The sequence below is a fragment of the Saccharopolyspora griseoalba genome (genome assembly GCF_042665275.1).
In the GTDB taxonomy this organism is placed as follows: Bacteria; Actinomycetota; Actinomycetes; order Mycobacteriales; family Pseudonocardiaceae; genus Saccharopolyspora; species Saccharopolyspora griseoalba.
In genome coordinates this window covers 284,551-470,084 of sequence record NZ_JBHTCJ010000003.1, presented here as the reverse complement: position 1 = coordinate 470,084, position 185,534 = coordinate 284,551, and the positions used below count along the sequence as shown (strand labels likewise).

The 185,534-nt window shown below is 71.9% G+C and carries 180 protein-coding genes and 2 tRNA genes (1 of these 182 running past the window's edge); 82 read left to right on the top strand and 100 right to left on the bottom strand.

From position 1 onward, the window contains the following. Positions 1–413: 413 nt before the first annotated feature. Positions 414–830: an HAD-IA family hydrolase gene (locus ACFQRI_RS08735; protein ID WP_380666394.1), complete on the bottom strand. Its 417-nt coding sequence runs from the start codon at positions 828–830 to the stop codon at positions 414–416. Positions 831–939: 109 nt separating this feature from the next. Between ACFQRI_RS08735 and ACFQRI_RS08730 the strand changes: the two genes are divergently transcribed. Next, positions 940–1,299, top strand: coding sequence for an Rv3235 family protein (locus ACFQRI_RS08730; protein WP_380666392.1), 360 nt, complete (start codon positions 940–942; stop codon positions 1,297–1,299). A gap of 1 nt (position 1,300) precedes the next feature. Here ACFQRI_RS08730 and secA read toward each other — a convergent pair whose 3' ends face one another. The 7 genes from secA to ACFQRI_RS08695 all read right to left on the bottom strand — a co-directional run bounded on the left by secA (position 1,301) and on the right by ACFQRI_RS08695 (position 11,390). Beyond that, the gene (gene secA / locus ACFQRI_RS08725) at positions 1,301–4,162 is read right to left on the bottom strand and encodes a preprotein translocase subunit SecA (RefSeq protein WP_380666390.1); all 2,862 of its coding nucleotides are present in this window, start codon (positions 4,160–4,162) and stop codon (positions 1,301–1,303) included. Positions 4,163–4,449: 287 nt separating this feature from the next. Continuing rightward, positions 4,450–5,127 carry a ribosome hibernation-promoting factor, HPF/YfiA family gene (hpf, locus tag ACFQRI_RS08720; protein ID WP_380666388.1) on the bottom strand — a complete coding sequence of 226 codons (678 nt, stop codon included), beginning with the start codon at positions 5,125–5,127 and terminating at the stop codon, positions 4,450–4,452. Positions 5,128–5,543: 416 nt separating this feature from the next. Next, on the bottom strand, positions 5,544–6,221 hold the full coding sequence (locus ACFQRI_RS08715) for a ComF family protein (protein WP_380666386.1): 678 nt from the start codon (positions 6,219–6,221) through the stop codon (positions 5,544–5,546). Between the two features lie 53 nt (positions 6,222–6,274). Next, positions 6,275–7,993, bottom strand: coding sequence for an LpqB family beta-propeller domain-containing protein (locus ACFQRI_RS08710; protein ID WP_380666384.1), 1,719 nt, complete (start codon positions 7,991–7,993; stop codon positions 6,275–6,277). After that, positions 7,993–9,726, bottom strand: coding sequence for an MtrAB system histidine kinase MtrB (gene mtrB / locus ACFQRI_RS08705; RefSeq protein ID WP_380666382.1), 1,734 nt, complete (start codon positions 9,724–9,726; stop codon positions 7,993–7,995). Before mtrB ends, ACFQRI_RS08710 begins: the two co-directional genes overlap by 1 nt. 193 nt (positions 9,727–9,919) lie before the next feature. Then, entirely contained in the window at positions 9,920–10,597 is a 678-nt protein-coding gene (gene mtrA, locus ACFQRI_RS08700; RefSeq protein WP_380666380.1) for an MtrAB system response regulator MtrA, read from the bottom strand. Positions 10,598–10,748: 151 nt separating this feature from the next. Continuing rightward, the gene (locus ACFQRI_RS08695) at positions 10,749–11,390 is read right to left on the bottom strand and encodes a dTMP kinase (protein ID WP_380666378.1); all 642 of its coding nucleotides are present in this window, start codon (positions 11,388–11,390) and stop codon (positions 10,749–10,751) included. A gap of 219 nt (positions 11,391–11,609) precedes the next feature. Between ACFQRI_RS08695 and ACFQRI_RS08690 the strand changes: the two genes are divergently transcribed. Further along, positions 11,610–12,080 carry an OsmC family protein gene (locus ACFQRI_RS08690; RefSeq protein WP_380666376.1) on the top strand — a complete coding sequence of 157 codons (471 nt, stop codon included), beginning with the start codon at positions 11,610–11,612 and terminating at the stop codon, positions 12,078–12,080. A 138-nt stretch (positions 12,081–12,218) separates the two neighbouring features. Then, a complete protein-coding gene (locus tag ACFQRI_RS08685; protein ID WP_380666374.1) occupies positions 12,219–14,843 on the top strand; it encodes a hypothetical protein in 2,625 nt (874 codons plus the stop codon). Positions 14,844–14,945: 102 nt separating this feature from the next. On the opposite strand, the gene ACFQRI_RS08680 is transcribed toward ACFQRI_RS08685, so the two are convergent. The 7 genes from ACFQRI_RS08680 to ACFQRI_RS08650 all read right to left on the bottom strand — a co-directional run bounded on the left by ACFQRI_RS08680 (position 14,946) and on the right by ACFQRI_RS08650 (position 22,236). Next, a complete protein-coding gene (locus tag ACFQRI_RS08680) occupies positions 14,946–16,460 on the bottom strand; it encodes an amino acid permease (RefSeq protein WP_380666372.1) in 1,515 nt (504 codons plus the stop codon). Between the two features lie 149 nt (positions 16,461–16,609). Then, complete coding sequence (locus ACFQRI_RS08675) at positions 16,610–17,533, bottom strand: cation diffusion facilitator family transporter (protein ID WP_380666370.1); 924 nt, start codon at positions 17,531–17,533, stop codon at positions 16,610–16,612. A 195-nt stretch (positions 17,534–17,728) separates the two neighbouring features. Beyond that, positions 17,729–18,979 carry a mannose-6-phosphate isomerase, class I gene (manA, locus tag ACFQRI_RS08670; RefSeq protein WP_380666368.1) on the bottom strand — a complete coding sequence of 417 codons (1,251 nt, stop codon included), beginning with the start codon at positions 18,977–18,979 and terminating at the stop codon, positions 17,729–17,731. A gap of 100 nt (positions 18,980–19,079) precedes the next feature. Beyond that, positions 19,080–20,159, bottom strand: coding sequence for a hypothetical protein (locus ACFQRI_RS08665; protein ID WP_380666367.1), 1,080 nt, complete (start codon positions 20,157–20,159; stop codon positions 19,080–19,082). 6 nt (positions 20,160–20,165) lie between these two features. Beyond that, complete coding sequence (locus ACFQRI_RS08660; protein ID WP_380666365.1) at positions 20,166–20,381, bottom strand: Trm112 family protein; 216 nt, start codon at positions 20,379–20,381, stop codon at positions 20,166–20,168. 45 nt (positions 20,382–20,426) lie between these two features. Continuing rightward, the gene (locus ACFQRI_RS08655) at positions 20,427–21,776 is read right to left on the bottom strand and encodes a phosphomannomutase/phosphoglucomutase (RefSeq protein ID WP_380666363.1); all 1,350 of its coding nucleotides are present in this window, start codon (positions 21,774–21,776) and stop codon (positions 20,427–20,429) included. 100 nt (positions 21,777–21,876) lie between these two features. Beyond that, positions 21,877–22,236, bottom strand: a complete 360-nt coding sequence (locus tag ACFQRI_RS08650) for a DUF3499 domain-containing protein (RefSeq protein WP_380666362.1) — start codon at positions 22,234–22,236, stop codon at positions 21,877–21,879. A 166-nt stretch (positions 22,237–22,402) separates the two neighbouring features. On the opposite strand from ACFQRI_RS08650, the gene ACFQRI_RS08645 reads away from it, so the two are divergent. Beyond that, positions 22,403–22,915 (top strand): metallopeptidase family protein, encoded by a 513-nt coding sequence (locus tag ACFQRI_RS08645; RefSeq protein WP_380666360.1) that lies wholly within the window; start codon positions 22,403–22,405, stop codon positions 22,913–22,915. Here the strand turns inward: ACFQRI_RS08645 and ACFQRI_RS08640 are convergent, their stop codons facing one another. Continuing rightward, complete coding sequence (locus ACFQRI_RS08640) at positions 22,916–24,883, bottom strand: DUF2339 domain-containing protein (RefSeq protein ID WP_380666358.1); 1,968 nt, start codon at positions 24,881–24,883, stop codon at positions 22,916–22,918. Positions 24,884–25,116: 233 nt separating this feature from the next. Further along, positions 25,117–25,347 (bottom strand): WhiB family transcriptional regulator, encoded by a 231-nt coding sequence (locus ACFQRI_RS08635; RefSeq protein ID WP_344128105.1) that lies wholly within the window; start codon positions 25,345–25,347, stop codon positions 25,117–25,119. A 608-nt stretch (positions 25,348–25,955) separates the two neighbouring features. Between ACFQRI_RS08635 and ACFQRI_RS08630 the strand changes: the two genes are divergently transcribed. From ACFQRI_RS08630 to ACFQRI_RS08615, 4 genes are all read left to right on the top strand, one after another. Then, the gene (locus ACFQRI_RS08630) at positions 25,956–26,672 is read left to right on the top strand and encodes a site-2 protease family protein (RefSeq protein ID WP_380666445.1); all 717 of its coding nucleotides are present in this window, start codon (positions 25,956–25,958) and stop codon (positions 26,670–26,672) included. 68 nt (positions 26,673–26,740) lie between these two features. Continuing rightward, on the top strand, positions 26,741–27,730 hold the full coding sequence (cofD, locus tag ACFQRI_RS08625; RefSeq protein WP_380666356.1) for a 2-phospho-L-lactate transferase: 990 nt from the start codon (positions 26,741–26,743) through the stop codon (positions 27,728–27,730). Beyond that, positions 27,727–29,070 carry a coenzyme F420-0:L-glutamate ligase gene (locus ACFQRI_RS08620; RefSeq protein WP_380666354.1) on the top strand — a complete coding sequence of 448 codons (1,344 nt, stop codon included), beginning with the start codon at positions 27,727–27,729 and terminating at the stop codon, positions 29,068–29,070. The genes cofD and ACFQRI_RS08620 overlap by 4 nt, the downstream gene beginning before the upstream one ends. Beyond that, positions 29,067–29,600: an NUDIX hydrolase gene (locus tag ACFQRI_RS08615; RefSeq protein WP_380666352.1), complete on the top strand. Its 534-nt coding sequence runs from the start codon at positions 29,067–29,069 to the stop codon at positions 29,598–29,600. Before ACFQRI_RS08620 ends, ACFQRI_RS08615 begins: the two co-directional genes overlap by 4 nt. A 13-nt stretch (positions 29,601–29,613) precedes the next feature. Here the strand turns inward: ACFQRI_RS08615 and ACFQRI_RS08610 are convergent, their stop codons facing one another. After that, positions 29,614–30,519 carry a DNA-3-methyladenine glycosylase family protein gene (locus ACFQRI_RS08610; protein WP_380666350.1) on the bottom strand — a complete coding sequence of 302 codons (906 nt, stop codon included), beginning with the start codon at positions 30,517–30,519 and terminating at the stop codon, positions 29,614–29,616. Between the two features lie 5 nt (positions 30,520–30,524). Further along, entirely contained in the window at positions 30,525–31,622 is a 1,098-nt protein-coding gene (manB, locus tag ACFQRI_RS08605; RefSeq protein WP_380666347.1) for a mannose-1-phosphate guanylyltransferase, read from the bottom strand. 188 nt (positions 31,623–31,810) lie between these two features. Here manB and ACFQRI_RS08600 point away from each other — a divergent pair, with 188 nt between their 5' ends. Continuing rightward, positions 31,811–32,146, top strand: coding sequence for a hypothetical protein (locus tag ACFQRI_RS08600; RefSeq protein WP_380666345.1), 336 nt, complete (start codon positions 31,811–31,813; stop codon positions 32,144–32,146). 119 nt (positions 32,147–32,265) lie between these two features. On the opposite strand, the gene ACFQRI_RS08595 is transcribed toward ACFQRI_RS08600, so the two are convergent. The 3 genes from ACFQRI_RS08595 to ACFQRI_RS08585 form a co-directional block, all read right to left on the bottom strand. Beyond that, entirely contained in the window at positions 32,266–33,126 is an 861-nt protein-coding gene (locus tag ACFQRI_RS08595) for a glycosyltransferase family 2 protein (RefSeq protein ID WP_380666343.1), read from the bottom strand. 56 nt (positions 33,127–33,182) lie between these two features. After that, positions 33,183–34,304: a glycosyltransferase family 4 protein gene (locus ACFQRI_RS08590; protein ID WP_380666443.1), complete on the bottom strand. Its 1,122-nt coding sequence runs from the start codon at positions 34,302–34,304 to the stop codon at positions 33,183–33,185. Between the two features lie 76 nt (positions 34,305–34,380). Continuing rightward, the gene (locus ACFQRI_RS08585; protein ID WP_380666341.1) at positions 34,381–35,469 is read right to left on the bottom strand and encodes a glycosyltransferase family 4 protein; all 1,089 of its coding nucleotides are present in this window, start codon (positions 35,467–35,469) and stop codon (positions 34,381–34,383) included. Between the two features lie 63 nt (positions 35,470–35,532). On the opposite strand from ACFQRI_RS08585, the gene ACFQRI_RS08580 reads away from it, so the two are divergent. From ACFQRI_RS08580 to ACFQRI_RS08570, 3 genes are all read left to right on the top strand, one after another. Beyond that, positions 35,533–36,426, top strand: a complete 894-nt coding sequence (locus ACFQRI_RS08580; RefSeq protein ID WP_380666339.1) for a glycosyltransferase family 2 protein — start codon at positions 35,533–35,535, stop codon at positions 36,424–36,426. A 138-nt stretch (positions 36,427–36,564) separates the two neighbouring features. Then, a complete protein-coding gene (locus ACFQRI_RS08575; protein ID WP_380666337.1) occupies positions 36,565–39,081 on the top strand; it encodes a glycosyltransferase in 2,517 nt (838 codons plus the stop codon). Then, positions 39,071–40,123: a glycosyltransferase family 4 protein gene (locus ACFQRI_RS08570; RefSeq protein WP_380666335.1), complete on the top strand. Its 1,053-nt coding sequence runs from the start codon at positions 39,071–39,073 to the stop codon at positions 40,121–40,123. Before ACFQRI_RS08575 ends, ACFQRI_RS08570 begins: the two co-directional genes overlap by 11 nt. A gap of 72 nt (positions 40,124–40,195) precedes the next feature. On the opposite strand, the gene rfbD is transcribed toward ACFQRI_RS08570, so the two are convergent. Together rfbD and rfbB are read right to left on the bottom strand one after the other, a co-directional pair. After that, positions 40,196–41,149, bottom strand: coding sequence for a dTDP-4-dehydrorhamnose reductase (rfbD, locus tag ACFQRI_RS08565; protein ID WP_380666333.1), 954 nt, complete (start codon positions 41,147–41,149; stop codon positions 40,196–40,198). Beyond that, positions 41,110–42,102 carry a dTDP-glucose 4,6-dehydratase gene (gene rfbB / locus ACFQRI_RS08560; protein ID WP_380666331.1) on the bottom strand — a complete coding sequence of 331 codons (993 nt, stop codon included), beginning with the start codon at positions 42,100–42,102 and terminating at the stop codon, positions 41,110–41,112. Before rfbB ends, rfbD begins: the two co-directional genes overlap by 40 nt. 254 nt (positions 42,103–42,356) lie before the next feature. Between rfbB and ACFQRI_RS08555 the strand changes: the two genes are divergently transcribed. The 4 genes from ACFQRI_RS08555 to ACFQRI_RS08540 all read left to right on the top strand — a co-directional run bounded on the left by ACFQRI_RS08555 (position 42,357) and on the right by ACFQRI_RS08540 (position 46,965). Beyond that, positions 42,357–44,036 carry an LCP family glycopolymer transferase gene (locus ACFQRI_RS08555; protein WP_380666330.1) on the top strand — a complete coding sequence of 560 codons (1,680 nt, stop codon included), beginning with the start codon at positions 42,357–42,359 and terminating at the stop codon, positions 44,034–44,036. Between the two features lie 115 nt (positions 44,037–44,151). Continuing rightward, positions 44,152–45,327, top strand: a complete 1,176-nt coding sequence (locus ACFQRI_RS08550; RefSeq protein ID WP_380666329.1) for an LCP family protein — start codon at positions 44,152–44,154, stop codon at positions 45,325–45,327. Positions 45,328–45,385: 58 nt separating this feature from the next. Next, a complete protein-coding gene (locus tag ACFQRI_RS08545) occupies positions 45,386–46,114 on the top strand; it encodes a TIGR03089 family protein (protein ID WP_380666327.1) in 729 nt (242 codons plus the stop codon). A 68-nt stretch (positions 46,115–46,182) separates the two neighbouring features. Further along, entirely contained in the window at positions 46,183–46,965 is a 783-nt protein-coding gene (locus tag ACFQRI_RS08540) for a thioesterase family protein (RefSeq protein ID WP_380666325.1), read from the top strand. Positions 46,966–46,986: 21 nt separating this feature from the next. Here the strand turns inward: ACFQRI_RS08540 and purE are convergent, their stop codons facing one another. From purE to ACFQRI_RS08525, 3 genes are all read right to left on the bottom strand, one after another. Then, positions 46,987–47,475, bottom strand: a complete 489-nt coding sequence (gene purE, locus ACFQRI_RS08535; RefSeq protein ID WP_380666441.1) for a 5-(carboxyamino)imidazole ribonucleotide mutase — start codon at positions 47,473–47,475, stop codon at positions 46,987–46,989. Between the two features lie 102 nt (positions 47,476–47,577). Next, positions 47,578–48,762 carry a 5-(carboxyamino)imidazole ribonucleotide synthase gene (locus tag ACFQRI_RS08530; protein WP_380666323.1) on the bottom strand — a complete coding sequence of 395 codons (1,185 nt, stop codon included), beginning with the start codon at positions 48,760–48,762 and terminating at the stop codon, positions 47,578–47,580. Between the two features lie 76 nt (positions 48,763–48,838). Next, entirely contained in the window at positions 48,839–49,642 is an 804-nt protein-coding gene (locus tag ACFQRI_RS08525) for a hypothetical protein (RefSeq protein WP_380666321.1), read from the bottom strand. A gap of 195 nt (positions 49,643–49,837) precedes the next feature. On the opposite strand from ACFQRI_RS08525, the gene ACFQRI_RS08520 reads away from it, so the two are divergent. Together ACFQRI_RS08520 and ACFQRI_RS08515 are read left to right on the top strand one after the other, a co-directional pair. Continuing rightward, positions 49,838–52,399 carry a sigma-70 family RNA polymerase sigma factor gene (locus ACFQRI_RS08520; protein WP_380666319.1) on the top strand — a complete coding sequence of 854 codons (2,562 nt, stop codon included), beginning with the start codon at positions 49,838–49,840 and terminating at the stop codon, positions 52,397–52,399. A gap of 115 nt (positions 52,400–52,514) precedes the next feature. Continuing rightward, positions 52,515–53,048, top strand: a complete 534-nt coding sequence (locus tag ACFQRI_RS08515) for a GtrA family protein (RefSeq protein ID WP_380666317.1) — start codon at positions 52,515–52,517, stop codon at positions 53,046–53,048. 101 nt (positions 53,049–53,149) lie between these two features. On the opposite strand, the gene ACFQRI_RS08510 is transcribed toward ACFQRI_RS08515, so the two are convergent. Beyond that, positions 53,150–54,427 (bottom strand): ATP-binding protein, encoded by a 1,278-nt coding sequence (locus ACFQRI_RS08510; protein ID WP_380666315.1) that lies wholly within the window; start codon positions 54,425–54,427, stop codon positions 53,150–53,152. Positions 54,428–54,433: 6 nt separating this feature from the next. Next, positions 54,434–55,108, bottom strand: a complete 675-nt coding sequence (locus tag ACFQRI_RS08505) for a response regulator transcription factor (protein WP_380666313.1) — start codon at positions 55,106–55,108, stop codon at positions 54,434–54,436. Between the two features lie 123 nt (positions 55,109–55,231). Here ACFQRI_RS08505 and hisN point away from each other — a divergent pair, with 123 nt between their 5' ends. After that, positions 55,232–56,011, top strand: a complete 780-nt coding sequence (gene hisN, locus ACFQRI_RS08500; protein ID WP_380666311.1) for a histidinol-phosphatase — start codon at positions 55,232–55,234, stop codon at positions 56,009–56,011. Positions 56,012–56,120: 109 nt separating this feature from the next. Here the strand turns inward: hisN and ACFQRI_RS08495 are convergent, their stop codons facing one another. The 5 genes from ACFQRI_RS08495 to ACFQRI_RS08475 form a co-directional block, all read right to left on the bottom strand. Beyond that, positions 56,121–57,899, bottom strand: coding sequence for a DUF2339 domain-containing protein (locus ACFQRI_RS08495; protein WP_380666309.1), 1,779 nt, complete (start codon positions 57,897–57,899; stop codon positions 56,121–56,123). Between the two features lie 94 nt (positions 57,900–57,993). After that, complete coding sequence (locus ACFQRI_RS08490) at positions 57,994–58,293, bottom strand: hypothetical protein (RefSeq protein ID WP_380666307.1); 300 nt, start codon at positions 58,291–58,293, stop codon at positions 57,994–57,996. Then, positions 58,290–60,242: a glycohydrolase toxin TNT-related protein gene (locus ACFQRI_RS08485; protein ID WP_380666305.1), complete on the bottom strand. Its 1,953-nt coding sequence runs from the start codon at positions 60,240–60,242 to the stop codon at positions 58,290–58,292. The genes ACFQRI_RS08490 and ACFQRI_RS08485 overlap by 4 nt, the downstream gene beginning before the upstream one ends. A 2-nt stretch (positions 60,243–60,244) precedes the next feature. Next, positions 60,245–60,565, bottom strand: a complete 321-nt coding sequence (locus ACFQRI_RS08480) for a hypothetical protein (protein WP_380666303.1) — start codon at positions 60,563–60,565, stop codon at positions 60,245–60,247. A 2-nt stretch (positions 60,566–60,567) separates the two neighbouring features. After that, complete coding sequence (locus ACFQRI_RS08475; protein ID WP_380666301.1) at positions 60,568–61,032, bottom strand: YbaB/EbfC family nucleoid-associated protein; 465 nt, start codon at positions 61,030–61,032, stop codon at positions 60,568–60,570. Positions 61,033–61,222: 190 nt separating this feature from the next. On the opposite strand from ACFQRI_RS08475, the gene ACFQRI_RS08470 reads away from it, so the two are divergent. Continuing rightward, positions 61,223–61,672 (top strand): MaoC family dehydratase, encoded by a 450-nt coding sequence (locus ACFQRI_RS08470; protein WP_380666299.1) that lies wholly within the window; start codon positions 61,223–61,225, stop codon positions 61,670–61,672. Positions 61,673–61,885: 213 nt separating this feature from the next. Here ACFQRI_RS08470 and ACFQRI_RS08465 read toward each other — a convergent pair whose 3' ends face one another. The 3 genes from ACFQRI_RS08465 to ACFQRI_RS08455 form a co-directional block, all read right to left on the bottom strand. Beyond that, the gene (locus tag ACFQRI_RS08465) at positions 61,886–62,815 is read right to left on the bottom strand and encodes a hydroxymethylglutaryl-CoA lyase (RefSeq protein ID WP_380666439.1); all 930 of its coding nucleotides are present in this window, start codon (positions 62,813–62,815) and stop codon (positions 61,886–61,888) included. Between the two features lie 20 nt (positions 62,816–62,835). Beyond that, complete coding sequence (locus ACFQRI_RS08460) at positions 62,836–63,357, bottom strand: PH domain-containing protein (protein ID WP_380666297.1); 522 nt, start codon at positions 63,355–63,357, stop codon at positions 62,836–62,838. Between the two features lie 69 nt (positions 63,358–63,426). Then, positions 63,427–64,257 carry a biotin--[acetyl-CoA-carboxylase] ligase gene (locus tag ACFQRI_RS08455; protein ID WP_380666295.1) on the bottom strand — a complete coding sequence of 277 codons (831 nt, stop codon included), beginning with the start codon at positions 64,255–64,257 and terminating at the stop codon, positions 63,427–63,429. A gap of 137 nt (positions 64,258–64,394) precedes the next feature. Between ACFQRI_RS08455 and ACFQRI_RS08450 the strand changes: the two genes are divergently transcribed. The 8 genes from ACFQRI_RS08450 to ACFQRI_RS08415 all read left to right on the top strand — a co-directional run bounded on the left by ACFQRI_RS08450 (position 64,395) and on the right by ACFQRI_RS08415 (position 70,204). Further along, positions 64,395–65,027, top strand: coding sequence for a Maf family protein (locus ACFQRI_RS08450; RefSeq protein WP_380666293.1), 633 nt, complete (start codon positions 64,395–64,397; stop codon positions 65,025–65,027). Positions 65,028–65,189: 162 nt separating this feature from the next. After that, positions 65,190–65,279: a putative leader peptide gene (locus tag ACFQRI_RS08445; RefSeq protein ID WP_380666291.1), complete on the top strand. Its 90-nt coding sequence runs from the start codon at positions 65,190–65,192 to the stop codon at positions 65,277–65,279. A gap of 182 nt (positions 65,280–65,461) precedes the next feature. Next, positions 65,462–66,763: a dicarboxylate/amino acid:cation symporter gene (locus ACFQRI_RS08440; RefSeq protein WP_380666437.1), complete on the top strand. Its 1,302-nt coding sequence runs from the start codon at positions 65,462–65,464 to the stop codon at positions 66,761–66,763. Positions 66,764–66,869: 106 nt separating this feature from the next. After that, positions 66,870–67,247: a DUF1707 SHOCT-like domain-containing protein gene (locus ACFQRI_RS08435; protein ID WP_380666289.1), complete on the top strand. Its 378-nt coding sequence runs from the start codon at positions 66,870–66,872 to the stop codon at positions 67,245–67,247. 45 nt (positions 67,248–67,292) lie between these two features. Further along, positions 67,293–67,988 carry a DUF3558 domain-containing protein gene (locus tag ACFQRI_RS08430; RefSeq protein ID WP_380666287.1) on the top strand — a complete coding sequence of 232 codons (696 nt, stop codon included), beginning with the start codon at positions 67,293–67,295 and terminating at the stop codon, positions 67,986–67,988. A 176-nt stretch (positions 67,989–68,164) separates the two neighbouring features. Beyond that, complete coding sequence (locus ACFQRI_RS08425) at positions 68,165–68,539, top strand: hypothetical protein (protein WP_380666285.1); 375 nt, start codon at positions 68,165–68,167, stop codon at positions 68,537–68,539. Positions 68,540–68,543: 4 nt separating this feature from the next. After that, positions 68,544–69,392 (top strand): PPE domain-containing protein, encoded by an 849-nt coding sequence (locus ACFQRI_RS08420; protein WP_380666283.1) that lies wholly within the window; start codon positions 68,544–68,546, stop codon positions 69,390–69,392. After that, positions 69,389–70,204, top strand: coding sequence for an ESX secretion-associated protein EspG (locus ACFQRI_RS08415; RefSeq protein ID WP_380666281.1), 816 nt, complete (start codon positions 69,389–69,391; stop codon positions 70,202–70,204). The genes ACFQRI_RS08420 and ACFQRI_RS08415 overlap by 4 nt, the downstream gene beginning before the upstream one ends. Here the strand turns inward: ACFQRI_RS08415 and glpD are convergent. Both glpD and ACFQRI_RS08405 read right to left on the bottom strand, forming a co-directional pair. Further along, positions 70,177–71,913, bottom strand: coding sequence for a glycerol-3-phosphate dehydrogenase (glpD, locus tag ACFQRI_RS08410; RefSeq protein WP_380666279.1), 1,737 nt, complete (start codon positions 71,911–71,913; stop codon positions 70,177–70,179). The genes ACFQRI_RS08415 and glpD overlap by 28 nt on opposite strands. A gap of 88 nt (positions 71,914–72,001) precedes the next feature. Further along, positions 72,002–72,820 (bottom strand): DeoR/GlpR family DNA-binding transcription regulator, encoded by an 819-nt coding sequence (locus ACFQRI_RS08405; protein WP_380666277.1) that lies wholly within the window; start codon positions 72,818–72,820, stop codon positions 72,002–72,004. Positions 72,821–73,220: 400 nt separating this feature from the next. Between ACFQRI_RS08405 and ACFQRI_RS08400 the strand changes: the two genes are divergently transcribed. Together ACFQRI_RS08400 and glpK are read left to right on the top strand one after the other, a co-directional pair. Next, positions 73,221–73,970, top strand: coding sequence for an MIP/aquaporin family protein (locus tag ACFQRI_RS08400; RefSeq protein ID WP_380666275.1), 750 nt, complete (start codon positions 73,221–73,223; stop codon positions 73,968–73,970). A gap of 24 nt (positions 73,971–73,994) precedes the next feature. Beyond that, on the top strand, positions 73,995–75,497 hold the full coding sequence (gene glpK / locus ACFQRI_RS08395; RefSeq protein ID WP_380666273.1) for a glycerol kinase GlpK: 1,503 nt from the start codon (positions 73,995–73,997) through the stop codon (positions 75,495–75,497). An 85-nt stretch (positions 75,498–75,582) separates the two neighbouring features. Here the strand turns inward: glpK and ACFQRI_RS08390 are convergent, their stop codons facing one another. The 4 genes from ACFQRI_RS08390 to ACFQRI_RS08375 all read right to left on the bottom strand — a co-directional run bounded on the left by ACFQRI_RS08390 (position 75,583) and on the right by ACFQRI_RS08375 (position 79,846). Then, positions 75,583–76,017: a VOC family protein gene (locus tag ACFQRI_RS08390; RefSeq protein WP_380666271.1), complete on the bottom strand. Its 435-nt coding sequence runs from the start codon at positions 76,015–76,017 to the stop codon at positions 75,583–75,585. A 217-nt stretch (positions 76,018–76,234) separates the two neighbouring features. Continuing rightward, complete coding sequence (locus tag ACFQRI_RS08385) at positions 76,235–77,431, bottom strand: macrolide family glycosyltransferase (RefSeq protein ID WP_380666269.1); 1,197 nt, start codon at positions 77,429–77,431, stop codon at positions 76,235–76,237. Positions 77,432–78,028: 597 nt separating this feature from the next. Next, positions 78,029–78,421 carry a thiol-disulfide oxidoreductase DCC family protein gene (locus tag ACFQRI_RS08380; RefSeq protein ID WP_380666267.1) on the bottom strand — a complete coding sequence of 131 codons (393 nt, stop codon included), beginning with the start codon at positions 78,419–78,421 and terminating at the stop codon, positions 78,029–78,031. Between the two features lie 21 nt (positions 78,422–78,442). Continuing rightward, positions 78,443–79,846, bottom strand: a complete 1,404-nt coding sequence (locus tag ACFQRI_RS08375) for an NAD(P)H-quinone dehydrogenase (protein WP_380666265.1) — start codon at positions 79,844–79,846, stop codon at positions 78,443–78,445. Between the two features lie 251 nt (positions 79,847–80,097). Here ACFQRI_RS08375 and ACFQRI_RS08370 point away from each other — a divergent pair, with 251 nt between their 5' ends. Next, a complete protein-coding gene (locus tag ACFQRI_RS08370; protein ID WP_380666263.1) occupies positions 80,098–80,568 on the top strand; it encodes a gamma-glutamylcyclotransferase in 471 nt (156 codons plus the stop codon). Here ACFQRI_RS08370 and ACFQRI_RS08365 read toward each other — a convergent pair. From ACFQRI_RS08365 to mbhE, 13 genes are all read right to left on the bottom strand, one after another. Next, positions 80,565–81,986 carry an FGGY-family carbohydrate kinase gene (locus tag ACFQRI_RS08365; RefSeq protein ID WP_380666261.1) on the bottom strand — a complete coding sequence of 474 codons (1,422 nt, stop codon included), beginning with the start codon at positions 81,984–81,986 and terminating at the stop codon, positions 80,565–80,567. The two genes, ACFQRI_RS08370 and ACFQRI_RS08365, sit on opposite strands and share 4 nt — an antisense overlap. Continuing rightward, complete coding sequence (locus ACFQRI_RS08360; RefSeq protein ID WP_380666259.1) at positions 81,986–82,672, bottom strand: HAD family hydrolase; 687 nt, start codon at positions 82,670–82,672, stop codon at positions 81,986–81,988. The genes ACFQRI_RS08365 and ACFQRI_RS08360 overlap by 1 nt, the downstream gene beginning before the upstream one ends. An 82-nt stretch (positions 82,673–82,754) precedes the next feature. Then, entirely contained in the window at positions 82,755–83,414 is a 660-nt protein-coding gene (locus ACFQRI_RS08355) for a hypothetical protein (RefSeq protein WP_380666257.1), read from the bottom strand. A 101-nt stretch (positions 83,415–83,515) separates the two neighbouring features. Next, the gene (locus tag ACFQRI_RS08350) at positions 83,516–84,736 is read right to left on the bottom strand and encodes an amidohydrolase (protein ID WP_380666435.1); all 1,221 of its coding nucleotides are present in this window, start codon (positions 84,734–84,736) and stop codon (positions 83,516–83,518) included. 122 nt (positions 84,737–84,858) lie between these two features. After that, positions 84,859–86,100, bottom strand: coding sequence for a M20 family metallopeptidase (locus ACFQRI_RS08345; RefSeq protein ID WP_380666255.1), 1,242 nt, complete (start codon positions 86,098–86,100; stop codon positions 84,859–84,861). Between the two features lie 490 nt (positions 86,101–86,590). Next, positions 86,591–86,863 (bottom strand): hypothetical protein, encoded by a 273-nt coding sequence (locus tag ACFQRI_RS08340; protein ID WP_380666253.1) that lies wholly within the window; start codon positions 86,861–86,863, stop codon positions 86,591–86,593. 163 nt (positions 86,864–87,026) lie between these two features. Then, entirely contained in the window at positions 87,027–87,395 is a 369-nt protein-coding gene (gene mnhG, locus ACFQRI_RS08335) for a monovalent cation/H(+) antiporter subunit G (protein ID WP_380666433.1), read from the bottom strand. Further along, positions 87,395–87,661 (bottom strand): MrpF/PhaF family protein, encoded by a 267-nt coding sequence (locus ACFQRI_RS08330; protein WP_380666251.1) that lies wholly within the window; start codon positions 87,659–87,661, stop codon positions 87,395–87,397. The genes mnhG and ACFQRI_RS08330 overlap by 1 nt, the downstream gene beginning before the upstream one ends. Then, positions 87,658–88,197: a Na+/H+ antiporter subunit E gene (locus tag ACFQRI_RS08325; protein ID WP_380666431.1), complete on the bottom strand. Its 540-nt coding sequence runs from the start codon at positions 88,195–88,197 to the stop codon at positions 87,658–87,660. The genes ACFQRI_RS08330 and ACFQRI_RS08325 overlap by 4 nt, the downstream gene beginning before the upstream one ends. After that, positions 88,190–89,725, bottom strand: a complete 1,536-nt coding sequence (locus ACFQRI_RS08320; protein ID WP_380666249.1) for a Na+/H+ antiporter subunit D — start codon at positions 89,723–89,725, stop codon at positions 88,190–88,192. The genes ACFQRI_RS08325 and ACFQRI_RS08320 overlap by 8 nt, the downstream gene beginning before the upstream one ends. Next, on the bottom strand, positions 89,722–90,114 hold the full coding sequence (locus ACFQRI_RS08315; RefSeq protein ID WP_380666247.1) for a Na(+)/H(+) antiporter subunit C: 393 nt from the start codon (positions 90,112–90,114) through the stop codon (positions 89,722–89,724). The genes ACFQRI_RS08320 and ACFQRI_RS08315 overlap by 4 nt, the downstream gene beginning before the upstream one ends. Next, positions 90,111–90,647 (bottom strand): MnhB domain-containing protein, encoded by a 537-nt coding sequence (locus ACFQRI_RS08310; RefSeq protein WP_380666245.1) that lies wholly within the window; start codon positions 90,645–90,647, stop codon positions 90,111–90,113. The genes ACFQRI_RS08315 and ACFQRI_RS08310 overlap by 4 nt, the downstream gene beginning before the upstream one ends. Beyond that, positions 90,644–92,956: a hydrogen gas-evolving membrane-bound hydrogenase subunit E gene (gene mbhE, locus ACFQRI_RS08305; RefSeq protein WP_380666243.1), complete on the bottom strand. Its 2,313-nt coding sequence runs from the start codon at positions 92,954–92,956 to the stop codon at positions 90,644–90,646. Before mbhE ends, ACFQRI_RS08310 begins: the two co-directional genes overlap by 4 nt. A gap of 404 nt (positions 92,957–93,360) precedes the next feature. Between mbhE and ACFQRI_RS08300 the strand changes: the two genes are divergently transcribed. From ACFQRI_RS08300 to ACFQRI_RS08280, 5 genes are all read left to right on the top strand, one after another. Further along, positions 93,361–95,073 (top strand): serine/threonine-protein kinase, encoded by a 1,713-nt coding sequence (locus ACFQRI_RS08300; protein ID WP_380666241.1) that lies wholly within the window; start codon positions 93,361–93,363, stop codon positions 95,071–95,073. 77 nt (positions 95,074–95,150) lie between these two features. Further along, positions 95,151–95,960 (top strand): purine-nucleoside phosphorylase, encoded by an 810-nt coding sequence (locus ACFQRI_RS08295; protein ID WP_380666239.1) that lies wholly within the window; start codon positions 95,151–95,153, stop codon positions 95,958–95,960. A 30-nt stretch (positions 95,961–95,990) separates the two neighbouring features. Continuing rightward, the gene (locus ACFQRI_RS08290) at positions 95,991–97,622 is read left to right on the top strand and encodes a phospho-sugar mutase (RefSeq protein WP_380666237.1); all 1,632 of its coding nucleotides are present in this window, start codon (positions 95,991–95,993) and stop codon (positions 97,620–97,622) included. Then, positions 97,622–98,074, top strand: coding sequence for a flavodoxin family protein (locus ACFQRI_RS08285; protein WP_380666235.1), 453 nt, complete (start codon positions 97,622–97,624; stop codon positions 98,072–98,074). Before ACFQRI_RS08290 ends, ACFQRI_RS08285 begins: the two co-directional genes overlap by 1 nt. Before the next feature lie 291 nt (positions 98,075–98,365). Then, positions 98,366–98,689 (top strand): hypothetical protein, encoded by a 324-nt coding sequence (locus tag ACFQRI_RS08280; RefSeq protein ID WP_380666232.1) that lies wholly within the window; start codon positions 98,366–98,368, stop codon positions 98,687–98,689. A 48-nt stretch (positions 98,690–98,737) separates the two neighbouring features. On the opposite strand, the gene ACFQRI_RS08275 is transcribed toward ACFQRI_RS08280, so the two are convergent. From ACFQRI_RS08275 to ACFQRI_RS08260, 4 genes are all read right to left on the bottom strand, one after another. Next, the gene (locus ACFQRI_RS08275) at positions 98,738–99,910 is read right to left on the bottom strand and encodes a glycosyltransferase family 2 protein (RefSeq protein WP_380666230.1); all 1,173 of its coding nucleotides are present in this window, start codon (positions 99,908–99,910) and stop codon (positions 98,738–98,740) included. An 86-nt stretch (positions 99,911–99,996) separates the two neighbouring features. Next, positions 99,997–100,620 carry a uracil phosphoribosyltransferase gene (gene upp / locus ACFQRI_RS08270; RefSeq protein ID WP_380666228.1) on the bottom strand — a complete coding sequence of 208 codons (624 nt, stop codon included), beginning with the start codon at positions 100,618–100,620 and terminating at the stop codon, positions 99,997–99,999. Between the two features lie 69 nt (positions 100,621–100,689). Next, positions 100,690–101,826 carry a glutathione-independent formaldehyde dehydrogenase gene (locus tag ACFQRI_RS08265; RefSeq protein ID WP_380666226.1) on the bottom strand — a complete coding sequence of 379 codons (1,137 nt, stop codon included), beginning with the start codon at positions 101,824–101,826 and terminating at the stop codon, positions 100,690–100,692. Positions 101,827–101,926: 100 nt separating this feature from the next. Continuing rightward, on the bottom strand, positions 101,927–102,172 hold the full coding sequence (locus tag ACFQRI_RS08260; protein WP_380666224.1) for an HC3 family zinc finger protein: 246 nt from the start codon (positions 102,170–102,172) through the stop codon (positions 101,927–101,929). A 198-nt stretch (positions 102,173–102,370) separates the two neighbouring features. Here ACFQRI_RS08260 and ACFQRI_RS08255 point away from each other — a divergent pair, with 198 nt between their 5' ends. From ACFQRI_RS08255 to ACFQRI_RS08235, 5 genes are all read left to right on the top strand, one after another. Next, the gene (locus tag ACFQRI_RS08255; RefSeq protein ID WP_380666222.1) at positions 102,371–103,231 is read left to right on the top strand and encodes a DUF5753 domain-containing protein; all 861 of its coding nucleotides are present in this window, start codon (positions 102,371–102,373) and stop codon (positions 103,229–103,231) included. 21 nt (positions 103,232–103,252) lie between these two features. Beyond that, a complete protein-coding gene (locus ACFQRI_RS08250) occupies positions 103,253–103,450 on the top strand; it encodes a DUF397 domain-containing protein (protein WP_380666220.1) in 198 nt (65 codons plus the stop codon). Positions 103,451–103,564: 114 nt separating this feature from the next. Then, positions 103,565–104,512, top strand: coding sequence for a deoxyribose-phosphate aldolase (gene deoC, locus ACFQRI_RS08245; protein ID WP_380666218.1), 948 nt, complete (start codon positions 103,565–103,567; stop codon positions 104,510–104,512). Further along, positions 104,512–105,951 carry an aldehyde dehydrogenase family protein gene (locus tag ACFQRI_RS08240; protein ID WP_380666216.1) on the top strand — a complete coding sequence of 480 codons (1,440 nt, stop codon included), beginning with the start codon at positions 104,512–104,514 and terminating at the stop codon, positions 105,949–105,951. Before deoC ends, ACFQRI_RS08240 begins: the two co-directional genes overlap by 1 nt. Then, a complete protein-coding gene (locus tag ACFQRI_RS08235; protein WP_380666214.1) occupies positions 105,944–106,816 on the top strand; it encodes an aldehyde dehydrogenase family protein in 873 nt (290 codons plus the stop codon). The genes ACFQRI_RS08240 and ACFQRI_RS08235 overlap by 8 nt, the downstream gene beginning before the upstream one ends. Before the next feature lie 33 nt (positions 106,817–106,849). Here ACFQRI_RS08235 and ACFQRI_RS08230 read toward each other — a convergent pair whose 3' ends face one another. From ACFQRI_RS08230 to ACFQRI_RS08220, 3 genes are all read right to left on the bottom strand, one after another. Beyond that, positions 106,850–107,473 carry an HAAS signaling domain-containing protein gene (locus ACFQRI_RS08230; protein WP_380666212.1) on the bottom strand — a complete coding sequence of 208 codons (624 nt, stop codon included), beginning with the start codon at positions 107,471–107,473 and terminating at the stop codon, positions 106,850–106,852. Further along, positions 107,470–107,826, bottom strand: a complete 357-nt coding sequence (locus tag ACFQRI_RS08225) for a PadR family transcriptional regulator (protein ID WP_380666210.1) — start codon at positions 107,824–107,826, stop codon at positions 107,470–107,472. The genes ACFQRI_RS08230 and ACFQRI_RS08225 overlap by 4 nt, the downstream gene beginning before the upstream one ends. 130 nt (positions 107,827–107,956) lie before the next feature. Next, complete coding sequence (locus tag ACFQRI_RS08220) at positions 107,957–108,538, bottom strand: SMI1/KNR4 family protein (protein WP_380666207.1); 582 nt, start codon at positions 108,536–108,538, stop codon at positions 107,957–107,959. A gap of 257 nt (positions 108,539–108,795) precedes the next feature. Here ACFQRI_RS08220 and ACFQRI_RS08215 point away from each other — a divergent pair, with 257 nt between their 5' ends. Next, positions 108,796–110,010, top strand: a complete 1,215-nt coding sequence (locus ACFQRI_RS08215) for a primosomal protein (RefSeq protein WP_380666205.1) — start codon at positions 108,796–108,798, stop codon at positions 110,008–110,010. Between the two features lie 56 nt (positions 110,011–110,066). Here ACFQRI_RS08215 and ACFQRI_RS08210 read toward each other — a convergent pair whose 3' ends face one another. Further along, positions 110,067–111,155: an adenosine deaminase gene (locus ACFQRI_RS08210; RefSeq protein WP_380666203.1), complete on the bottom strand. Its 1,089-nt coding sequence runs from the start codon at positions 111,153–111,155 to the stop codon at positions 110,067–110,069. 301 nt (positions 111,156–111,456) lie between these two features. Between ACFQRI_RS08210 and ACFQRI_RS08205 the strand changes: the two genes are divergently transcribed. Continuing rightward, positions 111,457–112,659: a hypothetical protein gene (locus tag ACFQRI_RS08205; protein ID WP_380666201.1), complete on the top strand. Its 1,203-nt coding sequence runs from the start codon at positions 111,457–111,459 to the stop codon at positions 112,657–112,659. A gap of 42 nt (positions 112,660–112,701) precedes the next feature. Here the strand turns inward: ACFQRI_RS08205 and ACFQRI_RS08200 are convergent, their stop codons facing one another. From ACFQRI_RS08200 to ACFQRI_RS08175, 6 genes are all read right to left on the bottom strand, one after another. Beyond that, positions 112,702–113,991, bottom strand: coding sequence for a thymidine phosphorylase (locus tag ACFQRI_RS08200; protein WP_380666429.1), 1,290 nt, complete (start codon positions 113,989–113,991; stop codon positions 112,702–112,704). A gap of 147 nt (positions 113,992–114,138) precedes the next feature. Continuing rightward, positions 114,139–114,516, bottom strand: a complete 378-nt coding sequence (locus tag ACFQRI_RS08195; RefSeq protein ID WP_380666199.1) for a cytidine deaminase — start codon at positions 114,514–114,516, stop codon at positions 114,139–114,141. A 2-nt stretch (positions 114,517–114,518) separates the two neighbouring features. Beyond that, positions 114,519–115,775 (bottom strand): ABC transporter permease, encoded by a 1,257-nt coding sequence (locus ACFQRI_RS08190; RefSeq protein WP_380666197.1) that lies wholly within the window; start codon positions 115,773–115,775, stop codon positions 114,519–114,521. Then, a complete protein-coding gene (locus ACFQRI_RS08185) occupies positions 115,772–116,866 on the bottom strand; it encodes an ABC transporter permease (RefSeq protein WP_380666195.1) in 1,095 nt (364 codons plus the stop codon). The genes ACFQRI_RS08190 and ACFQRI_RS08185 overlap by 4 nt, the downstream gene beginning before the upstream one ends. Positions 116,867–116,906: 40 nt before the next feature. After that, on the bottom strand, positions 116,907–118,439 hold the full coding sequence (locus ACFQRI_RS08180; RefSeq protein WP_380666193.1) for an ABC transporter ATP-binding protein: 1,533 nt from the start codon (positions 118,437–118,439) through the stop codon (positions 116,907–116,909). A gap of 170 nt (positions 118,440–118,609) precedes the next feature. After that, positions 118,610–119,710, bottom strand: coding sequence for a BMP family lipoprotein (locus tag ACFQRI_RS08175; RefSeq protein WP_380666191.1), 1,101 nt, complete (start codon positions 119,708–119,710; stop codon positions 118,610–118,612). 502 nt (positions 119,711–120,212) lie between these two features. Between ACFQRI_RS08175 and sdhC the strand changes: the two genes are divergently transcribed. From sdhC to ACFQRI_RS08155, 4 genes are all read left to right on the top strand, one after another. Next, on the top strand, positions 120,213–120,647 hold the full coding sequence (gene sdhC / locus ACFQRI_RS08170; RefSeq protein ID WP_380666189.1) for a succinate dehydrogenase, cytochrome b556 subunit: 435 nt from the start codon (positions 120,213–120,215) through the stop codon (positions 120,645–120,647). 5 nt (positions 120,648–120,652) lie between these two features. Further along, positions 120,653–121,072, top strand: coding sequence for a succinate dehydrogenase hydrophobic membrane anchor subunit (locus ACFQRI_RS08165; RefSeq protein WP_380666187.1), 420 nt, complete (start codon positions 120,653–120,655; stop codon positions 121,070–121,072). Between the two features lie 73 nt (positions 121,073–121,145). Continuing rightward, a complete protein-coding gene (gene sdhA / locus ACFQRI_RS08160) occupies positions 121,146–122,936 on the top strand; it encodes a succinate dehydrogenase flavoprotein subunit (RefSeq protein ID WP_380666185.1) in 1,791 nt (596 codons plus the stop codon). Beyond that, positions 122,936–123,718: a succinate dehydrogenase iron-sulfur subunit gene (locus ACFQRI_RS08155; protein WP_380666183.1), complete on the top strand. Its 783-nt coding sequence runs from the start codon at positions 122,936–122,938 to the stop codon at positions 123,716–123,718. Before sdhA ends, ACFQRI_RS08155 begins: the two co-directional genes overlap by 1 nt. A 100-nt stretch (positions 123,719–123,818) precedes the next feature. Here the strand turns inward: ACFQRI_RS08155 and ACFQRI_RS08150 are convergent, their stop codons facing one another. Next, complete coding sequence (locus ACFQRI_RS08150) at positions 123,819–124,046, bottom strand: SCO4848 family membrane protein (RefSeq protein ID WP_380666181.1); 228 nt, start codon at positions 124,044–124,046, stop codon at positions 123,819–123,821. A 93-nt stretch (positions 124,047–124,139) separates the two neighbouring features. On the opposite strand from ACFQRI_RS08150, the gene ACFQRI_RS08145 reads away from it, so the two are divergent. Further along, positions 124,140–125,420 (top strand): D-alanyl-D-alanine carboxypeptidase family protein, encoded by a 1,281-nt coding sequence (locus ACFQRI_RS08145; RefSeq protein WP_380666179.1) that lies wholly within the window; start codon positions 124,140–124,142, stop codon positions 125,418–125,420. A gap of 18 nt (positions 125,421–125,438) precedes the next feature. On the opposite strand, the gene yhjD is transcribed toward ACFQRI_RS08145, so the two are convergent. From yhjD to ACFQRI_RS08125, 4 genes are all read right to left on the bottom strand, one after another. Beyond that, positions 125,439–126,470, bottom strand: a complete 1,032-nt coding sequence (gene yhjD / locus ACFQRI_RS08140; RefSeq protein ID WP_380666177.1) for an inner membrane protein YhjD — start codon at positions 126,468–126,470, stop codon at positions 125,439–125,441. Positions 126,471–126,534: 64 nt separating this feature from the next. Continuing rightward, positions 126,535–127,566 (bottom strand): tryptophan--tRNA ligase, encoded by a 1,032-nt coding sequence (gene trpS / locus ACFQRI_RS08135; RefSeq protein WP_380666175.1) that lies wholly within the window; start codon positions 127,564–127,566, stop codon positions 126,535–126,537. Positions 127,567–127,678: 112 nt separating this feature from the next. Further along, positions 127,679–127,900 (bottom strand): hypothetical protein, encoded by a 222-nt coding sequence (locus ACFQRI_RS08130; protein WP_380666173.1) that lies wholly within the window; start codon positions 127,898–127,900, stop codon positions 127,679–127,681. 352 nt (positions 127,901–128,252) lie between these two features. Further along, positions 128,253–130,838 carry a bifunctional FO biosynthesis protein CofGH gene (locus tag ACFQRI_RS08125; RefSeq protein WP_380666171.1) on the bottom strand — a complete coding sequence of 862 codons (2,586 nt, stop codon included), beginning with the start codon at positions 130,836–130,838 and terminating at the stop codon, positions 128,253–128,255. Positions 130,839–131,011: 173 nt separating this feature from the next. Between ACFQRI_RS08125 and ACFQRI_RS08120 the strand changes: the two genes are divergently transcribed. The 5 genes from ACFQRI_RS08120 (at position 131,012) to ACFQRI_RS08100 (ending at position 137,416) form a co-directional block, all read left to right on the top strand. Next, complete coding sequence (locus ACFQRI_RS08120; RefSeq protein ID WP_380666169.1) at positions 131,012–132,505, top strand: S8 family peptidase; 1,494 nt, start codon at positions 131,012–131,014, stop codon at positions 132,503–132,505. A gap of 375 nt (positions 132,506–132,880) precedes the next feature. Further along, the gene (locus tag ACFQRI_RS08115) at positions 132,881–134,119 is read left to right on the top strand and encodes an NAD(P)/FAD-dependent oxidoreductase (RefSeq protein ID WP_380666167.1); all 1,239 of its coding nucleotides are present in this window, start codon (positions 132,881–132,883) and stop codon (positions 134,117–134,119) included. Positions 134,120–134,604: 485 nt separating this feature from the next. After that, positions 134,605–136,158, top strand: coding sequence for a high affinity choline transporter 1 (locus ACFQRI_RS08110; RefSeq protein WP_380666165.1), 1,554 nt, complete (start codon positions 134,605–134,607; stop codon positions 136,156–136,158). 126 nt (positions 136,159–136,284) lie between these two features. After that, the gene (locus ACFQRI_RS08105) at positions 136,285–136,860 is read left to right on the top strand and encodes a dihydrofolate reductase family protein (RefSeq protein ID WP_380666163.1); all 576 of its coding nucleotides are present in this window, start codon (positions 136,285–136,287) and stop codon (positions 136,858–136,860) included. Positions 136,861–137,041: 181 nt separating this feature from the next. Continuing rightward, positions 137,042–137,416, top strand: coding sequence for a VOC family protein (locus ACFQRI_RS08100; protein ID WP_380666161.1), 375 nt, complete (start codon positions 137,042–137,044; stop codon positions 137,414–137,416). Between the two features lie 37 nt (positions 137,417–137,453). Here the strand turns inward: ACFQRI_RS08100 and ACFQRI_RS08095 are convergent, their stop codons facing one another. Continuing rightward, the gene (locus ACFQRI_RS08095) at positions 137,454–138,248 is read right to left on the bottom strand and encodes an exodeoxyribonuclease III (RefSeq protein ID WP_380666159.1); all 795 of its coding nucleotides are present in this window, start codon (positions 138,246–138,248) and stop codon (positions 137,454–137,456) included. 347 nt (positions 138,249–138,595) lie between these two features. Between ACFQRI_RS08095 and ACFQRI_RS08090 the strand changes: the two genes are divergently transcribed. The 5 genes from ACFQRI_RS08090 to ACFQRI_RS08070 all read left to right on the top strand — a co-directional run bounded on the left by ACFQRI_RS08090 (position 138,596) and on the right by ACFQRI_RS08070 (position 142,341). Further along, the gene (locus ACFQRI_RS08090) at positions 138,596–139,462 is read left to right on the top strand and encodes a helix-turn-helix domain-containing protein (RefSeq protein WP_380666157.1); all 867 of its coding nucleotides are present in this window, start codon (positions 138,596–138,598) and stop codon (positions 139,460–139,462) included. Positions 139,463–139,699: 237 nt separating this feature from the next. Further along, on the top strand, positions 139,700–139,936 hold the full coding sequence (locus tag ACFQRI_RS08085) for a DUF397 domain-containing protein (protein ID WP_380666155.1): 237 nt from the start codon (positions 139,700–139,702) through the stop codon (positions 139,934–139,936). Between the two features lie 49 nt (positions 139,937–139,985). Continuing rightward, entirely contained in the window at positions 139,986–140,342 is a 357-nt protein-coding gene (locus ACFQRI_RS08080) for a hypothetical protein (RefSeq protein ID WP_380666153.1), read from the top strand. Positions 140,343–140,618: 276 nt separating this feature from the next. Continuing rightward, complete coding sequence (locus ACFQRI_RS08075; RefSeq protein ID WP_380666151.1) at positions 140,619–141,275, top strand: hypothetical protein; 657 nt, start codon at positions 140,619–140,621, stop codon at positions 141,273–141,275. Positions 141,276–141,615: 340 nt separating this feature from the next. Continuing rightward, positions 141,616–142,341, top strand: coding sequence for a class I SAM-dependent methyltransferase (locus ACFQRI_RS08070; protein ID WP_380666149.1), 726 nt, complete (start codon positions 141,616–141,618; stop codon positions 142,339–142,341). A 54-nt stretch (positions 142,342–142,395) separates the two neighbouring features. Here ACFQRI_RS08070 and ACFQRI_RS08065 read toward each other — a convergent pair whose 3' ends face one another. Next, complete coding sequence (locus tag ACFQRI_RS08065; protein WP_380666148.1) at positions 142,396–143,586, bottom strand: glycoside hydrolase family 64 protein; 1,191 nt, start codon at positions 143,584–143,586, stop codon at positions 142,396–142,398. 698 nt (positions 143,587–144,284) lie between these two features. Further along, positions 144,285–145,550, bottom strand: a complete 1,266-nt coding sequence (locus ACFQRI_RS08060) for an MFS transporter (RefSeq protein ID WP_380666145.1) — start codon at positions 145,548–145,550, stop codon at positions 144,285–144,287. Between the two features lie 193 nt (positions 145,551–145,743). On the opposite strand from ACFQRI_RS08060, the gene ACFQRI_RS08055 reads away from it, so the two are divergent. Continuing rightward, positions 145,744–147,162 carry a PucR family transcriptional regulator gene (locus ACFQRI_RS08055; protein ID WP_380666143.1) on the top strand — a complete coding sequence of 473 codons (1,419 nt, stop codon included), beginning with the start codon at positions 145,744–145,746 and terminating at the stop codon, positions 147,160–147,162. Positions 147,163–147,175: 13 nt separating this feature from the next. Here ACFQRI_RS08055 and ACFQRI_RS08050 read toward each other — a convergent pair whose 3' ends face one another. Next, entirely contained in the window at positions 147,176–148,792 is a 1,617-nt protein-coding gene (locus ACFQRI_RS08050) for an amidohydrolase (protein WP_380666140.1), read from the bottom strand. Between the two features lie 70 nt (positions 148,793–148,862). After that, the gene (locus ACFQRI_RS08045) at positions 148,863–150,341 is read right to left on the bottom strand and encodes an APC family permease (RefSeq protein WP_380666138.1); all 1,479 of its coding nucleotides are present in this window, start codon (positions 150,339–150,341) and stop codon (positions 148,863–148,865) included. A 261-nt stretch (positions 150,342–150,602) separates the two neighbouring features. Here ACFQRI_RS08045 and ACFQRI_RS08040 point away from each other — a divergent pair, with 261 nt between their 5' ends. Then, entirely contained in the window at positions 150,603–151,229 is a 627-nt protein-coding gene (locus ACFQRI_RS08040; protein WP_380666136.1) for a TetR/AcrR family transcriptional regulator, read from the top strand. A gap of 39 nt (positions 151,230–151,268) precedes the next feature. Here ACFQRI_RS08040 and gabT read toward each other — a convergent pair whose 3' ends face one another. Then, complete coding sequence (gene gabT, locus ACFQRI_RS08035) at positions 151,269–152,591, bottom strand: 4-aminobutyrate--2-oxoglutarate transaminase (protein WP_380666427.1); 1,323 nt, start codon at positions 152,589–152,591, stop codon at positions 151,269–151,271. Between the two features lie 313 nt (positions 152,592–152,904). Here gabT and ACFQRI_RS08030 point away from each other — a divergent pair, with 313 nt between their 5' ends. The 6 genes from ACFQRI_RS08030 (at position 152,905) to ACFQRI_RS08005 (ending at position 159,057) form a co-directional block, all read left to right on the top strand. Beyond that, positions 152,905–154,386, top strand: a complete 1,482-nt coding sequence (locus ACFQRI_RS08030) for a purine-cytosine permease family protein (protein WP_380666133.1) — start codon at positions 152,905–152,907, stop codon at positions 154,384–154,386. Positions 154,387–154,422: 36 nt separating this feature from the next. After that, positions 154,423–155,730, top strand: coding sequence for a flavin monoamine oxidase family protein (locus tag ACFQRI_RS08025; protein WP_380666131.1), 1,308 nt, complete (start codon positions 154,423–154,425; stop codon positions 155,728–155,730). Beyond that, positions 155,727–156,671 (top strand): agmatinase, encoded by a 945-nt coding sequence (gene speB / locus ACFQRI_RS08020; protein WP_380666129.1) that lies wholly within the window; start codon positions 155,727–155,729, stop codon positions 156,669–156,671. Before ACFQRI_RS08025 ends, speB begins: the two co-directional genes overlap by 4 nt. Further along, the gene (locus ACFQRI_RS08015; RefSeq protein WP_380666127.1) at positions 156,671–158,095 is read left to right on the top strand and encodes a gamma-aminobutyraldehyde dehydrogenase; all 1,425 of its coding nucleotides are present in this window, start codon (positions 156,671–156,673) and stop codon (positions 158,093–158,095) included. The genes speB and ACFQRI_RS08015 overlap by 1 nt, the downstream gene beginning before the upstream one ends. Before the next feature lie 279 nt (positions 158,096–158,374). After that, positions 158,375–158,671 carry an ArsR/SmtB family transcription factor gene (locus ACFQRI_RS08010; protein WP_380666125.1) on the top strand — a complete coding sequence of 99 codons (297 nt, stop codon included), beginning with the start codon at positions 158,375–158,377 and terminating at the stop codon, positions 158,669–158,671. Continuing rightward, a complete protein-coding gene (locus ACFQRI_RS08005) occupies positions 158,668–159,057 on the top strand; it encodes a VOC family protein (RefSeq protein WP_380666123.1) in 390 nt (129 codons plus the stop codon). Before ACFQRI_RS08010 ends, ACFQRI_RS08005 begins: the two co-directional genes overlap by 4 nt. Before the next feature lie 162 nt (positions 159,058–159,219). On the opposite strand, the gene ACFQRI_RS08000 is transcribed toward ACFQRI_RS08005, so the two are convergent. From ACFQRI_RS08000 to ACFQRI_RS07980, 5 genes are all read right to left on the bottom strand, one after another. After that, positions 159,220–159,292: transfer RNA gene (locus ACFQRI_RS08000), tRNA-Ala, on the bottom strand. 86 nt (positions 159,293–159,378) lie between these two features. Beyond that, positions 159,379–160,269, bottom strand: a complete 891-nt coding sequence (sepX, locus tag ACFQRI_RS07995; protein ID WP_380666121.1) for a divisome protein SepX/GlpR — start codon at positions 160,267–160,269, stop codon at positions 159,379–159,381. Between the two features lie 123 nt (positions 160,270–160,392). Next, positions 160,393–161,058 carry a GNAT family N-acetyltransferase gene (locus ACFQRI_RS07990; protein ID WP_380666119.1) on the bottom strand — a complete coding sequence of 222 codons (666 nt, stop codon included), beginning with the start codon at positions 161,056–161,058 and terminating at the stop codon, positions 160,393–160,395. A gap of 7 nt (positions 161,059–161,065) precedes the next feature. Next, positions 161,066–162,289 carry a molybdotransferase-like divisome protein Glp gene (gene glp / locus ACFQRI_RS07985; RefSeq protein WP_380666117.1) on the bottom strand — a complete coding sequence of 408 codons (1,224 nt, stop codon included), beginning with the start codon at positions 162,287–162,289 and terminating at the stop codon, positions 161,066–161,068. 56 nt (positions 162,290–162,345) lie between these two features. Next, on the bottom strand, positions 162,346–163,248 hold the full coding sequence (locus ACFQRI_RS07980) for a UTP--glucose-1-phosphate uridylyltransferase (protein ID WP_380666115.1): 903 nt from the start codon (positions 163,246–163,248) through the stop codon (positions 162,346–162,348). Between the two features lie 37 nt (positions 163,249–163,285). On the opposite strand from ACFQRI_RS07980, the gene ACFQRI_RS07975 reads away from it, so the two are divergent. The 4 genes from ACFQRI_RS07975 to mscL all read left to right on the top strand — a co-directional run bounded on the left by ACFQRI_RS07975 (position 163,286) and on the right by mscL (position 165,482). Beyond that, the gene (locus tag ACFQRI_RS07975) at positions 163,286–163,882 is read left to right on the top strand and encodes a 5-formyltetrahydrofolate cyclo-ligase (protein WP_380666113.1); all 597 of its coding nucleotides are present in this window, start codon (positions 163,286–163,288) and stop codon (positions 163,880–163,882) included. Positions 163,883–163,979: 97 nt separating this feature from the next. Continuing rightward, positions 163,980–164,303 carry an FmdB family zinc ribbon protein gene (locus ACFQRI_RS07970; RefSeq protein ID WP_380666111.1) on the top strand — a complete coding sequence of 108 codons (324 nt, stop codon included), beginning with the start codon at positions 163,980–163,982 and terminating at the stop codon, positions 164,301–164,303. Positions 164,304–164,497: 194 nt separating this feature from the next. Further along, the gene (locus tag ACFQRI_RS07965; RefSeq protein ID WP_380666109.1) at positions 164,498–164,695 is read left to right on the top strand and encodes a hypothetical protein; all 198 of its coding nucleotides are present in this window, start codon (positions 164,498–164,500) and stop codon (positions 164,693–164,695) included. A 334-nt stretch (positions 164,696–165,029) separates the two neighbouring features. Continuing rightward, entirely contained in the window at positions 165,030–165,482 is a 453-nt protein-coding gene (mscL, locus tag ACFQRI_RS07960) for a large conductance mechanosensitive channel protein MscL (RefSeq protein WP_380666107.1), read from the top strand. 88 nt (positions 165,483–165,570) lie between these two features. Here the strand turns inward: mscL and ACFQRI_RS07955 are convergent, their stop codons facing one another. Continuing rightward, positions 165,571–165,753 carry a hypothetical protein gene (locus ACFQRI_RS07955; RefSeq protein ID WP_380666105.1) on the bottom strand — a complete coding sequence of 61 codons (183 nt, stop codon included), beginning with the start codon at positions 165,751–165,753 and terminating at the stop codon, positions 165,571–165,573. A gap of 114 nt (positions 165,754–165,867) precedes the next feature. Between ACFQRI_RS07955 and ACFQRI_RS07950 the strand changes: the two genes are divergently transcribed. Continuing rightward, complete coding sequence (locus ACFQRI_RS07950; RefSeq protein WP_380666103.1) at positions 165,868–166,245, top strand: antitoxin; 378 nt, start codon at positions 165,868–165,870, stop codon at positions 166,243–166,245. A 177-nt stretch (positions 166,246–166,422) separates the two neighbouring features. Here ACFQRI_RS07950 and ACFQRI_RS07945 read toward each other — a convergent pair whose 3' ends face one another. From ACFQRI_RS07945 to mrf, 9 genes are all read right to left on the bottom strand, one after another. Continuing rightward, a complete protein-coding gene (locus ACFQRI_RS07945; RefSeq protein ID WP_380666101.1) occupies positions 166,423–166,923 on the bottom strand; it encodes a MogA/MoaB family molybdenum cofactor biosynthesis protein in 501 nt (166 codons plus the stop codon). Positions 166,924–167,223: 300 nt separating this feature from the next. Continuing rightward, the gene (locus ACFQRI_RS07940; protein ID WP_380666099.1) at positions 167,224–168,624 is read right to left on the bottom strand and encodes a S1C family serine protease; all 1,401 of its coding nucleotides are present in this window, start codon (positions 168,622–168,624) and stop codon (positions 167,224–167,226) included. A gap of 224 nt (positions 168,625–168,848) precedes the next feature. Continuing rightward, a complete protein-coding gene (gene galT, locus ACFQRI_RS07935; RefSeq protein WP_380666097.1) occupies positions 168,849–169,922 on the bottom strand; it encodes a galactose-1-phosphate uridylyltransferase in 1,074 nt (357 codons plus the stop codon). Continuing rightward, positions 169,919–170,713 (bottom strand): DeoR/GlpR family DNA-binding transcription regulator, encoded by a 795-nt coding sequence (locus ACFQRI_RS07930; protein ID WP_380666095.1) that lies wholly within the window; start codon positions 170,711–170,713, stop codon positions 169,919–169,921. The genes galT and ACFQRI_RS07930 overlap by 4 nt, the downstream gene beginning before the upstream one ends. A 107-nt stretch (positions 170,714–170,820) precedes the next feature. After that, positions 170,821–172,248, bottom strand: coding sequence for a HAMP domain-containing sensor histidine kinase (locus ACFQRI_RS07925; RefSeq protein WP_380666093.1), 1,428 nt, complete (start codon positions 172,246–172,248; stop codon positions 170,821–170,823). 11 nt (positions 172,249–172,259) lie between these two features. Further along, positions 172,260–172,955, bottom strand: coding sequence for a response regulator transcription factor (locus ACFQRI_RS07920; RefSeq protein WP_380666091.1), 696 nt, complete (start codon positions 172,953–172,955; stop codon positions 172,260–172,262). Between the two features lie 126 nt (positions 172,956–173,081). Continuing rightward, a complete protein-coding gene (gene rpmF / locus ACFQRI_RS07915) occupies positions 173,082–173,234 on the bottom strand; it encodes a 50S ribosomal protein L32 (RefSeq protein ID WP_380666088.1) in 153 nt (50 codons plus the stop codon). Positions 173,235–173,347: 113 nt separating this feature from the next. Continuing rightward, a complete protein-coding gene (locus ACFQRI_RS07910; RefSeq protein ID WP_380666086.1) occupies positions 173,348–173,614 on the bottom strand; it encodes a type B 50S ribosomal protein L31 in 267 nt (88 codons plus the stop codon). Continuing rightward, positions 173,611–174,840, bottom strand: coding sequence for a ribosome hibernation factor-recruiting GTPase MRF (gene mrf / locus ACFQRI_RS07905; RefSeq protein ID WP_380666084.1), 1,230 nt, complete (start codon positions 174,838–174,840; stop codon positions 173,611–173,613). The genes ACFQRI_RS07910 and mrf overlap by 4 nt, the downstream gene beginning before the upstream one ends. A gap of 98 nt (positions 174,841–174,938) precedes the next feature. Here mrf and rpmB point away from each other — a divergent pair, with 98 nt between their 5' ends. The 9 genes from rpmB to ACFQRI_RS07860 all read left to right on the top strand — a co-directional run bounded on the left by rpmB (position 174,939) and on the right by ACFQRI_RS07860 (position 179,466). Continuing rightward, positions 174,939–175,175, top strand: a complete 237-nt coding sequence (rpmB, locus tag ACFQRI_RS07900; protein ID WP_380666081.1) for a 50S ribosomal protein L28 — start codon at positions 174,939–174,941, stop codon at positions 175,173–175,175. After that, positions 175,175–175,342 carry a 50S ribosomal protein L33 gene (rpmG, locus tag ACFQRI_RS07895; protein WP_380666079.1) on the top strand — a complete coding sequence of 56 codons (168 nt, stop codon included), beginning with the start codon at positions 175,175–175,177 and terminating at the stop codon, positions 175,340–175,342. Before rpmB ends, rpmG begins: the two co-directional genes overlap by 1 nt. 87 nt (positions 175,343–175,429) lie before the next feature. Beyond that, entirely contained in the window at positions 175,430–175,735 is a 306-nt protein-coding gene (rpsN, locus tag ACFQRI_RS07890) for a 30S ribosomal protein S14 (RefSeq protein WP_380666077.1), read from the top strand. A gap of 5 nt (positions 175,736–175,740) precedes the next feature. Continuing rightward, a complete protein-coding gene (gene rpsR, locus ACFQRI_RS07885) occupies positions 175,741–175,968 on the top strand; it encodes a 30S ribosomal protein S18 (protein ID WP_380666426.1) in 228 nt (75 codons plus the stop codon). A 112-nt stretch (positions 175,969–176,080) separates the two neighbouring features. Beyond that, positions 176,081–176,758, top strand: a complete 678-nt coding sequence (bluB, locus tag ACFQRI_RS07880) for a 5,6-dimethylbenzimidazole synthase (protein WP_380666075.1) — start codon at positions 176,081–176,083, stop codon at positions 176,756–176,758. Between the two features lie 59 nt (positions 176,759–176,817). After that, positions 176,818–178,293, top strand: coding sequence for a GGDEF domain-containing protein (locus ACFQRI_RS07875; RefSeq protein WP_380666073.1), 1,476 nt, complete (start codon positions 176,818–176,820; stop codon positions 178,291–178,293). Between the two features lie 53 nt (positions 178,294–178,346). Next, positions 178,347–178,419: transfer RNA gene (locus ACFQRI_RS07870), tRNA-Arg, on the top strand. A 114-nt stretch (positions 178,420–178,533) separates the two neighbouring features. Then, a complete protein-coding gene (locus ACFQRI_RS07865) occupies positions 178,534–178,905 on the top strand; it encodes an ArsC/Spx/MgsR family protein (RefSeq protein WP_380666071.1) in 372 nt (123 codons plus the stop codon). A 45-nt stretch (positions 178,906–178,950) separates the two neighbouring features. Further along, complete coding sequence (locus ACFQRI_RS07860) at positions 178,951–179,466, top strand: DUF3291 domain-containing protein (protein WP_380666069.1); 516 nt, start codon at positions 178,951–178,953, stop codon at positions 179,464–179,466. A gap of 9 nt (positions 179,467–179,475) precedes the next feature. Here the strand turns inward: ACFQRI_RS07860 and ACFQRI_RS07855 are convergent, their stop codons facing one another. From ACFQRI_RS07855 to ACFQRI_RS07840, 4 genes are all read right to left on the bottom strand, one after another. Further along, positions 179,476–179,793 (bottom strand): hypothetical protein, encoded by a 318-nt coding sequence (locus ACFQRI_RS07855; protein WP_380666067.1) that lies wholly within the window; start codon positions 179,791–179,793, stop codon positions 179,476–179,478. 384 nt (positions 179,794–180,177) lie between these two features. Next, positions 180,178–180,636 carry a hypothetical protein gene (locus ACFQRI_RS07850; protein WP_380666064.1) on the bottom strand — a complete coding sequence of 153 codons (459 nt, stop codon included), beginning with the start codon at positions 180,634–180,636 and terminating at the stop codon, positions 180,178–180,180. Between the two features lie 99 nt (positions 180,637–180,735). Beyond that, positions 180,736–182,787, bottom strand: a complete 2,052-nt coding sequence (locus tag ACFQRI_RS07845; RefSeq protein WP_380666063.1) for an EAL domain-containing protein — start codon at positions 182,785–182,787, stop codon at positions 180,736–180,738. A 183-nt stretch (positions 182,788–182,970) separates the two neighbouring features. Continuing rightward, positions 182,971–183,555 (bottom strand): TetR/AcrR family transcriptional regulator, encoded by a 585-nt coding sequence (locus tag ACFQRI_RS07840; protein WP_380666061.1) that lies wholly within the window; start codon positions 183,553–183,555, stop codon positions 182,971–182,973. A gap of 134 nt (positions 183,556–183,689) precedes the next feature. Between ACFQRI_RS07840 and ACFQRI_RS07835 the strand changes: the two genes are divergently transcribed. Next, positions 183,690–185,201: an aldehyde dehydrogenase family protein gene (locus ACFQRI_RS07835; RefSeq protein ID WP_380666059.1), complete on the top strand. Its 1,512-nt coding sequence runs from the start codon at positions 183,690–183,692 to the stop codon at positions 185,199–185,201. 62 nt (positions 185,202–185,263) lie between these two features. Further along, positions 185,264–185,534 carry the 5' portion of a putative immunity protein gene (locus ACFQRI_RS07830; RefSeq protein ID WP_380666057.1) on the top strand. 125 nt of this gene lie beyond the right edge of the window, so only the first 271 of its 396 coding nucleotides appear in the window; it begins with the start codon at positions 185,264–185,266; its stop codon lies beyond the right edge, outside the window.

Sequence of the window (185,534 nt, the reverse complement as noted above, 5' to 3'; positions counted from 1 at the left end):
GGTCGGAGCGTGATACTCAAAGAAACCACCAACCACACAACATCACAATGTCATCTGGTCAGGGGCATACAAAGAACACTAACCAAATCAGTCCGCTGTTGAGTTCTCAAAGAACACACCCACACCATCGCCCCAACAAACAGCTGGAAACTCCGGGGAGCCGTTTTCTCAAGTCTCTCGCGTTTCCGCGTTGACACCCACTTTAGCAGCACCCAAAACCCGGACTCACCCGGGGGGCCCACCACCAGAAGCAGGCACCAACCCAACGCTTGAGATTTTCAAAGACCACACCGAAACGAACCAAATCGCTCCGCGCCAGGCCCGGCCCGGTTTTCCCCGGCCCGCGTCGCGCTGACAACGAATACTCTACAGACCCCGATAACCCCCCGTTCACCCACCCCCCTCCAAAACGATCACCCCAGGTCAGCGGGGATGTCGAGGTCGAACAGGGCGGTGAATTCGGTGAGCGTGGATTCGACGTCGCGGTGGTGCACCCCGACCATGCCGGCGTCCACGGCACCGGCGACGTTCCGCGGGAGGTCATCGACCATCACGCACTCCTGCGGTTCGAGTCCCAGCCGGTGCGCGGTGAGCCAGTAGATCTCCGGGCTCGGTTTCGCGACCCCCTCGACACCGGAGAGCACGACCGCGTCGAAGAGCTCCGGCAGTCGGGGGTCGGCGATGCCGGCGGCGTTGGAGACGAGCGCGGTGCGCAGTCCCGCCTTCCGCGCGTGCCGGGCGAGCGCGAGCATCGGGAGCTCCTCCCCGCCCGCGCGCCCCGGGTCGTCGAGCACCCCGGCGTAGTCCAGCAGCAGTCCTCTCAGATCCACGGATCGCACCGTAGTGCACACCTTCGGGTGGTCGGGGCCGAAATCTGACCGGATTCGGCTTCCCGGTTCCTCTTCCACAGGGAGAGCGATGAACCCCCGGAGGTTTGCGATGACCCTCAGCCTCACCGACCCCGTGCCCACCGCGGAGATGGGCGAACCGGAGAGCAGCTCGGCCGCGGCGGTGGCCGCGTTCCTCGGCAGGTGCGTGTTCGGGGTGCTCAGCGGCCGGATCCCGCCCGAGGCGGTCCGCGGACATCTCACCGGTCAGGCGCTGAGCTCCCTGCTGGCGATCCGGCTGCGGGAAGCACGAAGCCCGGACTGCCGGCTGCGCTCCGTGCACGCCTGCCCGATCACCCGCTCGCGGGTGGAGGCGTGCGTGCTGGTCGGAGCGCACCGGGTCCGGGCCCTCGTGCTGCGCGCCGAGTGGACGGCCGGGCGCTGGTCGTGCACCCGGCTGTCCCTCGTGTGACTCAGCGCTTGCGCTTCTTCTGCTCGGCTCGCGCGGCCGCGCGGCGCTCGCGGCGGGTTCCGCCGCGAGCCTCCGGGCTCTGCTCGTCGCGGGTGGTCTGCACGCCACCGGTCTCGTTCGGACCGGAGTAGCTCATCGGCTGCTTGCCCGGCCCGCCGAGGCCGTCACCGCGCAGGGCGGCGGGGACCTCGTTCTGGTCGGTGCCGGGGCCACCGGCGAGCTGGCTCAGCGCGGGACCGGCGGAGGCCGGCTGCCCCCGGCGGCGCTGCGCGGGTTGCTGAGCCTGCTGCTGGGCGACGTCCGGGGTCCCGGACGCGGTCTGGCTGACCGACACCGGCACGGCGGGCTGCTCGGGCGCGGGCTCGGGTTCGGCGGCCTCGACCTGCACGCTGAACAAGAAGCCGATGGACTCCTCCTTGAGCGCTTCGAGCATCGCCCCGAACATGTCGAAGCCCTCGCGGCGGTACTCGATCAGCGGGTCGCGCTGCGCCATGGCGCGCAGCCCGATGCCCTCCTTGAGGTAGTCCATCTCGTAGAGGTGCTCGCGCCACTTGCGGTCGAGCACGCTGAGCACGACGCGGCGCTCCAGCTCGCGCATCGCACCGGGGCCGACCTTGCCGTCGACCTCGGCCTCGCGCTTGGCGTAGGCCTCCTTGGCGTCCTCCAGGACGACCTCGTGCAGCCGGTCGCGGCTGAGGTCGTCGTCCTCGTCGACCAGCTTCTCCCAGTCGAGCGAGATGGGGTAGAGGGTCTTGAGCGCCTTCCACAGCTTGTCGAAGTCCCAGTCCTCGGCGTAGCCGGCGGAGGTCTCGGCGTCGACGTAGGCGGTGATCACGTCGTCGAGCATGTGCATGACCTGCTCGTGCAGGTCCTCGCCCGCCAGCACGCGGCGGCGCTCGTCGTAGATGACGGTCCGCTGCTGGTTCATGACCTCGTCGTACTTGAGGACGTTCTTGCGGATCTCCATGTTCTGCTGCTCGACCTGGGTCTGCGCGCTGCGGATGGCGCGGGTGACCATCTTGTGCTCGATCGGCACGTCGTCGGGCACCTTCAGGCGGTTCATCACCGACTCGACCATGACCGCGTTGAAGCGCCGCATGAGCTCGTCGCCCAGCGAGAGGTAGAAGCGGGACTCGCCGGGGTCGCCCTGCCGGCCGGAGCGGCCGCGCAGCTGGTTGTCGATGCGGCGGGACTCGTGCCGCTCGGTGCCCAGCACGTAGAGGCCGCCGGCCTCGCGGACCTGGTCCGCCTCGGCCTCGGCCTGGGCCTTGATCTTCTCGACGACCTTGGGCCACTCGGCCTCGTACTGCTCGCGGTGCTGGACGGGGTCCAGGCCGCGGCCGCGCAGCTCGTCGTCGGCGAGGTGGTCGACGTTGCCGCCGAGCACGATGTCGGTACCGCGACCGGCCATGTTGGTGGCGACGGTGACCGCGCTCCTCCGGCCGGCCTCGGCGATGATCGAGGCTTCCTTCTGGTGGTTCTTGGCGTTGAGCACGCTGTGCGGGATGCCGCGCTTGGTCAGCAGCTTGGACAGGTACTCGGAGCGCTCCACGTTGGTGGTGCCGACGAGCACGGGCTGACCGGCCCGGTTGCGCTCCTGGATGTCGTCGGCGACCGCCTCGAACTTGGCCGGCTCGTCCTTGTAGACCAGGTCCGGCTGGTCGATGCGGGCCATGGGCTCGTTGGTCGGGATGGTGACCACGCCGAGCTTGTAGGTCGCGTGGAACTCCGCGGCCTCGGTCTCGGCGGTACCGGTCATGCCGCTGAGCTTGTCGTAGAGCCGGAAGTAGTTCTGCAGCGTGATCGTGGCCAGCGTCTGGTTCTCGGCCTTGATCTCGACGCCTTCCTTGGCCTCGATCGCCTGGTGCATGCCCTCGTTGAAGCGGCGGCCCGCCAGGATTCGCCCGGTGAACTCGTCGACGATCATCACTTCGCCGTCCCGGACGATGTACTCCTTGTCGCGCGCGTAGAGCTCCTTGGCCTTCAGCGCGTTGTTGAGGTACCCGACCAGCGGGGTGTTGGCGGCCTCGTAGAGGTTCTCGATGCCGAGCTGGTCCTCGATGATCTCGACGCCCTCTTCGGTGACGCCGACGGTGCGCTTGCGCTCGTCGACCTCGTAGTGCACGTCGCGCTTGAGCATCGGGGCGAGCCGGGCGAACTCCTGGTACCAGCGCGAGGACTGGTCGGCCGGACCGGAGATGATCAGCGGGGTCCGGGCCTCGTCGATCAGGATGGAGTCGACCTCGTCGACCACGGCGAAGCCGTGCCCGCGCTGCACGCAGTCGGACAGGCTCCAGGCCATGTTGTCGCGCAGGTAGTCGAAGCCGAACTCGTTGTTGGTGCCGTAGGTGATGTCGGCGTTGTAGGCCTCGCGGCGCTGCTCGGGGGACATCTCGGCGAGGATCGAGCCGACCTCGAGGCCCAAGAAGCGGTGCACGCGGCCCATCCACTCGGCGTCGCGCTTGGCCAGGTAGTCGTTGACCGTGACCACGTGCACGCTCTTGCCGCTGATGGCGTTGAGGTAGGCGGGCAGCACGCAGGTGAGCGTCTTGCCCTCACCGGTCTTCATCTCGGCGATGTTGCCGAGGTGCAGCGCGGCGCCACCCATCAGCTGGACGTCGAAGTGGCGCTGGCCGAGGGTTCGCTTGGCTCCTTCGCGGGCGACGGCGAAGGCTTCGGGCAGCAGCTCGTCGAGGGACTCGCCGTCGGCGTACCGGCGTTTGAACTCGTCGGTCTTGCCCCGCAGCTCGGCATCGGACAAGCCGACGACGGAGTCTTCGAGCTGGTTGATGTGCGCTGCGATGTGACGCAGGCGCTTGAGCAACTTGCCCTCGCCGGCGCGGAGCAGTCGGGACAGGACCATCCGGTCGACCTCGCTAGCTGATCGTGACGCGTCCGTCACGGACGCTTTGTGGCCATCGTATTACTGGTGACGGCGGGGACGAGCCGTCCGGTGCGCTCCGCGCGGCGGAACCAGCACATGGCTGTCCCCCACGCACCACGGTACGCGGGGGACAGCCGCGCGAGTCGGCCTTGGCGCAGACTCGCCCTGTTCGTGATCTTCGAAGTGGGGCGTCACGGCGGGATGACCGCGACGTCCGCGCTAGTCACCTCCGGAGAGCGGGTCGCCGAGTGGCGTCCGGCACCACTTCACACCTCGGCGTTGTCGGCGAGCCGGATGACGCCGTAGTCGAAGCCCTTCCTGCGGTAGACGACGCTCGGCCTGCCGCTGTCGGCGTCGGCGAAGAGGTAGAAGTCGTGGCCGACCAGTTCCATCTGGTAGAGGGCCTGATCGACGGTCATCGGCTTGGCCGAGTGCTCCTTCTCGCGCACGATCTGGCCGGGCGCGTAGCCGTCGGCCTCCGCCATGCGCTGCTCGGGAACTTCGGCGGTTTCCTCGGGGGCTTCCTGGGGCGCTTCGAGCAGCGCGGTGCGGCCTTCTGCCGCTGCGGAGCCGGTCACCACGGGCCGGTCGGCGTTCGCTGCGGTCGCCTCTGCCACGGAAGTGGGGTTTCGCTGTCCGTAGTGCACCTTTCTACGGTCGTGCATGCGCCGGAGCCGGTTCTCCAGCTTGGTCGCGGCGGCGTCGAGAGCGGCGTAGAAATCACCTGCGCTGGCCTCGGCCCGGATGGGAGTTCCCTTGCCCATCAACGTGATCTCGACTCGCTGGCAGTTCTTGGCCTGGCGGGGGTTCTTCTCGTGGAAGAGCTCCACTTCCGCCCGGATGGCCTTCTTGTTGTACCGCTCAAGTCGGGTCAGCTTCCCGTCAACGTGCTCCCGGTAGTGATCGGGAACTTGGACGTTGCGGCCCTTCACGACGATATCCATTCACGACCTCCGTTCCTTGCGTGCTCCGTAGGCGAGGTGTGCACGGGGCGCCCGAATGGAGATCAGCTCGATTCCGGCGCCAGGGACATGGGGTTTAGCTCCTTCCCTCCGCCTTGGGGTTGGCTGGATTGGTAGGCACGTTAGCTCGGTTTATCGAGTTGTGACACCCCCACAGAAGAGGGAAGTCAAGAAGCCACCGAGAGTGATAAACGCAGCCAAATGAGAGCAGCCCGCGACGTGCGCGAGGCGTGGTCGATCTCGGCGACCGCAGCAACAGTTCACCCGTTCGGACGGGTAGCGCAGTAGCTCTGCGCAAGGCGGTAGTCGAGCCGTTCGGCCTGCTCACACCCGGAGAACGACCGCAGGGAGCGCTGAGTTCCTGGGCCGAACGAGCAGTCGCGATTCACCCGGTGAGCTCAGCCGGCCGTGGCGGTCAGCGCGAGCACCAGCGCGACCGGAAGCCCGGCCTCCGCCAGCACCGCCGCGGAGCTCGCCGCGGTGGCCCCGGTGGTGACCACGTCGTCCAGCACGGCGATGCGCGCGCCCGGCGGCGGCAACCGGCCCGGGCGCAGCAGCACCCGCCCCGCGAGGTTGTCCAGGCGCTGCTGCGGGGCCAACCCGGCCGAGTCCGCGGTCCAGCGCGCGAGCAGCAGGCAATCGGCGACCCGAGCGCGCGGGTCCGCGCCCGGCGCGCCGGCGACCCGGCTGGCGATGCGGGTCATGTGCGCGCCACCGCGCCGCCGCGAGGTGATCGCGCGGGAGGGCGCGGGCACCAGCCACCACTCCCCCGAACCGACCTCGGCGAGCGCGCGCAGCGCGGTGCGCAGCTGCCCCGCCAGCGGCCCCGCCAGGTCGCGTCGCCCGGCCTCCTTGTAGGCCAGCACCGCGCGCCGGGCAGGTCCGCGGTAGGCGCCCAGCGCGTACGCCGGTGGCGCGTCGGCCAGCAGCGGCCGGTGCACCCGGTGCAGGCCGCCGAGCCCGCCCGCGCACTCCCGGCACCACGAGGTGCCCTCGCGCCCGCAACCCGCGCACTGCTGGGGCAGCACCAGGTCGACCAGCCCGGAGATCCCGGTGCGCAGCCGCTCGATCCACATGGCCGCAGATGGTGCCGACCCGGCAGCACCGACTCACCGGCGCGCGTCGGAGCTCAGCCCGGGTAGAACGGGATCGAGGCGCCACCGATCGGAACCGGCATCAGGGCCCACACGTCGTCGGTGTCGCTGGACTCCCAGATCGCGTTGCCGTCGGCCACCACGACCTTCCCGCCCGGTCCCACGGTCACCGCGTTGATCGGCTGGCCCAGGTTGGACGCGGTGTAGGGCTTCCAGCGGAAGCCGTCGACGGACACGTCGTAGACCGGCACCGTGTTGCTGTCGGTCACCACGGCCAAGGCGTCGTCGGCCCGCCAGTCCAGGGCGGTCACCGCCACCTGCTGCGGCGCGGGCAGCGGGACCGGGTTGCTCAGCGCCACGCGCCCGTTGTTCTCGGTGACCCCTGCCACCACGATCGTGCCGTCGACGATCACCGCCGCGCGGGTCCCGTCGTGGGACAGCTGCAGGTCGGTGATCGGCCTGCCCGGCCCGAGCGCGGAGAGGTCGACCTGCTGGCGCTCCCACTGGCCGTCCGTCCGGACCATCCGGGCCACGTCGCGGCTGTCGACCACGGTCCACACCTCGGAGTCGCCGCGCCAGGTCGGTTTGCTCATGTAGGCGCCGACGACGGAGGTCTCGGCCATGGCCGCGCCGAAGTCGCCGACCCGCAGCACCACGCCGCCGGGGCGGCGGGTGACCGCGGCCAGCCGGTCGCCCTGCGGGGATTGCCCCGCCCGGACCACGTCGTACTCGCCCGAACCGGCGGGGCCCGGGATCGGCCGGGCGCTTTCGTCGAGGGTCACCAGGCGTTCGGAGACCACGGCCAGACCGGGCAGGTCCGAGCGCGGCTTGTTGTCCACCTCGTACTGCGCGAGGTCGGTCGGCCGCAGGTCCTTGCCGTCGGCCAGCAGCGGCGTGCCCTCCTCCTTGAGCCGCACGCGCGCGTTGCTGACGCCCTGCAGCGAGAACACGACCTGGGCCGCGATGAGCCTGCGGGTCTCCGGCGGGATGTCGCCGAGCTGGCTCAAGTTGACCTCCAGCGCGCCGTCGCGGGCCTCGCTGGTGTTGGTCTTGGTGTGCACCCCGGCGGGGATGGCGGTGCGCATCGCGTCGCGCATCGCCACGGACGGACCGGTGGTGAGCAGGTCGATCACCCGGCGCGGCAGCGTGCTCGACGGTTGCGCGAGGACGTAGCGCAGATCGGGGGCCACGCCGGTGTGGTCGTGGTCGAGGAAGTACACCGGGACCGGCCGGTAGACCTTGGTGAAGGAGTTCGTGCTGGCCACCAGCTGCGGCGGCGGCGTCGCGATGCGCCACTGCCCGTCGGCCCGGCGCTCGACGCGCAGGCGCATGCTGAACTCGCCGTGCTCGGGCACGAACGAGGAATCGGCCAGCAACCTGCCCACCTTGTCCGCCTGCACCGTCACCAGCTGCACGCCTTCGGGCAGCGGCATGGGCTGCGCGGTGGGGATGGTGTCGACGTTCTCCACGACCAGCAGGCCGGGCGGCGGGCTCCAGCTGCCGTAGTGGCCGCGGTCGAGGTGCGCCCGCGCCGCCTCGTGCCCTCGTTCCGGGTAGGCGCCGGAGTCGACGAAGCTGCGCACCAACGCCAGCGGGTCGCTGCCGTTGGGCTTGGGCAGGGCCTGCGGGGTGGAGTTGTCGCCCCCGACGTCCTTGACCGCGCGCGGCTCGGAGCTCTCCGGGATCGACGCGCAGGCCGACACGACCAGCAGCAGGACCAGCAGGGCCGACAGCCGACTCGCGATGCGCGCCATCACGTCTCCTCCCAAGTCTCCTCGGACAACCGCGCGGGCCCCTGGTCCCGGGATTCGGGCTCGTCGGCGTCCTCGGCCTGCCGTTCGGCGGAGGTGGCCAGCAGCGCCTCGGGCGCGGCGATGCGGCGGGTGCTGGGCAGCGAGAGCGGGCTCGTCTCGTAGTCCTTGTTGGGGCTGCGCGGCAAGGTCAGCCGGAAGCAGGTGCCCTCGCCCGGCTCGCCCCAGGCATCGAGGTCGCCGCCGTGCAACCGGGCGTCCTCCTGGCTGATCGACAGTCCCAGCCCGGTGCCGCCGGTGCGCCGGTTGCGCGACGGGTCGGCGCGCCAGAAGCGGGTGAACACCAGCTCGGCCTCGCCGCTGCGCAGGCCGACCCCGTAGTCCCGCACGGTCGCCGCGACTGCCTGCTCGTTGCCGCCGAAGCGGACCTCGACCGGCCCGCCCTCGGCGTGGTCGATGGCGTTGGCGACCAGGTTGCGCATGATCCGCTCCACGCGGCGGGTGTCGGCGACGATCTCCAGCCGCTCGGCGGGGGCGATGACGCGCAGCTCGACACCGCTGCTGTCGGCGATGGGGCGCAGCGACTCCACGGCGCGCTCGACCAGCTCGACCAGGTCCATCCGCTCGGCGGCGAGGTCGGCCACGCCGGCGTCGAGCCGGGAGATCTCCAGCAGATCGGCGAGCAGCAGCTCGAAGCGGTCGAGCTCGTCGACCAGCAGCTCGGTGGAGCGCGCCAGGCCGTCCGGGAACTCCTCGCGGGAGGCGTGCAGCACGTCGGCGGCCATCCGCACGGTGGTCAGCGGGGTGCGCAGCTCGTGCGAGACGTCGGAGGTGAACCGCTTCTGCAGCTGGCCGAACTCCTCGAGCTGGGTGATCTGGTCCTTGAGGTTGTCGGCCATCTCGTTGAACGACTCGGCCAGCCTGGCCACGTCGTCCTCGCCGATGACCCGCATCCGCTTGTCCAGGTCTCCCTCGGAGAGCTGCTCGGCGATCTGCGCGGCCTGGCGCACCGGGCGCACGACCTGCCTGGTGACCAGGTTGGTGATCGCACCGAGCAGCGCGAGCAGCACGATGCCGCTGATCAGCAGGGTCCGCTGCACGACGGCCAGGGTGTTGCGCTCGGAGGTCAGCGGGAACAGCAGGTAGATCTGCAGCGGCCGGGTGGCGCTGGAGACCGGGGTGCCGACCTCGACCATCGTGACCGGGCCGCTGGCGCGCTGAACCGTGTGGATCTTGGTGGCCAGCTGCCCGCGCTCGACGAACCGGCGCAGGTCCTTGGGCACGTCCTGCAGCGGACCTGCGGCGGGCTTGCGGTCGCCGGGGGCGTGCCCGTCGACCAGGACCGGGGTGAACGCGCCGGCGACCGAGTCGGAGGTGGACTGCCCGGACGAGGAGGTGGTCAGCCGGTTGAGCGCGGCCTGCAGCTGCTCGGTGACGTTGTCGGAGTTGGGGTCGACCGCGGTGAGCTCGCGCTCCAGGATCGGCAGGCTGACCTCGGCCTGGGCGATCGCGGCCTCCTCCTTGGACACCAGCAGCCGCGAGGTGATCTGCCACTGCAGCACCATGCCCAGCACGATCACCACGGCCAGCGACAGCGCGAGCGTGGAGACGACCACGCGCAGCTGCATCGAGCGCCGCCACACCGTTTCGAAGGCGTGCCAGCGGTTGCGGACCTCCTCGCGGACACGACCGGCCGCGATCCGCACCCAGCGGCTCTGGCGTGTCAACGCACTCACGGCAACCGTCCTCCGGGCGGCCTCGACTCGCGCCCGACAAACAACTGTGTCAAGCCCCGCGCACCGCGCGGCGCCCGGGGTGCCCGTACCCGGTTCGTTCGGCCGACCGGCACCAGCGCCGCGACCTGCGGCGCCGTCCGGCCGGCCGGGACGCGCGGCTAGCGGTGGGCGCGTCCAGGTGCGCGGTGGGCGATCACGGAGGGCCGGCCTTGTAGCCGACGCCGCGGACGGTCAGCACGACCTCGGGGCGCTCCGGGTCGCGTTCGACCTTGGAGCGCAGGCGCTGCACGTGGACGTTGACCAGCCGGGTGTCGGCGGCGTGCCGGTAGCCCCAGACCTGTTCGAGCAGCACCTCGCGGGTGAAGACCTGGCGGGGCTTGCGGGCCAGCGCGACCAGCAGGTCGAACTCCAGCGGGGTAAGCGAGATCGGCTCGCCCTCGCGGGTGACCTCGTGGCCGGGCACGTCGATGGTGACGTCGCCGATGGCCAGCACCTCGGCCGGCTCGGCGTCGGTGCGGCGCAGGCGGGCGCGCAGCCGGGCGACGAGCTCCTTGGGCTTGAACGGCTTGACGATGTAGTCGTCGGCGCCGGACTCCAGGCCCAGGACCACGTCGACCGTGTCGCTCTTGGCGGTGAGCATGACGATCGGCACCACGGACTCGGTGCGGATCGCCTTGCAGACGTCGATGCCGTTCATGCCGGGCAGCATCAGGTCCAGCAGGACCAGGTCGGGCTTGAGCTCCCGCAAGGCCGGCATGGCCTTGGTGCCATCGCTGACGACGGCGGTCTCGAACCCTTCTCCCCGGAGCACGATGGTCAGCATTTCGGCCAGGGCCGGATCATCGTCCACCACGAGCACGCGTGCCTTCATGCACCACATCGTTGCACTAGTCACCTGGCGTCCGTGCATCCACCCGGCGGGTGTCGTCGCAGGTGGCGATATCCGAACCGGTTCGGCGCAGCGGATACCGCCGAACGGAGCAGCGCTGCGGGTGGTGTTCGACGCGAGGGCCCCGCCGAGCTCAGCCGAGGACGCGGTCGGCGAGCGCGGCGAAGTCGGCCTCGGCCGCGCCGTCGACGACCAGCCAGGGCGACCACCAGTTCGCCGCGGCGAGCTCGGCGTAGACCTCGGCGCAGCGCTGCTGCAGCGGCGCGTCGGACTCGAACCGGTCCCGCTGCCGATCGGCCTCGGTGCGCTCGCGGTGCGCGGCGCGCCCCGCGGCCAGCTCCGTCGAGACCCGCAGCAGGATCTGCAGGTCCGGACGCGGCAGGCCGAACCGGTCCACTTCGAGCTCCCGGACCCAGGCGACGAAGTCGCCGTCGGCGCGCTCGCGCAGCCGCGCGGCGCCGTAGGCGGCGTTGGAGGCCACGTAGCGGTCCAGCAGCACCACGTCGTGGCCGTCGAGGTCGGCGCGCAGCCGCTCGGCCGCACCGCGCCGGTCCAGCGCGTAGAGCACGGCCATGCCGTGCACCGAGGACCCCAGGTCGCCGTGCTCGCCGCGGAGCGCTTCGGCGACGAGCTCGGCGTGCACGTCATCGGTGTAGCGGGGGAAGGCCGCGGTGGTCACCTTCGCGCCGCGCGCGGTCAGCTCGGCGGTGAGCCCGCCGGTGAGCGTGCGCTTGCCCGCGCCGTCCAGTCCTTCGATGACGATCAGTCTTCCCACGTCGTCGACGTTAGCCGAAGGCGGTGGCCGGGTTGCGGTGGGAGGAAGGTTCCCCTGCCGCGCACGGCAGGAAGGTTCCCCTCCCGCGGGGTGGCACGACGGCTCCCCTCCCGCGGGGTGGCACGACGGCTCCCCTCCCGCGGGGTGACAGGAAGGTTCCCTTGCTCAAGTCGTGGGAATTCCGGTGCCCTCCGGGGCGCGGGCCCCTATACAGGGCACATGGCATCCGAGCACAGCTACGAGGTCACCGTCACCTGGACCGGCAACACCGGCGGCGGGACGGTCGCCTACCGCGACTACAGCCGGGAGCACCTCGTGGAGGTCGAGGGCAAGCCGGCGCTGCGCGCTTCGGCCGACCCGGCCTTCCTCGGCGACGCGGCGCTGCACAACCCGGAGGATCTGCTGGTGGCCGCGCTCTCCGAGTGCCACATGCTCTGGTACTTGGGGCTGTGCGCGAACTCCGGCGTGGTGGTGACCGCCTACCGCGACGAGGCGCGCGGCACGATGGCCGAGGTGGCGGCCACCGGCGGGCACTTCACCGAGGTGGTGCTGCGGCCGACGGTGACGGTGGCCGAAGCCGGCATGCTCGCCAAGGCCGAGGAGCTGCACGCCCGGGCGCACAGCCGCTGCTACATCGCCAACTCGGTCAACTTCCCGGTGCGGCACGAACCCGAGGTCCTGGTCGGCTAGGGCGGGCCCGGTTTCCTCCGAAACGCGGACAGCGGATCCGGACGCGATCAGAATCATCGGCGCAGAGGTCGCCAGACCTCGATCAACGATGGACAATCAGCTCGGCGTCCGATGATCACCAACGCTCGGGAGGATCCTGTGCAAATACCCGGGCCCGACACCCGCGTGGTCGAGCTGCGCGTGCACGGCATTCTCGGCACCACCGGGGAGGACCTGACCGACTCGGTCGCCTCGGTGGACGTGGCCGGCGACGGCGTCGGGCGCATCGTGCGACCGGCCGACCGGTTGCTGCGCCCCGTGCCCGGGCCGCAGCTGTCCGCCGGGGAGCGGTCGGTGCCGCGGATCGTCGAGGGCTACGTGTGGGGTGCGATGACCTCGGGCGGCCCGGCGAAAGCCGCTTGGGCGCTGCTGTTCCCGTTCGCGCTGGCCAACATGGCGCACTGGATGCTCCCGCCGCGCACCGACAAGGTGGTCGGGCGCGCGCTCTCGGCGGTGCTGCGCGCGCTGCTGCGGGTCTCGGCGCTGCTGCTGACGATGCTGTTCGTGGCGCAGCTGGCGGTGATCACCCTGGACCTGGTGGCCGCGCAGTGCCTGCGGCCCGGGGCGCAGTGCCTGGCGGTGGTCCCGGACGCGGTGCGCGAGCTGGACGTGCTGCGCTCGTCGGTGGCGCTGCTGCCGGTGGCCCTGGTCGCGGGCCTGATGTACTGGCTGTCCACTTCGTCCTGGCAGGTCTCGGCGCCGAAGACCGAGGGGCCCAAGCCCTCCGGCCTGGCGCCGATGCTGCCGGGCGAGAACGTGGTGTCCGATCCGGACACCCCCGCGCTGCGGGTGCTGCACCTGGTGGCCGCGCTGTCCACTGTGGCGCTGCTGGCGCTGGGCGGGCCGTTCGCGGTCAGCGCCGACCCGCGCTGGCTGCTGGCCGCGGTGCTGGTGGTCGTCGCCATCGCGGGCACCGCGGTGCTCGACGATCCCGCCAGCATGCGCTCGAACCGGACGCCTCGGGCGCTGCTCGGCCGCACCGCGCGGCGCGGACTGCTGATCGCCTCCGGGGCGCTGCTGGCCTCGGTGGCGCTGCTGCCTCCGGAGCTCGCCGGCGCGCTGCCGGGGTCCGGTCCGGTGATCGACGCGATCACCGGGCTGCTGGTGGCCACCTGCGTCGCGCTGGCCGTGCTGCTGGTGCCCGCGACGATGCTGGCCCGGCCGGGCTGGAAGTCGATCCCGCGCGGGCTGCGCCCCTGGGCGGGCGGCTGGATGGCCGCGCCGGTGCTGATGCTGGCGGTCATGCTCGGCAACGGCTTCGGCGCCGGGCTGGCCCTGAGCGTGCGGCAGACGCTGGGGGTTTCGAGCGCGGCGGACGCTTCGCTGCTGCTGCCGCGCGCCTTCTACGACGTGACGATCTTCTGGGGGACCGCGGCGCTGCTGCTGGTGGTCGCGGCGATCGTGGCGGTGCCGTGGGTCCTGCTGCGGCGGTGGCGGCACGACGGGCAGAACCGGTCGATCCCGGACGAGGTGGCGCTGCTGCACGCCGGGCGCACCGAGGACCAGGAGGCCGCCGCCGGCGCCTGGAAGTGGGCCGAGCTGCAGCGCCGCTACTCGCACCAGGCGTTCCTGGTGGTCGCCGCGGTGCTGACCGCCAGCACCACGATGACGCTGGCCGCTCGGTTCGCGGGGCTGGAGTTCCACGGTTGGCGCAGCGGGATCGGCGTGGTGGTGCTGGCCGGGCTCGCGGTCGGGCTGATGCGGATGGTCTTCCTGGCCGCCACCAAGCGCAGCCGGGCCCGCCAGCTCGGGGTGCTCGGCGACCTGTCGCTGTTCTGGCCGCGCGAGGCGCACCCGGTGGTACCGCCGTGCTACGCGCTGAAGGTGATCCCCGAGCTGGTCGACCGGGTCACCGAGCACCTGGCCGAGCCGAACACGCGGGTCGTGCTGGTGGGGCACAGCCAGGGCAGCCTGCTGGCCGCCGTGGCCGCGGCCCGGTTGATGGACCAGCTGCCCGAGCAGGATCGCGAGCGCGTGGGCCTGGTGACCGCCGGTTCGCAGCTGCAGTGGGCCTATCCCCGGGCCTTCCCCGGCGCGGTCCCGCACCGGGCGCTGGCCGAGCTCTCCGGCGCGCTGGGCGGGCGCTGGCGCGCGCTGTGCCGGGGGACCGACCCGCTGGGCGGCGCGGTGACCACCTGGAACCGGCAGGTCTACGGCGGGATGCTCATCGGGGTGGGGCTCAAGGCCGACGGCACCGAGGGGCCGCTCCCGGCCGCGACCCGCGGTCCGACCGGTGCGCTGGTGCTGGGCGGCGACCACTGGCTGCCGGACCCGCAGCGGGGGCCGTTCTCCTGCCGTCGCTGGGTTCCCGGGGTGATGGGTCACTCCGAGTACAGCGGTGATCCCGAGTGGGATCGGGCGGTGGCGATGGCCGCCGGGTTGGAGACCCCGGTGCGCGGCGCTTCCCTGCCGCTGCAGCCGGAGACGCCAGCGCCGACCCAGATCCCGTCTCCCCCGGACCTGGACAAGCACCCGCTGCAGGCCATGGGCGGCGACGGTGGTTCGCTGCCGGACGACCTCCCGCAGCAGCGGGAGGAGGCCGAGCCCGACGAGGCCCAGGAGGTCGACGAGCCCGCGGCCGTCGAGGAGGCCGAGGCCGAGGTTCCCGAGCAGGAGGTCCCGGTCGAGCGGACCGAGCCCGCGGTGCTGCCCGAGATCACCGAGCCGCGCGGCCGCATCGCCCCGTGGGAGCGCGGAGACGCCCTGCGCCCCTCGGAGAACTAGCGGTTCGAAGACGACGAAGCGGTGCCACCCCGATCGCCGGGGTGGCACCGCTTCTCGCTCGTCGCGGGCTTCTCGCGCGAAGAGCCCCGCTTCGCGCGGCCGCTAGACCTGGCCGCCCTGGTCGACCTCGCCGCTCTGGCGCTTGCCGAGCACCGAGTGCGAGCGGCTGTAGACGAAGTAGATGACCACACCGGCGACCATCCAGATCACGAACCGGATCCAGGTCAGCGCCGTCAGGTTCAGCATCAGCCACAGGCAGGCCAGGATCGCCAGGATCGGCACCACCGGGACCAGCGGGGCGCGGAAGCCGCGCGGCAGGTCCGGGCGGGTGCGCCGCAGCACGATCACGCCCAGCGAGACCAGGATGAACGCGAAGAGCGTGCCGACGTTCACCATCTCCTCGAGCTTGTCGGCCGGGAAGAAGCCGGCCGCCAGCAGCACGACGATGCCGACCAGCAAGGTCGCCCGGACCGGGGTTCCGCGGTTCGGGTCGGTCTTGGCCAGGCCCTGCGGCACCAGGCCGTCGCGGGACATCGCGAACAGCACGCGGGTCTGGCCCAGCAGCAGCACCATGACCACGGTGGTCAGACCGACCAGCGCGCCGAGCGAGATGATCGTGGCCGCCCAGTTCACGCCGTGCAGTTCGAAGGCGGTGGCCAGCGTGGCGCGGTCCCCGCCGTCCGGCGTGGCCAGATCGGTGTAGGGCACCATGCCGGTGACCACCAGCGCGACCGCGACGTAGAGCACCGTGACGATCGCCAGGCTGCCCAGGATGCCGCGCGGGGCGTTCTTCTGCGGGTTCTTGGTCTCCTCCGCGGTGGTGGCCACGATGTCGAAGCCGATGAAGGCGAAGAACACCAGCGAAGCACCGGCCAGCAGGCCGAACACGCCGTAGGTGCTGGTCTCGCCGCCCAGCATCAGCGAGAGCAGGGACTGCTCGATCTTGGGCGCGTCCTCGACGGCCTTCTCGGCCGGCGGGATGAACGGGGTGTAGTTCTTGGCGTTGATGTAGGCGATGCCGACCACGATGACCAGCAGCACCACCGAGACCTTGATGACCGTGATCACCAGGGAGAACCGCGCCGAGAGCTTGGTGCCCAGCGCCAGCAGCGTGATCAGCACCGCGACCAGCAGCACGGCGCCCCAGTCGAACTGCAGCGGGCCCGCTTCGAACGAGGTCGGCAGGTTCACCCCGAACAGCCCGAGGGTCTGCTCCAAGTAGATCGACCAGCCCTTGGACACCGCCGCGGCGGCCACCGCGAACTCCAGGATCAGGTCCCAGCCGATGATCCAGGCGATGAACTCGCCGAACGTCGCGTACGAGTAGGTGTAGGCGCTGCCCGCGACCGGAACGGTGGAGGCGAACTCGGCGTAGCACAGCGCGGCCAAGCCGCAGGCGACCGCGGCGAGCACGAACGCCAGCGAGACCGAAGGACCGGACATGTCACCGGCGGTGCGCGCGGCCAGGGTGAAGATGCCGGCGCCGATCACCACCGAAACACCGAAGACGATCAGGTCCCAGGTGCCTAGATTCTTTCGCAGCTTGGTATCCGGTTCGTCGGTATCCAAAATGGATTGTTCGACCGACTTGGTCCGCCACAGCCCAGTGCCTGGCACTGTCGCCTCCTAAAACTTCTGGTTAAGTGCGGTGGGCCCGCACCTTAATCCCTCAGGATCACAGCAAGCGCCGAAGGCCCACACTCCGGGAGCGGATTCGTTAGCCCGGCGTGATCCGCCCGCAGCCCGCGGTGATCAGTGCAGGTGGATCAGCTGCTCCTGATCCGCGAGCGATCGAGGTCCGGCTCCAGGTAGATCAGCCGCGCGGCCGGAACCTGCTCCCTGATCCGCCGCTCAGCAGCATCGATCTCAGCGGCCACCTGCGCAACCGACAACGCGGGTTTGAGCCCGATCTTGGCCGCGACGAGCAGTTCTTCCGGACCGAGGTACTGGGTGCGGATGTGGATCACGCGCTCGACGTTCTCCGAGCGCATCTGCGCGATGATCTCGTCGAGCAGGTCGCGGCTCGCGCCTTCGCCGATGAGCAGGCTCTTGGTCTCCACGATCAGCACGATCGCGATGACGCCCAGCAGCAGGCCGATGCACAACGTGCCGATCCCGTCGAAGACCGGGTTGCCGGTCAGCACGGTCAGCCCGACGCCGCCGAGGGCGAGCACCAGGCCCACCAGCGCGCCGAGGTCCTCCAGCAGCACCACCGGCAGCTCGGGAGTCTTGGCCTGGCGCACGAACTGCCACCAGGACAGCTTCCCCTTGATCGCGCGGGACTCCTGGATGGCCGTGCGGAAGCTGTAGGTCTCCAGCGCGATCGCCACGACCAGGATCAGCACCGCCACCCACGCCGAGGCCAGCGGCTCCGGGTGCTGGATCTTGTGGATGCCCTCGTAGAGCGCGAACACCGAACCGAGGCTGAACAGCAGCAGGGCGACGACGAACGAGTAGAAGAACCGGTCCCGGCCGTAGCCGAACGGGTGCTCCTCGGTGGGCTTGCGCCGCGCGGTCTTCTGGCCCAGCAGGAGCAGGCCCTGGTTGGAGGTGTCGGCCACCGAGTGCACCGACTCGGCGAGCATCGACGAGGACCCGGTGAACAGGAAACCGGCGAACTTCGCCACGGCGATGCCCGCGTTGGCGGTCAGCGCCGCCAGGATGGCCTTGGTTCCGCCTCCTGCTGACACGTCTTCCTCCGCGATGATCGGGTCGCACCTGGTGGCGCGAGCGCTGCGGAGAATCTACCGGCCTCGGCGCGCCGCGGGGGCAGTTTGGTCGTGTGAGCTAGGGCTGTTTGGGAAGTGCGTGGCGGTGCGAGTAGCGGGTTGCGAGACGCCTCCCGGGCTCCGCGCGCCACTCCTGACGTATGCCAATCGGGGCGGTCATTCGCCGAACGCGCCGGCGGCCGCCCGGAAGACCTGGGCCTGCCCCTCCGCGTCCAGCTCGGTGGGCCGCACCCGCACCGCGGGGTCGGAGGCCGCCAGCCACACCGAACCGCCGCGGGAGAGCTCCACCGCCCGCTGCGGGTCGCCGCTGGAGCAGTCCAGCCGGACCGAGCCCTTGGTGCACAGGAGTATCTGCGGGCCCGGCGAATCCACGTGCACGGTGCCCGACTCGGCGGGCGTCCAGTCCAACCTGGACAGCTCGAACTCGTCGGCGGGCACCCGGTAGGCGGTGCGGTTGGCGTCCAGCGACTCGCCCTTGAGCACCCGCATGTCGCCGCAGGAGAAGTCCAGCACCTTGAGCAGTTCCGGCACGTCCACGTGCTTCGGGGTCAACCCGCAGCGCAGGATGTTGTCCGAGTTGGCCAGGATCTCGATGCCGGTGCCGTGCAGGTAGGCGTGCAGGTTGCCGGCGGGCAGGAAGATCGCCTCGCCGGGCTGCAGCACCAGTCGGTTGAGCAGCAGGCTGGCCAGCACGCCCGCGTCGTTCGGGTACGCCTCGCCGAGCTCCAGCACGGTCCGGCACTCCAGGGCGAACTCGCCGCGCTCGCGCACGTGGGCCACGCAGGCCTCCAGCAGCTCCGGCAGCACCTCGCGCAGGTAGTGCTCTGGCAGCGTGATCCAGGTGGTGAACAGCGCGCGCAGCCCGTCGGCGTCGGGCTGGCCCGCCAGCAGCTCGCGGTGCGCGCGCAGGCTCGGCACCTGCAGGGCGTCCAGCAACCGCACGGTGCGCTGCGCGTCGCGAAAACCGGCCAGCGCGTGGAACTCGGTGAGCGCGCAGACCAGCTCGGGCTTGGCGGTGGGATCGGGGTAGTTGCGGTTCGGCGCGTTGCGCGCGATGCCCGCGCGCTCCTCCCGGGCGAAGCCCTCGGCGGCCTGCTCGGCCGACGGGTGCGCCTGCAGGCTCAGCGGTTCGTCGGCGGCGAGCACCTTGAGCAGGAACGGCAACCTGCCGCCCCAGCGGCGCACGCACTCCGCTCCGAGGTGGTGCGAGGGGTGGTCGTCGAGCAGCGACAGCAGCGACACCTCGTCGCCGCCCGAGCGGAGCACCCGGGAGGGATCACCCGGGTGGGCGCCCATCCACAGCTCGGCTTCCGGATGCGGTGTGGGTACGGGCCGACCGAGCAGATCCGCAATAGCGGTGCGCGAGCCCCAGGCGTAGGGGCGCACCGCGTTGCGCAGTAGCTCCACAGTCGAATCTCGCTTCCTCGATCTCGCTTGCTCGTCCGCGTCGCCCCAGCACACCGCACACCACGAGCGGCGCCATCGGGGGTTTCCCGGAAGATTTCCCTCAGTGCATCGCCAGAGCAGGCCAACCGGGGCCGTTGAGCATGCCCGCGGCCAGTCCGAGGTAGACGGCTGCCAGGTCGAATCGGACGGCCAGCACCCCGGCGCGCAGCACCGGGTCGGCGCGCACCGAGTCGCCCGGGGCGACCACGTCGGCGCCCGGGAGGTCGCGCGCGGCCGCGCGCTCGTAGACCTCGCCCTGGTTGTCCAAGCGCGCGTTGATCAGGAACGCCCGCAGCGAGGAGGCGGGCGCATCCTCGGGGTCGGCGAAGATGTCGGCCTCCGAGCCGACCGAGGCCGCGGCCCGGTGCAGTCCGCGCTGCGCGGCGGCCTGCGGGTAGCCGGCGACGTGGCAGGGCACGCCCGCGTGCGCGCCGAGCGCGTAGGCGCCGTGCGCGGCCACGGCCGTCGACACCGGTTCCAGGCCCCACAGCAGCGGCGCGCGGTCGGCCAGCCGCAGAGCCAGCGACTTGGCCGGGTTGCTCAGCGACTCGTGGCCGGGGTGGTCGCGCTCGGCCTCCTTGTCGAGCTCCTCGGCGAGCTCGTCGGTGTCGAACTCCAGCAACCGCAGCGCGCGCAGCGTGCAGATGCCCGCGGCGAAGACGTAGCCGAACGACAGCGCCGGCGGAACCGGCACGCGCGGCGGCAGCAGCTTGGCGCGTCCGGCGCCCGCCGCGGCCACCGGACCTTCGTCGGGCACCGCCAGCACCACGCTGGCGCCCCGGCGGCAGGCGGTGGCCACGGATTCGGCCAGCGTCACGTCACCGACGTCGTCGGTGTGCGCGAACACCGCGTCCAGCGCACCGACCCAGGACGGCAGCTCCTCGGAGACCACCAGCGGCACCGGGCAGCGCGGGCCGGTCAGCGCGGCCAGCAGACCGGCCACGCCCGGCCCGACACCGGGCCTGGTGAGCAGCACCACGGCGCGCGGGCGCTCGTCGGCGAGCTGGTCGAGGCCGATCTCGCTCGCCGTCTCGGCGCAGGAGCGCACCTGGGCGCCCGCGAGCGCGGCCAGCCGCAGCAGGCCGGCCGAGTCGGTGTCGGCCAGCCTGGCCGGGTCGTCGAAGAGGCTGTCGTCCAACATCCGAGCTCACCCCTCACCGGCGGCGTCGGGGGCGGGTCCCCCGACGGCCTCCTCCAGCAGCAGCACCGGAATGCCGTCTCGCACGGGGAAGGCGCGGCCGCAGGAAGTGCAGGTCAGGTAGTCGGCCCGCGGATCGTCGCCGCGGCCGGGCTTCAGCGCGCCGTGCTGCTCGCACGGGCAGGCCAGGATTTCCAGCAACTGCGCTTCCAGGTCAACGGCCACGATTCCTCCCAAGCTCGCCATGCCCGCGGATCACCTGCCGCGAGGTCATCCTCGGACGACCGCGAGCACCTCGTCGCGCAACGCGGCCACGGCTTCAGTGTCCCTGGCCTCCACGTTGAGCCGGAGCAGCGGTTCGGTGTTGGACGGGCGCAGGTTGAACCACGACCCGTCCGCCAGCTCCACGGTAAGCCCGTCGAGCTCGTCGACACGAGCGCCATTCCGGTCACCGAAGGCCTCGGCGACCGCGCGCATCCTGCCCTGCTGGTCGTCGACGGTGGAGTTGATCTCGCCGCTGGCCGCGTAGCGGTCGAACTCGGCCATCAGCTGCGACAGCGGCCGGTCCTGCCCGCCGAGCGCGGCCAGCACGTGCAGCGCGGCCAGCATCCCGGAGTCGGCGCGCCAGAAGTCCCGGAAGTAGTAGTGCGCCGAGTGCTCGCCGCCGAAGATCGCGCCGGTCTCGGCCATCGTCTGCTTGATGAACGAGTGGCCGACCCGCGTGCGCACCGGCTTGCCGCCGTGCTCGCCGACGATCTCCGGGACCGCCTTGGAGGTGATCAGGTTGTGGATGATCGAGGAACCGGGTTCCTTGGCCAGCTCGCGGGTGGCCACCAGCGCGGTGATCGCGCTCGGCGAGACCGGGTCGGCGTTCTCGTCGACCACGAAGCAGCGGTCGGCGTCGCCGTCGAAGGCCAGGCCCGCGTCGGCGCCGACCTCGCGCACCTTGGCCTGCAGGTCGACGATGTTGGCCGGGTCCAGCGGGTTGGCCTCGTGGTTCGGGAAGCTGCCGTCGAGCTCGAAGTACATCGGCACCAGCTCGATGGGCAGGTCGGCGAACACGGTGGGCACGGTGTGCCCACCCATGCCGTTGCCCGCGTCCACGACGATCTTGAGCGGCCGGATGTCGCGCAGCTCGACCAGGTCGAGCAGGTAGGCCGAGTAGTCGGCGACCATGTCACGCTCGGAGACCGCGCCCTTGGCGCCGAGGAACTCCGGCACGCCGTGGGCGACCAGCTCCTGGATCTCCGACAGGCCGCTGTCCTGGCCCACCGGGGCGGCACCGGCGCGGCAGAGCTTGATGCCGTTGTACTGGGCCGGGTTGTGGCTGGCGGTGAACATCGCGCCCGGCAGCTCCAGCTTGCCGGAGGCGAAGTAGAGCATGTCGGTGCTGGCCAGACCGATGTTGATGACGTCGACGCCCTGACCGGTCACGCCCTCGGCGAAGGCCTCGGCCAGCCCCGGCGAGGAGTCCCGCATGTCATGTCCGATCACCACGGCCGGTCCCCCGACCAGCCGGGTGAAGGCGGCCCCGATCTCCCGCACCACGTCGGCGTCCAGACCTTCCCCGACCACCCCGCGGATGTCGTACGCCTTGACGATCCCCGACAGGTCCCGCACGCTGCACCCTCCCGTTCGCAACTGAACTGGTTGGCAGCCTACCGGCGATCGGCCGGAGCGTGGCCGCAACGGCATCGACCGAGCCGTTCGTCACGATCCACTACTCGTCGACCGGGTCGGGCAGCGCCCGCAGGTGCGCCCGGCGGCCGGAACCGGTACCGCCGGTCGGCGGCTCGACGGGGCGATCCGGGCGACCGGCCTCGCGCACGGCCTCGGCCAGCGCGGTCAGGTCGTCGTCCGAGGGGGTCGGCGGGGCGAACTCGCCTTCGTGCCGGACGACCTCCCAGCCCTTGGGCACGGTCAACCGCAACGCGTGCGCCTCGCACAGGTCGTAGCTGTGGGGCTCGGAATAGGTCGCCAACGGCCCGACCACCGCGGTCGAGTCCGAATAGGCATAAGTGAGCGTCGCAACGGCCGGGTTGGCACACCCGGTCCGCGAGCACCGCCTCACGCTCCGCACGGCAAGCACGATAGCGCCCCCTGTCCACCTCGCGGCGCAGGCACGCGGAATCGTTTCGCGAACCGCGCCGAACACCAGTTTCCCACCCTCCCACCGAGCGCCGTCACACCCTGTCCGCTTCCGGCGAACGCGTCCGGGCGATCACCACCGGAAATCCGGGTGGCGGATGTCCCGAACCGGGGGCGCGGAGGCGTACCCTCACCCCGTGGTTACCGCACGTGGATCTCGGAGTCGCTCCCGCATCAGGCGGGACCGGCGCGGCCGTGGCCTGCGCGGACCGCTGTACCCGTCGACGGTCCCGATCTCGCGCAGCCGCTCGCAGCGGTTCGACCAGCTGGTGCTGGAGGCGCTCGAACCCATCGAGCAGCGCTGGCACACCGAGCTGACCCAGCTCGACGTCGCCGTCGACGAGGTTCCCGAGGTCGGCACCACCAGGCCGGACAAGGTGGTCTGGGACGACGACGTGGTCGTCGACGCCAACGTCCCGCTGGCCAGGCTGGTGCCCGCCGGCGTGGACCGCCGGGGGCTGCCGACCCAGGCACGCATCGTGCTCTACCGCAGGCCGCTGGAGGCCCGCGCCCGCGACGGCACGGACATGGCCGACCTGCTGCACGACGTGCTCGTCGAGCAGGTGGCCACCTACCTCGGCCTGGACCCCGACGTCATCGAGGGCCAGTAGTCACCGCTGGCGGCGCCGTCCCGGGATGGACGCCACCAGCGTGAACAACGCCACGGCGGCCTGCACGACCAACATCGTCGTGCGCGGCAACTCGGTGTAGCCGACCTGCACCTCGGCCGGGTGGTCCGGCAGCGGGATGGCCACCTGGTGGTTCCAGGCCGTGGCCAGCGGCACCTCGCGACCGTCGACCCGGGCGTACCAGCCCGGCTCGTTCTCCGCGCCCAGGACCAGGGCGCGGCCCGCGCCTCCCTCGGAGACGCGGACGGTGAAGTCGGGCAGCTCCGCGCTCACCGGCAGCGGGCGCGCCTCCGGGGAGGGACCCGCTTCGGTCTGCGCGCGCCGAGCGAGGTCCGGGCCGACCAGCTTGACGGGCGTGTCCGGCAGCTGCAGCCGCAGCACGCGCCGGCCGTCGGGCAGCCTGCCGCTGGCGTCGACCAGGTCACCGCCGAGCTCGGCGATCCGGGAGTCCGGCGGGGCGATGATGGACCCGGTGCCGCGCGCGGCGACCGAGGCCAGCGCGCCGCGCACCCGCTCGGGGTCGTCGAGCTGCAGGTCCTGGTCGATCTGGCGCAGCCAATCGGCGGCGCCGCCTGCCGGGGCGAGCGCGTCGTCGCCGAAGCGGGGCCCGCTGCCGGTGACCAGCCGGGCGGGCTGCGGGCCTGCGGTGAGCACCAGCCGGGTGTCCGGCTGGCCGGTGGTCGAGCGCAGCTGCAGCGGCCCGGTGACCGCGGCGAAGGCCGAGCCCGCGGCCAGCGCGACCAGCCCGGCGGCGACCACCGGGGCGGCGATGGCCGTCGGGACCTCGGGCAACCGGGCCGACAGCAGGATCCAGGCGCACCCGGCCGCCACCAGGACCAGCGGCCCGCCGGTCCAGCCGGGGCTGGGCTGGCCGCCGATGAGCGGCTGCGCCTCGACCGTGCCGACGACCGCCGCCAGCGCGAAGCCGAACGCGGCCACGCCCGCGCCGAGCAGCATGCGGCGGCGCCAGCAGACCACCAGCGCCACGATCGCGGCCAGCACCAGCAGCGCGCCGGGGAGCGTGGCGGGCGAGCCGTCCGGGCTCAGCGCCGACAGCAGCGCGGTGGCGTGGACCTCGACGGTGCGCGCGCCGAGGCCGTGCAGCAGCAGTTCGGGATGGCGCGACCAGGTCACCGGCCAGGGCAGCAGGCAGGCCACCGACAGCAGCACGATCGCGACGAGCCCGGCGGCGCGGCGGCGGCCGAGCAGCTCCTGGTCGCCGGGCACCAGCACGTAGCCGAGCAGCGCGAGGAGCAGCAGCGCCAGGTGCACCAGCGGAGCGAAGGCTCCCAGCGCGGCCAGTCCGAGCGCGGTCAGGCAGGCCGTTCCCAGCCACTGCCCGTCGGAGCGCCGGATCACCGCGGCGATCCCGCCCAGCAGCGGCGGGACCAGCACGTGCGCGACGACGACGTCGAGGCGGCCCTCCCCGGCCGCCAGCGAGGCGACCGGGACCAGCGCGTAGGCCGCGGAGACCAGCACCCGCCGCACCGGTCGATCGGTGACGGCGCGACTGGCGAGGTAAGCGCTCAGCCCGGCCAGCGGTACGCCGAACAGCAGCAGCGCGGCGACCACGACGGGAGGCCCGCCGAGAACGGTGCCCAGCAGCGCCAGCACCGCGAGCGAGGGCGGGGCCATGGCCCCGGTTCCGCCGCTGACCGCGTGCCAGGAGCTCAGGTAGTCCGACCAGGTGGTGCCCAGATCCGCGACCGGGAAGAGGCGGCCGCCGACCAGGTTGGTGCCGAACCGCCCTGCGAGCCAGGCGTTGCCGACGGCGAACAGGGTCAGGACCAGCACCAGCAGCGCCGGGGGCAGCAACCGGCCGCGCAGGTCGTGCTCGGGGCGTCCGGCCGGGTCCGGCTCGCGCGGGGCCGGTTTCGGCCGGTCGTTGCCGGACCGCTCCGCGCGCCGCCACACCGGCCGCAACCACGATTTCGACGAGCGCTCGTTCACCGCCGCTGGCCCTCCCGCTAGCCCAGATCGCTACCGCGGAAAACGGTAGTGCACTGGCCAGGACCAACGACGCGCCCGCTCAACGGGTTCGCCACCTGGGCGCCCGAACCCGATCCGCACCGCTCGGCGCGGTCCGAGGAGGACGGAGCCGGCGCTCACCTCACCCGCGGCGCGAGGGCCCGACCGGGATCGAGCTCCCCGTCGGCGCTGCGGGACCGGCTCGGAGCGGCCTCTCACACCGCGCGGCGCTTGAGCTTGCGGCGCTCCCTTTCGGACAGACCGCCCCAGATTCCGAAGCGCTCGTCGTGCTGCAGCGCGTATTCCAGGCATTCGGAGCGAACTTCGCACCCGGCGCAGATGCGCTTGGCCTCCCGGGTGGATCCGCCCTTTTCCGGAAAGAACGCTTCGGGATCGGTTTGCGCGCACAGCGCGCGCTCCTGCCATTCCTGTTCTTCTTCGGGCATTTCGAACAGTTCGGCCAGGACGTCGATCTCGGCCAGAGCGGTGTTGCCGCTCTCGGCGACCCGGCTATCTGCTGTCTCCCACATGTCTCCCCCGATTTCTCCCCGTATTCCCGCCGGCCCTCCCCAGGGCCGGAGCGGGAAGCACTCCTGCTCGCAGGTCGCGGACTTCCCGCCGGAATTCCGCGATTTCGACGGCGAAGCCGTCGCCGATCGGTCGCGCCCTCGCTCTCCCGACGCCAACCCGATCGACCGTGCCCGACCGAGGTCTCCCGCTCCCGGCCGGTCGCCGCCGATCGTCCACTGAGCGGAACGATCTTTTCAGCAGCGAATAACACAACTGTGATTACACCCGTGCAACTCCCCGCGGTCAAGCGGAGACCTTCCGTAGGGGGACATCCGGATCAGCGGGTCCCCGTTCCACCGGAGCCCTTTCCCGTCGGCGTTCGGCACAACGATCATGCTCCGTCCGGAGCAGCGTACTGGGCCGTGATCATGCTTACCACCACGAGGTCGGCCCCGCACCGCGAAGGCGATCACCCGGACGCCGCTCCGTCGTGGAGACTGTGGGCGTGACTTCCGCACTTCGAGTCAGCCCGCTGTTCCTCGGCATGATCGCGGTGACCGTTCTCGGCGGCTTCCTGACCACGATGACCGACCAGACCGCGCTGACCGCGGGCGTGGTGCTGCTGGTGCTCGGCGGCTGGGCCGTATCGCTGTGCCTGCACGAGTTCGGCCACGCCATCACCGCCTACCGCGGCGGCGACTGGTCGGTGCGCGCGAAGGGCTACCTGACCCTGGACCCGCGGCGCTACACCGACCCGGTGCTCAGCATCGTGCTGCCGCTGATCTTCGTGGCCATCGGCGGCATCCCGCTGCCCGGCGGCGCGGTGTGGATCAACCACGCGGCGCTGCGCTCGCGCCGCACCGAGTCGATGGTCTCGCTGGCGGGCCCGTCGGCGAACCTGGTCGTCGGCATGCTGCTGGCCGGGGCGATCTCGCTGATCCAGATGCCGCTGGGCCTGGCCGCCGGGCTGTCCTACTTGGCGTTCCTGCAGGTCATCGCGTTCGTGCTGAACATCCTGCCGATCCCCGGCCTGGACGGCTACGGCGTGATCGAGCCCTGGCTGTCCCCGGCGGCCCGCAGGTTCGGGGAGAAGGCCCGGCCGTGGGCACCGCTGGCGCTGTTCGTCGTGCTCATCGGCGTCCCGCTGGTCGGCCGGATGTTCTTCGAGCTGGCCTACTTCGTCTTCGACGTCGTCGGCGGCGACGCGGCGCTGACCTCCTTCGGCAACAGCATCTTCCGCAGCATCCTCGGCGGGCTCTGAGCCGCCCGCGGACGGGGGCGTCCGGGTTCACATCCTCGCGGCGCGCGGGACGTGCGAGGATCGGAGCCGTGAAGGTCGTAGTTCTGGTCGGCGGAGTCGGCGGCGCGAGGTTCCTGCTGGGGGTCAAGGCGGCGCTGGGGCTGCCCGCGATCGGTGAAGCGGAGTCCGAGCACGAGGTCACCGCGGTGGTCAACGTGGGCGACGACGTGTGGATGCACGGTCTGCGGGTCTGCCCCGACCTGGACACCTGCATGTACACCCTCGCCGACGCCATCGACGCCCAGAAGGGCTGGGGCCGGGTCGCCGAGACCTGGTCGGTCAAGGAGGAGCTGGCCGCCTACGGAGCCGAGCCGTCCTGGTTCGGCCTGGGCGACCGCGACATCGCCACGCACCTGGTGCGCTCCCGGATGCTGCGCGCCGGCTACTCGCTGACCGCGGTGACCGAGGCGCTGTGCGACCGGTGGAGGCCGGGCGTGCGGCTGCTGCCGGTCACCGACGACCGGGTGGAGACCCACGTCGCCATCGACGACCCGGACAGCGGCGAGGGCCGCGCGGTGCACTTCCAGGAGTGGTGGGTGCGCCACCGCGCCGAGCCGAAGGCGCACGCGATCGTGCCGGTGGGCGCCGACGACGCCAAGCCGAGCCAGGACGCCCTCGACGCGATCGAGCACGCCGACGTGGTGCTGCTGGCGCCGTCGAACCCGGTGGTCAGCATCGGCACGCTGCTGGCGGTGCCCGGCTTCCGGGACGCGCTGCGCAAGACCTCCGCGCCGGTGGTGGGCCTGTCGCCGATCGTGGGCGGCAAGCCGCTGCGCGGCATGGCGGACGCCTGCCTGACCGCGATCGGCGAGGACAGCACCGCCGAGGCCGTCGGCAGGCACTACGGGGCGCGCGGCTCCGAGGGCGTCCTCGACGGCTGGCTGGTGCACACCGGGGACGAGGCCGAGGTGCCGGGCGTCGAGACGCGCGCGGTGCCGCTGCTGATGTCCGATGTGGACGCCACCGCGACGATGGCGCTGGAGGCCTTCGACCTGGCTTCGGCGGTGAAGCAGCGATGAGGGATCACGCCGCGAGCGGCGGCCTGCAGCTGTTCCCGGTCACCGGGTTGCCCGAGTTCGCCGAGGGCGACGACCTGGCGGCCTCGATCGCGGCCGGCGCGCCCTGGCTCGCCGACGGCGACGTCGTGGTGGTCACCAGCAAGGTCTTCTCCAAGGTCGAGGGCCGGATGGTGACCGCGCCCGCCGACCCCGAGGAGCGCGACGCGCTGCGCAGGCAGCTGGTGCTGCAGGAGTCCGACCACGTGCTGGCTCGCCGCGGGCGCACGCTGATCACGCAGAACAAGCTGGGCATCGTGCAGGCGGCGTCCGGCGTGGACGCCTCCAACGTCGCCGCCGACCAGATCGCGCTGCTGCCCGAGGATCCCGACGCCTCCGCGGACCGGCTGCGCGAAGCCCTCGCCGAGCAGCTCGGGGTGCGGGTGGGCGTCGTGGTCACCGACACGATGGGCCGCACCTGGCGCATCGGGCAGACCGACGTGGCCATCGGCTCCGCCGGGCTCGGCGTGCTGCACCGCTACGCGGGCAGCACCGACTCGCAGGGCAACGAGCTCGCGGTGACCGAGGTGGCCGTGGCCGACGAGATCGCCGCCGCGGCGGACCTGGTCAAGGGCAAGCTCGGCGGGGTCCCGGTGGCGGTGGTGCGCGGCCTCGGCATCGCCGACGACGGCTCGACCGCGCGGGAGCTGGTGCGCACCGTCGACGACGACCTCTTCTACCTGGGCACCCGGGAGGCGCTGGCGCAGGGCCGCCGGGAGGCGGTGCTGATGCGCCGGTCGGTCCGGGAGTTCGGCGAGGACCCGGTGGACGCCGAGGCGCTGCGGCGCGCGGTCGGGGCCGCGCTGACCGCCCCCGCGCCGCACCACACGAGGCCGGTTCGCTTCGCGTGGCTGCGCGACCGTCCACTGCGGACGAAGCTGCTCGACGCCATGCGCACGGCGTGGCTGGAGGACCTCAAGGGCGACGGGTTGTCCGCGGAAGCCGCGCAGCGGCGGGTGGCCCGCGGCAACCTGCTCTACAACGCGCCGGAGGTCGTGCTGCCGTTCCTGGTGCGCGAGGGGGCGCACGACTACCCGGACGAGACGCGCGGCGCGGCCGAGGAGCGGATGTTCACCGTCGCCGGTGGCGCTGCGGTGCAGGGCCTGCTGGTGGCGCTGGCCGCGGAGGAGCTCGGCTCCTGCTGGGTGTCCTCGACGATGTTCTGCCCGGACGTGGTGCGCTCGGCGCTGGACCTGCCGGCCGACTGGGAACCGCTGGGCGCGGTGGCCGTCGGCCACCCGGCCGAACCCGCGGGCGGACCGCGCCCGCCTCGCGGCCTCGACCAGGGATGGGTGGAGCTGTGAGCGGACCGCACGCCGACGCCGCGCGGGTGCTGGGCGGTTGGCGCCCGGTCGATCCCCAGCAGGAAGCGCTGCGGCAGTCGTTCCTGACGCTGCTGGACGCGCGGGAGGACGCCTGCCTGCGCGCGTGCGAGCCCGGGCACGTGACCTCCTCGGCGGTGCTGCTGGACGCCGCGGGCGACAACGTGCTGCTGACCCTGCACCCGCGGGTCGGCAGGTGGCTGCAGCTGGGCGGGCACTGCGAGCCGGAGGACGACTCGCTGGCCGGTGCGGCGCTGCGCGAGGCCACCGAGGAGTCCGGCATGACCGGGCTGGTGGTCGACCCGGAGCCGGTGCACCTGGACGTGCACCCGATCACCTGCTCGCTGGGCAAGCCGACGCGGCACTTCGACGTGCGGTTCGTGGTCCGCGCGCCGAGCGGCGCGCAACCGGTCCGCAGCGACGAATCCCTCGACCTGCGCTGGTGGTCGCTGGGCGCGCTGCCGGAGAACACCGACCTGCACCCGCTGCTGGAAGCGGCGGCCGCGGCGTGAGACCCGCCGCGGACTACATCTCGCGGTAGTCGCGCACCGGCAGTCGCGGCCCGAACCGGGGCCGCCGCGCGCCGGCGGCCGCCAGGTAGCGCACCGCCCGGTGGCGATGGCCCTCGTAGGGCGCCAGGGCCTGCAGCATTCCCTCGTCGTCGACCGGTCGCCCCAGCAGCGCGGTGCCCACGATCGTCGGCAGGTGGTAGTCCCCGACGCTGACCGCGTCCGGATCGCCCCACGCCCGCTGCGCGACCTCCGCCGCCGTCCACGGCCCGATGCCGGGGATCTTGCGCAGCAGATCGCGCCCGTCGGCGCCGCCGAGCCGGACGGCGCGTTCGAGGCTCGTCGCGCGCGAGGCGGCGGCGAGCAGGGTCTTGCGCCGGGCTCCGTCGATGCCCGCCCGGTGCCACTCCCAATCCCGGATCGCCCGGACCTGCCCCGGATCGGGCACCACCCGGAGGCCCTCGACCGGGCCCGGGGCGGGCGTTCCGAAGCGGTGGCAGAGCTCGCGCCAGGAGCGCCAGGCCTCGCGGTTGGTGACCTTCTGCTCCAGGACCGCGGCGACCAGCACGTCCCAGACCCGGCCCGTCGAGCACAGCCGCACCCCGCGCGAGGCGCGGCGACCGCGGTCGACGACCTCGTGCGCGGGGACGAACCCGCTGTCGTCGTCGGACGCGCCCAGCAGGTCCGGCACGCCTTCGAGCAGCACCTCGGCACCCGGGCCCCAGGCCGCGGCGCGCACCGCGGCGCCGTCGGAGGTCAGCCGCAGCGTTCCGGGGCCCGCGGCGGTGGTGCTGGCCCACCACACCTGGCCATCGGAGACGCGGCTGGCCGGATCACCGGTGCCGCGCCGCAACGGCGAGAGCACCCGCACCAGGTCCAGCGGGTGCGGCGGTCGCCAGTCGCGGGTGAGGGGTTCGTCCATGGTTCTCAACTCGCCGAGAACCGTACTCCGTTCGGCGGGAGATCGACTTCGGGCCAGACCCGCAGCCCGTCGCGCAGCTCGCACCCCTCGCCGACGCGGGCTCCGTCGCCGACCACCGCGTCGACCAGCTCCGCGCCCGGCCCGACCACCGCGCCCGCACCGACCACGGAGCGCTCCACCACCGCGCCCGATCCGATCCGGACCCCGTCGAACAGCACCGAGCCCGTCACGCGCGCACCGGATTCCACGACGCTGCCCGCCCCGACGGTGCTGCCTCCGGTGACGTGGGCGTCCGGGGCGATCTCGGCATCGCCGAGCACCAGCGCCTGCCCGGTCGGACCGGGCAGGGCTTCGGACGGCGCGTTGCCCAGCACCAGGTCGGCGCTGCCCCGCACGAACGCCGCCGGAGTGCCCATGTCCAACCAGTACGAGCTGTCCACGTGCCCCTGCACGCGCGCGCCCGCGGCGAGCAGCCCGGGGAAGGTCTCCCGCTCCACCGACACCGGCCGTCCGGCCGGGATGGACTCGACGACCTCGCGGCGGAAGACGTAGCAGCCCGCGTTGATCTGATCGACCGGCGGGTCGTCGGTCTTCTCCAGGAAAGCGGTGACCCGGCCGTCGGCGTCGGTGGGCACGCAGCCGAAGCGGTGCGGGTCGGCGACCTCGACCAGGTGCAGGGTCACGTCCGCGCGGTTGCTGCGGTGGGTGCGCAGCAGGCCCCCGAGGTCCACCCCGGAGAGGATGTCGCCGTTGAACACCACGACGTCCTCGGCGCTGAGCCGGTCGGCGACGTTGCGGATCGCGCCCGCGGTGTCCAGCGGCTCGTCCTCCACCACGTACTCGATGTGCAGCCCCAGGTCGGAACCGTCGCCGAAGTGCTCCTCGAAGACCTCGGCCTTGTAGGAGGTGCCGAGCACCACGTGCTCGATCCCCGCGGCCCGGATCCGGGACAGCAGGTGGCTCAGGAACGGGACCCCGGCGGTGGGCAGCATCGGTTTCGGGGCCGACAGGGTCAGCGGCCGGAGCCGGACGCCCTGACCGCCCACCAGCACGACGGCTTCCGCCTCCGGCGGCGAGGCCGATTCCTGCGTGTCCGCGGTCATGCGACGTGGTCCTCCTCTAACCCGGTGCATCTCGGTGACGTGACCCCATTGGGGGGAATACTCTGATATCGGCAACGGCATAATGACATCGGAACCGTCATGAATTGCCGTGCCCGGTTCGACGCCACACCCGAATTCTGCCCGGGGCCCGCGAGCCGCCGACCGCGAACGACTGAGAGGGCATCCACATGGACCCGCGCCTCCGAGCCGACGAAGCACTTGCTCACGCGCGGGCGCGTGGGGCGTTCGTCGTCACGCCGGACAACGCCACCTCGCCGATGGACGCGGACAGCACGGTCCGCATTCCCCGCGAAGTCGTTCAGCAGGTCGACGACGAGAGCACGCAGACGCTGCCGGCTCCCGGCGGGCAGCTGCCCCAGCAGCCCCAGTGGCCCACTCAGCAGGACGCGCAGGCCTGGCCCACCGAGGACTTCGAGCAGCACCTCCCGCCCAACCCCTACCAGGGCCAGCGGGCGACGAACGAGTTCGGCCCGCTGGGCTCGCAGCAGCACCCCCGCTACTAGAACCCCTTCGAGGGATCGCGCCGGACCTCACCACCTCCGCGCCCGGCACCGCCGCGGATCCCGAGCCGGTTCGCGGCGCCTCGACGTGCCCGAGGCGCTCAGGTCCCGGCCGGGGAGGTTCAGCGGGTCTGGAGGCGGGCCCGGGCGTCGAGGCCGAGCCGCAGGGCGAGGCGCAGCGGAGCCCACTTCGGGCCCCGGTACCGGTCGGCGAGGTAGCGGTAGGCGCTGCGGTGGTGCTCGACGAGCATCCGCTCGGAGGCCTGCGCGGTGGAGTGCCCGCCGATGTGCATCACCTTGGCGTCGGGGACGTAGACGTTGAGCCAGCCCGCCCGGCCCAGCCGGTCGCCGAGGTCGACGTCCTCGAAGTACATGAAGTAGCGCGGGTCGAAGCCGTTGATCGAGTCCCAGGCCTCGCGACGCAGCAGCAGGCAGGAGCCCGACAACCAGCCCGCGGTGCGCTCGGTGACGGTGGCCTCGGACTGCCGGTACGCGCGCGACCACGGGTTGCCCGGCCAGACCTTGCCGAACAGCGCGTGCCCGATCCCGCGCCCGATCGAGGGCAGCAGTCGCGCCGAGGGGTAGACCTCCCCGTTCGGCTCGGTGATCAGCGGGCCGAAGGACCCGCCGCGCGGCCAGCGCTTGGCGGCGTCGAGCAGCACGTCCAGCGAACCGGCGTCCCACTCCAGGTCGGGATTGGCGATCACCACCCAGCCGCACTCCTCGCCGAGCTCGGCGACACCGCGGTTCGCGCCGCCGCCGTAGCCGAGGTTGCCGCCGGTGGGCACCAGCTCGACGTGCGCGTGCTCCTCGGCCGCCCGCTCGGGAGCGCCGTCCGTCGAGCCGTTGTCGGCGAGGATCACCCGCACCGGGCGCTGCGAGGCCTCGCCCAGGGTGTCGATGAACCGCTGCAGGGTCGAACCGGGCGAGTACGTCACGGTGACGACGGCGAGCCCGTCGCCGTAGGAGCGCGTGTCGGTCACGCCGTCACATTCTGCCGAAGACCGCGGCACGCACCGGCACCGGCATGCGCCGAGGCTCAGCGGTGGAGGTGGCGGGCCCGGTCGTAGGCCTCGCGGTGCTGCGCGGTGCAGGACTCCCAGCTGAACTCCTTGGCCCGCAGCTGGGCAGCTGCGGCCAGCTCGGCCCGGCGGGCCGGGTCGTCGAGCAGGCTCCGCAGACCGCGGGCGATGTCCCCGGGCCGCACGCCGCAGTAGGCCACCGCCTCGCCGCCGACCTCGGGCAGGCTCAGCCTCCGGGTGGTCAGCACCGGCGCCCCGCAGGCCATGGCCTCCAGCACCGGCAGCCCGAAGCCCTCCCCGATGCTGGGGTAGGCGACCAGGCGGGCGCCGCCGAGGAATCCGGCGAGCTCGCCGAAGGGCAGGTAGCCGGCTCGGATCACCCGGACCTTGTGCGGGACCTCGTGCAGCGCGCGCCCCACCTGCGCGTCCCAGCCGGGTTGCCCGGCCAGCACCAGGGCGGGCCCGTCGCGGCGGGCCCCGCAGGCCTCGGTGAACCCGCGGACGAGCGCCGGCACGTTCTTGCGCGGTTCGAGCGCGCCGAGGAAGGCCACGTAGGGCTGGTCGAACAGGCCCAGCCGGTCGCGCACCGCCCGGATCTCCTCGGGTGCCGGCGGGTGGAAGCGGTCCGGGTCCACCCCGTGGTAGCTCACCGCCATCCGATCCCGGTCCGCCCCGGCCGCCGCGGCCAGCTCGGCAGCCGTGGCCCGGCTGGGCACGACGCACAGCTCGGCGCGCCGCAGCGCGGCGCGGGTCCAAGCGCGGAAGAAGCGGGCCTTGACCGGGTTGTGCACGGCCGGGTTGGTGAAGAACGTCGCGTCGTGCAGGGTCACCACCGAGGCCACCGGGTTGGCCAGCGGCGTGGTGTAGTGCGGCGAGTGCAGCACGTCGGCCCGCAGCTTCTTGACCAGCCGGGGCAGGGTGATCTGCTCCCAGGACAACCGCGCGGTGCGGGTCAGCACCGCCTCGGCGGCCGGCACGATCGCGGCGCCGGGGGCGATGCGCGCGTACAGGGCGGCGTCGCGGGGCTGGCAGGCGACCGAGAGCCGGGCACCGTCCGCGTCGAGCGCGGTCACCAGCGAATCGACGTACCGCCCGACGCCTCCCCGGTCCGCGGGGACGGCGGTGGCGTCGATCAGGATGTGCGGCTCGCCTCTGTGCACCCGTGCAGGGTAGAGCGCCGCGGACCGGCCGCGGGGTGAGTTCGCGAAAAACGCTTCATCCGATTTGCGCAGTCCGCTCCAGGTGCACCGCCCAGACCCGGCGGGCGGTGCTCTCCCAGCTGAACTCCCGCGCGCGACGCCTCCCGGCGGCGATCATCGCCGCGCGGCGCGACTGGTCGTGCACGGCGGTGCGCAGGGCGGCCGCCAGGGCTGGCGGATCGGCGCGCCGCACCTGCAGCCCGGCTCCCCCGGCGACTTCGACCAGCGCGGGGGCGTCGGAGTGCACGACCGGCACGCCCAGGGTCATCGCCTCCAGCAGCGGCAGGCCGAAACCCTCGGAGAGGCTGGGAACCGCCAGGGCGCTCGCTCGTCGCAGCACCGCGGCGAGCTGCTGGTCGGTGAGCCCGGCCAGCACCCGCAGCCGGGTCCCGGTCCGCTCGGCGACACGCGGGAGGTCCACGTCGCCCCAGCCCGGGCGACCGACGATCACCAGCGGCACGTCGGGCGCCTCCGGCTCGCCCATCGCCCGGACCAGGTCCGCGAACCCCTTGCGCGGCTCCACCGTTCCCACCGCGGCCACGTACGGCCCGTCGGGCAGCCCGGGGTCGCGCGGTTCGCCCAGCAGGTCGGCGGCGACGCCTTCGCCGACCACCTCGACGCGGGGCCGGGTGCCGAGGTGCTCGGCCAGCTCGGCGGCGACCGCGCGGGTGGGCACCACCAGGGCGTCGGCCTCGCGCGCTGCGCGGGCGATCGCTCGCCGGTGCCAGGCGGCTCCCCTGGCGGTGAGGGTCTCCGGGTGCGTCCAGGGCACCGCGTCGTGGACGGTGACGACCAGGCTCCGACCGCGGCGCGCCGGTGGGGCCAGCGGGGTCATGGCGTGCACCGCGGCACCGCCCAGTCGCGGCGGGAGGCCGCGTTCCCAGGCGGCGATCAGGGCGCGGCGCGGCAGCGGCAGCACCTGCGGGCCCTCGACGCCGGGGACCTGGGCGGCGGTCGGGTCGCCGGACCGGCTGACGACGCTGCGCACGCTCCAGCCCTCGGGCGCAGAGGCGGCCAGCGCGCGGAGGAGCTCGCGGGTGTAGCGGCCGGTGCCGCCGGGCACGGGGGCCAGCAGCTGCTCGGCGATGGCAACCAGCTCGGGCACCCGGTCAGCTTCGCACGCCGCCGCCCGGGGCGGGCTCGAAGGCGGGCGCTAACGTGACGTGCCGTGACCGACGAGCTGCGCAGCACGGTGATCGTGGTGACCTGGCGCGGTCGCGCGCACCTCGGGGACTGCCTGGACGCGCTGGCCGCCCAGGTCCGCCCGCACCGGGTCCTGGTGGTGGACAACGCTTCCGACGACGGCACCGCCGCACTGCTGGCCGGGCGCGGCGCACAGGTGCTGCGGCTGCCCCGCAACCTGGGCTACGCGGGCGGGATCGCCGCGGCGCTGCCCGACGTCGACACGCCCTACGTGGCCTGGCTCAACGACGACGCCGCACCGGAACCGGGCTGGTTGGCCGAGCTCGAAGACGCGCTCGACGGGGGTGCCGCTGCCGCCGCCTCGGTGCTGCGCGCGCCGGACGGGCGGGTGCAGTCCACCGGTGTGCGGCTGACCGCCGACGGGCACGGCGCCGACACCACCGGCGAGGAGGTCTTCGGGTTCTGCGGCGGGGCGGTGCTGCTGCGCACCGACGCGCTGCGCCGCGTGGGCGGGGTTCCCGCCGGGTTCTTCTGCTACTACGAGGACACCGACACCGCGTGGCGGCTGCGCCTGGCCGGCCTGCGCATCGCGACGACCTCGGCGACCGCCACGCACCTGCACGGCGCCAGCACCCACCCCGGTTCAGCGCGCTTCCACCGCTGGAACGAGCGCAACCGCCTGGTGACCCTGCTGCGCTGCGCTCCGCTGCCGGTGGCGGTCGGCCAGCTCGCCCGGTTCGCGGCCGTCACCGCGCTGCTGCCGTTCCGGCGGCTCGCCGAGCCACCCGCCAACTTCCGCACCGGGCTGCGCCTGCGGGTGCTGGCCGAGGTCGGCGCGCGGCTGCCCGGGGCGCTGCTGGCCCGGCGCCGGATCACCGGGGCGCGCCGGGCGGTCTGGGAGCGCTGGGCGGGGCGCTGAACCCGGTCACCCCGGACCGGCTGGTCGCGGCGACGCGATCGGGCACGGCCTGCTTTTTCATCGAAAGTCCCCGCTCGCGGGGGCTGCGGAGCACGGCCGAGGCCGGTTTGCCCGATCCGCCCGCGCGGCCGCCGAGCGATGAGGCAGGCTTGGGTCGTGGTCGAAGCCAACCTGCCCGTCGTGTCGGTGATCCTGGTCAACTACCGGAGCGCCGAGGACACCATCACCTGCCTGCGCGCGCTGCGCGACGACCTGGACTACCCCGCGGACAAGCTCGAAGTGCTCTGCGTGGACAACGCCTCGGGCGACGGCTCCGCCGAGCGGATCCGCGCCGCCGCACCGCAGGTGCGGTTGATCGAGGCCGGCTCGAACCTCGGGTTCGCCGGCGGCTGCAACCTGGCCGCGCGCGAGGCGACCGGCCAGGTGCTGGCGCTGCTGAACAACGACGCGCGTCCGGACCGGGCGTGGGTGCGGGCCGCGGTGGACGTGCTGCGCGGCGAACCGACCGTGGGCGCGGTCGCGAGCAAGGTGCTCGACTGGGAGGGCAGGCACGTCGACTTCGTCGACGGGGGGCTGACCTGGTTCGGCATGGGCTACAAGCGGCACGCCGGGCAGGTCGACGACGGTTCGCACGACGCGCCGCGCGACGTGCTGTTCGGCACCGGCTCGGCGCTGTTCGTGCGCGCCGAGCTGTTCGCCGCGCTGGGCGGCTTCGACGAGCGGTTCTTCATGTTCTACGAGGACGTCGACCTGGGCTGGCGGCTCAACCTGCGCGGCTGGCGGGTGCGCTACGAACCGCGCTCGCTGGCCTACCACCGCCACCACGCCTCGATGTCGGGCATCGCCAGCTCCCGCGAGCACTACCTCCTGGAGCGCAACGCGCTGGCCGCGCTGTACAAGAACGTCTCCGAGGAGACGCTGGCCAAGGCGCTGCCCGCGGCCATGGGGCTGGCGGTGCGGCGGGCCACCGCGCGCGGCGAGATCGATCCGACCCAGCTGGAGATCACCCGGCGCGGCGAGACCGAGGACGACTCGCCGGTTCCGGTGGACCGCTCCGCGCTGGCCGGGATGCTGGCCATCGACCAGTTCGTGGAGCTGCTGCCCTCGCTCAAGGAGTCCCGCGAGCAGGAGCAGCGCGCGCGGGTGCGCACCGACGCCGACCTGGTGCCGCTGATGCGCAAGGCCATGGAGCCCGCCTACCCGCTGCCGCGCTACCTCGCCGCGCACGACGCGCTGGTGGAGGCCTTCGAGCTGCACGAGGTGTTCGGCAGGCCGCGCAAGATCGCGGTGATCACCGGTGACGCGGTCACCGAGCGGATGGCCGGCCCGGCGATCCGCGCCTGGCACATGGCCGAGGTGCTCGCCGCCGAGCACGAGGTGCGGCTGGTCAGCGTCAACGACCGCGTCGACCCGCCGGAGACCGGCTTCGACGTGGTGGCGGCGACCCGCCGGGAGCTGGGCGCGCACGTGGACTGGGCCGACATCGTGGTGCTGCAGGGCCACGTGCTGGAGATGGTGCCCGCGCTCAAGCGGGTGGACTCCACCAAGATCGTGGTCTGCGACGTCTACGACCCGATGCACCTGGAACTGCTCGAGCAGGGCCGCGACACCGACGACGAGCGGCGCGCCAAGGACCTCGCCGGGGTCACCGAGGTGCTCAACTCGCAGCTGCAGCGCGGCGACTTCTTCCTGTGCGCCTCGGAGCGACAGCGGCACTTCTGGCTCGGGCACCTGGCTTCGCTGGGCAGGCTCACGCCGGGGCTGTACGACAGCGATCCCACGGTGCGCTCGCTGCTGTCGGTGGTGCCCTTCGGGCTGCCCTCGGCCGCGCCGCGGCGCACCGGCCCGGCGATCAAGGGGACGCGTCCGGGCATCTCGGCCGACGACAAGGTGGTGCTCTGGGCGGGCGGGGTCTACAGCTGGTTCGACCCGCTGACCCTGCTGCGCGCGGTGCACCGGCTGTCGGCCGAGCACAGCGACGTCCGGTTGTTCTTCCTGGGCATGAAGCACCCGAACCCGGACGTGCCGGAGATGGGCATGGCCGGGCAGACCCGCGCGCTGGCCGAGCGGCTCGGACTGACCGACAAGTTCGCGTTCTTCAACGAGACCTGGGTGCCCTACGGCGAACGGCAGAACTACCTGCTCGACGCCGACTGCGGGGTGACCAGCCACTTCGAGCACGTGGAGACCACCTTCGCCTTCCGCACCCGGGTGCTGGACTACCTGTGGTCCGGGTTGCCGGTGGTCACCACCGACGGCGATTCGTTCGCCGACCTGGTGCGCGGCGAGGGCATCGGCGTGGTGGTCCCGGCGGAGGACCCCGACGCGCTGGCCGCCGCGCTGGAGAAGGTGCTCTACGACGAGGACTTCGCCGCCGAGTGCCGTCGCCGGATCGGGCCGGTGCGCGAGCGCTTCACCTGGGAGTCGGTGCTGTCGCCGCTGACCGAGTTCTGCCGCGACCCGCGCCCGGCCGCCGACCGGCTCTCGGCCACCGCTCCCCTGTCGCGCGCGCCGCGCCCCGGCACCGGGGAGGCGGTCCGGCGCGATCTCGCGCTGCTGCGGGAGTACCTCGAAGCGGGCGGTCCGGTGGAGGTGGCGCGGCGCGCGAGCGGCAGGCTGCGCCGCCTCGCGGGAGAACGGCTCCGTGGCCGCTGAGCCGCGGGTCCTGCTCGACGGCACGCCGCTGCTCGGCGCGCGCACCGGGATCGGCCGCTACACCGCGTCCCTGGCCGCGGCGCTGGCGCAGCACCTCGACCTGCGACTGATCGGCTTCTCGGCGCGCGGTGCCCGGCGCCTGCGCGCGCTCGCGCCCCCGGGCAGCCGCGCGGTGGGTCCGCCGGTGCCCGCCCGGTTGCTGCGCAAGGCCTGGTCGCGCGGGCCGTTTCCACCGGTGGAGCTGCTCGGCGGGGCGGCCCGGGTGGTGCACGGGACGAACTTCGTGCTGCCCCCGTCGCGGCGCGCCGCCGGTGTGGTGACCGTGCACGACCTGGCGTTCCTGGACGATCCGCGGCTGGCCGAACCGGATCTGGCCGCGCTGGTGGCCGATTCGGTCCGCCGGGCGTCGGTGGTCTGCACCCCGTCTGCCGCGGTGGCCGCGGCGGTGTCGGCGCGGCTGGCGGTGGAACCGGCGAAGATCGCGGTGACCCCGCTCGGGGTCGATCCGGAGTGGTTCGACGCCGCACCGCCGAGCGCCGAGGACCGCGCCGCGCGCGAGATCCCCTCTGAGTACCTGCTCTTCGTCGGCGCCACCGGCCCTCGCAAGGGCCTTCCGAAGTTGCTGGAGGCCCTTCACCCCGGGCTGCCCCCGCTGGTGGTGGCCGGCCCCGGCCAGCCGGGTCCCGACGGTCGAGCGCTGCGCACCGGTTACGTGCCCGAAGCGGAGCTGCGCCGGCTCGTGGCCGGGGCGAGCGCCTTGGTGCTGCCCTCGCGCGACGAGGGGTTCGGACTTCCGGTGCTGGAAGCGCTGGCCTGCGGGGTCCCGGTGGTGTGCTCGGACCTGCCGGCCCTGCGCGAGGTCGCCGGCGAGCAGGCCGCTTTCGCCGATCCGGATGACCCCGTGGAGCTGCGCGCGGCGCTGCACCGCGCGTTGCAGGACCCGCCGGACGCCGACCTCAGCCGCGCGCGAGCAGCCGAGTTCACCTGGGAGGCCTGCGCGGGACGAACCCTGGAGGCCTACCGGCGGGCGACCGGGGGCTAGCCAGCCTGCCCTTCTTTCATCAGAAGTCCCTCGTGCGCCCCGGGACTTCCGATGCGAGAAGGGCTTCCCCGGTCATCCCGCCGAGAGGGCTGGTCCGTCCGTTGCGAAGGCTGCGGCGAGGGCTTCCCGCCAGGGCCGCAGCGGGGTCAACCCGGCCTCCTGCCAGGCCTCGCCGGAGAGCACCGAGTAGGTCGGGCGCGGTGTCGCCACCGGGTACTCCTCGGTCGTGCAGGGGCTGATCCGCTCCGGGTCCAGCCCCAGTTCGGCGAACACGGCCCTGGCGAACGCGAACCACGTCGTCTCGCCCGCGTTGGTGCAGTGCAGGATCCGGCTCTTGGGCCCGGATCCCTGCGCGACGCGCTCGGCCAGCTGCAGCAGGCCACCGGCCAGGTCCGCCGCCCAGGTGGGCGATCCGACCTGGTCGTCGACGACCCGCAGGACGTCGCGCTGCGCGGCCACCCGGGCCATGGTCTTGACGAAGTTGCCGCCGCGCGCCCCGTAGACCCAGGCGGTGCGCACCACCCAGGCGCGCGCGCCGGAAGCCAGCACCGCCTCCTCGCCCTCGAGCTTGGTGCGGCCGTACGCGGTTCGCGGGCCGGGCTCGTCGGTCGGCAGGTACGGCTTGGTGCCGTCGCCGGAGAAGACGTAGTCGGTGGAGACGTGCAGCAGCGGCAGGTCCCCGGCCGCGCAGGCCGCCGACAGCGTTGCGGGCCCCTCGGCGTTGACCCGGGCGGCCGCCCGCGGGTCGGACTCGGCGGCGTCCACCGCGGTGTAGGCCGCCGAGTTGATCACCACCGGGTTCAGGTCGGCGTCCCGCGCGGCCTCGGCGAACGAGTCCACCGCATCGCGCACCGCCTCGGCGTCGGTGATGTCCAGCTCGGCCGAACCGGGTGCGTGCACCAGCGCGCCGGGACGAGCTCCGAGCCGCGCGGTCAGCTCCGAGCCGACCTGCCCGCGCCCGCCGGGCACGAGCACGGCCAGCCGGGTCACCGGGCCACCGCCGCGCGCTTCTTGAGCGGTTCCCACCAGGCGCGGTTCTCCCGGTACCAGCGCACCGTCTCGCGCAGCCCGGTGGCGAAGTCGACCCGGGGGGCGTAGCCGAGCTCGGTGACGATCTTGCTGTGGTCCACCGAGTAGCGGCGGTCGTGACCCTTGCGGTCGGGGACGTGCTCGATCATGTCCGCCCCCAGCTCGAACTCGGCCAGCAACCGCTCGGTGAGCTCGGCGTTGGTCAGCTCGATCCCACCGCCGATGTTGTAGATCTCGCCCGCTCGCCCGGACTCGGCGACCAGCTGGACGCCTCGGCAGTGATCGTCGACGTGCAACCAGTCGCGCACGTTCATCCCGTCGCCGTAGAGCGGAACCCGCTTGCCCTCCATCAGGTTCGTGATGAACAGCGGCAGCACCTTCTCCGGGAACTGGTAGGGCCCGTAGTTGTTCGAGCAGCGCGTGATGCACACCGGCAGGCCGTGCGTGCGGTAGTAGGCCCGCGCCAGCAGGTCCGAACCGGCCTTGGCGGCCGAGTACGGGGAATTCGGCTCCAGGGCGTGGCCCTCCGGCCAGGACCCGGAGTCGATCGAGCCGTAGACCTCGTCGGTGGACACGTGCACGAACTTGCCCACCCCGGCGTCGACGGCGGCCTGCAGCAGGGCGTTGGTGCCCACCACGTTGGTGGTCACGAAGGCGTCGGAGCCGGTGATCGAGCGGTCCACGTGGGTCTCGGCGGCGAAGTGCACGACCACGTCGATGCCGCGCAGCAGGTCGCCGAGCAGCTCGCGGTCGCAGATGTCGCCGCGCACGAACCGCAGCCTCGGGTCCTCGGCGACCGGCGCGAGGTTCTCCTCGTTGCCCGCGTAGGTCAACTTGTCGAGCACGATCACCTCGGCGAGCTCCGCGTGGGCCGGGTAGGCCCCGCCGAGCAGTTGCCGAACGTAGTGCGAGCCGATGAACCCGGCTCCACCCGTGACCAGAATCCGCATGCCGCCTCTTCCTCGTGGTTCGCCGCGAACCGCTCGCGGGCCCGCCAGCGCAGTCTGACATGGGCGCGTCGGGCTCGATCCCACTGCTGCACTTACACACGGTCACCGACTCGTCTAGTCCATATGAGTGAGATCACGCACTATGGAGGGAGGTGAATCGGCTCCACGGATCACCGTTAGCCTGCCCACTGAAGCCGAGCAAAATCACTCGATAGTGGTGTAATGCTCGTCCCGCAGGCCAAGGAGGATTCGGCGTGGAGGACCGACCGAGGCGGTCTGGCGGCCCGGCTGGGCGCCCCGATAAGCCCGTTCCGCCACGCGGAGCTGCGGGAAGACCACCTCGAGCCGACTCGTCCCGCGCAGGCGGCGCGGCCGAGGGCGGCCCGAAGCCCAAGGGCCGGCCGGGCAAGTCCGCCCGGTCGAGCGCGGCGGCGGTCCCGCCCGACGACGTCTGGGACAAGCCCCGCCGCAGCGGCCGCACCGCCGTGCTCGCCGGCCGCACCGCGACCGCCCTGCTGTCGGTGGTGGTCCTGGTGGCCACCGGCTTCGCCTGGTCGATCTTCGGCGGCGCGGCCAACACCGGCACCGCGGACGTGATCAGCGACAAGCTGCGCGCCCCCGACGGGGCGACCGACATCCTGCTGATCGGCAACGACAGCCGCACCGACTCGCACGGCAACCCGCTCCCGGACGAGGTCCTGCAGCAGCTGAACACCTCCGACGACGAAGGCGGCGACCTCACCGACGCGATGATCCTGGTGCGCATCCCGAACAACGGCAAGGGCGCCGCGGCGATGTCGTTCCCGCGCGACACCATGGTCGATTCCGGGATGGGCGATGGCCAGCACAAGCTCACCGAGACGCTGAAGCGCGGCAAGGCCGCCGCGGCCGCCGAGCTCGAGCAGGAGGGCGGCTACTCCCCCGAGGAGATCGAGGACAAGTCCACCAAGGAGGGCAAGAAGCTGCTGCTGCAGACCATCGAGAAGCTCAGCGGCGTGTCCGTGGACCACTACGCCGAGGTCAACCTGCTCGGCTTCTACGAGATCACCAAGGCCGTCGGCGGCGTCGAGGTCTGCCTCAAGGAGCCCACCCAGGACTCGTACTCCGGGGCCGACTTCCAGGCCGGCGTGCAGACCATCCAGGGCTCCGACGCGCTGGCATTCGTGCGGCAGCGGCACGGCCTGCTCAACGAGCTGTCCCGGGGCAAGCGCCAGCAGGTGTTCATGTCCGGGCTGGCGCACAAGATCCTGTCCTCGGGCACCCTGACCAACCCGAGCAAGCTCAACAACCTGGTGAAAGCGATCAACAAGTCGGTTACGCTCGACCCGGAGCTGGCCAACGACATCCTCGGCTTCGCCCAGAAGATGAGCAACGCGGACCCGGCGAACATCCAGTTCTACAGCGCTCCGGTGCACCTGGTCGGCGAGTCCGGCGAGGAGGAAGTCACGATCAACATCCCGGAGGCCAAGCGCTTCGCGTCGAACCTGCTGCTGCCGCCGAAGCAGCGCGCGCAGAAGATGTCCCAGCTGGCCGACCCCACCACGCTCGCGGTCAACGTCTACAACGCCTCCGGCATCAGCGGCCTCGCCGCCAACGTCTCCGAGGAGCTGGCCGACCAGGGCTTCCAGGAGGGCGAGGCGGCCAACGCCGAGTCGCGCCCGGACACCGTCGTCTACCACGCGCAGGGCGAGGAGTCCGGCGCGCAGCTGGTGGCCGATGCGCTGGGCGGCGTGCGCACCGAGATGAAGCCGGACCTGGAGTCCGGGCAGGTCGACGTCTACCTCGGGTCGGACTACAAGGGTCCCGGCAAGCAGGCGTTCTCCGGTTCGGCCGAGCTGCGCCTGGACGGATTCCGCGCGGCGGGCCCGATGAAGGCCCAGAACAACGTCAACGACCAGGAGATCACCGCCGACGGCGTGCCCTGCGTGGAATGAGCCCGCTTCGCCGAGGACCGCGCTCTCCGGCTCGCGGTTCTCGGCAAAGCGTCCGAGCCGAGCGGACATCCGGCTAACCTGAGTCGCGTCACGACGACGGCGGGGAGAGGCCGAGTTGCCCGAGGAGTCCGAAACCGCGCACGACGAGCCGGTCGCACCGCGCCGCTCGCGCGCGCGGATCGCCGGTCGCGCGCTGCTGGCGCTGTGCTCGACGGCGGTGCTGGCGCTGACCGCCGTCGGCTGGTTCGTCGTCGACCGGCTCGGCGAGGTCAGCTCCGCGAAGGTCATCGACCAGCACGTCGCCCGGGCGCCCTCGGACGACGACGGGGCCACCGACGTGCTGCTGGTCGGCAGCGACAGCAGGACCGACGCGCAGGGCAACCCGCTGCCGCTGCGCGTGCTCAAGCAGCTGCGCACCGAGGCGACCAACGGCCTCAACACCGACAGCCTGGTGCTGATCCGGATCCCGCACGGCAGCGCGCAGCCCACCGCCGTGTCCATCCCGCGCGACACCTACGCCCAGGTGCCCTCCGGCGGCAGCGAGAAGATCAACGCGGTCTACGGGCTGACCAAGAAGGCCACCGAGAACTCGCTGCGGGACCGCGGCGTGGGCGCGGACGAGGTCGAGCAGCGCGCCAAGGCCACCGGGCAGCGGGCGCTGGTGCAGACGGTCCAGGGGCTGACCGGGGTGCGCGTCGACCACTACGCCGAGCTGAACCTGCTCGGGTTCTTCGAGCTCACCGAGGCCGTCGGCGGCGTGGAGGTGTGCCTGAACTCGGCGGTCAGCGACAAGGACTCCGGGGCGGACTTCGCCGCGGGCAGGCAGACCGTCTCGGGCGCAGACGCGCTGTCGTTCGTCCGGCAGCGGCACGGGCTGCCGCGCGGTGACCTGGACCGGATCGTGCGCCAGCAGGTGTTCATGGCGGGCCTGGCGAACAAGGTGCTGTCCACCGGGACGCTCACCGACCCGGCGAAGGTCGACGACCTGACCGCCGCGGCCCGCCGCACCGTCGAGCTCGACGAGGACTGGGACCCGCTGGGTTTCGTGCAGCAGATGCAGCAGGTCGCCACCGGCGCGGTCAACTTCGTGACACTGCCGGTGGCCGACGACAACGCCCGCAACGAGCGCGGGCGGAGCATCGTGGTGGTCGAACCGAGATCGGCTCAGCGGTTCGTGGCCGGGCTGGCCGAGACCGCACCGCGACTGGCACCGGACCCGGTGCTGCGGTTGGACGGGACCGCGGAGGAACCCCCGATCACCTCGGGCGAGGAAGTTCCCTGCGTGAACTAGCCCCGGACGGGCACCGCCGTGCTGATCCAGCTCGAAACCGGCCGCTAGGCTGCCCGCCATGAGCATTACCCAGGCACTTCTCGGCCCGCTGCTGGCCGGTGCCGCCAAGCCGCTGATCACGCACTACGACGACGCCACCGGGGCCCGCATCGAGCTGTCCCGCGCGACGACCGCGAACTGGGCGGCCAAGACGGCGAACTGGCTGGTCGACGAGGTCGACCTGGAACCGGGCACCCCGGTGGCGGTCTCGCTGCCCGCGCACTGGCAGACCGCCGGCGTGCTGCTGGGCGCCTGGTGGTGCGGCGCGCACGTCACCGACGATCCCGGGGACGCCGAGGTGGCCTTCGTGCCCGCGAGCGCACCGGACCGCGCCGAGGGCGCCCACGTCAAGGCCGCGGTCGGGCTGGACCCGCTGGGCGCGCCGGTGCGCGACCTGCCCGAGGGCTTCGTGGACTACGTCTCGGACATCCGGGTGCACGGCGACGACTTCAGCCCGATCGTCCCGCTGGGCGGGGACGCGCCCGCCCTGCTGGACCGGTCGGTGGACGAGGTGCTCGGAGCCGCCCGCGAGCGCGCGGGCGAGCTGGGCATCGGCCCCCGCGACCGGGTGTTGTCCACCCTGGACTGGACGCTGCCCGGTGGCGTCGTGGACGGCCTGCTGGCGGTGCTGGCGGGCGAGGCCGCGCTCGTGCAGTGCACCAACCTCGACCCGGCGAAGCTGGGCAAGCGTCGCGCCGACGAGCGCACCACCGTCGAGCTCGGCGAGCTCGGCGAGCTCGACGGGTAACCACGATCACACCGAAGTCGCTGGTCAGCTCCCTAGTGCCGCTATCTACTCGTCGGTAGCCTCCGAGTATGCGCGACACCGATTCGCTCTTCCGGGTCGAAGGCGATCACTTCGTCCCCAACGAGGCGTCCGGCAACCCCTGGGGCGAGCTGACCGGCGGCGGCCCGGTCGCGGGCCTGCTCGCGCGCGCCATCGCGCGGGCCGCGGCCGACGAGGACCTGTTCGTCGCGCGGCTGACCGCGGACCTGATGCGGCCGGTGCCGCGCACGCCGATCGCCGTGCAGGTCGAACCGGTGCGCACCGGCAAGCGCCTGCAGGTCGTGCGAGCCACCCTCACCAGCGGCGAGCAGCTGCTCACCCACGCGACCGCGCACCTGATCCGGAAGTCCGACGTGGACGGCCCGGAAGCGGCTGGGGCCGCGCCGTTCCCCGGCCCGGAGGGCATCGAGACCGCGCACCTGCTGCCCCCGGAGCTGGGACTGCGCTGGGGCGTGCACGACGTGATGGAGGTGCGCTGGGTCGCCGACCAGTCGGCCGCCGAGACCAGCAAGGCCTGGATGCGGATGCCGCTGCCGCTGCTGCCCGACGAGCCGCTCAGCCCGCTGGCGCACGTGGCGATCCTCGCCGACGCGATCAGCGCGGCCAGCCCGATCGGCGAGATCTTCGGGCCGTGGATCAACACCGACATCTCGCTGTACCTGCACCGCGAGATGCGCGGCGAGTGGCTGGGCGTGGAATCCCGCAGGGAGACCCAGCCCAGCGGCATCGGAACGGCCAGCGCCCGGCTCTACGACGTCGACGGCCCGATCGGCACCGCCCACGAAGCGGTCATGGTCCACCAGCTCGGCTGACCACCGCGCGCTCGCGACACCTCAGCCCTGAGCGGCCTTGTCCTGCAGGGCCGCGTGCTTGTCGTGCACCATGCTCTCCAGGCCGTCCTGGAACTCGGCCATCCGGGTGCGCAGTCGCGCGGCCAGCTCGCCGTCGCCCGCGGCGAGGGTGCGCACCGCGAGCAGGCCCGCGTTGCGCGCCCCGCCGACCGAGACCGTCGCCACCGGCACGCCCGCGGGCATCTGCACGATCGACAGCAGCGAGTCCATGCCGTCCAGGTGCTTCAGCGGCACCGGCACGCCGATCACCGGCAGCACCGTGGCCGAGGCGACCATGCCCGGCAGGTGCGCGGCGCCGCCCGCCCCGGCGATGATCACCCGCACGCCCCGCTCGGCGGCCCCGCGCGCGTAGTCCAGCATCCGCTGCGGAGTGCGGTGCGCCGAGTACACGCCGACCTCGAAGGGGACGTCGAACTCGGTGAGCGCATCACCCGCCGCCCGCATCACCGGCCAGTCGGAGTCGCTGCCCATGATCACGCCGACCAGGGGATTCCGCTCGGTCACTGCAGGTGCCTCCCTGTGGTTGGACCGGCACCGCGGCGGTGCCGGCGTGCGAGACCCGTCACCGGGCCGTCAGTGGATTTCGTAGCCGTCCAGCCACTCGCCGCGCGAGAGCCAGTGCGCGGCGAGCCTGCCCTGCTCCCGCAGCTCGTCCGCGTCCTCGCCGAGCATGTTGATGTGGCCGAGCTTGCGGCCGGGCCGCTCGCTCTTGCCGTACAGGTGCACCTTGGCGTGCGGGTAGCGGGCGAACAGGTGGTGCAGCCGCTCGTCGACGCGCATCTGCGGTTGGGCCGGCGCGCCCAGCAGGTTGGTCATCACCACCGCGGGCGCGGCCAGCTCGGTGCTGCCCAGCGGGTAGTCCAGCACCGCGCGCACGTGCTGCTCGAACTGCGAGGTGCGGGAGCCCTCGATGGTCCAGTGCCCGGAGTTGTGCGGGCGCATCGCCAGCTCGTTGACCACCAGGCCCTCGTCGGTCTCGAACAGCTCGACCGCCAGCACGCCGGTCACGCCCAGCTGCTCGGCGACCGTCAGCGCGATGTCCTGGGCCCGCTCGATCAGCTCCGCGGAGGCCTCCGGCGCCGGAGCCAGGACCTGCACGCAGATGCCGTCCTGCTGCACCGTCTCCACCAGCGGCCACACCGCGCCCTGCCCGAACGGCGAGCGCGCGACCAGCGCGGCCAGCTCGCGACGCAGCGGCACGGCCTGCTCGACCAGCAGCGGCGCACCGCCCGCGAGCAGCTCGGCCACGACCTCCTCGGCCTGGGCGGCGTCGTCGAGCATCCACACGCCGCGCCCGTCGTAGCCGCCGCGCGCGGTCTTGAGCACGCACGGCCAAACGTGCTCGGCGCCGAACTTCAGCACATCGCCGACCTCCGCGACCTCGGCGAACGCCGGGACCGGCAGGTCCAGCTCGGCGAGGCGGCGGCGCATCACCAGCTTGTCCTGGGCGTGCAGCAGCGCGTCCGGGCGCGGCTGCACGGACGCGCCCGCGGCCTCCAGGGCGCGCAGGTGATCGCCCGGCACGTGCTCGTGGTCGAAGGTGACCACGTCGCAGCCCTCGGCGAAGGACTTCAGGGCCTCGAGATCGGTGTGGTGGCCGATCTCCACGTTCGGTGCGACGAGGGCGGCCGAGTCGTCCTCGGATGTGGCCAGCACCTTCAGCGACTGCCCGAGCGGGATGGCCGCCTGGTGGGTCATCCGGGCCAGCTGGCCACCACCGATCATGCCGACAACTGGGGTTCCGGTGCGCTCGTCCACATCGTCAGCGTAAAGCCGCTGGGCTCGCGCACCAGCGGCAGGACCGGACAAGGCGATCTGCTTCACAGTGCGCCGATCACAGCGCCGCCAGCAGTTCGCAGGCCTGGGCGTGATCGGCGGGCAGCGGCTGCTCGCTGATCCGCACCCGACCGCAGTCGCGCAGCGCGGGATCCGCGGCCAGCCGGTTCTCGATCATCCAGCGCGCCTGCACGCAACGCGCCTCCAGGTTCGGGGTGCGTCGGGTGAGCACGCCCGCGGTGGCCGCGCGCAGCAGCGCGACCGTCTCGCCCGCGTCGAAGACGGTGCGCAGCGCGTCGGCGATGAGCACCATCGCGACCATCCGCGGATAGCCCCCGCTGGACACGCCGAGCGTGACCGTCAGCAACGCGTACTCGTCGCCGGCCCGGAACCCGCCCGCGCTCGCCGCGCGGTAGATCTCGTGCAGCCGGGTGCGCAAGTAGCCCGCCGTGTTCATGCCGGTCAGCGGGTCCTCGACCTCCCGGCCCGCGGAGAGCCCGCTGACCACGTCGGCCCAGCCCAGCGCGGTGATGCGCAGCAGCGAGGTGGGCACCGCGTCCGGATCGGCCGAGACCAGCCCGTCGCCGCCGGACTCGGTGACCGCGTGCAGCGCGGCCAGGTCCTGCAGGGTTCCGGCCAGCTCCACCCCCGACTCCGCTCGCGCCGCCCCCAGCTCCGCCAGCGGATCGCGCAGATCCGCCTCGGCGACGACGGCCGCGCACACCGCGTCGACCGCCGGTACCTCCCAGTCGCCGGGGAACGGCCACCCCGCTGCTAGGCTCGCGGTCCTCCAGCGGGCCCGCAACGCCCGCTGCAGCGACCGCGTGCCCGACGCGTCACATCCAGGTGACCAGTCCCGCATGCTTCAGATCCCTCCTTGTCGCGCCTACATAACCGGGACGCAGCAACGGCTAACTCATGACGGTGGAATCTATGGTCTTCGCAACACGCTCCGGATCGGAATTGGTCACCGGATTCCCCACCAGGTGGTTTTCGTCGACCCGGGCTTCCAGGTAGGACTACATAGGACAGCCCCTGCGGGGAGGAAGGTGCTGGCGTGGCGACCGTTTCAACCGACGTGCAGGGCCCCAGCGACGGGGAACTGATCGAAGAGGTGCGCGGCGGGTCCTCGCGCGCCTACGCGCAGCTCTACGAGCGGCACGTGGCCTCCGCCTACAACATGGCCCGCCAGGTCGCCAAGACCCCGGCCGAGGCCGATGACCTGGTCTCGGAGGCCTTCGCGAAGGTCCTGGACACGCTGCGCGAAGGCCGCGGCCCGACCTCGGCCTTCCGCGCCTACCTGCTGACCTCGCTGCGGCACCTCGCCTACGACCGCACCCGCCGGGATCGCAAGATCCACCTCGCCGACGACGTCGCCGAGGTCTCCGGCGCCGACGTGAGCGTCCCGTTCCAGGACACCGCGACCGAAGGGCTCGAGCGCACGCTCGCCGCGCAGGCCTTCGCCCGGCTGCCCGAGCGCTGGCAGACCGTGCTCTGGCACATCGAGATCGAGGGCCAGTCGCCCGCCGAGGTCGCCCCGCTGCTCGGCCTCACGCCGAACGGGGTCTCCGCGCTGGCCTACCGGGCGCGCGAAGGACTTCGGCAGGCCTACTTGCAGGTGCACCTCGGGCAGCTGGACGCCACCGAGTCCGGAGTGGAGCAGTGCCGGGCCACCGTCGACCGGCTCGGCTCGTGGACCCGCAGCGGGTTGTCCAAGCGCGAGACCGCGCAGGTCGAGACCCACTTGGACGGTTGCGACCGGTGCCGCGCGCTGGCCGCCGAGCTCGCCGACGTCAACGGCGCGCTGCGCGTCGTCATCGCCCCGCTGGTGCTGGGCGGATCGGTCGTCGGCTACCTGGCGAGCACCTCCGGCGGCACGGCCGCCGCCGCGGCCGGTGGCGCTGCCGCTGGTGGCGCAGCTGGTGGCGCCGCGGCGGGCGATGCCGCCACGTCGGGCCCGCGGCAGGCGGTCACCGCGGGAGCTGCCGCCGCGGTGCTCGCCGCCGCGGTGGCGATCGCGCTGACCTCGGGCGGCGACCAGTCCGTGCCGGTCGCGCAGGAACCGCCCGCACCGCAGGCACCCGCGCCCGCACCGCAACCGCCCGCGCCACCCGCACCGCAGCCACCGGCCGCACCGCCGCCGGCGCCGCAACCACCGCCGCCCGCGCAGCCGCCGCAGGCCCCGCCCGCGCCAGCACCGGCACCCGCGCCGGCACCCGCACCCGCACCGGGTGCGCCGTCGCTGAACGCGGTCGGCCCGTCGCAGCCCCTGCAGCTGATCGCCGGAGGCGATCCGGTGGCGCTGCCGATCACGCTGACCAACAACGGCACCGGTGATTCGCAACCGATCACCTCGACGATGCAGCTGCCGCCCGGGGTGACCGCCCAGATGCCGACGGCGGCCTCCGGCGGCCCGGCCAGCACCACACCGCAGAGCGTCAGCGCCTCCGCCGTGCCGGTCCGCACCCAGGCGCCCGGCGCGCCCGCGGTGACCTGCTCCAGCCAGTCCGATGTGCTGACCTGCACCACCGACCGCGGGCTGCGGCCGGGCGAGTCGATGGCCTTCGACTACCTGGTGCGAGCCGACTCCTCGGCCACGGGCGGCACGATCAGGGTGAACATCAGCGCGGGCGCGCAGATCGACCTGAACCTCCCGACCGTGCCGGTGATCGTCCAGCCCCCGGCGCCGCCGCCGGCGCCCGAGCCGCCGAAGCCGCCCGCGCCGATCGACCGGGTGGACCTGCGGGCGTACTCGGCCGATCAGCCGTGGCTGCCCCACAGCCGCATCGCGATCAACGTCCGGAACACCGGCACGAGCACGCGCGAGGCGGAGGCCGTGGCGAAGCTTCCCGACGAGGTGGAGATGAGCGCCACCCCGCACGGCTGCACCGCCGAGCCCGCCGCCGGCGGGACCGCGGTGACCTGCTCCGAGGAGCTCGCACCCGGTGAGCAGCTGGATCGCGACCTGTGGGTCCGGCACGACCGCGAGCACGGGCACCCGTGGTGGCCACCGCACGAGCGCGGCCACCACCGCCCCGTCTCGGTGACCGTGCCGATCACCGCCTCGCTCGGCCAAGCCACCGACAGCGAGTCGGTGCGCCTGCAGCTGTGGCTGCCGTGGTGGCCGCAGCCACCGCGACCGCCGCACGAGCCGCCCGCGCCGCCGACCAGCGAGACGAGCACCTCACCGACGACGACCACCGCGCCCACCGGGCCGGAGTGCCCGCCGTGGTGGCCGCCGGGCAACGGCGCACCGCCCTGGCCACCTGACGGGGACCGTCCCGGCAACGGTCACGGGCACGGGCACGGGCACGGCTGGGAGTACCAGCACGGCCAGGAGCACTGGTACGTCTGGCAGGACTGGGACGGCTGGCACTGCCGCCGGTCCCACCCGAGCACCCCCGGGCAGGCGCCCGCGACGCCGTCCGCGCCCGCGCCGACGAGCACGCCCGCGCCGTCGACGACCGAACCGCGGCCGACGAGCTCCACGCCCACCCAGGAGCCGAGCACGACGGGGTCGACGCCGCCACCGGAGCCGTCCACGACGTCGCGCTCCCCCGCGCCCAGCAGCACGACGGGCGGCACGACGACCTCGAGCACGACGCGACCGAGCTCGTGACCGCCCGCTGCGGGTCCTCGCCCACGAGCGAGGGCCCGCAGCGGGTTTCGCCGACGTGAGCGGACCAACACCTGCGTCGCTGGCAGCCTCGGGAAGGCTCCGTAGACTCGGGGCCGTGTCCGTCCCCGACCACGTGCTCGCTCGACTGCCGCGCGCCCTGCAAGCCCTCCTGCTGCGGCACCGCGAACTGCTCAAGTTCGGCACCGTCGGGGCGATCACGTTCTTCATCGACACGGGCATCTTCTACGCGCTCAAGCTGACCGTGCTCTCGCCGAAGCCGGTGACCTCGAAGGTCATCGCCGTCCTGGTGGCCACCCTGGTGTCCTACGTGCTCAACCGGGACTGGTCGTTCCGCACCCGCGGTGGTCGCCGCAGGCACCACGAGGCGACCCTGTACTTCCTCATCAGCGGCATCGGCGTGGCGCTGTACTCGGCGCCGCTGTGGGTCTCGCGCTACCTGCTGCACCTGCAGACGCCCCACACCAGCAGGCTGGTCGAAGAGCTCGCCGACTTCACCTCGGGGCAGATCATCGGCCTGCTGCTGGGCATGGCCTTCCGCTGGTGGGCCTTCCGCAGGTGGGTCTTCCCCACCGACCAGCAGGAAGGCCCGGTCGACCCGCCGTCGCGGCGGCGCGCCCTGGTGAGCTGAGCAGCGCCCGCACCGAACCCGCCCCGGCCGCTACCACCGGAGCTGCGGCCGACCCCGGCCCGCAAAGCGCGCCCCGCCAGCTCGCACCGGGGCTCGGGACCTCACCGCGGCGTCGGCTCGGGCTTCCACGGCAGCCCCAGCACGTCGTCGGCGCGGGCGATCGGCAGGAACACCTCGAACAGCGCGGGACGCGCCCGGCTGAGCTCGAGACGCCCCCCGTCGGCCTCCACCAGGGCACGCGCCAGCGCCAGCCCGACGCCGGTGGAGCCGTGCCCGGAGAAGCCGCGCTCGAAGACGTGCGGAACCAGCTCCTCCGGCACGCCCGGTCCGGCGTCGGAAACATCGATGACCACGGTTCCGGCGCCCTGCCGCGCGGTGAGCGAGACGGCCCCCTGCCCGTGCCGCAGGGCGTTGTCCAGCAGCACCCCGATCGCCTCGCGCAGCCGTCCGGGCGTGGCGCGGGCCAGCAGCTCGTCGGCGATCTTGACCCGCAGCGCGCGCCCCTCGGCGCGCAGCGGCTCCCGCCACTCGTCGGCGACCCTGGTCAGCAGGCTGGTCACGTCCAGCGGCTCGGCGTCGCGGGCGCGGGCCGCGGTCGCGGCGGCCAGCAGGTCGTCGAGCACCTCGGAGAGCAGCTCGGCCTGCTCCAGCGCCGCGCGGGCCTCCTCCTCGGCTTCGTCGCCGGTCGAGGTCGCCAGGACCTCCAGCCGCAGGTGCAGCGCGGTGAGCCTGCTGCGCAGCTGGTGCGAGACGTCCCCGACGAGCTCGCGCTCCCGCTGCACCAGCTGGGACAGCGCGGCGCCGGAGGCGTCCAGCGCATCGGCCACCCGATCGAGCTCCGGAACCTGGTGCCTGCGCTGGTCCGGCCGGAAATCACCGGCGCCCAGGCGGGCCGCTCGCGCCGCGACGTGCCGAAGCGGGTCGGCCAGCCTGCGCGCGGTCAGCGAGGCGACGACCATCCCGGTGCCCGCCGAGATGACCACCAGCATCAGCACCAGGCCCCCGACCTGCAGCTGCTGGGTGCGCACCGGTTCGATCGGGGTGGCGATGGTCACCGTTCCCCTGCGCACCATCGGCACGCTCTGCAGCAGCGCGTTCTCCCCCGGGTCCGGGCCGTAGGTGTAGTCCTGCCCCTGGACGGAGGTCACGGTCAGCCGGGCGCCCTTGGGCACCGCGACGTGCACCACCTTGAGGTTGATCGGCTGCCCGGCGGCGATCTGCTCGTCGAGCGCGGTGGCGATCTGCTGGGCGCGCTGGGCGATCTCCTGCTCGGTGATGTCCTCGACGAGCTTCAGCGCGGTGAAGCCGAGCGGGACGCCCAGCACGACCACGGCTACCGCGATCGCCAGCAGCGTGGCCTGAAGAATCCGACGACGCACGGCGGATCAGTCCGAGTTGAACCGGAACCCGACGCCGCGCACCGTGGCGATCCGCGTCTCGTCCAGGCGCCCGTCGCGGTCGCTGAGCTTGCGGCGCAGCCAGGAGATGTGCATGTCGAGGGTCTTGCTGCCCTTGCGGTCGGACTCGGGCCAGACCTCCTCGAGGATCTCCTCGCGGGTGACGACCTGCCCGGCGCGCTGCATCAGCACCCGCAGCAGCTCGTACTCCTTGTTGGCCAGCTGCACCTCGTGCTCGTCGACCAGCACCCGCCGCGCGGTCAGGTCCAACCGCACGCCCGAGGCCTCCAGGGTCTCCGGGGCTCCGCGGCGCAGCAGGGCGCGGATCCGGGCCATCAGCTCGGCCAGCCGGAAGGGCTTGGCGACGTAGTCGTCGGCCCCTGCGTCCAGCCCGACGACGAAGTCGACCTCGTCGGTGCGGGCGGTGAGCATCAGCACGGGCAGCCCCCTGCCCTGAGCTCGCAGCCTGCGACACACCTCCAGCCCGTCCATTTCGGGCAGTCCCAGGTCCAGCACGAGCAGGTCGACACCGCCCGAAGAGGCCATGCGCAGCGTGGCGGGGCCGTCCTCGATCACCTGGACCGTGTAGCCCTCGCGCTGCAGCGCACGGGACAACGGCACAGCGATGGCCGGATCATCTTCTGCCAGCAACACCACGCTCACGGCGTCCAGCGTAGTTGCCACCGGAGAGCACGTCCGCCGCGTGGCAGGTTCATCGCGCGGAGTGAGCACGCCCACTCCCGCCCGCGGCTCGACCCAGGTCCGCCAGGAGCTAGGGTCGGACGCGTGACCAGCGATCTCGATCTCGCCCAGCGGCTGGCCGATGTTGCGGACTCGATCACCGCGGCGCGCTTCCGGGCGCGCGACCTCGGCGTGGACCGCAAACCGGACCGCACGCCGGTCACCGATGCGGACCTGGCCGTCGAGGACGCGGTGCGCGAGGTCCTCGCCGAGGACCGCCCGGAGGACGTGGTGGCCGGCGAGGAACGCGGCGGCGACGTCGGCGCGGGACGCGCCTGGGTCCTGGACCCCATCGACGGCACCAAGAACTTCCTGCGCGGGATCCCCGCGTGGGCGACGCTGATCGCGCTGGTCGACCGGGGACGGCCGGTGCTGGGCGTGGTCAGCGCCCCGGCACTGGGCAAGCGCTGGTGGGCCGCCGCGGGCGAGGGCGCCTGGTGCAGGACGGGTCAGGCGGAGCCGGAACGGATGTCGGTGTCCGGCGTGCGAGACCTGTCCGACTCCTACGTTTCCACCACCCACCTCGGAACCTGGGTCGAGCACCACTCGCGGGAGGCGTACCTGCGGCTGGTCGACGCCTGCTGGGAGAACCGGGCTTTCGGCGACTTCTGGCAGCACTGCATGGTCGCCGAGGGCGTCATCGACATCGCGGCCGAGCCGATCGTCAACCCGTGGGACGTGGCCGCGGCGCAGGTCCTGGTGGAGGAGGCCGGGGGCAGGTTCACCGACCTCTCCGGCGAGGCCCGCTACGACGGCGGCAACGCCCTGTCCACCAACGGCCACCTCCACGACGAGGCCCTGCGCCACCTCAGCGAACCTGCCTGAGAAGGGCGCTCGAGCGCGGTGCGCGGTTCGGCGCGTCCTCGGACGCCGTCCGGCGGCGCGCCCGTGCCGCACCTGAAGCGGCGGGTCGCCCCGCACCGCCGAACGGTGCTTAGGCGGACCGGGCTTCCCGGCCCAGCAACCTGGCGTAGCCCACGCCCGCCGCGAGCAGGATCAGACCGGCGCACAGGAACGCGACCACGCGTCCGAACCCGTCGAGCGTGGCCAGGTCGAACAGCAGGAGCTTGGCCAGCGAGACCGCCGTCAGCACCATGCCCGCGATGCGCAGGTGCTTGAGCCGCACGCCGCGCAGCAGCATCGCGATCGCGGCGAGCACCCAGCACAAGGTGATCAGGACGTGCCCGACGAGGAACGCGTCGTGCGACTCCGAGACCAGCAGGCAGGCGGCCATGATCGCGCTGGCGGTGCCGTAGAGCGCGGCGACGAGCGCACCCGCCCAGATCGGCAGCGATTCCGGCAACCTGCGGATCGCCCCTATGGCGACCCCGGCTGCTGGCAGCGCGGCGGCCACACCGGTGATCAGCAGACCGGCCACCAGGCCGGGGACGCCGACGCCCTCGTCGAACCACAGCATGCCGCCGACCGGCGCCTCGTTGCCGATGGCGATCCAGAACCCCGCGAACGCGTAGATCCCGGCTCCCAGCAGGATCCCTCCGCGTCGCAGCAGGTACCCGGCGAGCGCCAGCACCAGGGCCTCGAACAGCAGGGCCGTCGCCCAGCTCGACGAATCCAGCGCGCTCGCGGTGGCCTGAGCAGCGGCGACCATCGCCAGCGCCCCGGTGGCGATCAGGAACCGGCCGGACAACCAGTCGGCGAAGGCCGGCAGGTAGCGGCCGACGCCCCAGATCGCGCCCAGCAGCAGGGCCGTGCCCGCGCCGGTGGCGGTCGCCTCGACCCGTTCCAGCAGCAGAGGGCCGGCGAGGAACGCCGGGGTCGGTGCGGCCACCAGCAGACCGATGTTGGTGCGGTCGGCATCGGGCCGGGCCCCCGCGGTGATCGCGGCGAGCACCACGCCCAGCACGGAGGCGGCGAAGATCGCGACGATCAGCGCGTTGCTCGGGTAGCCCAGCGACCACGCGGTGCCGATCAGCGCAGCCAGCACCGCCGGGATGCCCGCCACCACCGCCAAGCCGCGCCAGGCCCGGCGGACCTGGATCGGCGTGGCGGCGATCTGCAGCAGGACCAGGAACCCGATCAGCAGCGCCGTCGGCCGCGAGGTGATCATCGGAGCGCAGATCGCCGACCCGAGCACCACGCCGACGGCGAGCGACTGAGCGCGCCAGCGGTCGGCCAGGACCAGCCCGCCGAAGGTCGCGAGCAGGCCGACGCCGAGCCCCGCGGCGACCGGCAGGAAGCGGTACAGCGCGGTCGCGGCGACGACGTCCAGGAACAGCGCGGCGAAACCCGTGGTGGCCAGGGCGATTCCGCCGATGCGCTGCTCGGCGGCCTTCTGGTGCACCCACCACCCCGCCGCGATCAGCAGCGCGGCCAGCGCCGCACCGCCGCCGATCCGGGCGACCGGTCCCAGCCAGTCCTGCTGCACCGCCAGCACCAGCAGGAACACCACGCCGAGAAGGGTGATCCCGGCGCCGACCCAGGCCAGCACGCGGCTGGGTTCGAGGTCGGGCCGCCGACGGCGCGGTTCGGCCGCAGCCCGCCGCGGGTACGGCGGCAGTTCCGCCTCGCCCGCCGCGGGCGCCGGTGGCGCCGCGGGCTGTCCGGGCGCGGCTTCCTGCTGCGGAGCGGCCGCTCGCGCCTGAGCAGCCGCCTGGGTCTGCAACACGCTGCCGAGATAGGACAGGCGCTGCCCGATCGCGTTCAGCTCGCCCGCGACGAGTTGCAGGGGATCATCGGTCTGCGGTTGCGACATGCCGACATGCTCCGCTGCCCGGGCGCACCGGACATCCGTAGCACTACTCAGATCCTGCCGGTGCGCTCGCGCAGGCGGGCGGTTCGGGGCCCGGTCAGGGCCGCGGGATGCCCTGCGGCGGGGTGCTGGTGACGTCCACGGGGCCGACCACGCCGCGCAGCGCCTGGGTCCAGGTCAACCTGCCGAACAGGTAGAAGCAAGCCACCTGCTCGTCGTTGAACCGCGCCCAGTCGTAGCGGTTGCCCTGCTCGCGCCAGAAGACCTCCCACGCAGCGGTGCCATCGGCCTCGTCGCGGACCAGGCACCAGGCGTCGTCGACCTCGGCCCCGATGGAGACCAGCTCCTCCGGCACTTCCATCGCCACGAGCCAGCCCAGCACGGACTCGCTGTTCACCCCTCGACCTCCCGCTCGTCGTCGCCGCTGAGCGCGGCGTCCCCGGACATCTCGATGCGCAACGTCGACGCCTCGGCGATCCGCCGCCCCCGGGTCAGCTCCACCAGCCAACCGAGGCCGACCAGGTCGTTCGCCGAGCAGGTCGCGCGGTAGCGCAGCCCACCGCCGGGCTGCTCGAACCACGGAGCCACCACCGAGCGCCACACCGGCAACGGCCGCACCACCCGGTAGCTGCGGTGCTCGCGCTCGGCGTGCCCGGGCGGCAACGAGCGCTGCGCGAACGGGGTCCCGGCCGCGTGGAAGATCCGCCCCGCACCGTCGCCGAGCAGGTCCAGCTCGGTTTCGGGTTCGAGCACCACCGGCTCGCCCGCCTCGTGCCCGCCCTCCGGGAACTGCTCGGAGGGCGGCCAGGCGCGGCTGCCCCCTGCGGTGTAGCGCTGCTCCCACTCCAGCTCGCTGAGCTCGCCGAGCTCGTCGTACCCGGCCAGCAGATCCTCGGGCAGGCGCTCGGGATCGCCGCGCTCGCGCCGTTCCCGCTGCGCCTCCCGGTAGAGCTCGCCGGAGCCGATCCCGGCCAGCGCGTCGGCGTCGTCGACGAGCCGCGATTCCGGGTGATCCTGCGGCGGGAAGTTCAGGCCGGCCCGCGGTTCGCCGGTGGACGGCGGTGGCAGCTGCCTGCTCGCGCCGTGCGAGGCGACCGGCAGGTGCCCGATCGGGAACTGGTGCAGCACGATCGCGACCGCGTCGGCGTTGCGCGGCCCGTTGCGCAGCCCGCGCTGCGGCGATTCCGGAGCGTGCGATGGCGCCTGCGGCGGGTTGTGCGGGGGCATCAGCGGAGCGCGCTGGACCTGCTGGTTCGGCGGTCCGGCGCGGTGCGGCGTTGCGCCCCGGCCAGGTGGGACGGGTGCGCCGACCTGCCCGTAGGCGCCTGGACCGGGCGCGCGCGGGCCGGCGGCGTGCGGGGGCGGTTGCCCGGTCGCACCGGCGTTCGGACCCGCGGTGCCGCCAGGAGCGGCGAAGTACCCGCCCTGCTGCGCAGGTGGCGGGCCGTAGGCCTGGGGAGGCTGCGCGACGGGCGGCTGCGCGGGCTGGCCGGGCGCTGCCGCCCAAGCCGACTGCACCCCGTGCGGAGCGGTCGCCGGATCGGCAGCGGGCGAGGGGCCCGCGGGCCCGGACCCGCCGCTCACCGGGATCGGCCCGGTGCTGGGATCGGCGGCGTCCCGGACGGCCTCGCCGGATTCCTCCACCGTCGGGGCCACCTCGCCGGCGCCTCCCGGCGGGGCGCCGTCCATCGCGTGCTGCGCACCTGCTGCCACTTCCCCAACGCTCTCCTGCACCCCGCCGACGACCCGACCGGCGGCCTCCGGCGCACCCGGCTCCGCACCGCGGGCCAATTCGTCCACTGTGGACTTCTCGTTCCCGATCGCGCGGGTTCCAGCTTCCACGACCGCACCCGGTTCCGGCCCCACCGCAGTGGCGAGCGTCTCGTGCAACCGAGCGAGATTCACCGTCGCGCCGCGGATCTCGGAGTCGACGGCAGCCAGCGCCTGCGGATGACCGGCCTTCGCCGCTTGTTCCGCGACGTCGGTGCGCCGGGCCAGCGCGGTCAGCTCGCGCACCAGCTCCACCTTGGTCTCACCGATGCGCTGCGCCGCGTCGTCCAGCCGATCGGCCGCCGCGGTGCACCTCCGCGCCGAGACCGGCAGCAGGCCGTCCTCCTCGACGAAGCCACGCCACTCGCGGCCGGCGGCGTCGGCCGCCTCGCCCCGGAACGCGCGCAGGGCTCCCTGCGCGGTGGTGTCCGCGTCACCCGCCAGCGATTCGATGGACCTGGCGGCCTCCCGCCAGGCGGTCGCCGATTCGCGCATCCGGTCCTCGTCGGCCTCCGGCCAGCGCACACCCGCCTTCTCGGCGACCCCGGCGAGCTCGGCCGGAAGTTCGATCCCCACGTTCAGACCTCCCCCGCGAGACGACCGATCTCGTCGGCGTTGGCCAGGTCCGCGGACCGGGCGGTGTCCGCGGTCGCGGCGAGCTTGTCCCCCATCTCGCGCAGTCGCCCGGGAATCTCCTCGACCGCGGCGAGGGTCTCCTCGGCCGGGGCGCGATGAGCGGCGGCGAAGCGCTGGCCGATCTCGTCCCGGCCCCAGCACTGACCGGCCGACTCGACCGCCCGCCGCAGGTCGGCGGCGGCGCGCCGAGCGCGCTCGGCGTGCTCGGCGAACTCGTCGGCGCGCCCGCTCAGGCTCGCGAGATCGCTGCGGAAACCGCTCATCGTCACCTCCGCTCCGCCGGCCCGGAGCTCAGCCAGCTGGTCTGCGAGAAGTCCTCGTCCTCCAGGTCGTCCTCCGCTGGGCGCGCCGCGGCGCGCGGCTGCGGCCCGGGTTTCGGGGTCTCCCCGAGGAACGTCTCCGGATCGGCACCGGGAGGCAGCACGTCGGCCAGGATCTCGGCGGCGCGCTCGGCCGCGCTGGCCGCGGCCTGGCCGGTCAGCCGCACGACGGTCGCGGCGAGCTCCGCGGGACGCAGCCTGCGGTAGACGTCCTCGGCGAGCACCACCTCGCGCAGCACGCCCTGATGACCGACGACGACGCGCACGGCCCCGTCGGAGCTCCGCGCTTCGGCGGTGACGGCCTCGAGCGCGCGGTGGGTCTCCGCCAGGCGCTCCCTGCTGCTGCGGTACTCCGCCAGCAGCTCGTCCACCTCCGCCCGGTGGTTCTGGGCGGTTCGGTCGGTCGGCACTGCCGCTACCCTCCCCGTGCTCGTGGGCGGCTCCTCGGTCGTGGCGCGCGCTCCACTGGGTCGATGGTTCCACGTCCGGCTCGCGATTTCACCGTCCGCCGCAGCGGGCTGCACGATCCTCGCAGGCACGACCACCTGGTGTGATCGGCCTCGCAGCCCTCCGGGTCCGGCGTGCTGCGAGGATGAGCAGATGGGCGGTATCGCGTACGAGGACTTGACGCCGGGCAGCACGTTCGACCTCGGGAAGGTCGTGGTCGACCGCGCCGAGATGCTGGAGTTCAACGAGCGCTTCGACCCGCAGCCCTTCCACCTGGACGAGGAGGCGGGGCGGAACTCGGTGCTGGGCGGTCTGTGCGCCTCGGGATGGTTCACCGCCTCGCTGTGGATGCGGGCCTACGTCGACAACGTGCTGGCCGGGTCGACCTCCCAGGGATCACCGGGCGGCAACGAGTTGTCCTGGCCGGCACCGGTTTTCCCGGGTGATGTGCTGCACTTCGGCATGGAGATCACCGGCAGGCGGCGTTCCCGCAGCAAGCCGGACCTGGGCCTGGTGGAGATCACCGGAACGGCCGACCGCGAGGGCGAGCGCGTGCTTCGCTTCAGCTTCCTCGGGATGTTCGGCACCCGCGAGCAGGGCTAGGACCTGCACGGAGGAGGCCTCGGCGACCGCTGACCGCGAGCCACCGGGCTCGTTCCGGCCGTCCTCGGCGGAGAGCCGGGAAGCAGCAGCCCCGCACGGCCCGGGAACTGCTCGCGGATGCGGCGGAGCCGCCGTTCCAGGTGTGGGGGTCAGCTCGCACTGCCGCGGGTTCGACAGCCGCGTCGCGGCGAGCAGAGCAGTCCCGCCCAGAAGCTAACTCGCACCGCCGAGAGCTCGGACGACTCCGGACGGGCTCGGACGGCCGAGCTGGCCCGCCATCCAGACGCTGGTGTCCACCAGCGCGGCGAGGTCGACCCCGTGCCGGATGCCCAGCCCGTCGAGCATCCAGACCAGGTCTTCGGTGGCGAGGTTGCCGGTCGCCGACTTCGCGTACGGGCAACCGCCCAGACCGCCGGCCGAGGAGTCGATCGTCGACACCCCGAGTCGCAGCGCGGCGTAGGTGTTGGCCAGCGCCTGGCCGTAGGTGTCGTGGAAGTGCACCGCGAGCCGGTCGACCCCGATCCCGGCGGCGGTGAACCCGCCCAGGAGCACCTCGACCTGCCCCGGGGTGGCCACGCCGATGGTGTCGCCGAGCGACAGCTGGTCGCAGCCCATCTCCAGCAGCCGGGCGCCCACCGCGACGACCTGCTCGGCGGGCACCGGGCCCTCCCACGGATCGCCGAAGCACATCGAGAGGTAACCGCGCACGGACAGCCCCTCGTCGACCGCCCGGCGCACGACCGGGTCGAACATGGCGAACTGCTCGTCGAGACCGCGGTTGAGGTTGCGACGGCTGAACGACTCGGTGGCCGAGGCGAAGATGGCGATCTCGGCGACTCCGGCCTCCAGCGCGCGGTCGAACCCGCGCTCGTTGGGCACCAGGACCGGATACCGCACGCCCGGTGCCCGCTCCAGGCGATCGAGGAGGTCGGTGGCGTCGGCCAGCTGCGGGACCCACTTCGGGTGCACGAAGCTGGTCGCCTCCAGAACCCCGAGCCCGGCGTCCGCCAAGCGCCGCAGGAACTCGATCTTGACCTCCACCGGGACGGTCTCCTGCTCGTTCTGCAGGCCGTCGCGCGCGCCGACCTCCCAGATCGTCACGGCGGCGGGCAGGTTCTCCTGATCCGGCGCGGGGATCGGCATCGGCAGCCCGAGTTCGCGTGTCACCGGCCCTCCTCGAAGTGCGGGTCGAAGTCGTCGTGCGGATCGTCGTTGACCTCGCGGTAGAGCAGCGTGTGCACCTGCTCGACCTGCGGGATGTCGTCGAACTCCAACGGCTCGTCGGAGGCGGACTCCACGATGAGCGTGCCGCACCCCAGCACGCGGTCCAGCAGCCCGTGCCGGAAGCGCACCGAATTGATCCGCGACATCGGGATGTCGATGCCGGTTCGGGTGAACACGCCCTCGCGGACCATCAGCCGGTGCGTGGTGACCACGAAGTGCGTGGTGCGCCACCGGGCCAGCGGTGCCAGGGTGAACCAGATGATCAGGGCGGCGGCCAGGACGCCCAGCCCGATCCAGATCGGCAGGTGCCAGGCCATGCCCGCGGCCAGCGCGGCCAGGTAGGAGCCGCCGCCGACCACCGCGAACAGCACCAGCACCGGGAAGACCAGCATCTTCCAGTGCGGGTGCTTGTGCACGACCACGTACTCGTCCTCGCCGAGCAGGCCGTCCGGGTAGGCCACCGCTTCCCTCCTCAACCGAATCGCCGGTCGACGATCACGTTACCGGCCGCCGCGCGCCCGAGAAGACCTTCACGCTCGACGCACGTGCACCACGTCGCCCGCCGCGACCGCCGTGGTGCCGCCGTCCTCGGTGCGAACGACCAGGCGCCCGGAGGGATCGACATCGGTGGCGACTCCGGACACCCGGGTGTCGCCGTCGAGCTCCACCCGCACCTGCTGCCCGACCGTCCAGCACAGCCCGCGGTAGCGCTCCAGCAGGCCGTTGGGCTCCACGGCGCCGCCATCGGCTCGCCAGCGCTCCTCGACCTCGGCCAGCGCGGTGAGCAACGCCACCGCGAACTCCTCGCGATCGACCTCGGCGCCCTCCGCGGCCAGCGAGGTCGCGCTCAGCCCGCCGGCGCCGGTGGGCAGGTCGGCCCGTTCCTGCAGCAGGTTGACGCCCATGCCCAGCACGATCGCCATGCCGTCCGGCCCGGCCACCGCCTCGGAGAGGATCCCGGCGCCCTTGAGCCACTCGTCGCCGGACCCCAGGAGCAGGTCGTTGGGCCACTTCACGCCCGCGGGCACACCTGCGGTGCGCTGCACCGTCTCGGCCAGCGCGATACCGGCCAGCAACGGCATCCAGGCCAGCAGCGAGGGCGGGACCTGCGGGCGGAAGAGCACGCTGACGAACAGCCCCTGACCGCGCGCGGAGAGCCACGGCCGCTGCAGGCGACCACGACCGGCCCGCTGCTCCTCGGCGAGGAGCACGGTGCGGTCCGCGGCGCCGGTCCCGGCGGCCGCGGCCAGGTCGCTGTTGGTCGAGCCGGTCACGTCCACGACCTCCAGCGCCGCGTACGGCCCCTCGTCGACCAGCCGTTCGCGCAGCCGATCACCGTTCAGCGCAGCCCCGATGCTCATAGCTCCAGCGTATGCCAGGGCTGCGCGGCGCCCCGCGCTCGCGTGCGCGGAGCGCCGCGGGGCCGCGCCGGGCGACGGCGCGGCGCGCGGGCTCCGCCGCGCGAAGCGAGTTCCGGCGCGGGTTCTAGGATCGCGGCGTGCGTTTCGTGCTTGCTTCGGCTTCTCCCGCCCGGCTGTCCGTGCTGCGCTCCGCGGGCATCGAGCCGCTGGTTCGGGTGTCCGGCGTCGACGAGGACGCGGTGACCAGGGCGCTCCCGGCGCCGAGCCCCACCGAGGTGGTCACCGCGCTGGCCACCGCGAAGGCCGACGCCGTCGTCGCCGAGATCGCCCACGAGGTTCCCGACGGGGTCGTGGTCGGATGCGACTCCATGCTGCTGACCCCGGACGGGGAGATCGTCGGCAAGCCCGGCACCGCCGAGGTGGCCGCCGAGCGCTGGAAGCGCAATGCCGGTTCCCGCGGCGAGCTGATCACCGGGCATTCGATCGTCCGGCTCAGGGGTGGCGAGGTGACCGGGCGGGCCGACGGCCACCTCGGCACGACCGTCCGCTTCGGCGAGCCCACCGATGCCGAGCTCGACGCGTACCTGGCCACCGGCGAACCGCTGCACGTGGCGGGCGGCTTCACGCTGGAGGGGTTCGGCGGCTGGTTCATCGAGGGCGTCGACGGCGATCCGTCCAGCGTGCTGGGCATCAGCCTCCCGCTGACCCGCAAGCTGCTCGCCGAGGTCGGGGTCAGCGTCACGACCCTGTGGAACAAGCCCTCCGCGTGACGCCTCCCGCGCGGTGGCCCCCGCCGAGGGCGCGGACCCGCGCATTCGCACGCCCTGGCGACCGGCGCTGCGCCAGCGCTGCGGGCCCTGCTGATCCATCCAGGTGAACACGAACACAATTCATGCCTCCCGGGACTTCATGACCCGTTCGAGTGGTTATGAATGTTCGCAATGGGTTCCTCGCGACCGCTCTACCTGACCTCGCGCCTGCACGTCGATCTGCGACGGCAGGCCAGCTGCGTCTGTCGCTGACCCGCATCCGGCCCGTTCGCGATCTCGCGCGGCCGGCGGGTCATCGAACCGCTGCGGTCCTCCGCCGCCGGCGCCCGCCCGCGCCGCCTCGGCACCAACCCATCTTGTGATTCCGGGAGACACCTGTGTCCACTTCCGCCGGCTCCGCTGACGCCGGACCCACCTCCGCCGGGCGAAAGCCCCTGCGCTTCAACCCCAAGCTGTTCGCCATCGCCGTGGTCGCCTCGCTCGTGCTCGGTGCGCTGCTCGGCTGGATCGCCAAGCGAACCGGCGCCGACTGGCTGATCACGACGCTGGACACGATCGGCTCGACGTTCACCGACCTGCTCAGCTTCACGGTGCTTCCGCTGATCTTCACCGCGATCGTGGTGGGCATCAACAGCCTGCGCGACGTGGGTGGCGGGCGAACCGCAGCCCGCCTGGGCGGCAAGACCGCGCTGTGGTTCGCGATCACCTCGCTGATCGCGGTGACCATCGGACTGGTCGTGGCCAGGTTGTTCAACCCGGGCCTCGGGCTGGTCATCGAACCCGACCCGGAGAAGCTCCAGGCCATCGGCGAGAAGACGCAGGGCTCCTGGCTGGACCTGGTCACCGGCCTGGTGCCGGACAACCTGATCAGCGCCTTCTCCGAGGGCGAGACGCTGCAGGTGGTGTTCATCTCGCTGATCATCGGCGCCGCCGCGTACAGCCTGGGCGACAAGGCCGCTCCGTTCGTCGAGTTCAACAGGTCGGCCTTCGAGATCATCCAGCGCGTGCTCGGCTGGATCATCCGCCTCGCCCCGCTGGGCACCCTGGGCCTGATCGGCAACGCGGTGGCCACCTACGGCAACGAGTTCTTCGTGCCGCTGCTGAAGCTGATCGGCTCCACCTACCTGGCCTGCGCGCTCGTGCTGTTCGCCGTCTACCCGCTGCTGCTCGGGCTGGTGGCCCGGGTCAGCCCGGCCAAGTTCTTCGCCAAGGCCTGGCCGACGCTGCAGTTCGCGTTCGTCTCCCGCTCCTCGGGCGCGAGCGTGCCGCTGAGCAAGCAGACCGCCGAGAACCTCGGCGTGCCCTCCTCGTACGCGAGCTTCGCGGTGCCGCTGGGCAGCACCACGAAGATGGACGGCTGCGCGGCGATCTACCCGGCCGTCGGATCGATCTTCATCGCCAACCTCTTCGGCATCCACCTGGGCCCGGCCCAGTACCTGACGATCGTGGCCGTGGCCGTGTTCGGCTCGATCGCCACGGCGGGGGTGACCGGCTGGTTCACCATGCTGACCCTGACCGTCGGCGCGCTCGGCTTCCCGCCCGCCGCCGTGGCCACCGGCATCGCCATCGCCTACGCGGTCGACCCGATCATGGACATGATGCGGACCATGACCAACGTCGCCGGTCAGATCACCGTTCCGGTGGTCGTCTCGCGAACCGAGGGCATCCTCGACGACGAGGTCCTCGCCGCGCCCGCCAACCCGGTGGTCACCGACCGCTCGCTGGCGAGCGCCTGATCCCGCCGTCCGGTGAGCGCGCCAGCTCCGGCTGCGCGTTCACCGGACCGGAAAAACCGGGCGCTGCGTCTCCTGCGCCGAGCTCGGGCTCCGTAGGATGACGGATGTGGACAGCGGTCGACGGGGCAGGAACCTCCGCATCGGTGACCCCGAGCGGGAGCAGGCGATGAAGCTGCTCGGCGAGCACTTCTCCGCCGGGCGGTTGGAGATCCACGAGTACGACGAGCGCTGCCAGCAGATCGCGCAGGCGCGGTTCGGCTCGCAGCTGGACGCGCTGTTCGACGACCTCCCCGAACCCCGCCCGCGGACCGGCGAGCCCGCTCCGGTCGCCTCGGCCCGACCACCCGCGGTCGCGGGGAAGGCCGTGCTCGCCGTGGGCGCGGTGGTGCTGCTGGTGTTCCTCGTGGTGGTCGCGCGGCAGTTCGGCCTCATCCTGCTCCTGCCCCTGGTGGCGGTGTTCCTCTTCACCCGATACCGCAGGTGATGACCTAACATCACGCCGCGCGCACGCTTCGTTACGGTGAGAGTCATGCATAGCTCGCGGCCCCCCGGGACGTGGCGCCTCAGCGCGTTGCTCGGCCTCGGCGCGCTGACCCTCACCGGGTGCGGCGTCTGGCAGTCCGCGCCCGCCGCCGACACCGCACCGCCACCGCCACCCCCGGAACCTCCTCCGGCCAGCAGCACCGCCGACCCCTTACCAACGCGACCGTTCGAACTGAGCTTGCAGGACACCGACCCCTGCGAGCTGCTGTCCGAGGAGCAGCGAAGTCAGCTCGGGTTCGACCGCGAGCCGATCCCCGACTCGGAAGCGGGCTTCGGCAACGCCGCGACCTGCAGCTACCGCAACACCACCGCGAAGGTCGGCGCCCGCTTGGCGCTGATCACCACCGAGGGCATGAGCGTGTGGACCGACGACACGGCGCAAGTGGACGCCACCCCGATCTCCGTCGACGGGTTCCCCGGCCTCGTGATCAAGACCCCCGGCTTGGACCTGACCTGCAACGTCGCCGTGGACACCGCCGAGGGGCAGCACCTCGACGTGCTCTACCGGGACGACGGCGGCCAGCCTCCACCACCCGTGGACGAGCTCTGCGAAGGCGCCGAGCGGGTCGCCGAGGAAGCAGTGCGCACGCTCAAGACACCGCCGACATCGGCCCCGCCGGGGACCCGACCGTCCGAAGCCGCTCCGCAGGAGCGGGCACCGGACTCGGATCCGACCCAGTGATTCCCGCGCGTTCACACCGCGTGTGTGGATGCACCACGCTCATGGAGCACTCCCCACCGTGATCAAACCTGGTTAAGGTGTTCGAGAACGTTCGCCGGGCGGGAGCACCCGGTGCGAGGGCCCGGGCCGGAGACGTTGCGGGCCGTCGGTGCTCCGGAGACGTACCCCCTGGAGGGATGGCCGTGCCTTCAACCGGACCGTCGGAGGGCAGTTCGATCCCGGGCGCGCCCGGGGTGTCGGGAGGCTCGGCGCAGATCGAGCCCACCGCGATCCCGCGTCTGGTCAACGCGCTGCAGGACTCGCTGGACCAGGTGGGCCTGCAGATCGAACATGCCATCACCGAGCTGCGGATTCGCCCGTGGGCCGGTGACCCGGTCAGCACCGAGGCCGCCGAGCAGTTCAACGAGCGATCCGTCGGCGGCGGCGAGGACGCGCTGACCGCGCTGTGCGGATACCGCGACCAGCTGCAGGCCGCCGCCGACGCACTGGCGCAGGCCGGACTCGAATACCACCAGATCGATCAGGACAGCGCGACCGGACTGGGCGGCTAGCGAGATGAGCGACCACCGTTGGCAGGGCTACCGGCACTCGGAGCTGTACGCGCAGATCCACGACGGACCGGGCCCCGATTCCTCCACCGCGAGCGTGCACCGCTGGAGCGAGCTGACCAGGGCTCTCGAGGAGATCGACGACGGCCTGGCCGCCGCGATCACCGCGGCCGCGAGCGGATGGCAGGGCGCCGCCGCGGACAGCGCGCGCTCCGGGCTGCGCCCGCTGGGCGACTGGGCATCGCTGGCCAGGAACGCCAGCGAGGTGATGCGGGAGCGCGCCGAGCAGCAGGCCGAGTTCATCGGGCGGGCCCGCCGGGAGATGCCCCCACCCGTGCAGGTCACGAGCGAGGACCCGGGAACGGCCGTGTCGGCCCTGACCCACCTGTTCGGCGGGCAGACCGACTTCGAGCTGCAGGAGGCCGCGCAGGACGCCGCCGAGCAGCGGGCGTTCGACGTGATGCGCACCTACGAAGCCTCCACCCGGGGCAACCTCACCTCGTTGGCCTCGTTCTCCGCGCCGCCGCAGGTCGTGGTCGACGCGCCCGGCTCCCCCACCTCGGCCGGGAGCGGAGGGTCTTCGCAGATCACGGTCAGCTGGGGAGCCGTCGCCCCGAGCGCCCTCCGAGACTCGGAAGCGCGCACCGCCCCGGCCCCGCGCGAGCCGGCGGACGCGCGGGAGCGCGGTCGGCGCGGCGAGCGGGACGGCGCGGCGCGCTCCGGGCGCAAGCGGGCCGAGAACCGGGGGCACTCAGCCGGCAGCGAGGTCACCGAACGCCTCGGCCAGCCCGGGGCGTTCTTCGACGAGCCCCAGACCTCGTCGCGCCCGGTCATCGGTGGTGAGCCCGGCCGGTGAACGCTCTCGACGCCGTCGGGCGGGTGAGCCTGTCCCCCTTGGAGTTCGACGTGCTCACCGAGTACCTGCGGCTCCCCCGGGTACCGCTGGTGCTGAAGGTGCCCTCGCCCGGACGCACCTATCCCGAGCGCGCCCGGCTGGTCGAATCGGCGTGGCGCTCGCTGGGCCAGCGCGGGCTGCGCGATGTCGGCGGCCTCGATCCGGACCTGGAGCGGATGCTGCACCTGCTGGCCGCGCCGGAGCGCGAGGTGGACGGCCGGCTCTGGCTCGACCGCAGCGTGCGCGTTCTCGCGGCTACCGACGCCGAGCGCGCCGTGCTGGTGACGAAGGAAGCCGAGTCGCTGGCCCTGCGACCGGCCTCGCCCACCGGGCTCCCCCGCGAAGCCGTTTCGGTGCTGCCCCCGCTACCCGCCGGCCCGGGCAGATCGGTGTCGGTGCGCAGCACCGACCTCGACGCGGCCGCGCGAGAAGCCGGGGAGAGCCCGGAGCGGCTGCCCGCCGAGCTGCGGCGCCGCGGGGTGCGCGCGGACGACGCCGAGGGCCTGGCCGAGATGGTCGCGGGCGCCACCTCCCGGGGCCAGTTCGGGGCCGCCGCTCGGCAGCGCGACCGGCGGGAACGCGCCGAGCGCGTCATCGGCTTCTTCGACACCGCGCACGGTCGCTACGCCCAGCTGCGGAGGCGATCACCGTCCGGGGAGGACTGGAGCACGATCGCCCCGGCCGACGACCCCCGGCTGATCGGTCACCTCGCCGAGCTGCTCGACGAGGTGACCGACGACCGGGATCACTCCACGGGTTCGAGCAGCTCCTGACGGGCCTCCGGGGCCGCGGCGCGCTTGGCGTCGGCGGCCTGGTCGTCGGGTTCGCTCTGCGAGTTCCGCTCCGCCTCGACGCGCTTGGTGTAGACGTCGATCTCGCGGGCCACGGTCGCCTCGTCCCAGCCGAGGACATCGGCCATGAGCCGCGCGACCGGCTCGGCGCACTCAACACCCCGGTGCGGGTACTCGATGGAGATCCGGGTCCGCCGGGTGAGGACGTCCTCCAGGTGCAGCGCGCCCTCGTGCGTGCAGGCGTAGTAGACCTCGGCCTGGAGGTAGTCCGGCGCCGCCGGCACCGGCTTGAGCAGCTCGGGGCGCTCATCGCCCGCGGCCAGCACGTCGTGGATCTGCGAGCCGTAGCGGTTGAGCAGGTGGCGGATCCGGTACGGGTGCACGCCGTGCTGCGCCGCGAGCTGATCGGCCTGGTTGACCAGCGCGTGGTAGCCGTCCGCGCCGAGCAGCGGAACCTGATCGGTGATCGAGGAAGCCACCCGCGCGGGGATGTCGGACGCCACCGCGTCCACGGCGTCCGCGGCCATCACGCGGTAGGTCGTGTACTTGCCGCCCGCGATGGCGACGAGACCGGGCGCGACGCGGGCGACCGCGTGCTCGCGGGAGAGCTTCGAGGTCTCCTCGCTCTCGCCGGCCAGCAGCGGGCGCAGCCCCGCGTAGACGCCCTCGATGTCGTTGTGCGTCAACGGCGTCGCCAGCACCGTGTTGACGTGTTCGAGCAGGTAGTCGATATCGGCCTTGGTCGCTGCCGGGTGGGCCAGGTCGAGGTGCCAGTCGGTGTCGGTGGTTCCGATGATCCAGTGGTTGTCCCACGGGATCACGAACAGCACGGACTTCTCGGTGCGCAGGATCATGCCGCTCTCGGCCACGATCCGGTCCCGGGGGACGACGATGTGCACGCCCTTGCTGGAGCGCACGCGGAACCGGCCACGGCCACCGGAGAGGCTCTGCAGCTCGTCGGTCCACACGCCGGTCGCGTTGATCACCGCGTGCGCCCGGACCTCCACCTCGTCGCCGGACTCCACGTCGCGGACCTTCACTCCCGCGACCCGGTCCGCCTCCCGGAGGAAGCCGGTGACCTGAGCGGAGGTCATGACCACCGCGCCGTACCGGGCTGCCGTGCGGGCCACGGTCATGGTGTGCCGGGCGTCATCGGCCTGCGCGTCGTAGTAGCGGATCCCGCCGATCATCGCGCTGCGCTTGAGCGCGGGCACCATCCGCAGCGCACCGGCGCGGCTGAGGTGCTTCTGGCCGGGCACCGAGCGCGAACCGCCCATGGTGTCGTACATCAGCAGGCCGGCTGCGGTGTAGGGCCGCTCCCAGAAGCGCTTGGTCAGCGGGTAGAGGAACGGCACCGGCTTGACGAGGTGCGGCGCGATGCGGGTGAGCATCAGCTCGCGCTCGCGCAGGGCCTCGCGCACCAGGGAGAACTCCAGCTGTTCGAGGTAGCGCAGCCCACCGTGGAACAGCTTGCTCGACCGGCTGGACGTTCCCGCCGCCAGGTCGCGCGCTTCCACCAGCGCTACTCGGAGCCCTCGAGTCGCCGCGTCCAGCGCGGCACCCGCACCGGTGACGCCGCCACCGATCACCACCACGTCGAACTCCTCGGAGCCCAGACGGCGCCAGTTCTCGGCGCGCCCGGCGGGCCCCAGCGCGCCGTTGATCCGGTTGTCGGTCTTGTCCTTGGACACCGCGTCCTCCTCGCTTGAATCGAGTCCCACCGTTAACCCCACCGCCGACGCGGAACGACTGTTGGTACCCGCAGCGCCCCGGTGGTCATCATGCCCGACCAGCAGTTTCCGTGCTGGGCGCAGCGCGCCCCGCGCGCTCGACCAGCGCTCCTCGGTCACGCAGCACTTCGATCTCCGCGTTCGGGGTTTTCGAATCCACGATCACGATGTCGAAGTCCTCGACGGGCGCTACCGCGTGCAGCGCGCGCCTGCGGAACTTGGTGTGGTCGACGTAGAGCACCTTGCGCTGCGCGGCGGCGAGCATGGCCTTCTTGATCTGCACCATCTCCTGCTGCGGATAGCAGCCGATCCCGTCGGTGACCGCCGAGACCGACATGATCGCCAGGTCGACGCGCAGGTTGCGCAACGAGTCCAGCGCCATGCCGCCCACGAAGGCGTCCGCCCACGGCAGGTAGTCGCCACCGATGCAGATCAGGCTGATCCCGGGAGCGTTCGCCAGTTCGTTGAAAACCCCTCGGTGGTTGGTGACCACGGTCAACGGCGCTTTCTCCGGCAGCAGGCGCGCCAGGTGCACGCCGGTGGTGGAGTCGTCGAGCACCAGGGCCTGACCCGGCTCGACCAGCTCCGCCGCTTCGCGGGCGAGCTCTTCCTTCTCGGCCTCGTTCTGCTGCAGCCGGTATTCCGAAGCCGCCTCGTACAGCAACGACGAGGCCGCCGAGACGTTCCCGCGATTGCGGTGGACCAAGCCCTGGGACTCGAGCTCGGCCAGGTCCCGGTACACGGTCATGGCGCTCGCCCCGACGGTGGCCACCAGGTCGTCGATGCGCAGGGTCCCCGCGTCCATCACCAGTTCGGTGATCTTGCGGCGGCGGTCCTGCTGCTTGCCGGACGGTCGTCGGCCGGACATGGGCGTCTTCCTCGCTCCCGATGATCAGTTGATCCCAGCGGCGCTCGGCACCGCTTGGCATCACCATACAACTTGATAAAAACACCATCTGCATCGATGCGCAACGCTTCAAATCACATGAACTATGTGATTAAGTGTTGCCCGGTAGTCGGGATCACCGCGGATCCATCCCGCTCCTCCCATCGGTGCAGCCGCTGACGGAGATGCTCGCGGACCTTCGGCGTTCTCGCGCTACCGCCGAGCGAGCCCCCGTCGGCCATCACCGCCCGACATCGGGCAACTGGCGGCAGACATGGACACGTGTTGACATGCGGCAGTACTGTCCCGGCTCGCTCCAAGTCGGACGGACACCGAACACCCGCCTGTGCCAACGGCGGCATGACGAGGGGAACGGGAACAGATGCACAGTGTTGGCGAAATCTTCTTCTGGGAGTTGTGCGGTACCGCGCTACTCACCTTGATGGGCTGCGGCGTCGTCGCCAACGTGACCCTGAACAAGAGCCTCGGCGTCGGTGGCGGGTGGCTGCTTGTCAACTTCGGCTGGGGCTTCGCGGTCTTCACCGGCGCGAGCGTTGCGGCGCCCTCGGGCGCGCACATCAACCCGGCGGTGACGATCGGCCTGGCCGTTTACGGCGACCTCCCCTGGGCGGAGGTGCCGATCTACTTCATCGCGCAGCTCCTGGGCGGGACGCTGGGCGCGATCGTGTGCTGGGCCGCGTACAAGCTGCAGTTCGACACCCACGACGACCCCGCGAACACTCGCGGGATCTTCTGCACCGGCCCGACCGTTCCGAACGCGCCCTGGAACCTGATCACCGAGATCATCGGCACCTTCGTGCTGGTGCTGTGGATCATCACCAACCCGTCGGCGACCGCGGGCGAGAACGGGGTTCCCGACTTCGGCAACTCAGCGCTCGGGTACGCGGCGGTGGCCTTCGTCGTCATCGGCATCGGCAACTCGCTGGGTGGTCCGACCGGGTACGCCATCAACCCGGCGCGCGACCTCGGCCCCCGCATCGCGTACGCGATCCTGCCCATCCGCGGCAAGGGGTCCGCGGAGTGGGGCTACTCCTGGGTTCCGGTCGTCGGGCCGCTCCTCGGCGGAGCGTTGGCGGCTTTCGTCGCACTCGCACTGCCCGCTGCCAGCTGATGTGACAAGGAAGGTTTGAGACCAATGGCTTCGTACGTCGCCGCGATCGACCAGGGAACGACCTCGACGCGCTGCATGATCTTCGACCACTCCGGTCGGGTCGTGTCCGTCGACCAGAAGGAACACCGCCAGATCTTCCCGCAAGCGGGCTGGGTCGAGCACGACCCGGTGGAGATCTGGAACAACACGCGCCAGGTGTGCGCCGGCGCGCTCGCCAAGGCCGACCTCGTCTCCTCGGAGATCACGGCCTGCGGCATCACCAACCAGCGCGAGACCACCGTGGTGTGGGAGAAGGCCACCGGCAAACCGGTCTACAACGCGATCGTCTGGCAGGACACCCGCACCGACGGGATCGTCAGCGAGCTCGCCCAGAACGGCGGTCAGAACCGCTTCCAGGCGAAGACCGGGTTGCCGCTGGCCACCTACTTCTCCGGCCCCAAGGTCAAGTGGATGCTCGACAACGTCGAGGGGGTCCGCGAGCGCGCCAACAAGGGCGAGCTGCTGTTCGGCAACATCGACACCTGGGTGTTGTGGAACAGCACCGGCGGCCCGGACGGCGGTCTGCACGTCACCGACCCGACCAACGCCTCGCGCACGCTGCTGATGGACCTGGAGACCCTCCAGTGGGATCCGGAGATCTGCGCCGAGCTGGGCATTCCGATGTCCATGCTGCCGGAGATCCGGTCCTCCTCCGAGGTCTACGGCCACTTCCGGGAGCGCGGGGTGTTCGCCGGCATCCCGATCGCGGGCATCCTGGGCGACCAGCAGGCCGCCACCTTCGGCCAGGCCTGCCTGTCGCCCGGCGAGGCGAAGAACACCTACGGCACCGGCAACTTCGTGCTGCTCAACACCGGCACCGAGCGGGTCATCAGCGAGAACGGGCTGCTGACCACGGTCGGCTACAAGATCGGTGACAACGACACGATCTACTGCCTGGAGGGATCGATCGCGGTCACCGGCTCGCTGGTGCAGTGGCTGCGCGACAACCTCGGCCTGCTCAGCAACGCCCCGGAGGTCGAGGAGGTCGCCCGCTCCGTCGAGGACAACGGCGGCGCCTACTTCGTACCCGCGTTCTCCGGGCTGTTCGCCCCGCACTGGCGTTCGGACGCGCGCGGCGCGATCGTCGGCCTGACCCGATACATCAACCGCGGCCACCTGGCCCGCGCGGTGCTGGAGGCCACGGCCTTCCAGACGCGGGAAGTCATCGAGGCGATGAACGCCGACTCGGGCGTGCCGCTCAAGGCGCTGAAGGTCGACGGCGGCATGGTCGTCAACGAACTGCTCATGCAGTTCCAGGCCGACATCCTCGGGGTTCCGGTGATTCGCCCGATGATCAACGAGACCACCGCGCTCGGCGCCGCCTACGCCGCCGGCCTCGCGGTCGGCTTCTGGGCCGGCGAGGACGACATCCGCAAGAACTGGGCCCGCGACAAGCAGTGGGACCCGATCATGTCCGAAGAGGAGCGCGAGAAGCAGTACAAGCAGTGGCAGAAGGCGGTGACCAAGACCTTCGACTGGGTCGAGTGAGCTCGTCCGCCCAGAGCGCCCCGGTGCGGATCGCTGCCGCGCCGGGGCGCTCTTCGGTCGTGCCCGGTGATTCGAACCGCCGGGCTCAGTCGAGGCAGAACTCGTTGCCCTCGACGTCCTGCATCACGATGCAGGACTCCTCCACGCCATCGGCTTCCAGCAGCCGCACGCGCACCGCACCGAGCTCGACCAGTCGTGCGCACTCGGCCTCCAGGGTCGCGAGGCGCTCTTCGCCGACGAGGCCAGCGCCGGCGCGGACGTCGAGGTGCACCCGGTTCTTGGCGACCTTGCCCTCGGGAACGCGCTGGAAGAACAACCGCGGCCCCGCACCCGAGGGATCGACGCAGACGAAGGCCGAATCCTGCTTCTCCGGGGGGAGCGAGCGATTGAACTCGTCCCAACTGGCGAACCCGTCCGGTGGTGGCGGCACGACGTACCCCAGGACCTCGCACCAGAAGCGGGCGATGCGCTCGGGCTCGGCGCAGTCGAAGGCGATTTGCACCTGCTTGACCGTTGACATCGGCCCACCGTAGCGGCGAGAGCCGTTCGGTGTAACCAAATTTCGCGACGTCGTTCGCGCCCCGCGCATCAGCGGCGGTGCACCGGGCGCATCGGGGAAGCAGGGGGCGGGTGGCGCGTGCCGTTCGCGCCACCCGCCCATGCGGCCGCCGGGCGGCGGCCGAGGGGGAGCCGTCGCTCGTTCCAGCGGCGTGGTCTCGGCCGTGCCCCTGAGCGGGTCAGTCCGGGAGGTGGGATTCGACGATCTCGACCGCCGCGTTGAGGCCGCCGGATCGTCGGATCTCGCGCCGCATCTCGCGGACCGAGCGCCGGATCTTCTCGTCGGTCGACACCCGGTCCAACGCGGTGCGCAGCTCCTCCGGGGTGACTGCCCCGGCATCGACCTGGACGCCCAGCGCGAGCTCGTCGATCCGGGCGGCGTTGGCGAACTGGTCGACCGCCTGCGGTGCCGCGATCAGCGGGACCCCGTGGTGCAGCCCTTCCATCACACCTCCCGTGCCCGCGTGGGTCAGGAACGCCGACGCCTGGGAGAGGACCCGCAGCTGCGGGATCCACTGGTGCACCTCGAAGTTGGCCGGCAGCTCGCCCAGTTCGGCCGGATCGATCGCGCGACCGGTGGCCAGGACCACGTGCCAGTCGAGATCGCCGAAGGCGAGAAGACACCTCCGGTAGAAGTCCAGCCGGTCGTTGTAGGCCGAGCCGAGCGAGATGACCAGGACCGGGCGCTCGTCCGGCGCCTGCCAATCACCCTGGAACCCCCGTTCGGAGAGCATCGGGCCGACGAACGTGAAGATCTCGTCGACCCGGTCGCCGAAGTACTGGAACGTGCGCGGGATCGTCACGATCGAGCGCACCGGGAAGCCCACGTCCCGGAAGGTCAGGTTCGTGCCCTGCTCGGCGAAGAACTCCGCGTAGCGAGCGCGCACCGCCTCCTTCTCCGGCGTCGTCTCCCCGTTGCCCATCACCTCCTCGATGCCCTCGGAGTACACGTGGGTCGGGGACAGCTGGACGCGCGGGATCACCCACTTCTCCGAGAGCACCAGCGCCGGGAAGCCCGCGATGTCGTAGATGATCAGGTCCGGGCGGTCCGCCGCGAAGGCCTCCTCCACCTGTGGGAGGACGGCCTTGGTCTCGTCGAGGAACAGCTGCTGCGCCTCGGCCTCGTCCTCCGGCCACTCGTCGCGGCTGATGCCTGCCGAACCGGGGAGCAGCGAGCGGTAGACGACCGGGGTCGCCCCGGCCTCGGTGACCTGCGGCGCGAAGTCGTGGGTGGTCGCGTAGCTGACCCGGTGGCCGCGAGCGGCGAGCTCGGCGACCAGCCCCAGGCCGGGATTGACGTGCCCGTGCGCGGGGATCGAGAAGAAAGCGATGTGGGCCGCGCGGACGTGCTGGGAGTGCTGCGCTGATCTGGACATGCCGATCCTGCTCTCTGATCTGTGCCCGGATCCGGGACGTGGGCGGGAAGAACCGACGCGCGGCGGGATCGCTGTGCCCGCGGCGCGGTGAAGCCGTCGACGACGGACTTGATCAGAGGTAGATCTGCGCCTGCATGCGATCAGCCTAAGCAGACCCCGGCCCCCGCGTCGCGTGATTTTTCCGGGGGCGGGGCTCGCCGGTTCCGAACCGATCGGCACCGGCGAGCCTCAGCCACCGAGCCTGGATGGAATTCCGCTCTGCAGTTGTCAAAGAGCGATGACGGCTCGTCGCGCGAAAACCGGCGTCGGCCACCGACGCGGAGGAGTCAGGAGGAAAGGATCAGCACGGCCGAATCCCAGGAGGAGGCCGTGCCGGTAGGAGACCGCTCTCCGAGCACCGCGGTCTGGATCGGACGGTGCGAGGACGTTGCGAACGAGGCGAATTCCGTTGGGAATTCCGATAGTGGAGCATCGCCGGTCACCTGCCGCTCGTCGCGGTGTCGAACTGACACGAACAACGCTACGGCCGGACGCGGGCGAGCGGTATTGGCCGATCGGCCATTCTTTCGCTCCGGGGATCACCGGGGCGCAGGAGCGTCACTCGCCGCGGGGACGCTGCTCCGGGGGGAGCTGGCAGGCCGGCGTGGCACCGGGCAGGCGGTACCGGTTGTCGGCCACCCACCGGTAGACGCGCTCGGCGAGTACGCGCACCAGAGGAGCCGACATCGCGCGCCCCAGCAGCGGCCAGGGCGCGCGGCAGGACTCGAACAGGTCGGCGACCGCGGCAGCTCCGCCGGAGACCCGGCCGGAGGTCGACACCCACAGCACCTCGTGGCGGGCGCGCCGCTCGTCGGTGCCCAGCGCGGCGAGGTCGACCTCCTGCCAGGGCCGCACGCGCATCCGCACCGGCAGGCGCGTGGCGAGCCGAGCGCTGCGGGTGCAGAACCCGCAGTCGCCGTCGTAGATCAGCTGGGGAAGTTCGGCGGCCATGACCACTCCCCTCCGGGACGATCAGTCCAGGTCGTCGTGCCGCATCAGCAACCGGCCCGCCTCGGTGAGCGAGCCGGACAGCGACGGGTACACCGAGAACGTGTTGGCCAGGTTGTCGACGGTCACCTGGTTCTGCACGGCCAGCGCGATCGGCAGGATCAGCTCGCTGGCGTTCGGGCCGACCACCACGCCGCCGACGACCACGCCGGTCTGCGGGCGGCAGAAGACCTTGAGGAAACCGCGGCGCAGCCCCTCCATCTTCGCGCGCGGGTTCGTGGCCAGCGGCATCATCACGGTGCGGGCCGGGACCTCGCCGCTGTCGATGGCCTGCTGGCTGATCCCGACGGTGGCGATCTCCGGGTGGGTGAAGACGTTGGCGGCGACCGTCTTGAGCTTGATCGGCGTGACGCCCTCGCCGAGGGCGTGCCACATCGCGATGCGGCCCTGCATGCCGGCCACCGAGGCCAGCAGCAGCAGTCCGGTGCAGTCACCGGCGGCGTAGATGCCCGGCACGTTGGTGCGCGACACGCGGTCGACCGGGATGTAGCCGCTGCGGTCGGTCTCGATGCCGACCCGCTCCAGGCCCAGCTCCTCGGTGTTGGGGACCGAGCCGACGGTCAGCAGGGCGTGGCTGGCCTCGACCTTGCGGCCGTCGGCGAGGTGGATGAGCACGCCGTCGTCGGTGCGCTCGACCTTCTCGGCGCGGGCGTGCTTGACGACCTCGGTGCCGCGCTCGGCGAAGACCTCCTCCAGCACGGCCGCGGCGTCGGCGTCCTCGTGCGGCAGCACGCGGTCCCGGCTGGAGATCATGGTGACCTTCACGCCCATCTCGGTGTAGGCGGAGGCGAACTCCACACCGGTGACGCCGGAGCCGATCACGGCCAGGTGCTTGGGCAGCTCGGGCAGGTCGTAGAGCTGGCGCCAGGTGAGGATGCGCTCCCCGTCGGGCTCGGCGCCCTTGAGGATCCGCGGGGTCGCGCCGGTGGCGATGAGCACCACGTCGGCGGAGAGCTCCTCGTGGCCACCGTCGGCGAGGTCGACGCCGACCTGGTGCACGGCCATGCCCTTGGTGGCGTTGGTGAACCGCGCGCGACCGGGCAGGATCCGCACGCCCTCGCGGCGGACCCGGGAGCGGATGTCGGCGGACTGGGCCAGGGCCAGGCCCTTCACCCGGCCGTGCACCACGGCGACCTCGACGTCGGAGTCGTCGTTGTTGGCCCGGATGCCGAGCTCGGCGGCGTCCCGGATGGACGAACGGGCGCCCGCCGAGGCGATGAAGGTCTTGGACGGAACGCAGTCGTAGAGCACGCACGCCCCGCCGAGCCCCTCCGGCTCGACCAGGGTGACGTCCGCTCCGTTGGATGCCGCGACCAGAGCCGCCTCGTAGCCGGCCGGGCCGCCTCCCATGATCACGATGCGGGTCACTTCGCTGTCCTCCCCTGTACCACCTTATGGGCGCCGGACTCACCGTACGCTGCGTCGAGTCCGGGCAAACCGGGTGGTAACCAGAGTGGTGAAGGCCACTTCGCCGATCGGCACCGTCCGTAATCAAGCCCGGTTCCGCGATCGCGCGCGGTGCGCCCGCGCCGAGCGGTGCGGGAAAAATTCGCGCCCAACCCTCGTTCGTGCCGTGGTCCGCTCCGCTTTTCGCGTTGGCGATCGTTACCCTGGTGCACGTGCCTCTGTACGCCGCGTACGGATCCAACATGGATCCGGCCCAGATGTTGAAGCGCGCACCGCATTCCCCGATGGCGGGGACCGGGTGGCTGATGGATTGGCGCCTGACCTTCGGTGGCGAGGATTACGGCTGGGAAGGCGCCCTGGCCACGATCGTCGAGCAACCGGGCTCGCAGGTCTTCACGGTGCTCTACGACGTCAGCCCGGAGGACGAGCGCAACCTGGACAACTGGGAGGGCGCCGAGCTCGGCATGCACAAGAAGCTCCGGCTTCGGGTGCAGACGCTGGACGGGCCCGTGCTGGCGTGGCTCTACGTGCTCGACGCGTACGAGGGCGGGCTGCCCTCGGCGCGCTACCTCGGAGTGGTGGCCGACGCGGCGGAGGCCGCCGGCGCGCCCGAGGACTACGTGGAGAAGCTGCGCACCCGCCCCTGCCACAACGTGGGACCGGGTTCGCCGCGCGACCTCTAGAGCCAGCCCCGGCCGCGCAGCTCATCGCAGAACCGCCGGTAGTTGTCCTCCAAGCGCTCGTCCGGGCGCGGGTCGACGAGCTCGGCCGCCGGGACCATGGCCTTCGCCGCCGCGCTGAGATCGGGGTGGACGGTGCCGGAAGCGGCGAGCAGCGCCGCTCCCAGCGCGGTCCCGGCTCCCTGCAGCCTCAGCACCGGCCTGCCCAGCACCGCAGCGCGGATCGCGCACCACTCGCGGCTGCGGGCGCCGCCGCCGGCGGTGCGGATCGCCCCCTCCGCGGCGGCGCCCAGCTCGGACAACCGCTCCAGGGCGAGGCGCTCGCAGAACGCGATGCCCTCCAGGCGGGCCCGGTGCTCCTCGACCCGATCGGCAGGGGTGCCCAACCGGAAGGCCTCGGCTTCGGGCGCCTGGAACGGGAACCGCTCGCCCCGACCCCGCAGCGGGTAGTCGACGACGTTCGCCGGGCCGCGGGCGAGGGCCGCGGCATCCAGATCGGCCAGCTCGCCGGGGGGCCGGTCGGCCAGCGCCGAGCCGCCGATGTTGGCGGCTCCCCCGGGCAGCCATCCGCCGTCGGGGTGCAGGTGGCTGTAGACCGCACCCGCGGGGTCGTGCACGGGCTGCTCGGCGACGCCCTTGAGCACCATCGTCGTGCCCAGCACCGTGACGAACCGGCCGAGGTCGACGGCGCCGCAGGCCAGCTGACCCGCGCAGCCGTCGGTCATGCCCGCGCGGACCTCGCAGCCCACCGGTAGTCCGGTCGCCGCGGCGGCGACGGTGCTCACCGCGCCCAGCACCGCGGTCGGTCGAACCACGTGGGGCAGCGAGCTCGTCGGCACGCGCAGCGCGGCAAGGGCCTCCTCGGCCCACTCCTCGGCCGTCGCGTCGTAACCGCTCTTGAGCGCGTGGCTGGTGTCGGTCGGCACCGGGTGACCGACCAGCTCGCGGGCGACGACGTCCGGGGTGTGGCACACCAGCTCGGCATCGGGGTGGTCGCGGACGAGCCGGCCGATCCGGGCCAGGCCGGACCCGGCCGTGGGCACCATTCCGGTGCGCCGCCAGCGGGCCTCGCCCGCCCGCCGCGCGGTGCTCGCCTCCTCCTCGGCCCGCCGGTCGTCGTACATCAGGGCCGGCCCGAGCGGTCGTCCGTCGCGATCCACCGCGACGACCGTGCCGGAGGTGGCCGAGATGGCCAGTGCGGTGATCTCGGCGCTGCGCGGGCCCAGCTGCTCGGTGCACGCGGCGAGGCAGTCGCGCACGGCGGGCCACCAGCTGTTGGCGTCCTGCTCGGAGCGCGGCCCGGATCGCTCGGGCGGCGGCAGCGCGCGCGAGGCCGCGGCGAGCAGGTTGCCCGCCGGGTCGTGCACCTGCACCCGAGCGTTGGCGGTGGCGATGTCGACGCCCGCGACCAGCTCGCCCATCACGAGGACAGCTGCTCGAGCGCGTCGGGGAGCTCGGCCAGCGTGCGCACGGCCAGGTCGGTCTCGGCGAGCTGCTCGGGCGTGGGGTTCGGCGGGGCCTCACCGCGCAGCACCCACACCGTGCGCAGCCCGACGCCCTTGGCACCGCGCACGTCGGAGTCGAGGCGGTTGCCGACGTGCACCGCGTTCGCGGGGTCCACGCCGGCTTCGCGCAGCGCGTGCCGGAAGATGCGCGGGTCCGGCTTCTCCACGCCGAGGGCTTCCGAGATCGCCCAGATGTCGACGTGCTCGGCGACGCCGTCGCGGCGCAGCGCGCGGAGCACCTCGGTCCGCTGGTTGGCGACCAGCGCGATCCGGTAGCGCTCGGAGACCAGGCGCAGCGCGGGAAGCACGTCGTCGTAGAGGCAGGAAGCCGGGTACTCCCAGTAGCGCTGCGCCAGGTCGGAGAGCCGTTCGCGCAGCGCCGGGGTGAAGAACCGCTCGGCGATCTTGGAACGCAGCGAGCCGGCCTGCTGCTGCCGGTGGTCGTCGCAGACCCGCTGGAACTCGGCCTCGTCGATGTCGCGACCCTCCTCGGCGGCGAGCTCCTGCGCGGCGCGCAGGAGGGCATCTCGGTAGGCCACGTCGTCGTAGATCGGGCCGCCGACGTCGAGGAGCACCAGGTCGATTCGCTCAGCTGTGGGCACGGGACGTCCTTCCAGTCGAGTTCCAGCCCCAAGTTAACACAAGCAGTGATTATCTTAACGGAAATTCCTGTGATAAATACCGTCATCGGGTGCCCCCGGTCAACGCCGGATCAGCGGTCGGCCAGGGGTCCGCCCAGGCGAGCCGGAGCAGTTCGGCGGCCTGCCGGGTGCCGCGGCGGTCGCGGCGGTGGTCCAGCCGCTGACCGACCAGCGCGCGGAACCGCTCGGCGCGATCCCCGAGCGCCCCGAGCGCCCGCTCCAGGCAGTCCAGCGCCCGCCGCTGCGGGCCGAGGCAGAGCAGATCGGCCAGCGCCACGTCCAGCGCGTGCACCCGCAGCCCGTCGAGCAGGTGCACGTCGACCTCGCGGATCCAGGACTGGCGCACCACCAGCCCGGTCTGAGAGCGGAGCTCGCAACCGTAGGGCACGGTCAGGTGGACGTCCTCGGGAACCGGCCCGCAGCCGTGCACCGCCACGGCCGTGGCCCCGGAGAGCACCGCGTGCTCGTCGGCGCGCAGCAGAGCGGCCGCCGCGCGGGTGCGCGGCTCCGCGGCCAGCGCCGCCGGGACCAGCACCCCGCGCCAGGGCTGCACCCATTCGCCCTCTTCGAGGGCTTCGACCACGGCCTCCTCGCCGAGCAGCCGCTCGGCTTCCCGGCGGGTTAGCGCGCCGTGCCCGGCTTGCGGCGGGCTCTGCGACGCGGGAGCGGACAGGAACTGCGGGCAGGGGATTTCGGTTCGCATACTTGTAAGAGGACCGAGAACCGCCCGCTGATACACCGGAGCGCCTGATACACCCCGTTCCGGTGGAGTTGTTCCCGGGCGAGATCGCTCGCCCGGGAACCTCAGGAGTCCAGGGCTCGCAGCGCCGCGTGGACCATCGTCCGGACTCCGACGAACAGGGCCCGCTCGTCGAGCGCGAAGGTCGGCTGGTGCAGGTCGAGCGTGGGCCCGCTGCCCGAGTGCACGCCCAGCCGGGCGAACGAACCGGGGACGTGCTCCAGGTACCAGCCGAAGTCCTCGCCCCCGGAGGACTGCGGAGTGCCGGCCTCCGCGTCGGACCCCATCGCCGCGGTGACGGCCGCGCGCAGCAGCTCGGTGCTGGCGGGCTCGTTGACGACCGGCGGGACGCCGCGCCGGTGCTGCAGGTCGAAGCCCACGCCCAGCGGGCTGAGCAGGCTGTGCACCAGCTCGTGCACCAGCGGCTCCAGCTGGGCCCAGGTGTCCCGGTCGGCCGTGCGCAGCGTGCCGGTGAGGACGCCCTCCTGCGGGATGGCGTTGGGCGCCTCCCCCGCGTGCACCGCGCCCCAGGTCAGCACGGTTCCGGCGCGCGGGTCGACGCGGCGCGCGAGCAGGCCGGGCAGCCCGGTGATGACGGCGCCGAGCGCGTGCACCAGGTCGCCGGTCAGGTGCGGCCGCGAGGTGTGCCCGCCGGGCGAGGTGAGCCGCAGCTCCAGCAGGTCGGTGGCCGAGGTGATGGCGCCCTGCTTGATGCCGACCCTGCCGACCTCCAGCTTCGGGTCGCAGTGCAGTCCGAAGATCCGCTCGACCTCGTCCAGCGCGCCGGTGGCCAGCACGTCCAGCGCTCCGCCCGGCATGACCTCCTCGGCCGGCTGGAAGATCAGCCGCACTCGGCCGGGCAGCCGCGGCGCGGTGGCCAGCGCGAGCGCGGCGCCGAGCAGCACCGCGGTGTGCGCGTCGTGCCCGCAGGAGTGCGCCACGCCGTCCACTGTGGAGGAGAACGGCAGGCCGGTGGCCTCGGTCAGCGGGAGCGCATCGATGTCGGCGCGCAGCGCCACCATGGGCCCGGATTCACCGATGTCGCAGATCAGACCGGTACCGGTGGGCAGCTGCCGGGGCTTGAGCCCGGCCTCGCCGAGCCGGTCGGCCAGGAACGCGGTGGTGCGGTGCTCGGCGCGGGAGAGCTCGGGGTGGGCGTGGACGTGGCGGCGCCAGGCGAGCAGCCGGTGGGCGTTCGCCCGGATCCAGGCGTCGAGCCAGGACGGACCGCGACCGGCACCGAGGTCGGCCACCTCCGACTCCACATTGGACCCCATGTCCCCCATCGTGCTGCCCAGCTCCGCGCCGGGCTCGTTGGTCGGCACGAGGGTCGCCTGGGCGGCGGAGGTGATCTCCGCCGCGCCCCACTCCTCGTCCCGCGGATCCGGGCCGCGGGAATCCACCACGGTCACGCCGTCCCTCCAGACGTGTTCTTCGGTTCGGTCGTTCTCTCGCGCGCGCCGGCCAGCAGCCGCTCGCGCTGCGCGCCGTCGGTCGCCGCGGCCAGCGCTGTCCAGGCCATCGCCACCGCGCCGTCGAGAACCGCCCGGTCCGCGGACGGAGTGGCGCAGGCGGCGGCGAACTCCGCCTGGTGGTTGACCGCGTCGCCGCAGTCCACCGCGATCATCGGGTGGATCGCGGGCAGGAACCCGGTCACGTTGCCCATGTCGGTGCTCCCGATGACCCGGTCCCGCTCGACACCCCGGTCGAGCGGTTCTCGCCCGAGCTCGGTGATCGCGCGGCGGTACGCCTCCGACAACCAGCGGTCGGGGTCCAGCTCCGCGTACACCGGCGAGACCTGCACGATCTCGTGCGAGCACCCGGTCGCGGTGGCCCCGGCCTCGAAGCAGGCCCGGATTCGGTTCTCCAGGCGCCGCAGGGAGCTTTCCTCGGCAGCACGCAGGTTGTAGACCGCCGCGGTGCGCGCGGGCACGATGTTCGGCGCCGCGCCACCCTCCGTGACGATACCGTGCACCATTTGTCGCGGTTCCAGGTGCTGCCGGAGCAGGCCCACGGCCACCTGCGCGAGCGTCAGCGCGTCCGCGGCGTTGACCCCGAGCTCGGGAGCGGAGGCGGCGTGCGCGGCGCGGCCGGTGTAGCGGATCTCCAGGTCGTTGATGGCCAGGGAGCTCGGCCGGCAGATCTCCTCCGGGCCGGGGTGCACCATCGCCGCCAGCGCGACGTCGTCGAACACGCCCTCGCGCAGCATGACGACCTTGCCGCCGCCGACCTCCTCGGCCGGCGTGCCGATCAGCCGCACGGTCAGCCCGGCCGCGTCGGCGACCTCGGCGAGCGCGAGCGCGGCGCCCACCCCCGCGGCGGCGATGACGTTGTGCCCGCAGGCGTGGCCGACCTGCGGGAGGGCGTCGTACTCGGCGCAGATGCCGACGACGAGCTCGCCGCTGCCGCGCTCGCCGATCAGGGCGGTCTCCAGGCCGGCGACCGGGGCGCGCACCCGGAACCCGCGCCGGGCCAGCAGGTCGGCGATCTTGGCCGAGGCGCGGTGCTCCTCGAAGGAGAGCTCGGGATCGGCGTGGATGCCGCGGGAGAGCCCCACCAGCTCGTCCTCGACTTCGCGCACGGCGGCTCGGCAGCGCTCGCGCAGCCGCTCTCGCGGCGCGGAGTCCTCGACGGATGGGGTGGTACGCATTTGCGCTCATCCTGCCGCAGCGGGATCAGCGGCGCGCCGCGAACGCGCTTCGCAGCGGCCACCGGTAGCCCTGCTGCGCCGAACGGGTGGTTCTGCTTCGCCCCGACCGATTACTACTACCAAAGAATCTCGTGATCTCATACTTTCGAGTGAGAGAACGCGAAATACGGACAAACCGACAATTGCTGTCTCGAAATCCATCTAAACTCGCGGCGATCGGTGAAACGCGATCACTCGGCGATGACCGCAGCGCACCGGGAATGGAGCCGCGGAGGTAGGTGTGGGCCGGCACCGGTCGGGGGGCTTCCCGGCGCCGGCCCACGTCTGGGCGGGTTACTCACCCGGAACAGCGCGCTCGGCCGTGGAAAGCATCGCGCGCACGATCATGTGTGAAAATCCCACACGTTCGTCGTCAGGTCTAGTCCATGGCGAGAATTCGCGGCGAAGAATCCGTGTCGAAACCGAACGCTCGACCGGTTTTCCCGCGCCGTTACTTCTTCTTCCACTCGACGAACAGCACGGGCTTCTTGCGCATCCGGCGGGTGAGCAGCACGGCGCCGATGAGCACCAGCCCGGCCACGCCCATCGCGGTGCGCTGCTTGCGCTCGGCGGGGGTCTCCTCCTGCGCCGGCTGTTCGGGCGCCGGTTGCTGGGCCACCACCGCCGTCACCGGGGCCGCCTCCGCGAGCGCGGCCGCGGGCGGGGTGAACAGCAGGGATAACCCGATCGCGACTCCGGCGAGCAGGCGGCCGATCCGCCTCATGTTGGCTCCACATCCTTCTGCGCCACGTCGGCGCACCACCGACGCTTCCGTGGTAACCCGTACCGGTCCATTTGATCATATTGAACGCTGTGAGTAACCGGCCGTTGCCAGCTTGCCCAACCCGGACGGTTCTAGATCGGACCCGCTGGGCACAACCGCCAGTTCAGCGACTCGCGGGCGGCCCGCCGACCCGTCCGGTCCGCTCGCGCTCGATGCGCTCCCCCAGCTCGTCGACGACCAGGGTGCGCCGGTCGATGCTGTCGGTCCGGTAGGCGGCGCGGCCGATCAGCTGCGCCAGCACCGGAGCGGTGAGCATCTGGAACAGCCCGACCAGGATCAACCCGGTGGCGAGGCTGAAGTTCAGCTGCACCGCGGTGCCGACGAGGATCAGCAGCAACCCGAGCGTCTGCGGTTTGGTGGCCGCCTGCAGCCGCGCTGTGACGTCCGGGAACGTCAGCAGCCCGAGCGCGCCGAACAGGCAGGACAGCGCGCCGCCGATGAGGCAGACCGCGGAGAACGCGTCGAGGAGGATCACCGGTAGGGCTCCTTCCGCTCGATCAGCCGGGCCGCGCTGATCGACCCGATGAAGGCCAGCAGCGCGAACGCGGCCAGCAGCGCGATGTTCGAGCCGTCCTGCTGCCAGCCCATCCCGGCGCAGGTCGCCGCCACGATCAGCGTGACCAGCACGTCCACCGACACGATCCGGTCCAGGGTGGTGCGGCCGATCAGCAACCGGACCACCACCAGCAGCCCGGCGACCGCCAGCAGCGCCAGCGTGGTCAAGAACACCCAGGTCATCCGGCCTCCTGCAGCATTTCCCGCTGCTCCGCCGAGCCGACGGCCGCCACGACGAACCGCTCCAGGCGGGCGACCTCGCGGCGCACCGATTCCTCGTCGTCGATGCAGAGCGCGTAGACGTAGCAGATCCGGTCCACCCGGTCGATCTGCAGCACGAACTGGCCGGGGGCCAGCGAGATCGCGCTGGCGATCAGCGCGGTGAGGTGGTCGGAGTCGACGTGCAGCCGGGCCGCGACGATGCCCGCCGTGGCGTTCGGCCCGAAGCGCAGCGCCTGCCAGGTGACCCGCATGGTGGAGATCACCAGGTCCCAGGCCAGGTAGCCGATCAGCCGCAGCAGCTGGAACGGGCGCAGCACCATGCCGGTGCGGATGGGCGGCGCCGGGAACAGCACGCTCACCAGCAGCGCGACGCTCAGCCCGAACACCAGCGTGCCGAGGTCCAGGGTGCCCCACAGCAGCACCCACACCAGGGTCAGCCAGATCACCAGCGGACCCCTGCGCAGCAGCCGCTGCTTGCGGGTCAGCCGCTTAGCCATGGCGCTCACCGCCCAGCACCGCGCTGCGGTAGGTGTCCTCGTGCATCAGGTCGGCCGCCGCGCGCTCGCTGATCCCGGCCAGCGGGCCGGCCAGCGCGGCGATGATCACGCTGGCGGCCACCAGGACCCCGGTGGCCGCGACCATCGGCCGGCTGGAGCTGGCGGTGCCCACGACGAGCTCGTCGGTGGGGTCCGGGTCCGGAACGGGCGCCTTGACCTGGCCCCAGAAGGCGCGGGTCCACACCCGGGCCATCGCGTACAGGCTCAGCAGGCTGGTCAGCACCGCGGTCGCGGTGACCAGGTAGGCGCTGATCGTCCCGGCGCCGACACCGGACTGCAGCAGCGCGAGCTTGGCCACGAAGCCGGAGAACGGCGGCACTCCGGCCAGGCTCAGCGCCGGCAGCGCGAACAGCACCCCGATCGGCGGCGCCGCCTTGGCCAGCCCGCCCATCCTGGTCAGCGCCACGGTTCCGGTGTGCCGCGTGATCAGACCGCTGACCAGGAACAGCGTGGCCTGCACGGTGATGTGGTGGACCACGTAGAGGATCACCCCGGTCAGGCCCAGCACGTCGTAGACGCCGAGCCCGAACAGCATGTAGCCGATGTGGCTGACCAGCAGGAACGACAGCAGCCGGTTGAGGTCGTTCTGCGCCAGCGCGCCGAGCGCGCCGACGATCATGGTGATCAGCGCGATGCCCAGCATCAGCTTCCAGCTCGGCGAGTGCGCGAAGACCAGGGTCTGGGTGCGGATCAGGGCGTAGATGCCGACCTTGGTCAGCAGGCCCGCGAACACCGCGGTGACCGGGGCCGGCGCGGTCGGGTAGCTGTCCGGCAGCCAGAAGTGCAGCGGCACCATCGCGGCCTTCACGCCGAAGACGATCACGACCAGCAGCGCCAGCGCGGTCTGCAGCCCGTTGGGCAGCTCGTGCACCTTCTGGCCCAGGTCGGCCAGGTTGACCGTGCCGGTGGAGGCGTAGACCAGCGCGATCATGGTGATGAACAGCAGCGAGGAGGCCAGGCTGACGATCGTGTAGGTCATGCCCGCGCGCACCCGCTCGGCCTTGGTCCGGCGGGTGATCAGCACGTAGGACGAGCTGAGCATGATCTCGAAGGCCACGAACAGGTTGAACAGGTCGCCGGTGAGGTAGGCCAGCGACACCCCCGCGCACAGCATCAGGTACATCGGGTGGAACGTGGTGCTGGAGGCCTCCCGCCCGTAGTCGGTGATGCGCTGGCCGATCGAGTAGATCAGCACCGCGAAGGTCACCACCGAGGACACCAGCAGCAGCAGCGCGGAGAGCCGGTCGGCGATCAGGGTGATGCCGAACGGGGCGGGCCAGGCGCCCATCTGCAGCACCACGGGCCCCGCGGTGTCGGCGAGGTAGAGCAGCGCGGCGGCGTCGGCGATGATCGCCCCGAGCACCAGCAGCCCGAGCAGGCGCTGCACGTCGGCGTAGCCGCCGAGGGCGAGGGTGAGCCCGGCGGCGGCCAGCGGGAGCAGCACGGGCAGCGCGACCAGGACCGTCACGCGGCCTCCTCCTCGTCCTCTTCGACCTTGCGGCGTTCCAGCCGCTGGATGCGCCGGTCCTCGACGTCGTCGCGGACCTCGTCGTGGCCCAGCAACGTCCAGGACCGGTAGGCCAGGGCGAGCAGGAAGGTGGTGAGCGCGAAGGTGATCACGATCGCGGTCAGCGCCATGGCCTGCGGCAGCGGGTCCGTCATCTGCTCGGGCCGCGCGGTGGTGAGCATCGGTGCGCGACCGGGCGGCCCGCCCGCGGTCTGCAGCAGCAGGTTGGAGCCGTGCCCGAGGATCACGATGCCGAGCAGCACGCGCATCAGCGAGCGCTGCATCAGCAGGTAGAAGCCGACCGAGTACAGCGCGGCGATCACGATCGCCAGGGTCAGGTTGATCGTCATCGCTGCCCCCTCGCCGCGGCGTCGGCGTCCGCTTCGATGCCCGAGCCCAGGGTGCGCAGCAGGTCCAGCACCACGCCGACGATCAGCAGGTAGACGCCGGTGTCGAGCACCAGGCTGCTGACGAACTTGATCTGGCCGAGGCCGGGCGCGGTGAACTTGTAGATCGAGCTCTCCAGCAGGCCGCCGCCGAAGAGCAGCGGCAGGAACGCGGCCACCGTGGCCAGGGTCAGACCCGCTCCGATGAGCACCGGAGGGCGCATGGACACGATCGCGCTGTCGTCCATCCGGCCGCCGACGAGGTAGCGCAGCACGAACGCCTGACCGGCGACCAGCCCGCCGCTGAAGCCGCCGCCCGCCCTGTCGTGCCCGGCGAACAGCAGGTACACCGACAGCACCAGCACGGTCGGGAACACGATGCGCGCGGCCAGTTCCAGCAGCATCGAGCGCTTGGCGCCCTCGCGGCGGAAGCCCGACAGCAGCCAGCGCTCGGTGGGGGCGTCCCACCGCGACCAGTCCGGGTCCCGGGAAGTCATTCGCCCACCTCCTGCTTGATCACGCGGGTGCTGCGCCGCCGGCGCTCGTGCCGGGACGCGAGGATCAGGCTCGCCACGCCGGTGGCGGCGACCGCCAGCACGGCGATCTCGCCGACGGTGTCGAAGGCGCGGAAGTCGACGATGATCGCGTTGACCACGTTGGTCGCACCGGCGCCCTTCTCGGCGTTGGCGATGAAGAAGTCGCTGGCCTCGGGCGGATGCCTGCGCGCCGCGCTGAACACGATCGCGGCCAGCGCGACGAACGCGCCGGCCGCGGTGGCGATGAGGGCCTTGGGCAGCGCGAACAGCTTCGTGCTGTCGGTGTCGGTGAACCGCTCGGGCAGGCGGCGCAGCACGAGCACGAATGCCACGATGGTCAGCGTCTCCACCAGGAACTGGGCCAGCGCGAGGTCGGGCGCACCGTCCACGATGAACAGCCCGCCGATGCCGTAGCCGACCACGCCGACCAGCAGCACGGCGGTGAGCCTGCGCTTGGCGCGCAGCACCGCGATCGCGCCGACCACCACGCCCGCGCCGAGCGGCAGCTGCATCAGCGAGTCGTAGCCGCGCAGGTCCTCGGGAACGGTGGTGCGCAGCACCAGCGCGGTCCCGGGCACGACCAGCACGGTGACCAGGATGATGCCGAGGTAGGTGGGCAGGGATCCGACCTGCAGGCGCGCGGTGACCGCGACCGCGACGCGCTCCAGCAAGCCGGTGAGCCGCTCGTAGCCGCGCTGCGCGTTCAGCGGCTGCGGCCAGCGGCGGCGCATCGCGGTCAGCGGGTCGCGATAGGCGTGCAGCACGACACCGCCGGCCAGGGCGATCGCCGACATCAGCAGCGGCGGGTTCACCCCGTGCCACAGCGCGAGGTGGTACGGGTTGGCCGAGGCGGGGAAGGACTTCGCGAAGGCCCCGGCGAGCGCGTCGGCCAGCGGGTAGCCGATGCCCAGGGCGAGCCCGGCCAGCGCGGGCAGCGCGGTGGGGATCAGGGCCTGCAGCTCGCCGGGCTTGACGGTGGTCGGGCCCGGGCGCTCCTTCGTGGTGAAGGTGCCCAGCCACATCCGGAGGGTGTAGGCGGCGGTGAACGCCGAGCCGAGCACCAGACCGGCGAGCAGCACCGGGTCGTCGAAGGAGCTGAAGGCCGCTTCCTTGCCGAGGAAGCCCACCAGCGGCGGCAACCCGGCCATCGACGCGGCGGCGAGCCCGGCGACGACGGCCAGGGCCGGCTGCGCGCGGCCGATCCCGGAGAGCTTGCGGATGTCGCGGGTGCCGGTCTGGTGGTCGACCATTCCCGCGACCAGGAACAGGGTGGCCTTGAACAGGCCGTGCGCGAGGAGCATGCTCGCGCCGGCCAGCTCGGCGTCGTAGGTCCCCGCGCCGAAGAGCACCATCAGGAAGCCGAGCTGGCTGACGGTGCCGTAGGCCAGCAACCGCTTGAGGTCGTACTCGTGCAGCGCGCGCCAGCCGCCGAAGATCATGGTGGCCAGGCCGAACGCCGCGGTCAGCCAGCCCCACTCGGGCTGGGCGACGAACACCGGGCCCAGCCGGGCGACCAGGAAGACGCCGGCCTTGACCATCGAGGCGGCGTGCAGGTACGCGCTGATCGGGGTGGGCGCGACCATCGCGGCGGGCAACCAGTTGTGGAACGGCAGCTGCGCGGACTTGGTGAACGCGCCGACGAGCACGAGCAGCGCGGCCGCGGTCATCACCGGTCCGGTCGGCGGGTGCGCGGCGAGCTCGGAGATGCGGTAGGTGCCCGCGGTCTCGCCGAGCAGCACGAAGCCGAGCAGCATCACCAGCCCGCCGAGCGTGGTGATCATCAGCGCCTGCAGCGCCGAGCGGCGCGACTCGCGGCTGATGCCGGCCTGGCCGACCAGCAGGAACGAGCAGATGGTGGTCAGTTCCCAGAAGACGTAGACGGTGATCAGGTCGTCGCCGAGGACGAGCCCGAGCATGGCTCCGGCGAAGGCCAGCAGCAGCGGCGCGGAGCGCCGGGCGTCGCCGCGGTCGCGCGGGAAGTAGGCGTCGGCGTAGATCAGGATCAGCGCGCCGAGGCCGGAGACCAGGATGGTCATCAGCAGCGCCAGCGGGTCGAGTCGGAAGTCCAGGGACAGCCCGATCTGCGGTGCCCACGGCACGGTTTCGGTCCGCACCTGCCCGGCCAGCACGTCGGGGGCCTGGGCGAGCATCCACGCGCCCGCGGCGGCGGGCGGCAACGCCGCGACCAGGAAGGCCGCCCGGGTGCTGCGCCGGGCGACCAGCGGCAGGGCCAGGGCAATCAGCAGGTGCGCGAGGACGAAACCGAGCACGAACACCTCCCTCTCGCTGCACCGGACCACCGGCCACCGGGATTGTTCGCCACCGCCACCGCGCGCGCACCGCGGCGGACCGGCGGGTCGCCGCACGACTGCGGCGGGAAGCGGGTCGGGCCGGACGGTGCCCGGAAGGTCCGTTCGCTGATCAACCTATCTGCATCTGCCGTCGATCGGCTAAACCGGACGCGCTGGGGTTCCGCTGCCGTCGGCACCGGTTTCGGTTGCGGTGAAAGGACTTCGCCTCACCCCGGCGCGTGATCGCCGGAGCTCCGCGAGTGGGATTATTCACTGCGCGTAACGCGCTGAGCAGGCGCGGTCGATGCCCCTCGGGCGCGGTTTTCGGCATCGATCCGCTCAGTTCGCCCTCGAAGATGACCACGAGGGTGGAAAATGTGGTGGTGCCCGCCGAAAGCCAAGACACCCTCGCCGGCGCAGGCCGGCTGATCGCCGACCGGTACCGCCTGGAGCGCAAGCTCGGCGGTGGCGCGATGGGCCGCGTCTGGTACGCCACCGACGAGCTCCTGCAGCGCCCGGTCGCGGTCAAGGAGATCAAGCTCGCTCCCGGCATGCCCGCCGAGGAGGCCGCCGAGCTGCGCGAGCGCGCGCTGCGCGAGGCCCGAGCCATCGCCGCGCTGTCTCACCCGAACGTGGTCACCCTCTACGACGTCGCTCGCGAGGACGACGAACCGTTCGTGGTCATGGAGCTGGTCCCCTCGCAGAGCCTGGCCGCGGTGCTGGACGACCACGGCCCGCTGGACGACCAGCAGCTGGCGGTGATCTGCGACGGTGCCGCCGCGGGACTCGAAGCCGCGCACCGGTCCGGGATCGTGCACCGCGACGTGAAGCCCGGCAACGTGCTCATCGGCGACGACGGCCGGTTGAAGGTCAGCGACTTCGGCATCTCGCGCAACGTCGCCGAGCACACCATCACCAGCACCGGGATCCTGCTGGGCACGCCCGCCTTCATCGCCCCGGAGGTGGCCTCCGGCGACGCGGTCACCGCTGCGGCCGACCTGTGGGGACTCGGCGCCACGCTGTTCGCCGCCGTCGAGGGCCGTCCGCCCTACGACGTCAACGGCGATCCGCTGGCCACGATCAACGAGGTGGTGCACGGTCCGGTCCCGGAGATCCGGCGCGGCGGGCCGATCGGCGAGGTGCTGTCCGGGCTGCTGGTCAAGGACCCGGCGCAGCGGATGGCGTTGAACGAGGCGCGCAGGCGCATCCAGCACCTGCTGCCCGAGCCCGGTGCCCGACCGTTCGCCACGCTGCTGGACCCGGAGGCCCCGACGGTGCGGGTGCGGCGGCAGGTCATGCAGCACCCGGGGCAGAACACCCCGCAGATGAGCTCGCAGGTCGCCGCGCCGAGCGCGCCCGCGCCGCTGGCCGCCGACCCGGGACCACCGCCGTTCCCGCTGCAGGACCCGCCGGCCAAGTCGCGCCGCGGGCGCCGATCGGTGCCCGCGACGATCGCGCTGGTGCTGGCCGCGGTCCTGCTGTTCGGTTGCGCGCTGGTCGGCGGGTTCGCCGTCACCCGGATCGCCGCGGGCAAGCCGGCGCTGCCGGACCTCACCCCCGACGCCGCAAAGCCGCCGAGCACCTCGGGCCTCCCCGCGCTGGCGCCCTACCAGGACGAGGCCAAGCACACCGAGGCGCCGACCGGCGGGCAGTTCACCATGCAGGTCCCGGCCGAGCCGGGCTGGCGGACCTTCCACAGCGAGCGCGACGACCTCGCCAACAGCGCCGTGGTGTCGTTCGTCTCGCCCGACGGCAGCACCGAGGTGTCGGTGCAGCGCTACGGCGACTACCTCGACGACCAGACCGTGGCCGATTTCGAGGCGCAGCTGCCGCAGGAGTTCAGCGGGCAGTTCACCGCGCTGCAGGTCGACGCGGCCGTCGGCGCGGGCGAGGACCGCAGGATCTCCTACACCACCAGCGTCCGGCCGGTGTTCACCGAGGCCGCCGGCCTGATCACCCGGCACACGGTCGCGGCCCCGCTGCGGCGCGGCGACGACCTGTGGGTCATCCGGGTGACGGGACCGACCGGCGAGGCCGCCGAGCAGGAGGAGCTGCTGGCCTCGATCGCGCCCAGCTTCGAGGCCAGCACCAGCTGACCGCGCCCCGCGCCACGCCCGGGTCGGGTGTGGCTCGTGCGGTGAACGAGGCGCCCTGGCGACTAAGCTGCCCGGCCGTGACGCCTACGACTAACTCCGACCCGTCCGCCGCGGCGAGCACGGCCGCCGCGAAGCTCGCCGGGATCACCGGTTTCGAGCGCCACGACGTGGCCGTCGTGCTCGGTTCGGGCTGGCAGCCCGCAGCCGACGAGATCGGCGAACCGGACTCCGAGTTCGCCATGTCGGACCTGCCGGGCTTCGCCAAGCCGGGCGCGGTCGGCCACAGCGGGAAGATCCGATCGGTGCAGGTCGGCGGCAAGCGCGTGCTGATCATGCTCGGCCGCACCCACCTCTACGAGGGTCACGGCATCGAACCGGTCGCCCACGGCGTGCGCACCGCCGACGCGGCCGGTTGCGGCACGATCGTGCTCACCAACGCGGCGGGCGGCCTGCGGGAGGGCATGCGGGTCGGGCAGCCGGTGCTGATCAGCGATCACATCAACATGACCGCCAAGTCCCCGCTGGTCGGGGCGAACTTCGTGGACATGACCGACCTGTACTCGCCGCGCCTGCGCGAGCTGGCCCGCTCCATCGACGGCACCCTGGAGGAGGGCGTCTACGCGGGCATGCCCGGGCCGCACTTCGAGACCCCGGCGGAGATCCGGATGCTGCGCGGCCAGGGCGTGGACCTGGTCGGCATGTCGACGGTGGTGGAGGCCATCGCCGCGCGGGCCGCCGGCAGCGAGGTCTTCGGCCTCTCGCTGGTGACCAACCTCGCCGCGGGCCTGTCCGGGCAGCCGCTGAACCACGAGGAGGTCCTGGAGGCCGGTCGCGCGTCGGCCAGCCGGATGGGAAGCCTGCTCAAGAGCCTCCTGGAGGCGGCGTGACGGATCGAGTGCGCCCTGTTCGGGGGCGGTATGGCACTGGATGAGCAGCTGCGCGCCGCGGCCGAGCAGTGGATCGCCGACGACGTCGACGAGAGCAGCCAGGCCGAGCTGCGGGCGCTGCTGGACGCCGAGGACCCGGAGCTGGTCGAGCGGATGTCCGGCCTGCCGCGCTTCGGCACTGCCGGACTGCGCGCGCCCGTGCGCGCGGGCGCCAACGGGATGAACCGCGCGGTGGTCGTGCGCACCACCGCGGGGGTCGCGGCCTGGCTGGCCGAGCAGGGCCAGCGCGGCGGGGTCGTGGTGATCGGCCGGGACGCCCGGCACGGTTCCGAGGAGTTCGCCGCCGACGCGGCCGGGGTGCTGGCCGCGGCCGGGTTCGACGTGCGGATGCTGCCCACTCCGCTGCCCACTCCGGTCCTCGCCTACGCGACGCGCGCCCTGGAGGCCGTCGCGGGCATCCAGATCACCGCTTCGCACAACCCGCCCGGCGACAACGGCTACAAGCTCTACCTCTCGGGCGGGATCCAGCTGGTCGATCCGGTCGACGGCGAGATCGAGCGGGCCATCGCGGACACCCCGGCCGCCACCGCGGTGCCGAGGTCGCGCAGCTGGTCGATCGCCGATTCGGTGCCCGACCACTACGTCTCGCGGGTGGCGCTGCTGCCGCGCGGCAGCGATCGCGAGCTGCGGGTGGCGGCGACCGCGCTGCACGGCGTGGGCGCGCGCACGCTCAAGCAGGCTCTGCGCCGCGCGGGCTTCGAGGACGTCCACCTGGTGGCCGAGCAGGCCGATCCGGATCCGGACTTCCCCTCGGTGGGCTTCCCGAACCCCGAGGAGCCGGGAGCCACCGACGAACTGCTCAAGCTCGCCGCCGACATCGACGCCGACCTGGCGATCGCGCTGGACCCGGACGCCGACCGCTGCGCGCTGGGCGTGCCCACCGCGGACGGCTGGCGGATGCTGCGCGGCGACGAGACCGGGGTGCTGCTGGCCTGGCACGTGCTGTCCACGTTGGACCCCGAGGAGCACCCGGATCCGCTGGTGGCGACCACGATCGTGTCGTCGAACATGCTGCGCTCCATCGCCGCCGAGTTCGGCGTGCGCTACGCCGAGACGCTCACCGGCTTCAAGTGGCTGGTGCGGGCGGGGGACGGCGCGGGAACCGGCCTGGTCTACGCCTACGAGGAGGCGCTGGGCCACAGCGTCGACCCCGAGCGGGTGCGCGACAAGGACGGGATCTCGGCGGCGGTGCTGGCCTGCGACCTGACCGCGAGCCTGATCGCCTCCGACGACCACCTGCTGGACCTGCTCGACGAGCTGTCCACCGAGCACGGGGTGCACGAGACCGGCCAGGTCTCGGTGCGGGTGACCGACCTGGAGGTCATCGACCGGACCATGCGCAGGCTGCGCGAGCAGCCGGTCGCCGAGCTCGCGGGCACCGAGGTCAGCACCGGGGACCTGCTGCCGGAGACGGACGGGCTGGTGCTCACCGGCTCCGGCGGGCTGCGCGTGGTGATCCGCCCGTCGGGCACCGAGCCGAAGCTCAAGTGCTACCTGCAGGTGGTGGAGCAGGTGTCCGACGACCTGGCCGGGGCCAAGCGGCGGGCCGCCGAACGGCTGGAGGAACTGCGCCGCGCCGTTTCCGATCTGGTGAGTGAGTGATGGCGAAGCTGCTGATCGTGCACCACACCCCGTCGCCGGGCATGCAGGCGATGTTCGAGCAGGCGGTGGCCGGGGCCACCACCGACGAGATCGAGGGCGTCGAGGTGGTCCGGCGCGCGGCGCTCAACGCCACCGCCACCGACGTGCTCGAAGCCGACGGCTACCTGCTGGGCACCCCGGCCAACCTCGGCTACATCAGCGGGGCGCTCAAGCACTTCTTCGACACCGTCTACTACCCGTGCCTGGACTCCACCGCGGGACGCCCGTTCGGTGCTTTCGTGCACGGCAACGAGGGCGTGGAGGGTGCGCTGCGGGCGATCTCCACGATCACCACCGGGATGTCCTGGAAGCAGGCCGCCGAACCGGTGACGGTGCTCGGCACTCCGCAGCGGGAAGACCTGGAGAAGTGCTGGGAGCTCGGCGCGACCCTGGCGGCCGGCCTGATGCCCTAGCGGCTCGGCGGCGGCGCGGAGCGGGGCTGAGCTGGCGGAGGGGGCCGAAAGGGTGGTCTCGGGACCACCCAGTTGATCTTGGTCAGGGGGTTCCGAGTAACCTGATCGTGTCGCCGAGGCCACAGGTCTCGACGACGGCGGGGCGCCCCGGACAGAGCCCGCCTTCCCTCATCACGTGCGATGTTCGGGGCGCCCCGCGCCTTCGCTCATCGTAATCGGCCGCACCGGTTCAGCCGGAATCCACCGCCCTCCCAACAGCACTTTCAGGGCGGTAGGGGTTACCCTGCGACAGTGAGTGAGGAAACGATCCGACTCGAACTCGACGACTCCGGCGTCTCCGTGAACCTTCCCGCCCCCGCTGGTCCGAACGACCAGGTTCAGGGCGTTCCCTACCGCCCGGTCGAGTTCCGCGACGACGACCTGCCGGCCGCTTTGGAGCGTTCCGCGAAGTGGCTTCGGGAAGCTCAGGAGTGGCTGGGCGAACCCATCGATGTGATCGCGGTGCACCTCGATTACGACGACCGCGAAGGCGCCCCGTACTACGACCTCAAGCTGATGTGCAACGAGGAGGACCTGGCAGGCGCGCCGATCGCGCTGCGCAGGCTGAAGGCCTAGGCAACCGAACAACCTCGGGGCCCGGCCGCCCGGCCGGGCCCCGTCGTCCTAGAACTCGCTGCTGCGGCCCTTCCACTGGTCCCGGCCCCGCCACGCGCGAACGGCGCCGTCGAGCAGCAGCACCCCGAACAAGCTCCCGGTCACCGGAGCCAGCGGGGCCAGCTCCGGGTTGGCCCGCATGAACCGCGCGGTGCGCGCGTGCGCGGTGGTCTGCGCGGCCCAGCCGAGCAGGCCGATCGCGGTCAGCAGCGGACGCTTCCGCCCTCCCGCGGCCACCGCCAGCGGGGCGCCCAGCGAGGCGGCCAGCTGCCCGAGGCCGATCGAGGCGAGCACCGGCGCGGAGCCCTTGGTGCCGGCCACGAAGCTCTTCCGGAACGACGCCCAGCCGGCCCGGAACGGGTCCATCCCGCTGGTCGACAGGTGGTCGAGCCCGTCGACGGTTCGGGTGGTGCCGCCGTGGTCGCGCACCGCGGTGGCGATCGCGACGTCCTCGTTGCGGATCGCGGCGAACGAGGTCCAGCCGCCGATCTTCTCGTAGTGCGAGCGGCGCACCAGGATGCAGTGCCCGATGGCGAACGCCTTCGCGCCCTTGCCGTCCGGTGCGGCGTTCTCCCCGATCAGCTGCAGGCCCGGTGGCATCAGCAGCGGCCAGGACGCCGAGCGTCCCGGCGGCGGACCGCCCGGGGTGGACACCAGGTCGGCGTCCACCGACTCCGCGGTGGCCAGCAGCCTGCTGACCAGCTCCGGTCCGGCCACGGTGTCGGCGTCCAGGAACAGCAGCCACTCCCCGGCTTCCGGCGGCCCGGAGGCCTCCACGCCGATGTGCATGGCGTGCACCTTGCCGCCCCAGCCCGGTGGCGGACCGTCCACCCGGACGATCTTCACCCGCGGGTCGCCCGCGGCGGCCTCCCGGGCGATCCGGCCGGTCCCGTCGGTGGAGCCGTCGTCCACCACGACCACTCGCAGCAGTTCTTCGCCCTGCGTCCCGTGGGTCTGCGCGGTGATCGAACGCAGGCAGTCGCCGAGCACGTCGGCCTCATCGCGGGCCGGGACGACGACGGTGACCTTCGGCGGGGCCAGCGCCGCGGGTTGCGGTTCGCGCAGGTCCACGATCGCGCGCGTTTGCCTGATCGTGCGCACGCTGCGCACCAGCACCCCAGCTGCCGCCGCGCCGAGCACCGCCGGCAACCAGCGGTTGGAATGTCTTCGCGGAGAAACCACCGCCACAGAGTGCCACGAACCAGGCCTTTCGGCCCCGGGCGATTGCACGAATTGGTATTTAACTCTGAGTTGCGCGGGCGCGGAGCTCAGACGGCGCCGTACTCGCGATCGCCCGCGTCCCCCAGGCCGGGGACGATGAAGCCCGATTCGTTGAGCCGGTCGTCGATGCTGGTGGTCACTATCCCGACCGGCAGCCCGGACTCCTCCAGCCTGCGCACGCCCTCCGGGGCGGCCAGGGTGCAGATCGCGGTGACGTCGGTGGCGCCCCGGTCGACCAGCAGGCTGATGGTGTGCACCATCGAGCCGCCGGTGGCCAGCATCGGATCGAGGACCAGCACCGGACGACCGGTCAGGTCGGCGGGCAGCGACTCCAGGTACGGGGTGGGCTTGAGCGTCTCCTCGTCGCGGGCCAGCCCCACGAAGCCCATCTGCGCCTCCGGGATGAGCTTGTGCGCCTGGTCGGCCATCCCCAGCCCGGCGCGCAGCACGGGCACCAGCAGCGGCGGGTTGCCGATCCGGTAGCCCGTGGTCTTGGCGACCGGCGTGTGGATCGGTTCCTCGGCGAGCTCCCAGCCCCGCATGGCCTCGTAGATCAGCATGAGCGTGAGCTCCTGCAACGCGGCCCGGAACGCGGCGCTGTTGGTCCGCGCGTCCCGCATCGTCGACAACCGCGCCTTGGCCAGGGGGTGATCCACAACCCGAACGTCCATGGCCGTCCACAGTAGCGGCCACCCCGCGCCAACACGCAGCGACGTGCGAAAACGTGTTCCCGATCGCAATCAGGGGTGCAGCACCACCTTCGTGTAGCCCTCGATCCGCTTGTCGAACTTGCGGTAGGCGTCCGGCGCCTCGTCCAGCCCCAGCTCGTGGGACACCACGAAGCTCGGCTGCGCCCGCCCCGCGATGATCATGTCGCGCAGCTGCCGGTTGTACCGCTTGACGTTGCACTGACCGGTGCCGATGACCTGCCCCTTCTCGAACATGCGCCCCACGGCCACCAGGAGCATGCCCTTGCGGGCCTCGTCCGAGGGACCGCCGGGGTCCGAGGGGACGTACAGGCCGGGCACGCCCAGCCGACCGGTCGGCCGCACGCTCTCGATCAGCGAGTTCAGCACCACCGCGGGCTCCTCCTTGGACGCGTCGTCACCGCGCTGCGCCTGGTAGCCGACCGCGTCGACGCCCTTGTCGGTCCCCTCGCCGTCGGTCTGGTCCTTGATCGCCCGCACCGGGTCGGTCTTGGAGAAGTCGATCGGGATCGCCCCGATCTCCTCGGCCTTGGCCAGGCGCTCGGGAACCCGGTCGACGGAGAACACCCGCGCCGCCCCGCGCAGCAACGCCGAGTACGCGGCCATCAGGCCCACCGGGCCCGCCCCGTAGACCACGACGCTCTCGCCCGGCGAGACCTGGGCGAGCTCGCACCCGTGGTAGCCGGTCGGGAAGATGTCGGCCAGCAGCACGAAGTCGGTCTCGTGGCTCCCGTCGGCGGGCAGCTTCAGGCAGTTGAAGTCCGCGTAGGGCACGCGCAGGTACTCCGCCTGGCCGCCGGTGTAGGGGCCCATCGCGACGTAGCCGTAGGCGCCGCCGGCGAAGCCGGGGTTGACGGTCAGGCAGAACGCGGTGTTGCCCGCCATGCAGTTCTTGCAGAACCCGCAGGCGACGTTGAACGGCATCACGACGCGATCGCCGCGCGTCAGGCCGGTCACCCCTTCCCCGGTCTGCTCGACGATGCCCATGTTCTCGTGGCCGAAGACGATGCCGGGCTCGGCGGCCGTGCGCCCCTCGTACATGTGCAGGTCGGATCCGCAGATCGCGGTCGAGGTGACGCGGACGACGACGTCGAAGGGATGCTGGATCGCCGGCCGTTCCACGTCGTCGATCGCGACGGCGAACGGTTCCTGGTAAACGACTGCCCTCATTGCTGACCACCTCTGCGAGCGATTTGTCGGGCTTCCGCACCGGACTACCCGCGCACCGGCCAGGTCACCGTCCCCGAACGAGCGTTATTGCCGGCGTCGATCAGCGCTCACCGGCCCGGTGCGCGCTCTGCCGGTCCCGCGCGGCGGTCGCGATCCGCCAGCACGCGTCGCAGGTCGGCGACAACCAGTCGACCGCGGTCGGGTGGCCCACCTCGACCGCGCGGCCGCAGAGCGCTGCGCGCTCCTGCCCCGCTCGCGGCGGCTCGGTGGGGTGCAGGGCGTGGCGCAGCCCGCCGTGCGGGCGCCAGTAGGCGACGAGCTGCTGGTCGTCGAAGAGCTCGGACACGTCATCTCCCGTCGTCGGTCGAGGGCTGCGGCGCCGACCGGTCGTCGGGGAAGGGGCGCTCGACGCCGCCGCCGGCGGTGACGTTTCGTGTTGATATGGTCACCTCTTGAAGTCAGATTAGAAGGAACCCGGTTAATTACCCAGCTTGGTCAACCCATCGAGTTCGATCTCCCGGCGGAGATCACCCGGGAGGCGCACATGGCACCGGTCTCTCCCACCGTCGCGGCGTGGGCGATCGGCCTGCGGATCCGAGAGCGCCGCGAGGAGCGCGGCTTCCGCGCGGCCAACGCCGCCAAGCAGGTCGGCGTCGCGGCCGCCTACCTCTCCGACGTCGAGCACGGCAAGAAGAACCTCGCCGAGGACCGGCTCAACGAGCTCGTCGAGCTCTACGAGATCGACGACGCCGAGGCCGAGGAACTCCGCGAGCTGCGCGACCAAGCCACCCAGCGCGGCTGGTGGATGAACTACTCCGCGCTGTTCAGCGACGAACTCCTCCGCTTCTTCGGCTTCGAGCACGGCGCGGAGAGCTTGCGGACCTACGGCAGCGATCTCGTCGCCGGCCCGCTGCAAACCCCGGACTACGCTCGCGCGATCATCGAGTCCGGTGCGCCCAACCTGCGCCTCGCCGAGGTCGACCGACGGGTTCAATGCAGGCTCACGCGGGCGCGGCGCATCACGGGTGACGATCCGCTGCAACTGACGGCGGTCATGAGCGAAGCCGCCATCCGCCAGCAGGTCGGCGGTCGCGACGTGCATCGCGATCAGCTCAAGCACCTCGCGGAGCTGGTGGAACGGCACCCGGCAACCCTCGACATCCGGATCGTGCCCTTCGAGGCGACCGGGCATCCCGCGATGGGCGGTTCGGGCTTCTTCCTCATGACCTTCGAGAGCGGTCAACTGCCCGCGGTGCTGTGGCAGGAAACCGTGACCTCGACTCAGCTGATCGCCGACCCGCTGACCACTCGCGAATACGGACTGGCGCATGCCGACGCGATGAGGAACGCGCTCACCAGGGAAGACTCGCTCAAGATGATCACCGAGGGGTTCTCCCGCGGTTAGGGCGCGACTAGAGTCGGAATCATGAGTCGCGGCAATCAGCACGCCTTAGCCGACACGGGTTGGCGGAAGTCGTCGTACAGCTCGGACAACTCCTACTGCGTCGAGGTCGCCGTCACCGACGAGACCGTCGGGGTGCGCGACACCAAGGACCGCACCGGCGGAACGCTGGCCTTCACCCGCGAGCGGTGGGTCGACTTCCTCGCCTCCCTGCGGCCGTGAGCCGGGCGCGGCCGAACGGGCCCGGATCCGCGGGTTCTCCGGCGGGCTGACGGGTTTCGGACGGTCCCCGGGAAGGTGGGGCGCGGCGATTTGCCGGGACCTAGACTGCCGGGCATGGCACCGATGCCTTCTGAGTTCGCCGATGCCGCGCGGGACGAGCGGTCGTTGCGGCGGTTCCTGCTCGGGCTGCCCGGGGTGGACCAGGTGGGGCTGGAGCAGCGCTCCGCCGACCTGGCGACCCGCAGCGTCAAGAAGGGCGCGAAGCGCTGGGCGATCGACACCGCGATCTCGATGGTCGACCTGACCACGCTGGAGGGCGCCGACACGCCCGGCAAGGTGCGAACGCTGTGCGCCAAGGCGCGGCGGCCCGACGCCGAGCACCCGGACGCGCCCCCGGTCGCCGCGGTGTGCGTGTACTCCGACCTGGCCGCCACCGCCGCCGAAGCGCTCGCCGGCAGCGGTGTCCGCGTCGCCTCGGTGGCCACGGCGTTCCCGTCCGGTCGCGCGGCGCGGGCGGTCAAGCTCGCCGACGTGGAGCACGCGGTGGCCGCGGGCGCCGACGAGATCGACATGGTCATCGACCGGGGCGCGTTCCTCGCCGGTCGCTACGGCCAGGTCTTCGAGGAGATCCAGCAGGTCAAGGACGCCTGCGGGAAGGCGCACCTGAAGGTGATCCTGGAGACCGGCGAGCTGGCCACCTACGACAACGTGCGCCGCGCGTCCTGGCTGGCCTTGCTGGCCGGCGGGGACTTCATCAAGACCTCCACCGGGAAGGTCTCCCCCGCCGCGACGCTGCCGGTCACGCACCTGATGCTGCAGGTGGTGCGGGACTGGCGGGACGGCACCGGGGAGCTGCGCGGCGTGAAACCCGCCGGCGGCATCCGCACCACCAAGGACGCGATCAAGCACCTGGTGACCGTGCACGAGGTGGCCGGCCCGGAGTGGCTCACCCCGGAGCTGTTCCGCTTCGGCGCCTCCAGCCTGCTCGGCGACCTGCTGCAGCAGCGACGGACCCAACTCGACGGCCACTACAGCGGCCCCGACTACGTGGCGGTGGACTGATGCCCGCAACTCCGTGGGAGTACGAGCCCGCACCGGAGTCCCCGGACCTCGCCCGGCTGGAGCCGAGCTACCGGATGTTCGTCGACGGCGAGTTCATCGCGGGCGGCGGGGAGCCGATCAAGAGCATCAACCCGGCCACCGAGGAGCACCTCGCCGACGTCTCCACCGCCGACGAGTCCGATGTGGACACAGCGGTGACCGCTGCGCGCACCGCCTTCGACCAGGTCTGGTCGAAGCTGCCGGGCGCGGAGCGGGCCAAGTACCTGTTCCGGATCGCGCGGCTGATCCAGGAGCGCGGCAGGGAGCTCGCCGTGCTGGAGACCCTGGACAACGGCAAGCCGATCAGGGAATCGCGGGACGCCGACATACCGACTGCGGCGGCGCACTTCTTCCACCACGCCGGCTGGGCCGACAAGCTCGACCACGCGGGCTTCGGGCCGGACCCGAGACCGGTGGGCGTGGCCGGGCAGGTCATCCCGTGGAACTTCCCGCTGCTGATGCTGGCCTGGAAGATCGCCCCGGCGCTGGCCTGCGGCAACACGGTCGTGCTCAAGCCCGCCGAGACGACACCGCTGAGCGCGCTGGTCTTCGCCGACCTCTGCAGGCAGGCCGGGCTGCCCGCCGGGGTGGTCAACGTCCTGCCCGGCGCGGGCGAGGTCGGCGCGGCGCTGGTCGCCCACCCCGGCATCGACAAGGTCGCCTTCACCGGATCCACCGAGGTCGGCAAGCAGATCCAGCGCACCGTCGCGGGCAGCGGCAAGCGGCTGACCCTGGAGCTGGGCGGCAAGGCCGCCAACGTCGTGTTCGACGACGCGCCGCTGGACCAGGCCGTCGAAGGCATCGTCAACGGCATCTTCTTCAACCAGGGTCACGTGTGCTGCGCGGGTTCCCGGCTGCTGGTGCAGGAATCGGTGGCCGAGGAGCTCGAGGAGCGGCTGCGCGCGCGGGTGGCCGCGCTCCGGGTCGGCGACCCGCTGGACAAGAACACCGACGTGGGCGCGATCAACTCCGCCGAGCAGCTGGCCGAGATCCGGGACCTCGCCGCGTCCGGGGAGAGCGAGGGCGCGCAGCGCTGGAGCAGCCCGTGCGAGCTGCCGGAGCGCGGGTTCTTCTTCGCGCCGACGGTGTTCTCCGAGGTGCAGCAATCGATGCGCATCGCCCGCGAGGAGATCTTCGGGCCGGTGCTGTCGGTGCTGACCTTCCGCACGCCCGAGGAAGCCATCGCCAAGGCGAACAACACGCCCTACGGGCTCTCCGCCGGGGTGTGGTCCGAGAAGGGCTCCCGGATCCTGTGGGCCTCGCAGCGGCTGCGGGCCGGGGTGGTGTGGGCGAACACGTTCAACCGATTCGACCCGGCCGCCCCGTTCGGCGGTTACCAGGAGTCCGGGTTCGGCCGCGAGGGCGGCCGCGCGGGTTTGGAGGCCTACCTCGATGTCTGACGTTCCGGGACGGCTCGCCGTGGCGAAGACCTACAAGCTCTACATCGGCGGGAAGTTCCCGCGCTCGGAATCCGGCCGGGTGGTGCCGGTGCGCTCCGCGAGCGGGGAGTTCCTGGCCAACGCCGCGCAGGCCTCGCGCAAGGACGTGCGCGACGCGGTCTCGGCCGCGCGCAAGGCCTTCGACGGCTGGGCCGGGGCGACGGCGCACAACCGCGGCCAGGTGATCTTCCGCATCGCCGAGGTGCTGGAGGGGCGCCGCGAGCAGTTCGCCGCGGAGGTCGCCGCCGCCGAAGGGCTGTCGCACGACCAGGCGCTGTCCACCGTGGACGCTTCGGTGGATCGGATCGTCTGGTACGCCGGGTGGACCGACAAGATCGCCGCGGTGCTGGGCGCGTCCAACCCCGTTGCGGGGCCGTACTTCTCGTTCAGCGTGCCGGAGCCGACCGGGGTGGTCGGCGTCCTCGCCCCGCAGGAGTCCTCGCTGCTCGGCCTGGTCAGCGCGCTCGCGCCGGTGATCGCCGCGGGCAACACCTGCGTGCTGGTGTCCTCGGCCGAGCGGCCGCTGCCCGCGGCCACCTTCGCCGAGGTGCTGGCGACCTCCGACGTGCCGGGCGGCGTGGTCAACGTGCTCACCGGGCGGGCCGAGGAACTCGGCCCGTGGCTGGCCTCGCACGCCGACGTCAACGCCCTGGACCCCACCGGCGCCCCGGCGGAGCTGCGCGGCGAGCTCGCCCGCACCGCGGCCGACACCGTCAAGCGGGTGCTAGCGGTGCGGCGGGAACCCGACTGGACCGCCGACCCCGGCCTGCAGCGGCTGCGCGCGTTCACCGAGATCAAGACCGTCTGGCACCCGGTGGGCACCTGAGCCCCCACCGGCGGGACGAGCTCGCGCGCGGACCTACGCCGAGCGGTTGACCGGGTAGACGACCCGGCCGCGTCGGATCGCGCGCACCAGCATCGCCGCCGCGGCCAGCAGCATGACGGCTCCGGCCGCGATCGCCGACCACCGCGGCATCGCGAGCAGGGACGTCCGGTCGTCGAGCAGCAGGTCGCCCAGCACCTCGGTGGCCATGATCAGCGCGAACGCGGTCACCCCGATGCCGATCACCCCGGCCCGGCGCACCCCCGCGGCGTAGGCGCGGAAGATCACCAGCACGCCACCGCCGGCCAGGAACAGCAGCAGCAGCGTGGTCACCAGGTCCCGCACCGTGTAGGCCACCTCGCCGGCACCCGCGCTGATCCCGTCGGCGAACAGGTTCAGCCCGAGCAGCGTCAGGGTCGCGACCACCAGCGAGCTCCCCATCGTCCACGCCGTCGAGGGCTTCCCGGTGGCCGGGTCCAGCTGGGCGGCGACCTGCCGGGCGTACTCGCGCGGCGCGCCGAACGCCTGCACCGGGTCCTCGCCGGTCTCGGCCACGTGCGCCTCCACCTCGGCGATCACCTCGCCCACCCGCTCCCCCGAGATCTCGTGCAAGCGCAGCGCCACCAGCAGGTCCTGGCGGTAGTTGTTGTCCAGCGTCATCGTTCCCGCACCCCGCGTTCGATCAAGGTCACCGAGTTCTTCGCGAACTCGATCCACTTCGGTCCCATCTCGCCCAGCACCGCGCGCCCCTCGTCGGTCAGCGCGAAGAACTTCCGGCCCGGGCCGCCCTCCCCCGCGCGCCACTCGGCCGCGAGCAGCCCGTCCGCGGCCAACCGGTTGAGCAGCGGGTAGAGCGTCCCGGCCTTCATGTCCGGCAGGCCCGCATCCGCCAGCCGCTGCAGCAGGGTGTAGCCGTAGCCCTCCCCGCCCTCGGCGAGCAGCGCGAGCACCACCAGGTCCAGCACCCCGCGCAGCCACTGGGTCTGGCGCGCCGCACTCGTCCGCTCCGTCACGACTACACCGTAGCGCACACTAGTGTGCGTCGCCGACTAGTGGGCCACGACTCGCCCGCGCTCACCTCCGCGCGGGAGACCCCGCCGCGGCGGCCTCGGACTTCCGATGGAAGAGGGGCGAGCCCGAGGCTCAGCGGATCTGCCAGTCGAGGCGGCCGTCCTCGGTGACCGTGGGATAGCTGTGGCCCGCGGGGACTCCCTGGGACAGGGCCCTGCGGACGTCGGCGAGCATCGCCGACACGCCGGTCCACTCCGGGCGCAGGACCTGCGCGGTCTCCTGCTCCCACTCCAGGACGCAGCCGTGCAGCCTCCCGGGGCGCAGGTCGACCACGAGCTCGTCGGCGAAACCGTCGCCGGCCACCGGGATCCACAGCGGGTGGAAGCTCGACCCGGGCGAGCCCGCGTAGTAGTCGCAAGCCGGACGCTCCCACTGGGCGGTCCAGTTCTTGCGGTGGTCGCGCCAGGCCGCGAACGCCCGCTCCGCGCCGTAGGGGGTGTAGAACGGCGGGAGCACGTCGGCCAGCACGTCGGAATCGGTGCCGCCGCAGCAGTTCCACAGCGCTCGCAGCTCCTCGGGCAGCGCGACGGCGAACTCGGCCTCCAGCTCGTCGAAGGCCGGCTGCTGGGCGGGCGGACGCAGGGCGGCTGCGGTGACGGGCGCGTATCGCTCGAGCCAGCGAACGATCTGACTCCACAGCTCCGGGACATCCATTCCGATCATGATCGCGGGCACTCCGACGATCGGGTACCGCCAAAGGTGACCTGCTGGTGGGCCCAGCGAGCGCTGCCCCGAACGGTCGATCGGGCTCGCACCCGGAGGACGGCGCCGGAGCGTGATCGTTATCGACTGTTCCGACGCCCGTTGCGCGGAGCTGAACCGCTACCGTGACAGCGGACCAGGGCACAAACCAGCCACTGCCGACCCGTAGGCTGCCGCAGGGTCTGGTTCGGTGACCGGAGGTAGAGAAGATGGCGCAGGACATCGTCCCCATCGAGCTCGGGCTGCCGCAGGGCGACATGGTCACCCTGTGGGCGCCGCGCTGGCGCGAGGACGGCGAGGAGTGGGAGGCCTTCCTCGGGCACGAGGAAGACCTGTACGCGTTCCCCGACCCGGCTCGGCTCGCCGCGTTCGTGCGCACCGCCAGGCAGCACGACCTCGACGACCACCCGGCCTGGCACGTGGTGCCCGGGCTGTCGGCGGTCGAGCTCAGCCCCGACGAGGACCACCAGTTCGACCTGGTGGGCGTCCCGGAGCTGGTGGCCGAGCCGCTGGACACCTGGACCGTCGGCGAGATGGCCGACATCGTCGAGATCGCCCGCTCGCTGGCCGACGTCTGCGAGCTCGACGCGGTGCACGAGGTGCTCGACTCCGCCGACGGCTTCGCCCTCCTGGGCCAGGGCACCCTGCCGTTCAGCGGCAAGGACGGGCAGAAGCTCTGGAAGGAGCTCTGCCAGGTCGTCGCCGACCGCTGGGACGAGGTGCTCGACGCCATCGACGCCGTGGTGAGCACCCCGGAGCTGCCCGCCGAGGCGGTGGCCACCGCGGAGACCGAGCTGGCCGAGGCCGTCGAGGCCGATGACGACGAGCCGGCCGAAGAGGCCGACGTGGACGAGCTGGAGAGCGCGCCGACCTTCTGGACCGAGCTCGGCATCGACCCGATCCAGATCATCACCAGCGACGCCGAGTACTACACGCTGCGCTGCTACCTCGGCGACGACCCGGTCTTCCTGGGCACCGGGGGCAAGATCGACGTGTTCGGCTCGCCGCGCGCGCTGGCCCGGTTCCTCGCCGACGAGGAGTCCGTGGCCGACACCGACCTGGCGCGGGTGGCGACCTGGCAGCAGCTGCGCGACGCGGCCACCGGCGGCGAGCTGGAGATCGAGGTGACCCCGGAGAACACCTACGTGCTCACCGGTCTCGACACGGATCTCGCCGGGGGACCGTCCGAGGTGGACCCCACTCAGCTGGACCTGGCCGAGGAGCTGCTGCTGGACGCGGCGGCCTGGGCCGGCGACGACAGCACCGAGCAGGCCCTGCAGCCCTCCGAGCGGCTGGGCTGGCTGGTGTCGTTCGTGCTGCGGCCGAGCCCGAACCGGCTGCCGCCGAGCGCTCCGTTCGACGACGAGGTGGAGGCCTGGCGGAAGCTGGTCGCCGACCTGGAGAACCGCTTCCGCGCGCACTGACCGCACGCGCACCGGGAGGGGCCGTCCCGCGCGGGCCCCTCCCGGTCGCAACGGCCTCAGCCGACCAGGTCGGCGTAACCCGGCTTGATCACGTCGTTGATGACGCCCAACCGCTCGTCGAAGCCGAGGAAGGACGACTTCATCGCGTTGACGGTGAACCACTGGAACTCGTCCCAGCCGTAGCCGAAGGACTCGTTGAGCGCGGCGAACTCGCTGCTCATCGAGCAGTGGCTCATCAGCCTGTTGTCGGTGTTGACCGTGACGCGGAAGCGCAGCCGGGCCAGCAACCCGATGGGGTGGGACTCGATGGAATCCGCGGCCCCGGTCTGCACGTTCGACGAGGGGCACATCTCCAGCGGGATCCGCCGGTCGCGCACGTAGGAGGCCAACCTGCCCAGGTGCACCGTGCCGTCGCCGTCGACCTTGATGTCGTCGACGATGCGCACGCCGTGCCCCAGCCGCTCGGCACCGCAGTGCTGGATCGCCTCCCAGATCGAGGGCAACCCGAACGCCTCACCGGCGTGAATCGTGAAATGCGCGTTCTGCTGCCGCAGGAATTCGAACGCGTCCAGGTTGCGAGTGGGCGGGAATCCCGCCTCCGGGCCCGCGATGTCGAAGCCCACCACACCCACGTCGCGGTATCGAACGGCGAGATTCGCGATTTCGGTCGACCGCGCGTTCTGCCGCATGGCGCACAGCAAAGTTCCGATTCGGATACGATTCCCGGCCGCCTCGGCGCGCCGCTCGCCTTCGCGGAATCCGTCCTGAACCGCCTGCACGATCTGGTCCAGACCCAGGCCCCCCTCCTGGAACAGCTCGGGGGCGTAGCGCACCTCCGCGTAGACCACGCCGTCGGCCGCCAGGTCCTCGGCCGCCTCGGCCGCGACGCGCTGCAGCGCCTCGACCGCCTGCATCACCCCGACGGTGTGGGCGAAGGTCTCCAGATAGCGCTCCAGAGATCCGGAATCGGCCGCGGTGACGAACCAGCGGCCCAGGTCTTCGGCATTGTCGTGGGGCAGGCCGGAATAGCCGCCCGCCTCGGCGAGCTCGACCACGGTCTGCGGTCGCAGGCCGCCGTCGAGGTGGTCGTGCAGCAGCACCTTCGGCGCCTGCCGGATGTTGTCCAGGTTCACCGGTGTCGACATGCGCCCACGTTACCCGCTGAGCACCGGATCACTACGCACCGCACCGCCGAGATCACGCACGGCGATGCCCCCTGGCGGGCGCGCCGCTTTCCCGGTGAAAACTCACTCGTATGGAGGCAATCGCAATAACTCCGCCAATTCCCCGGCCGGATTGAGCCATTGGGACCAATGCGACGAGGCCGCGCGGAGCCGATTGGGGGACAGATGTCGCGGAATGTAACTGGGGGCGGATGGGCTGCCGCAAAAGGAGTGGCTACGCTTCCTACGTCCTCACCCCCCTCGACGAAGGACGCCCCTAGCCGTGACCGAGAACATGTCGTTCGACCGCATGCGGAACATGCTCACGCGTGCGGCTGAAATCCGCGAAAGCGAACAGCAGCAGATCTTCGACGCGCTCGACGAGATCCACGCCCGGTTGTCGCCGCTGGAGTCGCTGGGCTCCGTGCGCAAGCGCCTCTCCGAGCTGCCGGACCGCACCGAGGTCAGCGTCCTGGCCGAACGGCTCGACGAGGCGCTGTCCAAGCTGGAGTCGCACGACGGCGCGCTGCTCGACCTCAAGGGCGCCGTCGAAGCGATGGTGGACAAGCTGGCCAAGCCCTTCGCGCAGCTCGACGGCCGCCTGGACGGCGTCGTGGGCCGGATGGACGGGGTCTCCGGCCGGATGGACGGCCTGGAGGACAAGCTCGGCCACATCCACAAGCGGCTCGACGAGCTGGGCCAGCACCTGGACAAGCAGGACGGGCGCCTGGAGTCGCTGCCCGCCTCGGTGCAGGACCCGATGCGCGAGCGCATCGACTCGCTGGAGACCAACCTGCGCGGCCGGTTCGCCGAGATCGACGAGGGCGTGCACGAGCACCTCGACGGCACCCGCGAGGCGCTGCAGCGCGCGGTCACCGAGTCCACCGGCAACGCCCGCAAGGAACTGGCCGAGTCGGTCAGCGGTGCGCGCGACCAGCTGGACGCCAAGCTCAACGAGCTCGCCGAGCGGCCCGCCGTCGACCCGACCGACAAGCTCGACGACCTGGCCACCCGCCTGGAGGCGCTGACCAACCGGCTCGACGAGGTCTCCGGTCGGCTCACCGACGTGGAGAGCAACGTCAACACCCGCATCGACAACGTCGAGCAGGGATTCAGCTCCCGGCTGCACAACGTCGAGGAGGGCGTCAAGACCGGCCTGGGCGAGCTGGGCGGCACGCTGCAGCAGAACCTCTCCCAGCTGTCCGGGACGCTCTCCGAGCGGCCCGACTCCGAGACCGTCGGCGCGCTGGTGCGCCAGGCCCACGAGGAGAGCGACCAGCGGCACGCCGGTCAGCTCGACGAGGCGATGGCGACCTTCGCCGAGCTCATCCTCGGCGGCGGCGGCGCGCAGAACCCGCCGCCGCCCACCACGCTGCCGCGCCAGCAGCGCCAGCGCGGTGGCGGCCGCTCGAAGAGCGCGAAGCGCGAGACCGACAAGGCGCTCACCGACGGCGGCGACGACGATCTGACCGCCGAAACCGCCTGACCCCGGAGCTGGTCGCGGCCGCGCGGTGAACCGCGGCCGCGATCAGTCCTGCGGGGCGATCCGGTCGAGGACCAGCGGCGCCGACACCACGTCGGCGCCGCTGATTTCGTATGCGCCTTCGAGGGTGTCGCGCGCGGCCGCGATGCTCTCCTGGCGGTCGGTGTGCAGTTCCAGCAGCGGTTCGCCCGCCGCTACCCGGTCGCCGGGCTTGGCCAGGCAGCGCACGCCGGCGGCGTGCTGCACCGCGTCCTCCTTGCGGGCCCGGCCCGCGCCGAGCCGCCAGGCGGCCGTGCCGACCGCGAAGGCGTCCAGCGAGATCAGGGTTCCCGTCCGCGGAGCGGGCACGACCTCCACGTGCCGGGCGGTGGGCAGCGCCGCATCGGGATCGCCCCGCTGCGCGCGGATCATCTCGCGCCACTTGTCCAGCGCGCGGCCGTCGGCGAGCGCGTCCGCCGGGTCCACGGCGTCGAGCCCGGCGTGCCCGAGCATCTCGCGGGCCAGCCGCACGGTCAGCTCCACGACGTCGGGCGGGCCGCCGCCGCTGAGCACCTCGACCGCCTCGGCGACCTCCAGGGCGTTGCCGACCGCCCGGCCGAGGGGAACCGACATGTCGGTGATCAGGGCGCTGGTGCGCAGCCCGCGGGCCGCACCGATGTCCACCAGCGCGCGGGCGAGCTCGCGGGCCCGCGCGAGGTCCTTCATGAACGCGCCGGAGCCGCACTTGACGTCGAGCACCAGGGATTCGGTTCCCTCGGCGAGCTTCTTGCTCATGATCGAAGCGGCGATCAGCGGGATGGATTCGACCGTGCCGGTGACGTCGCGCAGCGCGTAGAGCTTGCGGTCGGCCGGCGCGAGGTCGTCGGTGGCCGCGCAGATCACCGCGCCCGTCTCGCGGAGGTTGCGGCGGATCTCGGCTTCGGCGAGCCCGGCCCGCCAGCCCGGGATGGACTCCAGCTTGTCCAGGGTCCCGCCGGTGTGGCCGAGCCCGCGGCCGGACAGCTGCGGCACCGCGGCACCGCAAGCGGCGACCAGCGGGGTCAGCGGCAGGGTGATCTTGTCACCGACCCCGCCGGTGGAGTGCTTGTCCGCGGTGGGTCTGCCCACCGCCCCGAGGTCGAGGGTCTTGCCGGAGGCCACCATCGCCGCGGTCCAGCGGGACGTCTCCTCCGGCGACATGCCGCGCAGCAGCACGGCCATCGCCAGCGCGGCCATCTGCTCCTCGGCCACCTCGCCCGCGGTGTAGGCCGCGATCACCCAGTCGATCTGCTCGTCGTCGAGCCGCGCGCCGTCGCGCTTGGCCCGGATGACGTCCACAGCGGAGAACACCCCGATCACCTCCGGTCTCGGCGGGAACGTGCTTGCTTGTGCGCGCGTGCGTGCGGCGTGCGCCTTTCTCCATCGAAAGTCCCCGCGAGTGCTCCGCGCTCGTGGGGGACTTTCGATGAAGGAAGGCTTCTTCTGGCGCCGCACGTGCGCGGTTCACAGCTCGAAGGCCTCGGGGAGGACCTCGGTCATCGGGAGGATTCCCCGCGGGGTGTCGATGAGGCAGTTCGGGCCGCCGAGCTCCTGGAGGATCTGGCGGCAGCGACCGCAGGGCATCAGCAGCGCGCCCCGACCGCTGCGGCAGGCCATCGCCACGAAGCGCCCGCCACCGGTGAGCTGGAGCTGACCGGCCATCGTGCACTCGGCGCACAGCGTCACGCCGTAGGAGCCGTTCTCCACGTTGCAGCCGGTGACCACGCGGCCGTCGTCGCACAGCGCGGCGGCGCCGACCTGCAGGCCGGAGTACGGGCAGTAGGCGTGCGCCGCGGCCCCGACCGCCGCGGCGCGCAGCGCCTCCCAGTCCACATCGGACATCCTCAGTCGACACCCCTCCGGTACTGCATCCCGTTGGCCGCCGGTGGTCGCAGCCGTTGCGAGGCCGCGGCGAGCACCACCAGCGTCACCAGGTGCGGCGTGTAGGCGGTCAGCTCCTCGGGGAGCTCGTCGGTGTACCAGTACACCGAGTACATCGCAGCGGCCGCGACCAGCGAAGCACCGGAGGCGAACCAGTTGCGCCGCCACAGCTGCACCGCGGCGACCACCACGAGCAGCAGCGTCGCGCCGTAGAACAGCGCGTGCACGCTGACCTCGCCGCTGCGCAGCTGCAGCCCGTCGGAGTAGCCGAACAGCGCGGCGCCCCCGAGCAGCCCGCCGGGCCGCCAGTTGCCGAAGATCATCGCTGCCAGGCCGATGTACCCGCGGTTGTTCGTCTGGTTCTCCAGGTAGCCCGAGCTGCCCTGGTTGAGCACCAGGGCCGCACCGCCGAGTCCGGCCAGCGCGCCCGAGGCGATCAGCGCCAGGTACTTGTACCGGTAGACGTTGACGCCCAACGACTCCGCGGCCACCGGGTTCTCGCCGCAGGAGCGCAGCCGCAGGCCGAACGGGCTGCGCCACAGCACCAGGTAGCTCACCGGCACCAGCAGGTAGGCCAGCATCGTCGTCGGCGAGACGCCGGAGACCAAACCGCCGAGGATTCCCGCCAGGTCGGAGATGATCACCCGCTGGACGTCCTCCAGCTGCCCGAGCCAGGTCGACAGCGGCTGCATCGAGTAGGTGTCGAACTTCGGCACCGGCGGCGACTCCCGCGGGTTGTGCGAGACCGGCTCGAAGACCAGCGTGGACAGGTACTTGGTCGCGCCGGCGCCGAGCAGGTTGACGGCCACGCCCGAGACGATGTGGTTGACCCCGAAGGTGACCGTGGCGATCGCGTGCACCAGACCGCCGAGCGCGCCGAAGACCGCGGCGGCGATCAGCCCGACCCACGGGCCCCACTGGTAACCGGCCCAGGCGCCGCCCCAGGTGCCCAGGATCATCATGCCCTCGAGGCCGATGTTGATCACGCCGGAGCGCTCCGCCCACAACCCGCCGAGCGCGGCGAACAGGATGGGCACGCCCAGCCGCACCGCGGCCTCCACGGTTCCCGAGGAGGTCAGCGCGAGCACGCCGGTCTGGTACGAGGTGATCGACACCGCCAGGAAGCCCACGGCCACCCACAGCAGGACTCGTCCCCAGCCGGGCAGCTCGAAGCCGCCGCCTGCGGCCTTGGCCTCGTCTTCGGTCGCGACCGCGGTCATGCCTTCTCACCTCCGTCGGCGGTGGCGGCCGGTTCGGCCGCGGTGCCCAGTTCCTCGCCGACCTTGCTCTGCTCGCGGGCGAGCTCGCGGCGGCGCACCAGCTCGTAGGCCACGACCACGGACAGCACGATGGTGCCCTGCACGATCGTCACGATCTCCTGCGGAACTCCGATGTTGTCCAGCGTCAGCGAGCTCTTGTCCAGGAAGGACCACAGCAGCGCGCCGAAGGCCACGCCCAGCGGGTGGTTGCGGCCCAGCAGCGCGATGGCCAGGCCCGCGAACCCGTAACCGGTGGGGAAGGTGATGGTGAAGGTGTGGTCGCGGCCGAGGATCTCCGGCAGCCCGGCCAGCCCGGCGATCGCGCCGGAGAGCAGCAGCGCGGAGAGCACCATCTTCTTGGAGTTCACCCCGCCGGCCACGGCCGCGGTCGGCGAGAGCCCGGAGGCCTTGAGCTCGAAGCCGAACCGGGTCCGGTTGATCAGCACCGCGTAGCCCACGCCCACCAGCACCGACAGCAGCACCAGGCCGAACACCGTTCCGTAGCCACCCAGCGGGATGCCCGGCACCCGGCCGGACTCGGGGATCAGCCCGGTGCTCTGGTTGTTGCCGCTCATCACCCCGAAGTTGGTCACCAGGTAGGAGACCAGGCCCAGCGCCAGGGTGTTGAGCATGATCGTGGAGATCACCTCGGAGACCCCGCGGTAGACCTTGAGCACCGCGGCGATGCCCACGTAGATCGCGCCCGTGGCGGCTCCGACCACCACGACCAGCAGCGCGTGCAGCCCGAAGGGCAAGCTCACCGAGGCGCCCACGATCGCGGCCACGCAGGCCGCGAGCCGGTACTGGCCCTCGATGCCGATGTTGAGCAGGTTCATCTGGAAGCCGATCGCCGCGGCGATGGCCACCAGGTAGTAGGCCCCGGCGGTGTTGATGATGTCCACCAGGGTCGTGCCTCGGCCGACCTGCGCGACCATCTCCAGCAGGGTCGAGATCGGGTTGGCCCCGGAGATCAGCAGCACCGCGCTGCACAGCACGGCGGAGAAGACAATCGCCAGGGCCGGCGGCAGCAACCGCGCCCGCCAGGTGTTCACACCGCCTCCTGAGTTCGAGCCACTGCCCGGTTCCGTTCGCTCATGCCGACTCCTGCGCACCGGTCATGGCGGCCCCCAGCTCCTCCGGGGTCACCGTCGTCGGATCCGCATCGGCGACCAGGCGCCCGCGGAACATCACCCGGATGCGGTCCGAGAGCCCGATGAGCTCGTCGAGGTCCGCCGAGATCAGCAGCACCGCCAGCCCCTCGGCGCGCGCGTTGCGCAGGTGCTCCCAGATGCCGGCCTGCGCACCGACGTCCACCCCGCGGGTCGGGTGCGCGGCGATGAGCAGCTTCGGGTCGCCGGAGAGCTCCCGGCCGACGATGAGCTTCTGCTGGTTGCCGCCGGAGAGCGCGGCCGCGTCCACCTCGATGCCGGGGGTGCGCACGTCGAACTGCTCGACGATGCGCTCGGTGTCCTCGCGCGCGCCCGCCGGGTCGAGCCAGCGGCCGCTGGAGACCGGGCGGCGGGTCTGGTGGCCCAGGATGCGGTTCATCCACAGCGGCTGGTCCAGCAGCAGGCCCTGCCGGTGCCGGTCCTCCGGCACGTAGCCGATCCCGGCCTCGCGGCGGCGCAGCGTGGAGCGCTCGGTGATGTCGGCGCCGCCGAGCTGCACGGTGCCCGCGTCGACGGGCCGCATGCCCATGATCGCCTCGACCAGCTCGGTCTGGCCGTTGCCCTCGACCCCGGCGATGCCCACGACCTCGCCCGCGGCGACGGTCAGGTCGACGTCGGCGAGCACCGGCCTGCCGGACTCGCTGCAGGACATCCCGGAGACCGCCAGGACCTGCCGGTCGGTGACGGTGCTGGGGCCGCGCTCGGGCGCGGGCAGCTCGCTGCCGACCATCATCTCGGCCAGGCCGCGGCTGCTGACCTCGGTCGCGGTGACCGAGCCGACGGTGGTGCCGCGCCGCAGCACGGTGATGGTGTCGGCGATCGCGCGAACCTCGTCGAGCTTGTGCGAGATGAACAGGAACGTGTAGCCCCGGTCGCGCATCGCGCGCAGGGTCGCGAACAGCTCGTCGACCTCCTGCGGGACCAGCACGGCGGTCGGCTCGTCCAAGATGATGATCTCGGCGCCCCGGTACAGGACCTTGAGGATCTCCACGCGCTGCCGATCGGCCACGCCCAGGCTCTCCACCAGCGCGTCCGGCCGGACCTCGAACCCGGCCTGCGCGGCCAGCTCGGCCACCCGCTTGCGCGCCTTGGCGCCGATGCCGTGCGCCCCCTCGGCGCCCAGCACGACGTTCTCCAGCACGGTCAGGTTGTCGGCCAGCATGAAGTGCTGGTGGACCATGCCGATCCCGGCGCGGATGGCCTCCGCGGGCGACTTGACGCGCAGCTCCTCGCCACCGACCCGGATGCTGCCGGAGTCGGGAGTCTGCATCCCGTAGAGGATCTTCATCAGGGTCGATTTGCCCGCGCCGTTCTCCCCGCACAGCGCGTGCACCTCGCCGGTGCGCACCGCGAGGTTCACGTCCGAGTTGGCGACCACTCCGGGGAAGGTCTTGGTGATGCCGGAGAGCTCGACGGCGGGCGCACCGCCGGTTTCCGGCTCGGCAGAGGTGTTCACGGGTGCTCCAGGGGACGTCTTCACCGGCAGCGAACCAGATGGACGCTCAACAATGGACGGTTCGCGCCGCGAACGGCGCCGGTTGGCGCGAATCCGCCACCGTTCGGGGGACAGCGCACGAGGGGCACCCCGCGCGCGGAGCGCCCCTCGGCGTGATCAGGGGTCGCGGATCAGGGCTTCTTCGGCACCTGGATGTCCCCCCTTGCGATGGCGGCCCCGTAGGCGTCCAGGGCGGGCTTGAGATCGTCGATCTTGCCGCCCGAGGTCGCGTAGGTGACGCCGCCGTTGGCGATGTTGAACCGGTCCGGGACCGCGCCCAGGTCACCGCGGGCGAAGTCGGCGACGTAGTCGTAGACCGCCAGGTCGATGCGCTTGAGCATGGAGCTGATGATCACTTCCTTGAACGGCGCCACCGACGGCTGCTTGTACTGGTCGGAGTCCACGCCGATGGCCATCGCGTCGGCCGCCTTGACCGCGCTGAACACGCCCTTACCGGAGGCGCCCGCCGCGTGGTAGAGCACGTCCGCGCCGCCGTCGAGCATCCCCGAGGAGACCTCCGAGCCCTTGTTCGGGTCCTGGAAGCCGGTGTAGTCGCCGGCCGGCGTCAGGTAGTCGCTCTCGATCTGGATGTCCGGCGCGGCGGCCTTGGCGCCCGCGACGTACCCGGCCTCGAACTTCTTGATCAGCGGCGTCTCGACGCCGCCGACGAAGCCGATGTGGCAGGTCTTGGACTTGTGCGCGGCGATCACGCCCGCCAGGAACGAGCCCTTCTCCTCGGCGAAGACCAGCGGCGTGACGTTGGGCTGCTTGACCGTGTCGTCGTCGATGATCGCGAACTGGGTGTCGGGGAACTCCTCGGACACGGTGCTCACCGAGTCGGCGTAGGAGTAGCCGACCGCGATGACCGGGTTGTAGCCCTCGCGGGCCAGCTGGCGCAGCCGGGTCAGCTTGGCGCTCTCGGGCTCGTTGGCCTCCGAGTCGAGCTCCTTGACCTCGCCGAGGTTCATGTCCCGCTTCGCCCGGTCCAGACCGGCCACCGAGGCGTCGTTGAACGACCCGTCACCGCGGCCGCCGATGTCGAAGGCCAGCCCGGCCCGGACCTGGCCGGCGTCCGGCGGGGCCTGCTGCTCCTGCTGCGAGGTGGTCAGCGGAGGCCCGGTCGGCGGCTGCTTGGTCTCGCACGGCTGCCCGGAAGCGCTCCCACCCCCGCCACCGGTGTCCTTGGCGCATCCGCTCAGCACCATCGCCCCGCTGAGCAGCAGCGCGGCCATCGCGGTCGCGCTCCGGCGCGCTCCTCCGGCAATCGAGCGCCGGCTGACAGTCGGCGTTAGCCGCATGCCGTTTCCCCTTTCCCGCTCACGCTCCCCGGGCCCGCCGTTCCCTCGGATCAGCGAAGGCGGACTCGCACGAACTCCACTCGATGGTGTTTTTCCAGTCGGATTGTTCGCCCAGGACCCGGCGCACGCCATTCGGTGACGTGACTCTCGAAATTAAGTCTTGACGCTGCCGGATGCGTATTGCCCGCGCGTCACGAAATGATTTCTACATCGATCCACCGATGCCGGGCGCTTGTCTGGTCGATCACAGACAGCTGTGGCGAGTAGGCCCGGGCAATCGTCCGGGTCTAGCATCGCTAGTCGTCAAGGCCCTAGTTCGTGGCCGGTGACGGGCGTGCACCCGGACGGGTTCCGGGACCAACTGCAACTCGGGGCCGGCCGCCCCTGTTCCCGGACGGGGCCGTCAGTCCACCAGCGAGGTTGGAGGCCTTCCACCATGGCCAGCACCACCGCCTCCGCGGCCGACGCACCGAGGCGCGCTGAAGCTCCGCGCGCCAAGGGCCGTCTCTACCGCGGCGATCTGGGCATGTGGTCGTGGGTCGCCCACCGAATCACGGGCGTACTCACCTTCTTCTTCTTGTTCGTGCACGTGCTGGACACCGCACTGGTGCGGGTATCCCCCAACGCGTACGACACGGTCATCGAGACCTACAAGCACCCAGTGATGATCCTGTTCGAGCTCGGTCTGCTCGCGGCGGTGCTGTTCCACGCGTTCAACGGCATTCGGGTCATGCTGGTCGACTTTTGGGCCAAGGGCACCCAGTACCAGAAGCCGATGCTCTGGACGGTCATCGTGCTCTGGCTGGTGTTGATGATCCCGGCGGCGATCAGCCTGCTGTCCCGCGCGGCCACGGAAATCTTCGGGGGTTGAGGCAAATGACCGTCACCGACGCACCGCTCGCCGTGGAAAAGCCGCGCACCCGCTCCCGCCAGTCCGCGCGCCGCAACAACTTCGAGCTCTACGCCTGGTTGTTCATGCGGCTGTCGGGCGTCGTCCTGCTGTTCCTGGTCCTGGGACACCTGCTGATCATGCTGTTCCTGGACGGCGGGGTTCACCGGATCAACTTCGCCTTCGTGGCGGGGCGCTGGGCCTCCCCGTTCTGGCAGTTCTGGGACCTGACGATGCTCTGGCTGGCCGGCCTGCACGGCGGCAACGGTCTTCGTACCGTCATCAACGACTACTCCCGGAAAGACGGCACACGCTTCTGGCTGAAGATGCTGCTGTACGTCTCCGTACTGCTGACCGTGGGTCTGGGCAGCTTCGTGATCTTCACCTTCGACCCGAACATCGGCTAGCGCCGCAGAGACGACCACAGCGTGGCTGGGCCGACGCCGATCGCGGGTCCCGCCACAGCCCGAGGAGGCGACCATGCAATTCCACAAGTACGACGTGGTCATCGTCGGCGCCGGGGGCGCCGGGATGCGCGCGGCCATCGAGTCCGGCACTCGGGCCCGCACCGCGGTGCTGACCAAGCTGTACCCGACGCGCTCGCACACCGGTGCGGCGCAGGGCGGCATGTGCGCGGCGCTGGCCAACGTCGAGGAGGACAACTGGGAGTGGCACACCTTCGACACGATCAAGGGCGGTGACTACCTGGTCGACCAGGACGCCGCCGAGATCATGGCGAAGGAGGCCATCGACGCGGTCCTCGACCTCGAGAAGATGGGGCTGCCGTTCAACCGGACCCCCGAGGGCAAGATCGACCAGCGCCGGTTCGGCGGGCACACCCGCGACCACGGCAAGGCCCCGGTGCGCCGGGCCTGCTACGCGGCGGACCGCACCGGCCACATGATCCTGCAGACGCTGTACCAGAACTGCGTCAAGCACGGCGTGGAGTTCTTCAACGAGTTCTACGTCCTCGACGTGACCATGAGCGAGGGCGCCGACGGCGAGCAGGTCTGCACCGGCGCGATCGCCTACGAGCTGGCCACCGGCGAGATCCACGTCTTCCAGGCCAAGTCCGTCGTGTTCGCCACCGGCGGCTTCGGCAAGGTCTTCAAGACCACCTCCAACGCGCACACCCTCACCGGTGACGGCATGGGCATCGTCTACCGCAAGGGCCTGCCGCTGGAGGACATGGAGTTCTACCAGTTCCACCCGACCGGCCTGGCCGGCCTGGGCATCCTGATCACCGAGGGCGTCCGCGGCGAGGGCGGCATCCTGCGCAACGCCGACGGCGAGCGCTTCATGGAGCGCTACGCCCCGACGATCAAGGACCTCGCGCCGCGCGACATCGTCGCCCGGTCGATGGCCCTGGAGGTGCTGGAGGGCCGCGGCGCGGGCCCGGAGAAGGACTACGTCTACCTCGACGTCACCCACCTCGGTGAAGAGCTGCTGATGTCCAAGCTGCCGGACATCATGGAGTTCTCCCGCACCTACCTGGGCGTGGAGCCGACCGAGGAGCTGGTGCCGGTCTACCCGACCGCGCACTACGCGATGGGCGGCATCCCCACCAACGTGCAGGGCGAGGTGCTGCGGGACAACGAGAACGTCGTCCCCGGCCTCTACGCCGCGGGCGAGGCGGCGTGCGTGTCGGTGCACGGCTCCAACCGCCTGGGCACCAACTCGCTGCTGGACATCAACGTCTTCGGCCGCCGCTCCGGCATCGCCGCCGCCGAGTACGCGAACGGCCACGACTTCGTCGAGCTGCCGGAGAACCCGGCCAAGATGGTCGAGGGCATGGTCGACCACCTGCGCACCAACACCGGTGGCGAGCGGGTCGCGACCATCCGCACCGAGCTGCAGGCCACGATGGACGCCAACGCCTCGGTGTACCGCACCGAGGAGACCCTCAAGACGGCGCTGTCGGACGTGCAGGCGCTCAAGGAGCGCTACGGCCGGATCGCCGTGCACGACAAGGGCAAGCGGTACAACTCGGACCTGCTGGAGGCCATCGAGCTGGGCTTCCTGCTCGACCTGGCCGAGGCGCTGGTCAACGCCGCGCTGGCCCGCAAGGAGTCCCGCGGCGGCCACGCCCGCGAGGACTACACGTCCCGGGACGACACCAACTTCATGCGGCACAGCATGCAGTACAAGGTGCTGCCCGAGTCCGAAGACCCCAACGCGCCGCTCGGGTTGACCGGCTTCCAGGCCGACATCCGCCTGGACTACAAGCCCGTCGTCGTCACCCGCTACCAGCCGATGGAGCGTAAGTACTGATGACCGCCGCCACTGAGAACCCCGCGAGCCAGCTCCCGTCGGACGCGCCGCCCATCCCGGACGACGCCACGATGGTCACCGTCAAGATCCTCCGGTACAACCCGGAGCAGGACGACGACATGCACTGGGAGTCCTACCGGATCCCGGCGCTACCGTCGGACCGCGTGCTCAACCTGCTGCACTACATCAAGTGGTACGTGGACGGCTCGCTTACCTTCCGCCGGTCCTGCGCGCACGGCGTGTGCGGCTCGGACGCGATGCGGATCAACGGCGTCAACCGCCTGGCCTGCAAGGTCCTGATGAAGGACATGCTGAACAAGGACGGCGAGACGACGCTGACCATCGAGCCGATCAAGGGCCTGCCGGTGGAGAAGGACCTCCTGGTCAACATGGAGCCCTTCTTCGAGGCCTACCGGTCGATCCAGCCGTACCTGATGACCAGCGGCAACGAGCCGACGCGGGAGCGCATCCAGTCGGTGGCCGAGCGGGAGCGGTTCGACGACACCACCAAGTGCATCCTGTGCGCGGCGTGCACCACCTCGTGCCCGGTGTACTGGTCGGACGGGAACTACTTCGGCCCGGCCGCGATCGTCAACGCGCACCGGTTCATCTTCGACAGCCGCGACGAGGGCGCCGAGGAGCGCCTGGACATCCTCAACGACGTCGACGGCGTGTGGCGCTGCCGCACGACCTTCAACTGCACGGACGCCTGCCCGCGTGGCATCCAGGTCACCAAGGCGATCCAGGAGGTCAAGCGGGCCCTGATGTTCCGCCGCCGCTGAGGCGACCCCAACAAGCCGGCGCCCCGGGAACCCGTTCCCGGGGCGCCGACGCGCATCGGGCCGCGGTTCCGAGCAGAACGGCGGCCCCGGCGCGTCGGGGTCAGCGCGCGGCAGCGCGGAGGGCTCGGATGCCGAGCACTCCGATGGCGGTCCCCAACACGAGGGAAACGACTGCGATCACCAGGTGCACGACGAGGTATCCGGTGGGCGAGCCCGCGACCCAGGAGCGATCGCTGCCCCAGATGTTGTAGATGAAGGTCGGCCACAGGAAGTAGGTCCAGACCCCGAAGGCCAGCAGGAACACCGCGACTCGGCGAGAAATGGTCACGACGCCAGTATCCGCTGTTGTCGGGCTCACCCGGCCGCCCGGGTGGGGGTCGGCGCAGGCGCCCGACCCCGCGCCAGCGGTTAACCTCGACGCGTGCTGCTGCGTGACCGCCGTACGGCGAACTCCGGTGTGAAACTTCCGTTCTGGGCATCGTTGTCCGCGCTGCTCGTCACCCTCCCACTGCTGGCGGCGCCCGCAGCGGCCGCGCAAGCCCCGGCTTGCCCGAACGCGACCCTGCCGCCTCCCCCGGTCGACACCTCCGAGGTCCCGCCACCGGGCTCCCCGTCGCCGACCCCGCTGCCGGTCCCGGAGACGCCGGTGGGCGGCGACCGGATGGGCGAGTGCGCGGTCATCACCGCCGAGGGAGCGCCTTCCCCGCCACCGCAGGTCGCCGACGCGGCCGCCTCCTGGGTGCTGGCCGACCTGGACTCCGGCGAGGTGCTGGCGGCCAAGAACCCGCACGCCCGGCAGCGGCCCGCCTCGACCATCAAGACGCTGACCGCGCTCACCGCGATCCACGAGCTCGACATGGACGACCAGCTGGTGGCAACCCAGCAGGACGCCGACCAGGAGGGCACCCGCATCGGCCTGCAACCCGGGCTGACCTACTCGGTCGGACAGGTGCTGCAGGCCATGCTGATGGGCTCGGGCAACGACGCGGCGCACGCGCTGGCGATGAAGATGGGCGGCATCCCGCAGGCGCTGCGGAAGCTCAACGCCACCGCCGAGCGGATCGGCGCCCTGGACACCCGCGCGGCCACTCCCTCCGGCCTGGACGGGCCGGGCATGAGCACCTCGGCCTACGACCTGGCCGCGATCTTCCGGGCGGCGATGCGCGAACCCGTGTTCGCCGAGGCCGTCGGGACCGAGATGATGATGATGCCGGGCAAGCCCGGCCAACCGCCCTTCCAGCTGTGGAACGACAACCGCGTGCTGCTGAACTACCCGGGCGGCCTGGGCGGCAAGACCGGCTTCACCGACGATGCCCGGCACACCTTCATCGGCTCGGCGGGTCGCGAGGGCCGCCGCCTGGTGGCCGTCATGGTGCGCGGCGAGAACCAACCGGTACGGCTGTCCCGAAACGCGATGGGCCTGCTCGACTACGGCTTCGCCCTCCCCCGCGACACCGCCGCGGTGGGCGACCTGGTCACCACCTCGCCGGCTCCGAGCACGACGGTCGCCGCGCCCGCCGCTCAGGAGCGGGCACGATCGCAAGCCGCCCAGCAGCCCACCTTCTACAGCACGATCAAGGGGCCGCTGATCCTGCTGGGCGGCGCGCTGGTGGCCATGGCCGTCGTGGTGGCGCTGTGGCTGCGCCGCAACCGCCTGGCCACCGCGGCGCGCGAGAGCGCGGGCTCGGACGAGCACCCGTGAGGCCGGCGCCTCCGCGAGCTACTTGCGCGCCCGCAGGCGCCAGGCCCACGCCCCCGCGGCGCCCAGCCCGACCAGGCCCGCGGCGGTGCGCGCCCTGGGACGGCGCTGGACCTGCACCATCGGGCGGATGACCGCCGGCCCCGGGACCGGCGGCGGCTCGGCCTCCAGGTTCTCCCGCGCCGACGCGGTCCACGCGGTGACGAACAGGATGAAGCGCGACATGAGGTTGGCGAAGACCAGCAGACCGAGGATCGGACCGAACGCCGCACCCGCGGGCGAGTTGGTGACCATCCCCAGGTAGATCACCGCGACCTGCTTGAGGATCTCGAACCCGACCGCGGCCAGCAGCGCGCCCCACAGCGCGCTGCGCAACGTCACCGCCTTGCGCGGCAGGCGGGCCAGCACCCAGATGAACACCAGCCAGCTCGCGGCCAGCGACAGCGCGATGCTCAGCACCCGCAGCACCACGAACGCCAGCGGCGTGCCGGAGAAGCCCATCGCCTGCATCAGCAGCTTCCCGACGCCACCGCCGAGCGCGCTGATGCCGATGGAGACCCCGAGCGCCAGGCCCAGCCCCACCAGCGAGACCAGGTCGGAGGCCATCCGCTTGTGCATCGGCTGCGGGTCGGGGACCTGGGTCCACTGCGCGGTGAGCGCCTCGCGCAGGTTGGTCATCCACCCCAGCCCGGAGTAGAGCGCGGCGAGCAGGCCGATGACGCCCACCGCGCCCGCCTGCTGGATGGCCTGGTCGACGACCCGGTTGAGCATCTGGCTCATCGCCGGGCTGGGCACGGCCGAGGTGATCGAGTCCTGCAGCCGAGCCAGCAGATCGGGGTTCCCGGCGAGCACGAAACCGGCGATCGCGAAGGCGATCATCAGCAGCGGCACCAGCGCGAGCACGCTGAAGTAGGTGATCGCGGCGGCGTAGTAGTCGCCGTACTGCTTGGTGTAGCGCTCGAAGGCGCGGATCAGCCGGTCGAGCCATTCGTGCTTCCGGCGCAGCAGAGCCAGCCTGCCGGGCTTCTCCTCCTGCTGCTGTTGACCCACCATGGACAGCCTCCCACCGCACGAGCCGTTCGGCCGAACGGTGGCAGGCTACCCAAGCTTGATCAGATCAGCGGCGCGGCACGACGAAGCCGACCTTGTCGAACACGTCGCGCAACGTCGCGGCGGAGACCTCGCGGGCCTTCTCCGCACCGCGGTGCAGGATCTTGTCCAGCTGCGCCGGGTCGTCCAGGTAGCCGCGGACCTGCTGCTGGAACGGGGTGACGAACTCGACCACGACCTCGCCGAGCTCCTTCTTCAGGTCGCCGTAGCCGCGGCCCTCGAAGGCGGTCTCCAGCTCGGCGATGCTCTTGCCGGTCAGCGCCGAGTAGATGGCCAGCAGGTTGGAGATGCCGGGCTTGTTCTCGACGTCGTAGCGGATCTCGCGCTCGGTGTCGGTGACCGCCGAGCGGATCTTCTTGGCCGAGCGCTTGGGGTCCTCCATGAGCTCGATGACGCCGGAGGGCACCGACTTGCTCATCTTCGCGCCCGGGTCCTGCAGGTCGTAGATCTTGGCGGTGTCCTTCGGGATGTGCGCCTCGGGCACGGTGAAGGACTTGCCGTAGCGGGAGTTGAACCGCTGCGCGAGGTTGCGGGTCAGCTCCAGGTGCTGGCGCTGGTCCTCGCCGACCGGCACGGCGTCGGCCTGGTAGAGCAGGATGTCCGCGGCCTGCAGCACCGGGTAGGTGAACAGGCCGACGCTGACGTGGTCGGCCTCCTGCCGCGCGGACTTGTCCTTGAACTGGGTCATCCGACCGGCTTCGCCGAAGCCGGTGAGGCACTCCAGCACCCAGCTCAGCTGGGCGTGCTCCGGGACGTGGCTCTGCACGAACAGCGCGGAGCGGTCCGGGTCGATGCCGAGGGCGAGCAGCTGGGCCGCCGAGAGCCGGGTCCGCTCGCGCAGCTGTTCCGGGTCCTGCTCGACGGTGATGGCGTGCAGGTCGACGACGCTGTAGAAGCACTCGTACTGCTCCTGCATCGTCACCCACTCGCGCAGGGCGCCGAGGTAGTTGCCGAGGTGGAACGAATCGGCGGTCGGCTGGATGCCGGAGAGGACGCGGGGCCGGGCCGACTGCTGGGTTTCGGGGCTGTCGCTGCTCACGAGTTCGATTCTCCCAAGAGCCGCCCCGCGGGCGGGACCGACCCACGTCGTCGCCCGAACCGGGTGGTCGCGCAGAGCCGCGGCACCGCGCGCAGACGCGCGCTGGCGGGCGTCAGCCCTTGCGCTGGTTCTCCGGCTGGACCTTCTTCTTCCTGAGCGCTCCGACGACCATCCCGGCCAGGCCGAGGCCGACGGCGGTGAGGCCGACCGGGGCGCGCAGCGCGTCCGAGGGACCGGCGGCCACGACGTCGTGGGTGGCCGCGGAAGCCAGACCGGCGGTGACGGGCAGGAGCACGACGGCCGCAGCGGCCAGCCCGGCGACTCGCCTGGTCACGCGGATTATTCGGCTACGCAAGAGCGTTGCCTCCCTGCGAAAGATCCCCCTACCGGGGGTCACCTATTCGTGCGGATCCGGTGGCGGACGGTACAGACCGCCTGGTGCGAACGTGGTGGCGTTGCGTAAACGAACCACGACTAGGTGATCATATTTCCCGCGCGGCAACGGCTTTCGCGGGGTCCGGAACCGGCGATCTCGCAGGTGAGGCGGTGGGGGTGACACCTCGTCACCCCCACCAAGCGTCACGCGGTAACGCAAATCACACTCGAATGGACCAAGGAGACGCGCGGAGCGGGTGCTCCGGGTGCGGACCGGAGCACGCGCACCGCGCGAACCCGTCGGAGCGCTCCTAAACGGCGCTGATGCCCAGCTGCACCTGGCCGACCCGCCCGTAGGTGGTGGTGCGCTGCCGCGCCGAACGACCCGCCTTCGCGGCCAGCTCGTGCAACTCCTCGACGCTGCGCTCCGAGCCGTGCTCGGAACCGGCCATCCGGCTGATCGTCTCCTCCATCAGCGTGCCGCCCACGTCGTTGGCCCCGCCGTGCAGCACCTGAGTCGTGCCGGAGTCGCCCAGCTTGACCCACGAGCACTGCACGTTGTCCACCCGACCGTGCAGCAGGATGCGGCCCATCGCGTGCACCGCGCGGTTGTCCCGGGCGGTCGGCCCCGGCCGGGCCAGCCCGGCCAGGTAGATCGGCGCGTTGCGGTGCACGAACGGCAGCGGCACGAACTCGGTGAACCCGGCGTTGCCGTGCTCGCGCGCGGTGTCCTGCACCCCGGCGAGCGTGCGCAGGTGGCCGAGCCAGTGCTCCGGGCTGTCCACGTGGCCGTACATCATCGTCGACGAGGACGGGATGCCCAGCCGGTGGGCGGTGCTGACCACGTCGATCCACTCGGCGGCCGGCAGCTTGCCCTTGGTCAGCACCCAGCGGACGTCGTCGTCGAGGATCTCGGCGGCCGTGCCCGGGATGCTGCCCAGGCCGGCCTCCTTGAGCTCGGCGAGCCACTCCTCGACGCTCACCCCCGCCTTGGCCGAAGCGCTCACGATCTCCATCGGGCTGAAGGCGTGGACGTGCATCTCCGGCACCCGCTGCTTGATGGCGCGCACCAGGTCGGCGTAGCCCGAGACCGGCAGCCGCGGGTCGATGCCGCCCTGCACGCACACCTCGGTCGCCCCGGCCCGCCACGCCTCGTCGGCCCGGTCAGCGGTCTCCTCCGGGGACAGCCGGTAGGCGTCGGCGTCGCGCTCGCGCTGGGCGAAGGCGCAGAACCGGCAGCCCACGTAGCAGATGTTGGAGAAGTTGATGTTGCGGTTGACCACGTAGGTGATGTCCTCGCCGGAGACCTCGCGGCGCAGCGCGTCGGCGATCCCGGCCAGCTCGTCGAGCGCGGTCCCGTCGCAGGTCATCAAGGCCATCGCGGCATTCGCGTTGGCCGGGTCCAGCAGCGCGGCCGGATCCGCCGAGGCGATCCGCAACCCCTCCCGCACGTCGGAGTCCAACCGCTCCGGCGCGCCTTGCGCCGGGACCTGCTCGCGCAGCTCGTCCCAGTCGCCGTAGACGGTGTCGAAGTCCGCGCGCCGGTCCTCGCTGCGCCCGGTGGTGTCGATGCTGCGGTGCAGGTCGGTGCGGCCGATCGACTCGAAGCCGCCGTCGGGCTCCTGCCACTCGCGCCCGACGATCTCGGCGTCCGGATCGGCGAAACCGTCGGCATCGGACAGCGCGTCGACGTGCGCGGCCACCCGCAGGTCCAGCCACTGGGTGCTGTCACCGGCCAGCCCGTTGCGGACGTAGCGCGGGTAGGCGGTCAGCCGCTCCCGCAGCTGGAAGCCGGTGTCTCCGGTGAGCTCGGCGAGCTCCTCGATCTGCGGCCAGGGCCGTTCGGGGTTCACGTGGTCCTTGGTGACCGGCGAGACCCCTCCCCAGTCGTCGATCCCGGCGCGCAGCATCAGCCGGTGCTCGTCGCCGACCAGGTTCGGCGGCGCCTGCACGCTCACGCCGGAGGGCATCAGCAGCCGGGCCACGGCGATGGTGGCGGCCAGCTCCTGCAGGTCCGCGTCGGGCATGCCGCGCATGGCGGTGTCCGGCTTGGCGCGGAAGTTCTGCACGATGATCTCCTGGAGGTGCCCGTACTGGCGGGCGCTGCGGCGCAGCTCCAGGAGCGATTCGGCGCGCTCGGCGAAGGTCTCGCCGATGCCGATGAGGATGCCGCTGGTGAACGGCACCGCCACCCGACCGGCATCGGTGAGCACCCGCTTGCGGACCGCGGGTTCCTTGTCCGGGCTGCCGTAGTGCGGACCGCCCTTCTCGCTCCACAGCCGCTCGGAGGTGGTCTCCAGCATCATGCCCATGCTGGCCGCGACCGGCTTGAGCCTGGTCAGCTCCTTCCAGGACAGCACACCGGGGTTGAGGTGCGGCAGCAGCCCGGTCTCCTCCAGCACCGCGATCGCGCACGCCCGGACGTAATCCACAGTGGAGTCGAAGCCGCGCGCCTCGAGCCACTCCCGCGCGACCGGCCAGCGCTCCTCGGGTCGGTCGCCGAGGGTGAACAGGGCTTCCCTGCACCCGGCCGCCGCACCCTGGCGAGCGATCTCCACGACCTCGTCGCGCTCCAGGAAGGCCGACTCGACCTTGTGCGGAACCGTCGCGAACGTGCAGTAGTGGCAGCGGTCCCGGCACAGCCGGGTCAGCGGGATGAAGACGTTGCGGCTGTAGGTGACCACACCAGGATGCCCCTCGGCCCTGAGGTGCGCGTCGCGCGCTCGACCAGCGGCCTCCAGGAGTCTGTCCAGGTCCTCGCCGCGTGCGTGCAGCAGCGCGGCGGCTTCGGTGGCGTCCAGCGAAACGCCATCGGTGGCTCGGCGGAGCGCGCGGCGCATCGCCGACTCGCTCGGGGTGGGTTCCGGCGGAGTGAGATTCAGATCTGCAACCGACACCCGACGACTCTAGGTCGCGTGACCGGTGGTTGCCCACCCGCGCGAAACGTGCCACCGGACTCACCTCCGGTTGCTCGATTACTCCATTTCGCTCTACCGGGCCTCACCGAATCAGGCGCAGAATCCGACGAATCCACCAGTTTTCTCACGAAACGTCTCCAACAGGAGGGCACGTGTCATCCACTCGTAGGAGAGGTCGGGCGCTGCGGATCGCGGGGTCCGCCCTCGCGCTGGCGCTGCTGGTACCCGCCGGCGTCGTCGGCGCCTCCGCCCCGGCACCCGCCGCGACCGCGGCGCCCGCCCACTTCGTGGTGGTCGGCCCGACCGGCGAGGACCTGGCGCGGACCGAGGAGTCGATCCGCGCGGTCGGCGGCAGCGTCGTGCAGTCCTGGCCGCAGATCGGCGTCGTCATCGCGACCTCGACCGACGCGGCCTTCGCCGCGAACGTCCGGCAGCAGCCGGGCGTTCAGCAGGCGGGCGCGAGCCGCAACCTCGCCGAGCAGCTGCCGCCCGAGCAGTCCACCCGGCTGGAAGCCCTGGAGGGCACGCACAACGCCTTCGGCGCGCTGGCCGCCGGCGGGCAGGAACCGCTCGAACCCGAGCAGTGGGACATGCGCCAGATCGAGGCCGACCGGGCGCACGCGATCTCGCAGGGCGACCGGCAGGTCAACGTCGGCGTGCTGGACTACGGCATCGACCCGACGCACCCGGACCTGCGGGACAACCTCGACGCGTCCCGCTCGGTGAGCTGCGTCGACCAGGGCGTGCCCGACCAGAGCCAGCAGGCCTGGGCGCCGGAGGACGAGACCCAGGCGCACGGCACGCACACCGCCGGGACCATCGCCGCGGCGCGCAACGGCGTCGGCATCGCGGGCGTGGCCCCGGACGTCTCGCTCACCTCGATCCGGGTGATCAACGACGACGGGTTCATCTACCCCGAGTACGCGATCTGCGGGTTCGTCTGGGCCGCCGAGCACGACGTGGACGTCACCAACAACTCCTACTTCGTCGACCCCTGGTACCTGTGGTGCGGCCGCGACCCGGACCAGCGCGCCGTGGCCGAGGCGGTCCGCCGCGCGGTCGACTACGCCGCGGGCAACGACGTGGTCAACGTCGTCTCGGCGGGCAACAGCAACTGGGACCTGTCCCAGCCGATCCGGGACACCAACAGCCCGAACAACGGCGGCCCCACGCAGGACCGGATGACCGGCCCGGACTGCCGCATCCTGCCGGGCGAGCTCGACGGCGTGGTGTCGGTGTCGGCCACCGGTGCGCAGGAGTCGAAGTCCTACTACTCCAACTACGGGATGGGCTCGATCTCGGTGACCGCGCCGGGCGGCGACAAGTACCAGGTCCCGGACACCCCGTCGGGCAACGGTCGCGTGCTGTCCACCGTCCCCGGCGGCGGCTGGGGCTGGATGCAGGGCACTTCGATGGCCGGTCCGCACGTCGCGGGCGTCGCGGCGCTGCTGCGCAGCACCCACCCGGACTGGACCGCCCAGCAGACCTCCGGGGCCCTGGCCGAGCAGGCCGAACCGCTCCCCTGCCCGGAGCACTACGACGGTGACGGGGACGGCGAGGTCGACGCGGTCTGCACCGGCGGCGCCACCGGCGCCGGCTTCTACGGAGCAGGCCTCACCAACGCCCTCCGCGCAGTCACCGACTGACCGAATCACCTCCCAATCCGGGTGCGGAATCACCTCCCAATCCGGGTCGTGATCAGGAGGGTTGTCGGGGATTCCTCCGGTGGAGTGGCGAGTTCGAAGGGGCGCGTCCCGCGTGTCGGACCCGCCCCTTCGGCGCGCCCCGGGGAGGTGGGTGCGCCGGTTCGGACGGGGGCGAAATTCCCTTGAGTTCGGCGGGTCGAATTCGAGGGTTTTTGCAGGTTCGCTCTGTCGGGCGATGGGCGGGGTGGCCGGGTTGCTCGGGCCGCTCCTGCGGGTCGTCGGCGGTGGTCCACCTTCGGTGGTTCGCGGTTGCCCGGTCGTGGTGCGGGCAGGACGCTGGTCGGCGTCGGCGGGGCGAGTGCGCAGGAGGACGTCGTGGCAGCTTCCGAGAGCTTCGTGATCGTTGGCGGCGGGATGGCCGGGGCCAAGGGAGCCGAGGCGCTGCGCGCGCAGGGCTTCGACGGGCGCATCACGCTGATCGGCGACGAGCAGCACCGTCCGTACGAGCGCCCACCGCTGTCCAAGGACTACCTGCTCGGCAGCTCGGAGTTCGACGACGCCTACGTCCACTCGCCCGAGTGGTACGAGCAGAACTCCGTCGAGCTGCGCCTGGGCACCCGGGTCGACCGGCTGGACCGCGCGCTGCGCCAGGTCGAGCTCTCCGACGGTTCGCACGCGGAGTTCGACAAGCTGCTGCTGGCCACCGGCGCCACGCCGCGCTCGCTGCCGGTACCGGGCAGCGACGCCGACGGCGTGCTGCTGCTGCGCCGCGTCGGCGATTCCGACCGGATCAAGCGCACCCTGGCCGACGTCGAGCGGCTGGTGGTCATCGGCGCGGGCTGGATCGGCCTGGAGGTCACCGCCGCGGCCCGGCAGGCCGGTGTCGAGGTGACCGTGGTGGAGACCGCCGAGCTGCCGCTGCTGCAGGCCCTGGGGCCGGAGGTCGCCGAGGTCTTCGCCGCCCTGCACCGCGAGCGCGGGGTGCGGTTCCGCTTCCGCAGCTCCGTCCAGGAGATCCTGACCTCCGGCGGCTCGGTCGCCGGGGTGCGGCTGGCCGACGGCGCGGACATCGACGCCCAGGCGGTGCTGATCGCCGTGGGCGCCGCACCCGAGGTGTCGCTGGCCCAGGAGGCCGGCTTGCGCTGCTCCAACGGCGTGCTGGTCGACGCGACGCTGCGCACCACCGATCCGAACGTCGTGGCGGCCGGGGACGTCGCCAACGCCTTCAACCCGGTGCTGGGCAGGCAGATCCGCGTGGAGCACTGGGCGAACGCGCTCAACCAGCCCTCGGTCGCGGCCACCTCGATGCTCGGCGGCGACATCACCTACTCGGACCTGCCGTACTTCTTCACCGACCAGTACACCGACTTCGGCATGGAGTTCCAGGGGCACGTGACCCCGGACGGCTACGACGAGGTGCTCTTCCGCGGTGACGTCGAGTCCCGCGAGTTCATCGCGTTCTGGCTCGCCGACGGGCGGGTGCTGGCGGGCATGAACGCCAACGTCTGGGACTCCACCGAGCAGATCAAGTCGCTGATCACCACGGGCACCCGGATCGACCGGAACGCCCTCACCGACCCCGAGGTGCCGCTCACCCGCGCGCTCGCCGGTTGATCGAATCGAAACCTTTCAATTGATCCGGTTACCCATCTCACCGGCCCAGCACCGGCTCCGCCGCGGGGCGCGAATTAGCGGGAATCGGACGATTACTTTCCGTGTCGAATTCGATCTGCAAATCGCGCGATGACCAGCGAGAACAGTCGCTCTCGCGGAGAAAGGAGACGGCCGCGAGCAGGACACAATTCGGCAACGAAATTCCTCGCGGATCCTGGCCAGCTCCCCTTCGCGCATCTAGTACATCTGTACAAGCCAGCTCAGAGTGGCTATGGTGCCGGACTTGTTCTGACAGTGACACGGAAGGAATTTACGTGCCTGCCGATACACGCACGAACGGCGACGAGAGCGCCCGACCAGAGAGCGCCCGAAAGGGCGCGTCCCGGGGCCTGGTCAAAATCGGCGTATTCACCGCTGTCCTGGCAGCGGCCCTGATCTACGTCGCGGTCGCGGAACCCGATGTTTCCTGGCCCGGCTTGATCGCAATGCTGATTTTCTACGCCCTGTTCTACTGGCTGGGTGCTTTCGTGGCCGCCCGACGCGGCGGCGGACTCGCGAACACGATGGTCGCGGGCCGGAACATGCCCCTGTGGATCGGCGTGTTCACCATGACCGCGACCTGGGTCGGCGGCGGATACGTCAACGGAACCGCCGAATCCACCTTCAGCGACGGCATGGCCTGGGCGCAGGCGCCCTGGGGCTACGCGGTCAGCCTGCTCATCGGCGGGTTGTTCTTCGCCAAGAAGATGCGTCGCGGCCGCTTCACCACGATGCTCGACCCGATCGACATCCGCTTCGGCAAGCGGGTCGCGGGACTGGGCTCCATCCCCGCCGTGCTCGGCGAGATCTTCTGGACCGGCGCGATCCTGACCGCGCTGGGCACGACCTTCGGCACGATCATCGGGCTGGACTTCACGATCTCGATCATCCTGTCCGCGGTGATCGCCATCGCCTACACGGTGGTAGGTGGCATGTGGTCGGTGGCGATCACCGATGTCGTGCAGATCATCGTGATCTTCGTCGGCCTGATCGTGGCGGTTCCGCTGGCGGCGGGCGCCGTGGGCGGGCTCGACCACGCCTGGGCGAACTACACCGCCAACTTCGGCTCCTACTCCACGCTGTTCCCGCCGCTCGACGGCTGGAACCACCCGGACTGGGGCCACTCCTACTGGCAGTGGTGGGACTACGGCCTGCTGCTGGTCTTCGGCGGCATCCCGTGGCAGGTGTACTTCCAGCGGGTGCTGTCGGCCAGCAGCCCGGCCAACGCGCGACGCCTGTCGCTGGGCGCGAGCGCGATGTGCGTGCTGGCGGCGATCCCGCCGGTGCTGATCGGCATCATCGCCACCTCCGCCGACTTCCAGGCGCACGGCGCCCCGCCGCTGGACAACCCGTCGCTGGTGATGCCCTACGTCCTGCGCTACCTGCTGCCCACCGGTGCGGCCGCCCTCGCCCTCGGCGCCCTGGCCGCGGCCGTGATGTCCTCCGTGGACTCCTCGGTGCTCTCGGCGTCCTCGGTGGCCGGCTGGAACGTCTACCGGCGCCTGGTTCGCCCGAACGCGACCGCCGACCAGGTGCAGAAGGTCATCCGCAGGCTGATCGTGGTCATCGGCGCGGCGGCGATGCTGCTCGCGCTCAACGTCGCCAGCGTCTACGACCTGTGGTACCTGGCCAGCGACCTGATCTACGTGCTGCTGTTCCCGCTGCTGGTCTGCGCCCTGTTCGTGCCGTTCGCCAACCGGATCGGCGCGGCCTGCGGGTTCCTCGTGGCCGCCGTCCTGCGGTTCTCCGGCGGTGAGCCGACCTTCGGCCTGGCGCCGTTCCTGCCCTGGCCGTGGTACGAGGACGGCGACGTGCTGTTCCCGTTCCGGACGGTTTCGATGCTGGCCGGCCTGGTGACGATCCTGGTGGTCTCGGCCCTGACCCGGCGCCTGAGCGGCCCGGTGTCGATGGCCGCGCTGGAGCCGGACACCCCGGAGCGCGCCGCCTGGGGCGGTGACCTCACCGAGGAGAGCAGCGAGCCGGTCCCGGCCAAGGCCTGACCCGCTCGCGCTCGGCCCCGTCGCACCCGGTGCGACGGGGCCGAACCCTGCTCCGGGGAGGGAAACCGGGCGCCGAACCCGCGCCGCTCGGCTAGGGCCACCGGTCGACGTCCAGGGGAGGCCGGATTGCGGGAGCTGACCTACTTGATCGCTTCGACGATCGACGGCCGCATCACCGTCCCGGACAACGGCAACCCGGACTTCTTCCGGCACGACGGCGACCACGGCGAGTTCCTGCTCGCCGAGTACCCCGAGATCATCCCCACGCACGCGCGCTCGTCGCTGGGGCTCGCGGACGCGCCCCACGAGCACTTCGACACCGTGCTGCAGGGGCGGGGCAGCTGGGAGATCGGGATGCGGTGCGGCATCACCAACGCCTACCGGCACCTGCGCAGCATCGTGTTCTCCCGAAGCGTCGCCGAAAGCCCGGACCCATCGGTGGAATTCGTCGCCGCGGATCCGGTGGAGCGAGTCCGCGAGCTCAAACGCCAAGAAGGAGCCGGGATCTGGCCGTGCGGCGGCGGGAAGCTCGCGGCCGCGCTGCGGTCCGAGATCGACGAGCTGGTGGTCAAGCTGCACCCCGTGGTGGCGGGCGCCGGAATCCCGATGTTCGACGGAGAATTCCTCCCCGAGCACCTCGCCCTCACCGGGGCGCGGCCATTCGCCGACGGCATCGTGCACCTGACCTACGCGCGTCGCTGAAGAGGGCCTTGCGGTCCCCGGCGATCAGGCCTAGCTTGAATTCCGTGATCACCGGGATGGCGAACAGCCGCGCACGGATTGGCGACCCGGTGGCGAGCTGATCTCGCCGCGGGCCCGCGGCGCCCGCGCACCTCCTCAGGTCTTCGAATTCCAGCACTCATCGAAGACCTGAGGAGGAGAATTGTCCGTCACGTTCAACCACACGATCATCGCTTCGAAGGATCGCGAGGAATCCGCGCGGTTCTACCGCGAACTGCTCGAAGTTCCCGAAGCACCCTCGTGGGGCGTGTTCACCAACATCCAGCTCGATGCCGGAGTCCTGCTGCAATTCGCCGAACCGCCGGTGGAGATCCAGATGCAGCACTACGCGTTCCTGGTCGACGACGAGCTCTTCGACCGCGCCTGCGCGCGCCTGCGGGAATGGGGCGTCGAGCACTGGGCCGATCCGCACCAGAAGCACCCGGGTCAGATCAACCACAACCACGGCGGCCGCGGCGTCTACTTCCTCGACCCCGCGGGCCACGCCCTGGAACTGATCACCAGCCCGTACCTCTGACCACCCACCGAGCAGTTCTGAGCCCGCCGCGGCGGGCTCAGCTGTCGTAGGTCACCGTGACCGGGGCGTGGTCGCTCCAGCGCTGGTCGTAGCTCGGGGCGCGTTCGACCACCGCCGAGGTTGCCCGTTCGGCCAGGCCGGGCGTGGCGAAGTGGTAGTCGATCCGCCAGCCAGAGTCGTTGTCGAAGGCCTTGCCGCGGTAGCTCCACCAGGAGTAGGGGCCAGGGCCTTCGGGGTGCAGCGAGCGGAACACGTCGACGTAGCCGCCGCTCAGGACGTCGGTCATCCACGAGCGCTCCTCGGGGAGGAAGCCCGCGTTCTTCCGGTTGGCCTTCCAGTTCTTCAGGTCGACCTCCTGGTGCGCGATGTTCCAATCGCCGCAGACCAGGACCTCGCGCCCCTCGGCCGCCGCGCGCTCGCGGAGCCCGGCCAGGTGCTCGCCGAACTCCTTCATGAAGCGCTCCTTCTCGTCCTGCCGGTCGGTGCCGACCTCGCCGCTGGGCAGGTAGAGGCTCGCCACGGTCAGGCCCTCGAAGTCGGCCTCCAGGTAGCGGCCGCTGTCGTCGAACTCGCTGGAGCCGAAGCCGATCCGCACCGCCCGGGGCTCCGCGCGGCTGTAGATCGCCACGCCCGCGCGGCCCTTGGCCGAGCTCGGGGCCAGCCGGGCGTGCCAGCCCTCCGGTTCGCGGACCTCGGCAGCGAGCTGCTCGGGCTCGGCGCGGGTCTCCTGCATGCAGATGACGTCCGCGCCCGTTTCGCCGAGCCACTCGACGAAGCCCTTCTTCGCGGCGGCTCGCAGCCCATTCACGTTCACCGTCGACACAGTCAGCACACCCCGAGCCTATCGACCGACTTTGCCGAGGCCAGGGTCGCCCTCGGCGCGATCGCAGCACCCCGCGCGCTGCGTCGTTCGAGTGATCCCGCGCGCGCCCGACCCCGCCAGCGGGCCCGGGTGCGGGAGGCTGCGCGCTGGAGGAAGCCGTCGGCCGCACCAGCTCCCGCTGGCGAAGATTTCCGCGGAACGCGACCTCGCGGTCGATCGGCGTTCACCGATGTGGGTACCGCCGATCCGGGGAAGGCACTGGACCCGCAGGTCGTTTCCACTACTATGCCGGTCCGTAACGTTCGTCGTTCCGGAACCGACATGGGGCGTAGCGTCCCACCCTCAGGAGGTCTCGCGTGGCCCCGGACAGCGCCACGGGAAGCGGCCCCACGGCCCGCCGTCTCGTGCTCGGCAGCCAGTTGCGCCGGCTCCGCGAGGCGAAGGGCGTTTCCCGCGAGGACGCCGGCTACGCCATCCGCGGCTCCGGATCCAAGATCAGCAGGCTGGAGCTCGGCCGCGTCGGGTTCAAGGAGCGCGACGTCGAGGACCTGCTGACCCTCTACGGCATCGCCGACGCCGACGAGCGCGAGTCGTTCCTGGACCTGGTCCGCCGCTCCAACGAGCCGGGCTGGTGGAACCGCTACAACGACCTGATCGCTCCGTGGTTCCAGGACTTCGTGGGCCTGGAGGAGTCGGCTTCCCGGATCCAGACCTTCGAGCTGCAGTTCGTCCCCGGCCTGCTGCAGACCGAGCGCTACGCGCGGGCGATCGCCAGCCAGGGCCGCCCGGAGTCCGCCGACGACGAGATCGATCGCCGGGTCCGGCTGCGGATGCAGCGGCAGCGGCTGTTCGTGCGGCCGAAGGCGCCGCGGCTGTGGGCGGTGCTCGACGAGTCGGTGCTGCACCGGCCGATCGGCGGCAAGGACGTGATGCGCGAGCAGCTGGAGTCGCTGCTGGAGGCCACCCAGCTGCCGAACGTCTCGGTGCAGATCCTGCCGTTCTCATTGGGCCACTCCTCGGCCGAGGGCGCCTACACGATCCTGCGGTTCGCCGAGCCGGAGATCCCGGACATCGTCTACTTGGAGCACCTGTGCGGGGCGCTGTACCTCGACAAGCCCGAGGAGATCGAGCTCTACAGCAAGGTCAGCCACCGGCTCGCGGTTGACGCGCTGACCCCGGAGGACACGCGCAAGCTCCTCCGCAAGCACCTCGACGACCACTGAGCGTGGTCGCCGAACTCCCTACTCAGCGGTAGGTTTTCCGCCTTTCGAAACCCGCTCGATCACCCCGGGACACTTTCGGGTGAGTTGCGCTGCGAAAATCCGCGAATGTGAAGCGAGTAACAAAGCCCTGCACGTGCATTCACCCGTGCATCTGCGAGTGCTAGCTTTGGTGCACGGTCAACTGCACGTGCAGGTGGTCCGTGCAAGTGCTAGTCGGGGAAAGGGTGGGGAGTTCGGATGCCGAACATCCAGAACGGCATGCCCGCGAAGCAGCTCCCGAACGTGGTGTGGCGCAAGAGCCGTCACAGCGGAGCGGTGGGCAACTGCGTCGAGCTCGCGTCTCTGGTCGACGGCGGCGTTGCCGTCAGGAACTCGCGCTACCCCGAGGGACCGGCTCTGGTCTACAGCAGGGCCGAGATCGAAGCGTTCCTCAACGGAGCCAAGGACGGCGAGTTCGACGATCTGATCGCCTGAACGGCCGAAGCCATGGTCTGAGCCCCTACCACGGAACAAAGGTGGCGCCATGAACGAGATAACGAACGGCCTGCAAGCCCTGGTAGCCAGAGACTTCCAGTTCACCCACCCGCGAGATGCCAGCGGCAGCCTGGTCGCGGTCATCGGCATCCGCGTGCACCGCGGGGTCATCGACATCCTGCAGCTGTTCGGGGAGAACGACGCCGACGCCGCGCGGATTCCCGGCGACGAACCGGACGTGCTGTTCCCCAGCAAGGTCCTGTGGCGCACCAACGGCAGCGCGGCCGACGTGATCAACGAGGTGCTGGCGCTGCCCGACCCCCGGCCGGAGTTCGGCGCCGACACCGCGGGCTGCTGGGTACCGACCCAGGCCGGGCGCTCGACCTGGCTGGCCGTCAGCGCCTGACCGCTCCGCGCAATCGCAGCCGGAGCTGATTCGCGGTGGGCACGTCCCACCCCGGGCCTGTTCCGGCTGCCCCGCGAGCCCCGTCCCGCCCCCGGCGCGCGGCCACACCCCCATCGCCGCCGCGCGCCGGGCAGGCGTGCCCCCGAGGAGGAGGTCGGGCTCCCATGTCTCCCCCTGCGCGGGAGCCCGATCTCCGGGGAGTCGTTCCTCTACCTCGCCGGCTGCCCGGTGCGTAGGCTGAGCGCTCAGGTTCCCTACGTCTGCGGGGTTTTCGACGTGAGCCAGCACCAGTACCACGAGTTCCGCGCGCTGCGGCGCGCGTTGGACGACGAAGCCCGCGAGGAACTGCGCGAGCTGGACCCGGACGCTCGGATCACCGCGCTGCGGCTGATCGCGTCCGGGGACCTGCGCGGCGATCCGGACGTGCTGATGGAGACCCGCTTCGACGCGCACCTGCAGGTGAACGACTGGGGCGAGCGCAGGCTGATGCTGCGGGTGCCGGGACTGGACCGGGAACGCGCGCGGCCCTACGGCGTGCCCCGGCTGGTCGAGACCTGGACCAGCGGTGAAGACCTGATCCTCGACCTGGCCAGCGAGGACGACGCCGACGGCGCGCCCGAGGAGCCCGACCTGCTCTTCGACGAGCTGCTGCCGCTGCGCGACGAGCTGCTCGCGGGCGACCTCCGCCCGCTCTACCTGGCCTGGCTGGCCGGCTACGGCACCTGGGAGCGCGATGAGTTCGCCTTCGACCGGGAAGCCGACGAGCTGGCCGAACCTCCGCTGCCGGCGGGATTGGACGAGCTGACCACCGCTCAGCAGCACCTCGCCGAGTTCCTGCGCCTCGACGCCGACCTCCTCGCCGAGGCCGTGGCCGACGACGGGACCGCGCGCACCGTCGGCACCCTCCTGGACGGAGCGGCGCGCAGGCGCTGACGACCTCGCGCGGCCGGGCGCGGCAGAGGCGCGAACTGACGACGAGGTCCGTGCGGGACGGGCGTGTCGGTGCCCGACCGACCGCCCGGGTAGCTCGCAGAGCGCAGAAGCCCCGGAAATTCCCCGAACGGGTGACGGCACTCGGCTAGGGCCGGTCCGGGCGGACTACCGGGGTGGCCAGGTGGTGATCTCGCGCGGAATTTGGGGTCTGCCACCGATGCGCGCGCGCTGATCGCTCCCGATCGTGGACCGCGAAGATCCGGCGCACCCGGGGTCCGGGAGTTGGGGGGACGCTCCCGCCGAGTCGGCCGGTCCGTCGAAGTCGACATCTGGAGCAGACGTGAGCGAGGGACAGCAGGGGCAGGGCGCGTTCAGCGCCGCGACCGGGCGCGGGTTGGAGAACGACGGGGGCAAGCCGCGCTACCTGGACTACCAGCGGGAGCTCATCGGCGCGCACTGCGGCCGCTCCGTGCTGGAGATCGGCGCGGGGCTCGGCGAGTTCGCCGAGGGCTTCACCGGACGCGACCGCTACGTGATCACCGACGTCGACCCGGAAGCGGTGCGCCGCGTGGAAGTCCGGTTCGCCGGTCGGCCCGAGGTCGAGGCGCGGCAGTTCGACGTCGACGGCGGCGACGTGCTCGACGACCCGGTGGACTCGCTGCTGGCGATCAACGTGCTCGAGCACATCGAGGACGACGCGGACGCGCTGCGCTCGCTGGCGAAGTCGCTGCGGGCGGGCGGCAACGTGATCCTGTTCGTGCCCGGATACATGCAGCTCTACGGGGAGTTCGACCGCAAGGTCGGGCACCACCGCCGCTACACCCCGGCGACCCTGCGCCACACCTGCGAGCGCGCCGGGCTGGTGGTCGACGTGGCCAAGCCGGTGAACTTCCTCGGCGCCTTCGCCTGGTGGGCAGCGGTGCGCAAGGGCGGCGCTGGCGCGCCGAACCCGAAGCTGGTGGGGATCTACGACCGGTTCGTCGTGCCGATCACCAGGTTCGTCGAGAAGCTCGTGCCGGTCCCCTTCGGACAGTCGGTGCTCTGCGTGGCGCGCAAGCCGGGCTGACGCGCGAACGCGGCGACCGGCGCGAGGGGCGTGCCGGTCGCCGCGCGTCCCGGATCAGCGCACCGCGCCGAGGGTCAGGGTGAACACCTCGGGATCGCCGGCGTTGACCTTGCCGCTGTGGTCCTCCCCGGCGTTGGAGCTCACGTCGTCGTAGGCGAACGCGTAGCCCTTGCCGTCGGGCAGGTTCTCGTGCACCACGCGGGCGTAGTGGCTGGTGATGTCGTGCTGGTAGAACGTCGCCGGGTCCTCGCCGTGCGGCTGCTCGTTGTTGATCAGCAGGGTGCTGCGGTTGAACGCGGCGGCCAGGCGCGGAACGATCGCCAACCGCTCCTGCGAGTCGCTGCCCGGGTTGTTGGCGAACGGCCCGCTGTTGCAGCTGAAGATGTCGATGGTGGAGGGCTTGGCGAACCGCTCGGAGCCGAAAACCAGCCCCTCGCCCTCGACCTTGCCCTCCAGCACGCCGATGTCCTCGCGCTGGGTGTCGACGAACAGGGTCTCGCCCGCGTACTTGGCGTAGGCCTCGTCGACGTAGGGCTCGAAGTAGCCCGCGAAGTCGTCGCCGCGGTGCATCGGGCTGAGCACGCGCACCACGCGGCCGTCGGCCTCCTGCACCAGGTTCGGCCACGTGCCGCCCTGGTCGCGCAGGCCCCGGGCGACCTCGTCCATGCCGCCGGTGGGCATGCCCGGAACGCTCTGCTCACCGCTGCCCGCCTGCAGGTGCAGGCCGATCGGGGCGGCGACGAAGTCGACGTAGCTGATGTTGGCGTAGAGCTGCTCGGCGTTGAGGGTGAACTCCGCGAACGTCCAGTCCTTGTTGAAGTTCGGGTCCGCGTCGGAGACGAAGTTCGGGTGCACCACCGAGGTCGTGCCGTCGGCGCCCTGCACCACCTGGAACTCGAGCTTGTCGTCGGTCACGAAGTACACCCGCGAGCCGTACATCCGGGGCACGGTGACCTCGACGGACCCGTCCACCGGGATGGCCGGGTCCTCGTCCAGCGGCTGCGGCTCGGGGCCGCCCGCCTGCGGGAAGTACTGGGTGCCGTCCTGGCGGACGAACACGGCCTTCTTCTCGGCGTCCGAGAATCCGGCGATGTAGGCGTGCGCGGTCTTGCCGGAGTCGTTCTTGAGCACGAACTTGAGGCTCTCCGGCGCCGCCGAGGCGAACGGGGCGCTGATCGCCTGCGCCCACAGCGGAGAGGTCAGGGCAGCAGCGGAATACCCGAGAAACCGCCGACGAGAAACCATGGGATACCTCCAGACAACGGGACCGCCCGAGAAAGACGGCCGATCCTCTCGTGATCGATCACGAAGTCTGCATGTCCCGCCGTTGGCGCAGTACCCCCAAAAGGAGCGAAACAATCGCCCCCGATCACCATCCGGAGCTATTTCGCGGAGGTTCGCCGGACGCGTGGAGCCGAACCTTCCAGCACCGCCCAAAGCGACGCTCACCTGCCATTTCCACCGCATCAGCAGCCTCCGAGCGAGAGCGCTTCGGAAGCTGGAGCCATTTTCCCTCGCAGTTCTCGCGCCGTCTGTGAAACAGCGGGAAACTTCCCAATCCGCCACGGTGAACAATGCACGTTCGGCGCCGGAGCTGCCGGTTTCCGGGAGCGCTCCCAGAGTTGTCGCTCTTCATGCGCGATGTCGACCGCGTTCACACCGCGCGAGCCGGGAGCCTGCCTCGCGCCGACTCGCTGCGGCGGGCCAACCGGGGTCGCCGCAAGGCGCGATCGAACCCGCCGAGTTCGACGCGACGGTGTCCCGGGGGGGTCACCGAGCTGCTCGCGCGGCAGCGTGACACCGGCCGGCATCGAATCGGCGACGGCGAGCAGTTCGCGGCGCGGAGATCGCCACGGAGCACCTCTGGCGCTGGGCGCAGCTCGCGCGGCGGCGCCGGTGGCCACCCGGTCTCGACACCGACGCCCCGCGCGGTCCGGACGCGGTCAGCGATCGGCCGCACGCGGAACCGCCGACTGGTCGACCCGCCCCGCAGCGGCGTCCGGACGTGACCGGGCACGCGCCGCAGCCCACGCCGACAGCGCGGCGAGCGCCGCGCCGACGGCCAGCAGTCCCGCGACCGCCAGGGCGATCGCGGCGAAGCCGCGGGAGGCCAGCGCAGCGGCGAGCAGCGGGCCGACACCAGCACCGAGGAAGATCAGGAACGCGAACAGCGCCGAAGCGCCGCCCTGCTCGCCCGGCGCGACCCGCGCGGTGATGCTCTGCATCATCGCGGGAGCGGCGAGCGCGGCGGCGGCGACGAAGACCAGCAGCAGACCGGCCAGGGCGAGCACCGAACCGCTCACCACCGCCATCGCGAGCGCGGCCGCGGAAGCGATGCCCAACCCGACGATCAGCCGGGCGGGCGCCCCCACCCGGGTCAGCAGCGAGAGCGCGGCGGGCATGGCTACCAGGGCCGGCAACCCGCTGGCCCGCAGCGCGAGCAGGGCCACCGGGTCGCCCGCGATCGAGGGCGGCCCGGCCAGGGCGATCGCGGCGTAGATGCCGACGAAGCAGGTGAGCATCGTCAGGCACGCCGCGTAGAGCAGGAGCAGCGGCGGTGCGCGCAACAACCGCGGCATCGCGACGAACGCCGCGCGCGCACCGGCGAGCTGGCCCGAGCGAGCAGGCCGCAGCACCGCGCGCGCCGCGACGGCCACGGCCAGCAGGCACGGGCCGGACAGGAAGAACACCGCTCGCCACCCCCACGCGTCGCCGACCAGCTGCGCGACCACCTGCAGGACGACGGCCGAGCCGAGCATGCTGCTCGCGAAGCAGCTGAACACCAGGGCGCGACGGGCCGGGCGCACGTGCTGACCGATGTAGGACAGCAGCGGCGGGCCGAAGGAACCTGCCGCGAAACCCTGGACGGCGCGCAACGCGCACGCCACGACCAGCCCGGCTGATGCCGGGACCACCGCGGTGGCCGCCCCCGTGGCCACGAGCGCCGCGACGACCACCCGCCGCTGACCCAGCCAGTCCGACAGCGGACCGGACAGCAGCGCCCCGCAGGCGTAGGCGATCGCGAACGCGGTGGCCGTCCAGGCGACCTGCGCCGGGCTCACCCCGAAGCTGGTGCTCATCAGCTCGAACAGCGGCAGAACCGCGTACATCTGCCCGTTGACCAGAACACCGCACAGCACCAGCACGGCGATGGTGGGCCCGGTCGGCGCCCAGCCGTCCCCGCGCGCGGCTTCCGCCGGTGTGGACATGACTCACCGTCGCCCCCCGGCGGCGGGGCCGCAAGAGTCCTTCGCCCCACGCTCGCAACCGATCGGGGCGGCGGAAGCGGTTCACGCCCACCCGGCCGGGCGAGCGCTGGTTATCCAGGTCTCCTCCCCCTGGCGTAGCCTCGACCGGCGGTGCCGGTGCTGGACCGATCGGGCGAATGACGGAGGTTCGCGGTTGCTAGTCGACGATCTGCTGCGCGACCCCGGCCTGGCCCTGCAGGTGCGCGTGCGCGGCGAGGTGGAGCGGCCCATCCGGTGGGTGCACACCATCGAGATCAGCGCACCCGGCCGGTTCCTGCGCGGCGGCGAGGTGGTGCTCACCGCCGGCGTGTGGCGATCTGCGGGGATCACCGCCGAGGAGTTCGTCTCGGACTTGGCCCGCGCCGACGTCGCGGCCGTCGGGTTCGGGCTCGTGCCGCCCGAGACCGAGGTTCCCGAGGACTTCGTCGAAGCCGCGCGCGAGCACGGCATGACCTGCTTCGTCGTGCCGGTCGGCACCGCCTTCCTGCAGATCGTCGAGGCGTTCGTCAGCACCAAGCGCGCCGAGTGGGAACGCCCGCTGCGCCGCCACCTGGGCCAGCACGACACGATCGTCGCGGCGCTGCGCACGCGGCGCGGCGTAGAAACGGTCCTCCGCACGCTGTCCGGCCAGCTCGGCCTGCCGGTGGCGGTGCGCGGTGGCGCGGGCCTGATCGAGGGCGAAGCTCCCGAGCCGAGCTACCCGCTGCCGCTGGTCGGCGAGGGGCTCGCGGACGCCGAGCTGCTGCTGCCCGAACCGCTCGAGGAGCTCGACGTCGAGCAGCACGCGGCCGTCGTGCAGGCGATGCCGTTCATCGCGCTGGAGATCGAGCGCATCCGCGCCGTGCGGGCCACCGAGGTCCGCTACGCGTGGGAGCTGTTCGAGTGGGTGCACAGCGGGACCGTCGAGATCGACACCATCCGCACCCGGCTGCACTCCTTGGGGCTGCAGCCGGACGGCCCGCTCGCCGCGGTCGTGCTGCGCAGCGCCGACCCCGACGCCGACTCGGTGCGGCTGGGGGACCTGTTGGGAACCGGCGGCGTCGCGGTGCAGCGCGGCGGCGAGGTGGCCGCTTTCGCGCAGGTCCGCGGATCCGAGACCGAGCTCGCCCGGCGCATCCACGACGCGCTGGACGGTTCCGGTCGGGTCGTGCACATCGGCGTCGGGCAACCCGGCGGTGCCGCGGAGCTGCGGGTGAGCCTGCTGCAGGCCGCGCACGCGGCCGAGACGATGTCGTCGCGGTCCAGCAGCGGGTGGATGACCCACGAGCAGCTCAGCAGTCCGGCGCTGCTGCTGTCGGTGCAGGACCCGGAGCTGCTGATGGCGACGTCGAAGGCGCTGCTGGGCCCGGTGCTCGACCACGACGAGCGCCGCGGCGGCGACCTGCTGCCCTCGCTGGCGGTCTTCCTCGACGCGGGCGGGCGGTGGCAGGAGGCCGCGCAGCAGCTGCACGTGCACATCAACACGCTCCGGCACCGGATGAGCCGGATCGAGGAGCTGACCGGGCGCAGCCTGTCCCGCACCTCCGACCGCGTCGACCTCTACCTGGCGCTGCGCGCCCTGCGCCAGACCTGAGCACCGGGCGGCGTCACGCCCGGTGCACCGCGACGCCGTCGACCACGGTGAGCCGGACGGGTGCTTCGGCCAGCTCCTCCGGGGACGCGGTCAGCGGGTCGGCCCCGAAACCGGTGAGGTCGGCGCGGAATCCGGGCCGGATGCGCCCGGCGACGTGCTCCTCGCCCGCGACCGCGGCCGGGGCGAGGGTCATCGCTTCGAGCGCTTCGAGGGGCGCGAGCGCTTGCGCCGACCGCACCGGATCGCGCTCCGGTTGGCCGGGCAGGCGCCGCAGCTGGGCGGCGCCCAGCACCTCCCGCGGGTCGAAGTGGGCGATCGGCCAGTCCGAACCGAGCACGAGCGGCGTTCCCGAGCGCAGCAGATCGGCGCAGCGCCAGGCCCGGTTCGCGCGCTCGGCGCCCAACCTGGTCGACCAGTTGTCGCTGTGATCGGCGAGGGTGTACTGCAGGTGGCTCGGTTGCATGGAGGCCACGACGCCGGAGTCGGCGAAGCGCCGGACGAGCTCGTCGGGTGCGGTCTCGATGTGCTCGATGCGGTGCCGCGCTCCGCCGATGCTCGGGCGCTGGTGCCGGGAGAGGCATTCGAGGGCGAAGGACGCGGCGGCGTCGCCGATGGCGTGCGTCGCGGTGGCGACACCGGCGCCGGCGAGCTCGGCGACGGCGTCGGCGTACTCCTGCGGCGGCAGCCAGAACGGCTTGGTGGACTCCCCGTGGCAGTCGGGGTGGTGCAGCCAGGCAGTGCCGTTGTCGATCGTGCCGTCCATGAACAGCTTCACGCCGGCGACCGTCCACAGGCGACCCCGCGTGCCCTGCAGCTCGATCAGCTCCCGCAGGCCGTGCCCGTCGATGCCGGGCTGGCACCAGGGCGCCAGCCGCAGGCGCAGGCCGGCCGCACCGCGCTCGTCGAGCAACCGCAGCGCCTCCAGGCTCCCGTCGTTGAGGTCCATGACGTGGCCGCCGGTGAGCCCGGTGGCGTGCATCCGGGAGAACAGATCGGCGAGCAGGTCGGCGGTTTCGGCGGCGCCGATCTCGGGGGCGACGCGCTCCACGACGTTCCGCGCCGGGTCCTCCAGCAGTTCCCCGGTGGGGGTGCCGTCGAGGTCGCAGACGATCTCGGAGTTGCCGGGGACCTCCACCGGCCCGGTGACCCCGGCGAGCCGCAGCGCCGCGCCGTTGGCCAGCGCCGCGTGCGCGTCGGCGAGGACCAGCAGGGCCGGCACCTCGCCGAGCACGTCGTCGATCAGCCGCCGGTGCGGGCGCTTCCCGTCGAGGATGTTCGGATCCAGGCCGAAGCCGCGGATCCAGGAACCGGCGGTCAGCTCGCGGCGCGCATCGGCGAGAGCGGCGCGCAGCTCCTCGACGTCCCGGCAGGCGGACAGGTCGAGCCCGCTGGTCATGTGCGAACCGTGCACCGGGTGCAGGTGGCCGTCGATGATCCCCGGGGTCAGGGTCGTCCCGGTGCCGTCGACGATCTCGGTGCGGGCGTCGCAGAACTCCCGGACCTCCGCGTCGTCGCCGACGGCCACGATGCTCCCGCCGCGGACCGCGACGGCGCGGGCCGACGGTCGGGACGGGTCGAGGGTGCGCACGGTCGCGCCGAGGACGGCGAGATCAGCGCTGGTGCGGGACATGGTGCTCCTCGCTGGGTGGTTGGTGTGCGGGACGGGGAGGTGCCGGGTCGCGGCACCTCCTCGGGGGCGATCAGCTCGGTTCCTCGCGCGAGATGCCGAGCGCGGAGAGGTCGTGCTCGGGCCGTCGGGCGAACAGCAGCGCCCCGAGCAGGGAGAGCAGGACCGTCGCGGCCGTGCAGATCCAGTACAGGTTGCCGGGGTAGGGCTGGTCGGGCCGGACGTTGCCGTACACGCCCCAGCCGATCACCGCCGTGCCGAGCAGCGGGATCACCAGGTGCGGCAGGACCCGCAGGCTCTCCCCCGCGGTGCGCCAGACGTACAGCGGCAGCGAGACGAGCGTGACCAGCACGGTCAGCAGCAGCGGCACGGTTCCCGTGCCCGCCTGCCACGCGGAGATGGTCGTCGGGTCGGCGTCGGTCAGCACCGGCGGGAGCACGACGGTCGCCAGGATCAGGCCGCTCCACAGCAGGGTCGCTCCGGCGGGGACACCGCTGCGCTGCGAGGCGCGCCCCAGCGCGCGGGGCAGCATGCCCGCGCGGGCCGCGGCGTAGGTGACCCGGGACATGCCGATCATCGCCGCGATCAGGCAGGCCAGGGAGCTGACGGCGCCGACCACGGCGAGCACCGCGTAGGCGTGCGGGGCGTAGCGCTGCGCGAGTTCGAGGAACGGGGCGCTGTTGCTCGGGTCGCCGAACCGGTCGGCGCCGGATTCGGCACCCATCCAGCGCGCGTAGCCGGCCAGGCCCGCCCAGCTGCACAGGCTGTACAGACCGCCGACGATCAGCACCGAGGCGACCACGGTGATGGGCACGACGCGGCGCGGGCGGCGCAGCTCGGCGGACATCGTCGCCGAGTTGTCCCAGCCGATCATGCCGGCCACGGCCAGCGGGAAGGTCAGCCCGGCCAGCCCGGCGAACCCGCCCGGATCGCCCCCCGCGTCGCGCAGCGGCACGTCGGTGCTCCCGCCGGAGGCGGTCAGCAGCAGCGCGGCGAAGGTCAGCAGCAGCGCGACCTGCACGGCGGCGAGCGCGAGGGAGACCAGGCTGGAGGTGACGATGCCGCGCAGCACGACCGAGGTGGCCACGACCAGCACGCCGAGCGCGATCACCAGCCACCACGACCCGCCCAGCCCGAGCGAGGCCGCGATCCAGTTCCCGGCGAACACGGCGACGGCGCCGATGGTCAGCGGACCGGAGATCAGGCTCGCGTAGAACACCGCGCTGGACACCACGACGCCGAGCCCGATGGTGTCGAAGGCGTGGTAGGCGTAGGCCACGAAGGATCCCGGCGAGACGATGCGGCGCGCGAACGCGGCGACGGTGCACGCCGCGGTCAGCAGCCCCAGCATGGCCAGCAGGAACGCCCAGGGCGCCCGGGTGCCCATCGCGGCGACGACGGCGGGCGCGGTCAGGAAGACGCCGTTGACCGGCGCCATGTTGGAGAGGGTGACGCCGAGCGCGGCGGGGAGCCCGACGGCGCCGGTGCGCAGCTGCCCCGCTTCGGGGTTTCTCGAGGCATCTCTTTCGGGATCGGTGCGTTCGGTGACCAAGGCGGCCTCCAGGGAGATGGCGCACGGGACGGGCGTGCGCTGGAGATTCGTCCGGCGACGAGGCGCGGGGACCGCGGTCCGGGAACGGGATCTGCGCGGCACCGCCGTTAGTTAATCGGATTAGCTTTCGCGTAAGCTACTATTCGAGATGCCCGAAAGGAAGAGGGGATTTCGAGATCCCCGGACCACGACCGGTGGGCCCGCGACGAGCTAGGCTCGCCCTCGCCCCCTCACCGGACTCGCCCCCAGGAGCGCTCGACGATGCCTCGCCCGCCGCTGATCTCCCGCGAAGCGGCGGTCGCCGAAGCGGTGCGCGTGCTCGACGACGAGGGGGTCGGCGCGCTGTCGATGCGCCGCATCGCGCAGCGCCTGGGCGTCAGCAGCCCGTCGCTGTACAAGCACTTCCGGGATCTCGACGACGTCCTCGACGCGGTCGCCGACGCGATCATCGAGGAGATCACCTCGCAGCTCCCGCACGACACGACGTCCTGGCGGCACGAGCTGGACCAGCTCGCGCGGCGCTACCGGGACACCTTCCGGAACCACCCGCACGCCCTGGCGCTGGTGATGCGCCGCCCGGTGCGCAGCGAGTCCTCGCTGGCCGGGCTGAACGCGGTGCTGCAGATCCTGCTCGACGACGGGTGGAGCGCGGCCCGCGCGGCGCGCGCCCTGCTGCTGGTCGAGTCCTTCGCGTTCGGCGCCGCGCTCACCTCGGCCAGCGCGGGCTTCGCCGGCGAGGTGGGCGCGGGGTTCCCGGCGCTGTCGGCCGCGTTGAGCGGGTCGCACCCCAAGCTGCGGCTCGGCTCGGAGGACTTCGAGCACGGCCTGGAGCTGCTGCTCGACGGCATCGCCGCCGAGCTCTCCCCCGCGAACGACGAACGCCGGTAGCCCGCCCGCGGGCGCGGACGGGCTACCGGCGGTGCCGGGTCAGCCCGCGTGCTCGGCGATGGCGCGCTCGAGCACGTCGATGCCCTCGCCGAGCAGTTCGCCGCCGATGACCAGCGGCGGCAGCAGGCGGATCACGTTGCCGTAGGTGCCGCAGGTCAGCACCACGACGCCCTGCGCGTGGCAGCTCTTGGCGACCGCCGCGGCCAGCTCCGGATCCGGCTCGTCCCCACCCGGGCGGACGAACTCGACCGCCAGCATCGCGCCCCGGCCGCGGGCCTCCAGGATCCGGTCCGAGCTCTCCGCGAGCGCGCGCAACCGCGGCAGCACCTGCTCCTCGATGCCCCTGGCGGCGGCGCTGAGGTCCTGCTCGCGCATGGCGCGGATGGAGCCGAGGGCGGCGGCGCAGGCCAGCGGGTTGCCGCCGTAGGTGCCGCCGAGGCTGCTCGGCGGCATCGCGTCCATCAGCTCGGCGCGCCCGGTGACCGCCGCCAGCGGCAGGCCGCCCGCGATGCCCTTGGCCATGGTGATGATGTCGGGCACCACGCCCTCGTGGTCGCAGGCGAACCACGACCCGGTGCGGCAGAACCCGGTCTGGATCTCGTCGGCGATCAGCAGGACGCCGTTCTCGGCGCACCACGACGCGAGCTCCGGCAGGAAATCGGGAGCCGGCTCGATGAAACCGCCCTCGCCCTGCACCGGCTCGATCAGCACCGCGGCGACCGTGTCGGCACCGAGCTGCTTCTCGATGCGCTCGATCGCCTCCCGCGCGCTGTCGACGCCGCTGCGGCCGTCGCGCGCCGGGTAGGACATCGGGGCGCGGTAGACCTCGGGGGCGAAGGGCCCGAAGCCGTGCTTGTAGGGCTTGGACTTCGCGGTCAGCGCCATCGTCAGGTTGGTGCGCCCGTGGTAGGCGTGGTCGAAGGCCACCACCGCGGGGCGCCCCGTCGCCCGGCGGGCGATCTTGACGGCGTTCTCCACCGCTTCGGCACCGGAGTTGAACAGCGCGGTGCGCTTGGCGTGCTCACCCGGGGTGAGCTCGGCGAGCTCCTCGCAGACCGCCACGTAGTTCTCGTGCGGGGTCACCATGAAGCAGGTGTGGGTGAACTCCGCCACCTGCTCGCGCACGGCCTCGACGACCTCGGGCGCGGCGTTGCCCACGCTGGTCACCGCGATCCCGGAACCGAGGTCGATCAGGCTGTTGCCGTCGACGTCGCGCAGCACGCCTCCGGACGCCTCGGTGATGTAGACCGGCAGCACGCTGGACACCCCGGCCGCCACGGCCGCGGAGCGGCGTTGCTGCAGGGAGGTCGAAAGCGGCCCCGGGATTTCCGTTCGCAGTTCGCGGACCTGGGGAAGCGACATCGTCGTGGTCACGGGCGACTCTCCTTCACACGTCGTTGCGCAGACCAGGCTCCAGCGCGCGCACCACCCCGAACAGTGGACAAACCGGCGCCTCCGGACGCGGCCCCGCGACACTCTGTCGCCCGCGGCGCGCGACGTCCCAGCCGGGCAGCCCGCCGGAGCGGCCGGGCCACGGCGGGCGTTGTGCGATCCTCCAACGCTCGGCGCCCACTTCGGAGGATCGCCCCCTCCCGATCCGACGTGAGGCACACCACGCTTGCTGGAGCCGCGCGGCCCGTCGCTGCCCACCGGAGCCCCAGGAGGTCCTTGCGAGATGCCACCGGAAACAACGTCGTTGCCGGGTACCGCTCCCGCACCGCGCGACGCGGGAATCGAGAAGCACGGGGTCGACACGATCCCGGACCACGACCGCACCGGCCGCCCCCTCGACGTCGTGGGGATCCTGCTGGGATCCAACATGTGCCTCGGCGTGGTGATCTTCGGCTGGTTGCCCGCCTCCTTCGGGCTGGGCTTCTGGCCCGCCGTCAGCTCCATGGTCGCCGGCACGCTGCTGGGCACGGTCCTCGTCGCCCCGCTCGCCCTGGTGTCCTTCCGCACCGGCACCAACCTGTCGACCAGCAGCGGCGGCACCTTCGGCGTCCGCGGCAGGCTGATCGGCTCGACCATCGGGCTGCTGCTCTCGCTGGGCTACGCGGCGCTGACCGTGTGGACCGGCGGCGCCGCGATCGTCGGCCCGCTGCACCGGATGTTCGGCGTGCCCGACGGCGCCGCGAGCTACTCCGCGGCCTACGCGGGCCTGGCGGTGCTGGCGGTGCTGATCGCGATCTTCGGCTACCGGCTGCTGACCGCGATGAGCAAGTGGGTGGCCGCAGGCACGCTGGCCCTCATGCTGCTGGGGATCATCGGCTACTCGGGGAAGTTCAGCACCGCGCCGGTGATCGACGGCTACGCGATGGGCGATTTCTGGACCACCTGGGCGCTTTCGACGGTCGCCGCGGGGCTCAGCGGGCCGATGGCCTTCATCACGCTGCTCGGCGACTACAGCCGCTACGTCTCGCCGCGCCGGTACTCCAGCGGCAAGGTCTTCGCCGCCTCGGCGGTCGGGATGGTGCTGGGACTGCTGGTGCCGCAGCTGTTCGGCACGTTCACCGCGTTCGCCTCCGGCGCCGCCGAGGACTACGTCGGCCCGCTGGTGGCCGCCGCCCCGGTGTGGTTCTTGATCCCGCTGCTGCTCAACGGCGTTTTCGGCACGATCGGCAACGCGGGCGCGCTGATCTACAGCATGGGCCTGGACCTGGACGCGATCGTCCCGCCGCTGTCGCGGGTGAAGGCCACGGTCCTGACCTCGGTGGTGTCGACGACCCTGGTGTTCCTCGGCTACTTCGCCTGGGACGCCCAGGACGCGGTGACCGCGTTCGTGCTGCTGCTGACCGCCATCGGCACGCCGTGGGCGGTGATCACGCTGATCGGCTTCGGCCGCTGCCGAGGTGTCTACGACCCGGACGCCCTGCAGGTCTACAACCGCCGGTCGCGCGGCGGCATCTACTGGTTCACCGCAGGCTGGAACATGCGCGCCGTGGTCGCCTGGGCGATCGGCTCGACGGTGGGCCTGCTGGCGGTCGACACCGCCCTGTTCCGGGGTCCGCTGATCGAGTGGACCTACGGCATCGATCTGAGCTTCGTGCTCGCCGCGGCCACCACGGCGGTGGCCTACCTGCTGCTGACCATCGGCTCGCCGCAGCCGGTGCCGGAAGCAGTCGAAACCGAAGCACCGGCGCGGGCGATGTCCGCCTGAGCCGGTGGCGCACCGCGAAACGAGGAAGTGCGAGGAATGGACCAATACGACGTCATCGTGGTCGGTGCCGGGTTCTCCGGGCTGACCGCGGCCCGGGACCTGCGCGGAGCGGGCAAGAGCGTGCTGATCCTGGAGGCCAGGGACCGCATCGGCGGGTCCACCTGGTACCGCCCGGACGCGCTCGGCGGGTTCGGCCTGGAGATGGGCGGGACCTGGATCGTGCCGCAGCAGACCCACGTGTGGGGCGAGGTGCAGCGCTACGGCGTCCCGGTGGTCGACAGCGAGCTGCCGGCCCGGATGACCTGGTCCGACCGCGGCGAGGTGCTCGACACCCTGCTGCCGGTGCCGCCCGAGCAGTACGGCGCGCTGGAGCACGCGGTGCGGGCGCTGATCGAGGCCGGTGAGCGGCTCGACCCGGAGCGCCCGCTGTCCGAGCAGGGCCTGGACGACCTCGACGTGCCGATCCGGCAGTGGGCCGAGGACGCCGGGTTGACCGGAAACGCCGCGGAACTGCTCATCTCCTGGTTCTGCGGCTGCGCCAACGCCAGCGAGGAGACCGGTTCGGCGCTGGACATCATCCGCTGGCTGTCCTCGATGGACAACTCGCTGTGGGGCATGGTGCAGGCGAGCGTGCTCGGCTACACCTTCGTCGAGGGCACCGCCTCGCTGGCCGAGGCGATCCGCCGTGACGGCGGCGCCGAGCTGCGGTTCTCCAGCCCGGTGCGCCGGGTCGCCGCCGACGACGACGGCGTGACGGTCGACCACGACGGCGGCAGCGCGCGGGCCGACCGGGTCCTGCTGACCACGCCGGTCGGCATCTGGCAGGACATCGAGTTCAGCCCGCAGCTCTCGGCGGCCAAACAGGCGATCTCGAAGGAGAACCACGCGGGCCAGGGCCAGAAGGTGTGGGCCCTGGCGCGCGGTGTCGACGAGGACATCAGCGGTTTCGGCTGGGGCACCAGCTTCGACTACGTCGGGGCGATGGCCACCACCGAGGAGGGCGTCGTGCTGGTCTGCTTCGCCCCGGAGCACGACCGGGTCGACGCCACCGACCTGGCCGACGTGCAGCGGGCGGTGCGCGAGTTCGCGCCGGAGGCCGAGGTGGTCGCCGCGGAATCGCACGACTGGGTCAACGACGAGTTCAACAAGGGGACCTGGGCGACCTTCCGGGCCGGCCAGTTCGCCAAGTACGAGATCGCGGTCGGCGAGCCGGAGGGCCGCGTGCACTTCGGCGGTTCGCACACCGCGCGCCGCTGGCGCGCGTTCATCGACGGCGCGATCGAATCCGGCAAGCGCGCGGCGGCGGAGATCCTGGCCGCGCAGTCCCAGGGAGGTTCGAAGTGACGGATCCGATCGGTCCGGTGGACGCCACCCGCGTGCCCCGGTACGGCGGTGACACCACGTTCGCGCGGCTACCCCGCCTCGCCGACGTGTCCGATGCCGACGCGCTGGTGTGGGGCGTGCCCTTCGACACCGGCGTGAGCTACCGGCCCGGCGCCCGGTTCGGCCCCAACCACGTGCGGCAGAGCTCCCGCCTGCTGCGCCCGTACAACCCGGCGCTCGACGCCCAGCCGTTCGCCGCGCGCCAGGTCGCCGACGCCGGCGACCTGGGGGTCAACCCGTTCGACATCGACGAGGCCATCAGCACCATCGAGGACGGGGCCAGGCAGCTGTCGGGCACCCGCCGCACCCTGCTCACGGTCGGCGGCGACCACACCATCGCCCTGCCGCTGCTGCGCGTGCAGCACGAGCGGCACGGGCCGATCGCGGTGCTGCACTTCGACGCCCACCTGGACACCTGGGACACCTACTTCGGCGCGCCCTACACCCACGGAACCCCGTTCCGCCGGGCCTCCGAGGAAGGCCTCATCGACTTCGAGCACTCGATGCACGTGGGCATCCGCGGCCCGCTGTACTCGCGGCTCGACCTCGACGAGAGCGAGAAGATGGGCTTCGCCGCGGTGCACTGCCGCGACTTCGCGCGCAGCCCGCTGGACACGATCATCGACCGGATCCGCACCAGGCTGGGCTCGCGCCCGGTCTACGTGTCGGTGGACATCGACGTGCTGGACCCCGGCTTCGCACCGGGCACCGGAACGCCGGAGGCCGGCGGCCTCTCCAGCCGCGAGCTGCTGGAGATCCTGCGCGGGCTGGACGGGCTCAACGTGGTCGGCGCCGACCTGGTCGAGGTCGCACCCGCCTACGACCACGCCGAGATCACCGGGATCGCCGCGGCGCACGTCGCCTACGAGCTGCTGAGCGTCCTGCCGACCGGAGGTGCCTGATGCGCCGGATCCGCAACGTCGTCGACGGCAAGCCGGTGGACGCCCAGGGCCTGCGCACCACCGAGCTGGTCGATCCGTGCAGCGGCGAGGTCTTCGGCACCGCACCGCTGTCCTCCGAGGCCGATGTGGACGCCGCCTACTCCTCGGCGCAGCGCGCCTTCGAGAGCTGGCGGCGGACCACGCCCGCGGAGCGCCAGCGGCTGCTGCTGCGCCTGGCCGACGAGCTGGAGCGCCGCGGCGAGGAGTTCGTGGCCGCCGAGGCGGAGAACACCGGAAAACCGCTGGAGGCCACCCGCACCGAGGAGGTCGGCGCGTCGGTCGACCAGATCCGCTTCTTCGCCGGGGCGGCGCGCGTGCTGGAGGGCTCGGCCGCCGGTGAGTACACCGCCGACCACACCTCCTACGTGCGGCGCGAGCCGGTCGGGGTGATCGGCCAGGTGGCGCCGTGGAACTACCCGCTGATGATGGCGGTGTGGAAGATCGCGCCGGCGATCGCCGCGGGCAACACCGTGGTGCTCAAGCCGGCCGACACCACCCCGGTGACGGCCTCGATGCTCGGCGAGCTGGTGGCGGGGATCTTCCCGCCCGGCGTGCTCAACGTGGTCTGCGGCGACCGGGACACCGGTCGCGCGGTGGTCGCCCACCCGGTCTCGGCGATGGTGTCGATCACCGGCTCGACCCGCGCGGGCCAGCAGGTCGCCACCGCGGCGGCCGAGGACGTCAAGCGGGTGCACCTGGAGCTGGGCGGCAAGGCCCCCGCGCTGGTCTTCGCCGACGCGGACCTGGACGCGGCGGCCGAGGGCATCGCCGGTGCGGGCTTCTTCAACGCCGGTCAGGACTGCACGGCCGCGACCCGCGTGCTCGTCGAGGAGTCGGTGGCCGAGCAGTTCACCGCGAAGCTGGTCGCGCAGGCCGAGGCGCAGCGCTGCGGCCCGCCCTCCGATGCCGACGCCGCGTTCGGCCCGCTGAACAACGCCGCGCAGTTCGAGCGGGTCCGCGAGATCGTCGGCCGGCTTCCCGCGCACGCGCGGGTGCTCACCGGCGGGCACCGGATCGGCGAGAGGGGATACTTCTTCGCCCCGACGGTGATCGGCGGCGTGCGGCAGGACGACGAGCCGGTGCAGGAGGAGATCTTCGGCCCGGTGCTGACCGTGCAGACCTTCCGCGACGAGGCCGAAGCTCTGCGCCTGGCCAACGGCGTCGACTACGCGCTGGCCTCCAGCGCCTGGACCGCCGACCACGGCAGGGCCCAGCGCATGGCCGCCGACCTGGACTTCGGCTGCGTCTGGCTCAACACGCACATGGTCCTGGTCGCGGAGATGCCGCACGGCGGCTTCAAGCACTCCGGCTACGGCAAGGACCTCTCCCGCTACGGCCTGGACGACTACACCCGCATCAAGCACGTGATGCACCACCACGCCTGATGCCGCGGGGGAGAGCGGATCGCCCGCTCTCCCCCGTTCCGCACCGGCTTCCCGCCGGAAGCGGCCAGCTCGGCTCCGGCGACGCACCGCCGTCGAACTCGGCGGCGAGTTCGCCCGGGCGTCGCAGGACGCGCAGCTGCGCCGGTCGTACGGCTCCACCGAGAGCTCCGCCTCGATCTCTCCGGTTCGGCCGCCGTCTCGCGGAACTGCTGCACGGCCTTCCCCCGTCGGTCTCGCGAGCTTTGACATGCAAGTGACGGCTTGCCTATATTCGATCGCGTGGAAGCGGACCCCGACCTGTTCAAGGCCATCGGCGACGCGACGCGGCGCGCCATCTTGGACGAGCTGACCGAACGCGATGGTCAAACGCTGTTCGAGATCTGCGGCCGCTTGACGATGAAGCACGGACTGAGCTCCACCCGCCAAGCCATCTCGCAGCACCTCGCGGTGCTCGAACAAGCGGGCTTGGTGCGCACTCGGCGGCAGGGGCGCTACAAGTTCCACCACATCGACACGAGCCCGCTGCGCTCGATCATCGAGCGCTGGCCCATCAATCGAGAGATGGTCGACCCATGATTCGGATCAACATCACCAGCGTCCTCGTCGACGACCAGGCGAAGGCGCTCGACTTCTACACCGAGAAGCTCGGATTCATCAAGAAGAACGACGTGCCGGTCGGAGACGCCCGCTGGCTCACGGTGGTCTCGCCGGAGGACCCGGACGGCGTCGAGCTGCTGCTGGAACCGTCCGGCCACCCCGCAGCCGGCCCGTTCAAGGAGGCGCTGGTGGCCGACGGCATCCCGTTCACCCAGTTCGCCGTCGACGACGTCCACGCCGAGTTCGAACGGCTCAAGGAGCTCGGCGTCGAGTTCACCCAGGAACCCACCGACTTCGGCCCGGTGATCGCCGCCGTCGTCGACGACACCTGCGGCAACCTGATCCAACTGGTCACCACGAAGTAGCGCCGAGCGCCGTGTGGCAGTTTGGCCGGAAATCGCACCCTCTCTGGGGGTGCGATTTCCGGCCAAACTGCCACACCACGCACCCGGCCGAGGAGCTCGCACCGGACGTTCGGAACGCAAAAGGGCGAGCGCCCTGCGCGGGCGCTCGCCTTCAATTTTGCGTGGAGCTGAGGGGAATCGAACCCCTGACCTTCTCGATGCGAACGAGACGCGCTACCAACTGCGCTACAGCCCCTCGCCGGATCTCTCCGGCTTCGTTGTGTCGATAGCTTAGCAACCGGTGGTCGGGCCTTTCGCAGCACCCCCCGGTTGCGGGGTGGGCTACTCGCCCGCGGCCCTCCGGTAGGGCTCCCAGGTGCGTTCGTCGAGCTCGTCGAACACCGGGTCCTCGTCGTCGATCTCGACGCGCACACCGCGCTGCACGGCGGGCCGGATGTCGGCGGCGCGGGCCTCGGCGCTGACGCCGCGGTCCAGGTGCGCCTCGGGCTCGATGTCGAACTCGGCGTCGAAGTCGTAGTCGTCCTCGTGCTCGTCGAGCTCGCCGGGGCGCTCCTCGCGGTCGGGCTCGTCGAGCTCCTCGTACTCCTGCTCCTCCGGGTACTCGTCGTACTCGTAGTCGTCCTCGTGCTCGCGCTCGCCGTTGAGCCGGGCCAGGCGGCGAGCGCGGATGTCCTGCTCGATGCGGACCTGGCGGCGCAGGTAGGTGAGGTACCCCACCAGGGACAGGTCGACGACGGCGTGCGCCCACCACAGGACCGGCGCGACGAGCGCAGCGAAGATCGCGGTGGTCACCGCGAGCAGCAGCATGGTCAGCACGATGCGCTGCCTGCGGGCGTACTTGGCTCGGGCGGCCAGCGCGGCGGCCTCGGGGTCGTAGCCCCCGCGACCCGGCCGGTAGCGACGGCCCGCGCGAGCGTCCTCGCTGTGCACCGGGCGCCAGTCGGCGTCCTCTTGGGCCTGCTCGGCGTCCAGTTCGGCGTCCACGTCGGCGTGGTCCAGCTCGGTGTCGGGCATGCCGTACTCCTCCACCTGGTGGTCGGTTCTCGCGGCTCCGGACCGGGCCGGACGCCGATCGCTGCCCCGGCGCACGACTCGTGCGGCGAGGGCGGAGTCGGTGGTCTTGGACACTTCCTGCCTGCGGCGGGCGAACATCGGAACCAGGACGACCAGCCATGCCGCCGCCAACGCAGCGAAGATCAACGAGCTCGGCATGCTGCGCCACCTCCCCCTGGCCACCGGCAGTACACAAATCTGCGACCGCCACGCTAGCCACAACCGCCACACGTGTCTCGTCGCCACGCCGTGTCGTTCCCGTTCCGGTGCCCGGCGGCGCGCTCAGGGACGGCTGGCGCCCCCGGTGCGGATCAGGCGGTGCACCGCGCCGTCGGGGACGTCCTCGGTGGTCAGGGCGTAGACGTAGTGGTCGCGCCAGGCACCCGCGACGTCCAGGTAGCGCTTGAACAGCCCTTCCCGGCGGAAACCGGACTTCTCCAGCACCCGCACGCTGCGGTCGTTCTCCGGTCGAACGGTGGCCTCCAGCCGGTGCAGGCCGACGCGGCGGAAGCAGTGATCGGTGGCCAGCGCCACGGCAGCGGTGGCCACTCCCCCGCCCGCCTTGCCGCTGGCCACCCAGTAGCCGATCCACGCCGAGCGCAGCGCGCCGCGCACGACGTTGCCGACGGTGAGCTGACCGGCGAACGCGCCGTCGACGGTGATCGCGAACGGCAGCATCTGCCCGCGCCTGGCCATGCCGCGCAGCGCGGTCCACTGGGCGGGCCAGGCCATCCGCGAGTTGCGCTCCTGCCAGCCGCCGAAGGCGGTGGGCTCCCACTGCTGGAGGTACTCGCGATCGCTGAGGCGAGTGCGGCTCCACGCCCCGGCGTCGGCCAGCCGCGGCGGCCGCAGCGCGACCGCGCCACGGGAGGTGATCAGCGGACCGAGCCGGGCCGGCCATCCAGGATGCCGGCCGATCGGGAACCCATCGGCGTCGGTGGGCTGCATCGGCGGCTCAGGAGCGCTGCGAGAGGAACCGGACCTGCACGTCCTCGCCCGCGGCGACCTCCGTGGTGTTCTCGTCGATCACGATCAGGCAGTTCGCCTCGGCCAGCGAGGCCAGCAGGTGCGAACCAGAGGTGCCCAGGGGTTGCACCAGGTAGGAGCCGTTCTTCGGGTCGCGCACCAGCTGCCCGCGCAGGAATCCCTGCCGCCCGGGGGCGGCGGTGATCGGCGAGAGCAGCTCGGCCGAGACGGTGCGCCGGTGCGGGTTCTGCTTGCCCAGCGCGGAGCGGATCAGCGGCCGGACCAGCACCTCGAAGGCCACCAGCGCGCTGACCGGGTTGCCGGGGAGCACGAAGGTCGGGATCTCGTCCGGCCCGAGGCGCCCGAAGCTCTGCACCGAGCCGGGCTGCATGGCCACCCGGTCGTCGTCCAGCTCGCCCAGGTCGGCCAGCGCCGAGCGGACCTCCGCTCCCGAGGCCCCGCCGACGCCACCGGCGATCACCACGATCTCGGACAGCAGCAGGCGGCCCTCGACGACCTCGCGCAGCCTCCGCGGATCGGTGTCGGCGATGCCGACCCTGGCCACCTCGGCGCCCGCGTCGCGGGCCGCGGCCGACAGCGCGTAGGAGTTGACGTCGTAGACCTGGCCCTGACCGGGCGTGCGGTCGACGTCGACGAGCTCCTCGCCCAGCGAGATCAGCGACACCCTGGGGCGCGGGTGCACCAGCACCTTGTCCCTGCCGACCGCGGCCAGCAGACCGACCTGCGCCGAGCCGATCGGCGCACCGCGGCGCACCGCGACGTCACCGGTCTGCACGTCCTCGCCGGTGCGGCGCACGAAGGCGGCCGAGGGCACCGGCTCGTTCACGGTGACCTTGGCCGGGTGCTCGTCGGTGTGCCCCAGGGGCACCACCGCGTCGGCCAGGGTGGGCAGAGGTGCGCCGGTGGCCACCTTGACCGCCTGACCGGGCTGCAGCCTGCGCGGTTGGCGCGACCCCGCGGGGATCTCGCCGACCACCGGGAGCACGACGGTCTCCTCGGCCGCCGACTGCACGTCGACGCTGCGCACGGCGTAGCCGTCGACGGCGGCTTGATCGAATCCGGGCAGCGCCCGCTCGGCCACGACCTCCTCGGCGCAGAGCAGCCCCTGCGCTTCGGAGATCGCCACGCGAACCGGTGCGGGCCGGACGGCGGCCTGCAGCACTCGTGCGAGCTGCTCGTCCACTGACCTCATGGCTGTCGCCTTTCCCGCTGCACCGCGCCGGACATCGCGTGCCCGGCGCGATCACCTCAGCTCCTGTCGATCCGCTCGGCGAGCCAGTCCCGCAGGTCCGGCCCGTACTCGGGATCCGCTAGCGCGAAGTCCACCGCAGCTTTGAGGAAACCGCCAGGATTTCCCAAGTCGTGTCGCCCACCTCGATGGACCACGACGTGCACCGGGTGTCCCTCGGAGATCAGCAACGCTACGGCATCGGTGAGCTGGAGCTCACCACCGGCGCCGGGCTCGATGCGCCGCAGGGCGTCGAAGATCGCGCGGTCCAGCAGGTAGCGGCCGGCGGCGGCGAGGTTCGACGGCGCGTCGGCGGGCTCGGGCTTCTCCACCATCCCGCGCACCCGCTTGACGTCCTCCTCGTCGGTGTCGGAGGCGTCGAAGATGCCGTAGGAGCGGATCCGCTCGTCGGGGACCTCGAAGGCGCACAGCACGCTGCCGCCGTGCTGCGCCCGCACCTCGGCCATCCGCCGCAGGACACCGGTCGGCAGCACCAGGTCGTCGGGCAGCAGCACCGCGACGGCGTCGTCGTCCTCGCCGAGGTTGGCCTCGGCGCAACCGACGGCGTGCCCGAGGCCGAGCGCCTTGTCCTGCAGCGCCGTCTCGGCGTTGATCAGCTGGGGCGCCCGCTGCACCTTGCGCAGCAGGTCGTCCTTGCCTCGCGATTCGAGGGTGTGCTCCAGGTCGGGGCTGGGCTGGAAGTAGTCGGTGACCGCCTTCTTGTCCGGCGAGGTCACGATCACCAGGCGGTCCGCGCCCGCCTCGGCCGCCTCGGCGGCCACCAGCTCGATCCCGGGGGTGTCGACGACCGGGAGCAACTCCTTGGGCACCGCTTTGGTGGTCGGCAGGAATCTGGTCCCCAGGCCTGCCGCGGGCACGATGGCGGTCCGGAACGCGGTCGGCGTGCTCGTCGGGCTGCTCATGACGCCGCAGCTTATCGGGGAACCCTACAGTGGAGCCGTGAGCTCACTGGATGAATTCTGCGCGTCCAAATCGCAGTGGCGGGACCGGCTGCTGCAGCAGCGCCGCGCCCTCGACGAACGCTCCCGCGAGGCCGATGACCAGCGGTTGCACACCGGCCTCCGGAGCTGGCTGGGTGAACGCGGGGTGAACGCGATCGCGGCCTACGTGCCGGTCGGCGGCGAACCGGGCGGCGAGCTGCCCGAGATGCTGCGCGCCGCGGGCCTGCGGGTGCTGCTGCCGGTCGTGGTGGACCGCTCCTCGCCGCTGGAATGGGCGGAGTACACCGGGCCGGATTCGCTGCGGCCGGCGACCTACGGGCTGCTCGAACCGGCCGGGCAGCGGCTCGGCGCGGCGGCGATCGCGCAGGCCGACGCGGTGCTGGTGCCCGCGCTCGGCGTGGACCGAAGCGGCGTGCGACTGGGACGTGGCGCTGGTCACTACGACCGGTCGCTGCCGCTGGCCGACCCGGGCGCGGAGCGAATCGCCGTGGTGCGCGACGTCGAGCTCGTCGCCGAGCTCCCGGGAGAACCCCACGACGTGCGGATGACCGGGGTGATCACCCCAGGTGGCGGAGTAGCCCGCCTACCGGTGTGACGCAAAGCCGTTTGCGCTGGGGAGTCATCCTGACGCATCATTTGAGTTAGCACTCCTGCAGTTCGAGTGCCAAGCCGAGTTTCGGAGGTTCGCGGCCGTGCCCACCTACCAGTACGCCTGCACCGAGTGTGACCACCACTTCGAACGCGTGCAGTCGTTCAGCGAGGACTCCCTCACCGACTGCCCGGAGTGCAGCGGCCGTCTCCGCAAGCTGTTCAACGCCGTCGGCATCGTGTTCAAGGGCAGCGGCTTCTACCGCACCGACAACCGGTCCTCGTCGAGCTCCAGCTCCGGGTCGTCGGGGTCGAGCAACGGTTCGAGCAGCAGCTCCTCGGGCGACGCCGGGTCGTCGAGCAGCTCGACCTCGTCGTCGAGCAGCACCTCGTCGAACACCTCGGCGAGCACCTCCGCGGCTTCCTGATCACGACGCTTCCAGAGTCGCCGACCGCGCCGCGCGGTCGGCGACTCGTTCGTGCGCGCGCCGGAACCGACCGGGTGAGCCTCGTTTTCCACACCTGACCGGTTCATCCCCAGATCTCCGGTTCCCCCTTCCCGGCGGCCACCGGCCCTCCCTAGCTTCGTCGGCATCCGACCCGCCGACCTGGGAGTGCGCTCATGCCCGCCGAACTCAACGCCAAGCTCCTGGACCGCCTGGCCGCCGCGCGCGGCCGCCGCGGGGTGCTGCTGGCCCGCCGGATCATCGCGGCGCTGCTGTTGCTGCTGGCGGCCGCGCTGGCGCTCGGGTTCGAGCCGCCGGGCCAGCCGCGCGAACCCGCGCGAGAGGACCCACCGTCGCTCGTCGCAGCGCGCTGACCGGCCATTTCGGACATTCCGTCGCGACTCCGGCACCGCCCTGAGTGGACCTCGTCACAGCGCTCACCCGTCCGGGCGATATCCGCCACCGGCCCCCGCGGCGACGCCGCACCCGCGAACTCCGCGGGCCCACCAGCGCCACCCGCGCTGACCAGGCCGTACCCGCCCCACCGGACCCCGGCGCGAGCTGCCCGGGAAGAGCCGCCGCACGAGGTCGACCGCTACGGGTGCTCGCTACGCTGCGCTGCGTTCCGGCCGGTGCGCAGGCCCGGCCTCTCGGTTCATCACGTGTCCGGGGCGCACCCGTCGACATTTCCCGGAGAGGAGTTTCAACGTGCTCAAGGGATTCAAGGACTTCCTGATGCGCGGGAACGTCATCGACCTGGCCGTCGCGGTGGTGGTCGGCAGCGCGTTCACCGCGCTGGTCACCGCCTTCACCACCAACATCATCAAGCCGTTCATCGCCGCCACCGGCGGCGGCAACGTGCACGGCCTGTCCTTCCAGCTGGTCGAGGGCAACCCGGCCTCGATCATCGACTTCGCCGCGGTGATCAACGCCGTGATCACCTTCGTGATCACCGCCGCGGTGGTGTACTTCCTGTTCGTCGTGCCGATGAAGAAGCTCTCCGAGCGGCGCAAGCGGGACGTCGAAGAAGGCCCGGCCGAGCCGACCGACGTCGAGCTGCTGCTGGAGATCCGCGACCTGCTGCGCCGCGAGCAGGGCCTGCCCGAGATCGACGGCCTCGCCGAGAACGTCAAGACCACCGCGGACCCGAGCAAGAACTGAGCCCGCACCCGCCGCGCGGGAGTTCCCGCGCAGGAGCTCTCGCGCGGCGGGGCGCGGATGCACCGGCGACCGCCGTTCCGGGCGGCGCCTAGCCGTGGTGCGGCGGCCGGTTCTCCCGGTACCAGCGCTCGCCGCGCGCCTGATCGGGCTCGGGACGGTCGTCCGAGGTGGTCTCGGGCAGGACGTCGCCGAAGATCTCGGCGAGCCTGCGCTTGCGCGCCCGCTGCGCGGCCGCCCGCTCGGCCTCGCTCCGCGCTCGTTCACCGCTCACACCTCCATGTTCCCCCGGAACCCGCGCTCGGAGAACGAGGCGGCCGTGGTTGATGTGATGTCGGTTACCCTGGGTGGTGCAGACATCGCGCACCCAACGCCTCGGGAGGCGGAAATGGGTTTCCTGGACAAGGCCAAGGAACTGGCGGACCAGGCCAAGGGCAAGGCCGGTGAGCTGGCCGAGAAGGCCGGACCCGGCGCGTCCAAGGGCCTCGACGCCGCCAAGGAACGCATCGACAAGGCCACCGGCGGCAAGTACCACGACCAGATCGAGTCGGTCAGCAGCAAGGTCGAGGGAGTGCTGCACAAGGACCAGGGCGACCAGGCCCCGAGCAGCGGCGAAGGACAGGACAGCGGCACCGCCGGCGCATCCGGGTCCACCGGCACGTCGGACTCCTCCGACTCGACCGGGACCTCCGAGGCCCCCGGTTCCACCGGCACGACCGGGTCGACCGACAAGCCCGACGATCCCAAGCCCGGCTCCACCAGCTGATCGAAGAGCTCCGCCCGGCAGCCTCGCGGGAATCGCTCCCCGGGCGGCGGCCGGGGTTCTGATGCGCCTTCCGGAGCCCGCGGCCGCTGCTGATGCGCGCCCGTCGAACGAGAAGCCCCTGCGCGAGCGCAGGGGCTTCTCGTTCGAGATGCGGCCGCTCGCGCGGCTTCGCGTCGATCAGGGAGCGTCGATTCCGGAGAGCTGCTCGATGACGTGGGCGACCAGGGGCGTGAGGGTGGCCATGCCGTCCCGCACCGACGCCCGGGAGCCCGCCAGGTTGACCACCAGCGTGCTGCCGGAAACGCCGACCAGGCCGCGCGAGATGCCCGCGTCGACGGCTCCCGCGGCCAGCCCGGAAGCCCGAAGGGCCTCCGCGATGCCCGGGATCGGCCTGTCCAGCACTCCCGCGGTCGCGTCCGGGGTGACGTCCCGCGGGGACACGCCGGTGCCGCCGACGGTGATCACCACGTCGACGCCGCCGATCACCGCGGTGTTCAGCGCGTTGCGGATGTCCACTGTCTCACCGGCCACCGCGACGGCACCGTCGACGATGAACCCGGCCTCCTCCAGCAGCTCGGTCACCAGCGGACCGATGCTGTCTTCCTGCTCGCCCTGGGCGATCCGGTCGTCGACCACGACCACCAGGGCCCGTCCCAGCCGCTGCGCGCTGCGTTCCATGTCGCTAACCGTAGTGCCAAGCTCGGCCTCGGTCAGGTCAAAGGAGTCGGTGAGATCGACCAATTTCGGCGAACGCCGCGGGACGATGGTGCTCGGCTTGTCGGTCATGGTTCCTCCGAAGTCGCGGGAGTGCGCCCGGTTCCGCGGGCGCAGCGCCGACCGGGGCCGCGGCGCAGGAAGGGGGCAACGGCCGCGGCCCGGCCGGCGGTGCGAGCACGACCACGACGGCCGTGCGCTCGCTGGCGGTCCGGTCCCGGCCGATGCCGGTGCGAGGCGCTCGGCCGGGAGTCGAACCGCTGGTCACCCGGGCTGTCCGGTGAGCGTCACGTCCACAGTGCGCTCACCACCGGGGCCGCTGAGGGTGACCTCGACCTTGTCGCCGGGAGCGTGCGAGCGAACCGCCGCCACCAGCGAGTCCGGGTCCTCGATGGACCGGTCGCCGAACTTGGTGATCAGGTCGCCCGGCTTGATGCCGGCCTTCTCGGCCGCCCCGCCCGGGGAGACGTTGCGGACCAGCGCGCCCGGCCGCTCGCCCGGCGTGATCACCACGCCGAGCGTGGTCTGCGTGGCCTGACCGGTGTTCTTCAGCTCGGTGGCGATGCGCCGGGCCTGGTCGATCGGGATCGAGAAGCCCAGCCCCACCGAACCGGACTGCTGCTGCCCGCCGGAGCCGGGGCTGTAGATCGCGGAGTTGATGCCGACCACGCGACCGTCCATGTCCACCAGCGGCCCGCCGGAGTTGCCCGGGTTGATCGCGGCATCGGTCTGCAGCGCGTTGAGCACGGTGTCCTGGCTGCCGGACTCCCCGCCCGCGCGCACCGGCCGGTCCTTGGCGCTGATGATGCCGCTGGTGACCGTGCCGGACAGGCCGAACGGCGAACCGATGGCCACCACCGGCGCCCCCACCGGCAGGTCGTCGCTGCGCCCCAGCTCGGCCGGGGTGAGGCCGGTGATGTCGGCCTTGACCACCGCGAGGTCGGACTTCGGGTCGGTGCCCACGACCTCGACCGGCGCCGAGCGGTGGTCGTGGAACATGGCGGTGATCTGGCCGCCCTGACCGCCCTCGACGACGTGGTTGTTGGTCAGGATCAACCCGTCGGAGCTGAGCACGATGCCCGAGCCCTCCCCGGAGCCCTGCATGCCCTCGACCTGCAGCTGGACCACGCTGGGCAGCACCTTCTGCGCGACCTGCTGCACCGAACCGGCCGGAGCGTTGCTGGCGCTGCGCGCGGGCGGGGCCTGTTCGAGCGCGCTGGGGCCGTTGGAGCCGCTGCCGGCCAGCTGGTAGCCGATGACCCCGCCAGCGCCGCCGCCGACCAGGCCGCACACCAGCGCCAGCACCGCCACGCCCGCGGCCATGCCGCGGCCCTTGGACCGCTTCTGCTCCGGCTGCTGCGCCCCGTAGGGCTGCTGCCAGTGCTGGAACTGCTGGGTGTGCGGCTGCTGCTGGTAGAACGGCGGCGGCTGCTGGGCCGCGTAGGGCTGCTGCGCGGGCTGCGGGTGCTGGACCTGATCGGTCGGCTGCTGGCCGACCGGCTGTTCGCTCGGCTGCGCGGGCTGCTCGGCCGAAGGCGGCTGGGAGGGCTCCTGGTTCGGCTGCTGCGGCGGCACCCCGGCGTTAGGTGCGTCGCCCGCATCCGCGCCCTCGCGCGGCTTGCGTTCTTCCGGCTTGTCGCCGAATTCCGGGGTGTGATCGGTCATGGTTCCTACTCTGCTCCCGGCGTCTGAGAAGTGCCTGAGATCCGGCTGTGGGCCCGGATGATAAGTCGCGGAGATTCCACTCGATCTTCATCCGGGTACGCAACGCGCCCGACCCCACCTGCAATCCTGGGCCTGCTCCGAACCGGCGTCGACCGCCCGGACCCCGCGACCGCGATCCGATCGCGGCCCTCCGACCCGCGCCGGGAACGAACCAGGCGGTCCGTTCAGCGCAGGCGCTCGGCGATCTGTTCCGGCGTGACGTCGTTGATCCACACCGCCATGCCGGATTCCGATCCCGCGAGGTACTTCAGCTTGTCCGCCGAGCGCAGCACCGAGAACACCTCCAGGCGCAGCCAGGACAGGTCGCGGCCGGTGCTGACCGGGGCCTGGTGCCAGGCGGCGATGTAGGGCAGCGGCCGGTCGTGGAGGCCGTCGAGCCTGCGCAGCACGTCGAGGTAGACGCGGGCGAAGTCGTCGCGCTCGGCTTCGGTGAGCGCGGCGATGTCGGGCACCTGACGACGCGGGACCAGGTTGACCTCGACGGGCCAGCGCGCCGCGGCGGGAACGAAGGCCGTCCAGTGCTCGGAGTCGACCACCACCCGCTCCCCGCTGGCGCGCTCGGCGGCGAGCACGTCGCCCATCAGGGGCCTGCCGTGCTCGCGCAGGTACGCCTCGGCGGCCGCGAGGGTCTTCTCGGTGCGCGGGGTCACGAACGGGTAGCCGTAGATCTGGCCGTGCGGGTGGTGCAGCGTGACGCCGATCTCCTCGCCGCGGTTCTCGAAGCAGAACACCTGCTCGACCCCGGGGACCTGGCCGAGCTCGGTCGTGCGGTCGGCCCAGGCGTCGACGACGGTGCGCACCCGCTCGCGGCTGAGCGCGCCGAACGAGGAGCTGTGGTCCGAGGTGAAGCACACGACCTCGCAGCGCCCGGCCGCGGGCGCCGAGGGCACCATCGGCATCCCCGGCACGGTGCCGGAGGCGCCCTCGATGCCCTGCGCGAACGACGGGAACTGGTTCTCGAAGACCGCGACCTCGTAGTCGGTCTCCGGGATCTCGGTGGGCCGCTCCGGCGTGCTCGGGCACAGCGGGCAGGCCCCTGCCGGCGGCTTGTAGGTGCGGGTCTGCCGGTGGGCGGCGATGGCCACCCACTCCCCGGTCAGCGGGTCCCGGCGCATCTCCGAGGCGGGGGCCTGCGGGGGCAGCTGCCGGGTGTCCTCGGCGGTGCGGTCGGGCGCCGCGTCGCCGTCGAAGTAGATGATCTCCCGCCCGTCGGCGAGCCGACGCGAGGTGCGCTTCACTGTTCTTCCTCCTCCACACCCTGCTGATCGGCCAGCACCATCTCCAGGTGCTCGCCCAGCTCCGCGCGCGCGTCCTGCGGCAGGCCTTCGTCGCTGATCAGCAGGTCGACCTCGTCGAAGTCGACGATCGTAGAAATTCCGATGGTCGACCACTTGGAACTGTCGGCGACCACCACCAGCCGGCTCGCGGCCTCGGCGAAGGCCCGGTTGGCCTCGCACTCGTTGAGGTTGGGCGTGGTGAACCCGGCTCGCGGGGCCATCCCGTGCACGCCGAGGAACACCAGGTCCAGGTGCAGCGAGCGCAGCGACTGCACCGCGACCGGCCCGACCAGCGCGTCCGACGGGGTGCGCACGCCACCGGTGAGCACCACGGTGCGGTCGACGCGGCCGCGCTGCTGCAGCGCGTCGGCGACCCGGACCGAGTTGGTGACCACGGTCAGGTCGGCGATGTCGTCGAGGTGCCGGGCCAGCGTCCAGGTGGTCGTACCGCCGGAGAGGCCGATGGCGGTCCCCGGCTGCACCTGCTCGGCGGCCAGCCGCGCTATGGCCTCCTTCTCGGCGAGCTGGCGCACCGACTTGACCTCGAAGCCGGGCTCGTCGGTGCTGCGTCCGATCGTCGAGGTGGCCCCGCCGTAGACCTTCTCCACCAGGCCGCGGCGGGCCAGCGCGTCCAGGTCGCGGCGGATGGTCATGTCCGACACGCCGAGGCGCGTCACCAGGTCGCCGACCTGCACGGCGCCGGTGCGGCGCACCTCGTCCAGGATCACCTCCTGGCGCTGTCGCGCGAGCACCTCCACCCCCTCTCGCCAAGGAACATCAAGTCAACACAAAACAACACTACCTGAGTGAATAATGGCAATGAAGGCGGAGGTTCCGCGCGCCGGGCGCTAGTTGGTGTTCATTGCTGTTCGATATGCGAGGGGTTTCCCGGAAGTGACATTCGCAACAGCGCACCGCCCTCGGGGGCCGCGCCCGCCCACACCGAACCGCCGTGCCGCTCGGCGACCTGCTTGACGATGGACAGCCCCAGCCCGGACCCGGGCTGGGTGCGCGCGTCCGAGGAGCGGTAGAAGCGCTCGAAGACGTACGGCCGGTCGGCCTCGGCGATGCCCGGTCCGCTGTCGGCGACCTCCAGCGCGGCCAGGCCGGTGTCGGCCTCCGCGTAGAGGTCCACCCGCACCGCGCCGCCCTCCGGGCTCCACTTCGCGGCGTTGTCCAGCAGGTTGAGCACCGCGCGCTCCAGCGCGGTGGCGTCGCCCATCATCGTCCACGGCGCGGTGCGCACGGCGAACTCGGTGCGCGGGGCGCGCAGCCGGGCGCGGCTGAGCGCCCGCTCGATCACGTCGACCAGCTCCAGCGGCTCGTGCACCGCCTGCGGCGCGTCCTCGCGGGCCAGCTCCACCAGGTCGCCCACCAGCGCCGACAGCTCCTCGACCTGGGCCTGCACATCGGCGAACATCTCGGCGCGGTCCTGCTCGGAGAGCTCCGGCGCGTCCGGCCGGGCCGAGGCCAGCAGCAGTTCGAGGTTGGTGCGCAGGGAGGTCAGCGGGGTGCGCAGCTCGTGGCCCGCGTCGGCGACCAGCCTGCGCTGGCGCTCCTGCGATTCGGCCAGCGCCGAGAGCATGCCGTTGAAGCTCATGGTCAGCCGGGCCAGCTCGTCGTCCCCGGTGACCGGGATCGGTCGCAGATCACCCGTCAGCGCCACCCGTTCGGTCGCGGCGTTGAGCCGCTGCACCGGCCGCATCCCGGCGTGCGCGACCGCGGTGCCCGCGGCCGCGGCCAGCAGGATGCCCGCGCCGCCCATGACCACCAGGACGAAGCTCAACCGGGCCAAGGTGCTCTGGGTGGGTTCGAGCGAGGTGGACATGACCAGCGCGGCGTTGTCCCCGGTGGGCACCGCGATCACCCGGCTGTTGGTCGCCGAGTCGGTGCGCAGCGAGCGCTGCGTCTCCCCCTTGGCCACCGCCAGCTCGGCGTAGCTCATCGGCGGGCGACGGTCCGGTCCGATCGCGGTGCCCTCGGCGGTGAGCACGTTGATCTTGAAGTTGCTGGCCACGAAGAACGCCACCGGAACCTGCTGGAGGTTGTTGGTGCGCACCAGGGGCCCGTGGGCGGCGTCCACCGCGCGCTCGGTGAGGCTGTCGTCGAGCTGCTGGTACAGGCTGTCCCGCACGGTCACGAAGGCGGCCACCGAGACCAGCGCGACCACGCCGGCCACGCACACGGCGGCCAGCCAGGTAACCCGGTTGCGCAGCGAGACCCGCTGGAAGCGGCTGTGCCGCACCGGGTGCTCGAGCTCGGGAGGCGGAGGGGCGGGGGCGGTCATCGGATCATCCATCACGGCGGCGTCTCGCGGAGCACGTAGCCGACGCCGCGGACGGTGTGGATCAACCGCGACTCGCCCTCGGCCTCGGTCTTGCGGCGCAGGTACCCGACGTAGACCTCCAGGGCGTTGCCCGAGGTCGGGAAGTCGTAACCCCAGACGTCCTCCAGCAGGCGGCTGCGCGTGAGCACCTGCTTGGGATGGGTCATCAGCAGTTCCAGCAGCGCGAACTCGGTGCGGGTGAGGCTGATCGAGCGATCGCCGCGGCGCACCTCGCGGGTGCCGGGATCGAGCTCCAGATCGGCGAAGCGCAGCGCGGCGGGATGCGCGTCCGAGCCCGGCTCGGGCGGACCCGCGCGGCGCAGCAGGGCGCGCAGCCGGGCCAGCAGCTCTTCGAGCGCGAACGGCTTGGGCAGGTAGTCATCGGCGCCGGCGTCCAGCCCGGCGACCCGATCGGAGACCGCCTCGCGCGCGGTGAGCACCAGGATCGGCAGGTCGTCGCCGGTGCTGCGCAGCCTGCGGGCGACCTCGAGGCCGTCCAGCCGGGGCATCATCACGTCGAGGACCATGGCATCGGGGCGGTTGTCGACCAGGTGGTCCAGGGCCTGTTGACCGTCCGCGGCGAGTTCGACCTGGTAGCCGTTGAACTGCAGAGACCTCCGCAGCGACTCGCGCACGGCACGATCGTCGTCGACGACGAGGATGCGCATGGCAACAGTGTTACTCCTAGCCCTGAGAACGAGCTGAGAACCCCCTCGCCCCCGCGCGTCGCGGTGACCGCGCCCACCGAACGGCGCGCGTCGATCACGGTTGGTGACGACGCGCGCCGGGGTGGTTCAGGACCCGTGGAAGTGCCGGATCAGCGCGCGCGGGACGAGCTTGCGCTTCCCGTCGACCACGATCGGCACCAGCTCCGGCGCGGCGGCCTTCCACGCCGAGCGCCGGGTGCGGGTGTTCGCCCGCGACATCTTCCGCTTCGGTACGGCCATCCTGATCTCCTCCTCGAATGCTGCTGGCTCTGGTCGCGATCGAGCGCGGGCGGCGTGCCGCAACCGCCCCGCCCGGTGGGTGCGCGGGGCGTCAGGTTCCGCGAGGCGCACCGCTACGCAGGACGACCACCGCGGTACCCGTCGCCGTAGCGGCGGCGGAACTTCTCCACCCGACCCTGCGTGTCGAGGACTCGCTGGTTGCCCGTCCAGAAGGGGTGCGAGTAGGCGGTCACGTCGACCGTGATCAACGGGTAGGTGTTGCCGTCCTCCCACTCGACGGTCTCCGCGGAGGTGGCCGTCGAGCGGGTCAGGAAGCTCTTGCCGGTGGTGCGGTCCTGGAAGACCACCGGCCCGTAGGCCGGGTGGATGTCGTGTTTCACTGGTTTCCTCCCATTTCGGATTCATCGAGTCCGCGATCCCCGGCGGGCTCGCAGGGATCGCGGTGGAACTCGGCGAACGGGTCTTCGTAGGCGCCCCAGGCCTCGCGACCCGCGGCGAGCTCGTCGTCGGTGAGCACGGCGCGGCGCAGCGCGCGGGTGATCTCCCCCGGATCGGCCTCGTGCGCGATGACCACCAGCTCCTGGGCGCGGTCGCCGTAGTAGTCGTCCCAGGTCAGCTCGGCCCGGAATCGCCGCTCGTCAGCCACGTCCGACCAGTCGTCCAGCGCCGCCAGCCACGGTCCGGCCTGGCCGACCGCGAGCCCGGAACCGGCCGATTCGATCCACAGGGCCTCGTCCGGCTGGGTGGCCACCCACACGCGGCCGCGCGCGCGGATCACGCCTTCGAGCAGCACGTCGATGGCCTCGTGCAGGCGCTGCGGGTGGAAGGGGCGCCGCTCCTCGAACAGCACCGTGGACACGCCCGCGTCGGTCTCCAGCGAGGGCTGGCCGCGCAGCAGCCGGCCGTGCGGTCCGTCGACCTCGCCGCGCCGGGCGCTCTCCGGGATCTCGGCGAGCAGCCGGTCCAGGTCGGCGAGCCGACCCCGCGGCGCCGCCGGGGTGAGCCGGGCGAGCACGGCCTCCAGCCGGGACCGCTGCCAGCGGTCCTCGTCCTCACCGGCCAGCACCAGCGCGTCGGCGAACTCGACCTGGCCGACGGCGACCTGCGCGACCGTGCGCTCGTCGTCCGGGCTGCCGCCCACGCCTCGTTCGACGAGCTCCTCGTCACCGGAGGCATCGGCCAGGAAGGTAGCCCGGTCGACGGTGGCCAGCACCGCCTCGACGGAGACGTCGGTGATCAGCGGGCGCCCGTCGACCTCGACGTGCCGCAGCGCCCAGCAGATCGTCTCGGGTTCTAGGGCGGTGTCCAGCCGCACGACGATGCGCCGCACGTCCGGGGCCTGGGCGAGCCTGCGCAGCAGCGGGAGCATGTCCTCGCGCAGCGTGCAGGACACGCAGCCGTGGGCCAGCTCCAGCACGTGGACGTCGGCGTGCTCGCCGTGCCGGGTGTTGCGGCTGACCACTCCCTCGGCGACGGCGCGCAGGTCGTGGTGCACCAGCGCGGTGCCCTGCGGATCCTGCTGCCACAGCGCCTCGGCCACGTCGATGACCTGCTGCGGGTCGATTCCGGCCACCATGATCAGCGGGGTCCGCGAGTCGGTGTCCATGCTCACCTCTAACGACAACGGTTTTCATTAGCGCTTCGAACACGCTACCCTGCCTCGGGATGCAGTTGAAAACGACTCCCGTTATCGAGAGGTAGGTCATGTCCGTCCGCTGCCAGGTGACCGGCGCCGTACCCGGCTACGGCAACCAGGTCTCGCACTCCAACCGCCGCACCCGGCGGCGCTGGCTGCCCAACGTGCAGAGCAAGCGCTACTGGCTGCCCGGCGAAGACCGGTGGATCCGCCTCCGGGTGTCCACCAGGGGTATGAAAACGATCAACAAGCGCGGCATCGAGGCGGTCGTCGCCGAGATGCGCGCCCGAGGAGAACGCGTCTGATGGCCAAGTCCACCGACACCCGGCCGGTGATCAAGCTCCGCTCCACCGCGGGCACCGGCTTCACCTACGTGACCACCAAGAACCGCCGCAACACCCCGGATCGCCTGCACCTCAAGAAGTACGACCCGGTGGCCCGCGCGCACGTCGAGTTCCGCGAGGAACGCTGAGCAACCCCGAGGTCCCGCGAGAACCGGGCGCGAGGGCGGTCCAACCCTCGCAGCCCCGCGGGTGCCACCCGATCCAGGGAGGAAGCAGTGGCAAAGAAGTCCAAGATCGCCCGCGATGCGCAGCGCCGGGCGGTCGTGGCGCACTACGCCGAGCGGCGAGCCGAGCTGAAGAAGATCATCGCCTCGCCGAGCAGCACCGACGACCAGCGCGCCGCCGCGCAGCGCGAGCTGCGGAAGCAACCGCGGGACGCCAGCGCGGTGCGGTTGCGCAACCGGGACGCCGTCGACGGCAGGCCGCGCGGGTACTCCCGCAAGTTCGGCCTGTCCCGGGTGCGGCTGCGCGAGATGGCGCACGCTGGCGAGCTGCCGGGCGTGACGAAGTCGAGTTGGTGATCACGATGCGAAACGGCAAGCCCGCCCGCCGCCCGAAGCCGAACCTGCTGCGCCGCGAAGGCGTCGTGGAGGTCGACTGGAAGGACACCGCGCTGCTGCGCAAGTTCATCTCCGACCGGGGCAAGATCCGCTCGCGGCGGGTCACCGGCCTGACCGCGCAGGAGCAGCGCGAGGTGGCCAAGGCGATCAAGAACGCCCGCGAGATGGCCCTGCTGCCCTACTCGTCGCGCTGAGGTTCCGAGACCGGCGGGCCGCGTCGACCTGAACCCTCCGCGCGGCCCGCCACCCCGGTTACCCGAGACCCTGAGCCCGGTGACTCTGGGCATCCGGGCAGCATTGATCCCGATGAAGACCGGAAACCGCCCCAGCCTGACAGAGTCCGCCCCCGCCGCCGACCTCTACGAGGTCATCAACCGGCGCCGCGACGTGCGACGCGAGTTCACCGGCGCGGAGGTGCCCGAGACGGTGCTGCGCCGGGTGCTCACCGCAGCGCACACCGCGCCGAGCGTCGGCCTGTCGCAGCCGTGGGACTTCGTGCTGGTCCGGGACCAGAACACCCGCCGCGAGTTCCGCGAGCACGTGCTCGCCGAGCGCAGCGTGTTCGCCGCGCAGCTCGAGGGCGAGCGGGCCGGGACCTTCAGCAAGATCAAGGTCGAGGGCATCGTGGAGTCCTCGCTCGGCATCGCGGTCACCTACGACCCGAACCGGGGCGCTCCCGAGGTGCTGGGCCGGCACGCGATCGCCGACGCCGGCCTGTACTCGGTGTGCCTGGCGATCCAGAACCTGTGGCTGGCCGCGACCGCCGAGGGCCTGGGCGTGGGCTGGGTCAGCTTCTACCGCGAGGAGTTCCTGAACCGCCTGCTGGGGATTCCCGGCGACGTTCGCCCGGTCGCCTGGCTCTGCCTGGGTCCGGTCAGGGAGCTCGCCGACACCCCTGACCTGGAGAAGCACGGCTGGCGCAAGCGGATGCCGCTGGACGAGGTGCTGCACTACGAAGCGTACGGCCGCGGGCGCACCCGGTAGTCTTTGGGGTGACAGGTCGTCACCGATGACGGCGAGGGAGTGCTCACGACGAGGTCGCGGTGCAGCTGGACGATCAACTTCTGGTTGGCCACATTCCGGCGCAGGACCGCCAGGTGCGGCTGCTGCTGGACTCCGGCAGGTTCGACGAGGCCGACGCCGTCTTCGACGAGTTGATCGCGGTCGGAGCAGCCGTGGTGGACGCGCGGTGGAACCGGTCGACGGTTCTGGTGCACCGCGCGTCGCTGGCCTGGCGGCTGGGCCGGTTGTCGCTGGCGCTGGAGCTGGTCACCGACGGCTGGACCGAGATGGACCTGCAGCACCCGTCCGGTTCGGACTCGGCGCACACCATCAGCATGCTCGGCCACCTGCTGGAGATCATCGGTCGCCGCGGCCCCGCGCTGAACCTGATGGAGCTGGCCGTCGAAATCGCCCGCGACACCGATGATCCCGATGCGCTGGCGTACTGCCTGGCCAACGAGGGCATCGCCCGCGTCTTGCACGCCTCCGGCGGCGCGGGGGAGTTCGCCATCGCGCGCCAGCGCTGCGCCGAGGCCGAAGAGGTCGCCCGCGTCGGCCGGGTCAAGCGCACCGCGCTGGCGGGCAAGGCCCGCGCGCTGGCCGGCCTCGGCGAGCGGGAAGCCGCCGAAACCGCCGCGCAGGAGGCGCTGTCCAGGGCCAGCCGCGCCCAGGACTACGTCGCGGCCGCGCTGGCCAACTGGGTGCTCGCCGAGCTGCGCCACGATTGCCACGAGCTGGTGGACGCCCGCGGGTACGCGCACAGCGCGCTCGACGGCGCGGAGATGGTGCAGGACAGCGGCCTGATGCTGCGCTTCTCCCGGAACCTCGCGGCGATCTGCGCCGAGCTCGGCGACCCGTCCGGCGAGGCCGCCGCGCTGCGCGTGGCGGTCCGGGCCGCCTGCACGTCGATCAAGCTGCTCTCCGAAGGCCTCGGCCAGGCCCTGGAGCAGCGCCGGGTGGCCATCCAGACCCAGCGCGTGGCCCTGGAGGCCCAGGAAGCGGCGCTGCGGGACCCGCTCACCGGGCTCGCCAACCGCCTCGGCCTGGAGAGCCTCGCCCCGTCGCTGCTCGACCGCTGCCGGTCCCAGGGCCGCAAGCCGTGGCTGGTGCTGCTCGACGTCGACTGGTTCAAGGACGTCAACGACTTCGCGGGCCACCCCGCCGGCGACGTGGTGCTCCAGGAGGTCGCCAACCTGCTGCGCCGCGAATGCCGCTCCGGCGACCTGCTGTGCCGCTGGGCCGGCGACGAGTTCGTGGTGCTGCTGGTCGACGACTCCGAAGACCCCCGCGAAGCCGGCCCGGTGGTAGCCGAACGCATCCGCGCGGCCGTGGACGCCCACGACTGGCGCCTGGTCCTCGGCGGCGTCACCAACCCCCCGACGGTCAGCATCGGCATCACCGCCGGCTACGCCGACCTGCAGGAGCTCTTCGCCAACGCCGACATCGCCCTCTACCGCGCCAAACGAGCGGGCCGGAATCGCGTCGCCGCCACCCCGGACAACGAAGCCCTAGCCTGACCCCGACCACCTGCCCACAGCCGAGCAGCACCCGCCAGGTACCCTCCGATCAGGCCCTCGTAGCTCAGGGGATAGAGCACGGCTCTCCTAAAGCCGGTGTCGCAGGTTCGAATCCTGCCGGGGGCGCTTCTCCCCAGGTATGCGGCGTTGGGTCCTGGTCGTTTCGAGATCGACCCCTTGTTTACCCCCATCGTTGCTTCGCTCCTACCCAGTGGCTCGCCGGGTACTGTGCGTGTCGTGATGGAGATCTGGTTGAACCCGGCGTGCTCGAAGTGCCGGGTGGCGGTCACCGAGGTGGAGGCTTCCGGCGCGGAGTACGTGGTGCGTCGGTACCTCGACGAGCCGCCGAGCGTCGCGGAGCTCGACGAGGTTCTCGGGCGTCTCGGGCTCGAACCGTGGGACATCGCGCGCACCGGTGAGGCCGTGGCGAAGGAGCTCGGTCTGCGCGACCTGCCCAGGGATTCCGGGCACCGCGACGAGTGGCTCCGGCTGATGAGCGAGAACCCGAAGCTCGTGCAGCGACCGATCATCACCGCCTCGGACAGCACCACCGTGGTCGGGCGCGACCCCGAAACCCTCGCTCGCGTCATCGCCGCCGAGACGAGCGACTAGAGCTTCGCGGGTGACATGCGCGATCGAGGTTGCCAGAATCCGGGCGTGACCCACGAACTCGCGCAGGTCAACATCTCCCGGCTCCTGGCACCGCTCGACGATCCTCAGCTGGCCGACTTCGTGTCGGCGCTGGCCCCGGTGAACGCCGCGGCCGACGCCGCGCGCGGTTTCGTGTGGCGGCTGCAGACCGAGGACGGTGACGCCACCGCGATCAGCGCGTTCGACTGGGACGTGGGCGGCAGCGCCGGCGTCATCGTCAACCTGTCGGTCTGGCGCGATGTCGAGTCGCTGGCCGAGTTCGTCTACGGCGAGCTGCACCGCCAGGTGCTGAAGCGGCGCCGCGAGTGGTTCGAGCGCATGGGCGAGGCGCACACCGCGTGCTGGTGGGTCCCCGCCGGGCACCGCCCGAGCACCCGGGAGGCCGAGGAGCGCATCCGGCACCTGCGCGAGCACGGCCCCGCTCCGCACGCGTTCACCTTGCGCACCAGCTTCCCGCCCCCCGGCGCGGAGCCCGGCTCGCAAGTCACCCGCGGCTCCGACGACTGGCTCTGCCCGGCCTGAGGACCCGAGCTAGTTCTGGTCGCCGTAGATCGTCTCGCACGGCCAACCGTCCCCATCGTCGTCCATGTCCTGCGGCGAACCCAGCGAACCCCAATACCCCAGCACCTCGGGATAGGTCATGCCGCGCCCCAGCAGGACCTCGCAGTCGTGCGACGTCTCCGCTGCCGGCGGCGCAGCGGACGGGTTCTGGTCGCCGTAGATCGTCTCGCACGGCCAACCGTCCCGGTCATCGTCCATGTCCTGCGGCGAACCCAGCGAACCCCAATACCCCAGCACGCCGGAATAGGTCATCCCCCGCTCCAGCAGGACCTCGCAGTCGTGCGTCAACTGCGCTGCTGGCGAGGGAGGCGCCGGGACGGGTGGTGGAGGTGGTGCGGGAGCGCTCGGCGCGGCCGGGCCGGCCGGAGGTCCCGGAGCCGGTGCCCCGGGAGTCGTCGGGAACTGGATGGTGCACGCGGCGGCGAAGAGCAGGGCCGCCGCCGAACACCACGCGGCACCGCGGAATCCGAACATCTCGCGCCCCCAAACCTGCGGCCGGAGCCACAGCGTCCCGCCGTCGCAGCGGCGGCGACAGGGGCTTTGGTCCTCGCAGAATGACGCAGATGGGCGGTTGGCCCGCGCGGGACCAACCGCCCATACCCCCAATTTGCGTCCCCGGAATTGTTCCCGGGGATCTTCCCCAGAATTCCCCCAGAGGTCACCGGGGGAAATTCAGCCGGCCTGCGGGAGCGCGATCACCACGAGGTCGGAGTTGTGCGGCGCGCAGCGGAAGCCGACCCGGTCGGTGCCCTCCTGCCGGACGTCGGCGCAGGTGAACCGACCGAGCACCTCGGCGCGGTGGTTCGGCCCCCGCTTGGCCGAATCCGGCAGCTCCAGGTACTCCCCGACCGCGTTGATGGCGTCCATCTCCCCCAGGTAGCCGCCATCGGGGCCGGTCGGGGCGTAGACCTCCCACCAGCCGCCGCTCGTCGGATCCTGGTACGGGTCGAAGACCCGGTCCCCCGGCTTCGGCGCGGGAGCGCTCGGGACGTCCGTGGCGACCTGCTGGGCCACGTTGACGACGTCCCCGGAATCCGCGGAACCCGTCGCACCAGGCGTCGCCTGGCCGCCGCACGCGAACGGGGAAAGCGCGGCGGTCAGAATTCCGCCGACGAGCACAGCAGCGCGCATCGAGTTCCTCCGGTCCGGTGTCTTGCGCCTCTCACTCCTGAAGACGCCCGAGCCGATCGGAGGTTCACCGGTTCCGGGAAGTTTTTCGAACTCGCCCGATCAGCCGGTCCGCTTGACCGGTCCTCGGCGTTCGGAGGCCGTGCGCTCGGCCTCGGCGAGGTAGCCGTGGAAGTCCTCGGCCGGCAGCGGACGGGTGAACAGATACCCCTGGTAGGCGTCCACCCCCACCGCGCGCAGCAGGTGGTGCTGCGGGTTGGTCTCGATGCCCTCGGCGATGCAGTAGCGCCCGAGGGTGCGGGCCAGCTCGGTGACCGCGCGGGTGATGCCCAGGTCGTCGGAGTCCGAACCGACTCCCGAGACGAACATCCGGTCCAGCTTGATGATCTGGGTGGGCATCTCCTTGATCCGCGCCAGCGAGGAGTACCCGGTGCCGAAGTCGTCGACGGCGAACTGCACGCCCTCCTCGACCAGCTCGGTCATCGCCTCGCGCGGTTCGGGGCCCAGCTGGGCGAGCACGGTCTCCACCATCTCCAGCACCACGCGCTCGGCGGGGATGCCGATCTCCTCGATGGCCCCGCGCACGATGTCGGCGAAGTCGGGCAGCTCGGGCCGCAGTCCCGCGAGGTTCACCGAGACCTTCACCGGGTTGCCCCCGGAGGCCGGCCAGGTGAGCGCCTCGCGCAGCGCGGTGCGCAGCACGCAGACGTCGAGGTCCGCGAGCATCCCGCCCTCCGCGGCCACGTCGAGCACCACGTTCGGCGGGACCGTGCCCAGCTCGGGGTGTTCCCAGCGCAGCAGGGCCTCGGCGATGGAGACCGTGCCGTCGTTGGCCACCACCGGCTGGTAGTGCAGGGTCAGCCGGTCGCCCGCGATGTCCTCGCGCAGCCGCTCCTCCAGCGCCAGCTGGTCCCGGTCGGGATTCTGCGGGCGCTGCGAGACGCCGATCTGGCCGCAGCCCTTGATCCGGTCCTCGTGCATCGCCGACTCGGCCGAGCGCAGCAGGTCGGAACTGGTGTTGTCGACGTCGGCGGCGGTGGCGCCGACCGCCGCCGACACGCGCACGGTGCGTTCGCGCAGCGGCACGTTCATCCGGAACAGCGCGGCGACCCTGCGGGTCAGCTCGGCCAGCTCCTCGTGCCCGTCGAGGTCGGTGCAGATGATGGCGAACTCGTCGCCGTAGAACCTGGCCGGCTCGCAGTTGCCCGGCAGCTCGCGCAGCCTGCGCGCGACCGCGCGCAGCAGCTGGTCGCCGGCCTCGTGCCCGAGGGCGTCGTTGACCCGCTTGAACTTGTTCAGATCGCAGAACACCACGCCGACCTGGCCGTCCTTCTCCGGCGGCAGCAGCTCTTCCAACCGCTCCTCGAAACCGCGGCGGTTGAGCAGCCCGGTGAGGTCGTCGTGAGTGGCCTGGTGGCGCAGCAGTTCGGCGTGCCGGATCTGCGCGGTGACGTCGTGGAAGATCACCAGCCAGGAGCGGCTGCCGTCGTCCCCGACCGAGGCGGAGCTGTAGACCTGGCAGCGCACCGGCTCGCCGTCCGAGCGCTGCAGGATCCGGTGCGGGATGGGCGACAGCGGGGTGCTGGCCAGCAGCGCCCCGCCGGGATCGGCCGGGTGCAGCACGTCCTCGCCAGTGCGTTTGCGCAGCTCGGGAAGCGGATGGCCGAGCAGGCTGCACAGCGCGCCGTTGGCGTCCAGGAACCGGCCGTCGTCGTCGAGCAGCGCGATGGCCGAAGGGGTGAGCTCGAACAGGTCGGAGAAGCGGCGCTGGGTTCGCTCGCGACGGGCCTCGGCGGCGCTCTCGTTGCGCACGACCTTGATGAAGCCGTCCAGCTCACCGGTGAGGCTGCGCTGCGCGGTGATGACCACGTGGACCCAGAACCGGTTGCCGTCCTTGCGCAACCGCCAGCCGCGGTCGATGAAGAACCCGTCCTCGGCGGCCCGTTCGAGCTCCCAGGACGGATATCCGGAGTCGGCTTGCTCGGGGAGGTAGAACAACGAGAAGTGCTTTCCCACGACCTCGCCGCTGGTGTAGCCGCAGAGCCGCTGCGCAGCGGGGTTCCAGCTGGCCACGTTGCCCGCGGCGTCCAGCGCGTAGATCGCGTAGTCGTGCATGTCCTCGGCGGCGAGGAGCTTCTTCGCGCCGTCGCGCACCGCCCAGGGTTCGGGACTCTGGGATGCCCTCGGCTCGTGCTGCCCCATCGTCTTCCCCCGAGGTTGGCCCGGAAATGTGGTTGTAGAGCCGCGGAACCCGGCAAGTCCACCATTCCGGGCCGCCTCACCGTTCACGGCGAGTGAGCTGGTGACAATATCAACTTCAGCGGCTTGGCGGTACCGTCACAGCGCCGGAGTCACCCACCGTCGCAGGAACGCGCGGAGTTGCTCACCGTCGCGCCCGGGCAGCGGATCGTCGGCGAACGACAGCAGCACTCTCAGCAGGAATTCTAGGAGCTCGTCGAGCTGATCGCCGGTGTATCCCAGCGCAGCCCAGTCGACGTCGGTGCGGGCGAAGGCCTGCCTGCAGGCGGCGAAGGCGGTGGCCGAGGTGGCGCCGCGCGAGAAGTTGCCGGACTCCCCGAGGTTGAGGAAGAGCCCCAGGTAGGGGTCGGCGGGCACCTGCTCGATGGTGTAGGCCATCGCCTCGACGGCCAGTTCACCCGCCTCGGTGATGCCGGCGAGGTGTGCGACGAGCCGGTCCAGGTAGCTGTTGACCGCGGCGTAGCCGACGGCGCTGAACAGCTCCTCGGTGCTCGGGAAGTAGCGGTAGACGGTCTGGCGGATGACCCCCAGCTCGGCGGCCACCTCCGACAGGCTCGTCTTGGCGCCGCGGCGGTCGATGCAGCGCATGGCCGCGTCGATGATCCGCTCCTTGGCCTCCTCGCCATCGCGCGGCGGCGCCCCGTTCCAGGCCGGTCGCTTCATCCTTCGAGTATCCACTCCGGTCGGCGGCTCGGAGCGTTGCCACCACACGATCATACAAATACAGTATTCCTGTATGACGGCCGAGGCCCGCCTCCGGCCGCCGCAACGCGTTCCCGACTCGGAGGAACCGGAACATGGCCATCGTGCAGCCGCTCGACTCCAGCCGACTCCGCCTGAGCAGCCCCGAGGACGGCAGGCACCTCGAAGACCTGGACATCAGCAGCACGGCCGAGGTCGACGCGGCCGTGGAACGCGCCCGCGCGGCGCAGCCGGCCTGGGCCCGGCGGCCGGTGGCCGAACGCGCCGCGATCCTGCGCCGCGCGGTGGACGTGCTGGTGGCGCGACGCGAGGAGATCGTCGAGCAGGTCCGCGCCGAGACCGGCAAGCCGCGGGTGGAGGCCCTGGCCATCGAGCTGGTACCGGCCTGCGACTTCGTCAACTACTGGTGCAAGCGCGCCCCGAGGGACCTGCGCACCGAGAAGCGCGGGTTGCACGGCTACCTGCTGCCGATGAAGAAGCTCCGGATCAACTACCAGCCGCTGGGCGTGGTCGGGGTGATCACGCCGTGGAACGGCCCGTTCGTCCTGTCGTTGAACCCGACGGTGCAGGCGCTGCTGGCCGGCAACGCGGTGGTGCTCAAACCCTCCGAGGTGACGCCGCGTTCGGGCGAGTTCGCGGTGCGCGTCCTGCGCGAGGCGGGCGTCCCGGAGGACGTCGTGCAGGTGGTGCACGGCGACGGCTCGACGGGCGCGGCGCTGGTCGACTCCGAGGTCGGCAAGATCGCCTTCACCGGCAGCGTGGGCACCGGCCGCAGGATCGCCGCGGCCTGCGCCGAGAAGCTCACCCCCTGCACCCTGGAGCTCGGCGGCAAGGACGCGATGATCGTCTGCGCCGACGCCGACCTGGAGCGCGCGGCCGCGGGCGCGGTGTACCTGTCGATGTTCAACACCGGCCAGGTCTGCCTGAGCGTCGAGCGGATCTACGTGGTGGATTCGGTGGCCGACGAGTTCATCCGCCTGGTCGCCGAGAAGGCCTCCCGGATGCGCCCCGGCGAGGACGTGGGCCCGCTGTTCTTCGACCGCCAGGCAGAGGTCGTCGACCGCCACGTGCGCGACGCCGAGCAGCGCGGCGCCGAAGTGCTGCTGGGCGGTTCGGCCGCCGAGGGCGACGGCCTGCACTTCCAGCCCACCGTGGTCACCGGCGCCGACCACGGGATGGCGCTGATGCGCGAGGAGACCTTCGGCCCGGTCGCCAGCATCATGCGCGTCCGCGACGAGGACGAGGCGATCCGGCTGGCCAACGACTCCGACTACGGCCTGGGCGGCAGCGTGTTCACCACCTCGCAGGCCAGGGCCGAGCGCATCGCCGCGAGGATGACCACGGGCTCGGTGGTGCACAACGACGCGGCGGTGATCTACGGCGTTCCCGAGGCCCCGTTCGGCGGGCGCAAGAACAGCGGCCTCGGCCAGGTCAACGGCGTGCACTCGCTGCGCGGCTTCACCCACCCGCAACCGGTCCTGCTCTCCCGGGGCAGGGCGAAGCGCGAGAGCATCTGGTACCCGTACACGGACAAGACCGTCCGCGACCTCGAAGGCCTCATCCGCCACGGCTTCGGCAGCAAGCTGGTGCGAAGGCTGCTGCGCTAGCAGTTCGGCCACCGGGCACCTCGGTACCTTGGCACCATGCATTCCGCCGGAACCGCGGGACCGTGATCCTGCCGGAGGTCCGCGACCCGCGTCTCGTCACGATCCGACGCGGCGGAACGCTCGCGGACGCCGATCACCGGTCGCTCGCGCTGCGGGCGGCCACCTGCGCCGAGCACGTGCTGCCCCTCTTCGAGGCCGAGCGGCCCGCGGACGCGAGACCGCGCGAAGCGATCGCGCAGATCCGGGCGTGGACCCGAGGCGAGATCGGGATGTGGGAATCCCGCACGGCCGGAGGTCACGCGATGGCAGCGGCGCGACCGTTGCGCGGAGCCG

Excerpts from the sequence above, each read along its gene's own strand:
- ACFQRI_RS08730 (WP_380666392.1), top strand. The coding sequence starts at position 940 with ATGACCCTCAGCCTCACCGACCCCGTGCCCACCGCGGAGATGGGCGAA.
- secA (WP_380666390.1), bottom strand. The coding sequence starts at position 4,162 with ATGGTCCTGTCCCGACTGCTCCGCGCCGGCGAGGGCAAGTTGCTCAAG.
- hpf (WP_380666388.1), bottom strand. The coding sequence starts at position 5,127 with ATGGATATCGTCGTGAAGGGCCGCAACGTCCAAGTTCCCGATCACTAC.
- ACFQRI_RS08715 (WP_380666386.1), bottom strand. The coding sequence starts at position 6,221 with ATGTGGATCGAGCGGCTGCGCACCGGGATCTCCGGGCTGGTCGACCTG.
- ACFQRI_RS08710 (WP_380666384.1), bottom strand. The coding sequence starts at position 7,993 with ATGGCGCGCATCGCGAGTCGGCTGTCGGCCCTGCTGGTCCTGCTGCTG.
- mtrA (WP_380666380.1), bottom strand. The coding sequence starts at position 10,597 with ATGAAGGCACGCGTGCTCGTGGTGGACGATGATCCGGCCCTGGCCGAA.
- ACFQRI_RS08690 (WP_380666376.1), top strand. The coding sequence starts at position 11,610 with ATGGCATCCGAGCACAGCTACGAGGTCACCGTCACCTGGACCGGCAAC.
- ACFQRI_RS08665 (WP_380666367.1), bottom strand. The coding sequence starts at position 20,159 with ATGTTGGACGACAGCCTCTTCGACGACCCGGCCAGGCTGGCCGACACC.
- ACFQRI_RS08645 (WP_380666360.1), top strand. The coding sequence starts at position 22,403 with ATGTCCCGAACCGGGGGCGCGGAGGCGTACCCTCACCCCGTGGTTACC.
- ACFQRI_RS08635 (WP_344128105.1), bottom strand. The coding sequence starts at position 25,347 with ATGCCCGAAGAAGAACAGGAATGGCAGGAGCGCGCGCTGTGCGCGCAA.
- ACFQRI_RS08630 (WP_380666445.1), top strand. The coding sequence starts at position 25,956 with ATGATCGCGGTGACCGTTCTCGGCGGCTTCCTGACCACGATGACCGAC.
- ACFQRI_RS08620 (WP_380666354.1), top strand. The coding sequence starts at position 27,727 with ATGAGGGATCACGCCGCGAGCGGCGGCCTGCAGCTGTTCCCGGTCACC.
- ACFQRI_RS08610 (WP_380666350.1), bottom strand. The coding sequence starts at position 30,519 with ATGGACGAACCCCTCACCCGCGACTGGCGACCGCCGCACCCGCTGGAC.
- manB (WP_380666347.1), bottom strand. The coding sequence starts at position 31,622 with ATGACCGCGGACACGCAGGAATCGGCCTCGCCGCCGGAGGCGGAAGCC.
- ACFQRI_RS08600 (WP_380666345.1), top strand. The coding sequence starts at position 31,811 with ATGGACCCGCGCCTCCGAGCCGACGAAGCACTTGCTCACGCGCGGGCG.
- ACFQRI_RS08575 (WP_380666337.1), top strand. The coding sequence starts at position 36,565 with ATGAGGCAGGCTTGGGTCGTGGTCGAAGCCAACCTGCCCGTCGTGTCG.
- rfbB (WP_380666331.1), bottom strand. The coding sequence starts at position 42,102 with ATGCGGATTCTGGTCACGGGTGGAGCCGGGTTCATCGGCTCGCACTAC.
- ACFQRI_RS08545 (WP_380666327.1), top strand. The coding sequence starts at position 45,386 with ATGAGCATTACCCAGGCACTTCTCGGCCCGCTGCTGGCCGGTGCCGCC.
- ACFQRI_RS08540 (WP_380666325.1), top strand. The coding sequence starts at position 46,183 with ATGCGCGACACCGATTCGCTCTTCCGGGTCGAAGGCGATCACTTCGTC.
- purE (WP_380666441.1), bottom strand. The coding sequence starts at position 47,475 with ATGGGCAGCGACTCCGACTGGCCGGTGATGCGGGCGGCGGGTGATGCG.
- ACFQRI_RS08525 (WP_380666321.1), bottom strand. The coding sequence starts at position 49,642 with ATGCGGGACTGGTCACCTGGATGTGACGCGTCGGGCACGCGGTCGCTG.
- ACFQRI_RS08495 (WP_380666309.1), bottom strand. The coding sequence starts at position 57,899 with ATGTCGCAACCGCAGACCGATGATCCCCTGCAACTCGTCGCGGGCGAG.
- ACFQRI_RS08480 (WP_380666303.1), bottom strand. The coding sequence starts at position 60,565 with ATGAGCGGTTTCCGCAGCGATCTCGCGAGCCTGAGCGGGCGCGCCGAC.
- ACFQRI_RS08470 (WP_380666299.1), top strand. The coding sequence starts at position 61,223 with ATGGGCGGTATCGCGTACGAGGACTTGACGCCGGGCAGCACGTTCGAC.
- ACFQRI_RS08465 (WP_380666439.1), bottom strand. The coding sequence starts at position 62,815 with ATGCCGATCCCCGCGCCGGATCAGGAGAACCTGCCCGCCGCCGTGACG.
- ACFQRI_RS08455 (WP_380666295.1), bottom strand. The coding sequence starts at position 64,257 with ATGAGCATCGGGGCTGCGCTGAACGGTGATCGGCTGCGCGAACGGCTG.
- ACFQRI_RS08445 (WP_380666291.1), top strand. The coding sequence starts at position 65,190 with ATGTTCGCAATGGGTTCCTCGCGACCGCTCTACCTGACCTCGCGCCTG.
- ACFQRI_RS08430 (WP_380666287.1), top strand. The coding sequence starts at position 67,293 with ATGCATAGCTCGCGGCCCCCCGGGACGTGGCGCCTCAGCGCGTTGCTC.
- ACFQRI_RS08425 (WP_380666285.1), top strand. The coding sequence starts at position 68,165 with ATGGCCGTGCCTTCAACCGGACCGTCGGAGGGCAGTTCGATCCCGGGC.
- ACFQRI_RS08420 (WP_380666283.1), top strand. The coding sequence starts at position 68,544 with ATGAGCGACCACCGTTGGCAGGGCTACCGGCACTCGGAGCTGTACGCG.
- ACFQRI_RS08405 (WP_380666277.1), bottom strand. The coding sequence starts at position 72,820 with ATGTCCGGCCGACGACCGTCCGGCAAGCAGCAGGACCGCCGCCGCAAG.
- ACFQRI_RS08400 (WP_380666275.1), top strand. The coding sequence starts at position 73,221 with ATGCACAGTGTTGGCGAAATCTTCTTCTGGGAGTTGTGCGGTACCGCG.
- glpK (WP_380666273.1), top strand. The coding sequence starts at position 73,995 with ATGGCTTCGTACGTCGCCGCGATCGACCAGGGAACGACCTCGACGCGC.
- ACFQRI_RS08390 (WP_380666271.1), bottom strand. The coding sequence starts at position 76,017 with ATGTCAACGGTCAAGCAGGTGCAAATCGCCTTCGACTGCGCCGAGCCC.
- ACFQRI_RS08385 (WP_380666269.1), bottom strand. The coding sequence starts at position 77,431 with ATGTCCAGATCAGCGCAGCACTCCCAGCACGTCCGCGCGGCCCACATC.
- ACFQRI_RS08380 (WP_380666267.1), bottom strand. The coding sequence starts at position 78,421 with ATGGCCGCCGAACTTCCCCAGCTGATCTACGACGGCGACTGCGGGTTC.
- ACFQRI_RS08365 (WP_380666261.1), bottom strand. The coding sequence starts at position 81,986 with ATGGGCGAGCTGGTCGCGGGCGTCGACATCGCCACCGCCAACGCTCGG.
- ACFQRI_RS08355 (WP_380666257.1), bottom strand. The coding sequence starts at position 83,414 with ATGCGAACCGAAATCCCCTGCCCGCAGTTCCTGTCCGCTCCCGCGTCG.
- ACFQRI_RS08350 (WP_380666435.1), bottom strand. The coding sequence starts at position 84,736 with ATGGGGGACATGGGGTCCAATGTGGAGTCGGAGGTGGCCGACCTCGGT.
- ACFQRI_RS08345 (WP_380666255.1), bottom strand. The coding sequence starts at position 86,100 with ATGCGTACCACCCCATCCGTCGAGGACTCCGCGCCGCGAGAGCGGCTG.
- ACFQRI_RS08340 (WP_380666253.1), bottom strand. The coding sequence starts at position 86,863 with ATGAGGCGGATCGGCCGCCTGCTCGCCGGAGTCGCGATCGGGTTATCC.
- ACFQRI_RS08330 (WP_380666251.1), bottom strand. The coding sequence starts at position 87,661 with ATGACCTGGGTGTTCTTGACCACGCTGGCGCTGCTGGCGGTCGCCGGG.
- ACFQRI_RS08325 (WP_380666431.1), bottom strand. The coding sequence starts at position 88,197 with ATGGCTAAGCGGCTGACCCGCAAGCAGCGGCTGCTGCGCAGGGGTCCG.
- ACFQRI_RS08315 (WP_380666247.1), bottom strand. The coding sequence starts at position 90,114 with ATGACGATCAACCTGACCCTGGCGATCGTGATCGCCGCGCTGTACTCG.
- ACFQRI_RS08310 (WP_380666245.1), bottom strand. The coding sequence starts at position 90,647 with ATGACTTCCCGGGACCCGGACTGGTCGCGGTGGGACGCCCCCACCGAG.
- ACFQRI_RS08290 (WP_380666237.1), top strand. The coding sequence starts at position 95,991 with ATGGCACTGGATGAGCAGCTGCGCGCCGCGGCCGAGCAGTGGATCGCC.
- ACFQRI_RS08285 (WP_380666235.1), top strand. The coding sequence starts at position 97,622 with ATGGCGAAGCTGCTGATCGTGCACCACACCCCGTCGCCGGGCATGCAG.
- upp (WP_380666228.1), bottom strand. The coding sequence starts at position 100,620 with ATGGACGTTCGGGTTGTGGATCACCCCCTGGCCAAGGCGCGGTTGTCG.
- ACFQRI_RS08265 (WP_380666226.1), bottom strand. The coding sequence starts at position 101,826 with ATGAGGGCAGTCGTTTACCAGGAACCGTTCGCCGTCGCGATCGACGAC.
- ACFQRI_RS08255 (WP_380666222.1), top strand. The coding sequence starts at position 102,371 with ATGGCACCGGTCTCTCCCACCGTCGCGGCGTGGGCGATCGGCCTGCGG.
- ACFQRI_RS08250 (WP_380666220.1), top strand. The coding sequence starts at position 103,253 with ATGAGTCGCGGCAATCAGCACGCCTTAGCCGACACGGGTTGGCGGAAG.
- deoC (WP_380666218.1), top strand. The coding sequence starts at position 103,565 with ATGGCACCGATGCCTTCTGAGTTCGCCGATGCCGCGCGGGACGAGCGG.
- ACFQRI_RS08240 (WP_380666216.1), top strand. The coding sequence starts at position 104,512 with ATGCCCGCAACTCCGTGGGAGTACGAGCCCGCACCGGAGTCCCCGGAC.
- ACFQRI_RS08235 (WP_380666214.1), top strand. The coding sequence starts at position 105,944 with ATGTCTGACGTTCCGGGACGGCTCGCCGTGGCGAAGACCTACAAGCTC.
- ACFQRI_RS08230 (WP_380666212.1), bottom strand. The coding sequence starts at position 107,473 with ATGACGCTGGACAACAACTACCGCCAGGACCTGCTGGTGGCGCTGCGC.
- ACFQRI_RS08220 (WP_380666207.1), bottom strand. The coding sequence starts at position 108,538 with ATGGATGTCCCGGAGCTGTGGAGTCAGATCGTTCGCTGGCTCGAGCGA.
- ACFQRI_RS08215 (WP_380666205.1), top strand. The coding sequence starts at position 108,796 with ATGGCGCAGGACATCGTCCCCATCGAGCTCGGGCTGCCGCAGGGCGAC.
- ACFQRI_RS08210 (WP_380666203.1), bottom strand. The coding sequence starts at position 111,155 with ATGTCGACACCGGTGAACCTGGACAACATCCGGCAGGCGCCGAAGGTG.
- ACFQRI_RS08195 (WP_380666199.1), bottom strand. The coding sequence starts at position 114,516 with ATGTCCGATGTGGACTGGGAGGCGCTGCGCGCCGCGGCGGTCGGGGCC.
- ACFQRI_RS08190 (WP_380666197.1), bottom strand. The coding sequence starts at position 115,775 with ATGACCGCGGTCGCGACCGAAGACGAGGCCAAGGCCGCAGGCGGCGGC.
- ACFQRI_RS08175 (WP_380666191.1), bottom strand. The coding sequence starts at position 119,710 with ATGGCCGCGCTGCTGCTCAGCGGGGCGATGGTGCTGAGCGGATGCGCC.
- sdhC (WP_380666189.1), top strand. The coding sequence starts at position 120,213 with ATGGCCAGCACCACCGCCTCCGCGGCCGACGCACCGAGGCGCGCTGAA.
- ACFQRI_RS08165 (WP_380666187.1), top strand. The coding sequence starts at position 120,653 with ATGACCGTCACCGACGCACCGCTCGCCGTGGAAAAGCCGCGCACCCGC.
- sdhA (WP_380666185.1), top strand. The coding sequence starts at position 121,146 with ATGCAATTCCACAAGTACGACGTGGTCATCGTCGGCGCCGGGGGCGCC.
- ACFQRI_RS08155 (WP_380666183.1), top strand. The coding sequence starts at position 122,936 with ATGACCGCCGCCACTGAGAACCCCGCGAGCCAGCTCCCGTCGGACGCG.
- yhjD (WP_380666177.1), bottom strand. The coding sequence starts at position 126,470 with ATGGTGGGTCAACAGCAGCAGGAGGAGAAGCCCGGCAGGCTGGCTCTG.
- ACFQRI_RS08110 (WP_380666165.1), top strand. The coding sequence starts at position 134,605 with ATGCTGATTTTCTACGCCCTGTTCTACTGGCTGGGTGCTTTCGTGGCC.
- ACFQRI_RS08085 (WP_380666155.1), top strand. The coding sequence starts at position 139,700 with ATGCCGAACATCCAGAACGGCATGCCCGCGAAGCAGCTCCCGAACGTG.
- ACFQRI_RS08080 (WP_380666153.1), top strand. The coding sequence starts at position 139,986 with ATGAACGAGATAACGAACGGCCTGCAAGCCCTGGTAGCCAGAGACTTC.
- ACFQRI_RS08065 (WP_380666148.1), bottom strand. The coding sequence starts at position 143,586 with ATGGTTTCTCGTCGGCGGTTTCTCGGGTATTCCGCTGCTGCCCTGACC.
- ACFQRI_RS08060 (WP_380666145.1), bottom strand. The coding sequence starts at position 145,550 with ATGTCCACACCGGCGGAAGCCGCGCGCGGGGACGGCTGGGCGCCGACC.
- ACFQRI_RS08050 (WP_380666140.1), bottom strand. The coding sequence starts at position 148,792 with ATGTCCCGCACCAGCGCTGATCTCGCCGTCCTCGGCGCGACCGTGCGC.
- ACFQRI_RS08040 (WP_380666136.1), top strand. The coding sequence starts at position 150,603 with ATGCCTCGCCCGCCGCTGATCTCCCGCGAAGCGGCGGTCGCCGAAGCG.
- gabT (WP_380666427.1), bottom strand. The coding sequence starts at position 152,591 with ATGTCGCTTCCCCAGGTCCGCGAACTGCGAACGGAAATCCCGGGGCCG.
- ACFQRI_RS08030 (WP_380666133.1), top strand. The coding sequence starts at position 152,905 with ATGCCACCGGAAACAACGTCGTTGCCGGGTACCGCTCCCGCACCGCGC.
- ACFQRI_RS08025 (WP_380666131.1), top strand. The coding sequence starts at position 154,423 with ATGGACCAATACGACGTCATCGTGGTCGGTGCCGGGTTCTCCGGGCTG.
- ACFQRI_RS08015 (WP_380666127.1), top strand. The coding sequence starts at position 156,671 with ATGCGCCGGATCCGCAACGTCGTCGACGGCAAGCCGGTGGACGCCCAG.
- ACFQRI_RS08005 (WP_380666123.1), top strand. The coding sequence starts at position 158,668 with ATGATTCGGATCAACATCACCAGCGTCCTCGTCGACGACCAGGCGAAG.
- sepX (WP_380666121.1), bottom strand. The coding sequence starts at position 160,269 with ATGCCGAGCTCGTTGATCTTCGCTGCGTTGGCGGCGGCATGGCTGGTC.
- ACFQRI_RS07990 (WP_380666119.1), bottom strand. The coding sequence starts at position 161,058 with ATGCAGCCCACCGACGCCGATGGGTTCCCGATCGGCCGGCATCCTGGA.
- glp (WP_380666117.1), bottom strand. The coding sequence starts at position 162,289 with ATGAGGTCAGTGGACGAGCAGCTCGCACGAGTGCTGCAGGCCGCCGTC.
- ACFQRI_RS07980 (WP_380666115.1), bottom strand. The coding sequence starts at position 163,248 with ATGAGCAGCCCGACGAGCACGCCGACCGCGTTCCGGACCGCCATCGTG.
- ACFQRI_RS07965 (WP_380666109.1), top strand. The coding sequence starts at position 164,498 with ATGCCCGCCGAACTCAACGCCAAGCTCCTGGACCGCCTGGCCGCCGCG.
- ACFQRI_RS07950 (WP_380666103.1), top strand. The coding sequence starts at position 165,868 with ATGGGTTTCCTGGACAAGGCCAAGGAACTGGCGGACCAGGCCAAGGGC.
- ACFQRI_RS07945 (WP_380666101.1), bottom strand. The coding sequence starts at position 166,923 with ATGGAACGCAGCGCGCAGCGGCTGGGACGGGCCCTGGTGGTCGTGGTC.
- ACFQRI_RS07940 (WP_380666099.1), bottom strand. The coding sequence starts at position 168,624 with ATGACCGATCACACCCCGGAATTCGGCGACAAGCCGGAAGAACGCAAG.
- ACFQRI_RS07925 (WP_380666093.1), bottom strand. The coding sequence starts at position 172,248 with ATGACCGCCCCCGCCCCTCCGCCTCCCGAGCTCGAGCACCCGGTGCGG.
- ACFQRI_RS07920 (WP_380666091.1), bottom strand. The coding sequence starts at position 172,955 with ATGCGCATCCTCGTCGTCGACGACGATCGTGCCGTGCGCGAGTCGCTG.
- rpmF (WP_380666088.1), bottom strand. The coding sequence starts at position 173,234 with ATGGCCGTACCGAAGCGGAAGATGTCGCGGGCGAACACCCGCACCCGG.
- mrf (WP_380666084.1), bottom strand. The coding sequence starts at position 174,840 with ATGGACACCGACTCGCGGACCCCGCTGATCATGGTGGCCGGAATCGAC.
- rpmB (WP_380666081.1), top strand. The coding sequence starts at position 174,939 with ATGTCCGTCCGCTGCCAGGTGACCGGCGCCGTACCCGGCTACGGCAAC.
- rpmG (WP_380666079.1), top strand. The coding sequence starts at position 175,175 with ATGGCCAAGTCCACCGACACCCGGCCGGTGATCAAGCTCCGCTCCACC.
- rpsR (WP_380666426.1), top strand. The coding sequence starts at position 175,741 with ATGCGAAACGGCAAGCCCGCCCGCCGCCCGAAGCCGAACCTGCTGCGC.
- bluB (WP_380666075.1), top strand. The coding sequence starts at position 176,081 with ATGAAGACCGGAAACCGCCCCAGCCTGACAGAGTCCGCCCCCGCCGCC.
- ACFQRI_RS07865 (WP_380666071.1), top strand. The coding sequence starts at position 178,534 with ATGGAGATCTGGTTGAACCCGGCGTGCTCGAAGTGCCGGGTGGCGGTC.
- ACFQRI_RS07850 (WP_380666064.1), bottom strand. The coding sequence starts at position 180,636 with ATGCGCGCTGCTGTGCTCGTCGGCGGAATTCTGACCGCCGCGCTTTCC.
- ACFQRI_RS07840 (WP_380666061.1), bottom strand. The coding sequence starts at position 183,555 with ATGAAGCGACCGGCCTGGAACGGGGCGCCGCCGCGCGATGGCGAGGAG.
- ACFQRI_RS07835 (WP_380666059.1), top strand. The coding sequence starts at position 183,690 with ATGGCCATCGTGCAGCCGCTCGACTCCAGCCGACTCCGCCTGAGCAGC.